We start from the raw sequence: 230,686 nt of genomic DNA on the forward strand, positions 1-230,686 counted from the left end.
TTTAATACTGCAACATCTATGGGACGACTAACCCTTAATATGCTTTTATACTTTGCCCAGTTTGAGCGAGAAGTCACAGCAGAGCGTATTCGCGATAAAATAGCAGCATCTAAAGCCAAAGGCCTATGGATGGGCGGAACAACGCCTATGGGATATCAACCGCATCCTGATCCAACAATTAGAGGATTGATTATGGATGATGTTCAAGCAGAAAAGGTCAGAAGGCTATTTTGTCTTTATGATAAATTCCAGTGTTTGACAAAAGTCGAAGAGATGGCACAAAAAGAGGGGATAACGCGTAAGAATAAAAATGCAGGGCTAAATGATAAAGCAACTGCTCAAAGTGAGGGGGCTGATACTGATAGTTCTCAACCTTATCTCTCTCAATCTTACTTATCTCGAGGTGCCATTCATAAAATCCTTATCAATCCTATTTATATTGGCAAGGTCAAACATAAAGAATTGCTCTATGATGGTCGCCATGAGGCCATTATTAATTGTGATTTATGGCAACGTGTTCAAGATAAGCTTCAAATGAAAAGCGCTAAGAAAAGAGGAAGTCAAAACAATACTGAAGAAATAGCTTTGTTTAAATCAAAGCTCTTTGATGAAACGGGTGAGCATTTAACGCCAACCCATACAATTAAAAATAAGAAGATCATTCGTTATTATATCTCCAGCCGTTTGTTAAATGGCAAAGATCCATCCGCTTGGCGACTTCCTGCTCAATCCTTTGAAGAAACACTTATGAAAGCCTTTAATGAGAAGGTAAGTGACTATGTTGAGCAAAGCACATTCGCCAAACAACAAACATCAATTCAAGAGATCAAAGCACAAAAGAAACAGCTTGATCTCTATTTAAAAGATTCCCCTCATAAGCGTGCACAGGTGATTAAACGCATTAATCTTAAAACCGATCAGATCACATTACATATTGATACGGCCTTATTATTCCAAAAGCTATCACTGCCACAGAGTGAACAACAAACAGATATGACTTTTATTCTTCCCATGACACTTCGTAAACGTGGAGTTGAACAAAAGCTCATCATTGGTCAAAAGTTGCCAGAGCAAGATCAGGCTCTCATTAAGAGTCTTGTCAAAGCACATCAATGGCTGAACACTATGAAACAAGGTCAGACCTTTGCTTCAATCGCCACCCAAGAAAACATCAATGAGAGTTATATCCGCTCACGCATTCCCTTAGCTTTTTTATCCCCAAAGCTTCAAAAAGCTATTCTCAATGGTAATCAACCCATTGATCTTACATTAGAAAAACTTGTCCGTTGCAAGATACCACTTGATTGGGCAAAACAAGAACAGCTCTTCATGCAATAAGACAAAAGCAAATCAGGTAATAAACACTACTATCCTTGATGCTTAAGCTCAAACATATCGTCTGAATTATCTCATCTTAAAAAAACAACGTCTCGCATCAGAAAATTAAATCTCAAAATCTGTGCCAGAAACATTAAAGCCATTGCTCAAATTTGGCGTCATTTGAACAATAGAAAAAAATAAATTCCCTGTTAATTCCCTGTATTCTTGGAAAACCACAAAAAATCTATCAATCCGCACCGACAAAAAATGCAAACAGAGACAGAGCGCAGGAAAAACTCAAATAAAAGCAGGAAATAAATCTCTTAAGAAAAAGACAAAATCTAACTCTTTGATATCTTGGTGTAATGTCTGAAATAAAAAGGAACACAGTAAGATTAACGTGTCTTAATGGCGGAGGGGGTGGGATTCGAACCCACGGTACAGTCTCCTGCACGCCGGTTTTCAAGACCGGTGCCTTAAACCGCTCGGCCACCCCTCCAAAAAAGATATGTGTTCTTTACAAGGTTCTCACCAAAGGTCAATCACCTGAACACGTTTTTTTTTAAATTCCCAAACTTATCGAATATTTTTTGTCATTGTTAAACCCAAATCGCGCACTTTTTTGCGCAATGTATTGCGATTTAAACCTAAAATCTCAGCAGCTTTGATTTGATTACCATTTGTCGCTTTAAGACAGGCACGAATGAGCGGATATTCAACCTCTTCTAAAATACTTTGATAAAGACCTGATGGCAGTATGTCCCCTTGAAAAGACTGAAAATACTCTACAATTCTATCTTCTACAGCTTGCGAAAGAGTTTTTTTTTCATCAAACGTAGCGATAGTGAAAACATTTTTATTGTCTTTAATGTTGGTAAGCTCTGCAGCAATCACATCAGGGCCTATTTCTCTTTGCGGATAAAGAGCCGCAAGACGGCGCACAAAGTTTTCCAACTCGCGAACATTTCCAGGCCAAGAGTGCGTATAAAGTAATTCCATTCCTTCAGAATTTATAAATTTTTCACCTAAACCTTCATGGACAGCATTATGAAAAAAATGATGAACCAAATCATCAATATCATGAATACGTTCTCTTAAAGCAGGAATACGAATAGGAACAACATTTAGCCGATAAAACAAATCTTCTCGAAACTGACCACTATGGATTAATTGTGAAAGGTTTTTATTGGTCGCAGCAACAATTCGGACGTCTGTTTTGATCGGTGTTCGTCCACCTACACGCATATATTCACCTTGTTGCAAAACCCGCAAAAGACGTGTTTGCGCCTCCATCGGCATATCGCCAATTTCGTCAAGAAAAAGTGTCCCCCCATTTGCCTGTTCAAAACGGCCAGATGCGCGTGCATTTGCACCCGTAAATGCACCTTTTTCATGACCAAACAATTCAGACTCAATCAAATCACGTGGAATAGCTGCCATATTGATTGCAACAAAAGGACCATGATGACGGCGCCCATATTCATGCAAAGAACGCGCCACAAGTTCTTTGCCTGTTCCTGATTCACCTGTGATCAAGATTGTGAGCTCAGTTTGCATCATCCGCGCAAGCTGACGATAAATATCTTGCATCGCTTGTGAACGCCCAACGAAAGGAAGTCCATCAGATCTATCTTGTGTGACATGGTTTTTCTTTTTTGAGCGTACTTGTGCCATTGCACGTTCGACAATTTGAATCATTTCGTCAAGATCGAAAGGCTTTGCGAGATAGTCATAAGCGCCTGCCTGAGAAGACTTTATTGCCGTCATAAATGTATTTTGTGCACTCATAATAATGACAGGCATTTCAGGACGCACTTGTTTTATGTTCGGCAAAAGATCAAAAATCGTTTTATCAGGCATAATCACATCGCTTATGACAAGATCACCTTCATTTTCAGACAGCAAATTCCATAATTTTTTAGAATCCGCCGCAAGTCGAACCTCATAATCTGCGCGCAGTAAAGCTTGTTGCAGAACCATTCGGATAGCGGCATCATCATCAGCAACAATTATTATCCCCTTGCTCACTATCATTCTCCACTTGTTGGATTTTGTCGTCTCTTTTTTTGCCACATAGGCAAGAGAACACGAAACACGGTTTTGCCTTTTTGGGTTTCACACTCAACGATCCCACCATGGTTATGAACAAGTTTAGCAACCATAGGCAAACCTAGACCTGAGCCATTCACTTTACTGGTTATAAAAGGATCAAATAAATTTGGTTGAATATCAGCCAAAATACCCGAACCGTTATCCTCAACACAAAATTCCAATGGAAGCGCTACTTTTTCGCGACGATTATGTGATGCGATCCATATTCCAGATTTATATGAAGATTTAAGTATAATTGTTGCATCAGCATGATTTTTTAAAGCTTCTGATGCATTTTTAACGAGATTCAAAAAAATCTGAATGAGCTGATCACGATGACCCGATACAGGTGGTAACGAGGGATCATATTTTTCTATAAACCGTATATTTTTAGCAAAGCCATTTTGCGCCAGCATTTTTACATGATTAAGGACCGTATGCATATTAATAGGAGAGTGTTCAATAGGACGTTCATCAGAAAAAATTTCCATCCGATCAACCAATCCAACAATTCTATCCGTCTCATTTTGAATTAATTGTGTTAATTGCCTATCCTCATCATTAAGACTATTTTCAATCAATTGTGCCGCACCACGAATTCCTGAAAGGGGATTTTTGATTTCGTGAGCAAGCATTGATGCAAGACCCGTGATTGATCGTGCAGATCCACGTTGGTTAAATTGACGATCCATTCTTTCTGACATGGATTTTTCATGAAATAAAATAATGGCAGATCCTATTTTTTCAGGAAGAGGCAGAAGAAAAACATCCACACGTTTATTATATCCAAGACGTGGTAAAAATAAATCAATGTTATATTCATTAATGGGTAAAGATTGACTTCGCATTGTTTGCAATAGTGAAAAAAGAGAACTTTGAGGAGAGAAAATCCAAGAGAGATTTTCACGTCTCAGGATCTTGGTACTTGTTTTAAAAAAATCTTCTGCACCCAAATTAGCATATATTAATTTATTATTCTCATTGATTATAATGATTGAAAATGGGATGCAATCGAGAATAAATGTCGAAAGATTTTGCGATGAGCCTTTTGCTAATTCATTCAACATTAGGCTACTTTTTTCTTTATATCTTCAAAGCGATTAAAAATTTCTTTTAAAAGCAACAAAACGTGCTCAGGGTTTTTTGACGTCAAAATATCCTGACGTTCAGATGCATTATAAAACCCTTTTGCATGTTTTTCTAAATACCATTGGATATGTTTTCTCGCATGACGCACACCAATATTTTCACCATAATAATCAATCATTTCGTGATAGTGATCACAAATATAGTGCGCCAAGTTTTCATTAAAATCATACCCTACAATCGCTCCCACAATCCATGGAGCACCGTATGCAGCACGCCCGACCATCACAGCGTCAGCACCGGATTTTTGCATACATATTTCAGCATCTTGGCGCGTTTTTATATCGCCATTTGCAATCAGTGGAATTGATATACGATCTCTAACACGTGCAATGGCATCCCAATTTGCTTGCCCGTGATAAAATTGCATTCTGGTTCGCCCATGTACTGTAATCATCGCTATGCCAGCGTTTTCTGCCAATTTTGCAATTTCAGGAGCATTGATGCTTTGTTCATCCCATCCAAGACGCATTTTTAAAGATACAGGGACTTTAGCTACTTTTAAGACGGATTCAATCAACGACATCGATAATTTTATATCACGCATGAGGGCAGCACCAGAATATCCCCCCGTAACTTTTTTTGCTGGACACCCCATATTAATATCAATCATATCAACATGCGCTTCTTGTGCAATTTCAGCAGCTAATGCCATCCATTTCGCTTCACGCCCAGCAAGTTGTATGACATGTGAGGATAAACCATCACCTTTGATGCGTTTTAGACTTTCAGACGAATGAGCACATAATTCACCACTGGCAACCATTTCTGAAATCACCATTCCAGCACCAGCTTTCCAACTTCTTAATCGAAATGGCAAATCGCTCACACCTGACATTGGTGCTAAAAAAACGCGATTACGAAATTGATGAGATCCAACGTTAAGCGGTTGAGATAATATTGACAAGCTTTGTGCCCTTTATTTCATCATTTGGTTTTCACTTATCTTTTTTTTAAGACATAATTCAAAAATAAACCTATTTCTATTATGAAGAATTTTCATAAATATTGCAATTCAATCGCCTCATACATCATGCATTCTATCTGTATTGATATTGATTTTATAAATCTTGTACCTAGAATGATGAATAGTTAATGAAAGATGAACAGTTGACTCATATCCTTAATTTATTTAACAATAAATAATAGTAATAACGAGATATTAAGGTTTATTATGAAACTCTATTACGCACCTGGCGCATGTTCTCTTGCCGCCCAAATTACTGCAAATGAAGCAAATATTCCTGTTTTTCTTGTAAAAATTGATTTATCGACAAAAACGACACAAGATGGTGCCAATTTTTTTGATATCAATCCTAAAGGTTGTGTCCCTGCATTAGAACTTTCTGACGGGCGTATTCTTACAGAAATACCTGCGATTTTACAGTATCTGGCTGATTTAAAGCCTGAAAAAAATCTTGCTGAAAAACCCGCAACATTTGAAAGAGCAAAAGTCCTAGAATGGCTCAATTTCGTCGCAACGGAACTGCAAGTCAATTTTTCTTTTGCTTTTCAAAATCCTTCTGATGAACAGAGAAAAAAAGGCATTGAAAAACTTCTAAAACGTTTTGATTTTGTTGAAAAACAATTAGAACAATCAGACTTTATAGCAAGTGAAAACTTTACCATTGCTGATGCTTATCTTTTCACAGTTTTGACTTGGTGCCCAATAGTCAAAATTGATTATAGTGACAAGCCTATGCTTGTTAAATATTTTAACAAGTTAAGTGAACGAGAAAGCGTGAAGAATATATTATCATAAAAATAAGATGTTCTTTACACTAAAACGGCAATAAAAAGCAAAATACTTAAAATAGCGCGAAATGTTTTATGTCTACCTCGATGGTGTTAGCATTTTAAACAAAGGCTTACTTTTCGCGTGGCAACATGATTAAAATAAGAGAAACTAAAAAACCAAATATGGTGCCAATAATTATACCCATGATAGTACCTATTAAAATCGCTAAAATATTTCCATAAGCAATAATGGGACCAAAGCCAGGAATTGCCGCATAGCCATTGGCTGCTAAAAACGCAATTAAAAATCCTGATAATGCGCCAATTGCTGCACAAATTATAACGGGCTGTGTCGTTTCACTTAGTTTACTGAATAAAGTATTGTGATCATATAGGTGACTATTTTTTTTCTTCATATCAAGCATTATGATCTTTCTACTGTTCAACAAAAATATCACCAGAATAATCTATCGAGACCTTATAATTATGACCGTTATGAGAAATAAGCGCACGCCAAATACCATCTGGATCCAATAAGAGATGCTTAATATGATTAAATCCATGATCACGAAGACGTTTTTCTATTTGCTCTTTTGTAAATGAATTATGCCCTATTTTCATCATTGTCGAAGATAGAAACTGGTTTTCAAGTCCTTTTTTTAAGATCCAATCATTGGCATGGACAGGAAGCAAATATAGTGTGAGAGTTAAAAATGGTAATAGAATAAAAACTTTAAATCTTATTTTATCCATTATTATTAAATTATTGAAATATTGAATCATAAGACCTCCTCTCTGCGTTTTTACAGATGCCATATTGATTTCATTATCTCTCGTTAAACGTTTATAAATAGTAAATCGTTCCCGTTATGATTGGAGGGAACAAAATTCAACCGTTCTTATTACAAGCACAAAAAACATATAAGGTAAGATGTCATAGAAAACTTAATCTTGATCTTTGAAATTTTGAAGTTAAAGAATTTTTAAGTCAGTAAAATTTCTCTTAAATACATAAATCCAATAATTAAGAGTCATATTATCATTAAAGAATGAAAAAATTTACAACGATAAGAGCGTGAAAGAAACATCATTCAATATTTTTTTATTACATCTTAAATTTTGTCTTGAACTGCAAGCTGATCTGGCTATATTGCAGCGACGTTGGAGAGGTGGCCGAGTGGTTGAAGGCGCACGCCTGGAACGCGTGTATGCGGGAAACCGTATCGAGGGTTCGAATCCCTCTCTCTCCGCCATTTGTTCTAAAATTTTAAAAATACTTCAATTAAATTTATAGATTTATCTCCTCAAATATTTTCTTAATCAAAATATATTATTTCGGAATTCGACTATAAGTATTAGATCCTCTTGATACAAAAAATAATAATGAAAATCGCTTCATTAGCGATCAACATTAATTCTTATATTTTTGTAAAGTCGATAATCTTATATCTAAAATATCTATAATGAGGCATAAATAGATAAAGAATATGTCGATCTTGATTGTGGTTTAGTACAATAAGATCGTTGATTAATGCTTAAAACAGTTTCGACATTCATTGCACAATTTAGCTAATATATTTGATAAATTCTAACGTAAATATAAAAGGAAGTAGATATGAAGTCTGACAAATACTGGAAAAATTTTGATCTAGGAATTGAACTTGATATATCTGGAGCGTTTTTATTTAATGGGCTGTAAGCCTTTCATGTGATGGAAAATTTCTCTAGCGAGGTGGACGTTTTCGAGTTCTTTTATCCACTGGCTGTTGGTTATGAGCGACTTTTAAAAGTGGCTATTATTTTGTCTGAGCATGATCCTTTTGGTGATACAAAAAAGTTTGAAAAAGGTTTGAAGACGCATTCACACGAAAAACTTGTTAAGTGTTTGGAAAATACGTGTAATATCAAATTTTTGAATCGTGAAAAAGAATTTATCTCCATTCTTACTGAATTTTATAAATCCGATCGCTATAACCGCTTTAATTTTGAACCAGTATTCAATACCAATTCTGAACCCATTAAGCTTACGAAATTTATTCAAAAACATTTTAAAGATGAATTATATCCTGACGTGGATGCGACAGCATATAATTCTATTGAGCATTGTAAATTTATCGGCGAAGTCGTCTCAAATATTGTAAATCCTATCTATGAAATCGTACAGAAACAAGCTGAAGAACTAGGTATTTTTATAACTGAAATTGACTATCTATCAAAGGCATCGAAGATATTTCTATGGAAAGAGTTCAATTTTGAGGATGAGGACATTTTACAAGCTGAGATTATGTTTTATCTTCTCAAGGATAGTTTTATGCTGCAAAAAGCACAGCAGATTTCTAAACATATACGTTGTCTTCCGTTTGAATATGCCGAAGAGGATGATTTACTTATGGCACTTCGATCCGATAAGAAAAAAATAATATTCAAAGAAAATCAAAAAACTTTTTATGAAGAGTCTGAAGAGATTATTAACCTTGAAGAACGTCTTGAATATATGTATGAGCTGATGTTAAAAGAATTTGATTGCGAAGATGACGAGGATATATGCAAAACTTAATGAAGAGTTGTATCGCATAAATTTGAAAATAAATAGACCAATAAATAAGCTATTTTTCTACCAATCGGGGGTCAATTTTCGCTATTGCAATGAATAAGCATTTTTTCATGTAACAAAGCGCAAGGTGTGAGTGCCAATATTGTTTGTTGAAGAGATAAGTGGTTCTATATCCGTTTAGATTTTCATGAAAGTTTCTTCTGTTCATGAATGACAGAGAAAGTTTTCATATAATAACAGTTCGCCGTGATCACGCTAAAAGCAACCAATGTTACGTTTATTAAATTGAATCTAAAAACCGATTTTTTAATCAACAATTATTTTAAAAGTTTTTTTAAAAATTTAATCATTTGGCTTTATATTGCTTAAAAGCTGATTCTAATCATTTAGAAGAAAAAGATGCAAAATAACCAGATATCATTATTTAAAATCATTCCATTATCGCTTACTGCATTTATTGCAATTATGACAGAAACAATGCCAGTTGGCATGTTGCCTGAAATAAGTTCTACATTTAATATTCCATCGGAAATTACAGGACAAATTGTAACATTTTACGCCGTCGGTGCTTGTATTTCTGTAATTCCTATTATTGCCTCAACACGTCACCTTAATCGTAAAGTACTTTTATTGGCAGCTTTACTAGGATTTTTTATAACAAATATTGCTGTTGCATTTACATCCAATTTCAATTTGGTTTTGATTGAACGATTTCTTTCAGGAGTCTCAGCTGGTACTGCATGGGGTATTTTGAATGGTTATGCGATCAGAATAACACCACCAGAAAAACATGGACGTGTTATTGCGATTGTGGCCATTGGCCAACCGATTGCACTTGCGATCGGTGTTCCGCTTGCTTCATATTTTGTTCGCTTTTGGCCATGGCAACATTTGTTTTTCTTAATTTCTATCGTTGCTTTTATTGTTATTTTATGGGCAATAATTGCATTGCCGAATATACCAGGACAAACTAAAACAGAACAAATACCAATTTTAAAAGTCATTTTAAAATTTAAAATACTTATTGTATTGTTTGCCACTTGGCTCATCGTTGTATCACACAATATTCTTTATATTTATATATCGGATTATTTAAATATTTCAGGGATCATAAACAGAATTGATTTTGTTTTGGCGCTTTTTGGCATTTTCTCAATTATCGGTATTGTTATATTAAGTGCTTATATTGACAAGCATTTGAAAGCTTTAAGCTATATTTTTGTGAGCTTGTTTTTCATCTCAAATGTCGTTTTTTATCTATTTTCAAGTTATGAATATGTCGTTTATTTTGCAACAATCATTTGGGGAATTTCCTTTGGTGGAATACCAACAATTTTAAACAAATATCTTGCAGATAGAGCCAAACGCGATATTGACATTGCTCAGTCAGGATTTGTAACATTTTTTAATCTTGCAATTGCCGTTGCAGGTGGTTTTGGTGGACTTGTCCTTGCCTATAGTTCTGCCAATACCTTGCCTTTATTTCAAATCATATTTGGCGTGTTTTTAATATTTATTTTTTATAAATATTTAATAAAAGAACCATCACCTGATTAACATGTGTTGCACTGAAGTTAGACTGAAGGCGTGTCGTATATTTAGTTTTATTTCTTTCGTGCAGCCATCAGGCTTTAGATTATTTTTAAAGCTCTTATTTGTTCATAGACACTTGCATATATATGTTCGTCACACTTTAAATGCTATGATATAATCGATGTTTGTAGGAAAAGTGTTCGAAAAGAATGAAAACATTATGATTGAATATAAAGTTGTCAAGATGATTGACAACATAATGTTTTACATATTCGGGTAAACTGGTCCTTCACCGCCTTGTGGACATGTCCACTCAATATTTTGATTTGGATCTTTAATGTCGCATGTTTTGCAATGGACGCAATTTTGAGCGTTGATGATATAGCTTTCTGTGTCGCCATTTTTTACCCATTCATAAACGCCAGCAGGGCAATAGCGCGTTGATGGACCCGCATAAGTGGTGAGTTCTGATTGTTTTTGCATGTCAAAAGAACCAATTTTTAAATGGCATGGTTCATTTTCGTTATGATGTGTATTGGAAAGATAAACAGAGCTCAGAATATCAAAGGTAATGTGATTGTCAGGTTTTGGATACTCCATTGGCTTAAATTTTGCAGCCGGTTGCAAACATTCATAATCTGCATAACGATGTTTGACTGTTCCAAAAAAAGAAAATCTTAACAGTGACTGACACCAAAGATCAAAACCAGCCAGCGGCAAACCAAGCCGGGTGCCATATTTTGACCATAGCGGTTTTGCATTGCGCACTTTATAAAGGTCTTTGCCAATTAAACTTTTACGCCATTGAGTTTCTATTTCGCGGACTTCATCATTTTGTCGTCCTTCACTCAATGCTTGAGCCAAATGGTTTGCTGCATAATATCCTGATAAAATTGCGTTATGGGCCCCTTTAATGCGTGGCACATTGACAAATCCTGCCGAACAACCAATCAATGCCCCACCTGGAAAACTAAGCTTAGGAACGGATTGATATCCTCCTTCAGTAATTGCGCGTGCTCCATAAGAAATACGTCGTCCGCCTTCAAAGGTTTTACAAATGGCAGGATGCGTTTTAAAACGTTGAAATTCTTCAAAGGCTGAGAGGTAAGGGTTTTTATAATCAAGATGCATAACAAAGCCAGTGGCGACTTGATTGTCTTCTAAATGATAAAGAAAGGATCCTCCCCCTGTTTCATTGTCAAGCGGCCAACCTGATGTATGTTGAATAAAACCCGGGCGATGGTTTTTTGCATCAATTTGCCAAAGTTCTTTAATGCCAATGCCATATTTTTGTGGTTCACAGTCGGCATTAAGATGATATTTTTGTATAATTTTTTTAGCAAGAGAGCCACGAGCACCTTCACCGATAAGAAGATATTTTCCGCGTAATTCTATTCCGCGCATATAGTTAGGGCCATGGCTGCCGTCTTTTTGGATTCCCATATCACCTGTTGCAACACCGACCAATGTGTCATTTTTGTCAAACAAAGGTTCAACCGCAGCAAATCCAGGGTAAATTTCAACACCTAGATTTTCTGCATGATGAGCTAGAAAACGACAAACATTGCCAAGAGAAACAATATAACATCCATGGTTTGAAAGCATTTTGGGCATTAACACATGAGACAAACGCCTGGCTTTTTTTTCGCTAAGCTTCAAAAACCATTCTTCACGCACTGCAGTTTTAAACGGATGGTCTTGATGATTTCGCCAGTCGGGCATCAGTGTATCCATGCCAATAGGATCGATAACCGCACCAGATAAAATATGCGCACCAATTTCGGCGCCTTTTTCAAGCACGACAACAGATAAATCAGGATTAAGTTGTTTTAATCTAATTGATGCTGAAAGACCAGCAGGCCCACCTCCAACAATGAGCACATCAAAATCCATGCTTTCACGTGGTTGAGGCATTTGATTGCTCATTGCGACAGTGCCTTCTGTAAAAGCGGAATAAGTTCAAAAATATCGCCTTCTAATGCATAGTCGGCTATTTGCATGATGGGCGCCTCACGATCTTTATTAATGGCAATAATTATTTTTGAATCACTCATACCCGCAAGATGTTGTATGGCACCAGAAATCCCAAGTGCAAAATAGAGTTCGGGGGCAACAATTTTACCTGTTTGTCCGACTTGCCAATCATTAGGTGCATAGCCTGCATCTACGGCCGCACGGCTTGCACCGATTGCAGCATTAAGCTGTTTTGCGAGAGGAACCAAGAGCGACATAAATTGTTCTTGTGAAGCAAAAGCACGCCCTCCAGAAACAATGATACGTGCTGAAGTTAATTCAGGGCGTTCATTGATTTCGCGTGTTTCATTTAAAAACGTCGTTAATTGTGGATCAGAAGCAGGTTCTATTGTTTCAATTTTTGCGCTACCACCTTCGCCCATGGCAAGAAAAGCAGAACTGCGTACAGTAATAACTTTTTTTGTATCCTTTGATCGAACGGTCTCAATAGCATTGCCAGCATAAATTGGTCGCATAAATGTATCTTTTGACTGTATACCAATAATATCTGAAATTTGCATTACATCAAGTTGAGCAGCAACTCTTGGCAATATGTTTTTGCCGTTGGCCGTTGCGGCAGCCATAAACGTATCATAGGCCTTACCGAAAGTCAGAATTGTTGCACTGACGGCTTCGGCCAACTGATGCTCAAGATAGTCAGCTTCGGCCAAAAATACGGTACGTACGCCACGCAAACGCGCCGCACTAGTAGCAACCCCTTGTGCTTTATATCCGCAAACAAGAATATCTATATCATCATCAATTTCATGAGCAGCACTCAGTGCTTTTGCCGTTTGTTCCGATAATGAATGATTGTCATGTTCGGCCAATAACAAGATCGCCATAGTATATATTTCCCTGCTTTACCTATTCAGAAGTGTTAAAGAAGATGCGCTGCTTTAAGATGGTCTACAAGCTCATCAACTGTTTGAACCTTTTGTCCTGCTTTACGGGGACTTGGTTTTTCAACTTTAAGAACTTCGAGACGGCGTGACGTATCAATACCCAATTGGGCAAGCTCCATCTCTTCAATTGGTTTTCGTTTTGCTTTCATAATGTTTGGCAGTGAAGCATATCGTGGTTCATTCAATCGAAGATCAACGCTCATGACAGCAGGAAGTTTCACAGATAATGTTTGCAGGCCGCCATCTATTTCACGAGTAATTTCGGCACTTTGTGACTCCAACTTTAGATGAGAGGCAAATGTTCCCTGACTCCAATTCAGTAATGCTGCTAACATTTGGGCGGTTTGATTGCAGTCATCATCAATGGCTTGCTTGCCTAAGAAAACCATATTGACGTGTTCTTTCTCAACAATTTTTTTAAGGGCTTTGGCGATGCATAAAGGTTCATTCACCTCATCGCTTTTTATAAGAATTGCTCTGTCAGCCCCCATTGCTAAGGCTGTCCTTAATGTTTCTTGTGCGGCTTGAGGACCAATGGAAACAGCAATGATTTCTTCTATCTTGCCTGCTTCTTTTTGTCGTACAGCTTCTTCAAGAGCGATTTCGTCAAAGGGGTTCATGGACATTTTTACATTGTCCAATTCAACGCCGCTTTGGTCTTGTTTGACGCGTATTTTGATATTGTAATCTACAACACGCTTGATGCCTACCAATACTTTCATCGGATGCCTTTTACAATCATTTCATTTTCATCAATAACAGATTAAGAGGAGATGCATATAAGGTCAATTGGTAATCCTTGCAAATTCTTGCGTCATTTAAAGATTGATTGCGCGATTATTTATGCCCTTGTTTTATCAACAGTGACAACGTTGTTAAATTAATATTTACTAAAATCAGCTTAAATAAAAATATTGGTTAAAGTTATCCGTATAAAGACGATTTGGTCTTGGGTTGTTTTTCCATCCGTTAAAATGCCTCATAGTGGCGGCTGATGGCATATTTAAAATATTATTGTGCGCTTTTGTATAAAAGGTTGGTAGAGTGAGTATGCATCGTCTTTTAAAAGAATCTAAGGCACGGGACGATAAAAAGCGTATGGACAATTCCTCCCTCCATGGGCATCGTCATGGACAAGCGCAAGAAGTGACTTTGTCGGAAATAGCTGCGCGGTTGCGTCATGTTCACGATCATATGAAAAAACAGTCTTTACCTACTGAAAAAACGCAGGCTTTTTTTTCGTATCAGGACGAAAAAAGACAAATGACTGAACATTTGAACGCGATCAGCTATGCATTAATTGCACAATATCGTGCCAGAAAACAACAGCAAAAAGACTTCGAACAGCGTCTGGTTAAGATTGAAGATATTTTAAAACAGATTGCTAAAAAAGATGTTCCCACGCACGTCAATATTGAAGCTCAAATGAGAGAAGTGGGGCGCAATTTGTATGAAAAATTTAGTAAAAATTTGGAAGAACATGAACACAAACAAACTTTAAAATTACAAAAATCCAATGAAGAAGTTTTACGACAATTACGTGAAGTGACAGCCGTCTCACGTTATTCACCGCAATTGGCAGCATTAGAAAGCCAAATTCATCTGATACAGGAAAAACTTGATGATGAGCATGTGTTAAATAACAATGAAGACAAAGCTGCAAGGAATGATGCTTTTCGAATGGAAAAACTTGCCGCTCAATCGAAAAAAATTGGGCAATGTTCACAAGCACGACCAAGTGTTTTAAAAACGCTTTTGCAAGACAATGCTTTTCCTTCTTCTAAGGTAGAGCCTCCATTTGGCAATATGTCCGATAATGTACAACAAGCAGATTGTTTTAAAAAGCTGGATACCACTTTTATAAATAAATTTAAAAAAGACGATTTTTCTCAAACGTTAGACAAGTCTTCTCAAGAGTTAAAAGAGGCAGTCAAACGCTCTAAACCTATTATGGCTCAGTGTTTTCACGACAATTTGAATTTTAAAAAAAATACTAAGGATCACATTACACAAAATAATGCGAGTGAAAAAACACACGATCAGCAACAAGAAGGCGCAGTTGTCGCAAAATCTATAACGCGCATGAGCGCTATCGCGTTAATCATTGCTGTGTGTTACGGTCTTTATATTCAATTTCATTAAGATGAAAGGTATATCTCTTTTATCATTAAATATTTGATAAGTTTATCTGTCAGTAAAGCTTAAATTTTTCGAGTTATTGAGATTTATTCTAAGCTATTTTTAGAAATAAGATTTCATATGAAAAATCTTTTAAAAATAAAACACTATCTTTTGAAAAAAACTGTTGCTTTAAAATAACGTTTAATAAAAATAATAAAAGAATTTCAGTTTTTATGCATTTTGTCGTCTCATTATGCATTGATGGGATTGCTAAAATGAGGTGATCGCTGATAGTTCAATTTTATTGTTATTAAACTCTTCCATTTGATTTGACGGGTGAATGAGGGTGAGTATCTATTTACCAATCGCTGAAATGTCGCTCAATATGCTGGTTATTATCAGCATGGGGGCAGGTGTCGGGTTTTTGTCCGGTCTTTTTGGTGTCGGGGGTGGTTTTTTAATTACACCCTTGCTGATATTTTATAATATACCGCCCGCTATTGCTGTTGGAACTGGCGCCAATCAAGTTATCGCCTCATCGGTGACGGGTGCGCTCAGTCATTTTAAGCGTCGTAGTTTGGATATAAAACTTGGCATATTATTAGTCATTGGTGGCTTGATTGGGTCATTTTTTGGCATACAGTTATTTGCTTTATTACGCCAATTGGGGCAGCTTGATCTCATTATTTCACTTCTTTATGTTATCCTTCTTGGCGGTGTTGGCGGTCTTATGGCTGTTGAAAGCTGGCGTGCTATTATGCGCACACGTAGCGGACGGCAAGTGAATATTCGTCGTCCTGGTCAACATAATTGGATTCACCGTTTGCCACTAAAATTACGTTTTCGTGCATCCATGATTTACGTAAGTATAATTCCTGTCTTAGCCATTGGTTTTATTATAGGGCTTCTTTCTTCCATTATGGGGGTTGGTGGTGGTTTCATCATGGTCCCTGCTTTGATTTATCTTTTGCGTGTGCCAACAAATGTGGTTGTTGGTACATCGCTCTTTCAAATTACGTTTGTCACGGCTTTTACGACTGTTTTACAAAGTATGACCAATCAATCAGTTGATGTTGTTTTAGCGTTTTTATTAATGGTTGGCGGTGTTATTGGTGCGCAATATGGAACACGCGCTGGGCGTAAATTAAGAGCAGAGCAATTGCGCATGCTGCTTGCTTTGTTAGTACTGGCTGTTTGTGCGCGCCTTGCTTATCAGCTTTTTGTGCGTCCAAGTGATTTGTTTTCCATAACGTTGATTGGTGGATGATGATGAAAATCAGCCTCTATCTTTTTTCGTTCGTTTTAGGATTTTTGAGCATGATCATTCATGTTTATGCACAAGAGGCTGAAACGATATTGCCTCGTGAAAATATCCAAATTATCGTCACCACCAGCACGATCGATATTGATACAAATTTTGCAGGTCGTGATCTTTATATTGCTGGTGTATTAGAAAATGCTGATCCGCAATTACGTCTTCAGGGACGCTATGATGTGATTGTTGTTATGGAAGGACCAATCCGCTCTATGGTCATACGACAAAAAAAACGCAAAGCTGGCCTTTGGGTGAACGCGGATTCCATGACATTTGTTAATGTTCCTCTTTTTTATTCGATGGCAACAACGCGGGAAAAGCGTGATATGGCAAGTCCTGAGACATATCGCCGTTTAGGTTTAGGGCTTTCTTATCTACCTTTGCGAGCTTATGATGCGGATGATGAAAAATTTCGTGTTTTTCGTGATGAATTGATAATGCTCAAAAATTCACAAAATTTATATAATGAAAATATTGGAGCTGTTACTTTTGGTTCATCATCACTGTTTACAGCACATTTTCGTCTTCCTGCAAATGTTCCTGTTGGACAACACAAAGTACACGCATATTTGTTTCGCGATGGTCAATTTATTCAAATGGTAACTACAGAATTAGAAATCGAAAAAGCCCATATTGCCTTTACAATATTTCGTGCCGCGCATGTTCATAGTTTCTGGTATGGAACATTTGCCGTTCTCATAGCAATTTTAACAGGCTTCATAGGTCGTCTGGTTTTCCGCAAAGATTAGAGCTTATAAAAATACCTCATTTTTTTATATCAACTTTATGTCCCTGCCATTGGTAGCCTTTTGGAGAAAAGGCCAAAAGCCATAATAGTGGTAAAAGCATATCTCGCGTTAGTTGTGCTAAAGCTTGGCGTAAAGAAAACGGCCATCCCACTAAAAATGTTACAAGAAATTCACACATATACCAGCCGATAAAAAACCATAAAAGCAGCATGAAAGATGTTGAGGACAATAAACAGGCAAAAAACAGGCATATCGCTGGGAAGACAAAGCCTGATAAAATTTCAAGATAAAAAAAAGCAGGAAAAGAATCACGCCGAAGTTTTGCCCAACGCAATTGACGATTCCATACGGATCTTAACTGTCGTTTACCAAGCGGTTGCCCAAATGGCATGGCTGTCAAGCGCACTTTAAGACCCTGATCACGAACGATTTTTGTGGCAGCGGCATCTTCAGCAAGTTCACAACTCAAGGCGTTAATACCACCAGCACGATCAAGAACATCACGGCACCAAAAAAGCGTTTTTCCTTGAGCAAAACCATGACCAATGGAATCGGACGTAAGTTGCCAACGTGCTTGGTAGGAATTTAAAAACGCAGCTTCAAGATCAGCGGCAAAATTTTGTGGTTCAGTACCTAATGGGGGAGAGACAACGAGGCCTGTTTTATCGATCCAACGCGCAAATATTTGATTGAAATAGTTTTTGGGCATAAGCACATTGCTATCACTCATTACAATCCAGCGATAATGTGCTGCTTTCCAACCTTTTACAAGATTATTCAACTTTGGATTTTTACTTATAACATCCTCACCAATTAATAATGACGATTTGATATTGGGATAGCGTGTCATAAGTGTTTTAACTAAGGGGATAACAGGATCTGTATCTTTGGAAACACAAAAAATAATTTCATATTGAGGATGATTAAGTAAAAAAGCTGATTCCAGTGTCCGTTCCAAATTGTTTTCCAAACCAGAAACTGGCCGTAAAATTGTGATTGATTGATTTTGACTATCATATGACGTTTTCTTTCTGTTGAAAAAACGTCGGCTAAAAACGATTATAAGGCTAAATATATGGATTAAAAGGCAGAGAAGAGTAAGAATGAACAAAAGGAAAGTGACGATAATCAATGGACGTGCCCCTTAATATAAATTACCTATTTTCAGAATGCGCATTGGTTTCTTACATCGCATTATAGGTCAAGATAGGCAAGATCAAATCAACGGATTTTGAACAGGGTAGATAAATCCTTGGCTTAAAAGATAAGTACGCAATGATAAAGGGTCAAAAAGATTTTCAAAGGCTTTATGCCTTAAATCCAAACCACCAGTATAGGCACCAAAGGCGGGCATGATCATTCTTTTTTTGTCTGTAACAAAACAAAACCGCCGAATGGTAACACCACAACGTTTAATCGAAAAAGCTGGATGCAAATGGCCCGCGATTTCACCATTTATAGGATTTTTTGATGGTTGATGGCGAAAAGTGAGGCCAGCAATTGTTTTATGCTCACACCATTCTCCCTTTATGTCGATTTGTTGATCATCATGATTTCCTTTTATCCATATGAGAGAATGGCGTGTACTGATTTCATCAATAATTTTTTTATTGTCGAGCGATAAGCGTCTGACTGCATGATTATCATGAAAACTGTCTCCTAATGATAGAATGGTTCGCGGTTGATAGTCGCAAATGGCGCTTTGAAGTGCCTTTAATGTTAAAGTAGTATCATAAGGGGGAAGGAATTGACCACGTTTGGCACAAGATGAAGATTTTTCCAAATGCAAATCTGAAACAACCAATAAACGCTGATCGTGCCAATAAAGCGCACCACTATGATCGAAAATTAATTCAGCACCATTAAAAAAAATAGAAAGACGTTTCATAAGTTTCATATTTTATGTCGTTCATACATGCCATTTGGACATATTTCGGCAATTATTTTTTCTGTTTCTTTCATAAGAAGATGTTCACGCGCGCTGCCAGAAACCATTTCCTTACCAATTTCTAACATGATAGGAAGTGCAAGAGGAGACATTTTTTTAACGCTTTGGTGAACAATATGATGTTTAATACGTGCCAACATTTCTACTAAACGCTTTATATCTAAGAGCCCATAAGCTGCATCCTGACGTGTCGCTTTTAGAAGAATATGATCGTTTTCATAACGACGTAAAACGTCAAAAATAAGATCGGTTGATATGGTTATTTGGCGCGCTGTTTTTTGTTTTCCCAGTATTTTCTTTTCACTCAACCCTGCGATCATTGCACAATTACGAAATGAGCGTTTTAAAAGAGCACTTTCTTCAAGCCATTCTTCAAGATCATCACCTAATATATCTTCATTGAAAAGTTGCGAAAGAGCAAGATTGCCGTTTTTAATGTTTTCATCAATATCACCTAATGTCCATAAACCAATTGAATAATCGGTTGCAATAAAACCGATAGGCATGAAGCCACTGCGTTCCAATCTGCGAGTGAGGAGCATGCCAAGTGTTTGATGTGCCAGTCGTCCTTCAAAGGGATAGGCTATAAGAAAGGAACGATTATTTTCTTTCCATGTTTCAATAAGCAATTGATCTGGCTTTGGAAGGAGAGAAACTTTTTGTTGCGCATTAAGCCAGTCTTGTACTTGTTGGGGTAGGGATATCCATTGTTTTGGATCTGCCAAAATTTCGCGTATATGCGTTGCAAGATAAGTGGAAAGTGGTAATTTCCCACCTAAATAAGCAGGAACACGGGCTTCTAATGTATGCGATAGTCTGACATAGCATTCATTTTCATGAATTGTTTCAAAACTAAGAACACGGCCACCAAAAATAAAGGTGTCCCCCTGGGTTAAAGTTTCAACAAAACTTTCTTCAATGCGTCCTAGAATTTGCCCTCTACGATTGTTTTTTTGTTTTTTTGAAGTTATGAGGCGAATGTTTAATTCTTGGGCATCGATGATTGTACCAATATTTAAACGGTAGCGTTGAGCAATCTTTGCACTGCTTACGCGCCATAATCCTTTTTCATTTTGGCGTATTTTTGCATAGTGATCATAAACTTTTAATGCATATCCTCCCGTTGCAACAAAATTTAAAATTTCATCAAAAAGAGTGCGTTCGAGATCGTAATAAGGTTCTGCTTGTTTTATTTCCTCAAACAGTGCATCGGCTGAAAAAGGCTCTGCACAAGCCATTCCTAAAATATGTTGAGCAAGAACATCAATGGCGCCGTTATTCATTTGAGGGCTATCTTGCGCTCCAATATAGTTTGCATTGAGGGCTGCTTGACACTCAAGAACTTCAAAACAATTGGCGGGAACTAAAATAGCATTGCTTGGTTCATCCATGCGGTGGTTCGCACGTCCAATGCGTTGCGCCAACCTACTAGCACCTTTAGGGGCTCCAATATGAATAACAAGATCAACATTGCCCCAATCAATTCCTAGATCAAGCGTGGAAGTTGCAATGACTGCGCGTAATAAGTTTTGTGCCATAGCCTCTTCTACTTTACGTCTTTGCCCAACATCCAATGACCCATGATGAAGGGCAATAGGTAAATTTTTTTCATTAAAGCGCCAAAGCTCTTGAAAAAGCATTTCTGCTTGTGATCGTGTGTTTACAAATAACAGTGCGGTTTGCGCGTTTTCAATGGCCATTAAAATCTCATTTGAGGCATAACGTGCTGAATGCCCAGCCCAAGGAATTGTTTTATGAGTTTGCAAAAGCGTTATATTTGGCTTTATGTGTTCATCTGCAATGATAAGCCCCGCCATGGGGCGTGTCTTATTTTGTGCCACAAGAAAACGACGCAATGAATCTGGATTTGAAACAGTTGCCGACAGTCCTATAATTTTTAATCTCGGTTGTATTTTATGTAAGCGCGCAAGCGCTAAACTTAAAAGATGTCCTCGTTTTGAAGGGACAAGAGCATGCACCTCATCAAGAATAATTGTATCGAGATTTTTAAAAAAAAGTTTTGCAGTTGATGATGATAAAAGAAGTGAAACTTGTTCTGGTGTTGTCAATAAAATATCGGGGGGCATCATTTTTTGTCTGCGTCTTTTATGGGCAGGAGTATCGCCTGTGCGCGTTTCAATGTTTATTGACAGACCTATTTCTTCTATTGGAATTTTAAGATTACGTTCTATATCTTTCGCCAAAGCTTTTAATGGGGAAATATAAAGCGTATGCAGCCCTTTTTTCTCGTAATTTTTGGCAAGATCGACTAAAGAAGGTAAAAATCCAGCAAGCGTTTTTCCAGAACCTGTCGGAGCAATTAAAAGTGTGGATTTTTTTTCTTGAGAACGTTTGAGGAGTGCCAATTGATGAGGACGTGGTTGCCAGCACTTTTTAAAAAACCAACGCTTAAATTGGTCTGGCAGCATATCCTTATGATTTTGATTATTCAGGCATTGATTGCGTGTCATAAAACCTATCTAATATCATCAGCCTCATTCGCCAAGTGAAACAAAGAAAAGATTATGAAATTATATGTTATCAATCTTAAACGTTCGCCTAAAAGATTGGCACGTTTGCAAACAGTTTTTTCAAAAATGGGGCTTGATTTTACGCGTGTTGATGCCGTTGATGGACAAGAATTAAGTGCATCATATTGTGATGCCATGACAAAAGAAAAAAAATGGGAGAAGCCTTTAACACGCGGAGAAGTTGCTTGTTTTTTAAGCCATAAGAAAGCTTTACAAAAAATTGCAGATGGGGATGAAGAGTATGCCGCTATTTTTGAAGATGATATTGTTTTTTCTTCTGATGCAAAAGAGTTCCTTCTTGATCGAAAATGGATTCCAAAATCAGCAGACATAATAAAAATCGAAACTGATGGCAAAAAAGTATGGCTTGGGCCACGAAAAAAAATAAATAATGAACATAATATTGCGCGTTTGAAAAGCCGTCATATTATGGCTGCAGCCTATATTATTTCTCAGCAAGCTGCAAAAAAACTTGTCAAAAAAATGGACAATGTAACAGCACCTTTTGATCATTTTTTGTTTAATCCTGACTATGGAGTTTTTGAAAATTTCGAAATGTGGCAACTGGATCAAGCAATTGCAAAACAAGCTGGTCTTAAAAGCACTCTTGAAGGGGCGCGCCATCAGTGGGAAAAAAAGAAAAAACAAAATAGAAAACTAAGTTATACGTTTAAACGCGAGACATTGCGTTTGTTTAAAAGGGCAAGAACAGGAATATGGGGATATTCCATCACTCTTTTTACATCGGATTGTTGGAAGCGCGTTAAATTTAAGAAATAAATAAACTGCCTTCATAAATTATTATGAAGGCACATAATTATTTTAATTTTTAAAAAGGCTTTCATCTATTCTTTTCTTGACGCAGATATTAAAGATTTTTCTTAAAAAGAGCGCTGAAAGCGGATCATGCCTTGAACAGCATCTTTTCCTTTCATGCTTGATTGATAAATGGCTGTTCCTGCATCATTTTCGACGCGGTAATTATCATTCCATTTTATGTAAGAAATTTCAGGTGTCAGTGATACACCAGGAACAATTGTAAAAATTATATTGGCAGAGGCGGAAAAGTTTTTTAAATCATCATATACGATCTGGGAATTAAGAGAGGCTTTTTTATGTACATTATAGGTTGATCCGCTCCATAATGCCCAATCGCCACCCCAATCTCCATAGGAGCTATTGATAAGCCGATAAACGCCAGTACGCTTTATTCCATTATATGTCATGGTATGGTGATAGCTGCCATCGTCGAGTTGATATGCAGAATTATCATGTGCATAATAATCATCAGCTGTCTTGTAACCGCCCATGACCCATAAAAGCAGTTTATCCGTGACATTGAGATCAAGGCGGACTTTGCCTGCCCATTCAGAATAATAAGTGTCATAGGCACCGACTGCTGAAATGATGCCCCACCCTTGTACATATTTTAATCCAAACAAAATATTTAATTTATAATCTTCCGAGCCCGATAAAAGACGTTTTGATATATAAGTGGCTTCCCCCAAGTCATCAAAGGAATAGGTATAGCCCGTCAATCCATGATCACCTGCGCCGCTGCCTTGTTCAGCGCCAATTATAGCTGAAAAACCTGAAGATGTATTATAGGTATAGGAAATCATATTTGTGCGTTGTCCATCCATAGGATCAAGAACGCCGCCATTAATAACGTTGCCGAAATATCCCGTCCAATGACTAAAGATTGTTTCATCCATACCAATGCGTAACCCGCCAAGTTCAATAAAAGCTGCACGCAATTGTCCGCCAGCTGAGTCATAGCCATCATCCCATTGGGAACGTAAATCAAAATAGGTTCGTAATGTTCCTAATTCTGTTTGTGTTGCGGTATGAAAACGCAATGTTGCACGGGCGCGCCATTTATAACCGTTGCGATCAATACTTTCTATGCGGCGTGAATCAATATTATCGCCTGCTTTTACATCTGTTCTTACATAACCTGAGAGACGAAAACATGTTTCAGTCCCAGGAATATAAATATAACCAGAACCATAAGCATCACAAATTTTTAAATATTGTATATTTTCAGGTTCTAAGTATATCTTATCTGAAGATTGAGCTTGATCTAGTGTTAAAATAAATGATAAAAATAGAATAAAGTATTTCTTTTTAAACATTTTTGAATTCCATAATTTAAAATAAAATTAACAACTATTTATTTTTCTTGTAACAGTTACAAAATTTATATTTCAATTTTATGACTCAAATTAAAAGAAATAAAAATATCAGAAATTTCGTTTATTTAAAAAATAAAATTATATAGGAATATTTTTCCGAGTGTATTTAACGTCCAAACACAATGACCCAATAGATATATTTTGGATTGTTTGGTTTTGAGGCGCATGCTAATGCAAAATGACCAAATGACGGGTCGAGCATATTGCGTCGATGTTGGGGGGAATTCATCCATGCTTTATAAGCATTTGAAACATCTTTTTGGCCTGCACTAAGATTTTCTCCAGCTGCTCCACGAATACCAAATTGGCGTAATCGCGAAACAAAACCTTGTCCCCATTTTACAGAATGACTCACTTTGTTTGTTTCTGCCATAAGATTGGCTTGATATTGTGCCATTTGTTCCAAGCGTTGATCGTGTTTCAGTGGGTTAAGGTGATGATCTCGCCGTATTGTATTGAGCAGCTTTTCGGCATGATCATGAGATAATGTTTTAGCTTTTGCTAAAGAAAGAGAAGATACAAATAAATGCGTTAAAGTTAAGCCAGATAAGCAAATAAAATATCGTCTCGTAAACATTATATCCTCACGTATTAAATAGAAATTTTTGATCTATGTTTTTTTAATATTTAAAAAATAAGGCAAGTGTGCAATCGATATTGAATTTTTCAATCAATGCAGACACAATTTAACGTTTCCAGCTCAAAAGTCTTATAATGATAAAAGCAGGAACAACAATCGCCGCTCCAACAATAATGACATCAAACAATTTGGAAAATGAAGAAAAGCCCATAGACCAAAGCGATTTAAAAAAATGAACAATTTTCCAAACAACATCCATAGGTGTCCAACCTAAAAGTGTCATGACAATACCAACGAATAAGGAAATGATGATAAGTTTGACAGCGACGCGTCCTGGTGTATCGCCGAGCAATGCGTTGATTGTTTTTGACATTTTACCTAAGACTCCATGTTTTCTTTAGTAAAATAAGGTTTTTTTTACAAAAAAACAATGGCGCGGTTTTTGAAGATCAAAGAGTTATGTCAGTCAAAATACTTTACTTATTTAAAAAAAGCTGTGATTAATAAAAACATTCAAATTTGTTACAAAACGCTTATTGATAAAGCAAAGAATATAATGGCTCGGTGAGCCTGTATATGACATAGAATCAATACATGCTTACCCAGTATTTTTCAATGGATTGGCTTTCATAAAATGAGAAGGCCAATATTAGAAATTTATAGTAAGTATATTTTATAATAAAGTATATTGCTTTTTGTTTTTAAAAAAAGAATATCCAAGCCAAAATTGCAAGACCAAAAGGGACACCCATTGCCCAAAGAAGACCAGCTCTAAGCATTTTTTTCATCCTTTTCTGTTTTTACTTTTTTTTCTAATTTGCCACCTTTTAAAGGCGGCGTAACTTCTTTTACTGTTTCTGTCGCTCGTTCATGTTCGGTTGGCATTTTGTTCATCATTGTTCCAATTCTTTTTTGACTATGTTTTTAAATAATGTGTTGTTATTTTGAATTATGTTAAAGCAAATCTGACGAATTTGCACCCTTTGTTGTCATTGTGAATATTGGCACCAGGCGTTATTTTGACATTGCTTGTTAATAAAAAAATGACTTAAAATGTTTTTTGTCATTCATCGCAAAAAAGACGCGTGAAAGGTGTTTTTATGATGCATATCTATAAAAAATAAGAAATTAGGCTCATTTCAAATTGTTATCATTACATGATGTCTGTCATTCACATTTATAATATACAATGGCAGTTTTGATAAAATGTTCCTAAAATAAAATAAATTTTTGTTCGATAACTGTTATGAAACATTGCTGAGATCTGTAATAGACACAGTCAGACAAAATATGCACAATAGAGATGAAAAATAAGCGAACAAATTTAGAAATTAAAAAAATGTCTGATTTTTTTACCGATGTTACGTCTTCAATACAACAAAAACCAACGACAAATGCGACTGAATTTAGCGTTTCGGAAATTTCGAATGCGTTAAAACGCACTGTCGAAGATGCCTTTGGTCATGTTCGTGTGCGAGGTGAAATTACTGGGTTTCGCGGAACGCATAGCTCGGGTCACGCTTATTTTGCTCTTAAAGATGACAAAGCACGAATGGAAGCGGTGATTTGGCGCGGGGTTATGGCTAAACTTCAATATAAACCAGAAGAGGGCATGGAAGTTATCGCCGTTGGCAAATTGACAACTTATCCCGGTTCTTCAAAATATCAGATTGTTATTGAAAATCTTGAGCCTGCAGGCGCGGGTGCTTTGATGGTTCTTTTAGAACAACGAAAAAAGAAGCTTGAAAGTGAAGGGTTGTTTAATTCTGCAAATAAACAACTTCTGCCTTTTATGCCTCGTATTATCGGCGTTGTCACATCTCCAACTGGATCGGTTATAAGAGATATTATTCATCGTATTTCTGATCGTTTTCCTCTTCATATCCTTGTTTGGCCTGTTCGTGTACAAGGAGAAAAATCGTCTCAAGAAGTGGCACATGCTGTTGATGGGTTCAATGCATTGGATGGAACAAATGGTTTGCCTAAGCCAGATGTGGTGATTGTTGCACGTGGGGGAGGGAGCTTAGAAGATTTATGGGGCTTTAATGATGAAGATGTGGTGCGTTCTGTGGCACGATCTCTTATACCCGTTATTTCTGCCGTCGGTCATGAAACCGACTGGACATTGATTGATTATGCTGCCGATGTGCGTGCTCCAACACCGACAGGAGCGGCAGAAATGGCTGTTGCTGTTAAAGCAGATCTTGAAGCTACTCTTGTTTCACTTCATGCGCGTTTAAAAGCTGGACTTAGGCGCCATTTCGATTTTTGGCGTCAAAAACTTCAAAGCAATGCTCGAGCCTTACCTACGCCAGACCATTTGTTTGCTTTGCCGCGTCGGCGTTTTGACGAAGCATCAAGCCGTTTAATGCGTGCATTAGAGGTTAATAGCGATAAGAAACGACAAAATCTTACTTCAGCAAAGCGTGCTTTTTCACCACGTTTAATTGTTAATTTGACATTTCGTGAAGCGCAAGGATTAAAACACATGGATGTACGCTTTCTTCAAGCATTGCAGATAAATAATGAAAAAAAACGGCAAGGTTTAGTCGCTTTGGGAAGAAATTTAACACCGCGTTTGATCGTTTCAGCTTTCAGCCAAGAAAAAAAGAAAATGGTTTATTTTCATACAAGGCTATCGAATAATATTCGACAAATTATTGAAAAAAAGGTGTCTTCTATGGCAACGGTGTCGCGTGTTCTAGACACTCTTTCTTATGAAAATATATTGCAGCGTGGGTTTGCGCTGATTTTAGATGAAAAAAATGAGTTAATTAAATCAATAACACAGTTTCCTGATAAACAATGCGCAAAAGTGAAGTTTAAAGATGGTGAAGTCAAGGTTGTGAAAGCCCAGCCAGCACGTGAACAAGATAAAAATTCAAAGGATGTATCGAATAAAATACCTAAACAAGGGAGTTTATTCTAATGCAAAAAAAAGGCCTTATTACCGGTGTTGACGGCAAGGAACGATGCTTTTGGGTTGGTAATAATTCTTTGTATTGTACGTATCATGATAAGGAATGGGGAAAAGTTGTGAAAGATCCTTATCGTTTATTTGAAAAAATTTGTCTTGAAGGCTTTCAGGCGGGCTTATCATGGCTGACTATATTAACAAAACGGGAAAATTTTCGTTCTGCTTTTGAGGGCTTTGATTACAACAAAATAGCCCTTTATGATGAAAATAAAGTGGCATCTTTACTTCAAGATAAAGGTATTGTTCGTCATCAAGGCAAAATATGTTCCGTGATTAATAATGCCAAGCGTGTTTTAGAATTGGAACAAACTGAAACACAACTGTCTGATTATTTTTGGTCGTTTAAACCTTCTGAGGAGGAACGCTTTGATCGCGTGGATTATGAAACACTCATAGCACATCCGACAACTCCTGCTTCTCACCGTCTTTCAAAAGATCTTAAAAAACGTCGTTGGACATTTGTTGGTCCAACAACTTGTTACTCTTTTATGCAGGCTGTAGGTATCGTTAATGATCATATTGAAGGTTGTTTTTGTCGTGAACAATGAGACAGGGTTAGTCTTCAAATAAAAAAAATGTGTGAACGTTTTTTTATCTCTAAAAAATTTGAAATGGCATTTGCCTGATTTGTGAAATGTTTTTAGGTTTTTGTATGCGAAGTTGAATATGAAATATTGGATCCGTTTGAATCTCTCAATTTTAAACGATACGCTTCATCTTTTATCATGTGGAAGTGATTTTAAATTTTTAAATAGGATAATATTTTTATTTTTTCCTGTTTTTTTAAAAACAAGATTCAGTATCCCTTCATTTTAATGAAAAACTATAATAAACAAAAATAGTAAAAGAAAAGGAAGAAAGTTAAAGGCGGATAATATATTCTATTCTTGGTTTTTGTGAGAAAGAAAATTAAAGTGGTTTTTGTCCTTTTGATATAAGAAATTTTGTGGGTAATTTTGTTAAGCCTTCTTGTAAATATTCATATTTTCTGTGAGTCTGTTTTTCGTATTTTAAAAATCTTGTTCGATATTTAACAAAATGAAGTGGTTCTGCATCTAAAACTTACAACCGCGCAAGGGAAAGTCTTGCTCAGATTCAGTCAATCGGTTAAAAACAACAAAACGCAACCTTAATATTCCAAAAGAGATAACGAGACGATATGGCTAATAGACAAGAAAAAACCAAGGCACGTTTACCTCGTGGATTTGTTGATCGTACAAGTGATGAATTGAATGCAGCCGATGAAATGATTTCGGTTATTCGTCAAGTGTATGAACTTTATGGTTTTGAAGCGTTAGAAACGCCTATTTTTGAATATACAGACGTATTAGGTAAATTTTTGCCTGATGAAGATCGTCCCAATGCAGGTGTTTTTTCATTACAAGATGATGATGAACAGTGGCTATCTTTGCGTTATGATTTAACGGCACCTTTAGCGCGCTACTTTGCTGAAAATTATGAAACGCTTGCCAAGCCTTATCGAAGTTATCGTGCGGGTTGGGTTTTTAGAAATGAAAAGCCAGGACCGGGTCGGTTTCGTCAATTTATGCAGTTTGATGCCGATATTGTTGGCACACCGACGGCGGCGGCGGACGCTGAAATTTGCATGATGGCTGCAGATACGATGGAAAAACTTGGGATTGAGCGGGGCGATTATGTCATTCGCGTCAATAATAGAAAAATTTTAGATGGCGTTTTGGAGCTCATCGGCCTAAGTGGGAATGATCATACTATAAAGCGTTTAACTGTACTGCGCGCTATTGATAAGTTGGATAAATTTGGTGAAGACGGTGTGCGTTTGCTTTTAGGTGATGGACGTTTGGATGAAAGTGGTGACTTTACAAAAGGGGCAGGGCTTTGCGATGAAGCAATCGACCGTGTCATAGCTTTCATAAATGCTGGAACAAATACAAACACAAATCATGGTGAAACAACGCTTAAATTATTAAAAGAAATTGTCAAAGGGAGTGATATCGGTCTTGAAGGTGTAAATGAATTGGAAGAAATGCACGCCTTGTTTGTTGCGGCAGCTTATGAAGGACGTGTAAAAATTGACCCTTCTGTCGTGCGGGGATTAGAATATTATACTGGGCCTGTTTTTGAAGCAGAACTGCTTTTTGATGTTGTCAATGATGAAGGGCAAAAGGTTGTATTTGGTTCTGTTGGTGGTGGAGGACGTTATGATGGCCTTGTCTCACGTTTTCGTGGTGAGGTCGTTCCAGCAACAGGCTTTTCTATTGGCGTTTCCCGTTTAATGACGGCTTTAAAAAATCTTGGGAAATTAAAGATCTCAAATCGTCTTGGACCCGTTGTGATTTTGGTTATGGATAAAGACCGAAAGGCTTTGGCGCGTTATCAAAACATGGTGGCTCAATTGCGTAATCAAGGTATTCGTGCTGAAATTTACGTTGGTGGCTCTGGTATAAAGGCCCAAATGAAATATGCCGATCGTCGCCATGCTCCTTGTGTTATTATTCAAGGTTCGCAAGAAAGAGAGCAAGGACAAGTGCAAATTAAAGATCTGGTTGAAGGTGCACGATTATCATCTGAAATTGCTGATAATCAAACATGGCGGGAAAGTCGTCCTGCACAAGTGACCGTTGCTGAAAACGCTTTGGTTGAAACAGTAAAAGATATTTTAAACGCGCATCTATCGCAAAGAACGCAAGATTAAGAGTAGGATGCAAATGGCTCAAAACGATAGACTCTTTGGGCTGGTTGAGCAATATTATAAACACCTTGGTTTGGTCACAACACCTATCGCAGTTTTACAACCTGCAGAACCCTTTTTAGATAGCGTTGGCGAAGATCTTCGTAGACGCATATTTATCACGCAGAACGAAAATGGCGAAAATTTATGTTTACGCCCTGAATTCACAATACCAGTATGTTTGCAACATATTAAAAATAATGCTGTAACACCGCGCCAATATGCTTATTTGGGTGAAGTTTTTCGCCAACAGCGCTTGAATGATACGGGCTTTTATCAAGCTGGCATTGAAGATCTTGGCGATCCTCATGAAAAACACGCAGATGCACGCAGTTTACAAATGGCGCTTAATTTTATGAAACGCGTTGCACTAGAAAATTCGTATCATATTATTATAGGCGACCAAACAGTTTTTGCAGCATTATTACATGCTTTAAAAATAGACAATGTCTGGCAAAAAAAGCTTTTAAGAGCCTTTGGCAATGCGTCTAAACTGCACAAGATGTTAAGCGATTTTATGAGTTTAAAAGAAGAACCGCCTTTAGCACCTCATTTAGAAACTTTTGTTAAAAAAAATGATAAGAATGCTTTGATTGCATCTTTAGAAGAAGAGATGCGCGATGCGGGACTATCTCCTTTGGTAAGCCGCAATCCAGCGGAGATTGCTCAGCGTTTGTTGGATCGTGACGTGCTACAATCCAAACCGCTTTCACCAAAAAATTTAGCGATTATCCAAGAGTTTTTGCAACTTCGTATGTGCCTTCATAATGCACATGAAATATTGTTAAATTTTGCACAGAAGCATCATTTAAATCTGATGGATTCTCTTCATTCTTTTGTGGCGCGCAATGACGCTTTTCAACAAGCCAAAATTGATTTGAAGTCAATTGAATTTGATTCAGCTTTTGGTCGCCCTCTTGATTATTATACAGGTTTTGTTTTTGAAATACGTTCAAATGCTAATGTCATTGTTGGTGGTGGTCGTTATGATAATTTAATGGCGATGCTCGGCGCTAAAAAACCGATACCGGCCATTGGGTTTTCCATAAGTTTGGATCATATAAACTTACAAAGTCGCTCAGAGGCAGAAGGCAGAAAATTATGACAATAACACTTGCTTTGCCCTCAAAAGGACGCTTAAAAGAACAAACATTGGCAGTATTAAAGCGAGCAGGTTACGAGGTTGTTTTGCCTGACGATGAACGTCAATATAGAGCACAAATTGCGAATGCTCCTCATGTTGACATTCTTTTTCTTTCTGCTTCAGAAATTGCGCGTGAACTTGGCCATGGTCGTATTGATATTGGTGTAACAGGACAAGATTTGATCCATGAAACCCTTCATGCTCCGCATGAAAAAATCGTCGTGGAAGTAAAATTAGGCTTTGGCCATGCAGATGTTGTCGTTGCTGTTCCCTGTGTTTGGCATGATGTATCGACAATGGCCGATCTTGACGATGTAGCCGCTGAATTTCGGCCCCGTCATGGCAGAAGGCTGCGCATTGCAACAAAATTTTGGCGCTTGACACAACAATTTTTTTCTCAAAAACATGGTATTCAAGTTTATCGCATTGTTGAAAGTCTTGGTGCAACGGAAGGGGCGCCTGCCTCAGGCGCGGCGGATATGATTGTTGATATCACTTCAACTGGAACGACGTTAACCGCCAATGGTTTGAAAATACTTCATGACGGTGTGATTTTAAAATCGCAAGCGTGTCTTATCTCATCTTTAAAAACTAAAAATGAACCGATTGTTGCTGAATTTATTCATCGGATTCATTCAAGCATAGATTACGTTTAAGTCTATTCAAAAACATCAATATTTTATAAAATGTTATACCGACCTTTTTTAAGAATAATAAAAGTGTTTTTAGACAATGGTCGACAATGCATCAATGCCAGTGACATCAAGAACAGCTAATGTTACCCAAATAAGCACTGCTATTAAAAAAATGGCAAGCGCTAAGAGAATAAAAAAATGTTTACGAAGACGATGTTTGATCACGTTATGCGGATCTTTCAACTCGTTCATATTAGCCATCATTGGTCGCGTTTAGTTTATCAGGTTTGATGCCAGTATCCGCACCTGTATCCACAAGGTTTTCGCCATTTTGAGGCAAATATTTTTTTTTCAAAAGAGCGTCTTTCAGTAAGAATAACGCCGCTTCCTTTTCATTATGAAACATTGGATTATCACCTTGAAATTGCTTCAAGGCCAAAAAAATTTCATTGTCAAGTTTTAACGTTTTGCTCATAAAATGCCTTGGATTTTAAAAACTCCCTTTGGTAAGGGAGCTTTTTTGTAAGTTTAAGAATTTTGCAGACTTTTTAAAATATTTTGTGGTGCAGATTCACCGTAAGGATCGCTTTCACAATTGTCTGAAAAACCTTCTTCTTCAAACCATTGTTCAACAACACCATCATTAATAATGGCTGCATAACGCCATGATCTCATACCAAAGCCAAGATTATCTTTGGACACAAGCATCCCCATTTTACGGCTGAATTCCCCCGACCCATCAGGGATCAGTTTAACATTATTTACACCTTGTTGCTTGCCCCATGCATTCATGACAAAGGCATCATTGACGGAAAGACAATAAATTTCGTCAATGCCTGCTGCTTTGAAATCTGAATAGAGCTTTTCAAAGTCAGGCAATTGAAATGTTGAACAAGTCGGTGTGAAAGCACCCGGTAGAGAAAAGAGAATAACCCGTTTTCCTTTAAAATACTCGTCACTTGTCACATCTTGCCAGCGAAATGGATTTGGTCCACCGACCGCTTCATCACGCACGCGTGTACGAAATGTCACATTTGGAACTTTTTTCCCGATCATTATTATGCTCCTTGGTTGATAAATAAAATAATTAAAATGTAGCAAAACTCATTTGAGTTGGTAAAAGAAAGGTAAGAGATCAAACGCAGAGTTGCAAGCATTATCACTGCAATAAATATAATATGTTTAATGAATAGACGATATTGATAATTTACAATGCTCAATTATTTGACAATCAAATGATATGGATAAAAAAATGGCTATGAAAATAATTTCGACAACAGCTTTTACAGATCAAAATCCAGGTACTTCTGGTTTAAGAAAAAAAGTAAAGATTTTTCAGCAATCTCATTATGTTGAAAATTTTTTGCAATCCATATTCGATTGTGCTGGTGATATTGCAGGAAAAACATTTATCTTAGGTGGCGATGGACGTTATTTTAACAAAGAGGTTATTCAAATTGCCTTAAATATGGCTGCTGCAAATGGTGTGGGTTTGGTTAAAGTTGGAAAAAGTGGTATTTTATCAACACCTGCTGCCTCTCACCTTATTCGTAAATATAAAGCTCATGGTGGCATTATCTTATCGGCAAGCCATAATCCCGGCGGTGTTGATGGTGACTTTGGTATCAAATATAATATCGAAAATGGTGGTCCTGCACCTGAAAAACTGACACAAGCTATTTTTGATACTTCAAAGAATTTAACCCATTTTAAAATTGAAGATGTTGAAAATATTGATCTTGAGCATTTGGGACGAAAAAAGGTTGGTACAATGACAGTAGAAGTCATTGATAGCGTATCTGATTATGCTGATTTGATGGAAGAGCTTTTTGACTTTGATCTTATTCGTAAGTCAGTTCAAAACGGTTTCCAATTCAAATTTGATGCGATGCATGCGGTAACAGGTCCTTACGCCATGGAAATTTTTGTAAATAGGCTAAAAATGTCACCAGATAGCGTTATGAATGGCATTCCACTGCCTGATTTTGGCGGACGACATCCTGACCCTAATCCAACACATGCACACGACCTTTATGATTTAATGATGTCTGATAATGGTCCAGATTTAGGCGCGGCCTCAGATGGTGATGGCGATCGTAATCTGATTATTGGTTGGAAGCAATTTGTTACACCTTCTGATTCTCTTGCTATTCTTGCAGCAAATGCAAAATATATTAAAGGGTATAAAACTGGTATCAAGGGTATTGCGCGTTCTATGCCAACCAGTGCTGCCGCAGATCATGTGGCGCAAAAAATGGGTTTAAACATTTTTGAAACGCCGACAGGTTGGAAGTTTTTCGGCAATCTTATGGATGCAAATAAGGTAACATTTTGTGGCGAGGAAAGCTTTGGCACAAGTTCCAATCATGTGCGTGAAAAAGATGGTTTATGGGCAGTTTTATGTTGGTTGAACTTAATGGCGGCAACTCAAAAAAGTGTCAGTGAAATTGTTCAAGACCATTGGGCTGAATTTGGGCGTTCTTATTATACGCGTCATGATTATGAAGAGGTTGATGGACAGGCAGCCAAACAAGTGATGGATACTCTACGCGATCGTTTACAAACCCTTCAAGGGACGGACGTTGCAGGGCTTACGATCGAAAAAGCAGATGAGTTTTCTTATCACGATCCAATTGATGGTTCTATAAGTGAGCATCAAGGCATACGTATCTTTTTTGTTGGTGGAGGCCGGCTTGTTTATCGACTCTCTGGTACGGGAACATCTGGGGCGACTTTACGTCTATATATGGAACATTATGTCCGTGATTCACTCAAAATAGATGATGACACGCAAGAGGCTTTGGCAGCATTAATTGTCGCTGGAGATGAATTAGTTAATCTTAAGAAAAAGTTAGGGCGCAAAAAACCTAATGTTATCATTTAAACTATTAAATTTTTATCTCACTCATATTTTTAATATCAAAATTTTGAGGTTTTTCTAATTGAAGATGTTTCTTTATCTTTCAGTTATGATTATTGATGAAATAAAAATTTTTAGAATAATAGGTCTATTCAAATGATTGTGATCCAATGTGACAATGCTTGCCACACTATGATCGTCCACCTATAGTTTTGAAAAAATTGAAATTTTTAAGGATGAACTTCATGAGCAAGCAAAATGTTTCATCTGTCAGAGCAGAAACCATACAAAAAAATATGATGTCACGGCGTCAGATTTTATATGGTGGAGTGCTTGCGACGATGACTATTAGTTTTTTACCAAATATGATTAGGCCATCTTTCGCTGTATCCTCAACTGAAAATTTTCCTAAAAATTTTGCAACAATAAGTCGTATGTTGGTTGGCAGACATGCGTTGAATGATAGCGTTATAATGCGTGGATGGACGGGGTTGGTAGATAAATTTTCTGATTTTTCTGGGCGTTACCATGCACTTGAGAAAGCGATTTTTACGTCAAAACTTACATCAATTGAAGTGATAAAAACTTCTACGCTTTTTAAAGATCCAATACACAAACAAACGATTATGGAGATAATATCAGCTTATTATCTTGGCCGTATTGGAGAAATTCATGCAAATAGTGAAACCAATAAGGCCTATCCTGTGACATTTTCACAAGCTTTGATGTGGGAGCCTACAATAGATGTGACTGTATTGCCAACTTATGCACGCGGTGGTCCAGGATATTGGCATGAGACTCCGCAAACGCTCACGACCGATTAAATCATTTTTTATAATTTACATAATTTGGTTACGGATAAATAAAAACAATTGGGAATAAACTTATGAAAAATTATGATGCAGATGTCATCGTCATCGGCTCGGGTATCATTGGCAGTAATTCAGCACATATATTGGCTAAAGCGGGAAAAGCGGTGATTATTTTGGAAGCTGGACCTCGTGTTCCAAGGTGGAAAATTTTACAAAATTATCGAACAAGTGGTAATGTTTACGCCAATGGGGGCAATAGAAATGCTCCTTATCCTTCATCTGCTCAAGCTCCCACTTCGTATGAAGAAGGTTACATTGTCAATACGGGACCACAAACATATCTGCCTGGACAATTGCGTCTAGTTGGAGGGACGACATGGCACTGGGGTGGAGCATGTTGGCGCAATTTGCCCAATGATTTTAAAATGAAATCTATTTATGGTGTAGGGCGAGATTGGCCAATAAGCTATGATGATCTGGAACCTTACTATCATCAAGCAGAGGTTGAATTGGGTGTTTCTGGTGATAATGAGGAAGATTATAGCGGGCACGGGCGAGGGACGTATCCACCGCGAAAAGAACCATTTCCTATTCCACCGCAAGTTTATAGTTATTCAAGTCAAACAATAAAAAACAAACTGGCTGAAAATGGTTATCCCTTTACTTACCAACCTAATGGTCGTGCTACAGTGCCTTACGATAATCGTCCTGCATGTGTGGGCAATAATAATTGTTCCCCAATTTGTCCGATAGGTTCTCAATATAGTGGTGATCGTCATGCATTAAAAGCAGAACAGGCTGGCGCAAAAATTATAGAAAATGCCAGAGCTTATAAACTTGAAAAAGGTGAAAAAGGTAAAATTGTTGCTGTGCATTATTTTTCACCTGATGGAACAAGCACACGGCTAACCGCACGTTACTTCGTTGTAGCAGCCCATACTTTGGAGTCTGCGCGCTTACTATTATTATCAGATGTCGCCAATTCGTCAGATATGGTTGGACGAAATTTAATGGATAATAATGGTCATGGACTGATCTTTTTTGCCAAAGATCCTCTGTGGCCCGGACGTGGCCCAGTTCAGCAGGGTGATATTATGAAATGGCGAGATGGTGCATTTAGAAAAACACGTAGTGCCATAAGGCATGAAATTGGAAATTATGTTTCCAATCCGCCAGTTACGGAATGGCTTTTAAAGCAGGGCATAGTCGGTGATGAATTGGATGAAAAAATTCGTTACTATTCTTCTAGAACCATTGAGATCTCATCAAATTTTGAATTGCTTCCTCACGTTGAAAATCGCGTATCTCTTAATTCAGAAAGTAAAGATATATTTGGGCTTCCTCAAATGTCAATTCATTTCGGCGTTGATGATTATGTGCGTGCCGGAGCTAAAGTTGCTATTGAGGATTATCATAAATTTATTGATATTTTTGAAGGTGAAGTCTTCAGTATGACAACCGACGTATGGGAAAACCGGGATCATCCGGCAGGGTGTATGATTATGGGAGAAAATGCAAAAGATTCTGTTGTCAATCATGAAGGTCGTACATTCGATCATGATAATCTTTTCATTTCTTCGACGGGTGTTATGCCTACAGTAGGTGTTAATAATCCGACGATGACAGGTGTTGCACTAGCTCTTCGCAGTGCTGACCTTATTTTAAAGGAGATTTAAGATGAAATCTCTTATTTTTTCATTACTTGCTTTTATGTTTGCAACCGTTGGTTCAATTGCACAAGATAGTTTAGACAAAATTTCAAAGGGTGAATATATTGCGCGCGCAAGTGACTGTGTCGCTTGTCATACCGCTAATGAAAATAAGCCATATGCGGGAGGATATGCTGTTGGTACACCATTTGGTACAGTTTATTCTTCTAATATTACTTCTTCTAAGAAATTTGGGATTGGTGATTGGAGTGAAAAAGAGTTTGCTGATGCCGTTCGTCAAGGCATCAGTAAATCGAAAGGTCGCTTATACCCTGCAATGCCTTATGATGCCTATCATGCTATGAGTGATGATGACGTAAGTGCGCTTTATGCCTATTTGCAAACAACAAAACCAGTGGATGAGGCACCAAAAACAACGAAGCTTACTTTTCCCTTTAATATGCGTTTTTTGATGATAGGCTGGAATATTTTTAATGTGTCCTCGGGTTCAAACCATGTTGAAGAGCTTGATAATTTAAGTCGTGGACGTTATTTAGTTGATGTGCTTGGTCACTGTGGAACATGTCATACGCCTCGAAATTTTATGATGGGTCTTGATACGTCAAAGCATCTTGCTGGTTCCAGTGCTGGTGGTTGGCATGCTCCAAATATAACATCAGATAAAATTGCAGGAATTGGAAGTTGGAGTGATGAAGAAATCGCTACCTATCTACGAACAGGGCACATAAATGGCAAAGGTTCAGCCGCAGGTGATATGGCTGAAGTTATTCAAAATAGTACGCAGTATTACAACGATAGGGATTTAAAAGCTGTTGTAGCATATTTACGTACTATACCTGCAATTTCTGATCCTCATCAAAAGCGTGCTCGATCTGATTTTGGTCAACCTGTATCGAATAAATATGATATTTTTAATGAGCAAGAACAACGTTATTTTGCTTCCGTTGAAGATAAAGAAAATGAAAATAAGAATATAACAGATGAACGTGCAAATATATCAGCTTTAGACGGTCAGATTCTTTTCAATAATAGTTGTGCTTCGTGTCATCAACCAAGCGGTTCAGGCGTTAAAGGTGGATATTATCCCTCTCTTTATCATAATTCAACAGTTGGTGCGGTTGATTCTTCAAACCTTATATTGACTATTTTAAATGGTGTTTCACGAAAAACGGCTGAAGAATATGCCTTTATGCCTGCTTATAAAGACACCTTTAGTGATGCTCAAATCGCTTCTGTTGCTAACTATGTCTTACAAAAATGGGGCAATCCAGACGCCCACGTTAGTGAACAAAAAGTCAATGATTTGCGTTTAATGAAACCTAATTATTCATCCACGCCGCTTCTCGTCCTTTTTTGGGGTGGTGTCGCTTTCGCACTAGTGGTTCTGTTATTCATTATTCATCTTATCATTCGTCGAAAAAGAACCAAATACTAAATTTGAAAACATTGACAGTAATGTTTTGTGAATAAGATTTCTTATTCACAAAACATTTTTGAAAATGCTTTTAATTTTTTTATTAATATTAGATTATTAAATTTTTATTTTGTCTTATTTTGGATGGATCATATCTTCTGGTTTGACCAATGTGTTATAGTCACTTTCTGAAACACCTGCTTTAAGCGCTTCCTCACGCAAGGTCGTACCATTTTTATGAGCAGTTTTTGCAATTTTTGCTGCCTTATCATATCCAATAGCTGGAGCAAGAGCCGTTACTAGCATGAGCGATTGTTCCATCAAATCATGAATGCGGTTTTCATTCGCTTTAATACCTTTGATACAATGGTCAGCAAATGACACCATGCAATCTGATAAAATAGCGATGGATTGTAAAACATTATAAGCGATAACAGGCTTATACACATTCAGTTCAAAATGACCTTGGCTTGATGCAACAGTGACGGTTGTTTCGTTACCGAAAACTTGTGCAGCAACCATCGTTAAGGCTTCGCATTGTGTTGGATTGACTTTCCCAGGCATGATGGATGATCCTGGTTCGTTTTCCGGTAGGCTTAATTCTCCTAGTCCAGAACGTGGGCCAGAACCTAAAAAACGAATATCATTAGCAATTTTAAAAAGATCTGTTGCCAATGCATTGAGGCTGCCATGAAAATGTGTAAGTGCGCCATGGCTAGCAAGAGCTTCAAATTTATTGTCGGATGTTTTGAATGGCACACCCGTAATGTCGCTGACTGCATGAGCAAAGCTTACATCAAAACCAATGGGCGCATTGAGTCCCGTTCCAACCGCGGTGCCGCCTTGCGCAAGTTTCATCACATCCTGCAACGCACTTTCAATGCGCTTATGATTATATTCCAAAGCAGCACGATAGCCTGAAAATTCTTGTCCAAGTGTGACTGGTGTTGCATCTTGAGTGTGCGTACGACCAATTTTTATGATTTTGTCAAACTCTTTTTCTTTGTCTTTTAGTGCAAGTGTTAAATGGTCAAGTGCTGGAAAAAGTCGTTTTACAGTTTGTAGTGTGGTTGCAATATGAATAGCAGTTGGAAATGAATCATTTGAGGATTGGCTCATATTGACATGATCATTAGGATGAACAGGTTTTTTTGATCCCATTTCACCACCAAGCATTTCAATCGCTCGATTGGAGATCACCTCATTTACATTCATATTTGTTTGTGTGCCAGAGCCTGTTTGCCAAACCACGAGTGGAAAATTATCATCAAGCTTTGAAGAAATAACTTCATCTGCTGCTGCAATAATCGTCTTGCCAATTTGTGTATCTAATTTTCCTGCTTCCATATTGGCTATAGCGGCTGCTTTTTTGACAATTCCAAGTGCATGTATGAGGGCAAGAGGTTGCTTTTCCTCACCAATTTTAAAATTGTGCCTTGAACGTTCTGTTTGCGCACCCCAATAATGGTCGCCAGGAACATCAATTTCGCCAAATGTATCCGTTTCGGTACGTTGAGTTGCCATATTAAAACTCCTTTTTTATGGCTTTGACGATAGCTCAAGAAAACAAAGCTGAAAAGAGCTTATACATGATTATATGCTCTTTGTTGTCTTTCTTCAAACATCGTTTATGAGATTGAGACTTTAAAAATATTTTAACCACGTTATATCACGTCGTTTTGCTTTGAAGCGGGCAAAAGAACGCACGGGAAAATAAAGTGCAATGATGAGTATAATGCTACATAGCCAAACAGAACTTATTGTATCAAAGCCAAAATATTGTCCTTGGTTTAATCCCCAAATTGAAACTGCCCCCACATAGAGAAATTTTAAAATATAGAGATGAAAAACGTAAAAAAACATAGGCACGCTTCCAAAAACTGCGAGCCAGCCAATAAGCTTTGTATTTTGAAATTTTTCAAATAAAGCAATTAATATACAGCCTATCCCTAAAGTTAATAAAAGAAATAAAAGTGAAGGGGGATATTTTGTAATGTTAAAAAAACTCATAGATGTTTGGAGCAATGTATCGCCCTCATGCCAAGGCTTTTCTCCATAGGCATTCAGAAATCGTAAACTTAAAAATATGAAGATTGTAACGATACCTGTTGTTAATAAAATTGTTTGACGCTTTAATGAAGGCATTGATTTTATAAACAATCCACCAATGGAATAACCAAGAGCAATGACGCCGATCCATGGCAGTACAGGATAAGAAGTGCGTATTCTTAAATTATCACCAAATTCAATCCATGAACGGTCATGTAAGATTGCCCAAGGAATGTAAAAAAAAGAGTCGGCTGGAAAATGAAAACCATCAAGAAGATTATGACCAACAATAATAACAAGTCCAAGTATGCCGATCCATGTCCGGTGCAGCCAAATGATTGCAGAAAGAGCTATCATACTTAGGCCAATGGCCCATATGACTTGTAAATAAATAACTTTGGGTGGGAATTGGAATGTCCATGCAAAATTGATAATGGTCACTTCTAATAAAATAAGCAATAGTCCGCGTTTTAACAGAAATCCCGATACATCTTTTTTTGATTGTACTTTTTGTGCGTAAAGTGAAGCGGAAATTCCCGTTAAAAGGACAAAAATAGGCGCACAAATATGGGCAAGTGAACGACTAAAAAATAACCAAAAATCTGTTGTCTGAACGTTAATAGGATCACCAACTTGTTGATGAAGAAAAAAAGTTTCTCGGACGTGATCAAGCATCATAAGAATAATGACAAAGCCACGCATGGCATCAATGTAAATGAGGCGGTGAGAAAATTTTTCGCGCATAATAATTTCCGTAATGATATAATATTACATTTGATAACGTATTTTTTAACAGATACCAACAAAAAATTTTACGTAATTTTTTTACGAAACTGAAATAAAAAAACGGGCCCGAAGGCCCGTCTTAATACTATAATATAAGGATTTATTAAAAATCCATTCCGCCCATTCCGCCGCCTGGCATTGGAGGCATTGGTGCATCTTTTTTCGGTAATTCTGCAATCATTGCTTCTGTTGTGATTAAAAGACCAGCAATTGAAGCTGCATTTTGTAATGCAGAACGCACCACTTTAACTGGATCAACAATACCTAAAGCAATTAAATCTCCAAATTCACCATTGGCCGTATTATAACCATAAGTGTCTTTGCTATTTTCAAGCACTTTACCAACAATGATTGAAGCTTCTTCACCAGCATTTGTTGCAATTTGACGAGCTGGAGCTTGAAGCGCACGGCGAACAATATTGACGCCAGCTTCTTGATCAGGATTGTTACCTTTCGATTTAATTTCGGTTGCAGCACGTAAAAGAGCCGTACCACCACCTGCAACAATACCTTCTTCAACCGCGGCACGTGTTGCATTTAGTGCATCGTCAACGCGATCTTTTTTCTCTTTCACTTCAACTTCTGTGGCACCACCAACACGAATAACAGCAACACCGCCAGCCAATTTTGCCAAACGTTCTTGAAGTTTTTCACGATCATAGTCAGATGTTGTTTCTTCGATTTGTGCTTTAATTTGATTAACGCGTGCTGAAATTTCTTCTTTTTTACCAGCACCATCAACGATTGTGGTGTTTTCTTTTGTAATATTTACTTTTTTCGCACGACCAAGCATGTCAAGTGTGACATTTTCAAGCTTAATGCCAATATCTTCAGAAATCACTTGACCTGAAGTTAAAATTGCAATGTCTTCCAACATAGCTTTGCGACGATCGCCGAAACCAGGTGCTTTTACAGCTGCAATTTTCAAGCCACCACGCAATTTGTTAACAACGAGTGTTGCCAAGGCTTCACCTTCAACATCTTCCGCTATGATAACAAGTGGTTTTCCTGATTGAACAACAGCTTCAAGAACAGGCAATAATGCTTGTAAATTGGAAAGCTTCTTTTCATGAATGAGAATATAAGGATCATCCATATCAGCAATCATTTTTTCAGCATTGGTGACAAAGTAAGGAGAAAGATAGCCACGATCAAATTGCATACCTTCAACAACTTCTAATTCTGTTTCAGCAGTTTTAGCTTCTTCAACCGTAATAACGCCTTCATTGCCAACTTTTTGCATGGCCTCAGCAATCATTTTGCCGATTTCAGCTTCACCATTTGCAGAAATTGTTCCTACTTGTGCAACTTCTTCTGAAGTGTTAATTTTTGTTGCTTTTTTCAACAAATTAGCAACAACTTCATCGACAGCTGCATCAATGCCGCGTTTTAAATCCATAGGATTCATGCCAGCAGCAACAGCTTTTGCGCCTTCTTGTACAATCGCTTGACCAAGAACGGTTGCAGTCGTTGTACCATCACCTGCGACATCATTGGTTTTAGACGCCACTTCGCGCAACATTTGTGCGCCCATATTTTCAAACTTATCTTCAAGTTCGATTTCTTTGGCAACCGATACACCATCTTTTGTGATGCGAGGTGCGCCGAAAGACTTATCAATAACAACGTTACGACCTTTGGGGCCGAGCGTCACTTTAACAGCATTAGCAAGAATATCCACGCCACGTAGCATTTGCTCACGTGCATCGCGGCCAAATTTTACTTCTTTAGCAGCCATTTTATTTCTCCTTGGGAAGTGTCCCGGATTGATGATTAGAATTTATGAAAAAACGGTAATTAGCCGAGGATTCCCATAATGTCGGATTCTTTCATGATAAGGACATCTTCGTTACCAAGCTTAACTTCAGTGCCTGACCATTTGCCAAAAAGCACACGATCACCTGTTTTAACGTCCAACTCAACAAGTTTGCCGCTTTCATCACGAGCACCAGGACCTACAGCAATAACTTCACCTTCTTGCGGCTTTTCTTTTGCTGTATCTGGAATAATGATACCACCAGCTGTTTTTTCTTCTGATTCAACCCGACGAACGACTACGCGATCGTGAAGTGGGCGAAATTTAGTGTTAGCCATGTTTTGAACCTTTAAATTGTTTCAACTCTATTTAAGCTCACTTAATAAAGACTTTGTCTGATAGGACAGAGCCTTGAATTAGCACTCACATCTTGCGAGTGCTAACTTCACTATAAGAGATAAAAATCACAAATTAAAATGTCAAGGACATCCAATAAATTTTTTTTATCTTTCTGTATGCGATCTCATTTTACTAGGATTATGAATGTTGTGTGATTAGGCTAATGAATGTTTCGGGCGTTTTGTTCGCGTCATGATAGAAGCATCACGCTCAAATCCGATACTTATGACTTCGGTAAGTTTAAAAAAGTACACTGTAAAATAGTATCTTAATATAAATATTCTTTTTATTTTATAATGGTCGGAATTTTTAATACTGCGAGATTTATGGTCTTGGTTGATTTATCGTAAAGTTCATCGCATAAAGGAAAAAAATACATAGAGTTAACGGATGAATATAAGATGAGTGATTTTCCTGCCTGTCCACAATGCCATTCAATATATACTTATGAAGATGAAACGCATTTTATTTGCCCAGAATGTGGACATGAATGGAACGATAAGAGTGCCAGTACACAAGAATATGTAGTGCGTGATTCTAATGGAACGATTCTGGCTGATGGTGATACAGTAAGTGTGATCAAAGACTTAAAAGTTAAAGGGTCCTCTTTGGTTGTGAAAGTGGGAACCAAGGTCAAAAACATTCGTCTTGTTGAAGGCGATCACGATATTGATTGTAAAATACCAGGTGTAGGACAAATGGGCTTGAAATCAGAGTTTGTGAAAAAGGTACAAGATTAATTTTTAAATTATTTTTAAACTATTTTTTTACAATACATCTTACAGATGATGTGATTAAAGTTTCAAAATTATGCTTAATAAATAATTGGGCAACATGGCTTATTGTTAAGTGTATCAGACTATGTAACTGACAAAGAATGCACGTTTTTATGCTCAGATTGTAAGAAATGATCCGCTTTTGTATCAAATTTTTAAAATATAATGATATAAAATATTACGCTAGCATTTGTTATTCATTATGATAGCACAGCAAATTGAGATGAGTTTTTCATAGCGTTGTTCTTCCATGACATGGTCGTCTGCTAAGAAAGGCTTGACGACCATGTATATTGGTAATTTATTGGGGCATAGCCTCAACACCCATCACTTCAGGCACAAAATGGCGCAACAGATTTTCAATGCCATGTTTGAGGGTTGCAGTTGACGACGGGCATCCTGCACATGAACCGCGCATGTTTAAATAGACAATACCATGATCAAACCCACGAAATGTAATATCGCCGCCATCATTGGCAACGGCGGGGCGAACGCGTGTTTCAATCAATTCTTTAATGGCTTCAACAATAGTTCCATCTTTTTCATCAAAAAATTCTTCACCATTTTCGTCATTTGTCATAACCGTATGCCCAGCCATAACAGGAAGATCAGACATGAAATGTTCCATAATGGTCCCCAAAATAGCAGGTTTTAAATGTGGCCATTCACCATTATCTTTAGTGACAGTGATAAAATCATAGCCAAAAAAAACACCACAGACGCCAGGAATGGCGAATAATTTAGCTGCTAAAGGTGATTTTTTAGATGCTGCTTCTTGTTGACGAAAATCAGCGACACCTTGTTCTAAAACAATGCGTCCTGGAAGAAACTTTAAAGTAGCAGGATTTGGTGTTGTTTCCGTTTGAATAAACATTTTAAATTCCTTTTCATGGTCAAGGCATGATAGGTCAGAGTTACAATATATTTTATATGAGTTATTTATTATGTTAATTTCAAGATCAAAATAGGATATTATTTTTTAAGTCAGTGCATCCATATCTTCATCGCTTAATTCATCAGGTAAAATTGTTACGGGAATAGAAAAACTACTCCCTTTTGCCGCGATGGATTGAATAAGTGGTCCGGGTCCGTCTGCGTTGGATGATGCTGCGAGAACCAAGAGTGCAATATCTTGATCTTCATTGATTAATTTGGCAATCTCGTCGGCTTTTTGTCCCTCTCTAACGCTAATTTCAGCCTCAATACCCTGCATATCACGCACTTCAGCCGATACATGCGCCAATGTCATATGCGCTCTTTCTTCTGCTTCTGCACGCATGATATCGCTTACGCCTAAAAAATGTTGAAATTCGGAACTGTCGATCACATAAAGAAGAATGAGGGTGCCATTTGTGTTTTTTGCGCTGCGAGAGGCGTAAGCAACCGCTAGCCTGCATTCTGGCGTCTCATCAATAATGGCAAGAAATTTTCGTTTATGTCCTTCTTCACGGCTCAGTCTTTTTGAAATCATGTTTATTGCCTCTTTTTATAATGCAGCTGCTAATTGAATAACACAACTAACCCCTTGCTCATTGTAGTTCACGTCAACCTTATTTCTTTTATCAAAGCTTAATCCACGTTGAATTAAAGCAGATCCAAATCCTTTTTTTTCGGGAGGTGCAGAATTTACGGTCCCTATTTCACTCCAATGTATATGGATCATGTCATCATCGTCTTTAAACCAAGTGATTGATATTTTACCTGTTGATTTTAAAAGCGCACCATATTTGATCGCATTGGTCATCAATTCATGAAATATCAAAGCCAATGGCAAGCCTGCTTTTTCAGAAATGTTGGTTTTGGGACCAGAAATTGTAATATTCCCAAAGGTATCAACCGCGACAGCTAATGCATTTTTAATCAGACTTTCAAGATCACTTTGTAAAGAAGTGCCTCCGTCGAGCAATGTTGTTTGGGCAGCAGATATTGCTTGTAATCTTGCACTTACGGCTGCAATAGCGCTCTCTTTATCTTTTTGACTGCGTAAGGTGAGTGTCACAATCGCATTAACCATTGCAAGAATATTTTTAACGCGATGTGCTGATTCATGGGCAAGAATATGAAGCTTATTTTCAAAACTTTTACGTTCTGTAATGTCAATGCCTTGCACATATATGCCCATAACCTCATCACGATTATTTTTAATCGGCTGATGGATAAAATCGACATAACGAAGATCAGGTTCTTGCGCGTCAGGTCTTTCAATCAATACGGGTAGGCTTTCACCATGAAATGCTTCTTTCGTTTCCCAAACATGATCCAACAATGCTGTGAATCCTTGTCGTGGAATTTCTGGCATGGCATCAGCCACTGTGCGGCCGATAAGATCACGGTCGCCTACAAGTTTCATAAACGCATTGTTGACCATATAAAAGCGATGATCGCGGTCCAACAAGACAATGACAAAACCTGGCGCTTGTTGAACAAGATCGCGTAAAAAATCTATTTCAGCAAAAATTTGTTTTTTTGCTTTTGAATCTGTGTCTTGTTTAACGATAACGACCTTACCTGTTTCGTAATTGTTATATTGAAAGTGTTCGACAAAACATAAAAAGAATTTAAACGAAATTTATCCTTGTGCAAATATTTTTATGAAAAAATTTTTATTTTACTTATGTTAAGCAACGGCTGTGAAATGTATTTAGTCTTAACATATTATTTATTTTGTAAAAAACCAACAATATCACGGACGTTTTTCATAGTGCCTTCAGCAAGTATAGCGGCTCTTTCAGCACCATCTTGTAAGACATGATCAATATAGCCAGGATCATTGTTTAAGCGGCGTAATTCTTCAGTGATTGGAGATAGAACGCTTACGGCAAGATCAGCCAGTGCAGGTTTGAATTCAGAAAATTGTTTTCCCGCAAAATCATTAATGACATCTTGTTTGCTCACTCCTTTTAAAGCCGCATAAATTCCTACGAGATTGTCGGCCTCAGGACGTGTCGCTAAAGCGGTGAGGGTGTCAGGTAAAGGTTCAGAGTCTGTTTTTGCCTTACGAATTTTTTTAGCAATATCATCAGCTGCATCAATCAAATTAATTCTTGAGAGATCCGAAGGGTCAGATTTTGACATTTTTTTTGTGCCATCGCGTAATGACATGATGCGCATAGCGGTGTCGCCAATGAGAGCTTCCGTCATTGGGAAATAACCGTTAACTTTATCATCGCCCACTTGCATTTCCATGCCTATTCCTAACGCTTTAATGCGTGAGGAATAATCATTGTTAAATTTTTGCGCAATATCACGCGTAAGTTCAATATGTTGTTTTTGATCATCCCCTACAGGAACATGTGTGGCACGATAAACTAGGATGTCAGCAGCCATGAGACTTGGATAGGCAAATAATCCTAAAGAGGCATTTTCACGGTCTTTGCCTGCTTTATCTTTAAATTGTGTCATGCGATTCATCCAACCAATGCGTGCAATACAGTTAAAGATCCACGCCAATTCGGCATGTTGAAAAACACGAGATTGATTAAACACAATATGTTTTTTCGGATCAATGCCAGATGCTAGAAAAGCGGCTGTTACTTCTCTTGTTGATCGCATAAGATCGATGGGATCAGGATTAACAGTCAATGCATGCATATCGACAACGCAATAAAGACATTCATAGCTCTTTTGCAATTCTACCCAACGTTTGATCGCGCCAAGATAATTGCCTAAATGAAGATTGCCTGTTGCTTGTACTCCAGAAAAAACACGCGATTGAATTGGGGTCATGACGTAATGTCCTAAATTGATTATTATTTGTGATTTTGGCAAAGCTCATCTTTGAATGCAAGTAAAGATCTAAGGTTTTCGTTTCAATCCCCTTTTTATCATTGATATATTGGTGCCACCTAAAACAAAAGCCAAACTGAAATAAACAATCATAGCGACAAAAACAACGCTTAATACCGCTAATATCTGATAAAGAAAAGGGGAAGATGAGGATAAAGGAAGTGCTAAGAATTCGAGGGCGTAATGTATAAATACAGCCATAACTGCGGCAGCAAGAATAAGACGGGGTATGCGTTTTAAAAGTGCATGATCATGATGCCAATGACCGCGTCTTAAAAGAGTTATAAATAATAACAATGCATTCACCCACCCTGCTGTAATTTCAGCAATGACAATGCCAGGTGCTGAAATTATTGGAAAAAGCGTCAGTGCTAAGCTAATATTAACAACAACTGATATACCAGCAAAAACCATGGGTGTTTTTGTGTCTTCACGCGCGAAAAAGCCAGGAATAAATGCTTTGATAAGCACAAAAGCGGGTAATCCCAAACCATATAGGCTTAAAAGTATTGCAACAACTGATGTTGATTGTGCGCTAAATTGTCCGCGTTCAAATAAAAGGCGCACAATAGGTTCTGACATAATAAGGAATGCAGCAGAAGCTGGAAGTGTAAGAAAAAGTGTAAATTCGATAGATCTGTTTTGTAAGTTTGCAGCTTCTTCCATTTTTTTAGACCGAAGAGCTCTTGAAAGTTCTGGCAAAAGCACTGTAGCAACAGCAATGCCGACAACGCCTAAGGGAAGCTGATACAGTCGATCAGCATAAACCAGTGACGAAACAGCCCCCGCTTGTCCTGATGCAATAGCCGTGTTGATCAAAAGATTGATTTGGGTAATTCCCCCTGTGATTGCTGCTGGTAGTGCAAGCCATAAAAGTCTTTTAACATTTTTTGTGAAACGGGGTAAACGAAACCCAATTTTCATTCCAGCATTTTGTGTGGCAAACCAAACAATGGCTAATTGAACAATTCCTGATGCCATAACCCCCCATGATAAACCAAGCCCAATATGCCAAACATCTTGATGGGTGAGCCATGCCCATAAAAGAACAGCAATTAATATGATGTTGAGAAAAACAGGCGCAATTGCTGCGGCAAAATATCGGTGCAAAGAGTTAAGCATGCCAGCCATCATTGCTGCAAGTGACATACATCCCAGATAGGGAAACATAATAATGGCAAAACGTATTGTCGCATTAAATTTTGCTGGGTCATCACTAAATCCCGGTGCAATTATATAACGCACCAATGTTGGCATACTGAATTCTAAAATGAGTGTTAAAATGAACAAAATTGAAAAAAGAACGCCAAAGACTTCTTCTGAAAATCGTTTTGCGCTTTCCCTGTCTTCTTCAATTTGTTTAGCAAATAAAGGCACAAAAGCAGAATTAAAAGCTCCTTCTGCAAACAAACGGCGAAATGTATTTGGAAAGCGAAAGGCTGCATTAAAGGCATCAGCAACAGGTCCGGTTCCAACAGCTGCAGCCATAAGCATTTCCCTGATAAAACCAAAAAGACGGCTCATTAACGTGCCTGATGCGACTGTAGTAAATTTTTTAATAAGGCTCATGATTTTTTGACAATATCTGCTGTTTGAGTTTGGACGATTGAAAGCAACTTATGACATATGCGTGTTTGACGTTGCGGATTGGTTAGTTTATGTCCAATAAGATCACGAACATAAAAACTATCAATAGCTTTTTCTCCAAAAGTTGTAATATGGGCTGAGGCAATATCAAGTGAAAGATCTGATAATGTTTTTGTCAAATCAGATAACAGACCGGGTCTATCCATACTTTTTACTTCAATAACGCTGAATGTTTCAGACAAATCATTGTTTATCTCGACTGTTGGCGTGACATCAAAGATTTTTCTTGTCCGTTTTGGGGGCGCATGTCGTGCAATTTCATCAGGCAAACGAATCGTTCCTTTTAAAGCTTGTTCAATGATTTCTTTGACACGTCGTGCCCTTTTCGTTTCATCTTCATCAAAGTCAAAGGCGCGTTTGATCAGTATAATGTCGAGAGCACGTCCATCAGATGTCGTAAAAATTTGAGCATCAACAATATTGGCGCCAGCGGCAGCGCAAGCCCCTGTTATAATAGATAATAAACGTGGGTGGTCGGGAGCAAGAAGTGTGATCTCGGTCACATCTTCTGATGCACGCGGTGTCATCATAATACTTAAAGAGGTCTTTTCCAAAGCTGTTCTTTTGAAAAAATGTGCGTGACGTATTTGATCTTCAAGTGGGACTGTCAACCAATAATTGTTGTAATGAAGAGCCAGATAGTTTTGATAGTCTTTTTCATCCCATTGTGACAATCTATCTCTTAATTGCTTTTGTGTAAGATGAATGCGATCAAAGCTTGAAATTTGTGAAAATCCACCAGTTAAAACAAGAGCCGTTTCATCATAAAGTGTACGCAGTAATAAACCCTTCCAACCATTCCAAACACCTTTACCAACGCCTTTAATGTCGCATATTGTAAGGATAAATAGTAATTTAAGCTGATCCATTGTTTGAACAATTTTTGCAAAATCTTCAATTGTTTTTCGGTCATTAAGATCTCGCGATTGTGCGATTCTGTTCATGATGAGATGATTTTCAATCAACCATGCTACTGTTTCGGTATCTCGACGCGATAACCCAAAACGTGGACATAATTTACGTGCAATGCGTGCCCCCACTATAGAATGGCTTTCTGGCCGACCCTTTGCAATATCATGAAGAAAAAGTGCACAATAAAGAACTGTTCGTTCTTTTTTAAAAGTAGGAAGAATGGAAGAGGCAATTGGATGGTCATCATAAACCTCGCCACGGTCAATTTCGCTTAAAAATGAAATGCAACGCAAAAGATGTTCATCTACGGTATAATGATGATACATGTTGAATTGCATCATAGCGACAATTTTTCCAAACTCAGGAATGAATTTCCCTAAGACCCCCGATTCATTCATGCGACGTAAGATTAAACTTGGATCACGTGGTGAGGTAAGAATGTCAAGAAACAAACGATTGGCTTTTTTATCTTCGCGTATTGTCGGTGTGATGAGGTTCAGCGCACGAGATGCTTCTTGCACAGCATGGGGGTGGCAATCTAAACCAAGAGTATCGGAAAGATAAAAAAGTCGAATAAGATTGACAGGATCACGTTGATAAACTTCATCATCAAGAATATTAATGCGCTGGTTTTCAATAACAAAATCTGGACTGTCTTCAATATGTTTTTTTTCATGAGAAAATGTTAAAAAAACCTGGTTTAAACCCGGAACGGGTTTTGCATAATCTTCTTCTAGAGCTGCTGAAACAATACGTGTTAAATCCCCCACCTGTTTTGCAACCCAAAAGTAATGTTTCATAAAACGTTCAACATCCTCTAGTCCAGGATGTGCTGTATAACCCAGTCTATGAGCAATATCACGTTGTATATCAAAAGTAAGACGTTCTTGGGCTTTTTTATTGAAAAAATGCATGTGGCAACGCACTGCCCATAAAAAATCATCAGCTTTTTTAAATATCCTTAATTCTGATTTTGATAAAATTCCTCTTGTGACGAGTTTATCGGTTTGGATGACGCGGTAGTGATATTGAATAATCCATAAAAGCGTTTGTAAATCACGTTGTCCGCCTTTTCCCTCTTTAACGTTTGGTTCAACAAGATAGCGTGTTTTATCAGCTTTTTCATGGCGAATATCGCGTTCAAAAAGTTTAGCACGAATAAAGGCAGGGGATGTTCCTTTGACAATGTCATCTTCAAAGCGTTGCATTAATGTTTCAAAATTTTTTTGATTACCACTTAAAAATCGTGCTTCTAAAAGAGCAGTTCGAGCACTTATATCCTTTTGGGCAATGTCAATTTCTTCTGCAATTGTGCGCGCAGCATGACCGACTTTCAATCCAATATCCCAAAAACTATACAAAAAATATTCAATAAATTGATGATCCCATTGTGTTAATTCGTCTTTGAAAAGAAAATGCAGATCAATGTCAGAATAGGGTGCAAGTGTTCCGCGACCATAACCTCCTACCGCGATAAGTGTGATGGAAGGTGAGAAGTTCTTTTCCTTAAGTGGGTAAATATGATGGGCAATGATGCGATAGAGAGATTTAATTACTGCATCAATGCATTGGCTGTAATATTGTGCGCATTGACGCCCTTTTCCATTTTTTTTTAACAGGATTTCTGCATTGCGTCGACCATCAGCAAGTATTTTTTTGAGTGTTGTGACAAGATAAGCGCGTATGTCGTCTTCTGAATAGGTCGGTTGAAGACGGTATATTTTATTTTTTAAAAATTGATAAAGAGCGCTTTCATCTTGTAAGTTGAGCGTCTTTAGTGAAACATCCATATTGGGCTCATCCGTTATCGCGCAAGCTGTAAATGCTCATTTTAATGGAAAATAAATTTTTAAAATATAGCATTTTTATTCTTTTATCCTATTTTTAAATAAGAAGAAATAGATTGGTTATAACCAATTGAATTAAGGGGATGACATCTTTTTCATCTTAAGGTAGGTGTCACTTATGCAACACAAAATTGAGGTGCCAGATGGATAAGGCGATAAATTTAGAAGCTCTGGATAAACCCTATGATGCCATTTTTTGTGATGTCTGGGGGGTTGTTCATAATGGTGTTCAGGCTTTTAAACCAGCTGTTGATGCTCTAAAAAGAGCTAAAAACTCTGGAAAAACTGTTGTGTTATTGACAAATTCACCACGTCCTCATCAAGATGTTGAAGAGCAGCTTTTAAAATTATCGGTTGATGAAAAGGCTTATGATTTTGTTGTGACGTCTGGTGATGCAACAAGAACACTTATTGCAGAGGTACCACGCAAGCTTTTCCATATTGGTCCTGATCGAGATTTAGGGCTTTTTGATGGTCTTAATGTTGACCTTGTAGAAGAATGTGAAGCAGCAGCAATTGTGTGTACGGGATTATTCGATGATGTGAAAGAAACTCCAGATGATTATGTTGAGTTATTGCATCGTTTGAGATCTCGCAATCTGCCTTTTATATGTGCAAATCCTGATATTATCGTTCATCGTGGGCAAACAGAAATATGGTGTGCAGGCGCTCTGGCTCGTGATTACGGCTTATTAGGAGGGCGCACTTTGATTGCTGGAAAGCCCCATCGCCCAATCTATGATCTTGCTTATGAAAAGGTTACTGCTCAAAGAGGAATGATTAACAAGAGTAAAATTTTAGCTATTGGTGATGGTCTGTTGACTGATGTTAAGGGTGGAGAACATTTTGGAATAGACGTTCTTTTCATTTTAGGAGGCATTCATTATCTTGAATATAGTGAAAATGGCCATATTTATGAAGACAAGCTTTTTGCCCTTGTGAACAAATTTTCTTCTCATCCAATAGCCACTATGTGGTCTTTGCAATGACATCCCATTTTTTGCGTTTAAATGATTTGGCTTTATTGCCAAAAGACTATCACTGTGGTGTCATTGCTATTGGTAATTTTGATGGTGTGCATCGCGGTCACCAAGCCGTTTTAAAAAGAGCTGTCAGCTTTGCTCGTGAAAAAAACTGTCCCACTTTGGTTTATACATTTGAGCCTCATCCACGCAGTTTTTTTCAACCACAAAAACCCGTTGATCGTTTGACTAATGCACAAGAAAAGGCTGAAATTTTTAAATTATTGGGTTTTGATGGTGTGGTTGAACAAACTTTTAATGCAGAATTTGCCAATTTAACCGCAGATGATTTTATCAATACCGTCATAAAGAATGGTTTTTCAGCGCAAACAGTTGTAACGGGAAGTGATTTTCATTTTGGGCGGAAGCGAAGTGGTAACCCAGATTATTTAAAAAATTCAGGTCAAGAAAATCATTTTGATGTTATCAGCATCGCGCCTTTTTGTGACGATAATGGTGGTGTGATTTCGTCCAGTCGTATTCGTCATGATTTATCAAGAGGCGCGGTGGATGAAGCCAATTCTCTTTTAGGGTATCGTTATACTGTGACGAGTGAAATTATCCATGGAAGAAAATTAGGACGCAGTTTAGGCTTTCCAACAGCCAATATGGCGCTTCCTCATGAAACAAGTCTCGCCTTTGGTGTTTATGCTGTTCGGTTTCGGCGTTCAGATGGTTCACTTTATAACGGGGTGGCAAGCTTTGGCAAAAGGCCAACAGTTGAAAGTGATGGGCAACCGCTTCTTGAAACTTTCATTTTTGATTTTGATGACACAATATATGGTGAAGTTGCTTCTGTGTCATTCTATGCTTTCTTGCGACAAGAATTAAAGTTTGGTGGTTTAGAACCGTTGCTTAATCAGATGAATAAGGATAAATCAGACGCTAAAAAAATATTGAAAAATGTTCAGCCATTATCAGTTTTGGACAAAAACTTTACTTTTTCAATTTTGAAAAAGTAAAACGCAATCTTTGCTGTTTTTTTTAATTTGATCATTTTTTCCCTTTTATATTGGCTGAGAAGACAAATAATTCTAAGATATTATCTCCATATTATGCGATGAAATGTTAAAATTTTTTTTACCATGTCACCAGACAAATATTGTGTTCACAATTTTTTTATGTGAAAGACAATCGAATGCATCGGGAGTTTTTTGTGTCTAATTGGTTCTCAAAAGTTTTATTTAGCAATGTTTTTGTTCTGGGATTGGCATTAGGTTCTTCCGTTCATGCTCAAAACCTTTATGATTATCAAACAGGCCAAACAGTTCCTACTCATTATGATCAGTCTGGATATGATGATCAAAATTATGCAATTGATAAAACCCAACAAAATCATTTTTATAGTGGTGAGTGGACTTTAACGCTTGGCGCTTCTGTTTATCATTCTCCAAAATATCAGGGTGCAGACCGCTATGATATGAGCATAAGTCCAATTTTTTCGATTGACAAAGCAGGGCCAGGGCCTCGTTTTTCCTCATTAAATGATAATATGTCCTTCGCACTTTTGGAGCGTAATATTTTTCGTATGGGTTTGGTTGGAAAAATATTAGAAAGTCGCGATAGCGGTACTTCTGATGATCTTAAAGGACTGAAAAAAGTCAAATGGGGCGGTGAAATTGGCGGCTTTGCAGAGCTTTATCCTTTAGACTGGTTGCGTTTGCGTGGTGAATTGCGCCAAGGTATTCGCAGTCATAAAGGCGTTACACTTGATTTGTCCGCTGATGCATTTCAAGATTTGACGCCGAAATTGCGTCTTTCTGGCGGACCGAGAGCGTTTTATGCTACAAAAGATTATTTTAAAACATATTATGGTGTGAGTGCTCATGAATCTTTCCGCTCAGGATTGCGCGAATTTCATCCCGATAGTGGTTTTGAATCAATAGGTTTTGGTGGTGCTTTAACATGGCAAACAACATCAAAAATCACGACCAGTGTTTTTGGTGAATATAGCCGCTTAACTGGAGATGCGGGTGATTCTTCACTCGTTCAACAACGTGGTGATAAAAATCAGTTCAGCATTGGGATATCAGCAACATACGATTTTAACTTGTCTTTTAATTGATCTTTGCCTTAGTATTTATCTTTTTTTCTTATAATACACCGATTAGCGCTAAGAAATCTCAAAACAAATTTTTATTAAAATTTTAATTATTTTAAACGGCACTGAATATAGACTTATTTAGAGTGATGGATAGATAAATGGTTCTATTTATGGTGATGACTGATCATAAATTGACAGTGACGATACAGACTCTTCTGTCTGTATAAGATTTTTAAATTGTTCGACTAAGACGAAAGATGTCGCCGTTATAGCAATCAAACAGATGACGATTATGAGGGCATATTCTAACAAACTATTGATAAAGTGGCTCTTTCTCGTATGTGTTGATAATTCCAATGCATCAGAAATTCGTTTGACCATTGTATGATCCTTATCTCATTTACACAAACCAAGGCTTGCTTACTCTCACATGATAGAGATAAGAAATTTCAGAGCGATTAAGGACTATGGTTAAGAATTTTTAAATTATTCATCGTCAACATAACTTAAACAGTTTGTTTGATTATAATTATTTTAAATATAAATCATTTTGTTTTATTATAAGAAAAACTTTGTAAATTTATAGGAAGGTAAAAAATGACAAAGCAATATAAAGTTGCCGTTGTAATCGGCAGTATTCGTAAAGAATCCTATAGTCGTAAATTAGGAAAGGCTTTGATTGGTTTAAAACCTGCTGATTTTACATTGGATTTTGTAGAGATTGATGATCTTCCTCTTTATAATGAGGATTTAGAAACGGCTAATCCTCCAAAAGAATGGACGCGCTTTCGTGATGAAATGAAAACTGTTGATGCCATCATATTCATTACGCCTGAATATAATCGCTCCATTCCCGGTGTTATGAAAAATGCTATTGATGTGGGATCGCGTCCTTATGGACAAGGCATTTGGAATGGCAAGCCAGCAATTATTATTTCGATTTCACAAGGTGCATTGGGTGGCTTTGGAGCCAATCATCAATTGCGTCAAGCTTTGGTGTTTAATGATGTATTAACCATGCAGCAACCCGAAGCCTATATCGGTCATATCCAAAATATCGTAACAGACGATGGACAGGCTGTTAATGACGATTCAAAAACTTTTTTAACGAATATTCTTCAAGCTTTTGATGGATGGGTTCGCCGTCTTGTCAAATAGTATATGGTTTAAAACCTTTATGCTTTAAGGTTGAAGGTAAAATAATTTTAATGTACTAAGCTTACAATGGCTGGAAGAAAATATCTCAGCCGTTTTTAAAGCCTTATACTATTTTACATATATGTTTGATTCTTATGGACAGTGTGGTTTATCAATTGTGGTTTGGTTTTTAATCAATTGATATAATTGTGATGATCGACTACCAGAGCGACAATAAGCAAGGATTGGTTTTTTCGCAGATTGCAAGGTAGTTTGCATATGGTCTATCGTTGCTTGTTCTAATTGTGGTGGTGATACGGGAATATAATATACGTCCATGCCACATTTTTCAGCTTTTTCCTTAATGCGCGCAAAATCTATTTGTGTTGTTTCTTCTTTATCGGGACGATTACAGATTATCGTTTTAAAACCAGCTTGGGCCAATTCGTCAACAAATTCTTCTGTGATCTGACCGCTTACAAAAACGTCTTCATCAATTTCACGTATGGTCATCTTTCCTCCACTTTGAAAAACATTTTCTTTAGTTAAGCACTTTAGTTACCTTTGACAAGGCATCGTAAGCACATCACATAAAGTGTTTTTGTATTTACTTTTTGAGTATTCAGATATTCAGGAAAATAATAACAGTTGAAAAATAATAACAGTTGATATGAGCGTTTTGCACGCATAAATACGAGATTTATGACAAAACAAGAATGGCAATAACTATGATTGATCGAGAAAAAAAAGAGGTTTTTTTTGAGCCTAACACTAAAGTTTCAGATTTAGAAGAAATTCAAGACACATATCAAACTTTTACGACGATCAAGATCAATCGAGTTCATAATGGACAGTTTGAAAAAACAACCAAATATGTCGTTGAAGAAGTTCCTATTGCCTTATCATATCATGGCACGACGCATGCTGTCATGATGGCAACACCTGATGATTTGGTAGATTTTGCTTATGGTTTTTCACTTACAGAAGGAATTGTTGCTCATCCAAGTGAGATCGAATCTATAAAAATTTTGTCTCTTCCTCATGGCATTGACGTGCAAATTTTTTTAAAAATTGCACGTCGCGATGCTTTCCAAACGCGGCGTCGTCATATGGCAGGTCCTGTTGGTTGTGGTTTATGTGGTATAGAGTCCATCGATGCTGCTATGCGTGATGTGCCGTATGTTACATCATCTGTTATATTGAGCCAAAACCATATTTTTAATGCGATTGAAAGATTGTATGATTACCAAACTTTAAATGCACAAACGCGTGCAGCACATGCAGCGGCTTTTTATTCTTTCAGCGATGGTATCATTGCCTTGAAAGAGGATGTTGGGCGGCATAATGCGTTGGATAAATTATGTGGTTTTATAATTCGTCATCAAACACCGCGTGATCAAGGCTTTATTATTGTTACCAGCCGCTTGTCGACAGAAATGGTACAAAAAGCCGCAATGGCAAACGTTGCCAGCATTGTAGCTGTTTCAGCACCAACAGCCGAAGCCATTCGTATCGGTGAACGTGCAGGAATGACATTAATTGGTCGCGCACGAAAAGATGGATTTGAAATTTACGCGGGTTCTCAGAATATAGAAATGTAAACTAAAAATACTACATATATTTGAATTAAACGACTGCTTCTTACCTATTGATGAGAGTGATCAAAAATCCCATTCAACTGTTTATGTCCTATTAAATTTTCACATAATTTTTTAATGCAATTTATTAAACATATACTAATATTACAAATATAATGGAGGCATAATCCTCAATTTTTAAAGTTTATACTGATGAAAATAATAAACCTGAAAAATATTCGGAACATAAATCATTATATTTGAAACGTATTTAGTTTAAGCTCAAAACAGCAAGTGCAATAGCTGCATTTAATCCGATAATCAGCATAGAATAAAATGCAGCGGTTTTCATCATATCAGCCATGGCAACACCTCGTAGAATTGGTCGATCACCTTAAGTTACAACACGTAATATAACACTGTGTTACAATTGCGGCAAGATGGTAAATAAGTTTTTTTGAAATAATAATACTGTGTATGAAATACTGAAACAGATATGAATTTCCAGATTGTTTTCTTTCTTTTTTGCAAAGAAGGTATTTTTTGAATATTTTTCAATTTGGATGATGCCCTCAATGCTTAAGATTACTATAAGTGCATTGGAAGTGTGAAACACATGCCTTCACATAATCGAGAACTCATTTGTTGTAATCATCAAATTTTATTCTCAGTTATTAACAATACCAAGCTTATAAAAAAGTGACAGAGTCCTTTTAGCACGCCATTCACTACACAATGATACTGTCTTGAAATATAGCAAATAGAAAATTTTTTTAATGTTTTATTTTATAGGAATATTCCTATAAATTCATTTGACAGAAGCCATGCATCGGCATCAAATCTTAAAAACCCTACAGATCATTTATGTTTTATTAGGTCATACAATTAAAAATACGGATTGTTAAAAAATATAATGACTCATTGTCTAAAAATGTATTTTTTTCTTTTAAGTTGTTGTTTTATCGTTTCTTTAAATTTGCGTGCTTACGCAGCCGATCATTGTTATTCTATTTCAAATAGTGATCAACGCGCTTATTGTTTGGCGAAGCAAAAACGCGGATCATGTTATTCTATTTCACAATCGGACTTACGAAATCGTTGTTTGGCCGAAACAAAAAAAGGCAGTTGTTACACTATTTCAAATAGTGATGAACGTGCATATTGTTTAGCAAAGCAAAAACGCGGCACATGTTATTCTATTTCACAATCAAATTTGCGCAACCGTTGTTTAGCTGAAACAGGAAAAGGAAGTTGTTATACAATTTCAAATAGTGATGAACGTGCGTTTTGTTTAGCAAAAAAAGGAAAAGGAAGTTGTTATACCATATCAAACTTTGATCTTCGTTATAGCTGTCTTTCAAATACGCGATAAAGGCATATGTTAAAATGCATAAGAAAGAAAAGTTTGATTGGTATTTTTTAACGTATTGAATAATTGTTCAAATTTAGAAACCTAAGACAATGAAAAAGATTGGATTTTTATCATTTGGCCATTGGCGGTCGTCAGTGCATTCAGCCACGTGTTCTGTCTCAGATGTTTTGCTTCAATCCATCGATATAGCAGTAGCGGCTGAAGAAATGGGCGCTGATGGCGCTTATTTTCGGGAACACCATTTTGCGCGCCAGCTTGCCTCCCCCCCTTTCCCTTGCTTGCAGCAATTGGTGCAAAAACAAACGCAATTGAAATTGGCACAGTAGTTATCGATATGCATTATGAAAATCCTTATTATATGGTTGAAGTTGCTGGTGCAGCAGATTTGATTAGTCATGGGCGGTTGCAGCTTGGCATTAGTCGCGGTTCTCCTGAGCAGGCAATCGATGGATGAGCTTATTTCGGATATCGGCTTAAAGAAGGACAAGATTTTGCGGATCTTGGTCGAAACCATGGAGAAGTTTTTACAATCTTTTAAAAGGCAAGGGCTTTACACGTCCTAATCCGCCCCCAATGTTTCCAAATCCTGAAGGCAATTTGCGTTTAGAACCTTATGCATCGGGTTTGCGAAAGCGCATTTGGTGAGGATCAGTGTCTTATGCTACAGCACAGTGGACCGTAAAACTTGGTATCAATCTTCAAAGCTCTGCTTTGAAAGATGATGAAACGGGTGATCCTTTTCATGTAAAACAGGCAGAGCAAATACGCCTAGATCATAAAGCTTGGAAGGAAGCAGGTCATCAACGTTCGCCGCGCGTGCCGGTCAGCCGTAGTATCTTTGCTTTGGTTAATAATCCTGATCGTGCTTTTTGGGACAATCAGGAAAGTAACAGGATCAATTAGGGTTTATTGATGAAAAGACGCGGGCTATTTTTGGTCGCTCTTATGATGCAGAACCTGATATTTTGATTGAGCAATTAGTCAGGGATGAAGCGATAGCGGAGGCCGATACATTTTTACTCACTATTCCCAATCAATTGGGCGTTGATTATAATATTCATGTGATTAAAGCTATTTTATCGCACATCGCCGCTGCATTTAAATGCCGCTAATATTTATCTTTAAAATTAAGCGATTAAATTAAAAAAATCGATGTCTATGCTATTGTATGGATGAAAAATGTGTGTGATCTTCCAATCTACAAACTAAGATAGCCGCCATATTTGAAATGCTATTCTTTTTCATCTCTGGTTGGCTGACTTGCATAAATATTTTCAGCAACAGTGTTTTGATCCTCATTATTCAAAGGATTATCCAGATCCTCTATTTTTATATCTCTTATACGTTCTGCACTATCTGAACCATTCACAATATCATCAAAAACATCAACTGTATCAATAGGGCCAAAAGCTGCGTCATCGGCATCATCAATGGCTTCAACATCAATAACTTTTATATTTTTTTCTTGATTACGATTAGTCATAAAATCATGCCTTTCCATATCTTCATTAAAAATCTGTCATAAGTTAGATGTGTGTAATAAAATGTCAAAAGCAAGTCTTTTTCTTTACTTATTTTTTTGTAAATGATTGCGATTGCACAAGGTATAAAATTACAGCACATACAAACATTCATGCTAGATCATAATGTTTCGCTTATCAATAAAGACCATTAGCAATAAGGTAGAGTAATTTCTGAATGCCTACAATCGCTTCAGTAAAATTTTAAATTTTGCTTTGAGATACAACACCCTATTTAGTATTTAAAATGTTTGTTAAAAGCGCTCTCAACTCTCATTTAAAAATATAATGATACTCATAAGCCTTTGACTATAACTTTGTTAATTATTATTTTTTGATAAAATGATTATGTTTCAATCCTATTCTCATTTGGTTCATCATTTTGTGAAACTGTTTCCAAACTGAGCAATTATCGCACCTAAAACATTACTAAGGCACAAAAAACCCGCCCAATATAAGCTGGACGTATAGGCATTGCCACCAAACCAAAATGATCGATAACAATGGATATGAGAAGCTGACCTGCTATCACAGCCACCATGAAATTGAGAACGCCAATCCGTGGTGCGATAATCAATGCGGCAGAAATGTATATGACACCTGCGACTCCACCGAAGTATGTCTATGCCGATATTTTAAAAATAGTGAAAATGTAAGGCAAAGTAATATGCAAAAACACTCTTAACTATAGCCACTAATATGAAACTTACGATGAATAATGCCGCTGTCGCTAGCATAGCATGTCCGAGATATCTACCAAGTGCTGCATTTCTAGCCGCCTGAAAAGGCACTGAGGCACCCGAAACAAAAGCTATAAATGTAAAAGAAACTAAGAGTAAAGATGCGTTTGAATGGGACATTATTTATTCTTCTGTATATTTTTTGACATTAGCAAATGAACGGTAGGCAGAACAAAAATTGTAAAAATGGTTCTTAAAATTTAAATGATCTGTTGTCGTGTTTGTGGTTTTCCATGAGTGAGTTACTAATAATATGCCTGTCATCAAAGCAATGACAGGCAGGACAGATACAATTGCCATTTCTAAGAAGTCTTCTCATTGTAGTCTCAAAATCAAAGCCCCAAATTTTTCAGGGTGATGTTTGTCATGTTAAAGAACATGCTTTATTCGTAAAATAAATGGAAATTCTAAATATATCTAATTTGGTATTCATAAAATTTTGGTATTTATAAAATGAATAAATTGAAAAAAATTGATAAAAATCTTTTGCTAACGCTACAAGGGTAATTAACGGAAAAAGATGTATCAAGAGCGGCTATGCGTCTTAACTAAAATCAGCGTGCACTAAGCCATGCCCTTTCTAATTTAAGGCAGATACTTAAATAACCACTTCTGATCCGACATTTGGGTAAAATGGAATAATCTGTAAAGGCTCTCAATCTACTCAATCCATTGTCCGCCTTACTCAAGCAACTGGAATGCTTGCTTAATGACTCCGAATTCAATCCCGGTGAAACACGAAGAACGTTTCGGTTGGCTATGTTAGATTATTGCGGATATATATTCTATCAAGATTAATAGAAACCTAGCCCTAAATCGCTCCTAAGATCAATATCATAGTAACGCAAGAAAGCCGAGAAGCTATGCTAGCGGATGTCATTGACGGTGAAATCGATATGGCTTTTGGTATATTTCCTAACTTACCCTAGGAATTATAAAATCTAACTTATTATTCGTTGAAAAATTCTCTTGTTTAACGTCAAGCAATAATATTCTAGCAGACCGCTCTCTATCTTTACATGAATGGCTTAATTACTCATATACTTCTGTAAATATGAGATCTGGTTTGGATAATAGAGTCGATAACGCTCTAAAAAAATTTTACGAAAGGTAAATCGTATTATCATTACCACACTGGCGAATAGCCAATAGATCTATTAAGAATACCGATCTTATACGCACTTTAGCTAAAAGAAGGTTAGAGGATATAGGCTGTCATAACAATTGAAATGTTTTCGATCCCCATTTGAAATCCCAACATTTAAATTTCTTCAAATCTGGCATCATCGAAAAGATGCTGACCTAATCCATGCATGGCTAAGAAATGTAATTTCCAATATAGCACAAAAAAATTGGCTGAGATATGATTTGGTATCCATTCTTCTCTTTTAGAGAAGAATACTATATTTAAAATTATCCAGCATTTCATCGTCTTCGCTTATTTTATCAATCATGTTTCTTATAGAAATTATTTAATTTAACATTATTTCTACATTCAAGTTTTAAAGCATATCGAAGGGAATAATTTACGTTAAACCAAGCATAAATACTTGAAGAAAAAGATGGAACTTCACTTTATTTATTATTTAGAAAAGAATGTTTATAAAGTTTAGATGTAATATGAATAGCTGGTGCCCAGAAGAGGCGTTGAACTTGAAGCCAAGTTACTGATATGTTTAACTATTTAACTTTATTTTTATACTTTTGTACGCAAATAAGGTGCATTATTTGTACGCAAAAACCATAAGCTACCGTTAAGATATCCCGTCCTGTTATTCTAACAGTGTTGGAAGCAGTCTTATCTATTATACTCTTGTATCCTCTTCTTCATCCGTATGCTGATGGTTATGATTTGTGTCCGATAGTGTTTATCTCTTTATGTGCATATCAACTAATCCATTTTTGTGATTGGACCGTTTTTTTTCCGAAGTTTTTTGATATTCAGCACTTATACGGGATATGTCATCAGCACCGACTTTGGTTGATTCCCAAAAATCCGAATAACTGGCTTCTGAAGATATTGCCGAAGATATTTGCCCATAAAGCTTTTTGAATTCATCAATGCTCTTTTGTAGATAAAATGGTTGGTGCGCAGGACCGGTCTTTAAATCATCCTTTATCAGATTTGACCACTGATTTATCGCTTCTATCAAAGGCTCTATCACGCCATATTTTTGATAACAAGCATGAGCGTTCAGTGCGTCATACATTACATTGCTATACGCCTCTTGCGTTTGTTTTTGATTCCGTTCTTGTGGATTTCCACGCTCCGGCCTGCCATGATATTTATCTGGCATTTCGTCCGCATGCTCGAGTTGATCAAGGTTTCCATAGCTGGATATGAAATTGTCAGCAGCATTGCTTAAAGCTTGATCGTTCTCCTTGATTGCCTTTTTCCGGATATCGCTTACTGCCGAAACCGAATCCAATATCGCCTGACTCTGGTTTCGCCTGGTCGGTGCTGTTTTCTTCCTTTGCCGTTTGGCCTCTATCTTCTCCTTTATCCGCTTGCCAGCCTTTCCTTTTTTGGCCAATTCATGTTCATTCTTGCTATAGGGATCCGGTGATAACGTTTCACCGCGCTTCGTTGCCACCATGTCGATGCCGTATTGTCGGGCAAAAAACGCCATGTTCTCACGCCAGCGCTGGAAATCCTCAATATTTGGATTGAGCTTTTGCTCATGGACTGACCGCATCACAATCATGGCATGGATATGGTTATGCGCTGTCGCCTTATGCTCGCCCGTTCTTTTGTCAGTTGCGGTATCATCGGGGCCATGAAGGGCGAAGGCATATTTATGATCACCAAATTCATGAGCTAAAAAGCTGCGAGCTGATTTCAAAATTGCCGATTGGTCAGTTCCGGCGCGTGCGCTGATGATAAGATGCATAATATCGCGATTGCCGCTGGAACGAAGCGAACGCCGCCATGATCGTGCCGTTTTATCGCTGTTCTCAATGGTAACGTTATCATCTTTAGGGCCACTAAGTGTATGTGTCTCCTGTAACGCGGCTTTGAACTGCTGTGTCAATCCGTGAACGCCATGGCCGACATTTCCGTACAATAGATCTATATCCTCTGCACTCAAGTCGTGCTTTTTCAAAAGATTGTCTTTCACCTGCTGCAAGGCATGATCGGTGGTTTTGATACGTCCTTTTTTGGTCGAAGCGATCGTTATCACTGCAATGATTTTATCAGGTTCTGATTCAGACTGAACCACACCGCTGACCAATCTCTGTTCCTTATAGACCGCCTCCAAGGCACGTTGTACCCTGGGGGGATCAATGTCCGGGTTTTTGATGTTGACTGTCAATGTGACAACATCACGGGAGGCTTTGCGCTTATCTAAATAATGTTGCCAGTCCTGCAACATCTCATTTTGTTCGTTAAGTGTCGTAATCTTCTGGCCGTTTTCTCGTTCCAAAGGCATATCTGCATGTCTCGATATATAGCGCATAAGATTGCTCGCTGATTGTAGGCCCCCACCCGTACCTGCCATCTTAACGACAGCCGGCTGAGCACCTTTAAGATAGGCTTTCATTCGACTATGAACTGTGGTTGGTGCGAGATTAATGGCATTGCCATAAACTTTTCGTCTTTTGGGTAGCGCCTTTGGGCCGCGGGAATCGTTTGCTTCTGTCTTTTCTTCCTCGTCAAATGGACTGATAAAACTCGTGACAACAACCGATGTTGTCGAAAGCGGGGGTGATGTATTTTTCATCACGGCTTTCATGGCGTTCTGGCGCGGCTGACTGATCGCTATAGCATGTGCGTTTCTGTTTATAATAGGTGTGCCGGTATCCTCCATGCTGTTCAAGACGCCTGTTGCTTCTTTTCTAGCCGAGCTGTTGATCACCCCTATAGAATGCCTGGATGCTTTGATCATGAATTTTTGCTGTAAACGGCTAAGGGTTGATTGTGTTTCTGGCTCTGCTTTTTCGATATATTCAGGCCTTAAATGAAACGGATTATAGATCTGCTTAGCCATGATCCAATCCTTTTCCGATGCGCTTTTTCGCGGTCAGGATCATTTCGGCATAGATATCGGCCAATGCATTGGTTGTTGTGCATAGATTTTCCAGAACTTCGGAGAGTTCGGAATTTTCTAATCGCGCGCCACTGTTCATGACACGGGCCAATTGATTGAGATTAGTGCCAACGGCGCGCAATTGGAAGCAAAGCGCGTTGATGGATTGAGAGATATGCGGGTCTACCAATGGCCCTTCACCTGCCGCCGTCAAAATCAGACGGCGGATAATGTGGGACAGATCTGCGTTGTGGGACGAGGCAAGTTCTAGAAGTATATCTTTTTCATATTGGGAAAGGCGAATACGGACATTGGCATCTTTTGGTGATGCCATTGTTCTTTCTCCTTTTGAAGGAGAACAATATACCGGCAATTTAGTTGATATCCATCATCACACCTTTTTTCGTGCGATAAAGCAATCTGAATATTGGAAGGTTATAAGCTCTTAAAAAAGCACTCGTGGAATACGACACTATTTTTGGAATGATAGGCTCTATCAGTTGTTGTATATTTAGATGATACACGCATTTCATGCAACCCTAGTTTTGCAGAAAAGGCTTATTGGCGATTTGTGTTAATTGGCTTCACTATGCTGGATGTTTTAGGTTTTGACGGGAAGCATATCCAGCGTTCATTCAGTAATTGGCGTAATGGCTAGGGGTAATCCCCCCAATAAATAAAGGGATTTAGAAGTAGAATTTTCTCTTCATACTGATTGAGGAGATTTTGATGAAGACGAGCAGATTTAGCGAAGCGCAGATCCTTTCCATTATTCGCCAGGCGGAAGGCGGTGTTCCTATATCCGAGCTTTGCCGGGAACATGGCATGAGCACAGCTTCTTTTTACAAGTGGTGGGCGAAGTATGGTGGGATGGATGCGTCGATGATCAGCCAGATGAAGGCATTTGAAGATGAGAACCGGCGGTTGAAGAAGATATATGCCGAGATGAGCACGCAGAACGAGTTGCTCAAGGAGGCGCTTGGAAAAAAGTGACGCGGCCATCTCAACGCCGGGAGATGGTCGGGAAAGTTGGGACATCACGTGGGGTGAGCATTGCATTGGCTTGCCGCACCTTTGTTGTCAGCGAGACGTGTTATCGTTACAGCCCGAAGCTGAACGAGGAGAATGAGCAGATCGCCAACTTGCTGATCAAGTTGACGCGGGCACGCAAGAGCTGGGGCTTCGGGCTATGCTTTCTCTACTTGCGCCTGGGGCATCGCTGGAACCATAAACGGGTATACCGCATCTACCGCGAGTTGAAGCTGAACTTCAGGATCAAGCCACGCAAGCGCTTGAGGCGGAACAAACCGAATGCCTTGACTGTACCGGATGGGCCGAACATGGTTTGGTCCATGGATTTCATGGCGGATCGCCTGGAATATGGCAGGCCATTCCGGCTGTTGAATGTTCTGGACGATTTCAACCGCGAGGGGCTGGGCATGGAGGTGGACTTTTCCCTTCCTGCTGAGCGCGTCATCCGCAGCCTGAACCAGATCATCGACTGGCGCGGCAGGCCATCCGTGATCAGGGTGGACAACGGTCCCGAATATATCAGTGGTAAACTGAAGAAATGGGCCGAAACGCAAGGAATTGCCTTGAACCACATCCAGCCTGGGAAGCCGCAGCAAAATGCCTATGTCGAGCGTTTCAATCGTACCGTCCGACATGAATGGCTCGACCAATACATCATTGAGAGCATCGAGGAGGCACAGGAATTCGCCACACAGTGGCTATGGACTTACAACAATGAACGGCCCAATATGGTCATTGGCGGCATAACACCCGCACAGAAACTGAAAATGACCGCGTGAATTCTAATGAAAAACTCCCAAAAAATGGGAGGATTACCGATGTTTCACCCGTCTGGGCGTGAGCACGTATTCTCTTTACAGCTGGATGAAGCGTTTTGGCAGTTCGGCAAAAGCAATGGCTCAGGATGATCAATCGTCAGAGATCAGGCGATTGAAGCAGGAATTGGCCCGTGTTACCGAGGAGCGTGACATCTTAAAAAAAAAGCCACCGCGTACTTCACCAAGGATGCAAAATGAAGTACGCGTTTATCAAAGCGCATCGTATGCAATTTTCTGTGCGTGCTATGCTATGTGCCTTATGCTTTGTGTCAATCCCAGTGGATTTTACGCATGGCTGAAGCAGCCACCACCTATATCAAGACATATAAAGGATTTTCCTATCTGGCCGTTGTAATTGACCTATTCTCCCGGCGTGTTGTCGGCTGGTCGACGCAAGCGCGTCAAACAACAGAGCTTGTTTTACAAGCGTTACTTATGGCCGTATGGCGGCGCAAACCAACGCAACTGGTCATGATACATTCAGAATAAGGTTCCCAGTTTACCAGCATGGAATGGACGTCATTCCTTAAGTGGCAAAATCTTGAACAGAGCATGAGCAGCTGGGGCAACTGGACATCTCTAAAAACCTATTTTTTGTAACAATGTGAGTAAGATTTCTATCTTTTTAAACTCTATTTGTTCCGGATTATGCCTATTCTGGTTGTTGTTTGTTAAATTTCGTTTTCTGGCTGTCTAGGTTTATAGAGGCGTTCAACTGCCACGATAATGCGGTTGCGGAGAGTTTTTTCAGTCTGCTCAAACGTGAACGCATTCGTCGCAAAACATATAAAACACGATAACAGGCAAGACAGGACATATTCGACTATATCGAGATGTTTACAATCCGCAGCGCAAACACTCTAAAAATGGTATGCTGTCACCAGCAAACTTTGGACAAAAATACATATTGAACACGATGGGTTTCCAACCAACTCGGGGCTATTCTGATTATCAGCACCAATGCCGACAAAGCGATCAAACTGTGTCATAGTCCCTTGCCTCTTTCTTATGATCCTGGGCCATAAACACCATGCAACTTGTACGTGATCAAGAAAAGAGAAAATGCTACAAAGCTAAAAATCGTGCTTGAGGCACAAGAGGTGTACGGTATGCATCTTCCGTCATCTCATGTTAAAATAGCAGATGACGGGATCATTATACAACAACTCCAATACATAAGATGTGTCCATCTGGCGCACACGGCGCAGCAGGTATCTGTCAAGGTCTTGAGGGACACATTGGGGGATGATTTAAAGGGTACTTTAAAGCCACATTTAGTTCGGGTTCAGAAGTATTGATTCGCATGTAATCAATAAGGCCTTCTTTATATAAGAGGCGGTTTAATGCTGCACGCGATAATCATAGAATGCCCTATTGGCATTTTAGGACAATTTTATGGCGTATTTTCGGCTATTATGAAGTTTCAATCAATAGTAATTTTGTTTGGCCATTAATAATAGTGGTTTCTTTTAGAAGGTGTGAACAAAATGTCAAAACTCAAATCAGAAATTAACACAAACAACCATAACAATGCCGCTGATGATCTTGTTGAACTCTCTGAAGCCACAATCAAGAAACTGGATGCAGCCGGCGGCAGAGGCCAAGGTTATGTTCGCTTCATTTTCAGACGCAGTTTCTAATACTTAATTCAACGAGGCAACCATCCGATGGCTGGTTGCCTCGTTGTGATTTATGATTAGACATGATACAGGGGTGACTAAATAATGAGCAATGTAGCAAGCAAGTTGAATGTTTTGGAAATCATCCTTAAGTTGACAGAACGATGCAATTTGAATTGCACATATTGCTATGTTTTCAACAAAGGAGATTATGACGAAACAAGCAGTCAGGCATTGATAAGTGATAATTCTGTTAATGATGTCATAGATTTCGTGTTAAATGCAATCGAAAGTTATGAATTAAAATTGGTCAGAATTATATTCCATGGAGGGGAGCCTTTACTCTATCCTAAGAAAAAATTTGATAATTTATGCAATTCTTTGAAGGCATTAGAATCAGTTGACACGTCAATTACGCTTAGCCTACAAACAAACGGGGTGTTGATTGATGAAACGTGGGTAGAGATATTCTCCCGCCATGATGTAACAGTTGGCATTTCTCTAGATGGCAACAAAGAAATGAATGACCAATACCGATTAGATAAGAAAGGTCGTAGTAGTTATGAGCGGTCTATAAAAGGATTAAGATTGCTACAAGAGTCGTATAATCAAAATAAATTTTCTCATTCTCCATCAATTCTGATGGTAGCAAATTGCGAGAATGACATTGATACCCTTTATGATCATGTATTTAATAATTTAGGAGTATCAAGTTTTGATATATTATTACCAGACGATAATTATTTAGATGAAAGCCGTCCAAGCGACGACCTTATGGGTAAATACTTTACTAGGTTATTAGATTTATATCTTAATGATGAACGTGATGTATTCATCCGTTTATTCGATGCTCCAATTTACATACTCAACTCTAATAGCATGGACTTTCTAGGGTTTAGTGCGCGAGTACACAAAATGATGGTATCTCTTACTATCAATACTGATGGTTTATTGTATGTTAATGATGTCTTGAAGCCAACTGGCGCCTATTTAGCGAGCGCAATCGGCAATATCAAAGACTTCAAATTAGAAGATTTTATGGCTAGCCAACAATACAAAATGTATATTTCTGCCACTGAATATGTGCCAAGCGAGTGTCAAGATTGCATCTGGAGAAATCCTTGTTCGGGCGGTGCCTTGCAAAATCGCTATTCAAAAGAGAATGGATTCAGTAATAAAACGATTTATTGCGGAACCAATCGCAGCATATTATCAAGGGTATCGGAATATTTGATTATCAAAGGTGTTGATGAGTCGAAAATAATGAGTAATATCGGTTTATGAGATATAAAATTTCCTTGATTTTAATAGTTATTTCGGATAAACTTAAATCATGTATAGAATATACGCTTTATTATTTTCTTCCTATCTAGTAGTTTTTGCCAATAGTGCAGCCGCGGATATGATACGATTTCCTCTATCGTATGATGAATATGGAGCTCCAGTTGTTGAGCTAGAGGTGTCCGGAGAGAGGAAAAGATTCATACTAGACACTGGATTCGAATATACTATGGCCCTTGCCCCGGCGGATATAGAGAAAATGAATAGCTCTTTATTGGCACTAAAATCAGAGAGAGCAGTAAATGTAGCTGGACAAGTGACATCGGACAAACGATTTCTTTTTAAAAATTTTGAATCTAATCGCTTAAAAGTGTCGAACGCAATCATCATCGAGAACGCTAATTGGGCCACAACGGTTGATGATAATGGTACAGTCAAAAGTTCCGATTCTTCCTCAATCAATATGGAATATTCCATAGCAGGTAGAGGGTTATTCAATGACTATCTAGTAATTTTTGATTTCAAACAAAACGAAATATTACTATATTCCGGTTCTGACCGTGAAAAATACATAGCTTCAAACGTCTTGAAAGAAATCGACGGTAGTATCAACAAAAAAGGAATTGAGATCAATGCTATAGTGGATGATAAATATGTCGTTTTAGTTCTTGACACAGGCTCAACAATGTCAGTGGTAAAACTCACCGGCTCTCATAAATATGGTGTAACCGACGAATGTCATTGGCAATATCCTAATATCGTGGATAAATTCTGTTACGTTGGTTCATTTCAGTATGATTCAAAGAGTGCTGCATATCCAATATTAGTCTGGAATCGTATTTTAGAAAACTTTGATACTGATGGGTTGCTTGGGATGGACAACATTAAAAGCACTATATTCATAATTGACTTTATTGATAAAAAGGTATATCATAAAGGTTAAATTATCTAACGTATGTTCAAAAGCACACAAGCATCAGCGATTAGTCACTGAGTTATTATGTGGTAGTTTCCATCGTTAAGTGCAATACTTGGTTGTTTGAAGCATAATATGATATCTGTTCCAAATTCGTTTAGGGGCTGGCATAGAGTGGTGTTTGGAATTTCAGGCATTTTCGCGGCTGCAAGAGCAGAAACTTTGAATGTGACTTGGTGTCGTGATGAAAATACAGGTTATGTGGTTGAATTTGATTCGACGGTTAAACTTATTGATCTTAAAAAATGGTTTGAATCCCGTGGTTTTAAGCCAAAAATTTTCTTTCCTGATGTTGAAGTCCATGAATTTAAAGATCCTCACCATCCGCGTTATGCTCCAAAACTGGCTGCTGTTGTAGGTGCATGGGAAGCTATTAAAGAAGCAGATCTAAACAAGACTGTTAAACAAACACTTGTAAAGTGGCTAAATTTAAATGCGGCTAAATATGAGCTTTTGGGTGAAGACGGCTTACCGAGAGCGAATATAATTCAAGAATTAGCAGGGATTGCCAATTGGGAACCTAGCGGAGGTGCTCCAAAGACCCGTTCCAAAGAAATTGCAGAAGATAAAAATACAGAAATTATGAGTGAAATGGATATTAAAAATGTCTTTGACGATGATTCAGAAATACCATTTTAACTAGGTTTATAATAATTTACCCCATGTTTTAACGCATTGATTTAACGTAAATATTTTCATTTTAGGGGATTTTTGTTTTAAAAAGCTTTAGAAATCTAGGTGAAAAGGCGGGGTAATTGACTGTTAAGTTTTCTTAACCTGCCCTGCTATTTTTCTGGAGCAATTCAAATCATCTTTCATTTGTATTCAACAGATTGAAAGATGAAAAAATGAATATCATTGATGCCCTTTTAAGCGCACGTGAATGCGCGAAAATTCTTCAGATCAGCATCCCAACATTTTGGCGGCGTGTTGCAGATGGTACGGTGCCGCCTGCCATTAAAATCGGAGGTCTGTCTAAATGGCAACAGTCTGACATCGTTGGAGTGATTGAGAAAGCCAAGGCGCAACGCAATGTCGATGCCCATTAAAGAAAAACCCCGCCATAGAGGGACGGGGCAAAGCTTTCTCAATTCAGACCTGAAGAATAGCAGAACCCGTCACATGGCGCAATGTCATGGAGACAAGAAACAATGTCATTCGCTAAAAACAAAGCACAAGAAATCACCGGCGCGCTTCATGGGCAATGGTTTGGAACCTATGGCGTGGCGTGTTGCCCAGTCCATAAGGACAGCCGCCCTAGTTTATCCCTATCAAATGGCAAGGATGACCGTTTATTGGCACGCTGTCATGCCGGATGCAGCTTTGATGATATTATTCATAAGTTGCGTTCTATAGGGCTTATAAAGAGCGCTAGTCGTTACTATGGCCAGAACCTGACAAAACCTGACATTAGTAAAGAATATAAAACCAACGTCCAGCTTCAGAATACTTCAGGTTTGGAATATAAAACCAGCGCACGAAAAGCAGATACCGCGCAAAAGCTTTGGAATGAAGCCAAGCCGATAGATGGCACACTTGGAGCCCGTTATCTTCATAGACGTGGCATTGATTGCGCCTTGCCTGATAGTCTGCGCTTTCATGGCAATTGTCGTCATCCGTCCGGTTCTTACTTTCCTGCCATGATTGCCCGTGTTGATGGCTGTGATGCCTTTGCCGTGCATAGAACCTATCTTTCACCAGATGGCACAAAAGCCAGCATAGAGCCAGCCAAAGCCATGCTTGGTAGTGTTTTGGGTGGTGCTGTTCATTTAACGGCGTGCGCTGGTGATAGGCTGGTTATTTGTGAAGGTATTGAAACAGGCCTTTCACTTGCCTGCGGTTTATAGCTGGAGCCTGCAAACATATGGGCGGCATTGTCCACTAGCGGCATGAAAGCCATAAGGTTACCAGAACAGGCAGGGCGGTTAACAATCGCTATTGATGGCGATAGTGCTGGCAGGAAAGCAGGGGAGGCGCTGGCAAGGGATGCCACGGCAATAGGCTGGAGCGTGAAAATGTCCGAGCCGCCGGATGGGTATGACTTCAATGACCTATTGAATGAATATCGGCAAGGCGGTGCAGCATGAGCGAAGCCGTGAGTTTACCGAAGATTGAAGAACTGCCCTTTAATGATAATGCAGGGCGCGGATGGGGAAAGGTGAAGCCGATTGTTTCGAGCTTGCCAGCTGTCGAGCCTTTTAAGGATATTATGTTGCCTGATGCTCTGAGTGCCTATGTCTATGACGTGGCAGACCGGCAGCAATCGCCTGCGGATTTTGTTGCCGTATCATGTTTGTGTGGCTTGGCTGCGGTGGTTGGCAATGGTGTAAGGGTGTCACCTAAACAGCATGATGATTGGCAGATCGTTCCGAATTTATGGGGTGCGATTATTGGCCGCCCGTCTGCTATGAAATCGCCTGCCATGCAATCGGCACTTGCCCCTATTTACGCCATTCAGGATGATATGCGTAAGGACTGGCAGGAAAGCCAAAAGCAGGCTTCCATTGATGACGTTTTAAGCGCATTGGATGAAAAGGATAGAAAGAAGAAAGCCGCACAGGCGTTCAAGGGAGGTGATAGGGAAGCCGCCCGCGCGCTATTGGCTGATAGTGTTGTAGATGATGAGGATAAAACCCCATGCCCGCGCCTTGTGGTCAATGATGCGACAGTGGAAAAATTGGGGGAACTATTAAACCAGAACCCGCGCGGCCTTTTGCTGATACGTGATGAATTGGCAGGTTTTCTGGCCAAGATGGAAGGGGATGACTATCAGTCTGATAGGGCGTTCTATTTGGAGGCCTTCAATGGTGATGGGCAATTCACCTATGATCGAATAGGGCGCGGTACTGTCCATATCCAGAATGCCACCCTATCCATGATCGGAGGCATACAGCCATCACGAATAGCCCCGATTGTGAGCAATGCCATGACCGGCAAAGGTGATGATGGTTTGGTGCAGCGGTTGCAAATGGCAGTCTGGCCGGATGATGTGCATGATTGGCAATGGACTGACAGGCTACCAGACAGAGATGCTAGGCAGGCCTATGAAGCTGTGTTTAGAACCCTTCATGATAATCCGCTGGGCAGTCCTGAAAATCCACTAGTGATGCGTTTCTCATCATCCGCGCAATTGATGTTTCGTGAATGGATGGAAGACATACAGGCAGAAGCCAGAAGCGGCAATGTTTCCGGTGTTATGGAATCCCATATGCTGAAAATGCCTAAAACGATTGCATCACTGGCCTTGATTTTTGAACTTGTGGAGGGTGGACGCTTTGAGATTGGCGACTTGGCAACGGCCACTGCTTTGGTATGGGCTGAATATCTCATAAGCCATGCACGACGATTATATGCGGCAGGGCAAACAATGGCCGAGGATGGCGCAAGGCTCATTATAGAGCGGCGGCACGAATTGCCTGACCTGTTCACGGTTCGGGATATTCATCAAAAGCGATGGGCAAGGCTGGCAGATCGTGAAGCGGTGGTATCCGCAATCGAAATCCTGACAGATGGAAACTATTGCAGGGCGCTGGCCAGAGATACGACAGAGAGCGGAGGGCGGCCAACTGTATGCTATGAATGGAACCCCGAATTGAATGGGGAGGCATGACCGTGGGCAAATGGTTATCAGCTTTAAAAAAAATAAAAAACGGGGAAAATCCAAACCCTCCAAACCCTCAAAACTATCAAAAAGGGGGTTTCGATGGTTTTGAGGGTTCCGAATATGAGCAAAAACAGAAAAAAAATAATGGTGGTTACCTTTATGATGATGGTGGTGATCGCCTTCATGATGATGAACAGCGCGACCAGATAGAGGAGCAGGCGGCCATTCTGGAATATGACGGCGGCTATTCACGGGATGAAGCTGAACGCATTGCAGGGATGAAAACCAGCGCACCCATGTTGAAGAATGTTGAGACATCCAAGAGGCCAAAACACTCTTTAGCAAATGAGAATGATGATAGTTTCCCGACGCGGAAAAAAGGGGAGCCTATACCCGTAATCATTTATGACATGAAGGCAAAACCGGATGATGATGAAACCTATTTAAAAGCTCTTCAGCTTCATGGTGCGATGTCTTATGGCATGGCCATGCGTGTGCTGGGCTGGGGCGGTACGCGTGCAGCCAATGCAGAAGACCGATTGCGAGAAACGGGACGCATTGCATACAACAAACAAGGGCGTGCTGTGGTCGTGGATAAAGACACCAGTGGCAAGGCCGTGGCATGACTGGCATGGGGGGTACTTAAAAGATTAAAGGCTTATGGGGAGCCAGTACCAGCATGGGGCTCATGCGCATCTTTTTTATCGGTGTTTGATTCTTTTGATTTTCATAGCCTGCAAATGGCAGGGTAAAAGGTTGACATGCACAGCCTTTTTATAGGCAGTAAAGTTATAACGACTAGCGCGCTGGCTTTGCTGCGCTTTTCACGGATTAACCTGACAAACAGCATGTTAGCAAATGTTAAGGTTTTTTGAAAAAAACAAGATGGGCAGGAACCTGAGAAAACCTGAAGCAAAAACCTATTAAGGCAAGCAGTCGGCAAGCCGTCACCATGTTGACAAATGTTGACCTGAAACCGCTTTGGTTTTGATGATTGTTTTTCAAAAGCCGATAATAAATAGAGGTGGTTGGAGGGGGAGGACTGAAGTCTAAATCCGCATGGCATACAAAACCGGCATGGAGCTTTCCTTTGCATAAAGCGTAATAATTTTTATTTGCTGATAGTCCCATGACTTTCCGGACACTAAAAAACACTATTTTAGTGGAAATGGCTTTTCATTTTTGACGTTTAAGGTATGACTTTGATACATGAATCAGTCAAAGGCTGCATAGATTAAGCGGAGGCAATAGCATGAGCGAGAAACTGGAACAGACACCCCTTGAAAAGGTCTTGACCCGTTTTCGCAATGCTGCGGTGTCTGAGCGTGAAAAAGGCACCTATTTTGAAGAGCTGATGATCGCCTATCTCAAGCATGAACCCTTTTATGCTGATCTTTATTCAGATGTGTGGACGTTTAAAGACTGGGCTTTGTCTCATGGCAAAGATGGCAAGGATAAGGGGATTGATCTTGTCGCTCAGACAAAAAAAGGTGAACTACACGCCATACAATGCAAATTTTACGCACCTGATCATAAAATCAGTAAAACAGACATCGACAGCTTTATGTCGGCATCCGGTCAAAGACCATTCGTCAATCGCTTTATTGTTTGCACGACCAATCACTGGGGTGATAATGCCGAGGCGATGCTGGATAACCAGCATGTTCCTGTTAGCAAGATTGATCTTGCCGCTCTTGAACAAAGTGTGATCGACTGGGAGCAATATGCACCCGATAAAGCCCTTGTCATTCATGAAAAGAAAAAACTGCGCCCGCATCAGGAAATAGCGTCTAAAAACGTATTGAAAGGTTTGGAGTTAGCCGATCGTGGCAAGCTCATTATGGCTTGTGGTACGGGTAAAACTTTTACCAGCCTCAAGATTGCCGAGGCACAGGCAGGCAAAGGTAAACGTGTCTTGTTTTTGGTGCCAAGCCTTGCCTTGTTAAGCCAGACATTGACTGAATGGACGCAACAGAGCGAAACCAAATTACATAGCTTTGCTGTCTGTTCGGATGCTGAAGTTGGTAAAAAACGCGATAAAAAAGATGATGACAGCGTGCAGACCTTTGTGCATGAGCTGCAATATCCCGCCACGACCGATGCCGAAAAACTGGCAGAAGAGATGACTGCTTGGCATGAAGATGATGCCATGAGCGTGATCTTCTCGACCTATCATTCTATTGATGTCATTGCAAAAGCACAAAAAGAATATGGGTTACCAGAATTTGATCTTGTTATTTGTGACGAGGCGCACCGCACCACTGGCCAGACCTATGACGGTGATGAGGAAAGCGCTTTTGTCCGTATTCATAACAATGATTTCATCAATGCTGCCAAGCGCCTTTATATGACCGCCACACCGCGCATCTATCGCGATGATGCCAAGCTGAAAGCCGAGGGTGGTGATGTTGTCCTTTATTCAATGGATGACGAGACCATCTATGGCAAAGACCTTCATGTCTTGACCTTCTCGGAAGCGGTGCAGCGCGGCCTTTTGGTTGATTATAAGGTGATCGTGCTGACCGTTGAAGAAAGCCAGATCAATCGCCGTCTACAAAATCTTTTGAAAGACGAGAATAACGAGGTACGGGTCGATGATGCAGCCAAGATTGTTGGCTGCTGGAAGGCGCTTTCAAAGCAGAACCTGACCGAAAGTCTTGAAGGTGATGTCAGTCCTATGCAACGCGCTGTTGCCTTTTGTCAGGTGATTGATCGCAAAAAGAGCAACAAGGTTGGCTCACTGCAAATTGCCAATATGTTTCAAGATGTGGTGAAAGAATACCAGCGCACCGCAACCGATGAGGAAGAAACGTCGGTGAAACTGCATTGCGAGGCGCGCCATGTTGATGGTGGGATGAATGCCAGCGAGAAGGAAGAGAAAATCCACTGGCTTAAATCTAAAACGCCGGAAGATACATGCCGTATTCTATCAAATGTGCGCTGCCTGTCTGAAGGTGTTGATGTGCCAGCCCTTGATGCTGTGTTGTTTTTAACGGCACGCAACAGTCAGGTTGATGTGGTGCAATCGGTCGGGCGTGTCATGCGTAAGGCAGAAGGTAAAACCCGTGGCTATATTGTCTTGCCGGTGGTGATCCCTTCAGGGGTGGAACCGCATGAAGCCTTGAATGATAATAAGACTTATAAGGTTGTCTGGCAGGTTTTACAGGCCTTGCGTTCGCATGACGATAAATTCGATGCGATGATTAACAAAATGGACTTGGTTGGTTCTGATCCGCAAAAAATGGAAGTCATTGCTGTTACCGATATGGGCAAACGCCGCAAAAAGGTGATGAAAGAAGCAACAGGCCTTGCCAAGGGCAAAAGCAATCTAGGAAAGGCGGCCCCCGCTTCTGCTGGTGGTGTAGTAGCTGAGCAAATCGAGTTTGTTTATGAGGTTACCGAGCTTGAACGCGCCATCACCGCCAAATTGGTTGAAAAGGTTGGCAACCGCCATCATTGGGAAGAATGGGCAAATGACATTGCCAAGATTGCCCGCACCCATATTGACCGCATCAAGGCTATTTTAAAAAACCCTGAAAACACAAAGGCAATTAGCACATTTAAGGAATTTTCTGCCGAGTTGAAAGACGATCTGAATGATGCGCTCAGTGATGACGAGATCATCGAGATGCTGGCACAGCACCTTATCACCAAGCCGGTATTTGATGCGTTGTTTTCTGGTTATAGCTTTGCAGACCATAACCCGATGTCGCAGGCGATCCAGAAAGTGCTGGATGCACTCAATGAGTTTAACATTGAAAAAGAATCGACAAGCCTTGATAAATTCTATCGCAGTGTTGCCATGCGTGCTGATGGCATCAATACAGCGGAAGGCCGCCAGAAGCTGGTTGTCGAGCTTTATGACAAGTTTTTCCGCAATGCTTTTCCAAAAATGACCGAGCGGCTGGGCATTGTCTATACACCGGTTGAGGTGGTGGACTTTATCCTGCACAGCGTCAATGAAGTGTTAAAAGCTGAATTTAACCAAAGCTTGGGCAGTGAAGGCGTGCATATTCTTGACCCATTCACCGGCACCGGCACCTTTATCACAAGACTGATGCAAAGCGGCCTGATAGCGTCTGAAGACTTGCCGCGTGTCTATAAAAGCCAACTTCATGCCAATGAGCTGGTGCTGCTGGCCTATTATATTGCTGCCATCAATATTGAATCGACCTATCATGCCCTTGTCGGTGGCGATTATGCACCTTTCCCTGGTATTTTGCTCACCGATACATTCCAGATGAGCGAAAAAGGTGACATGATTGACGCCATTCTGGTCGACAACAGCCAGCGCCGCAAAGACCAGATGGCCTTGGATATCAAGGTCATCGTCGGCAATCCGCCTTATTCTGTTGGTCAAGGTAGTGCCAATGATAATAATCAAAACCTTGCTTACACGAAGCTTGACCAGCGCATTGAAGATACTTATGCAAAACTTTCAAATGCGGCGCTTTCAAAAGGGCTCTATGACAGCTATATCCGCGCCATTCGCTGGGCATCAGACCGAATTGGTGAGGCAGGTGTCATCGGTTTTGTGACTAATGCCGGTTATGTCGAATCCTCATCGGCTGATGGGTTGCGTAAATGCTTGGCGCAAGAATTTTCCAATATCTATATTTTCCATTTACGAGGTAATGCCCGCACATCAGGTGAGCAACGCCAAAAAGAAAAGGGCAATGTCTTTGGTTCCGGTTCTCGCGCGCCGATTGCCATTACCATTCTGGTGAAAAATCCTGCTGCCAAACAGCATGGCAAAATCCACTTTCATGATATTGGCGATTATCTCACCACTGAGCAGAAGCTGGAAAAAATTGCTGAGCTTACAAGCATTGTAGGCTTAAAAGACCAATGGCAGACCATCACCCCAGATGCTCACAATGATTGGCTTAACCAGCGCGACGATACCTTCAATGATTTTATCGTTATGGGTGATAAAAAAGATAAAACTATTGTCAAAATTTTTGAAAACTTTTCTCTTGGCATTGCAACGAATAGAGATGCATGGGCTTATAATTCTTCTAAACAAAAAATGTCTAATAATATCTCAAATATGATTGATTTTTATAATTTTGAACTTTGCAAATTTGAAAAAGAAACAATAAATTTGACTAAGAAACAAAAAGAGGAGAAAGTTAATTTTCTTATTGATAACAATCCCGCTAAAATAAGCTGGACGGTGAATTTAAAACAATCATTGATTGGGCGAAATCGGCTAACTTTTGAAAATAGGAAAATCATAAAAAGTTTATATCGCCCATTTTGTAATCAATATTTATATTATGACCGGAATTTGAACGAACGTGTTCTTCAAATGCCGCGCATCTTTCCTGATGCACAAGCTGAAAACTGTGTGATCGCTGTATCTGGAAGCGGGGCAAAAAATGGATTTTCAGCATTTATCTCAGCAGATATACCTGACATTCAGCTCATGTTTAACGGCCAATGCTTTCCGCTTTATCTTTATGAGCAAGAGCAGGCAGGTGAAGGTTTATTTGCAAGCGAAGCAACACTGCAGTTAAAACGTCGTGATGCGATAACGGATGCGGGGTTGAAACATTTTCATGATGCCTATCAGGATACCACCATCACCAAGGAAGATTTGTTTTATTATATCTATGGCCTTTTGCATTCTGAAAATTATCGCGCCCGCTTTGCTGATAATCTCATGAAAGAATTGCCGCGCATTCCTGCCGTCAAAAAACTGGATGACTTTAAGGCTTTTTCAAAAGCTGGCCGCGCTTTGGCAAAATTGCACCTGAATTATGAAACGGTTGAGAAATACCCTGCCAACATCATCACCAAAAATAAAAATATGGAAGATGGCGACTTTTATGTCGAGAAGATGAAATATGGCCGCAATGGCAAGGATAAAGATCTAACGACCATCATCTATAACGACAAGATCACAATCACGGATATACCGCTTGAAGCCTATGACTATATCGTCAATGGCAAACCGGCGATTGATTGGGTGGTGGAGCGGCAGGGCGTGCGTACCGATAAAGCCAGCGGCATTGTCAATGATGCCAATGACTGGGCAATTGATACCATGCACAACCCAGCCTATCCGCTGGAACTGCTTTTAAGAATCATCACTGTTTCACTGGAAACGATGACAATTGTCCGCAATTTGCCGAAACTGGATATCTAACATCACTGCAAGCACCCGCCGAAAGATGGGCTGCGGGGTGGACTGAAAGAGATTTAAGTTTTCTAACTTATTGTTTTTATTGTACTTTTAGGAGTAAAATGGTGCCCAGAAGAGGACTCGAACCTCCACACCTTGCAGTACAGATACCTGAAACCTGCGCGTCTACCAATTCCGCCATCTGGGCATTTCTTTCTCTTTAAGTATTGTTCAAAAAACTGTCTATTCTCATTAAAAAACCACTATAATATGATTGATAGCCTTAAGCATATAGCTTAACAACACTGCTTAATTGTGTGAGTTGCAGTGTTGTTTTTCAGTCTTTAACCTTTTTACAGAATTTTTTTTGATGAAATAGTTGAATCAGCGTTGAGTTCATAAATAATGGGTTGGCCGGTAGCAAGTTCTTGTTTTATGATTTCTTCACCACTTAAGCCTTCAAGCGCCATAATGAGTGCACGAAGAGAATTACCATGAGCCGCAACTAAAACCGTTTCATTACGTAAAACATGCGGTTGGATAATATGCATATAATATGGCCAAACACGTGCCCCTGTATCACGTAAACTTTCCCCACCAGGTGGTGGAACGTCGTAAGAACGACGCCAGATGTGAACCTGTTCTTCACCCCATTCTTTGCGGGCATCATCCTTATTTAAACCTGAGAGATCACCATAATCGCGTTCATTAAGAGCTTGATTTTTAAACGTGTCCAGTTTGCATTGCCCCATTTCTTGTAATATCAACTCACATGTCGTTTGCGCTCTTTTTAAAGCTGATGTGTAGGCAATATCAAATTTTAATCCAGCTGCTTTTAATTTTTGTCCGGCAGTAACTGCTTCTTCATGTCCTTTTTCTGTTAAGCCGGGATCTTTCCATCCTGTAAAAAGGTTTTTTAAGTTCCATTCACTTTGTCCGTGACGAACCAAAACTAAAATACGTGTCATGTGATCCTCCTGATCATGTTTATGATGCCATTATATTAATCGTTAAGACCTAATACGTCGAGCATAGAAAAAAGTCCTTTTTCTTGCTTATATGCCCAAAGTGCCGCTTTTACTGCACCATCGGCAAAAATTGAGCGTTCTTGCGCAAAATGTGATAAAACAAGACGCTCATTTGTCCCAGCAAAAATAACAGAATGATCGCCAATTACTGTACCACCTCGTAAAGCAGCAAATCCTATCTCACCGTCTTGGCGTGGAGACATAATACCATCGCGCCCATAAACACCGACTTTTTTTAAATCGACACCTCTGCCATTAGCGGCAGCCTTACCAAGCAACAAAGCCGTTCCCGAGGGCGCATCAATTTTACGGCGATGATGCATTTCTGAAATTTCAATATCATAATCGTTTGGACTAAGAGCTTGTGCCGCTTTATGGACAAGCCCTGCTAAAAGATTAACGCCAAGGCTCATATTGCCAGATTTTACTATTTTTGCATGAGCCGCGGCTGATTGAATTTTGTTTTCTTGATCAGGATTAAAACCTGTTGTTCCAATAATATGGACAATGCGTGCTTGAGCTGCAAAACCAGCATACATAACGCTTGCTTCAGGCTGTGTAAAATCTAAAATTCCATCTGATTGTGCAAGGGCAGGTAAGGGATCATCAGTTATTATTATTCCAGTTTTTTCGCCATCAACCAAAATATTAACATCTTGTCCCACATAGCTTGACCCTTGACGCACAATTGCTGCACTAAGTGTAACGCCGTCAATACGTTTGACAGCACGAATGAGTTCGCCCCCCATCTTTCCATTGGCACCAACGACGGCTAAACGCATTATATTCTCCTAAAAAATTGATCACTCAATGGTATTATATGTAAATTTAAATGACACTAAAGAGATTTTTTTTTAGTATATGATTGAATCGTTTTGAGTGAATTAAAAAAAACCTTTATATATGGGAGGGAAACATGCAATCACGAACTCATTCAACAAAACGTACTATTGTCTTTATTTGCTTTCTTGCGGCATTGGCTGGCTTGCTATTTGGTTTGGATACGGGCGTTATTTCTGGGGCTTTGCCCTTTTTATCACAAGAATTTGGACTTTCAGAAGTCGTTGAGGGGCGAGTTGTAAGCTCACTCATGTTGGGAGCGGCTTTTGGAGCTATTTTTGCCGGTTGGCTTTCTTTTTATATAGGGCGAAAATATAGCCTGATCATTGCTGCAACTTTATTTGTTTTGGGCTCGCTTGTATGTGCTTTAAGCCCTAGTGTTGAAGTGTTAATCATCGCACGTGTGGCGCTTGGCGTTGCTATTGGTATCGCTTCATATGCTGCTCCACTTTATCTTTCAGAGATTGCTCCTGAAAAAATTCGTGGAAGTATGATTTCTTTTTACCAGTTGTTGATCACTGTTGGTATTTTAGCCGCTTATCTTTCAAATACCGCTTTTAGTTATTGGGAAGCATGGCGTTGGATGTTAGGTGTCATCGCTATTCCAGCAGCATTAATGTTTTTGGGTGCTTTGGTCTTGCCGAGAAGTCCGCGTTGGTTGGCATCTAAAGGGCGCTTAAAAGAGGCAGAGCGTGTTCTTGATGGCATTCGCGAAACACAAGAAGAAGCGAAGAATGAACTTACAGAAATTGTCGATAGCTTAAAAATCAAGCAAAGTGGTTGGTTGTTATTTAAACATAATGCCAATTTTCGTCGTTCAGTAGGTCTTGGTGTTGTTTTGCAAATTATGCAACAATTTACAGGCATTAATATTATTTTATATTTTGCACCAAGAATTATAGAAATCGCTGGTTTTACAAGTACAACACAACAAATGTGGGGAACGGTTATTGTTGGTCTTGTCAATGTGTTTGCCACGTTTATCGCAATGGGTGTTGTTGACAGTTGGGGAAGACGAAAAACACTGGTCCTTGGCTTTAGTGTTATGGCCATTGGTATGGGCGTTTTAAGCTTGATGCTTGGAATGGGCTCAACCACGGTATGGGCACAATATTTTGCGATTTTTGTTTTATTGATATTTATTGTTGGCTTTGCAATGAGTGCTGGTCCATTGGTCTGGGTGTTATGTTCTGAAATACAACCATTAAAGGGACGTGATTTTGGTATTACTGTTTCAACAGCGACCAACTGGTTTGCTAATATGGCAATTGCCACTCCCTTCCTTTATATGATCTCCAATTGGGGCGGTTCAATAACGTTTCTTTTATTTGCTATAATGAATGCAATTTTTATAGGAATTACATTATGGCTTGTGCCAGAGACGAAAAATATTTCCTTAGAAAATATTGAAGCCAATTTAATGTCAGGCAAAAAATTACGCCAAATTGGTCAGCCTGTACAATAAATAAAAAAATAAGACCGCAATAGTGATATTGCGGTCTTAATGCTATATTTTACGAAAAGAAAATCTTCTTATTTAACCAAGAAATACTTTATAGCTTATCAGTATCAGCATACCATAAACGGTCTTTTTTATCGATGAGATAACGACGCGGATGGCGCACATAAGCATCCATACCAACAAGAGCAGCACGTGGATGTGTGAGGGTGAAAACAGGAATTTTTTCTAATAAATGACGATGGGGTGCTTTATCCTCAAAACTGTTGCGGAATTCTTGCTGATTGATAAGTTTGAAAATTTTGGGTGTAATTCCGCCGCCAATGAAAACGCCGCCTTTTGCTTTAAAGGTGAGTGCAAAATCACCAGCAAGACGCGCCAAATAATGAATAAAAAAGTTAATAGCTTCACGAGCTTGTATCTCATTAGTATTATGTGCTGCGACAGTGATGGCATTTGGGCTTGTTAAAATAGGTTCCACACCATCTGCTTTGCATATAGCGTGATAGATGCTTAAAATACCACTGCCACTTAAAAGAGCTTCAGCACGAATGCGACCATCTGTTTTATCTAAAAAAGGTAATAATTCTATATCGCGCTGGCTTCTTGGTGCATAATCAACATGACCGCCTTCACCCGCAATTGGGATATAACGATTTTCCAAATGCGCCAAACCTGCAACACCAAGTCCTGTGCCAGGCCCCATAATAACGCGTGAACCGGGATTTAAATTATCCAATGGACCAATTGGTATGAGATACTCTTTTGAAAGCGCACTTGTTGCAAGTGCTTGTGCTTCGAAATCATTGATAACAAAAACCTGCTTAAAACCGAGTTTTTTAATTAAATCATGTGGTCGGATAATCCAATGTGAATTGGTTAAAGGAATTTCTTCTCCTTCAACTGGACCTGCAATTGCTAAAAGTATTGATTTTGGTCGCATATCAGCAAGAGGAAGCACACCTTGTATGATCGCATCGTCTATATTTGTGAAATCTGAAACTGTTTTTGTTGCAAAAATTTGCTCTTGTCTTGCTTCTTTTTGTATAAGCGCAAATCGTGCATTGGTACCACCAATATCACCAATCAAAACGGGGAATTCAAGAACATTATCAGGCATGTTATTTTCCATTTTGTAAATTTTTCATTTTAGACGTTTCTACCAATTGTTGGCAAGCTTGTGGTAAGTCTTTTACAGTCATTATATAAGGTTTAGAAGGTGTTGTCCGTTTGTTGTTTGTTTGTGGTTTCCAAGGCGCTTCACTAAACCACCATTCTAAACTTTTATCGCATCCATCGTCTTTGGTGATAGGGGGCTGCGATTGACATTGTGGTGATCCGTTTTGACACTTCATACGGACGTGAAAATGCCAATAATGTCCATAATAAGGGCGAATTTTACTTAACCACTTTCGATCACCTTTTACGCTTTCACATAAATGCTTTTTTATACCTGGATGAACAAATATTCGATCAACTTCGGGATCATTTGCTGCTAAATGAAGAAGTGCTGTGCGTTCAAATGACCATTTTTTAGGATCAATATATAATGATTTTGGTTTGAGCATCGAAATGCCTTGCAGTGTTTCTCGTTCGTGAAGATTTAAGCGTTGTTGAGGCATAGGGGTAAACCAAATATCGGCGTCAAGACCGACTTGATGAGACGCATGACCATTGAGCATTGGTCCACCAAGAGGTTGGGATATATCACCAATAAGCAAACCTCTCCAACCATTTTTTGCAGCATTTTTTGATAAGTTTTCAAGAAATTTAATCATTGCTGGATGCGCCCAATTGCGATGGCGCGAAGGGCGCATAACTTGCCAATTTGGCCCTTCTAAAGGTAAAGCAACACCACCTGCCAAACACCCTTTGGAGTAAAATCCAATAGATTGCGTTGCACCAAGAGAAGGCACAATTTGGCTTCCAAATACGTCTTTTGCGGGTTCATCTGCTTTGCTTAAGACTGGCGTAAAAACACATATTATCAGCCCTAATAATAAAATAGAACTGGATTTATAGCCTGTTTTTTTCATCGCGGGTGCTTCTTTATTTCCAATTGCCTGAAGCCCACATGGCATCAAGTGCAAGTTGGTAATTTTGATATTTAAACAGATAGCCAATGGATCGCAATTTACGATTTGATATGCGTTTGTTATCATTATAAAAAGAGCGGGCCATTGATGACATTGTCGCTTCTTCAAAAGATTGCTCAATTGGTGGTATCATACCCATGAGAGTGGATGCATAAGTAATAACATCTTGCGGTGGTGCAGGTTCACAGTCAACAAGATTATAAATGCCACGCACTTTATTTTGACTAAAAAGATTCAAAATTCCGGCAATATCATCACTGTGAATACGGTTAAAAACTTGATCTTTTTTGATAATTCGTCGCGCTTTATTTTCAGTGAGCTTGATGAAAGCGTTGCGGCCAGGACCGTAAATGCCGCCCAATCGTAAAATTGCTAGTGGAATATTTTTTAATTTGGCAAATTCTGTCCATTCATTTTCAGCTTGAAGACGCGCTTTATTGCGTTCTAATTTTGGATAACATGGGGCGGTTTCATCAATCCATTTGCCTTGATGGTCACCGTAAACGCCAATGGTTGAAAGATAGCCAATCCATTCAAGTTTTTTTGTATGATCTAATAGTGAAGACTGACGTAAAAGACTATCGCCTGTTTCATCTGGTGGAATGGAAATAATAAGATGTGTGATTTGGTTTAAAGTGTTTTCTAAGTTTGTTTGTGAGTTATAATTGGGAAAAATGAGTGGTTTTATATTAGCTTTTTCTAAATCAGAAAATCGATTTTCACTGCGTGTTGTTCCGTAAAAGTCGGCGTTAGACTGGCGCGCAAAAGCACATGCACTATAACCAGCACCAAAAATGAAAAAGCGCATTGTTAAGACTCCCATTCCATTAACACACTCGGATCATGTTGCCGCTTTGTGTATTCTTGTCGCATTATAACGAAATATTCATGACTAACCAATTGTTTCATAGCCCAAACGGCCATTCCTGCAACAAGAGGACTTTCATCTTCAAGCAGTTTTTCAACAGGCATGATGAGAGTGCTATCACCACTATTACCTGCTGCAATTAAACAATTGCGGATAAAACGATGACGACCGATGCGCTTAACAGGTGAAGCGGAAAAAAAACGACGAAATTTGGGGTCATCCAATTCAAGCAACATGGCAAGAGGTGGATTGATAAGATCGTCTCTTGCTTGTAATTTGATTTCGTGTGTTTTGCGTGCAAATTTATTCCATGGACAAACGGACAAACAATCATCGCAGCCATAAATACGATTGCCGATGGCTTTGCGAAAATTTAATGGAATTTGTTCTTTTAATTCGATTGTAAGATAAGAAATGCACCGACGTGCATCCAATTGATAGGGTGCAGGAAATGCATCTGTCGGACATATAGTCAAACACGCACTGCATGAGCCACAATGATCTTTTTCAAACTTATCAAGAGGTAGGGGAATATCGGTAAAAATCGATCCTAAAAACAACCATGATCCGTAATCTTTATTCACAAGATTTGTGTGTTTTCCTTGCCAGCCAAGACCTGCTGCTTGTGCTAATGGTTTTTCCATAACAGGTGCAGTATCCACAAAAATTTTAACATGAGCTCCAGAACGTGCGGCAAAACGTGAAGCAATTTGTTTAAGACGCCCTTTCATAATATCATGATAATCGCGATGTCGCGCATAAACGGAAATATTGCCACAATTTTTATTTTCATTTTTTTTAAGCGGGTTATAGTCTGGCCCATAATTCATGGCGAGCATTATGATGGATTGTGCTTCAGGCCATAAATTTTGAGGTGATATACGTCTTTGTTGCGTTTCACGCATCCATTCCATCGTGCCGTGATAACCTTCATCAAGTGCATGATTAAGGCGTATTCCTGCCTGATCGCTGATTTGATTGGTGATACCAAGCAAATTAAAGCCTTGATTTTCAGCTTCTTTTTGTAAAAATTTTTTTAATTTTATTTGGCGTTCAAAAGTCGAGGTCGGCATAATGAGCACTGGGCGCTAGCCCCCTTATCCGATCATTTAATAAAGGACGAAACGCAGGGCGAGATTTCACCCGCATATACCAATCGCGGCTTGCAGGTGTTTGCGTCCAATCAATTTCACCCATAAAATCAAGAACTGAAAGTGAAGCAGCAGCTGCAAGATCAGCATAAGAAATACGGGTGCCAGCTAACCAGTCACGTGAAGCTGAAAGCCATTCGAGATACTGCATATGAGGGCGAATGTTGGCGCGTGCATTGCGCAATGTTTGAGAATCAGGCGCACCTCCGCCCATTGCCAATGGCATTTCTCTTTTATAAATACGTTCGCGCACGATATGACGCGTGACTTCACTTTCAAATTTCCCTAGAAACCAATCGGTAAGACGACGCACTTCTGCCCGTTCTAGTGAATTTTCAGGAAAAAGTTTTAAATCGCGTTTTAAACTGCCGCGTGTTTCATCTAAATATTCATAGATAACATAAGCACCACACAGCGGTGTTTCGCTTTCTGCTAACAAAACAGGTAAGCTGCCTGCAGGGTTAAGTACTAAAAATTCCCGCCGTCTTGCCCATTCGAATTCTTCGATTAAGTTTGTGGCTATGCCATATTCATGTAAAACAAGCCGTGTAAAACGGGAGGCAGAAGACATCGGATGATGAAAAAGCGTCAGCATGGCTTACCTAGTTTAAAATTGTGCATTTAACGTCTTATAAAGCTCAAATGCGTTAAGAACAAGAAAGGTGTTTTAGGATGCCAAACTAGCCACAACCATGCTTAATGATCGCTTAATAATAAAAGGACAAGTTTTATGGACATTGCTCAATGGGTTCAATCTTTCATTTTAGGGTTGATAGAAGGTGTCACCGAATTTATTCCTGTATCGTCAACAGGACATTTGGTATTAGCAGGACATTTTATGGGGTTTCATTCTACCAATAATACATTTGAAATTCTCATACAGCTTGGTGCAATTTTAGCAATTTTAACGGTCTATTGCGCTAAATTGATGCGTATTATTAAAGCACTTCCTTTTGATCCTTCTGCAAGACGTTTTGTCATTGGGGTTCTACTGGCTTTTTTACCTGCTGTCATTATTGGTATTTTGGCACACGGTTTTATTAAATCTGTTTTATTGGATTCCCCTAAACTTATTTGTATTTCTTTAATTATCGGTGGAATTATTCTTATTATCGTTGATTGTTTGCCTATAAAACCACGTTATACTGATGCAACACACTATCCACTTTCGGTGTATTTTAAAATTGGCCTTTGCCAATGTGTTGCTATGATTCCGGGTGTATCACGATCAGGCTCAACCATTGTTGGTGCATTGCTTATGGGGGCTGATAAACGGTCTGCTGCAGAGTTTTCATTTTTTCTTGCAATGCCTACTATGGTCGGTGCTTTTGCTTATGATCTTATGAAAAATTATAAAGTTTTAACTTGGAATGATGGTGTGTCAATATTCATAGGTTTTTTCGTTGCTTTCATTGCAGGTGTTTTTGTTGTTCGTCGTTTGCTTGATTATGTTTCAAATCATGGTTACCGCTTGTTTGGCTATTGGCGCCTTATTGTCGGAATTCTGGGTCTTTTGGCACTTACATTTTGGGGATAAAAATTCTCAAAGAGGGGTGCATGTCCACTTTCACCTTGATGATAACGTAACTTTTAATAATATAAACGTTTAGAATGTTTACTCAATTATTGTGATGACAAAACGTATTACGTTTTGAAGTTTTGCTGTGCTTATATTTTAATCAATAAAATTGATTTTAAATCTTTTTCAAAATTTTACTGTGTGATTGCTTGTATAATTGCTGCGCGCAATTGGTCTAAACCCATTTTTTTTTCTGATGATGTTGCCAAAAGCTCAGGATAGGATGCTGGTCTTTTTAAAACGCCAGAGCGTGTTGTTTCCAAAAGTTTTGATAATTGTAGCGGTTTAATTTTATCGCCTTTGGTTAAAACGATCTGATAAGAAACCGCCGCTTTATCTAAAAGATTCAAAACGTCGGAATCATTTTTTTTAATGCCATGGCGAGAATCAATTAAGACATAAACACGCTTTAATGTGGTACGGCCTCTTAAATAATCGAAAACCAAACGAGTCCATGCATCAACTTGTGCTTTAGGCGCTTCAGCAAATCCATATCCCGGCATATCCACAAGTGCCATAGGCGGTAAATCACCTTCTACACCGCTATAACCATCAGGAACAAAATAATTCAATTCCTGAGTGCGCCCGGGCGTGTTTGAGGTGCGTGCCAAACCTTTATGACCAAGAATGGCATTGATTAAAGATGATTTTCCTACATTAGAGCGGCCAGCAAAAGCAATCTCAGGTGGCCCTTCAGGCGGCAAAAATTTCATCGAAGGGACGCCGCGAATGAAAATCCAATTGCGGGCAAAAAGTCCCACATTTGTAGGACTATTGCTCACTTATTCAGCCTCTTTTTTAGATTTTTTTGTAAAAATTCCTTTAAGATTATCCCAAAGCTCAATTTTTGCTCCTTGTCTTTTCATAATTATACCTTGTTGAACAATAGAGAGCGTGTTGTTCCATGCCCAGTAAATTACCAGTCCTGCAGGGAATGATGCGAGCATAAATGTAAAGATAACAGGCATCCATGTAAAAATCATAGCTTGAGTTGGATCTGGTGGTGTCGGGTTCATCCGCATTTGCAAAAACATGGTGATGCCCATAATGATTGGCCACGCGCCAATGACCAAAAATGCTGGAACCGCGTAGGGTAACAGTCCAAAAAGATTGAAAAGAGAAGTGGGATCGGGAGCTGCCAAATCCTGAATCCAGCCAAAAAATGGTGCATGGCGCATTTCAATAGTAATATAAAGAACTTTATACAATGCAAAGAATATAGGAAATTGTACCAGTAACGGCCAACAACCAGCTAGTGGATTAATTTTTTCAGTCCGATAAAGCTCCATAATTGCTTTTTGTTGTTTTGCTTTGTCGCTACCGTATTTTTCCTTGATTTCCATCATGGCAGGTTGCACCATTTTCATGCGTGCCATCGATTTATAAGATTTATTGGCAAGAGGAAATAAAATGGCTTTTAAAATCACCGTCACAAGGAGAATGGCTATACCAAAATTGCCCGTTAATTTGTAAAGAAGGTCAATTAGGGCAAACATCGGCTTGGTAATCATTGAGAACCAGCCCCAATCAATCAACAATTCAAATTTTAAAATATTCAGTTTGCTTTGATATTGATTAATAGCTTCAACCCGCTTTGCACCTGCAAAAAGATGATTGGTTATCGATTGTGTTTGTCCTGGTGCAATCGTAAGTGCTTTGCCCGTAAAATCCGATTGATAATGTGTGTTTAAACGATCAAAATAGATGAAACGGCTACTATATTCTTCGTCTTGTGGAGGAATGACTGCGACGGCCCAATACTTATCTGTAATACCAACCCAACCTCCTTTGACATTCGTAAAGGCGATTTTCTTTTGATTTTGTTGATCGGGCTTTAAATCTTTAAGCGCAGAATATTTTTCTGTTTGCAAACCATCATCACCCAAGACACCAATCATACCTTCATGAAGAAGATAATTTGCACTTGCTTCAGTGGGTGGTGCTGCGCGCGCAACGCGCGCATAAGGAAGAATATCAATGGGCGTTTCACTATTATTGGTCACACTATCAGATATGGTAAACATATAATGATCATCAATTGATATTGTGCGACGAAAAACTTGTCCTTGGCCATTATCATAGAACAATGTCACAGGTGTTGATGGTGTAAGAGTTGAATGATCACCTTCGACTTGCCATTCTGAATCAAATTGCGGCAAGGCACCAGCAGGAAGAGCACTATTGGTAAAACCAAATTCGGCAAGATAGGTTGTCGAAAAACCATCAGGGTTGAGAAGGGCGATTTCTGGTGAGTTTTTATCAACCGTCAAATGATAGTTTTTAAGCAAAAGATCATCAAATTGTGCACCAACAAGATTGATTGAACCTTTAAGTTCTGGCGTATCAATAATAACGCGTTGTGACTTTTCAAGCGCCGTGTTTCGAGCTTCTGGCGTCATGTCAATACTGGTACTATTTCCTGGTTGTCCAGCTTGAGGCGGTGTTGCACTTCCTGCTTGTTGTGAGGGAACAGCTTGATGTGTTGATGTTTGATCTTGTTCAATTTGGCGCGCAATTTCTTGCGCTTTTTGCTGTTCAGCGTTTTTGGGACCAACATAAAAAAATTGCCATGCAAGAATAATAATAAAAGACAATCCAATGGCGATGAAAAAATTACGGTTATATTCCATTAAGATCTGTCCTGTTATTTACGTCAGTTTTTCGGTTCATATTTAATCCGACGGTTTATTTCGTGGATCAATTGTTTAAAAGGTGCTTTTAAAGCATCAGGGCGTGCAACAATGACATAATCTGTTCCTGCTTCCATGTCACGTGTTAATCCAACCCGTAAGGCTTCTCTCAATCGTCGTTTAATGCGATTACGCTTTACTGCATTACCGTTTTTACGCGTAACAGTAAATCCCACTCGTGGAGAAGTTTGTTTTAAAATGTTTTCTGGAAGATCACGTTTTTTTACTTCTAGAAGAAAAAAACGACCGCGTCGCTTTTCGCCAGATCTTAAAGACAAAAACTCCGCTCTCTTGCGAAGGCGGAGTGGGGATTTTTCATACATTTAAAACTCTACTTAAAAAAACCATGTCAGGGAATGATTATCTTTAAGAAAAAGATCAAAAACATTCTTATAATTATCATATAAAATTTATGATGATGAGCGTATGTTTAAGCTTTTCCTAAATGAAGGGGCACGTAAATTAAAACGTAGCCCTTATTTTTTGACCATTGTATTGATAGAAATCAATAATTTTCTTTAAGCAGAAAGATTTTTGCGTCCACGTGCGCGACGTGCAGCAATGACTTTGCGGCCACCAGGTGTTGACATGCGAGCACGGAAACCGTGACGACGTTTGCGTACAAGTTTAGAGGGTTGGTAAGTGCGTTTCATTTATTTAACATACCGCGGTGTGCGGCCCTTCTTGGTTCTTTTTGGTGTTGATCACCTGATTGAACATTTTATTAAAAACGTCGTCTCGGCTTTCATTTAAGAGCTAAAAACGATATTTACGGCTCTTATAAAATGCGTTCAGGTTAAAGTCAATCAGTAGACGCCTTTCAATGCGGATTTACGGACAATGGTAAGTCACGAATGGCTCGAGAATATTGATCTCTTGGAAGTGTATTTTTCGGTGTGATGTAAGCATTGTTGACAATTTCTTTAAGAGGCTCGTTTGTTTCGATTAATTGATGATTATAAAGATAAGAGGGAAGTTGTCCTGAAAAAAGAATACGCCAATCAAGTGGAATGCCTGGATCAAGAATGCGCGCCATGTCAAAAACAACCGTTGTGCAATTGGTTGTCAGTGTATTGTAAAATTCTGCTTGTTGAGACAATTCATTGCCCATTTTGAGATAATTTATAAAAAGCTCTTGCATTTTTTTAGGTGGAACAAGCAAAGAATAGCGATAGACATTCTCGCCACGAATATCAGTGCGTAATTTTATAATGTCTTCTTCAGTGGCGGCTATCATAGCCAATTCAAATTGTTTAAAAAATCCTCCAACTGCTGAAAAACGTTCTTTTTTTTCACGACGAATTTCTGCTGAAAAAACAAGATTTTGTCCATCTAAAAACGTAAAACCTACCAATGTATGAGCAATATAAGGACCCATCCAGTAAGAGAGGTAAATATCCATACCAATAATGTCATTAATATTATAGCTTTTGTTGATCCAATTTTCTTTGGCTTTATCTCGACTGATCCAATCAAAATCACGAATATTTTTTATTATGGCACGTTGTGGATCTTCATAATTAATCTCTGCTTGAACCGTGTGTTGAAGTTCGGGCGCCCAGTCGCGATGAAGTGATGGGGTGATGGTTGACCACCAAAGACCAAAGCATACAAACATGCTGATAAGAACAAAGCGGGCAAGCCATGTTTTTTTCCATTCATAAATAAGACCAAAAAGACCAAGTAAAGACCATAATAAAGCAATGATAATAAAGAAAACTGTGTTGCTTGTTAACTGGAACCAGAAGCCAAAAAGACAACAAACAAGTGCAAATAAAGCGATGATGACCCAAAGGACACGTAAAAAACTTTTAAATTTTTTCATCAATAATTTCTTTCTCGCTTTAGGACTTTCATTTGTGTCATTGAGCTCAAACAAGTTAAGTTTTTGTTTTGATCTCAATTTGTCGCAATTAAATTTGCTGTGCTGTATGTTGATGACTGGATCATGTTTTATGAAAACACATTTTTTAAAAAAAAGATTAAATTTTCTATAAAAGTCTCGTCTATAAAACCAGGATAGAACAAGGTTGATTAAAATTTATTGACGCTTTCGTCAAATAGTATCGATCCTTTGTTGAAAATAATGAAGTTAGAAAATACATCTATTTTACTAGTTTATCGGAATTTTAAAAAACATTGAACATTAAGATAGAAAATAACGTTTTGTATTTTCATTAAATTTACACATTTAAATGCGATTTGAGTTCATAAGGAAAACAATACAAACACCACAAGTTTAAGCAGATGAAACAATATTTCTTTTCTTATTTTTTCTTTTTTTTGGCTTCTTCATTGATGTGTTCGATGACGTATGCGTCTCATTATCAAAAACTACTTTCCCAGAAGGAACAAAAAAACAGCAATAGCCTATCTTATTTCACAGTCCAAAATTACGGACCTAATGTAGGATCTGTAGACAATTTAAAGAGTCAAAAGTCTGACACATTGAAAAATCAGAGGTCAATGAATAACAACGTCACAAAAGCTCATAGTGATAAAATTCGTCATCATAAAAATTTTCGATACCGTGTTGATACACCAAAACATCCATCAGGCGAATTGATTGTTTTGTTACATGGATCAGGTGGTGATGACACGACCTTATTTTCATTTGCACGACCTTTATGGCCAAATGCGACCTTGCTAGGCATTCGTGGTCGTTTTGTTCAAGATGGTGAAAATCGATGGTATCGCAAAATAACGGCAACAAAATTTGATCAAAATCAAGTTGTTGATGAAGCTGATGCTTTTGTGGATTTTTTAATGCATTTTGTTGAGAAAGGCCATTATGATTTATCACAGACAACATTTGTTGGATATTCTAATGGCGCCAATTTGCTGGCTGTTATTATGTTAGAAAATCCTGATCTTATTCATCGTGCAATTTTGATGCGTTCAATGCCTGTCCTTGATGATATGCCAAGTGAAAATTTGCAAAAAACCGATGTTTTAACCATTTCGGGCAAAAATGATAAAATATATGCTCGATATGCACCCGTTCTTTCTTCACTTTTACGCGATTGTGGCGCGCGGGTTGATAGCGAAATGGTTGATGCCGATCACATGATCGGTAAGGAAGATGCTGCTATTATTCGGAAATGGATAGAACAAAAAAATCACAATCAATAATGATGACAATTCAATCTGTTTTATTGGCGTGTTGACCATTGTGTATAACTGGCAGTAAAATGAGAGTTTGTTTGATAGAAAAAATGGTTTTCACCATTATTTTCACCATTAAAAGAGCCATTTGTAAAAAGGAAAAATAGTGGGCACGATCACGCGCGAAGATGTTTTAGAGCAGTTAAAAAAAGTTAAAGGTCCCAATTTTGATGGTGATATTGTTTCGCTTGGTCTTTTATCAGAAATTTTTATTGCTGATGGAAAAGTTTTTTTTTCGATCACTGTGCCTGATGAAAAGGCCCATGAACTGGAACCTTTGCGGCAAGCTGCTGAAAAAGTTGTTTTATCATTAAATGGTGTGAAGGCGGCCATTGTAACATTGACTGCCGAAAAAAAGGCATCATCAACGTCATCTTCTGCGACAGAAAATACACAGCCTAAGAAAATCGTTGCTCAATCTGGCTCAAGTCATGGACGTAGCGCACCCTCGCAAAAAGCACCAATTGAGGGTGTTAAACATATTATTGCAGTAGCTTCCGGTAAAGGAGGGGTTGGAAAATCCACAACTGCCATTAATCTTGCTCTTGCCCTTTCTGCTCTTGGTTTAAGAACAGGGCTTTTAGATGCCGATATTTATGGGCCGTCGCTCCCAAGATTGACGGGTCTTATTGATAAAAAACCACATGCAGTAGACGGTATAAAATTAGAACCTTTGGAAAAATACGGTCTCAAACTTATGTCGATGGGTTTTTTAGTTGAAGAGAATAAGCCAATGGTTTGGCGTGGTCCTATGGTTATGTCTGCCGTGACACAAATGTTACGCGATGTGCTTTGGGCACCGCTTGATGTTTTGGTTGTCGATATGCCGCCCGGTACAGGAGATGCGCAATTAACTCTTGCTCAACAAGTGCAACTTACAGGCGCGGTAATTGTCTCAACGCCACAAGATTTAGCGCTCATTGATGCGCGTAAGGGCATTGAAATGTTTTTAAAAGTAGGCATTCCAGTATTGGGTGTTGTTGAAAATATGAGTTATTTTATCGCGCCTGATACGGGTAAGAGATATGATATTTTTGGTCATGGCGGTGCGCGTGATGAGGCTTTGCGGCGGCAAGTTGATTTTTTAGGCGAAGTTCCCTTGGATAGTGATGTGCGCGCTCTATCTGATGCAGGAACGCCTGTTTTTATTGCAAAACCAGAAAGCCCACATGCTCTTTTATATAAAGATATTGCTCTTAAAATTAAAAAACATTTTCGATAAATGAGGCTTTGTAGCGCTTTAGTCTTTGTGATACTTTGGTACGACTTTAAAAGAAGGAATGATCTTATGGCATTTGAGGCTTTGAAAGCAGAAATTGCAAAACTTTTTGAAGATATGGTCAATCAGCCAGAAGATGCGCATGAAATTGAAATGCTTTTGCGTGAAAAGCTTAATCATTTTAAAGTACAAGGACAACCTTTGCCTGATGATCTTGTGGAATTAGAAAAAAAACTCGAAAAAGATTTTGATTCTTAAAATCTGCAAAAATATCAATGACCATAAAAGCTAACTGTCTTTTAAATATTTGTTGCATAATGATGAAAGATCATTTTGTTTATTGAGCTATTGATCATGTTATTTTGTGTATTCTGATTTTTAAGTAATCAAACTCTCTGTTCATTTGAAATTTTTACGTTTGTTATGTCATATTATGTTTTCAACGTTTTTTGGAATCATCAAGGGTATAAATTTTAAATGAAATTGTGCTTATTAAGCTTTAATTTTATTTTCATTGGTCACGTTAAGAGGAAAGACTTTCATTGTGATTGGCTTTGTGTAAAACCGTTTTTGTAATACGGAGAATTGGAATGATAAGTAAGATGCGTGACCGATTAATTGTCGGTTTGGATGTAGCTGATATCGCTGAAGCAGAAAAAATGGTGTATCAGTTGGGTGATACCGTAAGCTTTTATAAAATTGGATATCAACTTCTTTTTGCAGGTGGATTAGATTTTGCCAGCGATCTTGTGCGTTCAGGTAAAAAAATTTTTTTGGATATGAAATTACTTGATATTGATCATACAATTGCCAGTGCTGTTGAAAATATTGTCAAACTTGGTGTGGATATGCTGACACTTCATGCCTATCCAAAAGCGATGCGCGCAGCAGTAGACGCAGCTAAAGGCAGTAATCTTTGTCTTTTAGGGGTAACAATCTTAACTTCTATGGATGAAGATGATATGAAAGAAGCAGGCTATAGTGATAGTCCTGAAGCCATGGTGGTTAAACGGGCAAAGCAAGCCCATGATGCTGGTATGGGAGGGATTGTTGCTTCTGCAGCAGAAGCTACTTTGTTACGACAGCTTATTGGTGAAGATATGGCGCTTGTGACCCCTGGGATTCGTCTAAATGGTGGAGATAAAGGCGATCAAAAACGTGTCATGACTCCAAAAGATGCGATTTTAGCAGGCGCTAGTCATCTGGTTCTCGCTCGCCCTATTATTCAAGCACATAACCCTTTACAGGCTGCACAACAGATCTTGTTAGAAATGGAACAAGCGCTCGATTAGTGATTTTTGCAAAAGATCAGTTTATATAAGCATAGCGCGGTCCATTCTTTTGGAGAGTGATCATGTATGAAGATCGAATTCGCAATCATAACTTAAAGAATAAGATCGTATCTGCCGACCAAGCAGCAGGCCTTATAAAGGATGGCATGATAATTGGTATGAGCGGATTTACACGCGCAGGTGATGTGAAAGAAGTGCCTCTTGCAATGGCAAAAAGGGCAAAGCGCGATCCATTCCAAATCACATTAATAACAGGTGCTTCTCTTGGTCACGATGTTCATAAATATTATGTGATGCGCATATTACAAAGCGTCGCATGCCCTTTCAAGTGGATACAACCTTGCGTAAGGCTATTAATTGCGGCGAGGTCATGTTTATTGATCAACATTTATCAGAAACTGTTGAGAAATTACGCGCAAATCAGATCGGCAGCATTGATTACGCCATTGTTGAAGCCTTGGCAATTACCGAAGATGGAGGCATAGTTCCTACTACATCTATTGGTAATTCAGCAAGCTTTGCAATTTTAGCTAGCAAAATAATTTTGGAAATCAATACTTCAACCAATCCAGCGCTTGAGGGGTTGCACGATATTTATATCCCCACAAAGAGACCATCACGAGACCCAATACCAGTGATATCTTGTCATAGTCGGATAGGTTTGCCTTATATTGAAGTGCCGAAAGAAGAAATAGTCGCCATCGTGATAACACATCAAGAAGACAGTCCGTCTTCCATTTTACCTGCAGATGATGAAACCAATGCGATTGCCCATCTTCTTGTCGATTTTTTTGCACATGAAGTTAAAAAAGGACGTTTGGACATGACACTTAATCCTTTGCAAGCAGGCATTGGTACAATTGCCAATGCTGTGCTTACCGGTTTGGTGGAGAGTCATTTTGATCATTTGCGTATGTATATTGAAGTTTTACAAGATTTTACTTTTAAACTTTTTGATTCAGGAAAATTGGATTTTGCCTCTGCGTCTTCTATCACATTAAGTCAATCTTGTGCGCAGGCGGTGTTTCCAAATATCGATAAATATAAAAACCGCCTTATTTTGCGCCCACAAGAAATATCCAACCATCCTGAAGTGATTCGTAGATTGGGAATTATTGCTATCAATACCGCGCTTGAATGTGACATTTATGGCAATATCAATTCAACGCATATCGGTGGCACGCACATGATGAATGGAATCGGCGGTTCGGTTGATTTTGCACGTAATGCTTATCTTTCAATATTCATTACCAAATCCATTGCTAAGGAAGGAAAAATTTCTTCTATTGTACCCATGGTGAAGCATGTTGATCATACTGAACACGATGTTGATATTATTGTAACGGAAACAGGTTTAGCTGATTTGCGTGGGCTTGCGCCGCGAGAGCGCGCATCGATAATTATAGAAAATTGTGCTCATCGCCTTTATCGCGATCATTTAAGAGAATATTATAAAAAAGCGTGTACATTACGCGGTGGACAAACCCCTCATATCATTGAAAATGCTTTTTTATTGCATCAAAGTTTAGCAAAAACTGGATCAATGCTTTAAAAAAAGATAATGAATTCTGTAAACATTGTTGCTAGATCACAAATCATGAAGAATGCGTTTATAACATAAAATTTGGTTGAACAATATAAGGTAGAGTGTGAGAGAAAAAAAATATTTTATTGGCAATCAAACATATCTTGCGCCGCCTATTGAGCCCGCACTTTATTTAGTATCAACGCCAATTGGTCATCTTTGTGATATCAGTTTGCGAGCGCTTTCAATATTGGCTGCTTGTGACGTGCTTGTATGTGAGGATAAGCGTGTCACCAAAATATTGCTGGATCGTTATGTAATTCGTCAGCATATGCGTGCCTATCATGAACATAATGCTAAGGAAGTCGGGCCTCAACTTATTGAAGAATTGTTGAATGGAAAATCACTGGCATTGGTGAGTGATGCAGGAACGCCGCTCATCTCTGATCCCGGTTATAAATTGGTCGATGAAGCACGCAAAAAGGGTATAAATATAATTCCCATACCTGGCGCATCTGCACTTTTAGCGGCTTTGGTTGCGACAGGTCTTCCAACCGACAGTTTTTTCTTTGCAGGATTTTTAACGACAAAAAAACAGCAAAGAAAACAGCGTTTAGAACAATTATGCTCTATTCCAGGATCTTTAATATTTTACGAATCTCCCCATCGGGTTAAAGAAACATTGGTTGATATGGCTGCCATATTAGGTTTTGATCGTCGTGCGGCCCTTTGTCGAGAATTGACAAAAAAATTCGAAACAGTGGATGTTTCAACTTTGGGTGATTTGGCTAAACGCTACGGTGAGGAGGAACGTATACGCGGTGAAATCGTCCTTGTTGTGGAAGAAGCAAAAAAAGAAAAATTGGAATTGACAAAAGAAGCAGTTGATGCACTGCTTTTAGAATTATCACGAGATCTTTCGACTGCAAAGGCGGCAGCAGAGGCCATGCGAATAACGGGATTAAAAAAGCAGGATCTCTTTCAACGTCTTGTCCAGATAAAGAAGTAAAATCATGAAAAACACTCAAGACTTCGTGAAAAACGCAAAAAGAAAAGCTTTTAAACGCGGTCTTAATGGTGAACGTAAGGCCGCTTTATGGTTGCAACTTAAAGGGTTTCATATTGCTGCAAGGCGTTTTAAAACACGTCATGGCGAGATTGATCTTATAGCACGCAGAGGACGTCTCGTTGCAATTGTTGAAGTTAAAGCTCGTCGCAGTCTTGCCGAAGCAATGGAGGCAGTCAACACTATGAGCGCACACCGCATAGAACAGGCTTGTGATATTTGGCTTGCACGTCAAGCCGATCATGACCAATTATATGTGCGCTTTGATTTGATTGCAATTATGCCTTATCGTCTACCCAAGCATATTCCGAATATTTTTCAAACCAAAATTAAAAATTAATCTCATAATATAATGTCTTTTTCATTTTATTGTATTTATGGATTGTATCTGTAAATATCAGCGACTTTTATGATGAAAATTATCTTATTTTCCTGACCTCATAAAACACTCCTTTTTATATTTATAATTCTCGCACTTTCTTCATAAAGCAAATCTTATTTTAAAAAATTATTGTCTCTAAGTAATTTTTGAATGCATAAAGGGCTCCAAACACAGTGTTTATAAAAAATTTTATGATCCCTTTTCGAAGTATCTTAAAAAGATATAAAAATGTCATTTTTTGGAAACCTTTGGCACCAAAATAAAGTTATTAATGAATATTATTGAATAGTTTTAAAAGAAAAAACATTTCGTTTTTTATTACGATGCGTTAAAAGAGAAATGAAATACTAATAAAAATAGCGATGATGAGGATTCCCCATGGACGATTATGAAAAATTCGCTGTCGGTCTTTTAATTATGTTTGGCATGCTTATCATCGGTGGCCTGATGGCGGTTCATATTGTGACGTTAAACAAGCCTGGTTTTATATTTGCACTTTCAGCCGGCGTTGTCGGTTGGTTTTCAGCCTTTGCAATTTTGTTTGATCGTCCACGCATGTATCTTGGCTTTATCGTGCTTGCAATAATATGCGTTGCTATTTCTATTGGATTATATGTGCGATAAATTTTTTTGATTCGATAAACGCCCGATTTTTCGGCATTTTTTTATATTACATTTGAGAATGCATCACTTTTCAAAAAGCGACTTTTATTGACATAAAGATTTCTTTATGTCAATAAAAGTCGCTTGATAAGGAAAGTTTTATGTCACATCCCGCTAGCCGTTTATTTGGAAATATTGAGCCTGCAACTGATCGTATCGCACTTTTGCAAGCCGCTGCTCAGGAGCGTATTTTGATCCTTGATGGCGCTATGGGAACGCAAATTCAAGACTTGCATTATGATGAAAAAGATTTTCGCGGTCATCGCTTTGTTTCATGTGATTGTGCTTTGCAGGGAAATAATGACCTTTTAACGCTCACTCAACCAAAAGCGATTGAAGATATTCATTTTCGTTATGCAATAGCAGGCGCGGATATTCTCGAAACCAACACATTTTCTTCAACCTCGATTGCGCAAGCAGATTATGGTATGGAAGATATGGTTTATGAATTAAATCGTGATGGTGCTCGTTTGGCACGACGTGCCGCAGAACGTGCAGAAGCGCAAGATGGCAAGCCGCGTTTTGTGGCAGGAGCCATAGGTCCTACTAATCGTACAGCGTCTATTTCACCTGATGTCAATAATCCTGGTTATCGTGCTGTCAGTTTTGATGATTTGCGCGTGGCATATGGGGAGCAGATGCGTGGCCTTATTGATGGCGGTGCGGATCTTTTATTAATTGAAACTATTTTTGATACGTTGAATGCTAAAGCGGCTATTTTTGCTGCAGAAGAAATTTTTGCTGAAAAAGAGGTGCGTTTGCCCATTATGATTTCTGGCACAATCACCGATATGTCAGGGCGGACACTTTCTGGGCAAACGCCTACAGCTTTTCTTTATTCTGTAGCGCATGCTGATCCGTTTTCAATTGGATTGAATTGTGCCTTAGGCGCAAATGCTATGTTACCTCTTATTAAAGAAATGTCTGAAAAAACTGAAAGTTTTATTTGCGTTTATCCCAATGCTGGTTTGCCAAATGCTTTTGGTGAATATGATGAAAGTGCCGATTATATGGCGGCGCAGATTGAACACTATGCTCGTGATGGTCTTATTAATATTGTTGGTGGATGTTGTGGCACAACACCTGATCATATCCGTGCTATTGCTGCAAAAGTTAAAGATTACAAACCACGTGAAATTTCACAAATTGAAAAAAAATTGCGTCTTTCTGGATTAGAGCCGTTTACGTTGAGTGATGATATTCCTTTTGTAAATGTTGGAGAACGGACGAATGTCACAGGTTCAGCGCGTTTTCGAAAACTGATAACAAATAATGATTATACTGCAGCGCTTGATGTGGCACGGGATCAGGTTGAAAATGGTGCACAGATTATTGATATTAATATGGATGAGGGCCTGATTGATTCACAAGCCGTTATGCATGATTATCTTAATCTTTTGGCAGCAGAGCCTGATATTGCACGCGTGCCAATTATGCTTGATTCTTCAAAATGGGAGGTCATTGAAGCTGGTCTAAAATGTGTTCAAGGTAAATCGGTTGTCAATTCAATTTCGTTGAAAGAGGGTGAAGAAAATTTCATTCATCAAGCGCGTCTTGCACGGGCTTATGGTGCGGCTATTGTGGTGATGGCATTTGATGAAAAAGGACAGGCGGATACAAAAGAACGCAAAATAGAAATATGTACGCGCGCTTATGCTATATTAACAGAGCAGGTTGGATTTCCACCACAAGATATAATTTTTGATCCTAATATTTTTGCCGTTGCAACGGGAATTGACGAGCATAATAATTATGGCGTTGATTTTATTGAGGCGACAAAAGAAATTAGAGAAACTTTGCCTTTTGCTCACATATCAGGTGGTGTTTCTAATCTTTCCTTTTCATTTCGTGGAAATGAACCTGTTCGTGAAGCCATGCATTCGGTTTTTCTTTATCGTGCAATTGCCGCTGGGATGGATATGGGCATTGTAAATGCAGGCCAATTGGCAGTATATGAATCAATAGATCCAAAACTGCGTAAAGCGTGTGAAGATGTGGTTTTAAACCATGATGAAGGCGCGACAGAACGCCTTCTTGCTTTGGCAGAAGATTATGCAGGACAAACTTCAGGTCGCCCAAAGGAGAAAGATTTAACCTGGCGAACATGGACTGTTGAAAAACGTCTGGAGCATGCACTTGTCAATGGTATTACAGAATATATTGATGAAGACACTGAAGAAGCACGTCTTCAAGCCAATCGTCCTTTAGAAGTGATTGAAGGACCCCTTATGGCAGGAATGAATGTGGTGGGTGATCTTTTTGGCGCAGGTAAAATGTTTTTGCCGCAAGTGGTGAAATCTGCACGTGTGATGAAACAAGCTGTGGCTATTTTGTTACCTTATATGGAAGAAGAAAAACGACTAAATGGTGGGCAAGGACGTCAAAGTGCAGGTAAAATTATTATGGCGACTGTCAAAGGTGACGTTCATGATATTGGTAAGAATATTGTTGGTGTTGTTCTTGCATGTAATAATTATGAAATAGTTGACCTTGGTGTGATGGTGCCTGCACAAAAAATATTAGATGTTGCTCGTGAAGAAAAAGCCGATGCGATAGGTCTATCAGGTCTCATTACTCCTTCTTTAGATGAAATGTCCAATGTTGCAGCAGAGATGCAAAAGCAGGGTTTTGATATCCCCTTATTAATAGGTGGTGCGACGACAAGCCGTGTGCATACAGCGGTCAAAATTCATCCACGTTATCAACGTGGACAAAGTGTTTATGTGCTTGATGCCAGCCGTGCGGTGGGGGTTGTTTCTTCCTTATTATCACCGCAGATGAAAGAAAAAACAGTTGAAACTTTACGTGCAGAATATGCTCAAGTCGCCAAAACACATGAAAAAAATGAAGCGGCAAAAAAACGTCTTGCGCTTCAAGATGCGCGTGCAAATGCTTTAAAATTGGACTTTAGCACATACCAACCGACAAAACCTTCATTTTTAGGGACACAAACTTTTGATCATTGGGATCTAAGTGAATTAGCAAGCTATATTGATTGGACACCATTTTTTCAAAGCTGGGAATTACGGGGGCGTTATCCCGCAATTTTAGAAGATGAAAAGCAAGGTGAAACAGCACGTCAATTATTTCACGATGCGCAAACCATGCTTAAAAAAATTATTGCTGAAAAATGGTTTGACCCAAAAGCAGTGATTGGCTTTTGGCCAGCAAATCGTGTTGGTGATGATATTGAACTTTATACAGATGATAATCGTCAACATGTTCTTGATACGTTTTATACATTGCGTCAACAATTAACGAAGCGTGATGGAAAACCAAATCTTGCACTCGCTGATTTTATAGCACCCAAAGGTGTTGCCGATTATTTGGGTGGATTTGTGGTCACAGCTGGAATGGGTGAACAAGCGATTGCTGAAGAATTTGAACGCAACAATGACGATTACTCGGCAATTCTTGTTAAAGCCTTGTCAGATCGTTTTGCAGAAGCATTTGCGGAATGTTTGCATGAATATGTGCGCAAAATTTATTGGGGATACGCACCTGATGAGGCGGTATCAAAAGACGATCTTATTGCTGAAAAATATGCGGGCATTCGTCCGGCTCCGGGATATCCAGCGCAACCAGATCATACGGAAAAACGTACTTTATTTCATCTACTTAACGCCCATCAAACCACAGGTGTTGCGTTAACTGAAAGTTTTGCTATGTGGCCGGGGTCCTCTGTTGCGGGGCTCTATTTTTCTCATCCTGAAAGTTATTATTTTGGTGTGGCAAAAGTAGAGCGTGATCAGGTTGAAGATTATGCTGCGCGAAAATCAATGGATATTGAAGAGGTTGAGCGCTGGCTTGGTCCAGTACTGAATTATATCAAAGAAACATGACAAAGGCACGATTATGAAAATTGGTTTTATTGGAACAGGAACAATAGCTTCCGCAATGATTGAAGGTTTGATGTCGACGAAATTAAACATTTCGTCTATAACAATCTCGCCCCGTAATGAAAAGATTGCGGCTGATCTTGCAGCGCGATATTCTCTTGTTCATATTGGTGTCAGCAATCAACATGTCATTGATCAAAGCGAGATTGTCTTTTTATGTTTACGCAGTCAAATCGCAAAAGACGTTTTAGAAGCGCTTAAGTTTAATTCATCTCATCTTGTTGTTTCGGTTCTTGCAATGGCTATGGCGCAAGAAGTTTCGCAGTGGATAGGTCAATCTGTTTACCGTGCCGTACCACTTCCCTTTGTTGGTGAAAGAAAAGGTTTAACTCCTATTTATCCTGATCAGCCTGTTTTACGTACTCTCTTTGATGCGCTAGGGGGAACTTTGAGTCTCAAAGATGAAAATCAATTTAATCTTATGATGACAGCAGGTTCGCTTATGGGTGTTTATTTTAATATCATAGAAACATCCAATCAATGGTTACAAAAAAACGGTTTGGATTCTTTTCAAGCCTCCTCGTTTTTGTCCGTTATGTTTGGTAATCTTGCTGATGAAACACGCAAAAATAGTCACCCCAATTATCAAAACTTAGAATCAGAATTTTCAACGAAAAATGGAACCAATGAACTTGTTTCAAACTGCTTTCGTGAAAATGGTGGTAATAATGCTCTTATTCAAAGTCTAGACACGGCTTTTGAGCGGATAAAAGGTCAATAATTTTTCATCATGAAAATCATTGTTGCGTGTGGAAGGGCGTTTTATTGTCACAATATATAAGAAGCACTCTTTTGTAGGCTTATTTTTAAACACGAAAAAAAATTTTTCAAACTTTGGTATTACCACCTGAAAAGCGTTTTTCTCATATGCATAAATTTATTTTCAACTTTTTAGCATTAAGATCCCAAAATAATTTCGCGAAGATGATGCGTGATATAGGGTGCCTATACTAAAATTTTGATTTCTTTTACTGAGATGTTTTTTTTATAAATTCTCGATATTGTGTTAAAGCGGTAATCATATGATAAAAAATAGATGCTGGAACATCTTTTGCTATGGAACGACCGTTTTCCGAGATTTTATCAATCCATAATCCTTTTGGTGCAGCCTCAATATGCCAACGAAAAAGACGCCCAACGCGGGCTTCTATTTCAGGCTTGAGATCAGGGCCTTGATTACCATCAAGCGCAATTGCCGCTTTAATGGCTTCGGTTTGTGGCCAACTGCGTGAATGTGTGTCTACAGGCATGCCATGGCGAGAAATTGTATTATAAGCTAAACCTGTCGCGCGGTTTAAACCATTGGCAATGGTCGAAGCATAAAGCTTTTTGGCTAATTTTACGCTATGGGGATCATGCTTTTTATTTGAATAATCAATAAGTAATGATGACCACTCAAAATGATGTCCTGGTTCACATAAATCGCCATCTGCATTATCAAGCCGTTGCCAATCATTGTCAAAATATTCGCCCAGAGTCCATGTGTCCTCATCAAAAAAATGGCTCTTAAAAAGATTAACAATATGTGTTGCACGTTGCAAATAGTCAGTGTTTCCTGTGACATCATACCATGCAAGAAAACACTCAAGTAAGTGCATATGCGGATTTGAGCGGCGATAAATTTTTGTCTTCTCAGTTTTCGTGTTTTCTAAAAAACCCTGAGTACCTTTGACAGTTAAAAAATGATCAAGAAAAGAAAAAATTTCCATAGCAAGTGGTAAAGCTTTTGCATGACCAATATGATGGGCATGTGCAAGGGCTAAAAGCACACAAGATTGGTCATAACTTTCTTGTGTTGCATTTATTACCTCACCATTGCGTGATAAATGTGAGGCAAAGCCACCATTTTCAAGCTGTCCATGACGTGAGATAAAATGAATACCATGATCAATCAGATCTTGATAAGGTCCGTCCCACCCCATTTGACCTGCCATGGCAAAAGCATAGATTTGGCGCGCCATCGTGCGCATGCGTTTTTCACGTAAAATAGGTAGACCGTCAAAACTTAAAGCTTCATGAAACCCTCCCATTTCATCAACACCACGTGTTGACCATAGAGGAAGCGTTTCTTCAAATAACCAGTGTTCAACACGTGGAATATAGGCACCACTTTGGGGCATTTTATCAATGGCTGGGGTAAATTTTGTTTCCAATCGCCCCGCTTTTTCAAGAGCAGATACAATATCACGGACATTTTGACTTTGGTTGACAGGTGCGACAAAGGTTGCATCATGGGTTGCAACAACAGCCATATGATCAAGACCAACTGTTGATAAAAGTCCGGATTGGGAACGCAAATAACTGCCTTTACAATTAATCGCAACAACATCACCAATAATAACATTGCCATTTTCATCAAGTGGCGTGGGGCTTGAGTGATGATCAAGAAGAGATTGCCATGAGCCTAAATCATTCCATTGAAAACGAGCAGGAACTAATGCGATATCGTGGACATTTTCCATAATGGCATAATCAATGGAATCGCTTGGGACGTGACTATACGCATCGAAATTTAACCATGTCCCTGAAATATCTGTATGAGAAGTCTTTAATGCGTTTTCTGTTTGATCCCAAATATCATTTTGATAAGTTTGAAACGCTTTTTTCATAGTCGCGGCTGAAAAGAGAAAAATCCCTGAATTCCAGAAAAAATGAGGTGATTTTAGATAATCTATTGCGGTTTTTTCATTAGGCTTTTCAACAAAACGTAAGACTTCAAAAAAATTGTTATTTTGCGCACCAATTTCGATATAACCATAGCCCGTTTCTGGTTTATTAGGGCGAATGCCAAACAAAACGATATGACCATTTTGTGCTGCTTTAATGCCTTCTTCAATACTTTCCCAAAAAGCGTCATGAGTGGTAATTTCATGGTCAGAAGGCACGATCAGCATTAAACTTTCATCACCATAATTTTTAAGTGTGATGTGGGTGGCAAGAGCGACAGCAGCAGCAGTATTACGACCAATGGGTTCAAAAATGGGTGATCCACCATGAAGGTCTAATCCTGCAATATCTTCACGCAAGCGATATTCATGATTTTCTGATGCAATGAGATAAATAGGATCATTTCGTGATTTTCGCGCGTTTAAACGCTTGATTGTACGCGAAACCATTGAACCTTTACCTGACAAGTCATGAAATTGTTTTGGAAAATCTTCTCTAGATAAAGGCCAAAGACGTGATCCAATACCGCCACTCATAATAAAACTAATAATTTTTTTAGCCATTTGATAGTCCTAAATCCTTTATAAAAAGGGATAGTTTTGTTATGTGATCTTTTCAAGGATTATGTTTTTGTTTTAAGGTTTTATATTAAACAGTGCACATATAGTGTCTGTTTAAAATGTTGTGCATAAAACTTTATTAAAAATAGTGCATCATTAAAAAAAAACGCAATGAGTATCATTTTATTATGCTTTGCATTTAAAACAATAAAGAACTTAAAATCTTCTGACACGGAGTAAGAGATTCAAATCCACTCATAGACTCAAAATGTGTGTATCATTTTCGACCTGAAAGTCTGCTTTCATCTGTTTTAAAAAAAGACGTTTCTAAATCGTGTTTGTTTAAAAATTTTAGAATAACGCCTTTGTTAGGTTTTTTTAAACTGCCTCATGACAGTGGTATCTCATATTTTAATAATAAATTTAAATAATCTTTTTTCACACTATTGGTAATTCATAAGAAGACTGTTACATTAAGTCTAACAACACATTAAGCATTGGATCTTTGAGATAAGGTTCTCGGTTCTGCTTGAAGGGATAAGTAAAATGAACCCGTTTGAGGAAGGCCATATAATGAGGCCAAAACGGGGAGAGATCGGTGAAAATCATGCTCAATATTTGCATGATACTGTCGAAAAGCAAAGGCATGGTGATGGGGTATCATCAAATGGAAAGTCTGAAGCTGTTCTCCCTGTGAGAAAAAAAGGCGTGTTTCGACGCCGTAAGAAAAAGCGTGTTTTTTCGAGCGAAAAAACTCAGGCAAATTTGAATGAGAATAAACATGAAGCACCTCATAATAAACGCTCATTCGACACCCATAAAGATAAAAGAACCGCTGTTAAAAAGACGGGCGATCAATCACAATATACTCATGATACCTTAAAGGTTGCTCACAATAAGCAAAAAAAATCAAAGATTTCCGAGACAGATTGTCCACAAGCCAAATCTTTTCATAATAGTAAAAACAATAATAAGGCGCGTTCAGATCGTGCTTTAAGCGCTTATGCTCATTCTACAAAGGATCCACTTTATGCGGCTTTGGATTTGGGTACCAATAATTGTCGCCTTTTGATCGCCACACCAACCAAACCCGGTTATTTCCGTGTCGTTGATGCATTTTCAAAAATTGTAAGGTTGGGTGAGGGACTTTCTCATAGCGGATCCTTAAACGATAAAGCTATGGATCGCGCCGTTGAAGCTTTAAAAATCTGTCGTTCAAAATTGGAACAATGTCATATAAAACGCCATCGTTTGGTAGCAACAGAAGCTTGTAGAGTTGCCAAAAATGGCGACAAATTCATTCAACGGGTGTTGAATGAAACAGGGCTTAACTTGGAAATTGTCAATCGTGAAACAGAAGCCCGTCTCGCAGTTTCGGGATGTGGTACTTTGGTTGATCAAGGAACAGATGCAATTGTTCTTTTTGATATTGGTGGTGGATCATCAGAAATTGCACTTATTGATATGTCACACAAGCGTTCTCCCCGTTTAGCAGATCATATAACAGCGTGGACATCGCTTCCTGTAGGTGTTGTCACTCTTGCTGAACAATTTGGTGGATGCCATGTTTCACTGAATGATTATGAACGAATGAAAGCGTATGTGCGTGATCTTTTGCAAGATTTTCAAGAACGTCATAAGCTTGGTGCATTAGTGAAAAGCCCACATTTTCATCTTTTGGGAACTTCAGGAACAATTACAACTTTGGCAGGTATGTATCTTGATCTTGAAAAATATGACCGTCGTCGGATTGATGGTATTTGGATGCAGAGTGATGCTGTGACACAAATGACAGAACAATTGCTTTCTTGGAATTTAGAGGAGCGCATTGCAAATCCTTGTATTGGTCAAGATCGTGCAGATTTGGTCCTTGCTGGATGTGCTATTTTGGATGCTATTCGGGAAATTTGGCCAAGTGAGCGTTTAAGAGTTGCTGACCGTGGTCTTAGAGAAGGAATTTTAACGGAATTAATGTCTCGTGATGGCGCTTGGCGCAAGCGTCATCGTACCAATGGACGTTACGCTAAAAAATATTATGAAATGCGTTATCAAAATAGACGTAAAAACGAAAGTAACCATGAATGAAAAAAACAAGCAAAACTCACATGGGTGGACGAGGGGGGATAGGTTCACGCGAATTGCATACGCGTGTGAAAAAAAAAGCAGGCACCATTAAAGCGTCATCGCGCCGATGGCTTGAACGGCATTTAAACGACCCATATGTACATCAGTCAAAAATTGACGGGTATCGTTCTCGTGCTGCTTATAAATTGCTTGAAATAAATGAACGTTACAAACTTTTAAAAAAAGGACAAAATATTATTGATTTAGGGGCTGCACCTGGGGGGTGGTGTCAAGTCGCGGCGCATATTGTAGGCTCAAGCGATGAAAATCCAAAGGTTGTTGGTATAGATTATCTTCACATGGATCCACTGCCGGGTGTGATATTACTCGAAATGGATTTTCTGGATGATGAAGCCCCATATCAATTGACAAAAGCCTTAAAAGGGGAACCAGATTTGGTCCTTTCAGATATGGCGGCCCCAACCACAGGGCATCGGCAAACAGATCATATTCGTACTATTTATTTATGTGAAGTGGCGGCTGATTTTGCTATTTCTGTTTTGAAACCGGGCGGTCATTTTTTAGCAAAGACATTTCAAGGCGGTGCTGAAAATGCCCTTTTAACAACGTTAAAACAAAACTTTAAAACTGTTCAACATGTTAAACCACCTGCAAGCAGAGCAGAGTCGGTTGAACTTTATTTATTGGCCCGTGATTTTAAAGGCAGAAAATTGAAGTCAAAATGATCAATATAAAGCTCACTGTTATTGAATAGTAAGATTTTAATTTTTCCCTTTTCAAAGTTTTTAATTATCACCGTGGAGCAATATTATATAATATTTACGCTCATATTATATGAAGTGTTTTTATATTTATTTTACAAAACGTTAAAAAAGAAAAAACACTTAAATGTCGTAAGAAAAAAGTGTCATTAAATAATTTTACTTTATGCGATAGACAAGACTTATTATCGTTTTTTAAGAGCTTTTGAATAACTTTATAAGCTATGGTATTGATCAATGTTTTGTTTTAAGAACAGTCTTAGGTTTGTTTAAAAATAACTCAACCCAGAATAAAAATAAAAGAAGAGTGATAATTATGAAGTTTCTTGATCAGGCAAAAGTTTATATCCGTTCGGGAAATGGTGGTGCTGGCTCTGTATCTTTTAGGCATGAAAAGTTTCTAGAATTCGGTGGTCCTGATGGTGGCGATGGTGGACGCGGTGGTGATGTATGGGCAGAAGTTGTCGATGGTCTGAATACACTGATTGATTATCGTTATCAGCAACATTTTAAAGCAAAAACCGGCATGCATGGCATGGGGCGCAACATGACAGGCGGGAAAGGCGATGACGTTATTTTACGCGTTCCCGTTGGTACGCAAATATTTGAAGAAGATAATGAAACGCTCATTTGTGATTTGACCGAGGTTGGGCAACGGTTTCGTTTGGGAAAAGGCGGTAATGGTGGTTTCGGAAATTTACATTTTACCACTTCAACCAATCGTGCACCACGTCGTGCAAATCCAGGGTTGGAAGGTGAAGAACGAACGCTTTGGTTGCGTTTGAAATTAATCGCTGATGGTGGATTGGTTGGTTTGCCGAATGCAGGAAAATCAACTTTTCTTGCATCTGTTACGCGTGCAAAACCCAAAATTGCGGATTATCCCTTTACAACATTACATCCTAATTTAGGTGTCGCAAGTATTGATGCAAGAGAATTTGTGCTTGCTGATATTCCCGGTCTTATAGAAGGCGCTCACGAAGGGGTCGGTATCGGTGATCGTTTTTTAGGACATGTTGAACGGTGTCGCGTGCTCTTGCATCTTGTTTCAGCACAAGAAGAAAATGTAAGTAAAGCATATCAAGTTATTAGAGAAGAATTACGTGCTTATGGACATCAATTGGATGAAAAGGCAGAAATTGTTGCCTTAAGCCAAATTGATACATTGGATCATGTTGCGCGAGAAGAAAAAAAACGAGAACTTGAACAGGTTGTAGGTAAAGAGATTATGCTGGTTTCCGCAGTAAGTCATGAGGGATTAGAGGCGGTTTTGCGTTCTATTGCTCATGTTATCGAAGTGGATCGCGATGGACATGCTGACTGAAGAGACAAGGTGTTATATGTCAAGCGGATTAAAAAGGCTTCATTTCTATAAACGTATTGTTGTAAAAATTGGCTCCGCATTGCTTGTTGATCGCGATTATGGGTTGAAAAGCCAATGGTTGGCAAGTCTAATCGCCGATATCGCGCAGTTACGAAAAAAAAATGTTGATGTTTTACTTGTTTCTTCTGGTGCGATTGCGCTTGGACGTACATTACAGCAATTGCCTTGTGGACCATTAAAGCTTGAACAAGCACAAGCGTGCGCTGCTATTGGTCAGATTGAGCTTGCAAAAGCTTATGGAGAAGCTTTGGACCGTCATGATCTTAAAACAGGACAAATTCTGCTAACCCTTAATGATACAGAAGAACGTCGCCATTATTTAAATGCGCGTGCAACAATGAATACATTGCTTGAATTTGGTGTTGTTCCACTTATCAATGAAAACGATACAGTTGCCACAAGTGAAATACGCTATGGTGACAATGATCGATTGGCCGCGCGAGTAGCAACCATGATGGGAGCTGATCTTTTAGTCTTATTATCGGATATAGATGGTCTTTATACCGCGCCACCTCATCTTGATCCAAAGGCGCAATTTGTGCCTTATATATCTACTATTGATGATAATATTGAAGCCATGGCAGGTGTTGCTGCTTCTGAATTTTCAAAAGGTGGGATGAAGACAAAACTTGATGCAGGTGTGATTGCTACCTTGTCTGGCACAGCAATGGTGATCACGTCTGGAAAACGCATGTCACCTTTAAGTGCAATTGATAAAGGTGAAAAAGCAAGTTTTTTCGCTCCCAGCCTAAAACCAGTAAGTGCTTGGAAGACGTGGATATCAGGTCATTTAGAAGCGTCCGGGCATATTGTTATCGATCAAGGTGCGCTTATTGCCTTAAAATCTGGCAAATCATTGCTTTCAGCAGGTGTTTTGCGTGTTGAAGGAGACTTCCAACGGGGAGATACAGTTTCAATCCGTGATGAAACTGGCAATGAAATTGCTCGTGGACTTATCAGTTATGATGCATGTGAAGCCATCAAAATTACAGGATTGAAAAGTTCCGAGATTGCTGACGTTTTAGGATATGAACCGCGTTCTGCAATGATCCATCGTAATGACATGGTTTTGCGTGATTAGGGTTTTGTGGCTTGACATTCTTTTGTGAGTGTTTGTTAACTAAAGCAAAGGTTGAAAGCCAAAAATGATTAATATCCTATGTTAAGATGATGAATCCAGATGAATCGATACTGATCATGAATAAGAATGATTTAAATAAAATGGGTCAAAATGCCCGTCAATCAGCAGAAGCTCTTGCTTCAGCTTCAGCGCAACAAAAAACTGCGGCGCTTCATAATATGGCTGAAAAAATCCGACATGCTTTGCCACTCATTTTAAAATCCAACCAGTTGGATATTGAAGCAGCTGAAAATAAAGATTTAAGTACGGCAATGATAGAGCGTTTATGGCTGGATGAAAAACGTATTCAGGCTATCGCTGAGAGTGTCGATATGATTGCAGAATTGGTTGATCCTATCGGGCAAGTTATCAGCGAATGGGAGCGCCCAAATGGTTTAAACATTCAACGTGTAAGAACGCCCTTGGGCGTTATTGGTGTTATTTATGAAAGCCGACCCAACGTCACAGCTGATGCGGGTGCTTTATGTTTTAAATCAGGCAACGCCGTGATATTACGAGGTGGGTCAGATAGTTTTTATTCTTCACAAGCATTGCATAAAGCTATGGTTGAAGGTTTAGAAGAATGCGGATTTTTAAAAGAGACAATACAACTTGTTACGAGCAAAGATCATGAAAGTGTCGGGCAACTTTTAAAAGGCCTGAATGGTACCATTGATGTCATCGTGCCGCGGGGCGGTAAAAGTCTTGTGGCGCGGGTGCAAGAAGAAGCAAGAGTACCTGTTTTTGCGCATTTGGAGGGATTATGTCATATCTATATAGATGCATCTGCCAATTTAGATATGGCGCGAGAAATCATCGTCAATGCTAAAATGCGTCGTACAGGAATTTGTGGCGCTGTTGAAACCATTTTGATTGATAAAAACGCCTTGAAAAAAATAAGTCCTATCCTCGAAACACTTCATGAAATGGGATGTGAAGTTCGAGCAAGTGAAGATATTCAAAATTTGGTATCGGGTGCGACGAATGCTTTGGAGAGTGATTGGTCAACTGAATATCTCGATGCGATTGTCTCAGTAAAATCAGTTGAAGGTATTGAAGGTGCAATTGAGCATATTCAACACTATTCATCACATCATACAGAAGCTATCATCGCTGAAGATCCTCATGTTGTGGCTTTATTTTTTCAAAAATTGGACTCAGCTATTCTCATGCATAATGCCTCGACACAATTCGCCGATGGTGGAGAATTTGGGTTTGGCGCAGAAATTGGTATTGCGACGGGAAAAATGCATGCAAGAGGTCCCATTGGTGTTGAACAATTAACAACGTTTCAATATTTAGTGCGCGGAAACGGACAGACACGCCTTTGAAAATAAAAACAAACAACCAAAATTCTTTATCTTGCGAAAAACAAATGCCCTATGTGGAAAGTGGCAATGTCGTTGGTTTATTTGGTGGTTCGTTTAATCCTCCCCATGATGGACATGTTTTGGTGGCAAAAACGGCAATTCAGCGTTTAGGTTTGCAGCAATTATGGTGGATGGTAACACCTGGAAATCCTTTAAAAGATAATCGCGCACTTCCCTCACTTCAGAGCCGGATATGTTTAAGCACAAAAATGATTGACGATCCAAGAATAAAAATAACTGGATTTGAAGAAAAAATAGGCGCTTACACATCTATCATGACAATTCGGCATATTTTAAAACGTCATAAAGGCGTTTACTTTGTTTGGATTATGGGAGGAGATAGCTTGTCTACTTTTCATCATTGGCACTGCTGGCGTGATATTGTTCATACATTACCTATTGCAATTATTGACCGCCCTATGGCAAAAAAAGCTGTTTTATCGGCACCTATGGCCCAAACGTATCAAAAATTTCGCATAAAAGAAGAACAAAGTACTTCTTTGCCATACATGAAGGCTCCCGCATGGGTTTATATTCATGCACAACGATCCAACACCTCATCGACTGCTTTGCGTCAACAAAATGATGGAAAATAATCATTTTTATTCCAATATGAAGAAAGGTTCATAAAATTGTTTTAAATCAAGCTTATGCTTGAAAAAAGAACATGATCATGCAACCTTATACTGCTTATGAACTTTTTAAACATATTAAAGATCTTATATCTTAGAAAGGATAAAAATCTGAACACTTTATCATCTTATAAAAGCACCACATCGGATGGTGTATCTCAAATGACCAAACTGTCTGAAAGCCGTCAATGTCTTGATATTGTGCTTAATAGTATTGAAGGGTCGAAAGCTGAATCGATAATTTCTATAGACATTCGCCGCCGTTCTGCACTGGCGGATTACATGGTTATTGCTTCGGGGCGTTCTCAAAGGCATGTGGCAGCGATTGCTGATTATTTGATGCGTGCACTAAAAGAAGCAGGTTATCGTGTGGCACACATAGAAGGATTAGAAAGTGGTGAATGGGTTTTGATTGATGCAGGAGATATTATTATCCATCTTTTTCGTCCAGAAACTCGTGACTATTATAATCTTGAAAAAATGTGGCAAACGCCAGTCAGTGACGATGAGGTAGAGCAAATGAGGATATCATAGCGTGCAAATCCGTGTATTTGCGGTCGGACGTATGAAAAAAGGAGCCGAACAAGAACTCGCTCAGCGTTATTTTGATCGATTTTCTAAAATTGCACCCCTTTCTGGTTTAACACTTTCAAAAATTGTGGAAATTGGTGAAAGTCGTGCGCAGACACATTTGCAAAGAATGGAAGAAGAGGGGATAAAACTTCTAGAAACTCTTCCTGTTAATGGACAATTGATTGTGCTTGACGAGCGTGGAATCCATTACAGTTCATCAAATTTTTCAAAAAAAATAGAAAATTATCGTGATAGTGGACATCGTCATCTTACTATTGCTCTTGGCGGACCCGATGGTCATAGTGATGATATACGTAAACGCGCTGATTTGATCTTAAGCTTTGGAGCCATGACATGGCCGCATCAAATTGCTCGTATTTTATTGGCAGAGCAGCTTTATCGTGCGGCAACCATATTAAATGGTCATCCTTACCATCGTGTATAAAAAGAATATGCTGTATTATATGACGAATAATTAACGTGGCTTTAAAATTATTTGCCTTATAAAGGGGGCATATCTCTTCATCTTATTAAAGTGTAATCCGTGCGCAATGATAAAGTATAAACGACAAAAAGTGTATAAAAGGTACATTTTTCCACACTATGTGTGGAGTATAGTTTATGTGTTTTTTTTGGTAAATTTATTGCCTGTTTTTGCGTTTTCTCAAGATCGTCAAAGTCATGATGCGGCCAGCAAAGCGCTTTTTGATATTCGTCAGACTATGTCCCTTTCACGCGAAAAAGTTTCAGAACTGGCAAAACAGGTCGATAGTTTGAAAAAGGATCAAAGAACTTTAACTTCTGAGCTTGTAAAGGCGGCAAAATTAGAACGCGATGCGACAGAAAATATCGCACAAAGTGAAGAAAAATTGGAACAACTTCTCATACAGAAAAAAACAGTTGAAAAAGATTTGTTTGATCGTAAGGCTGAGTTTGCTGAGGTTTTGGCTGCTTTAGAACGTATGGGGCTTAATCCACCACCAGCAATTTTAGTGCGCCCAGATGATGCTTTGGCATCAGTGCGAAGTTCAGTACTTTTAGGTGCATTGGTTCCTGACATGCGTGAGAAAACGCGAGCACTTTCTGCAAGTTTGAAGGATCTGACACGTGTCAGTGTTTCCATTCAACAAGAGCGTGATACCATGAAAAAAGAGGTCAATACACAGGCAGAACAACAAAAACGTTTGGCGTTACTTCTTGAACAAAAAGCAAAATTGGAAAAAACCTCAGAAGCTGAATTGATTGTACAAAGAAAAAAAAGTCGTGAATTGGCTGAAAAAGCACGCTCTTTAGAGGATCTACTGGCAGAACTGGAACGACAATCACGCAGTCCATCTTCTCCTTCGACATTATCAGAAAGTGATTTACGTCTTCATAGGGCTCAAGAATTTTCTCAACAAAAAGGACAATTGCTTTTACCCGTTTCTGGAAAACGAATACAAAAATTTGGTGCCAATAAGGGTGCGATTGTTGGTGATACAATAGAAACCGCGCCATCAGCTATTGTGGTCGCTCCAACAGAGAGTATTGTAGCTTATGCTGGTCCTTTTCGATCTTATGGACAAATTGTTATTCTTGATGTTGGCCAAGACTATCATATATTATTAGCTGGAATGGCACGTGTGGATGTCAATCAAGGACAATTTTTATTGTCAGGAGAACCATTGGGTGCCATGGGAACACAACTTATTGCGAGTGCTGGTGCTTTGGATATAGGCAAAAGTGCTCCAATGCTTTACATTGAATTGAGAAAACAAGGAAAACCTGTAGATCCTGCCCCTTGGTGGGGAGCCGGTAAGTCGGGAAGGAACCAGAATGATTCGTAAAATAACTCTTTTGGCAGCTGGTATTTTGCTCGGTGCCACTTCTATGGTCATGGTGCAGTCTGTTGCAGCTGAAAATGACAATGATGTGTATAAACAGCTTTCAATTTTTGGTGATGTTTTTGAACGGGTACGGGCACAATATGTGACAGTTCCTGACGACAAAAAATTGGTTAAAGATGCAATAAACGGTATGTTGACATCGCTTGATCCCCATTCATCTTATATGGATGCGAAAGAAGCAAAAGACATGCGTGTTTCCACCAAAGGAGAATTTGGAGGTCTTGGCATTGAAGTCACTATGGAAAATGATCTTATTAAAGTTGTTTCTCCAATGGATGATACACCTGCCTCACGTGCTGGAGTTCTTGCAGGTGACCTTATTACTAAGATTGATGATGAACAGGTTCGGGGTCAGTCGCTCAATGACGCTGTAACAAAAATGCGTGGTGAGGTTGGTCAACCCATTACACTAACAATTATTAGAGATGGGGTTAATAAACCTCTTGAAATTACTGTTGTGCGTGACATTATTAAAGTTAAAGCGGTAAAATATCGTGTTGAAAATGACATTGGTTATTTGCGGCTCATTCAATTTACTGAACAAACTTTTAGTGACTTGCAAGCCGCTATTAAGGATATTCAAGATAAAATACCCAATGATCGCTTAAAAGGTTATGTTTTGGATCTACGACTTAATCCTGGTGGTTTGCTAGATCAGGCAGTCAACGTATCAGATGCGTTTTTGGATAAAGGTGAGATTGTATCGACACGTGGGCGAGAAAAAAATGAAATCATGCGTTTTGATGCAAAACCCGGCGATCTTATCAATGGTAAACCGCTAATTGTGTTGATTAATGGTGGTTCAGCAAGTGCTTCTGAAATTGTTGCTGGTGCACTTCAAGATCATCGCCGCGCTACCATCTTAGGGACTCAGTCTTTTGGTAAGGGATCCGTTCAAACCATTATTCCAATGGGAGAAAACGGTGCACTTCGTTTGACAACAGCACTTTACTACACGCCTTCTGGTACGTCTATTCAGGGCAAGGGCATCACCCCAGATATTAAAGTCGATCAACCATTGCCTGATGAATATAAAGGTTTGAACGTAAATGTTGGTGAATCTGAGCTCAAAGGTCATATTAAGGGTAATGAAGAGGATGATAAGGGCTCAGGTTCAGCAGCTTATGTTCCAAAAGATCCTAAAGATGATATCCAATTAAATGAAGCATATAAGCTATTGCGTGGTGAAATGGCGAATGCGGCGTTTCCACCTGATCCTGAAAAAGGTCTTCCCAATTAATAAGAAAGGCGCAAAACCGCGCCTTTTTTTAGTGTCGTAGGACTATATTCATGTGATGTTCGATGTTTATTTTTGTCAGTTTATACATATTTTATTCAAGAATATAAAGCATTGATTGGAAAACGTTATGACAAATAAAAAAACACCTTTGTCATTACCTTATCGCGATTGTGTGGGTATTGTTGTTTTTAATGAAGAGAGTAAAGTATGGGCTGGCCGACGAATTTTCAATGAGCAAAATGATTTGCATGGGGCGACCAAACTTTGGCAAATGCCACAAGGTGGTATAGACGAGGGGGAAACACCAATTGAGGCTGCACGACGTGAACTTTATGAAGAAACGGGAATATACTCAATTGAAGTTTTGGGTGAAACAGATGGATGGCTTAATTATACTTTGCCTGAGTATTTGATTGGAATTGCTTTAAAAGGCAAGTATTGTGGTCAAAGACAAAAGTGGTTTGCTTTCCGTTTTATAGGTAAAATGACAGAAATAAAAATTAATCCTCCTCCTGATAATAATAATGCTGAATTTGATGCATGGGATTGGGTTGATCTGGAAGATTTGCCCTTGATGGTTGTACCGTTTAAACAAAGTGTTTATGAAAAAGTTGTAGCGCAATTTCGTCATTTTATTGTATGAAGATAAAAAAAGCTTCATAAAGGATAGATTATGCTGTAGCGAACGAATATATATTGGCGAGTTTATCTTGATAACTGAAATCTTGATCAAAGAAAGATTATTGAAATGAAAAAACTTTTTAGTTGTATAGCTATATTAGCTTTACTTGCGATGTCTTCAACGTCCATGGCACAAGATGCAAAGGGTGGACGTCCCACAGCAGCCTCATTGCCAAATGGTGCAACATCTTTGACTGAAACATATGGTTTGTGGACTGTGAATTGCGCTGTGGTAAATGGTGAAAAAGGTTGTGCGATGATTCGTCAGGAAGTGAATGCGCAAAATCAACCTGTTCTTAGCATTAATATAACAAGTGAAGAAAACGGCAATGTTACAGGTATTATGCTTGTTCCTTTTGGTATTCTTGTAACACGACCAATCCATCTTCAAGTTGATGATACAAATGTTACTTTAGATACAAATGTACGCACGTGTGTTCCTACAGGTTGCGTTGTTCCTGTAACGTTTAATACGAATGTTGTTGCTGGTCTTCGTGCGGGTAAACAACTCAAATTAGCGGCAACATCATCAGGTCCTGGTGAGCCAGCTGTTAATAACTTATTTATACAGCTTAGTGGATTTAGCGGTGCGCTTGATCGCTTAAAAGCTTTAAAAGGCTAAACATTTTACATATTTATTGAGATGGTTAAAAAGGTGGCTTTCAGCCGCCTTTTTGTTAGAGTTCAACATTTATTTCTTAAAGCTGAGAAGTCTTAAAGCATTAAGTGTGACTAAAACAGTCGCACCTGTATCAGCCATAATAGCAATCCATAAGCCTGTCATACCGAAAATAGTGGTCAGTAAAAAAATGAATTTTAAACCAAGTGCAAGTGTCACATTTTGACGAATATTACGCATAGTTGCTCGTGAAAGCTTAATGAGCAGAGCAATATCAACAACACGGTTGCGCAATATTGCTGCATCAGCCGTTTCTAAAGCAACATCTGTTCCAGAACCCATGGCGATGCCAACATTTGCTGCGGCTAACGCTGGTGCGTCATTAATACCATCTCCTACCATGGCCACGATATTGTCTTTACTTAAATCTTTGACAGTAACTGCCTTCATTTCAGGCATAAGTTCAGCTTTTACTTTCATATTAAGTTTTTCAGCAATGATAGAACCAGTTCGTTGATTGTCACCTGTAAGCATAATGCTCTCAATGCCAATTTTTTTTAAAGTATTTATGGCTTCGATAGCGTCGTCTCGCGGTTCATCACGCAAAGCAATAATTCCAATTGCGTTACCTTTATATAAAATGACAATAACTGTTTTACCTTCTAATTCTTTTTGCTCAATAATGTATTCAAGTTTCTCATCAATCTTTCCATATTCAAGACAAAATCTTGGTGCACCGATAAAAATAGATTGATCCTTCCATGTGGCTTGAATTCCTTTTCCTGCTATGGCACGCACATTTGAAACAGTGAGAGGATCGATCTTGCGGTTTTTAGCCTCATTTGTAATTGCTATGGCAAGAGGATGACTGGATTCGCGTTCAAGAGCGACCGACAATCTGAGTAAGGTATTTTCGTCCATTGTCTTTGCCACAATATCCGTAACAATTGGCTGTCCTTTTGTCAGCGTTCCTGTTTTATCAAAGGTTATGCAATTGATTTTTGCTAAAGTTTCAATCACATTGCCTCCTTTGACTAAAAGGCCATTGCGTGTGCCAGCAGATAGACTAGAGGCAATGGCGGCAGGAACAGAAATGACCAAAGCGCAAGGACAACCGATAAGAAGAAGTGTTAACGCACGATATGTCCATTGCATCCACATGCCATCAACAAGTGGCGGGATAACACCAATAAGAATGGCCATGCCTACAATAATTGGCATATAGATTTTCGAAAATGAATCGATAAATCTTTGGGTAGGCGCTTTTGCGTCTTGAGCCTCTTCTACGAGAGCGATGATGCGTGCGATTGTATTATCGCTTGCTTTTGTTTCCACTCGGATACGTAAGGTCGCATCACTATTGATAGAACCCGCAAAAACTGTGTCATTAATGGTTTTTATAATGGGTATTGATTCACCTGTGACAGGCGATTCATCAACGCTTGATGTGCCATCAATAATTATACCATCACCTGCAATACGATCACCGGGACGAACCAAAATAATATCACCAATTTTAAGATCATTGGCAGAAATTTCACTAAGCTGACCATTATTTTCGCGCCATGCTTTCTTGGGTGCCAATGCTCCTAATGCTTGAATACCCATGCGCGCCCTATTTGTAGCGACACCTTCAAGAAGTTCTCCTATACAAAAGAGAAAAACAACGACTGCTGCTTCTTGTGCAGCATTGATAAATAAAGCACCAATTGCAGCAATCGTCATCAACGTTTCAATCGTAAAGGGGCTTTTATTCCAAAGAGCTGTTAAAGCGTGATACGTTATTGGTATAAGAGAAATGATCGCTGCAAGAGTGAAAAACCAAAACGAATATGTTGGAAAGAAAAACGATGATATGTAAGCAACAATAAGGAAAAGTCCAGAAAGTATAGCATTTTTTCCTTTTCCTGTTTGATACCATTTTTTATCAGCGACAAATCCTTCATTCTTTTGGGGATCCATTTTATGAAGTTTATAGCCTAATGAGGCAACCATTTTTTCTATCTGATGCGAATCAAATAAAGTTTCATCTACATTCAATGTAAGTCGTGTACGCGCTAATGAAACATGAACATCTTTTACACCTTTAAGACGACGAACAGTTGATGTGATTTTCGCAGCACATGCCGCACAATCCATGCCTTCAATGTGCCAAACGCGTGTGTTCTTATCCGTGTTAATTATTTCATCATCTTGCACAATATTGTCGTGATGATGATGGCAATGATAACCATTATCATGTTTATGACCACTATTGTGATGATCGTCTATATGCTCTTTATCAAAGGTGTTATTTTGGATTTTTTTAGCAACGTGTATCATGGACCTTATCTCCATGTCTTCAAGACATGACGATGTCTTAACGACATTATTTATACTGGTATTTTCTGTCGTTTTTGAATATAATCCCTGTAGTGACTACAGGTTCAAGAGCAAAATGAAAAAAAATTATTTTTCTATTGGCGATCTTTCTAAAATGACTCAGTGTCATATTGAAACGATACGCTATTACGGTAAAATCGGGTTACTTGATGAAAGTGAACGCACAAATGGTAATCAGCGTCGTTACGTTGAAAAGGATTATAAACGTTTATTGTTTATTCTTCATGCACGTGATCTTGGTTTTTCAATAGATGCTATAAGGCAATTATTGGATTTATCCAATGATCCAAATCGAGCATGTGGAGAAGCAGATTCAATCGCTGATCGGCAATTATTTGAAACGCGAGAGCGCATCAAACGCTTGAAATTACTTGAAAAAGAACTGTTAAAAATGACAAGCCAATGCAAAACTGGGCATAAAATACATGAATGTAAGGTGATTGAAAGCCTTGCAGATTGTGGGTTTTGTCAAATAAAACATCAAGGTTTTCAATAAATTATATTATAAAGAAATATGAATTTTATTCATATCAAAAATAATGTGTGTCAAATTGATTGAAAATATGGAGTCATCATATGACATTTATTTGTCTTTTGCCTCTATAATTTATTCAACTGAATTTATAAAGCCCATTTTATCGGTAATTTAATGTGAATTTTTTGATTATATCAATGGAAGCATCATTATTAGGTTTTAAAAAGAAATTTAAAATAAATTTTTATTATCATATCTCTAAAATGTGTAAATTTAATCGCTGTTCAATCATTGAATTTGAGACGGTATGAAGAGTAATTTTATTTTTTTTATTAAAATGAGGCTTTTGTTTCTTTTTGTAATGTTTATCAATCATTATTGCTTTACTCATCCTTTCATAATGTCCTAAGTAGATCGCATTATAATAGATCTTAATGGTAAAAATATTCGTTTTGTCATAGGGAGAAGTCTGAAGGATGACTGTAGAACGACGTTTGAATAAAAGTGATATGCGCACACTCGCTTTGTCCTCTTTAGGAGGCGCACTTGAATTTTATGATTTTATAATTTTTGTGTTTTTTACCGCAGAAATTTCACGGACAGTTCTACCCGCAGAAATGTCTCCATGGCTTGCCACAACATGGACTTACGGTATTTTTGCGACAGGTTATCTCATGCGCCCTATTGGTGGGCTTTTTATGGCACACATGGGTGATCGTTTTGGTCGTAAACGTATGTTTACTTTATCTGTTTTATTGATGTCTGTAGCCACACTTGGCATGGCTTTTGTTCCCACTTATGCGGCTTTGGGCAATGTTGCTCCGTTGATCTTACTTTTATGTAGAATGATGCAAGGTTTGGCCGTTGGAGGAGAGGTTCCAGGTGCTTGGACATTTGTTGCAGAACATGTACCACAAAAATATGCAGGATTTGCTACAGGGGTTCTTACATCAGGCTTGTCACTTGGTATTTTGATCGGTTCGATCATTGCTTTTACCATCAATCATAGTATTCATCATAATCTCTTACCTTTGCCAGAACATGTTACGACATTTTGGGGATGGCGTTTTGCCTTTATACTCGGCGGTATATTTGGTCTTATTGCTGTTTGGCTTCGTCGTTTTCTTGATGAGACTCCTATTTTTAAAGAAATGAAACAAAAAAGCACACTGTCGCATGAAGTGCCTTTGAAATTGGTTGTAACAAAACATTTTAATAGTGTTTTGATTTGTATTTTACTGACATGGACATTATCCGCAGTCATAATGATCGCGACACTTTTAACGCCAAATTATATGCAAATGGCGCCTTATGACTATTCAGCAGATACGGCTTTGGCCGCGAATGCAATCACAAGTTTATTTTTGATATTTGGAACACCTATTGCTGGATATTTATGCGATCGTCTTGGAAGTGGGAGATTTTTTAGCATTGGCGGTATATTTTTTGCTTGCATCTCTTATATTTTTTACAGTTTTGCAGGACATTCAGTTGCTACCTTATTCATTCTTTCCGCACTTCTTGGATTGAGTGCAGGTTTTGTTGGTGCGGTTGCATATGTTATGGTACGATCTTTTCCAGCTGCAATTCGCTTTTCTGGTGTGTCATTTTGCTATAATGTTGCTTATGCAATTTTTGGCGGCTTGACGCCTTGGACAATCAATCTATTACAGCCGATTATACCATCAATACAAATGTGGTATCTTATTTTCATTGCTCTTCTTTCAAGTGGTATTGGAGTTTATTTATTATTGGCTAAAGAGAAAAATCAAATGACAATTGGCATTGAAGAGACAAGCCATAAGAATGTTTAAAACGTAGAAGAATATTGATGAAAAACAAGACTGTTCTTGTACTCAGTCATTTGTCAGTTTAAACACGTATTTGCACAAATCAATGTAGTTAAATCGTTTGATTGTGAAGTTTGCTTTAAAAAACAAGAAGGATACAAAATGGTTTATTCATTACTTCAAGTCATTGATATGATTTTTAATCTTTATATCATTATATTGATAGCCAGTGCTATCTTTTCTTGGCTTTATGCATTTAATATCATTAATACACGCAGTCCTGTTGTCGCCGCAATTGGGCAATTTCTTTACCGTGTAACGGAACCAGTCTTAGCGCCTATTCGTCGTTTTTTGCCTAATTTAGGAACCGTTGATATTTCTCCAATTATTGTTTTTTTTATTATCTATTTCATTCGTATTTTTATGTGGCGCGCTTATTACGGAATGTTTTTTTGATCAATGTTTTACGGGTGCATGAGTATTTCAGTTAAGATTGGTTCATGAGGTTTATAATTAAATCTGAAAACGCAGAAACCTGCAACTTTAATTCAGAATATTTATTCTATTGCTATTAATCGTAACTTTTAAAGTAGTTTTTCTTAATTGCGCAAAATATTGCACATAATGTCATAACATTACCAATTATCAGATAAAAAGCAGGGGAAAGCGGATTTTCAGTCACTTTTAACAGCCATGATATAATTATTTGTGCTGTACCACCAAATATCGTAATGCCAAATGTATAAGAAAGCGAAAATCCTGTTGAGCGGATTGTTTTAGGAAAGCTTTCACATAAAAGAACAACAATTCCTGCTCCACTAATGTTTTGTAAAGCAGTAAAAATACCAATAACAGTAAAAAAAACCAAAATATTTTCGCTTGTATTGATTAAATACAATCCAGGCCAAAGGAGAATAAGCAGAAATAATCTTGGTATAATGATGGTCTTGGCACGGCCATAATAATCAGCACAAAGGCCACCTATTAAAGCAAATGTAATCATCACAAAACCTACAAAAACAGTAGTTACCATTGCGAGACTTTCACCAAAATGCAATTCAGTAAGGGCATAAGTTGTTAAATAATTGAGAAAATATTGCGTTATCGTGCTGCCTGATAAAATAAAAATTCCTGCAATAATAAGCATTGGATAGTTTTTAAAAACATAATTTAAAATAGTTTTTGCTGAAAATGACTGTGTTTTATCACTTTGACGATGTGTCTCGTGTAAATGACGACGCATATAAAAGGCAATAGGTAAAATCGTAAGACCAGCGGCTATTGCTATTCTCCATCCCCAATTTTGAAACTGCTCGGGCTGTAGAATGAGTGACAGTATCGTTCCAATAAGCCCTGCGGCAATTGCGGCACCTCCTTGAGCAACCATTTGCCAACTGGTGTAAAAAGCGCGTCTATTTTTAGGAGCTGATTCAAGAATAAAAGTAGTTGCAGGTCCTGCCTCACCACCCCATGCCAAGCCTTGAGCAAAACGCATGACTAACAGCATTATGGGGGCAAATATGCCAATAGTTTCATAGCCAGGCAATATAACAAGTCCTCCCGTTCCTGCTGCCATGAGAAACATGGTGAGCAACATAGCAGGTTTGCGGCCTGATTTATCTGCATAGGCACCGATAAATATGGCGCCTAAAGGGCGCGCTACGAAACCAACACCAAAAGCTGTAACAGAAAATAATAAGCTAGATAAAGGGTTTTCAGAGGGAAAGAATGTTTGACCGATCATAACTGCAAATGTCGTATAAACGATAAAATCATAAAATTCGACAGCGTTTCCTATCGCAACAGCTATAACATCTCGTTGGGAAACATTTTCTGATGGCTTAATTGGCTTATTATACTTATTTTGCAAATTATGTACCACTTCATTTGATTATATATTTTGAATAATGCTTATAGTTATATATATTGTCTTATATAATGTTCATACTATAAAGATTTGTTCTATAAAATATTAATGGTCATATTACAACATAAATTACTTACATAAATAAGTAAAAAAAAATCTGTGTTATGGTTACTACTCTAACTTAAAAAATTATGATCATAGATGTCATTTCATATATGGTTTGAATATATTTTATAAAAAACTAGAAACAGTCCGATGTTCATTTAATTATTATTGAAAATGATAATAACGCTATTAAAAAAACACTCTATGTTTTTCAAAGAGCGTTTTTTAATAGTATTATGAAATTAAGTAATGATCGTTCAGCTTATCAATTATTGAGCGGAGCTGGCTCTTTCAATTGCTTGCTTGACCAATTCACGGGCAAAATCTTCATCACGCCAGCCTCCGATTTTAACCCATTTACCAGGTTCTAAATCCTTGTAATGCTCAAAGAAATGCTCGATCTGTTTTAAAGTGATTTCAGGCATATCTGCATAATCATGAATATCAACATAACGTTGTGTTAATTTTGGTGTTGGAACAGCAATAATTTTTTCATCTTTACCGCCATCATCTTCCATGATTAAAGCGCCGATTGGGCGTACATTGATAACACAACCAGGAACTAGCTGGCGGGTATTACAAACCAAAACGTCAATTGGGTCACCGTCTTCTGACAATGTATGGGGAACAAAACCGTAATTACCAGGATAAAACATAGGTGTGTAAAGAAAACGGTCAACAAAGAGTGCGCCTGATTCCTTATCCATTTCATATTTTATCGGTTGTCCACCGACAGGCACTTCGATAATAACATTGACATCTTCTGGAGGATGTTTGCCAATCGGAATTGCATTAATATTCATAAAGATATCCTTTCCAATATAGAGATCATACATCATAAATGAGAATTTTGTGATGTTATAAAATTAGGATTGATTTGAAAGACGTGATTTTTCAAAACGTTTGCGCTCATTAGGATCAAGGTATAGCTTACGAAGGCGAATATTTTTAGGTGTTACTTCAACAAGTTCATCATTTTGAATCCAGGATAATGCGCGTTCTAAAGTCATCCTAATAGGTGGAGTTAATTTTACAGCTTCATCTTTGCCTGCAGCGCGAACATTAGTAAGTTTTTTACCTTTTAAAACATTCACTTCCAAATCATTATCACGTGAATGGATGCCAATAATCATACCTTGATAAACCTTAACTCCAGCATCAATGATCATAGGTCCACGGTCTTCCAAATTAAAAAGAGCGTAAGCTACGGCTTCACCATTATCATTAGATGTTAAAACGCCGTTGATACGACCGCCGATTTCACCTTTATATGGCTCATAAGCGTGAAATAAACGATTCATAATAGCCGTCCCACGTGTATCAGTCAAAAGCTCTGATTGATAGCCAATAAGACCACGTGTAGGGGCATGAAACACCATACGGACACGATTACCACCAGAGGGACGTAGTTCGATCATTTCCGCTTTGCGTTCAGACATTTTTTGCACAACTGTGCCTGAATATTCTTCATCAACGTCTATGACAACTTCTTCTATGGGTTCAAGTGTATTGCCATCTTCATCTTTTTGCATCACAACGCGCGGACGCGATACGCTTAACTCAAATCCTTCACGACGCATATTTTCAATCAAAACAGCCAATTGTAATTCACCGCGTCCTGAAACATAGAATGAATCTTTATCTGATGCCTCTTCAATTTTCAGCGCAACATTACCTTCAGCTTCTTTTAAAAGGCGATCACGAATGACACGACTTGTTACCTTATCCCCTTCTGTTCCAGCAAGCGGGCTGTCATTAACAAGAAAGCTCATGGTAACGGTTGGCGGATCAATTGGCTGAGCAACAAGGGGCTCTGTGACAGAAGGATCGCAAAATGTATCGGCAACTGTGCCTTTTTGCAGTCCTGCAATAGCGACAATATCACCAGCTACCCCTTCTTCAATGGGTTGACGTTCTAGACCACGAAAAGCAAGAATTTTTGAAATACGGCCGCTTTCAAGCATACTTCCATCTTGTGCGAGAACTTTAACAGCTTGGTTTGGTTTGATTGTACCTGAGTGAATGCGCCCTGTAATAATACGTCCTAAGAATGGATCGGCTTCCAAGATCGTTCCGATCATGCGAAAAGGACCTTCAGCAACTGTTGGTGAAGGGACATGACGAACGATCATATCAAACATAGGGGCCAGTCCTTGATCTTTAGGTCCCTCAGGATTTTCTGCCATCCAACCATCGCGACCTGATCCATAAAGAATTGGGAAATCAAGTTGTTCATCGGTTGCATCCAATGCTGCAAAGAGATCAAACACTTCATTAATAACTTCGTCTACGCGCGCATCTGCGCGGTCAATTTTATTAATAGCAACAATAGGACGCAGCCCAACTTTAAGCGCTTTTCCAACAACAAATTTTGTTTGTGGCATGGGGCCTTCAGCAGCATCAACAAGCACGACTGCACCATCAACCATATTCAAAATGCGTTCAACTTCACCACCAAAATCAGCGTGTCCAGGCGTATCAACAATATTGATACGCGTATCTTTCCAAACAACAGATGTTGCTTTGGCTAAAATAGTGATACCGCGTTCTTTCTCGATATCGTTCGAGTCCATCATACGCTCACTGGTGCGTTGATTGTCGCGAAAATTTCCTGATTGTTTTAAAAGCCCATCAACCAGGGTGGTTTTGCCATGGTCAACGTGGGCAATGATGGCAATATTGCGCAATTGCATATATATCTTCTTTTCGTTTACTGAGATTGCGAAACACGGCAAAATGGTTAGGATTACCGCACATGGTTGGCTTCTCATACATGTTTTTTGCAGTTTTTGGAAGAGGGGCATCATATTTTCTCAAAGCCTTTTTAAAATATAATAAAAGAAAAAAGCTTTTTATTTTTTCAAGACTTTCATGTTTGAAAGAAAATCATCATATAAAGGGCAATGACAATTAAATATTTAATATCTTTATGATTTGATGAAGCTATAAACTGCGGTTTTGTATTTTAAAGTTTAAGATATTTAAAATTTTTATTGTATAATAGTGATAAGCTTTAAGATTGCGCAAATTTAAAAACCACACAGATAAGACTGCGCGGTTTATGATATGTTATCATATCTTTAAAAAGACAGACGTTTTGACAATGATTAAAGTAATGTACCACTCAATATGACGGCTGCAACAGAAAAATAGATGACAATACCTGTTACATCCACCAAGGTTGCTACAAAAGGAGCGGAAGCGCTTGCTGGATCAAATCCCAAACGTTTAAGAATAAATGGTAACATCGAACCTGTCAGTGATCCAAAGGTAACAATGCCGACAAGTGCTGCGCCAACGGTTGCTGCAACCAACATCCAATGCTCGCCATAATCATAAATGCCTGCTTCTTGCCAGATAACAATACGGATAATTCCGATAAGACCCAACATAGAGCCCAATGACAATCCAGCTGGGATTTCACGTATGGCGACTTTCCACCAGTCTTTTAGACTCATCTCACGTAGTGCGAGCGCGCGAATAATTAGCGAGGTTGCTTGCGATCCAGAGTTTCCCCCTGAGCTCATAATTAAGGGAATAAACAAAGTTAACACAATGGCTTTTTCAAGTTCATCTTCAAAATGCTGCATGGCGCTTGCGGTTAACATTTCGCCCAAAAATAACACAGCAAGCCATCCCCCTCTTTTTCTCATCATTTCAAAAAAATTAATTTTCAAATAAGGTTTATCCAGTGCTTCCATCCCACCAAATTTATATGCATCTTCGTTCATTTCTTCTGTCATGGCATCAAGAACATCATCAACGGTCACAATACCAATGACATGGTTTCCTTCATCGATGACTGGAACGGATAATAAATCATGACGACGAAACAACCGCGTCACATCTTCGCGGTTTGTAAAAGGTGAAATGGTGATTGGCGCGCTTCCTTTTGCAGCTTCTAAAATAGTTTTATTAGGATCTGCAAGAATAAGATTTCGCAAGGATATTGCCTTTAACAACACGCTTGTTTTAGGATCAATAACATAGCTTGCATAAACTGTTTCACGCGTACGCTCAACCTCCTTAATATGATTAAGTGTTTGTGCAACGCTCCATGTTGAAGGAATGGCAATAAATTCTGTTGTCATCAATGCGCCTGCACTATCGTCTGGATAGCTCGACAATTTAGTGATTTCTGCACGTGTTACCGGCTTTAATAGCGGATAGAGTTTGCTTCTAACATCCTCATCCATGTCTTGAAACATATCGGCTGCTTCATCGGCTGACATGCCATCAAAAATAGTCGTGGCTCTTTCTGTTGGTAAATGTTCTAGGATTTTTTCGGGATGTTCTAATTCTGGCTTATCGAAAAGTTCAATCGCATAATCAACAGGTAAATATTTAAAAACATTAACACATTCACTTATATCCATATGGTTGATAATATCGATCGCATCTGCATAATGAAGTTTACTCAGGCGCTCGGCAATATTTTCAGCCGAAAGTTTTTTTAAATCGTGAAGAGTGAGAGTGTTTTCTACCATGATGAGAGGCTCCTGACGAATTGCGCGTATTGCCGTTACACTTACTATATTACAAAAGTAATAACCACTTTAATGGTTGTTACCCATATGCAAAATAGCTGTTTCAATTGTAATATCATAACTAAATGTCAAGCATTTATTTTAAAGCCTACATTGAAAATGTGTTTGTTTTTTTATGATTTTAAAACTTTTTGTCTGAAATTATTAAGGTTTTTCTTATAAATTTGGAAAGAAAAATAGTGATCGAAAATAAAGCTTATTGGATAAAACTGGTAATTTTTTTTTAAATTGTTACATTTTACAGTGGTCTTAAAATAAATCGGCACTTTAAAGATGGAGCTTTTAACATGACGCAATCAGCGCTTTTACACTGGAACGGGTTTGATGGCTTGCCAGATTTTAATCACATCAGTGATGATGATTTTAAACCTGCCTTTGAAAAAGCATTAAGTGAGGCAGAAGCTGAGGTTGATGTTATTGCTTCATTGGAAGAGACCCCGACAATTGATAATTTTTTAAAACCATTCGAATTGGCTGGCCAAAGCTTGGAACGGGTATGTTCTGTTTTCTTTTTGCGGTCAGGCGCTGATAGCAATGATAAAATTCAAAAGCTTGAGCAAGACATTGTTCCAAAATTGTCGCGCTATTCTTCAAAATTAATGATGGATCCACGTCTTTTTAAAAAAATTGATAGTCTTTATCAATATGCACAAACAGGCGCTTTCGATCCGCAAACCACTCGTGTCATCATGTTGGCTTGGAAAGGTTTTGTACGCAATGGTGCCCGTCTTAATACAACAAATAAACTAAGACTCGCTGAAATAAATGAAAGGCTCGCTTTTTTAGGTGCAACATTTGGCCAGCATGTTCTTAAAGAAGAGGCGCAATGGGTTTTATTTTTAAATGAGCAAGATTTGAACGGTTTGCCTGTTGACCTTATCGCAACGATGAAGGAGAGTGCAGCTGAAAAAGGCCATCCAAATTCTTATGCTTTAACGCTTGCTCGTTCAATTGTGGAACCTTTTATCACATTTTCTGATCGGCGTGATCTGCGTGAAAAGGCATTGAATGCTTGGTCTAAACGCGGTGAAAATGATAATGAATTTGATAATAGAAAAATTATTGGTGAAATTTTAAAATTGCGTGATGAAAAAGCAAAATTATTAGGTTATGTTTCGTTTGCTGCCTTTAAACTTGATAATACAATGGCAAAAACCCCAGAAAATGTCAGTAATCTTTTAATGCCTGTTTGGGAAAAAGCACGTCAAAAAGCTTTGAAAGAGCAAGACGATTTGCAACAATTTATGGCAAAAACAGGTAATAATCATCCCTTAAGTCCTTGGGATTGGCGCTATTATGCTGAAAAATTGCGGGCAGAACGCTTTTCTTTTGATGAAACAGAAGTCAAGCCTTACTTTCAGCTTAATCGCATGATTGAGGCAGCATTTGCAACAGCAACGAAACTTTTTGGGTTAACATTTCATGAAATAAAAGATGTGCCGCTTTGGCATGAGGATGCGCGTCTTTTTGAGGTTAAAAACCCTGATGGCAGTTTGCGTGGACTTTTTATTGGGGATTATTTTGCACGCGCGTCTAAACGATCCGGTGCATGGATGAGTGCGCTACAATCCCAGCATGGTTTAGATAAGGGGCAAAAACCTATCATTTATAACATTTGTAACTTTGCAAAGCCGCCCAAAAACAAGGAGGCACTTTTATCCTTAGATGATGCACGCACACTTTTTCATGAGTTTGGCCATGCCTTGCATGGATTGTTATCTGATGTTAAATGGCCTTCAATTTCAGGAACATCTGTTTCACGTGATTTTGTTGAATTGCCTTCGCAATTGTTTGAGCATTGGTTGACAGTGCCTAAAACATTGGAAACATACGCGTTACATGTTGATACAAATCAGCCAATACCACAATCATTGCTTGATAAGATAGTGGCAGCCAAAACTTTTAATGCTGGTTTTGATGCCGTTGAATTTACTTCATCGGCTTTGGTTGATATGGCGTTTCATGAAGGTCATGAAATTTATAATATCACACAATTTGAAGAAGCAGAACGCAAGCGTCTTCAAGTGCCCGATGCGATTATGTTGCGTCATCGTCCAACACATTTCAATCATATTTTTTCAGGTGATGGGTACTCTGCTGGCTACTATTCCTATATGTGGTCGGAGGTTCTTGATGCTGATGCATTTGAAGCTTTTGAAGAAACAAATGATGTATTTGATAAAAACACAGCACAGAAGCTCAAAACATATATTTATTCATCTGGTGGAAGCTGTGATCCTGAAGAGCTTTATATCAATTTTCGTGGCAAATTACCTAGCCCGGAAGCAATGATTAGAAAACGGGGACTTTAATACAATTTTTTTACCATGTGAAAAAAGCATTTAAATATATAGTTATAAAAATAGCAAAGGATCAAACCTTTGCTATTATAGCATTTTATGATGATACTAGGACTCAAAAACCACGACATTTTGTTGAAATGGTATAAGGATTTTTTGAGAATAAGGACATGCTCTGCTGGAAATAGAGATATTTACAAGGTAGCTTAACAAAGTGGGCGATAAAATTTTCTCTATCGTAAGGTCACAAAACCACTTCAATCATCTTTGTCTAAAAAGTCAAAAGGAGGATATGACGTCCTTTATTCACTTTTTGTTTTGTTTTTTCTGTTTAATGTGCCGTTTTATTTACATAAAAGGGGTCCTGTGCTTAGATGTATTTAAAAATTGATACCAAAATGATGAAAGTATTTATCTTCTCATCATTTTGGCCTTATTGATATTTTTATGAGATAAATTGAAAAAAATTCTAAGTGTTTTATCGAATAGGCCGTGCAGGATTTCCAACAACAATTGCCTGCGCATCGACATTTTTTGTCACGACACTTCCAGCACCAATCACAGCACCATCGCCAATGGTTATGCCTGGTAATATGAGTGCACCGGCGCCAATCCAAACCGTTTTGCCAATGGTAATAGCTTTACCATATTCCAAGCGTTTTTCGCGCATTTTGGCATCTGTTGAATGTGAGGCTGTTAAAATTTGAACATTAGGGGCAATTTCTGTCCCTTTTCCAATTTCAACTTTGCAAACGTCAAGAATAGTGCAGTTGAAATTGATAAAGACATCATCATCAATAAAAATATTAAAGCCATAATCACAATAAAATGGCGATCTGATTTCAACATTTGATCCTACATGGCCAAGACCTTTTTTTAAAAGCGTGGAACGGCTTTGTGTGTCTTGTGCAAAAGCATCATTGACGTCTTTCATCCATGAAAAAGCATTTTGCCGTTCTCGAGTCAATTCAGGATCTGAAGCATCGTAATACGCGCCAGCAATCATTTTTTCTTTTTCTGTTTGCATATTCACTCCTTTATGTCTTCAATTCACTACTATAATGATCTTTTATCATAGTAGGAAGACATCTCATTTTTGACATGCATATCGATTAAGCGTAAAAGGCAAAATGTTTTTTATATGTGGATTGAAAAATGGAAAAGTTTAAAAAGGTAACTGGAGTTGCCGCACCTATGCCAGTTGTAAATATTGACACGGATATGATCATTCCAAAAAATTATTTAAAAACGATTAAACGTACGGGTTTGGGAAAAGGACTTTTCGCAGATATGCGCTATTTGGATGATGGGAGAGAAAACCCAGATTTTGTCTTAAATAAACCCGCCTATAGACATTCAAAAATCATTGTTGCAGGGGATAATTTCGGTTGTGGATCTTCGCGAGAACATGCCCCCTGGGCGCTTGCTGATTTTGGTATTCGTTGTGTCATTTCCACTTCTTTTGCAGATATTTTTTACAATAATTGTTTTAAAAATGGAATTTTGCCCATTAAAGTTTCACCACAAGATTTAGTAAAATTGATGGATGATGCAGAACGTGGGGCAAATGCAATCATAACGGTCGATCTTGAAAATATGGAAATTTCGGGTCCAGATGGGGGTGTTTTAAAGTTTGATTTGGATGAGTTTCGTCGTCATTGTCTTTTGAATGGACTTGATGATATTGGTTTGACAATGGAAAAAACCTCATCAATAGAAATGTTTGAAAAAAATATTGATGAAGAGCGTCCTTGGGTATAGCTATATTTTTTAATTTCAAAATTATTACGTTAATATTCTTTGTAAATGTCAAAAACAAATCTTAAAAGAAAATAAGCACATAATGAAACGGGTTAATTAATGGCAAGACCTGATCAAAGTCGGGACTGGGCTTCTAGACTTTCACCGACACTTGAAGAAATTGATTCTCTTGCGAGAGCATCTTTTGCGCATTTGCCGCAAACATTTCGTGCTTATTGTAGCGATTTAATCATAGTGATTGAAGAATTTCCTGATCAGCAAATTATGGATGATTTAGGACTTGAATCACCTTTTGAGCTTTTAGGTTTTTTTGAAGGACATGGCATTGGAGAACGCTTTTCAATGGAAACAAATGATCCCATCAATCGAATAACACTTTTTCGCCGCCCTATACTCGATTATTGGATGGAAAATGACGAATTTCTAGGAGAAATTATTCATCATGTTATGGTTCATGAAATTGGCAATCATTTTGGTTTGTCTGATGATGAATTGGATGAAGTAACGATAGCTTATGGTTAAAATTTTCAATCTCTTAATATCATGATGGTGTAAAGAGAATAATTTTTTTTAAGTTACATTTAAATGTCATAGCGGCAAGAAAGAGTTTTTATTATATTTAAAGTTTAAGGCTTAATATAAAAATTATCTGCACGCCCATAAGGCTTATCATGATTTTTCTTGTGCTCGAATTCAATTTTTTCAGAATGATTCAGGTGTAATTGTCCGAGAAGTTCTTTTTCATCCTGTGCCATATCTATAATGCTGATTGGGGCGATATGTGTAATATTATGGGGTAAGTTGATGAAAACCTGTCCTTGTGGCTTAGAGACATTTTTTTTTGTCTCTTCAAAAGATGCGTTTAAAATGGGTTCCAATTTTTTATCGAGATAAAATGCGAGTTTTTGTTTGCCCACAGATGTGAAGTTAATGCCATCATTAGCACGCAATCGTGCCGTTTTTCCACTAGCATCATAGCCTGAAAGTGCAAATTTTCCTTCATTATCAATGAACCCATCCCAAATATCTACAAAACGACCGCCTGTTGCTTCAACTGTCGTTTTATATATATAGTTTAATGCAATAATATTTTGATTAAGTTGGTTGTTTTTGAAAGAAGGTTGTCCCATCCACAACCAAGGTTTTTTGGTATTTTTTAGTTTTTCTGTCAAGTGATCAAGGCGTTTTTGGTAAATAATTGTCCATTCTTTATCACTTTGAATGATAGGATTTTTTGCTGGTTGTATCGCTTGATTATCATTGGCACCAAGTGTCATAATGATAATATCTGGTTTCTCATTTGTTATGATTTTATCAATCATAACTGCCCAATTATAATAGTCATCACGAACAATACCTGATGATCCATTAATAGCGCGTAAGACGACAATATCTTTATTATCAGCATAAAGCCTATCTAAACCATCAAAAGCTGCACTGGCTACAAAATCACCTAAAATGAGAATACGTTTGGCATCAGCCGATTTGGAGGGGCTTTGTACAAAGGGTTGAGTGGGTTTTTGCTTTCTTATAATTTTGCGTTTTGTAGGAGGCGCTGGAGCAGTAACATGCTGTTCTTTGCGTCCAAATATCTTATCAAAGATATTTTGTGCATGACTATAATCGGGTTGTAGAAAAGCCATCATGAAAACAACGATCATGAATAAAGAACAGTGTTTTTTATAGAATTTCATTACAGTTCTTCTCCGCTTATCCTCTTCGCAAGTGTGTTAAAACGTCTTTGCTTGGATGACCATCGACCGTTAAACCGTTGCGTCTTTGAAAAGCTTCAATCGCTTTTTTTGAGCCACTTCCGATTTTGCCATCAATTTCACCGTTGTAATAACCAAGTTCTTTCAAACGCTGTTGCATTTCATGGCGCTCTTTTATGGAAATTGGTGTGAAAGGTCGGTTCCAATCATGCACGAGACCAGGATAGCCAGCAATTTGATCCGCTAAAAGACCGACAGCAAATGCATAGCGATCGGCATTATTGTAACGCTTTATTACAGAAAAATTTTTAATCACTAGAAAGATTGGACCTTCTCTGCCATCAGGCAGTTTGAGTGTTGCTTGGTCGTGGGAAGAAGGAAAAGGTTTACCATTAGCGCGTTTGATGCCAAGTTTTACCCATTGAGCAATGGAGAGTGAGCCTGCGGGAAATTTTCGGTTGGCTGGTATTGTGACTTCATACCCCCAAGTTCTTCCTGTTTGCCAACCATTTTTCTTTAAAAGATTGGCAGCTGTTGCTAAAGCATCAGGTACAGAAGTCCATATATCTCGTTTGCCATCGCCATCCATATCTACGGCATAAGCCAAATAGCTTGTGGGTATAAATTGTGTATGTCCAAGAGCTCCTGCCCAAGAGCCGGTGAGGTGTGAACGGTTAATGTCGCCTGCTTGAAGAATTTTCATGGCGGCAATGAGCTGTGTTCGGGCAAATTTTGCCCGTCTTTTATCGCCATATGCTAATGTTGCAAGAGAGCGTATTGCATCACGCATGACATCTTTACGCTCTAAAATTTCACCATAATTGGATTCAAGGGACCATATTGCCAATAAAATATTACGATCAACACCAAAGCGTTTTTCAATAGCATTCAACCATTTTGCCCATTTTTTACCATGTGCGCGTCCTGTTGCAATAGCAGCTTCATGAACACGATTATCAAAATAGTTCCATGTAGGATCCGTAAATTCTGGTTGAAAAGCAGCTTTTTTTAACACTTCTGGATCAGGTGAAGTAACACCCTGAAAAGCAATGTCAAATGTTGCAGATTTAATACCTGACTTGAGGGCTATTTTTTTAAAATTTGTCACCCAATTTTGAAAATTGTTATTGGCAAAGACTTGAGAACTGGTAAAAAACGGCGTAACACTTATCAAACTGACAGTACCAATAAGTGCAAAACGTCTATTGATTTTGGACGTTTGGTTTAAAATTTTTACCATAAATGCCTCCGCAACGCTTTTCTTTTATAAGATTTAAAACAATTGAGTATAAGTTTTGATAAAACAATTATGCCTATATAAGGTTAGCAAATCATTTCAAAAATTGATATATTATAAGGATTATGAAAAAACACCAAAGCGTCTTTATTGCTTTGAGTGAATTTGACATTTTATCACAAATCATTGCGCTTTGCGATGAAAGATGATGATAAAAAAGCTTAATTTGTCTGATTTTCGGCTATTGAAATGATAGAATTCACGCCATCTATAATAGTAAGTGTAAAAACGAGGAGAATAAACGTGCGCAAAATACGCAAAGCAGTCTTTCCTGTTGCAGGCCTTGGAACACGATTTTTGCCTGCAACAAAGACAGTTCCGAAGGAAATGCTCACCGTAGTTGATAAACCCGTAATTCAATATGTAGTTGATGAGGCTAGAGAAGCTGGAATTGAGCATCTTATTTTTGTCACAGGTCGCAACAAAGCAGTTATTGAAGATTATTTTGATGCACAAGTTGAGCTTTATACGACACTTGCCAATCGTAATAAAACAGATGAGTTGGATTATCTTCATGATTTACAACCCCAGCCAGGCTCGACATCTTTCACCCGTCAACAACATCCATTAGGTCTTGGACATGCGGTTTGGTGTGCACGTGAATTGGTGGGCGATGAACCTTTTGCACTTCTTTTGCCGGATATGGTTATGCAAGCTAATCAAGGTTGCCTTTCAGAAATGGTTCGACTTTATGACGAAACAGGCGGAGGAAATATCATTGCGGTGCAAGAATGTGACCCTGAAGAAGCTCATAATTATGGGATTGTTGGGCAAGGTGAAATTATTGCTCATGGCTTTGAAATTACACAAATGGTTGAAAAACCCAAAAAAGGAACCGCGCCATCAAATCTTTATATAAATGGCCGTTATATTCTTCAACCTGAAATTTTTGATCTTCTTGCTCGCCAAGAAAAAGGTGCTGGTAATGAAATTCAATTAACGGATAGTATGTTAAATTTAGCACAACAGCAGAAATTTTATGGTTTTCATTTCCAAGGAAAAACATTTGATTGTGGTTCAAAAACAGGTTTTATCGAAGCCAATGTTGCTTTTGCCCTATCACGAGATGATATGCGCGATAAAGTCATGGCACCGTTAAATGCGCTTTTGCAAAAAGCCAAAGCTTAAAAATTTTATAGACGCATGATCAGATTTGATTTATCAAATCTGATCATGACTTTAAAAGATAAAACACAGATACTATTTGATAAAGCGATAGCGTCAGCACACCATACACTTTCTGTTGAAAGGGATGGTCTTCAAGCACTTTTAGTTGCTTTTGATCAAGGGCTAAAAAACGCTTTTTTTCGTGCAGTCGACACAATACTTTCATCAAAAGGGCGAGTTATTGTGACAGGCCTTGGCAAGAGTGGTCATGTTGGTACAAAAATTGCTGCAACTTTGGCTTCAACGGGAACACCATCCTTTTTTGTTCATGCGGCTGAGGCTAATCATGGTGATTTAGGTATGATTGGGGTCGATGATGTGATCCTTGCTCTATCTTGGTCTGGTGAAACTGTTGAATTAAGCGGTATATTAAATCATGCAGCACGATTTCGTATACCGCTAATTGCTCTTACTTCGGGGGAAAAGTCTGCACTCGGTCGAGCTTCAGATATTGTTTTACTTTTACCAAAAGCAGAAGAAGCATGTCCTCATGGACTTGCTCCAACAACATCGACCACTCTTCAAATGGCTTTCGGCGATGCTTTGGCTGTTGCGCTCTTAGAAATGCGTGGATTTTCGGCAAGAGATTTCAAAATTTATCATCCGGGAGGATCTTTAGGCGCGAGACTAAAATATATTGAAGATATTATGCATCAAGGCGAGGCGATGCCTCTTGTTTTAAGCCAGACTGATATGAAAAGCGCGATGCATGTGTTGGTCAGTAAACATTTTGGTTGTGTTGGTATTGTCAATGATCAAAACCAACTTATTGGTATAGTAACAGATGGTGATCTGGCGCGTAATATTCATCGTGATCTTTCAGGATTGGTCATAGATGAGATTATGACGAAAAATCCTAAAACAATATCAGCAGACATGGTCGCAGGTGCAGCAGCAGCTATCATCAATGACTATAAAATTGGCGCACTTTTTGTTGTTGACAATCAAAAACCGATAGGTCTTGTACACTTTCATGATCTTTTGCATATTGGCGCACTTTAAAAATAATTTTATAAATTGCCCTTTTGCAATCATGGATAAATGTTGAGCTTAAAACCTTTTCATTTGAATGAAATGGCATGCATTATCAAAAGCAAAAAAAGAAGAGTTAGATAGTAAAAAACGGATCATATATCCTTTTCTTGGCTTTATTGACAAAGGAGATTGAAGCTTTTTATGTTCTTTGGATTTAGACTATTCGTTGGTAACTTTGTTGAGAAATGCCTAAAATAGACGTAGTTCTTGCGGCTTTATTTTTGTTCTAAAAATATCACGTGTTATTTTAACAAAATGAAATGGTTTTGAGCCTTGTCTATAATGAATGCGTAAAAGTACAACTTCTGAAATATAAGCGGCGGTTGTTTTTATAAATTTTGGTGAATATTTCATCAAATCATAACGTCAAAAAAAACATGAAAGATAAAATATTGTAAAAAGCGGCAGACATAACCATTTTATGTGAAATCATCAAAAACTTTAAAAAATTTAAAGTCTAGCGGTCTGGTTACCAAAAAATGACGGATAAGCCCTTTTATCTTTTCATTAATAATAGATGCAAAAAAACATTTCATAAAAAGTGATCAATAAAATAAGTAAAAAGACTTAAAAACCTACTCTGAAACAGAGTAGGTTTTTATAATTAAGCACACTTATGAAGGAATCTTACGCTTTTTTTCGAGCAAGAGCTTCAAGCACACCTTTTGCATAATCGGGATGGACTTTCTCAAAATGTCCTATTTGGCGTTGGATAATAAACTCTGGAACGCCTTCCATTGCATCGGCAATATTTGAAAAAAGACGGTCTTTTTGATCTTGTTCAAAAAGATTAAATAAGGCTGTCACCTGCCCATAATCATCATTATTTAAGCGATGATCATAACGATCAGCATCACCAGAAATTTTTAAAGGAGGCTCTTTGACGCGTTTGTCTTCAACAGGTCCATTAAAAGAGTTTGGTTCATAATAAGCATCAGGATGCCCCGTTGCAATGCCACCATATGTATTCATTTGACCATCACGATGATAATGATGAACAGGACATTGTGGTTTATTGATAGGGATTTGTTCATAATGCGTGCCTAAACGATGGCGATGGGCATCGGCATAAGAAAAAAGCCGTGCTTGCAACATTTTATCAGGGGAATAACTAATACCTGGAACAATATTGGAAGGAGAAAACGCCGCTTGTTCAATTTCGGCAAAATAATTATCGGCATTTCTATTTAGTTCCATAATTCCGATATCAATTGCAGGATAATCATTATGTGGCCAAACCTTGGTTAAATCAAATGGATTATATGACGTTTTCAGTGCATCTTCTTCTGGCATAATTTGAACTTGCACTTTCCATTTTGGAAAACTTTTATTTTCAATCGTTTTAAAGAGAGCTTCTTGATATGTTTCGCGAGAATTACCAACAATTTTTGATGCTTCTTCATTGGTGAAATGTTGATGACCTTGCATCGTTTTAAAATGAAACTTAACCCAGAAACGCTCACCTGCATCATTCCAAAGTGAATATGTATGCGATCCATAGCCATTCATATGCATAGGATCGATTGGTAAACCACGATCGGACATTAAAATTGTGACTTGGTGAAGGCTTTCAGGAGACAGAGACCAAAAATCCCACATGGCTGTATTAGAGCGCAAATGTGTTCGTGGATGTCGCTTTTGCGTATGGATAAAATCTGGAAATTTATAGGGATCACGGACAAAGAATACTGGTGTGTTATTACCAACCAAATCCCAATTGCCCTCAGTCGTGTAAAATTTAAGTGCAAATCCCCGAACATCGCGTTCAGCATCGGCTGCACCTAATTCACCTGCGACCGTTGAAAACCGAGCAAGCATAGGGGTCTCCGACCCAGGTTGTAAAACCAAAGCTTTGGTGTATTGACGAATATCTCCTGTAATTTTAAGCAAGCCATGTGCTCCCCAGCCTTTAGCATGAACTGCACGTTCAGGAATACGTTCACGATTTTGATGGGCGAGTTTTTCTAACAATTGATAATCTTGCAATAATACTGGACCATGCGCTCCAGCTGTTAAACTGTTCTGGTTGTCAGGCACTGGTGCGCCTGCAGTTGTGGTGAGTGTTTCCCGTTTTGTCATGGGATTTTCCTTAGGTTAGAATATTCATATTTATTTATTGGACCTTAAATTTTAGAATAACAGGTATTTAGATAAATTCTAATGTTTATTTTTATAATTTTCCATAAGAAAAAATTATATCATTCTTTGTGATTTGTTCAGGAACTTATATAATTTCACTTGAATTTATTTTTATTTTGCGTTTATTTAACCATTCCATCGGACCTGTGTTACAGGTGGCTCCACCGGGCGCCTATCCCTCGGCAACTAAAAAGATAAATGCAACATCAGTTGAATGTTTATTTATATCCCGATAGAAAGACTATATTTTGAAAAATTTTAGATTTGCAACATTCCGTCAGGAGTGGTTTGGCAATATACGAAACGATGTTTTGTCCGGCATTGTTGTCGCACTTGCGCTTATTCCTGAAGCTATCGGCTTTTCAATTATTGCTGGTGTTGATCCAAAAGTTGGACTTTATGCATCGGTTATTATCGCTATTGTTATTTCTTTTTTTGGTGGGCGCACAGGTATGATCTCGGCAGCCACTGCGGCTACCGCTGTTTTAATGGGCTCATTGGTACGAGAATATGGCTTGAATTATTTATTGGCTGCTACTGTTTTGGCAGGTCTTTTACAAATTTGTTTAGGAGTGATCCGTGTTGGTGCTTTGATGCGCTTTGTATCACGTTCCGTCATGACAGGTTTTGTCAATGCTTTAGCAATTTTAATTTTTATGGCGCAATTGCCTGAGCTTATAGGACCCAATGTAGCTTATCCAACCTATATTATGGTAATTGCAGGACTTGCGATAATTTATATTTTTCCTCGTTTGACCCGAGCCATTCCATCACCGCTTATTTGTATCCTCGTTTTAACGCCGATTGCAATTTTTGGTAATATGGATTTAAGAACTGTTGGAGATATGGGCGAATTGCCAAAACAATTGCCCGAATTTTTAATTCCAAATGTTTCATTGAATTTCGAAACATTAAAAATAATTTTTCCTTATTCGATTGCTGTGGCCGCTGTCGGTCTTTTGGAATCCCTTATGACCGCCAATCTTATTGACGGCTTGACTGATACCGATAGTAATAAAAATCGTGAATGTATCGGGCAGGGTGTTGCCAATAGTGTAACAGGTTTTTTTGGTGGTATGGCTGGTTGCGCAATGATCGGGCAATCGATGATTAACATCAAATCAGGTGGACGGGGGCGTTTGTCAACATTTATAGCGGGCTTTGTTTTGCTTGTTTTGATGCTTGCATTTAATGATTGGGTTAGTAAAATTCCTATGGCGGCGCTGGTTGCTATTATGATTATGGTTTCTATTGGAACATTTTCTTGGTCGTCTCTTCGGGATTTGAAAAAGAATCCAAAATCTTCTTCCCTTGTTACGATCGTTGTTGTGGCTTTTGTTTTAGCAACTCATAATTTGGCGATTGGCGTGCTAGCAGGTGTCTTACTATCGACGTTTTTCTTTGCGTGGAAAATAGCAAAACAATTTCGTATTCAATCAACACTTTCAAGTGATGGAAAGACGCGAAGCTATAAAGTTGAAGGGCAACTTTTTTTCGCTTCGGTTGATAATTTTCGAAAAAGTTTTGATTTTGGTGAAAATATCGACAATATTATTATAGATGTTTCAAAGGCGCATATTTGGGATATTTCAAGTGTTGCTGCTATTGATATGATTGTTTTAAAATTTCGCCGTGAAGGGGCACATGTTGACCTCATTGGTATGAATGATTTAAGCGACGAGCTTCTTGAGCGTCATGCAAAACATAATAAATCCAATATTATTGATCAAACATTGATGCATTAGTAAAATCATTATGAATATATTTGAATTGTCATTGATGCATCAAGTGCATGATAAGGAAACTATGCATGTGAGAAAGAGATCAATTTAAAGCAAATTGTTTTCTTCTCTTTACGCATAATAATCCACATTTCTCTTGCACGATTTTTACTAAGAGCTAAGTAAACGCTGATTGAACGCTTTCAGTACTGCTATAATTGTATTCTAGAGGATCATTTTTAATTATAATGAATCACCATTATAAGTTTTACTCGTGCCTTTGAGTTGGATGAACAGTATGCGTTTTTTTAGGTTTTTATAAAATAACAGTGACTCGCATAATTTTCTCAACATGTTTGATTGTACATTTGAATTGATCACATTAAATGAACAAGAGTGTCGCACAAATTTTATTATGGTAGTGAATGTTGCTATTTAAAATTTGAATGCTTAAATTTTATTTTTTAATGGGAATGTAAAAGGAATAATGTTCACCGTAAGGCAATTGCGCTATTTTCAAGTTCTTGCCAAAAAGGGTCATTTTGGTGAGGCATCAGAAAAATTAGGAATTTCTCAACCTGCTCTTTCAGTCCAAATAGCAGAAATGGAAAAAACTGCTGGAGCACCACTTTTTGAACGAAGCTCAAAACGTATTCTTCTCACACCATTAGGGAAAAATTTTCAACCCCTTATCGATGATATTTTGTTGCGTCTGGCAGCATTGGTTGATGTGGCCAGCAATTATGACGGACCATTATCTCATCCATTAAAATTGGGTATTATTCCGACGATTGCACCCTACTTGTTACCACTTTTATTGCCACAAACACATCGCTTATATCCTAAGCTCAATCTTGTGATACAAGAAGCAAAAACTGATAATTTGTTAGAGATGCTACGTGTTGGGCATGTGGATGCGATTATTGCTGCTCTGCCAATTGAGTGTGATGAATTGATTTCTGAGCCACTTTTTAAAGATCAATTTTATCTTGCTGTTGCAAAAGATGAATTTGTCCATTTTAATAAGACAATAGATCAAGCCGATTTAGATAACCACAAGCTTCTTCTTTTAGAGGAAGGTCACTGTTTGCGTGAACAGACCTTACAGGCTTGTCAAACCAAAGAATATCGCCATGATATCACTGCCTCTTCACTTACCACATTATTACAATTGGTCGAAAATGGAATTGGAATTACAATTATACCACAAATAGCCGTGAGTACTGAAATGCGCCAGGAAAACTTAAAACTTATTCCCTTTTGCATGCCAGTTCCTTATCGTGAGGTTCACCTTGTGTGGCGGCGGCGCAGTCAACGATTAGAGGATTTTAAACTTTTTGCACAAATGGTCAAAAGCTTGGCAGACTCCATTTTACGAGAAGCGAAAAATTTTATCACTTGATTTTTAAATATGGATAAGGAACCACTATTAACCATAATCGTTTTTCCTAAACTGGTTCATACCAGTCAAACAAAAAGGAGAAATATCATGGTTACACATAGTAATGGGAAAAATGCAGCATCTAAAACGAACGATCAGTCAGGATCTTCAGCAAGCAGACAAAAGTCAAACAAAGGAAACTTTGCAAATGACCGTCAACGCGCTTCTGAAGCAGGTCGTAAGGGCGGTAAGAATTCATAATTATGATTCTTAGCCTAAATAGCTAGAAATTGAAGCTGAACAAGTTTCAATTTCTAGCTTATGTCTTTCTCTAACTTTTATTTACAACTGTCGTTTGTTGTCTAAGTTAATAAAAGAATAAATTTATATAAGGACGATTGCGATAAATATTTTGACTAAGCTCAGGACTTATTCATTGTCTTATAAAATCTATATTGAAAAAAATCTGACACCTTTTGATGGTTTTTGAAAGTTTCTCAATCTTTCATACTGTTTAAAAATAGACATTTATCATTTTAAAACTAAAATTGAAGTTGTGTCGTGGATTGCAGAGAAATCAATTAACAGCTTTATACTTTTTACCCATCCATAGTTTAAATTGATCCAGGATAATTAGGACTTTCTCGTGTAATGGCAACATTATGTGTATGACTTTCATGAAGTCCTGCGTTTGTAATGCGAACAAATTTGGCTTTTTCATAAAATTCTTGCAATGTTTGTGCACCCACATAACCCATTGATGCGCGTAGGCCACCAGCCAATTGATGAAGAACCGAACCAACAGGTCCTTTATACGCTACTTGTCCTTCAATGCCTTCTGGAACAAGCTTTAATTCATCTCTGACTTCCGCTTGAAAATAGCGATCCGCAGAACCACGAGCCATAGCGCCAACAGATCCCATTCCGCGATAAGCTTTAAATGATCGTCCTTGATAAAGATAAACGTCGCCAGGACTTTCTTCCGTGCCAGCTAGGAGCGATCCAACCATTGCAGCACTTGCACCAGCTGCAAGGGCTTTTGCCAGATCCCCTGAATATTTGATGCCGCCATCAGCAATGATCGGAATATTGGCTTTTCTAGCGATCTCAACGGCACCCATAATAGCTGACAATTGAGGCACGCCAACACCTGCAACAATTCTCGTTGTGCAGATTGAACCCGGTCCAATACCAACTTTCACGGCATCTGCTCCAACATCAATAAGTGCTTGCGTGGCCTCAGGTGTGGCAACGTTTCCTGCAATAATTGCAGTCGATCCTGTCATTTTTTTAATCATTTTAACGGCATCTAAAACACGTTGAGAATGACCATGGGCTGTATCAATAACAAGAATATCAACACCAGCATCTATTAATCGCTCAGCACGTTCTTTTCCATCATCACCTACCGTGATTGCAGCTGCTACGCGCAAGCGTCCTTGGTTGTCTTTTGAGGCATTAGGGTTTAATTGTGACTTTTCAATATCTTTGACAGTGATAAGACCAACACAACGATTTTCATTGTCCACTACCAGTAATTTTTCGATACGATGGTGATGAAGAAGTCTTTTTGCTTCTTCATGCTGGACATTTTCATCAACTGTGATGAGATTTTCATGTGTCATTAATTCACGAATTTTTTGTTTTGGGTTTGAAGCAAAACGCGTATCACGATTGGTTAAAATTCCAACAAGACGGCCTGGACCCTTCTGATCATTTTCAACGACAGGAATACCAGAAATCTTATGAGACACCATTAAAGCTTTTGCTTCCTCAAGACTGGCATTTGAACCAATTGTTACAGGATTAACAACCATACCTGATTCAAACTTTTTAACCTGACGCACTTCTTCAGCTTGTTCTACTGGTGTCATATTGCGATGAATGACACCAATACCGCCAGCTTGTGCCATGGCAATGGCCAAACGCGATTCTGTGACTGTATCCATGGCGGCAGAAAGCAAGGGTAAGTTGAGCTCTATATCACCAGCAATACGTGTTTTTAGAAAAACCTGACCTGGCATAACTTCTGAATGTCCAGGTTGCAAAAGAACATCATCAAAAGTAAGTGCGAGGGAGCCAGTTGCTGTTTCGATGATTTTTGCCATGGTCAAATTCCTTTAATAAACAACAAGTCTGCTCAAATTTTCTTGGCAGGACTGTTTTGATACACTTAATGGATTGACGCTGGTTCGTACCATGTTGCATTCAAAATGGAAAGAGCACGAGAGATAAATAATGCATATATTGTTTAAAGAAACTGTTTTTTTGGGGTTAAATACACGAAAACGTGTTGCATAATAGTAAGTTAAATAGTCTGAACGGAAGATATCGACTACATAGCATAAATTTCATTTTCATATCAAAGAAGTCAGTATGACTGCGTGTTGAAATGATAAGAAAAATATGACGAATATCAATTATGGGTGAAGCAAATGTTTTTAATATTAATGTATTGAAGCCCTTTATGAGGTATCATTAATGTTTCATAGTTGTGATTCAATTGGAAGCCAACTGATCAATTTCGCAAAAACGCGTCGCCATAAACGACTATCAGGTTCTTGATAAGTTGTTTGATGTTTGCCGTTTTCAATGAAATCCCAACATAAATTATTCTTATGCCTAAGATGAACATGATAACTCATTTCACCTGTTATTTCTTCCTGAAAAAGAAAATTTAACTGGCTTGTAATTTGAGAACATTCAAAAAGAACACCCATTTCTGTATTTAAGGATGCAGATCTAGGATCAAAATTAAAAGATCCAACAAAGGCGATTTTTTGATCGATCAAAAAAGCTTTTGTATGCAAACTAGCGCGCCCTGATCCAAAAAGATGCAATCGATTGACACCGTCTTCAGCTTTAAGTTCAAAAAGTTTGACGCCTCCTTTTAATAAAGGTTTGCGATAGGGTGCATAACCACCGTGAACTGCAGCAACATCCGTTGCCGATAATGAGTTTGTAAGAATTTGTACCTCAGTGCCATTTGCAACAAGTTTGCATAATTGGTGTGTTCCACCTTTACCTGGAACAAAATAGGGCGAAGTGATTTGAACTTTTTGCTTTGCCCCATAAATCAGAGGGCCAAAATAGCTCATAAGCCAATTTTGTACTTTTCGTCCTTGTGCTTTTTCTGGTGGGTCAGAAACGATTTTAAGCTTTGATGTTGGAAACAGATTTTTTTTATGTTTCATAAAATGATCAAAACTTAAATGTTGGTGAATATAATCCAAATAAGGTTTGGCTTGTTTTGAATTACGATATTCATGCAAAATATCTTTCCATTGTGAAAGATCTTTTTTCTTTTTTTGAACCGTTAAAGCATGAATAGGAAGTGCCACTTCACTGTTCCAAAATTGATCAAAGATCGCTTCAACATGTTTTACAGAAGGACCAATCAGCATAACATCTAGATCGCGAAAGTTGGATTTTTGGGCCGCGTCAAAATACGCATCAGCAATATTACGTCCACCAACAAAAGCAACACGGCCATCAATAATATAGGCTTTATTGTGCATACGACGTGTAACGGTTAGTGCGCGTAATGCCATTTCCAATCCGCGCCTTAAGCCACCTTTGCGCGCTCGACCTGGATTAAACATGCGAATTTCAATATTTGGATGTTGATCAAGAACCACATAGGCTGGATCGCGGCCTTGTGCGTTAATATCATCAAGTAATAAGCGCACGCGTACGCCACGATCTGCGGCTTCTACCACTTCATTAAGAAGAACTCGCCCTGTTATATCATCATCCCAAATATAATACATGAGATCGAGACTTCTGCCTGCAAGTTTTGTACCTACCGCACGTGCTGCAAAGGCATCAAGGTTGCTTATGATAAGGGAAAGTCCATCGTGATCGACACCAAGACCATGATGACTTTGTGCAAAGGTCTCTATTTTTTTATCGAGTGAGGTTTGCCCCTTTTGGATTTCTAAAGCATAAGAAGCTTCACCACGCGCGCTTTTTGCAAATCGTCCATAGGCATAAATTGCCAAGAGTGATGCGGCAAAAAATCCAACGATGATAATGATAATAAGAACGATAAGATTCAAAGGAGTTATCTTTCAAAAATGCGCTTCTAATTGGGTTTTATTATAATTTATGTATTGATATAAAGTTTCATATCAAATAATGATGATCACGAATTTCAATTTTGAAATAATGGTTCGACAATTTATGAGTGAAAAATTATTTCTATTCTTTGTTTTCATAAAAAACGAATAAAATTATAAATTCGAATGTATCTTAATACAACTTAAAAGCGTCAAAAGCCGCTTTAAAATATGTTCAATGACATCAAAGTTATATATAATGACTTGATATTTGCGATGCTTAAATGTTTGTTTCTGATCTAATTCGTTGAGCCAAAAATCCTGATTTGTCTATGGTTGCACGTTTGCTTTTGCCGATAATCGTAAAGAACCATACCCCACCAAAACCTAAAATCGTTGAAAAAAGCGCTGTTGAAATATAAGGGAATAATACAGTTTCTGATGAAAAACCAAATGTATCAACCCAGACAGCTGGAGAAAGAAGGGTTAAATTTACAGATGATAATAAACCAAGAAAACATCCAATAACCTCTTCACGTTTTGAGCATTTGCTCCAAAATATTGACAAAATCAATATAGGAAAATTTGCGGATGCGGCAATTGCAAATTCCAATGCAAGCATAAACTCCAAATTTTGTTATTCAAAGTGTTTAGCCAACAAGTATTTAAAAACATGTTATTTGCGGACCAATTAATCGGTTGTTTATCCAAGTTTTGGGCATGGTATCAGCGTGAGCAGACTTTAGAATTATGAAATTTAATGTTAAAAAAGATATTAGATAGAGTGAAAAACGTAAGATACAATTCATCGTTCGACCTCTTGTTTTATCTTATCAATATAGCTATCATATATTTTATAAGATACAAAGACATAAATCGCTGTCAGTACCACCGTAATAATGATGACGCCAATTCCCATAGGTATGGCAAGGGTTGTTACACGATCTCAGATACGCTTTGATAAAAACTCTTTATTAAATGCAATAAGACAAATCCAGCCGTAATAAACAATAAGTGCGGTGAGTATTAAGATTCCACCTAATTGATTACGTTTTTTCTTAAAAACACGATAATTTTATTTGCTTCTATTTGAGCGATAATTTCTTGATCCATGCTTGTCTCCTCTTCCGCTTGGATATCTTTTTGAAAGAAATCATGCAAACATAAAAAAAAAATTTCAAAACGCGTCAAACCAATTTTATCAATACAGAAAAAACCGTTTTAACTTTTATCGGTTTTTAATTAAAAAAATTATAAGCTTTTCTTTATAAAACAAAATGTACTCCTAAACTTTAGCTTTTTTCAAAATCTAAAGTCCGTAATATTATCGTGTCTCTATAATTGTTTAAAGTCAAGAATATTCAATTCTTTATCCTAGATGATAGGTCTTAAATGAGACAATAAATCGTAGCAATAGGATAATAATGAATGTTATATTTTCAGACATAACAGTTAGAAATAAAGTGTTTTTAATGGATGGTTTTCAATATTTATCGCATTCAAACGAAATGAAAAGAGGCGTTTTGAAGTTTCCTATTACTTTCTAAGGGCGAAAAAACCGTAAAATGCCTTGATGATTGATCCATAAGATCTCTTGGCTCACAATCTCTTCTTTTTAATGAAATGGCATAATAAAAAGCAAATAATAGAAAGAAAATAGCTGATGATCTATCCTGTTTTAGCTTTTTTAACAAAGGTTATTAAAGCTATTTTTATATCCTTGTGATATGGAAAATTTTGTCAGCAATTGAGTTGAGAAGCCTTGAAAATGTGGATATTTTCAAGGCTTATCTCCCCGTTCTCAAAAATATTCTCATACTACTCCAACAAAAACAAGTGGTTTTGGACTTAACGAAAAACAGTGATAAATCATCGAATGAAATTGTTTTTCTTATATTTATTGGATAAAAATTTAAACAAATAATGCGCGTGTTATCTCAATATTTTTTTCGATTGTATTTTCTTTTCTAAATAATGCGCTAGTCCCTAAAACGTACATTTCAGCACCATTCTTATGGCATTCTGGTATTGTGCTTGCACCGATATTTCCATCAACTTCTATAACGATATTTGGATTGTGTTGATGTATCCATTTTTTGGCATCTGCAATTTTTTGATACATCGTTGGAATAAATTTTTGCCCTGCAAATCCCGGGTTAACGGTCATTAATAGGAGTAAATCCATTTTATCGGCAACATAGTCGAGATGTTCAATTTTTGTTGCAGGATTTAAGGCAACGCCTGCTTTCATACCACAATCTTTGATTTTTTGCAAAGATGCTTGCAGATGTGGCGTTACTTCACTATGAATAGAAACACTATCGCTTCCAGCATCTGCTAATAATTTGATATAACGATCGGGATTTTTAACCATAAGGTGGACATCAATTAATTTTTGAGTCGTTGGTCGAATTGCTTTGATAAAATCAATGCTTAAGGCAAAATTATCGACAAACTGACCATCCATAATATCGATATGATAAAAATCAATATTTCCCTTTTCTAATGATTGAATTTGACTTCCTAAATTGAGGAAGTCAGCGCACATTAAAGATGCACCTAATTGTGACATTGTAAAACCTTTTAATTTGTAAATTGTGTTGTGTTAATTTTTTTCATTTTTCTAAAATACCAAATAAACATTGCTAAGTAAGCAAATGTTGCAATTATTGCACCAATAACCAGAACTGCGGTTGGATGTGTAATGGCTTTAGATATGAGAATAGAAAGCATTTTTTCTAATGGATCCGAATCTACGGATGAAAAGAGTTGATCTTGATGAAGGGATGGTGGAAATGTCCCCATTTTTAATGATGTTTTGGAAACAAATTCAGCAATTAAGGTCGCAGCCCATAAAAATAAGGGAATTAAAACGGTACCGATAATTGTCATTCTGATGACTTTACCTTGTGTAATCACAAGCAAGGCAGGCGCAAGAACGGTGAGGATGATACCGCCAAGCGGTAATACACTATTACCGGGTAAGATAATGGCAAATATCAACAAAATAGGCGCCAAAATATTTGCAACTGCCCATAATTCGGCTCTTGCAGCTAAAATGGGCCAATCAATCGCAACAAAGACTTCCCTGCCATTGAATTTTTTTTCCATAATATGAGCAATTCCATCAGATAAAGGCTTGATTGCAGGTCCAAACCATCCACCCACAACGGCAAATAATTCTAAAGAAACACCGGCGGTAAATGCTAAAGCAAAAAGCTCTTTTAAAGACAGTCCACCTAAAATGCCAACAAAGAGTCCTAAATAAATCCCAATGGCAAATTTACTTCCCCAAAAACCAATTTTTTCATTAAGTTTTTCGGCATCAAAATCATATTTATCAATAAATGGGATGAATTTTGAAATAAGTAAATTAATGATCAGGACTGGAGGACAGATTAATAAAGAAGGATGTGCTGTTGTTGTAATATTTTTTTTATCGAGATTAAGCAAATGCTTAATTTGAGGTTGCATGGCATCAGAGTTAAAGAGCATAAGTGTGTAGATGACAATGATAAAAACGGTTGTTAAGACCAAATTATCATTTGAAAAATACATGGTGAGAAGCCCTAAAACCGATAAATTCCAAATATTAAATAAGTCAACGTTTAAGGTCTTTACTTTTTTAATGGATAATAAAAATATATTCACAACAGTACAAATAAAGGCAAAGTAAAGAGTGTAAATAGATCCCCAAGTAATAACAGCTAAAGGCGCCCAACCCAAATCTGTTATCGAAAGCTTAACTCCAGTAGATTCTACGAATTTCGTGAGCGCTGGTGCAAAATTACTGGTTAATAGGTTGATAACAGCCCCCATACCCGTAAGGGCCGTCGCCATCAAAATACCACCTTCTAATGCGCGTAAAAATTTAACTCTAAAAAGCAAAGATAATATTGTAATGATGAAAAACATCATTGCTGCAGCGCCAAGATTGATAAATCCGTTAAAATACTGATTTAATGAATCAAACATACGACAGCTCCGTATATTTTGTAAGAACGCTGTTGATTTCAGCCAGTGTAGGAATTGCATCATGTCCACCAAAGCGCGACACTTTAAAACCTGCAGCAATGTGAGCAAATTTAATCGCAGCATCCAAGTCATCATGTTCAATGAAGTGACTTGCTAAAGCACCTGCAAAACAATCTCCCGCGCCCACCGTGTCCACCGCTTTAACTTTCATTGAAGGATAAAACTGACTATGTCCTTTTTGATATAATAAGCATCCGTTTTGTCCCATTTTTACAATAACATTTTTAACACCTTTATCTGCAATGATTTTTGCAGCTTCCAGCGCACTTGCTTCGTCTGTAGGTTCAATGTTTGTAATAAATTTTGTTTCGTTACTATTGGGGACAATTAAATCAGCATAGTGAAAATATTGTTCATCAATACCATTAACAGGGGCAGGATCTATAATGGTGAAAATTCCTTTTTTTTTAGCTGCTTTTAATCCTGCTAAAATGGATTCTTTGGACGTTTCCATTTGTACAAGCAGAGCTTTAACGTCAATTTTATTAAATACGTTGGTAACATGAGCTTCACTAAGCGCGAGATTGGCTGTCATATTTACAAGTAATGTATTATCTCCATTTTTATCAATAATTGCACAACAAGAGCTGGTTATTATATCATCCAAGATAAGGAGATTACTGGTATCGATATTACGATTTTCTAAATTTTCTTTTAGTTGTTTTCCTGCAGAATCATTACCGATACAGCCAATCATGGTGACTTTTTTACCAAATTTAGCTGCACTCACTGCTTGATTATTACCTTTTCCACCAGGTGCTGGGAAAATTCCTTCACAAAAGCTGTTTTCGCCATTTTTTGGAAAATCTTTGACCTGTACGAAAATATCCATATTCATACTTCCAAGCACTGCAATATCATATTGAGACATTTCTTTCCCCTATTTTATTAAAAAACATAGATTTCGGTAAGTGCAATCATAATGACGGATTACGCTTATACCTAAAGGAATGACTAAAGTTATTACGCCATTTCTCATACGCTTAAACAAAAAAATTTTATAAAATGCAATAAGTCTGATAAAATCATCACAAACGATCAGTGCGATCGGTGTTAAAATTTTACCCATTGGGTGACGTTTTTTGTTTTGCGCATGATAAATTTTTTTCGCTTTTATATTTGCGATAAATTTTTGATCCATGCTGGTTTCCTCCTCCGCTTGGATATCTTTTGAAAAAAAGTGAACTTAGAAATAATTTTTTTAAAAACGTACCAACATTATGGTAATCAATAAAAGAAAAATCCTTTTTAATGTTTATCAGTTTTCGTTTCAAAAAAAGAGTATGAATTTTTTTTTGTAAAACAAAATTTTCTTCCTAAACTTTAGATTTCCTCAAAATTTAAAGCTTATCAGTTAATTTTGTCTATTTATTTTTTTAAATCAAGAATAATCACTTTTTCTATTTAAATATGGTTTAGGCGTAAAGCATTAAGAAGTACAAAAATGCTTGAGAGTGCCATTGCAGCGGCTGAAAAAATAGGCGACAATTGAATTCCCCAAGCGATATAAAAGGCACCTGCGGCAATAGGAATTAAAGCAATGTTGTAACAAAAAGCCCAAAACAAATTTTGTTTAATGTTACGCAATGTTTTTTTAGAAATATGTATAGCATGAATCAATGCATTAAGATCATCTGAAATAAGAATAATATCAGCGCTTTCTATCGCTAAATCGGTTCCTGTTCCGATAGCAATACTGACATCAGCATTGGCTAAGGCTGGTGCATCATTAATACCGTCACCAACAAATGTAACGGGATAATTTTCTTGGCGCAATTTTTCCAGTGCTTTGACTTTACCAGAGGGTAAAACATTGGAAAAGATAAAATCAACACCGATTTTTTGACCGATTATCGTCGCTGTTGTTTCATTGTCACCGGTAATAAGGGCAGTTCGAATGTTCATGGCTTTAAGTGCCTGCAGTGTTTCGATACTGTCAGATTTAATACGATCTTTAACACAAAATATGGCGGCGATTTGGTTATTTATTGCGGCATAAAAAACAGTTTTTGCCTTTTTTTCAAAAAGTGCTGCGACTTGGCTAAAGGGGCTTGTATCTATACTATACAATTGCATAAAGCGTTGTGAGCCGATGATAATTTGGTCAGCATCAATTTTACCGATCAAACCATAACCAGGTTTATTATCAAAAGACTGAACTTCAGGCAGTGTTATTTTGTTTTTTTGGGTGTAGTTTTCAAAGGCTTTGCCTATGGGATGTTCTGAGCATACTTCAATGGCACTGACCAAAGTGAGGACATCATCTTTTTGAAAATTTTGCGTGGTCATAAAGTCGGAAAGTGTGGGTTTTCCTTGTGTTAATGTTCCCGTTTTATCAAAAGCGATAAGACGAGTTTTGTTAAGCGTTTGTAAAGCGTCTATATGACGAAATAATATGCCCATACGAGCAGCTTTTCCAGTGCCCACCATAATAGACGTTGGTGTCGCAAGCCCTATAGCACAAGGACAAGCAACAATGAGTACAGAAACACCAGCAATAAGTGCATGCGGCAATGAAGAAGCAGGACCTAAAGTAAGCCAAAGAAAAAAGGTTAATATGGCAATGACGAATATAGTAGGAACAAACCAGACAGTTATTTTATCAACCAAGCTTTGAATAGGTAATTTTGCCCCTTGAGCATTTTCAACCATGGTTTGTATTTGAGAGATAAAAGTATCTTTTCCGATTTTTTCCGCACAAAATGTCACTGCGCTGTTCCCATTAATTGTTCCAGAAAATACGGGGTCATTTTTTGTTTTGGCAACAGGTAGGGGCTCACCAGTGATCATTGATTCATCAATGTACGATGTGCCTATGATAATGCGTCCATCGACAGGAAATCTTTCGCCTGGACGTACAATAATTTTATCACCAATCGCAATGTCTTTAACATCAATTTTTTTTTCACCTGTTTGATCTACAATGGTGGCATGCGTTGGTTTTAATTTTGCTAAAGAGGAAATTGCACCACTCGTACGCTTTCTTGCATGTGCTTCAAGACAACGCCCAAGAAGTATGAGGGTGACGATGACACCTGCGGCTTCAAAATAAACATGATTGGTGCCTTGCGGCATAGAGTGTCCTAAAAACGTTGCTATGACCGAATAAATCCAAGCAGAAAATGCACCAACAGCCACAAGCGAATTCATGTCTGGTCTTGCACGTAAAAGATGAGGAATACCAATTTTAAAAAAACGCCATCCTGGTCCAAATAAAACAATAGTTATCAGCAGGCATTCGATTATACGTATGGAAAAAGTTGGAACAACGTTTGATAACCAAGTATGAAAAAATGTATTGAAATGTGTGCCCATCTCAATAATAAAAACAAGTAGTGTAAGAATAAAAGAGACTATAAAAGCCTGTTGTAAACGATTGGTTTTTTTCTCTTTTTGATCAACGCTTTCTTGTGATTGTACCGATTGAATATGATAACCAGCCTTTACAACAGCCTCTTCAAGCGCTTGTTGAATACCTGCCTGTTCAATAACTTTGACAGTGGCTTGATTTGTCGCCAAATTAACATTTGCACACATAGTGCCTGATACTGCGTTTAAAGCAGTTTCAATTCGTGATATACATGAACCACAATGCATGTCGGAAATAGCAAACGTTATTGTTTTTACATCAACCGCATAGCCAGAAACTTCTACTGCTTTGACGATGTTTGATGCTTTTACAGGCGCAGACATTATTATCTGAGCTTTTTGGGTAGCCAGATTCACATTGACACTGTCCACTCCATCAATGCTTTTTATTGCTTTTTCAACATGATTGACACACGAAGCACAATGCATGCCCATAATATCCAATATTATGGGTTTAAGAGATGCAGACTTTGTGTTTAAATTTTTTGACTGATTATAAAAGCGTGCCAAGAATTTTACCCTTTTCATTTTATTTGAGGGTTACCCTTATGGGAAGGTCAAGAGCTTTTATATGGACTATTATTATAATCTGTTGATAAATATTCAATAGATTAAAGAGATTGGCGCAACAGATGTGTTAATTAATAAGTGCGTGCAACAGCGTGAAAATTAATTGCTTTTCCAGTAAGTTGAGCAATTTTTGATGTTTCTTCACTCTTTTCAAGCCCTGAAACAAAAACAATATTAGGAACTTGTCTTAATTCATCTTCGGGTGCCATGGAAAAATCGCTGATTTGTTTATCTTCAGCAATGATATTTGCCACGTCATCTTGTTCAGGGCGATCAGCTTTTGGGGCTATTTTTGTATGTGCAATTGAAGCCACCATATTTTGATCTGTGCCTTGATCTTCATTGTCAGCGTAGTCTTCATCTTCTTCATAGTAATCATCATCAGGCACAGCTATAATATCATTAATGTCAAGTGAGGCAGTGTTTTCATTTTCATAACTGTTCATAGATGAATAAGTTTTTATTGTCGTTGTATTTAAGGCGACTTTTGGTTCCTTTATGCTTAGCTCTTGGCTATTATCCGCTATTAAAGAACCAATCTCATCTTTAGGCTCATTGACCACTATATTTGTTTGTCGGTTGTTGTCGTTATTATTGTTTTCAAGATGAGGCCGTTTTTCTGGCATAGGAATGGATGCAATAACTGTCTCATTATTTGTCAAATCATCACCAGTGTCAGGTTTTAATGAAGGTACGGGAATGGCTGTAGCTGTATAAGCGACAAGCGGTGTATTTGTTTCTTCTGGTTCATTAATAAGAGCGGGTATATCGTCGCCCTTATTTTGCGCGTTGCGTAACGGTGATAATTCAGGCAAGGGTGCATCATTTTGAGGAAGAGAAACATTCGCAGGCACAGCTTGAGCAATGATTGGTTGTGCAGTTGCCACTCTTACAGGTGCAGGAGTTGGTTGTTCTTGCTTATCACTTTTACCAAAAAGTGAGGCAAAAAGACCCTTTTTCTGACTTCCTCCTGTGTTTTTTGCCACAACGATCGGTGCATTTTTGCGTGTTTCCCATTCAGCTTTTGCCTGCGCATAGCCAGAAAATGCTTTCCCATCGGTTGGGACATGCATTGTTTTGCCATCAGGGAATAAGGCCATAAGTTCTTTGCGGGTCATCCGAGGCCAATGGCGTACATTGCCAATGTCCATGTGAATAAAAGGAGAACCAGATTTTGGATAATATCCAACACCGCCACCTTGTTGTTTCATACCTACGGCGCGTAATTTTGCGAGATTAACATCGGGTAGAAAAAAATCCATTGCGCGACCAAGAGTGTGCTGGCTTTTTTGAGCAACGCCGCTATTTTTTGATCGTGAACGTAACATATTATTAGTTGCAGGTGAACGATAAGCAGAAACAACATTAATATAATCGCGCGAGCCGCTTGCTTTATAAACGGCCCAAATTAAATCAAATAATCTTGGATCCATATTGGTTGGTTCATTGCGACGCCAATCACGCAAAAATACGTTTAAGCGTTTTAAGCCATCTTGATCGTATTTTCCATCGCGTTTAAAAACAATTTCAGCCTTTTCACGTGTGTGAATAAAATATAGTTTTAGTGAACGTGTTTCAGCGTGAGCATGTGCAGCAAACAATATAGGAAAAACCATACTTAAGCTTAAGATTGCAAAGACGAAACTGCGCAATTTACAAGATGATATTTTCAAACTGCCATCCACCACTTTAAACATTCTTTATTAAACATTGGCAACGATCATTCAATGTAACATAAAAGAATTGAATATTTAAATCCCATGACTTTTTGTCTAAAATTCTATCAGAAAGAAACATTATTGACCATTTAATAACTGCTTTATGTTATCTTTCAGTGTATTATGGAATGGTTAACAGTCTATGTATGGAAATACTTTATAAAATGACTATGGCAAGACGATGGCAGTTGAAATGAAAGACCAAGTCATTTTAGCATCTTGCATATAATGTGTTATGAGTAAATTAAAGGTATTGAGCATAATTTAAGACCTTGTCAAAAAGACAAAGCCTTAAATTATACGAGGTTTTGGTCTATTTATTTTAGATCGCACTTAAACTATACGATTGCCATAATGCTTTCATAACGAATATCAATTTTTTTATCCGCATTTTTTTAATTGTGATACAAGTTCAGATTGTTTATCTTGGTATTCATCAAGTTTGCGATAAAGCGTTGAACGGCCTATACCCAAACGGCGTGCGACTTCACTCATTTTTCCTTTATAATGATCAACAGCACGTTGAATGATTTCACTTTCAAGATCGGTTAAAGGGCGTATTTGATTTTTTTCATCAAAAAGCCGTAGCATATCCTTATTTTGAGTTTCCAAATAATCGGTTGTAAGTGCATCTTGAAGGTCGATAAACTGGCTTCCTGTTAGCTGTGGAAAATCTCTTATTGTTAGTAATGGACCATTGCTTAATAATATGGCTCTAAAAAGCATATTTTCCATTTCACCAATATTGCCAGGCCAATCATATTGTAAAAGAAGTGCAAGTGCTGATCCCGCAAGACCATGAACATGCGGTTGCCCACGCTCAACCACAATGTGATCAATTACACTTTGGGCAATATCTGCAAAGTCTTCACGCCGTTCACGCAAAGCCGGCATAGTAATCTGATGGCCGTTAATATGAGCAAAAAGCTGTTTGCAATAAAGTTTATCATCGACAAGATCAGAAAGTGATGACATTGATAAGGAAATTAATCTAAAGTCCTTTTTATTATGGGAATTTCTATTCTTATATTTTTCAAGGTATTCGAGCATCTTTTTTTGTTGCACAAGCTCTAGTTTATCGATTTCACATAAACAAAGTGTGCCACCATCTATAGAATTCAAAAGTGGTAAGAATTTCTCATTCCAAATTTTTTCATCTTGAATAGGATCGGATATAAAAGAACATTGTATGCGGACAAAATCACCACTTGAAAACGTGCTTTCATGGTGAATAATTCTCGCCAATGTTTCGCGACCAGTGCCTTGCTCGCCTATAATCAAAATATTTTCTGACGATTTTGCTGCTTTTTTTGCATCCTCGACACATCGTATCATCGAATCACTTTTAGCGTGAAGGTCACCAAAGCGTAAATGGTTTTCGTTTTGGCGCCGCAAATGGTGGACTTCTCGTGTTAAGGTTGTGTTTAGGGATAAATTTCCCAGAGTGACGGCAAGTCTAAGCGAACTAATAGGATAAATCAGATAGTCCATTGCCCCTTCACGCAAAGATATTTGTAATAATTCTTCATTTTCAACGTTTGATGTAATAATTAACGGCGTTGCTAGCCCTGCAACCCTTATGTTTGCTATAAGCTCTTTGCCTCCAAGATCACTCATGGTGGGATCAATCATTGCTAAGGCAATATTTCTTCTTCTACGTAACAAATTAATGGTACGCAGTCCGTTTTCTGCTTCTATAACACGATAACCAAGCGCTCGAAGCATAGAAGAGAGTTCCGCTCTCTTGCCATTGTCTTCACCCGCTACAAGTATGGGGCCTATCATATTTTATGTTTCTCCTTTGAAACGTTGAACGCATCAAAAGGACTTTGGTTGCAAACCATCGGCAAGTATTTAACCTCGTTTGCCCCGCGCTGTTAGCTCTACCAATTTGGTGATAACATGCAACAAAAAAGCGTTTTTTTTTTGAAAAAAACGCTTTTTCATTGATTTGTGTAAAAAGCACCATATTGATAGTATATAGAAATGATGAAAATCATCATTTAAACTATGATGAACAGAGTTTGGAGTCCGCTATATGAAACGTTATGTGCTCATTACTTATTGTACTTTTGTATCTTTTTTACTAGCAGCCTGTAGTTTGTCGCAAAATTATGGTCAAAATCCTGTTGTTCAAAATGTTCCACAAGGAATTGCGGGGCAGTGGGTGGATAGCAACGGTATTGTTTCGTCTTTCCATAACAATGTTTTTGAAACGCGTGCAGCCGATACAAATGAAAAACTTTCTGAAGGTAATTATATTTTCCGTAACCCTCAATTGGTTGAAATTGAAATGCGCTCTATTATTCGCGGTACTGTTTCGCGTGTAAATTGTGCATTATCAAATAATGCAATGCAGCTATTATGTACAACAAGCAATGGTGCGCAATTTGCTCTGAATAGAAAAGTATAATTTTCATATTATGAGGAATGCAGAAAAAAAAATTGGTGTTGTTTTGATTAATTTAGGAACACCTGAAGGCACAGATCCCAAAAGTGTTCGTAAATATTTGCGACAATTTTTGTCTGATCGTCGTGTGATAGAGTGGCCGCGTCTTTTATGGTATCCTGTCCTTTATGGAATCGTGTTAAATGTAAGACCGAAAAAATCGGGTGCTCTTTACAAGCGTATTTGGAATAATGAACGTAATGAATCGCCTTTGCGCACTTTTACAAGGGCTCAGGCTGAAAAACTTGCCCCTCAATTATCTGGCGATAGTGTAGTTGTTGATTATGCCATGCGTTATGGTAAGCCTTCAATTGAAGATGTAGTCAATCGTATGATTGATTCAGGATGTGAAAAACTTTTGTTTTTTCCTCTTTATCCTCAATATTCGGCAGCCACTACAGCTACAGTGTTTGATGCGTTTTTTGACGGTTTGAAAAAAAGACGCTATGTTCCCGCTATCCGCTCTGTTCCTCCTTATAGTGTTGATCCTGTTTATATTGATGCTTTGGCGCGGTCTATTGAAAAGCATCTTAAAACGCTTTCCTTTATACCTGAGAAAATTATTGCCTCTTATCATGGTATACCGCGTTCTTATGCAAATAGGGGTGATCCTTATCCTCATGAATGTGAACAGACAACCTTGGCTTTGCGTCAGCGTTTGGGAATGGATGAAAACACGTTGATGATGACTTTTCAGTCGAGGTTTGGACCTGAAGAATGGCTAAAACCCTATACAGATATAACACTTGAAAATTTACCAAAACAAGGGGTCAAGTCTGTTGCCGTTTTTAATCCAGGCTTTGTGGTGGATTGTCTTGAAACGGTTGATGAAATTGGCAATGAAGCGGCAGAAACTTTTTATGAAAATGGGGGAGAGAATTTTTTTCATATTCCTTGTTTGAATGATAGTGAAGAAGGAATGAAAGTTATTGAACATCTTGTTCGTCAAGAATTGGCTGGATGGGTATAAGTGAAAGGTCACTTTTAATAAAAACCACGGTCTTTTGTGAAATAAGTGTGAAAAACCCTTGCCTTTTTGTCCAAATGCAGCTTTTTGCTTTCTTCTTTTTTTATAAACTGCCACATTGTTTTTAGAAGAAATTGTTAATGAGTTTGGAGAGATCATGGGCGGTTTAAGTATATCATTAATTGTTTTAGCAGTTCTTGTCATTGTGACATTATTTGCTGGCATTAAACAAGTGCCGCAAGGATATGCTGTGACTGTAGAGCGGTTTGGACGTTATACCAAAACGCTTGTTCCAGGACTTAATCTTATCATCCCGTATTTTGATCGCATTGGTGCGCGCATTAATATGATGGAACGTGTTTTAGATATCCCAACTCAAGAAGTTATCACTCGTGATAATGCAACAGTTTCAGTTGATGCTGTGGCATTTTATCAGGTTTTAAATGCCGCAAAAGCTGCCTATCAAGTTGATAATCTCACAACGGCTATTTTAAATCTTACAATGACAAATATCCGTACTGTTGTTGGTTCAATGGATTTGGATGAGCTTCTATCCAATCGGAATGCGATTAATGATCGCTTGCTTGGTGTTGTTGATGGTGCTGTTCAGCCTTGGGGTCTAAAGATGACGCGGATTGAAATTAAAGATATTCAACCCCCGCGTGATCTTGTTGATGCGATGGGACGCCAAATGAAAGCAGAACGTGATAAACGCGCCCAAGTTTTAGAAGCTGAAGGTGATCGTAATGCGAATATTCTTCGTGCAGAAGGTCTAAAACAAGCACAAATCTTAGAAGCTGAAGGTAAGCGTGAAGCGGCTTACCGTGAAGCTGAAGCGCGTGAAAGATTAGCAGAGGCTGAAGCAAAAGCGACGATATCGGTTTCAGAGGCGATTGCAAAAGGCGATGTGCAGGCAATCAATTACTTTGTCGCACAAAAATACACAGAAGCACTAGCAACAATTGGTTCTGCCAATAATCAAAAAATTGTTCTTATGCCGATGGAAGCATCTTCTTTGATTGGTTCTTTAGGTGGTATTGGTGCGATTGCGAAAGAAGTTTTTGGTTCAGACAGTGATACATCAAGCAAACGGCGAAGTTAAAAAAGACATTGATATTTTTTAAAACAATTATGATCATTCTTGTTTGAAAAAAAACTATAATATCTTCTTATATATTCGTTAAATAAGGAAAAGTATGGAAACGCTTATAACTTCTCTAGGTCCATGGAACTGGATTATTTTTGGCTTTCTTCTTCTTCTTTTAGAAGTATTATTGCCAGGTGTATTTTTGATGTGGTTTGGTATAGGTGCATTACTTACCGCCTTATTGATAATGATTTTAGGTGATGTTGCTGATTTTTCAACTTGGCAAAGTCAAATAGTTATATTTTTAATTTTTTCCGTTTTGATGGTTATGGTTGGAAGACAATTTTTTCAACGTAAAGCAGATTCTGATCAACCTTTATTAAATAAAAAGACAGATGAACTGTTTGGTAAAACAGTTGTTTTGAGTGACCCTATTATAAATGGCGAAGGACGAATTCGCATTGATGATACGATATGGCGGATCAATGGACCGGATCTTGAATCTGGTACACGCATTAAAATTTTATCCTTTGATAATGGTGTTTTCATTGTTGAAAAAGTTGAAAAAAATTCAAATGAAAACACAATAAGCAACTTTTAGATATTAAATTTATTAATAATAAATTTTCTGTTTTTACATCCTATGGAATAGTATTTTTTTCATTCTTAGAGACAGTTTATTTTTATCTTTCTGTGTTTTCTTTTGGGTTTAAATTGATTATGTCGGTTTTAAAAAGATACACTGAAGCAAAAAGATAAAATAGGAATTTTAAAATGCGATTGGGTGGACGCCTACAGGCCGCGATTGAAGTTTTACAGGATATTGAAAATAGGCGTCGTCCAGTTGCAGAAGCGTTGAAAGATTGGGGACTATCCCATCGTTTTGCAGGGGCAGGGGATCGTGCAGCAATTGGTAATATTGTTTATGACGCTTTAAGACGCAAACTTTCACTTTATTGGCTCATGGATAGTGATGACATATCTGCTTTGGCTTATGGCGCATTAATGTCTGATGGTGCATTGTCTTGGCAAGCACTTGAACATGCTTTGGAAGGGGATAAATTTCGTCCAAAAAAACTTAATGCTGATCAGCGCCACTCTTGGGAGAATCGTAACATTCACGATGCAGCAGATTATATTCAAGCTGATGTACCCTATTGGTGTATTTCTCATTTGCAAAATATGTTTGGTAATAATTGGTGTAATGAAGCCCGTAGTTTGAGTGAACGTCCACCTTTGGATTTGCGTGTTAATACACTAAAATCAAGCTCTGATAAAATGTTGCGTGCGCTTGAATCTGTTCATATAAAACCAATCCCTTGGATGAAAGATGCTTTGAGAATAGCCCCTATTGAAAAATTGGGCAGACACCCAAATGTTCAAGCAGAACCTGCGTTTCAAAAAGGTTTTTTTGAAGTTCAAGATCTTGGTTCGCAAATCGTTGCGCATTTGGTTGGCGCAAAATCTGGTATGCAAGTGCTTGATTATTGTGCTGGTGCTGGTGGAAAAAGTTTGGCTCTTGCTGCTCATATGCAAAATCGTGGACAAATTTATGCCTATGATGCAGAAAAAGCGCGTCTTGCGCCTATTTTTGAACGTTTAAGACGTGCTGATGTGCGCAATGTACAGCCTCATGCCAAAAAGGGTGATCTTGCCCCATTAAAACAACAGATGGATATTGTTTTGGTTGATGCGCCCTGCACAGGAACAGGAACATGGAGACGCCGGCCTGATGCAAAATGGCGCTTAAGCGAAGCTCAAGTGGAACGGCGTGTAAAAGAACAGGAAGAGGTTTTAAATGCTGCAATGAGTTATGTGAAATTAGGGGGACACTTAGTCTATATTACATGTTCATTGTTTTCATCTGAAAATGATCAACAAGTTTCGTCTTTTTTAAAAACGCATCATGATTTTCATAAACTTGATATGAAAACAGTGTGGGACAATGCTTTTGAAGGCAATACACCAACACCTCTTTTTTCTCAATATGGTCTTGCTTTATCACCTTTAACAACACAAACGGATGGTTTTTTTATTTCGATTTTGGAGAAAAATATCACGTGATGATGACATGGGGTAATAAGTCTATTTTATTTTTAATGGCGACAGATCTAGAATATGGAGACTGTTTAAAAAAACTAATTCATCCGTTATTTATCGGTGTTGGTCCCATTGAGGCGGCAATTCATACAACAAAAATTTTATCGCATCTTAAACAAAAAAATACCATGCCTGATCTTGTTATATCATTAGGTTCGGCAGGTTCAAAAACTTTGGAACAGACAAAAGTGTATCAAGTTGCATCCGTATCTTGGCGTGATATGGATGCAAGCGTTTTGGGAGTTGAAAAAGGCGTTACGCCTTTTGTCGATAAACCTGCAAAACAATCAATGCCTCTTCTTCTTCCAGATTATCCAAAGGCCGATTTATCAACGGGTGCTAATGTGGTTTCTGGTAATGCCTATGATACAATTTCGGCCGATATGGTTGATATGGAAACTTATGCTGTTTTGCGCACTTGTCAAATTTTTGATGTAACGCTTTATGGTTTGAGAGGGATCTCAGACGGAAAGACAGAGTTAAAACAAGCTTTAGACTGGCGTCAATATCTTCATATTGTTGATAAGGAACTAGGCAAAGCTTTAGAGACATTAAAAACCTTTTTAATATAAACGTGATTGGCATTCTTTAAGCGAGATTAAAATCAATAAATGATAATTTAAAACGATCAACGCGAACATTTAAAAATGATAATGATGATTTTTCATATTATTCGTAAATTTTTTAATTTTTGACATGACTTTTTGATGAAGAAAGCCTAATTCATACATCTTAAACTGCTTATAACCTTTTAACAGTCTTTAAGGGCTATCCATGACATCACAACATCCTGATACTGTTCTTATTATTGATTTTGGTTCACAAGTCACTCAGCTCATCGCAAGGCGTGTGCGTGAAGCGGGTGTTTATTCCGAAATTGTTCCTTTTCAGTTAGCAGCTGATGCTTTTGCACGGATTAAACCGAAAGCAGTTATTCTTTCAGGCAGTCCACATTCAACTGTTGATATTGGATCTCCACGTGCGCCACAGGAAATTTTTGAAGCAGGAATTCCCGTTTTAGGTATATGTTATGGTGAGCAAACCATGTGTGCTCAACTTGGAGGAAAAGTTGAAGCAGGCCATGAGCGTGAATTCGGACGGGCTTTTTTGGATATTCAAGAAAATAGTGCGCTTTTTGAAGGTGTATGGGAAAAAGGCAGTCGTCACCAAGTATGGATGAGTCATGGTGATCGTGTAATGGCATTGCCGCAGGGATTTCACGTTATTGCAACATCAAAAGGTGCCCCTTATGCAGCTATTGCTGATGAAAAGCGTCATTTTTATGCTGTGCAGTTTCATCCCGAGGTTGTTCATACACCTGATGGGTCAAAATTATTGCAAAATTTTGTTCATAACATTGCACATATTAAAGGCGATTGGTCAATGAAATTTTATCGTGAACAAGCGATTGCGACCATTCAAAAACAAGTGGGGAAAGGGCGTGTTATTTGTGGCCTTTCAGGAGGTGTTGATAGCTCTGTTGCGGCAGTGCTTATTCATGAAGCCATTGGGGATCAACTGACATGTATATTTGTTGATCATGGCTTGTTGCGAAAAAATGAAGCGCAAGAAGTTGTGACCATGTTTGAAGAAAACTATAAAATTCCTCTTGTTCATGTTGATGCCTCTGATCTATTTATTGAAGCGTTAAATGGTGAAGATGATCCTGAAAAAAAGCGTAAAACAATCGGCCGTTTGTTTATTGAAGTTTTTGAAAAGGAAGCAAAAAAATTAGGTGGTGCGGAATTTTTAGCACAAGGAACACTTTATCCTGATGTAATTGAAAGTGTTTCATTCACAGGAGGTCCATCAGTTACGATCAAAAGTCATCATAATGTTGGTGGTTTGCCTGAACGAATGAATATGCAACTTGTTGAACCATTGCGAGAATTATTTAAAGATGAAGTCCGTATTTTGGGTCATGAACTTGGTCTTCCTGAAAAATTTATTGGACGCCATCCTTTTCCAGGGCCTGGTCTCGCTATTCGTTGCCCAGGTGCTGTGACGCGGGATAAACTTGAAATTTTGCGCGAGGCTGATGCCATTTATCTTGATGAAATACGAAAAGCTGGTCTTTATGATGTAATTTGGCAGGCATTTGCGGTTCTATTGCCTGTTCAAACGGTAGGCGTTATGGGAGATGGGCGCACATATGAATATGTGTGTGCATTACGCGCCGTCACATCTGTTGATGGTATGACTGCCGACTTTTATCATTATGACATGGAATTTCTTGCACAGGCTGCTAATCGTATTATTAATGAAGTGCGTGGTATTAATCGGGTTGTTTATGATATTACCTCAAAACCACCCGGTACGATCGAATGGGAATAAGTGTATTTCAATAATTATAATAATTTTTTATTTTAAAATATTTTTTTAAGCATGCAATAATTCTTAAGACTTTTTGTAAAGAATAATCGTAATAACGTCTTTGAAAAAGTGATACTATTATGGACAATTTTGTGCAGTGGTATGACGATACTACAAAACAACCACTGCATTTTTCTCATCATAATAATATATGATTTCGGAAACGGTCAAATTTCGTTATTCTTCTGTTTGGTTATTCTTCTGGCAATCCCGGGGGATTGGTTTCAGATTTTTCTAAGGCTTCATCTGATAAATGCCAACGATCCAAAATTTTTTGATAAGAGCCATCTTGTATCATAGCGTTAATAGCTATTGTCAGTGGTTGTGCAAGTCCACTATCTTTACGTGAAACAACAGAAACATCTGAACGGTCAGGCCATCCAGCACTTAAAGTACCAACACCGCGAAGATTATCATCTCGTAAAGAAATATAGATAAGCTGCGCATTGGGTTGTACAACAACATCAGCACGTCCTGATTGCATTGCCATGAGGCTTGTGGCACTGTCATCGAAATATTGTAATACAATCGGTGCAAGCCCTGCTTTTTTTATCTCTTCATCCCAGTGTAAGAGAATACGCTCCTGATTGGTGCCTGCACCAACAATAACACGCAAGCCTGCGAGATCTTTTGGCTCTTTAATGGATTGAATGGGACTGTCTTTTTTTACATAAAAACCGTGCAATCCTTGACGATAGGTTGAAAAATCATATTTCTTTTTTCGTGCTTCAGTCACACCGACATTGGCAAGAACAGCATCATATTTTCTTGATGTTAGTCCCAAAGACCAGTCGATCCATGTGATCGGAATGAGATCAAGCTCTAAGCCAAGACTTTCGGCAAATGCTGAAGCAAAATCAACTTCTGACCCAACGGGTGTACGCGCATCTTGCGCATAAAAAGTAAGTGGTGGTTCTGTTGGGGCAACAGCAATGGTTAGCTTTCCTTTCGTGACAAAAGGAAAGTCTGAAGGTATCGCGTTAGCGGCAGCTTCATTTTTGTCAACATGAAGACGTTCGTGCTGTTCTACACTCGTATCAAAAATTGGCTGTGCCGCTGCATATGTTATGATCATTATGAAAATACTGAACACAACACTTAAAAAGATGATCGTTTTTTTAATTTGAAAAATAGACATAACTTATCCCTTAAGATCAAGGTGTTTTGGGAAGGCCACGGGGATTGATAAGTGATTGGGGAACAGTTTCTTCTTTTAAATTCCATCTCGTAAGAATTTTGTCATAGGTTCCATCTTTAATCAAATCGTTTAATATAGCCGCCATAGGTTCGACAAATCCATTATCTTTTGGTATGGCAACGGCGATTTCCGCCGTTAAGGGCCAGCCACCATTAACCGTACCAACGAGTCTTGTTTTTCCGGTTGTTGCAGAAATGTAGGATTGCATGGCATTTACACTAAAAATGGCGTCAGCACGGTTGCTATCAAGTGACAATGTTTGCAGCGCTTTATCATCATAATACTGCACTTGTATAGGTTTAAGGCCGTTCGCTATATTTTGCTTGTCCCATTCAAGTAATATTTTTTCCTGATTGGTTCCTGCATCAGTTATAACGCGTAATCCCGCAATATCTTTTGCTTCTTTGATTTCTTGAATAGGACTTTTATTTTTCACATAAATGCCAATAACATCACGACGATAAGTAGCAAAATCAAACTTTTCTTTTCGTTCTTCTGTCACAGTAATATTGGCAATGACCGCATCATATTTTCCACTGGATAGACCTAAAGGCCAGTCAGCCCAGATAATTTCAACGATTTCGAGTTTTTTTCCCATTTTTTGTGCAATTGCTGATGCTAAATCTATATCCAATCCGATAATTGTTTTGGCATCTGACGCATAATCATGAAGAGGCAGGCTACTTGCCGTATTTGTGGCGACAGTAAATGTACCTTTTTTAATAAAGGATAGATTTTCAACGTCTTTTACCCTTTGTGGATTGACAGTTGTCGTTGGGCGCCCTGTTTGTTCAGGTGATAAATCAAGTTTTACGGCTTCTCCATATGCAAAAGATATTGTAAAGATACTTGTGAGTAAAAAACCAAGTATAAATTTTATCTTTGTTCGCGGGCCTATCAATTTTTATCTCCTCTAAAATGATATCATATTATGATTTTGCATCGTTTAATTTTACAGATATCTTTTATGAAAGAACTTTATCAAGAAAGCTTCGTGTTCGAGAGTTTTGTGTTTGATTAAACACGAATTCAGGACTTCCTTGTTCTAAAATTTGTCCAGATTCCATAAAAACGACAGTATCTGCTATTTCACGTGCAAAAGCGATTTCATGAGTTACAACAACTAAAGTTGATCCCGTTTCCGCCAATTCTTTAATAACATCGAGAACTTCTCCGACCAATTCAGGATCAAGAGCAGACGTTGGTTCATCAAAAAGTAAAACACGAGGTCGTAATGCCAGAGCACGCGCTATGGCTACACGTTGTTGTTGTCCTCCTGATAATTGGCGGGGATAGGCATTGGCTTTGTCAAGAAGGCCAACACGTGCCAAAAGATCATAAGCTTCGTTTTGTGCATTTTCACGTGATTGATGTCTGACTTGTGTAGGTGCTTCAATAATATTTTCTAAAACTGTCATATGTGGAAAAAGATTGAAATTTTGAAACACCATAGCAATATCGATACGTTGTTTTAAAATGTCTTTTTCTTTTAACTCATAAAGTATTTGACCTTGTTTTTTATAACCGATAAGCTGACCATCAACATCAATAAAGCCCTCATCAACACGTTCTAAATGATTAATTGTACGCAATAAGGTTGATTTTCCTGAACCAGAGGGACCAAGAATAACAGTCACACTTCCAGGTTTTATTTCAAGATGGATACCATCTAAAACTTTATTTGTTCCAAAGTATTTTGAAACATTATGGATTGTAACACGTGCCCCATTGCCTGAATGAAGATCACGAAAACCTTTAATAGTGTTTTTTGTCGGTGTATGAGAAGGATTTATATCAAAAGGCTTCTGTAATTTACTTTGATCAGCATTGAGTATGTTATTTATTGCAGGTGTTTTTTTTAAAAATTTAAAAAATTTACCAAAGGGAAGATCAACGGGATTGCGAAGCGCACCTTTTGAGTAATGACGTTCAATATAATATTGCGCAATGGACAAAACAGTCATAATGACAAGATACCAAACTGTTGCAACCATAAGCAGGGGAATAACTTCAAGATTTCTTCTGTAGATAACTTGAACTGTATAAAATAATTCTGGCAAGGCCAAAACATAAACCATGGATGTGCCTTTAGCCAATCCAATAATTTCGTTAAATCCTGTTGGTAGGATTGAGCGCATTGCTTGCGGTAACACAATACGTAATGTTTGGCGTTTTTGGGATAATCCCAAAGACGCGGCCGCTTCATGTTGCCCCTGATCAACGGATAAAATACCCCCACGGACAATTTCTGAAAAAAAAGCCGATTGATTAAGCGTTAAGCCAATAAAAGCTGCTGCAAAAGGTGTGAGAAGCGAGACCATAGGATAATCAAACACGATAGTTCCATTGAAAGGATTTGCAATGCGTACACTTTCATAAAGATAACCAAGGTTATTCAATATAAGTAACAACACAATCAATGGAATTGACCGCATTAACCAAATATATGACCAAGATAAACCACTGAGTAAGGGTGATTTAGAAAGCCGTGCGAGCGCCAGAAGTGTTCCAAGTATGGACCCTGAAATTGTTGCTAAAATTGTCAACCAAATTGTGCGTAAAAGCCCCATAAGTACAGGTTCAGAAAAAAACCATTGGCTAAAAATAGACCATCCCCATCGTTCATTTGTGAAAATCGAAAAGGCGATCATACCAATAATAAAAATAGAAAAAATCGTTCCGATAATACGCAATGGATAACGTGCTGGGACAACTTTAAAGTCGGCATAATTTTGGCTTTTATTGCGCTCACTCTGGGTTAAGGCAGATAGTGCCTGATCGGTGGTCGATGACATTGGCTTATCTCCTCAAATATTAATAAAATGATGATTTTGAATTATCTGTTTCGGGGATGAAAAACCAGAAACTCTGTTTTGATTTTTTTTTAGCATTAAATGTGAAATATCTTTTTCAAAGGGAAGATGTTGATAGGCTTCCCAATCCCCTTGAAGATCAAAAAGATTTGTATAGTTGTTTTTAAGATAAAGCCCGACAGCTTCTGGTTGACGAAAACCTGTCGTCAAATATAATTGGCGATAGCCCTGTAATGCTGCTTGTTGTTCTAGTTCTAATAATATTTTTACAGCCAAGCCCTGCCGACGAAAATTTTCATCCACCCAAATGCGTTTAAGTTCTGCTGTTTCCTTATTGTAAAACTTAAATGCGCCACCACCAATGGCCTCATCATCTAACATCAGCAACAAAAAATTGCCTGTTGGAGGTGAAAATGCCGAAGGTGGATAACGATCCATCTCTGCCGCTGCACCGTCTTTATCGTAAAAGGTTCCATAACGATGATTATATTCATATAAAAGAGCATCACGCAGCCGTTTGGCCTTCGGATTATCTATTGATGTATAGTAAAAATACTGATCCATATTTTTTAAACTTTATGCTGTTATTTTGATTGAAGGCACAGTACGGTTTTGTGATTCTAGTGTGAAATCCACCGTATTATTTGTGTTTTTATGAAGAAACGGCGCTAATTGACTAACAGCTTTATCAATGCGCATGGTAAGATCTGCAGAAATAATGGCATGTTCGTCACCAAAGTCACGAGTTGCAGCATAGATGGCTGTAGGAAGACTATGCGCCATGAAAAATCCAAAAAGCGGACGCAACTGATGTTCAACCATTAGAGCATGGCGATCGCCACCACCTGATGCTGCAAGTATGATGGGTTTGGCATAAAGCAGTTCAGGCTCCATTAAATCAATAAAATGTTTAAACAATCCTGGATAACTGCCCTTATAAACAGGACTTCCAATGATCAGTGCATCGGCTTGTCCAATTTTATTTATAATTTTTCGCGTTTCTTGTGATAAATCTTCAGCACGATGAGCAAGTCCTAAACTTTGCCCGAGATCCGCCATCGTATACGTTATGGTTTCAATGTCATAAACCTGTGCTGCTTTTTGGACAATGTTTTCCACTAAAGCCGTCGTTTTGGAGGGATTGCTTGTGCTTCCTGAAAAGGCAACAATAGTATTCATGACATTTATCCTTATAAATTGCGTTTTGCTCATTAAGCAACTTGACTGGCATTTTTTTGCGTGTGACGATTAAAAAGGATGGATAACCCTAAATTTTCGCGCAACGTGGTTCCTTTTAGGGTGGGATCAAAATAACCACGCTGTTGTAATCTTGGTAATATTTCACCTGTGAAATCCTGAAACCCTTGTTCAGTTATCATCATGGTAAGGATGAAACCGTCAGCGGCACCACTATCTGCCCATTCAATGATGCGGTCGGTGACATTGTCATAAGTTCCAATAAGATCAGTTTTTGGCGTGGCTTCGTTTAAAGCAACATCACGAAGTGTTAATTTTTTTTCAGCCGCTTCACGTTTGATACGATCAGTTGTTGAACGGAAACTGTTTTGCCCAATGTTGCCTAATTCAGGAAATGGTTTGTCAATATCATATTGACTAAAATCATGATGATCAAAATAACGGCCAAGGTAACTTAAAGCATCATGAATATTGATGAGATTTCGGATAGCCAAATATTTTTCTTGTGCCTCTTGTTGCGTGCGCCCAACAATTGGATTGATGCCGGGAAAAATTTTAACATCTTGCGCCGAACGACCATGAGCTATCGCATTGTCTTTAATGTGTTTTGCATAAGCTTTGGCTTCTTCGATTTCATGGATATTACTAAAAACTGCTTCAGCATATTTAGAAGCAAAATTTATTCCTGATTGCGACGCACCTGCTTGAAATATCACGGGTTCGCCCTGCTTGGATCGTTGAATATTTAATGGTCCTTCAACCGAAAAAAAATTTCCCTTATGATTGGTACGATGCATTTTTTGAGGATTAAAAAATTCTCCTGACTCACGATTTCTCGTAAAAGCATCTTCTTCCCAAGACGACCATAAAGATTGTACAACATCAATATATTCACTAGCAATTTCATAGCGTTTTCCATGGTCTGGATGAGGGCGTCCGTAATTTTTAGCTGTTCCTTCAAGAGGTGTTGTCACAATGTTCCAAGCAGCGCGTCCACCGCTTAAAAGATCAAGCGATGCAAATTGACGTGCAATGGTAAAGGGATCACTGTAAGAGGTAGAGACTGTTCCACCAAGTCCAATTTTAGATGTATGAGTTGCAATCGCTGATAAAAGGGTTAATGGTTCAAAACGATTTAAAAAATGCGGCATGGATTTTTCATTGATATAAAGGCCATCAGCAACAAAAACAAAAGCAAGTCCTGCGTCTTCCGCTCGTTTGGCAAGATCAATCGTATAATCGATATTAACGCTGGCATCTTTTTGTGAAGAGGCATGTCGCCAAGAATTCATGTGGCCGCCTGCGCCATGAAGCATAAGACCAAAATTAAGTGTTTTTTTTGTCATCAGTTGTGTCCTTTTGCAGATTTTAAGCCGCTAATTTTTCTTGCGCATAAGCAAGTTGTGCAATTGTATCGATCCGTTCTTCCACACTCGTGGCAGGAAGTTCCAACATGAATTCTCTAATTCCGTATTGATTATGAAGATCATGTAATGTTTTATTGACAGTTTCTGCTGTACCCGCAATGATTTGTGTATGATGTTTTTCAATAGTAAAATCATGACGTCCAGAAAGTGCGCCAAATTCCTGAGCTGCCTCTTCGGTTAAAAGTGAATAAGTTTTGCCGTCAGAAAAATGTATTTTATAAATAAAGATCTGATCAGCGCGTTCTTTGGCTTCTTTATCACTACGCCCAATAATTGCTGCTAAAGCAAGTAAAGGTACGCCACCACCTGTTGCTTTTCGATAGGCGGATACAGTGTTTTTGAGCTTTTTATCACTGCCGTTAAGATGCCCAGCATAGCTTAGTTGCCACCCGAGATGGGCTGCTAGTTTTGCGCTTTCCACACTTGCCCCTAGCAAGAACCCGCGCGCTTTGGTTTCACTGCGAGGTGTTGCAGCCAATCCTTCGAAGCGACCAGCTTTTACCTCTTCACCGCCTAAAAATTGATTGAGAAGCTCAACTTTTTCTTCAAAATTCATGCGTGTTTCATCATGCATTTCACTTTGTAACGCTTTTGTCGTATGGGGAAGTCCACCTGGTGTTTTTCCAACGCCAAGATCGACTCTATCGGGTGCTAAAGAGGAAAGAACATTGAAAATTTCAGCCACTTTATAAGGGCTATAATGTTGTAACATAACGCCACCCGAACCAATACGAATATGTCGTGTTGATGCTAATAAATAAGCCACAAGAACTTCAGGAGCGCTGGAGGCAAAGTCATTGGAATGGTGATGCTCAGCAACCCAATAGCGGCGAAAACCAGCTTTTTCAGCAGCTTGCGCCGTTGCTACTGCATTTGCAAGGGCGTGCGCACCACTTTTATTTGCCTCTGTAGGGCATTTATCTAAAAGGCTTAAATCATAAACCATGCTTTTTCTCCTGCCAAATTTATGAACATCAAAGCATGGCCAAGATGTTTTATTTATAATCGGAGAAAATTGAGCACTTTGATAGCGGGTAAATTCTATTAAAAATAAGAGAATTAAAAAAGATTTTTATAATTGAGCTGATATTTAAATCCTATGACTTTAAATTTTCATTGCAATGCTCTTATAAGAATTTGGTGTTATTATTTTCAGGGTTTTATTATGACTGACATTTTATTTCTTTCACCAGCTAACTTTAAAGATCCAAATTTGAATGACCATCATTTTCTGTCCGCATTACTTACGCGTTGAAGGCGCTATGGAAATTAATAAAGATATATTGCACGATTTAGATGTTCATTAAATTGATTTTTTGCGTCCACACCAAGATTTCATTGCACTTGCTGGTGAAAACAATCAAACTTTACATTACTTATTTTAAAAAACGGAAGAACATCGTCTCATCATACAATTGAGCATAATGGTTTTAAATCGGTCGCAAAAACCAAACAAATTTTAGCAACCTTTGCTGAAATTTATGACATATCTATTTGACGTTAAATAAAAGATACGAAAATTAAAAAATGGTTTTTTTTGATCTTATATGAGTAATATTTCTATATTTATTTGTATGAGGTGACACTATATTGGTGAAAATATAAAAAATGCCTTATTTTTAAATGGTAATAATAAAATGATAGAGATCTATATTTTAGATATATTTAAAATATATTTATTATAAAAAATATAAATTTACAGTATTTACTAAATTAAGTTTATTTTTTTTATAATTTATTTTACGTTTTAATTAGTTAGTGTGTGCTTAATGGAATCAGGGAAAGAGGCTTTATTATTTTGTGTCTATTTTAATTCTGAGGCAAAGTGTGTATATCTTTCGCAAAACATGAAAGTGTTAAATTACTTCCAATTTTTGGATATTCTATATTATAGTGATTAATGCAATCGTAAATTAACTCAAGGTCATCATTGAGAATATGAATTCGTAAAAATTGTCCCATAATTTGAACTTCAATGACCTCACCATCTACTATAAAATCCGCATCTTTGTTTTGATTTAAGTGAAAACTTGTTGGATGAATAATATAAGTTTTATTGATTTTTTTATGTAATAAGCGGGAGACATGATGAGGTGGAATTATATTTGCATCTCCTAAAAAATGAGCAACAAATAAGTTTTTAGGTCTATAAAATATTTCTTGTGCTGTGTCGCTTTGAATAATTTTTCCCTTGTCTAATATTGAAATTTGATCCCCTAGCATGAGCGCTTCTTCTTGGTCATGTGTAACGAGTATCGTTGTTAAGTTGAATTGACGTTGCATTTGCTTAAGATTATACTGTAGTTTTTTTCGTATTTGTGCATCTAAAGCGGACAAGGGTTCGTCTAGTAATAACAAGGATGGCTCTAAGATTAATGCTCGTGCTAAAGCGACGCGTTGACGTTGTCCGCCTGAAAGATTGCTTGGAAAATAATCAGCATAGTCTCCCATTTGCATCATGGATAACATATTTTCAATCTGGTCTTTAATATCACTTTTTGAGAGTTTACGTTGCTTCATACCAAAAGCAAGATTTTCGCTTACAGTCATATTCGGAAACAATGCATAGTTTTGAAACACCATAGCTAAATTGCGATCTTTTGGGCTTAATACATCTAATCGTTGACCTGACATATGAATGGTCCCACCAAAGTTTTTTTGAAGCCCGGCAATGTTGCGTAGCAAGGTTGTTTTTCCGCAGCCTGATGGGCCAACCAAAACATGAAATTGGCCTTCTCTGATATTAAGATTTATATCATCTAAAATTTTCTTTTCGCCATAATAAAAACTAAGATTTTTTATTATTAAACCTGACATATCAATATTTCCTCAAAAGACGGTTTTGTATGATCAAAGTTATTATTGTCATGATGAATAAAAATAAAAAATATATGAGGATCATCGCGCTTGAAAGAGATCCACTTTGTGTGCGGTGCGCATAAATGTAAATTTGTAAAGTTTCATACTGTCCACCTACAAGAAGATTGGCATAGACAAATTCGCTCATGAGTAAGCTGAAATTAAGAACAGTTGATAAAAAAAAGGCAGGTATGAGAAGCGGTATGATAACTTTGATAAAGATTTTTTCATCAGTCGCTCCCACTAATCGCCCAGCATCTAAATAATCTTGTACAGGTATGGCGTTTAACGAATTTTTAAGACAAATATAAAACATCGGAAAACATAACGGTACATAGACAAAAATAAGGATCCAAAGTGTACCGTTAATCTGTAATGGTGGGACTGAAAAAACTTTTATATATCCGACGACGAGAACAATGCCAGGTATTGCGTAGGGTAAAATAACAAAACGTGATAACCAGCGGTCAAGTGCTGGCCAATAAGTATGCGCAATTAAGATAGCAGGTGTAGTCAGAACTATTGCTAAAATAAGCGATAAAATAGAAACTGTTAAACTTCTTAATATTGCATAGTGAAACCGATTTTGTGTGAGAATAGTATATAGCCAATCAAGTGTGAACCCTGACGGTATGATAGTCTTGGACCACTGTGTAGATACAGCATTAATGGATAATGCAACTAAAGGTAATAACATTATTCCAGTTATGATAAATATTAGCAATTTGGCATAAAGAGATTGTTTCATAACGTTGTCTCTTTGCCTTTAATAAGCTGACTAATTCCTACGCATAAAAGCAATATAATAAGTAGGCAAACAGCAAGCGCATTTGCAAGACCAGGATTGGCAAATACATCTCCTGCTACAAGCTCACTAATACGTACTGTAACGATACGCGCTGAAGTGCCAATAAGTGTAAAAGCTGTCGCATAAGCACCCATTGCATTGGCAAAAAGTAAAATAAAAACTGCTATAATTTGTCTAGAGACAATGGGAAGCCCAATTTTTGTCCAAAACCGATATTTTGTAGTGCCCATTAAAACTGCGGCTTCCTCAATATCCTTTGGTATTGACTGAATGATAGGTATGATAAGAATAATACCAAGTGATATCTGAAAAAAGGAATATGTTAATATCAGACCAGTGAAACTATAAATATTGATTTCTTGAAGCAAACCAACTTTGATCAAACCTTTTGTTAACACTCCATTCACCCCAAGCAATATAATGAAAGAAGTTACTGCAGGAACACCTGCAAAATTAGCACCTAAGTTTGATAAAGCCGTTGCAATATGTCTTGATAATCGACTACTCGCGCGTAAACTGATAGAAATTGGTAAAGCAAAAGTTATTCCAATCAAGGTTGAAATTAATGATAACTGTATTGTAGAAATAAATGCGTTAAGATAAAATTTTGAATTTATAATGCGTGTATAAAAAGCAAAACGGTCACTATGATGACCTAAAGAACCTATAAGAACACTCCAAAGCGGCAAAGCTATAATCACGGCTAAAAACATGATAAAGGGTAAAGCGTAGAGGCATGATCGTGTTTTTATACTCATAATGTAATTGTACCGACAAAGGGGGTAAAAATTTCGTTTGGAATATTTAAAATTTTACAGCATAAATCGGCAATTTGAATTTGTGCTAAATTAACTGGCTCATTAATTTGAAATCCTAAATTATAAAAGGGAACCTTTGTTTCAGACAGTTCTGGACCTCCGTGATTACCCTCATCGCTCATACCATGGTCAGAAGTGATAATGATTTTATATTCTTTATCAAGCCATAAGGGCAAATAATTGGCAAGCAAGTCACTAGCTTTTCGTGCTGCATTTCTATAATTTATAGAATTACCACCATATTTATGTCCTGCATCGTCTATATTCATTGGATGAAGCATTAAAAAGTCTGGATTAAAGCATTTTATTAGCATTTCAGCATCTGCAAAAAGATGGCTATCTGGATAATCATCTTGCCAATAAAACATACCGTATTGAATTGGTTCATGACTATTGATGAGAAGGCGATCCTCAATAGGATTAAAAGGCGTTTTAACGTAGAGTTCACTAACCCAATGATAGGCGGCGGCAGCAGTTTTTAAGTTTGCTTTTCGCGCGAGTGAAAAAATGCTATTCTCATTTGATTTTCGTGTAATTGCATTACTTACAATGCCATGATCCAATGGAGTGCGACCAGTTAAAATCGTTTCATAAAGAGGACGAGAGATCGCTGGTAATTCGCAATTTATCGCTGTACACTGTGCCTGTTGAGCACTTACTTTTGCTTCTAAATAACCAAGGCATTGACGCGCAGTATCATAGCGTAAGCCGTCTAAGACGATAAGGATAAGTTTTGACATAATTTTCTAAGATTTTTGTTAGCATTTGGGATGTGAATTCGTCTAACCATATTCACATTTCTGACATGACTTTTTCTTGCCAAAGTTCACCGATTTTTGGAGCGTTTTTTTGCCAGAGTAAAGAATTTATAGGTTTAGCGTTTTTGTATTGTTCAGATGGTAACATTTTTTTTTCAATTTCTGCTGGTAATTGTATATGGTCGATACGAATAGGTCGCGCATATCCTCGTGCGAGATTGATTTGTCCCTCATCTGATAAAATATATTCGCGTGCTAATTTTGCAGCATTTGGATTTTTAGCGTATTTGTTAATAATGGTCGCATAACCGGAGGTGACAGAACCGTCAGATGGAATTACAACATGATATTGTCCATTACCTACAAGATCCCTATAGTTGAGGGCATTAAAATCCCAAAGGGCTGCAACCTCTACTTCTCCACGTTCTAAGCTGGCAGGATTGACTGAATTTGATAAAATCCGTCCTTGTTTTGCTAGATCAACAAACACATCAATTCCAGGTTCTAAGTTCTCTTCACTGCCACCCATAGCTATTGAGGCAGCCAAAATGCTTGCATTTTCTTGCGCTGCATTTCCGACTTTATTAATTGAAAATTTATAATTTCCATTTTTCAAATCTGCCCAACGCTTTGGAGGGTTTTTGATTTCATTAGATACGATAAAGGCGATAGTACCTGTATATCCTAAGACCCATAATCCATCATCGTCTTTTGCCCAGTTAGGGATTTGATCCCATGTTGTTGGCTTATATGCCATAACTAAATCTTTTGATGCTGCTATGGGACCAAATTCTAAACCGACATCCCCAATATCAGCAGAAGCATTTTGTTTTTCGTTCTCAAATTTGGATAATTCTTCTGCCGAGCTCATATCCGTATCAAAGTGTTCAATAGAATATTTTTCTTTTATATCGCTCCATATACCTTTCCAATTTGCCCAATTATCAGGCATACCTACAGAATTTACTTGCCCTTCGGCCTTAGCCTTCTGGATAAGTTCAGACATATCAGCATGAGAAATATCTATAAGTGTTAAAAAGGCAGACAATGATATTATTGAGATTTGCATGAAAGGCAAAAGTGTTAAGCGTAGCATAATGAAACCTTTGAAATTATTTTGCCCTAAAGATTTACATTTTAAAATGACAAATTATTTAAGTTTTTATGACAGATTTGTGAATTTACTTGATAGTTTTTTTAAAAAAATAATTTCTCTCTCTCTTAAATATTAGCTTTAAGCACCATCAAATTTGGATATTTAATGATGCTTAAATTGGAGATATTTTTTTCTTTTTTAACCGAAATTGTGCCATAAGATCTTCTAAAGATAAGAATTTAATTTATCGGGTTTGCTAATTTTTTTTAAAATTGACCATTTATACGAGGATTTTTTTGGCTCATGACTTATTCTTAATAGCATGTGTTTTCTCGAAAATGTATCAAAAAAACTTGAAAGTAACTATATTCTTTGACTATTTTGTTTGTTCTCACAAAAGTGTCTTCATACCAGAGCGTCTAAATTAATTGGTCATGATCTTAGTCTGACTAAGATCATGCCCATAGGCAATGAACAATGTTTGTAAACAATATCGAATAAAGTTTATAAATTTATCTAATCACAAAGATAAGCCCACTGTAACAGAGCTTGTCTTTGGCGTGGACGACAAAAATAATCACCAGGTTCACAGTTTTTACGAATTTGTGCCAAATGACGACGCATTAAGCGCCATCTTTTTATTTGACGTTGATCTTCCAGTCCTAGTCGTCTTCCTCTAAAGTAGCGGCAATACCATTGAAACCAACCTCGCGGATCGTCAGGATAAATCCATCCTTTTTTTTTCCAGTAAGAAAGTGGTTTACCTGCTAAAACTCCAAAAAAATTTAATTCAGCTTTTTTTCCTAAAGGTGAAAGTTTTGCTTTCTTAAACCATTCTTTTGGAAATTCATCTTGGCAATCTGTCATATATTTACCTCCCATGATGCCCATTTCCAGCATTTTTTGTGGTGTTAAATCTGGTGTAAATTGTGAATCAAATCCGCTTCCTTCTTCGCAAGTCAATTCATAAATATAATTCTTTTGCATTTTATCGTTTACGGTTATCCATTGTCCCATTAGCTTATCTCTTAATTTAAATTGCGTTTTATATTAAAGAATTATTATTATTCCTATTGGTTTCATAAATTAATATTTGAAAAAATTTAATTAAGAAAATACTTTATAAGTTGTAGAAAGGATGTAAATAATCAATCTAGCATTTACGTCCTAGATTAGTTTCAGGATCTATAAATTTGATAGAGTCCATTTTTGGTGGTTTGTGTTTCATTGGTTCGAGGGAGGATTGACCAATGAATGATTTAGTTTTGTTGAGCGAAAATCAGATGGCACGGATATCACCCTTTTCCTACTTTCTCACGGAGTTTTTCGTGTTGATAACCAGTGTGGTGACAGCAGTATTGTCTATGTCATTAAGCATGGTCTGCAATGCAAAGATGCACCTGTTGGCTATGGTCGGCATAAAACACTCTATAAACGTTTTATCCGCTGGAGCCGAATGGGTGTGTTTGACCGCATCTTTACAGCCCTTGCTGGGCAAGACCCAAAGCCTCAACGTATCACGATTGATGCCACACATCTCAAGGCACACCGCACGGCAGCACGCCTCTTAAAAAGGGGATGTTCCCCGCCACATCGGGCGCACGAAAGGTAGCTGGAGCTCTAAACGGCATACAGTCTGCAATCAAGATAGAAAGCCCATATACCGGCTTTGATCAGAAGGACAGATGAGTGACTATAAGGGTGCCGCTCTTCTGTTGCCGGTTCTGCCAGATACACACGAACTCGTAACCGACCGGGGTTATGATGCAGACTGATTCCGTCAGGCATTGTTTGACAGAAACATCAACGCCTGTATTCCTCCAAGAAAGGGAAGGAACACGCATATCCACTTTGACAGACACCTCTATAGGTGCCGCCATAAGATTGAGAAGCTATTGGCAAAATTTAGGACTGGCGTTGCATTGCAACACAATATGACCGATGCGCACATACATTATTCTCGGCTATTTGCATCGCCGCTACCCTCATCTTCTATCTTAATGAATGAATTCTAGGCCTAAAATTATGTTCGCAATATTATTAAATTATTCTATAAGCTCTGATTTAATCGTTTTGCTAGATTACATAGCATATTCGTGTTAGCTTTTTTGATGTTAAGAAAAATATTTTACGGATAAAAAATATCATTCTATAATACCCGAATTTAATTCAAATCCTTATTGAATATTTTCATACGAGAATTGCTGCTAAGATAGTAATCTTGTTGTTTTGTTTAAAAACAATATTTGCCTTTACGCTTATTATTCGATACTGGATAAAACTTCATTCCTAGTAATTTAAATAAATTTTAGAAAAAATATTGTACTTGAAAAATAACTATATAGGCGAAAAGATAATGAATGATCCAATGTTAAAAAAAGGGCTAAGTAAGCGCCACATTTTTTTCATAGCATTAGGATCTGCTATCGGCACAGGGTTATTTTATGGCTCCGCAGGAGCCATTAAGCTTGCTGGACCGATTGTTTTATTAGCATATTTTATTTCAGGTATTATGGCATTTATGGTCATGCGGGCCTTAGGTGAAATGGTGCTTCATAATCCACTTCCCGGTTCTTTTGGTCGATATGCATCTAATTATATTTCCCCTATTGCTGGTTTTATGACAGGTTGGACTTATATTTTTGAAATGGCCCTTGTTTGCTTGGCTGATATTACGGCTTTTGCAACCTATATGGGCTTTTGGTATCCTGATGTATCACCATGGATATGGACATTAGGTATTACATTGATAATTGCAGCGATAAATTTAACTGCTGTAAAAATTTTTGGTGAGCTTGAGTTTTGGCTATCCATTATAAAAATTATCGCAATTATAGCTATGATTGCAGCAGGTGCTGGCATTATCTTATTTGGTTTTGGCAGCTATACCCATCACGCAACAGGAATTAGCAATCTTTGGACAAATGGGGGCTGGATGCCCAATGGTTGGTTTGGCTTTATCGCCTCTTTTAGTGTTGTTGTTTTTGCTTTTGGTGGCATCGAAATCATTGGTTTAACGGCTGTTGAAGCAGAAAATGCTGATTCAAATATTCCCAAAGCAATTAATGCGATACCAATACGGATTTTATTATTTTATGTCATGACACTTGCTGTATTAATGTCCATTTCTCCGTGGGATAAAATTGGCTTAGATGGTAGTCCTTTCGTCGCAATTTTTGAAAGTTTAGGCATTACTTATGCTGCTAATATATTAAATGTCGTCGTGATTACTGCCGCAATTTCGGCGATTAATAGTGACCTTTTTGGCTCTGGCCGCATGCTGCATGGTTTGGCAGAAGAAGGGCATGCTTTAAAACACTTAAAATATGTTTCCAAACAAGGTATCCCAGTTTTATCCGTATTATTTATGTTTTCAGTTTTAATTATTGGGGTTGTTCTCAATTATTTTTATCATGAACATTTATTCTTTTTGATTGCAGCTATGGCAACTTTTGCAACTGTTTTTGTCTGGTTGTTGATTTTATTGTCGCAATTTTGTATGCGGATGAAACTGTCTGTAGAAGAAAAAAAGATTTTAAAATTCCCCGTTCCATTTTGGCCAATTGGTCCTGTGATCGCCATATTATTTATGGTTTTTATTGTTATTCTTTTGGGCGTTTTTGAAGCAACACGCGCTGCATTATATGTCGGTATTATTTGGATTGTTTGGCTTACGCTTTGTTATTTTTTCATCAAATATGGCGATAAAGACGGTCGATGGTTTAAGAAGAATAAATCAATTGATACTTTTAAGAATTAGAAAAAGGACGTTTTTAAAATAAGGAAAAAGTTGTTTTACTGTGGTTCAGATCAAAGTTTTATAAAATGATGTCATGGAAAAAAGTGCTAGTTCTACACGAGAAATAATTGTTCAAAATTATAAAAATGGATCCATGATGTGGCGCCTTAGCATAGCAACAATGAACGAGTCAGATCCATTACCATCCTTTGTTAGAATTGATCGCTCTATTGCCTTTTGGGAAGAGTCTTCTTTAAGGTTGAATCTTAAATAACAAGAACCTGTTATTTTAATGCGCACCGCCCCGCTTATTCTTTTGCAGGTGAAGCTGTTGTCATGGCGCATATTGGAGCCGAACCAACGGTTGATTTAATTGTTATTATGCGAAGAGGTATGTTTTTTCATACGGTTTCGCGTCTTTTTTATGACATGGCTTTCGAGTGAAAGTTGATGCGGAATATTTTTTTCTTGTTTTTAATTCAGCGTTTCAAAGTCAACAAGGTTATGAAATATTTCATGCTTATCGATTTGATTCACTTTAGTTGCATAAAGGATATTATATAACAATAAATCCTTCAAACGACATTGGAGACATTTTTATTATTAAGTTAAATGAGATGTATATGGCTGATATGCATTGAAACTAAAAATTATAATGCAACAACGTCAATATTCATTTGATCAATGAAAGATAAATATCAGTAAGATATTTCTATGATGGCTCGTTTCATAAAAAGTTTTCATTATTATTATGAATCTTTGTTTTGAACTTTAATGGCAATACTTTCTATGAATTAAAAAAATGATTTAAATGGAGACATTATTTTCTTTTGCGTAATGGATCAGCCATTGACGCAGTGTATCATCGTGTTGCTTATCAAGCTCTTTTAAAAGCTGTGTTTTAAGATCATCAACATCAAGACCCAATAACATGGCCTTAATTGGACCAATTGCTGCAGGTGTCATTGAGATACGTGTGAATCCAAGTCCAAGAAGTGCCATAGCCATAAGAGGTTTTCCAGCCATTTCACCACATAAAGTAACGGGTGTTTGTGTGCGTTCGCCTGCATCAATAATACGATGTAGCGCACGTAAAAATGGTGCAGAAAGCTCATCAAAACGGCGAGACAATTCAGAATTGCCACGATCAATTGCCATCATAAATTGAAACAGATCATTTGAGCCGACAGATACAAAATCAATTGCTTGCATCAATTCATCTAATTGAAAAAGTAAGGCTGGAACTTCAATCATTGCTCCTAATTTTAATCGGCTTGGTAAAAGGTGTCCAAAACGTGAAAGATAAGCGATTTCGCGTTCAATAAGTTGACGCGTAAGGTGAATTTCAGCCACTTCTGTCACCATTGGAAGCATGATACGCAGTTCGCGTCCTCCAGAAGCTTTTAACAATGCTCTTAATTGCGTGCGCATAAGAGCAGGCTTATCAAGCGTTAATCGAATTGCTCTCCAGCCAAGAGCCGGATTTTCTTCTGTTCCTTTTTTTCTAAAATAGGGGAGAATTTTATCGCCACCAATATCTAAGGTCCGAAAAGTGACTGGTTTATCACCGATTTCTTTATAAACATTCCGATAAAGTTTTTCTTGTTCTTGTGAACGCGGAAAAGTAGAAGCGATCATAAATTGTAATTCTGTACGAAAAAGACCAATTCCTTCCGCACCGGATTCTTGAAGATGAGGTAAGTCAACCAGTAAACCAGCATTGATAAGTAAGGTTATCGGCTTATTGTCTTTTGTAAGAGCGGGCACATCGCGCAAATCTTGATAGAGTTTTTGGCGTCTGGCACGAAATCTTGCTTTTTCCGCATAAGCCTTTTCAATATCAACAATGGGACGCAGATAAATTTTTCCATCTTCCCCATCTAAAATGACGGGATCACCATTTTCGCATAGAGAAACCACGCCTTTTGCTTGACCAACAACGGGTACAGACATTGCCTTAGCAACAATTGTAATGTGACTTGTTGGAGCGCCATCTTCTAATATTAAACCGCGAATATGTCCACGTGGATAATCAAGAAGTTCAGCAGCCCCCATAGACCTTGCTACAATGATTGCATCTTTTGGAAGTTCTGCAGCTACAGTTTCACGTGTACGTCCCATAAGTTGATAAAGCAATCGATTTGCCAAATCATCAAAATCAGACAAACGATCACGCAAATAGGGATCTTTAAGATGAAGCATGCGCGACCGCGTATCGCTTTGAACCTTTTCCACCGCAGCTTCGGCTGTTAAACCATTATTGATGGCTTCCTCAAGACGACGCACCCAGCCGCGATCATTAGCAAACATACGATAGGCCTCTAATACATCACGATGTTCACCTTCTCTTGCCACATCACTGCGAGATAACATATTATCAATAGAAAGGCGAAGAGAACCAATTGCTTTTGAAAGTTTATCCAATTCCACTTGACTATTTTCATTGAATAAATTGCTTACAATAATGCGCGGTTCATGCAAAACAACATGACCAAGTCCAAGACCCTCATTTAAAGGACGCGCCGTTAATGATAAAGGATGGCGCAAATTGATTTCATGATTAGCACGAGCAAAGCGTGGTAGATTACCTGCTGCAATCATTTCAGCCAAAACCATAGCAACCGTTTCAAGAACTTCAACCTCGTCATCGCTATAATTGTGTTGATTTCTATTTTGAACTACAAGGACACCGAGTGTGCGTCCAGCACGCAAAATAGGAACACCAAGAAAAGATGCATATGCCTCTTCTCCTGTTTCTGGCAAATAAGTGAACGCAGGATGTTTTTGAGCATCACTGAGATTGAGAGGTCGAGATGTTACGGCAATTGTTCCCACAAGACCTTGACCAAGCCGCAGTTGTGAAAGGTGAACAGCTTTTGGATTAAGCCCCTGCGTTGCGTAAAGCTCAAGCATGCTATCTGAGCGCAATAAGTAAAAGGAACATACTTCTGCAACCATATTGCGTGCAATTTCACGAACGATAAGATCCAGACGTTTTTGTGAGTCCATGGCTTGTGCCATGAATTCGCGCAAACGTTTTAAAATAACTCTGGGTCCGACATCGTTCTCTTGCATTGTGAACAGAGCCTCCTATGTCTCGTTCTATATGTATTTTAAATCAAGTGTATCTCTCACAATGTTTCATTTATGTAACCACTTATTTGTTTAAAAAACTGTTTTACTCTTTATCTAAGTCATAAACACTGTGAAGAGTGCGTACTGCAAGTTCTGTATAGGCATTATCAATAAGAATAGATATTTTAATTTCTGATGTGGTGATTGCCTGAATATTGATACCTTTTTCTGCAAGCGCTTTAAATGCGGTTGCTGCAACGCCTGCATGGCTGCGCATACCAATGCCGATTACTGAAATTTTTGCCAAATTACTTTCAGACTGGATCACATCAAAACCGATTTCAGTACGATTTTTTTCTAATATGTCGACAGCTTTTTGTATGTCACCAGCAGGAACGGTAAAGGTCATATCTGTTTTTGAGCCGTCCTCAGAAATGTTTTGAACGATCATATCAACATTAATATGACCTTCCGCCAAAGGGCCAAAGATAGAAGCGGAAATTCCTGGGCGATCTGCAAGACGGCGCAATGAAATTTGCGCCTCATTTTTAGCGAAAGCAATGCCTGTTACAATTTGTTGTTCCACAATTTCATCCTCATTGCAAATAAGTGTTCCGGGGGGATTTATAGGATCACCCATGCCTGCAGCATCAGGTTCCTCAAAACTTGAACGTACAAAAGTGCGCACTTGATGCACCATTGCCAATTCCACTGATCGCACTTGTAAAACTTTGGCACCAAGAGAAGCCATTTCCAACATTTCTTCAAATGCAACCTTAGGCAAGCGTCGTGCTTTTGGTTCAATGCGTGGATCTGTTGTATAGACGCCATCAACATCAGTATATATATCACAGCGATCAGCATTTACGCTTGCAGCAATAGCAACAGCACTTGTGTCCGAACCACCACGTCCAAGTGTTGCAATGCGATCGTCTGGGCCAAGACCTTGAAACCCAGCAATAACGGCTACTTGTCCTTTTTTAAAACCATCAATTAAGGCACTTCCATTGATTTCCTTAATGCGTGCAGCGTCAAAGGTGTTATCTGTTAAGATTGGTATTTGCCAGCCAAGCCATGACCGCGCATTGATATTCATGGATTGAAGTGTCATGGCTAATAAGCCAGCAGTTACCTGCTCACCAGAGGCTACGACCGCAGAATATTCACGTGCATCATATTTTGGGGAAGCTTGGTGTGTCCATTCGACCAATTCATTGGTTTTACCAGACATGGCAGAAACAATCACTGCAACGTCATGACCAGCATCTACTTCACGCTTAACATGGCGTGCAACATTTTTTATGCGGTCGATATTGGCGACTGATGTTCCGCCGAATTTCATAACAATGCGCGCCATAATAAATTCTCTAACCTTTGATTTTTCAATATTTAAAAATAATAAATGATTGCTCCATTTTACTGCATTGATGACATAGACAATTACACAAATTTAAGCAAGACCGTCATTGTTTTACTTAATCTATTGTTGCATTGTTTTATTCAAATTTTTGTTTTTACGTTTGATCTTTAAAAAATGGAAACAGGACTTGACTTTAAAAGGGTTTCGACAGACTTGATAGTTATATAAGTTTTAGGAGAGTATTTATGTCGAAAGCTGAGCGCACCACAATAGATCAGGCAGAAATCGATCATTTTTCGCGTATTGCGGCAGAATGGTGGAATCCAAAAGGAAAATTTCGTCCTCTCCATAAGTTTAATCCAACGCGTCTTGCCTATATTAAAGAAAAAATCTGTTGGGCTTTTGAACGTGATCTTCATTGTGCAGAACCACTAAAGGGTTTGCGAATTTTAGATATTGGGTGCGGTGGTGGTTTGTTATGTGAACCTATGGCGCGTCTTGGTGCAGATGTTGTTGGTGCCGATGCTTCTACAACCAATATTGAAGTGGCGCGGCTTCACGCTGTTCAATCGGATGTTGTAATCGATTATCGTGCAACCACTGCAGAAGAGCTTGCTGATGCTGGTGAAAAATTTGATGTCGTTCTCAATATGGAAGTGGTTGAACATGTGTCAGATGTTCATTTATTTATGTCGGCAAGCGGACAAATGGTGAAACCCGAAGGATTGATGTTTGTTGCAACCCTCAATCGCACATTAAAAGCATGGGCACTAGCGATTATAGGCGCAGAATATGTTTTACATTGGCTTCCTAAAGGGACTCATGATTATAATAAGTTTTTACGTCCAGATGAGTTAAAAAAAGAACTTCATCATTCTGGTTTAACTGTTATTGACCAACTTGGTGTCACCTATAATCCGCTAAAAGACAGTTGGAACCGTTCAAAAGATATGGATGTTAATTATATGCTTTTAGCGCGCCGATAAGAAAAAAATTTTATACCCTTATATTATTGCGATTTTCACAAAGTGGTGCCGTTTGTTTTGTATTTTATAAGCTTGATTTAAAGAATGGTTAGTTGTTATCTTTGATAAAGACGCTAAAACGCCATTTTGTTTTAAATATTAATGACATGGTTAATCATCCAATATTGATAATAGGCAAATCTTTATAATTTATTTTTTCAGCCAAGATTTATAAATAAATACGTTTAGTTTTTATCTTCAGGCAGATGCGGTAGAGGAAGAATATCAACGCCATCATCAAGAAGTGAAGAGACATCATCAGCAGTTGCTTGACCATAAATTGAACGGGCAGATGTTTCACCAAAATGAATGCGTCGTGCTTCTTCAGCAAAACGATCACCAACATTATCTGCCTTTTGACGCACTTGACGAGACCATGCATGAATTTTTGTAATCAATTCTTTCTCTTTTTGTGTTATAGAAGCATAGATTGGTTCATTTTGTTTTGTATTTTTTACGGCTGGAGCCATCAAGACTTTATCAACGCGATGAGATCCACATTGCGGACAAGCTATCTGATTTGCATTTTTTTGCTTGACAAAGTCTTCATTATTTCTAAACCAGCCATCAAATTCATGGGCTTGATGACAGTGAAGTGCAAAACGGATCATTTTTTTAAATCTGCCAAGAGCGGATCAAGTTTACCAGCTTTATCTAAAGCGTACAAATCATCACATCCCCCAACATGATATTCACCTATAAAAATTTGCGGGAATGTATTGCGTCCATGTGCGCGTTTAACCATTTCAGGTCGTCTGTCACCAAGTGCGTTAATGTCTTCGTAAGCGACGCCTTTTGCATCTAAAAGGGCTTTTGCATTTACGCAATAAGGGCAACCAGGGCGCGTATAAATTGTAATTTGTGCCATAAGAGCTTCCTCTTTATATAATTTTAGACAAACTATATAAGATATTTACAATGGGACTCAAGAAGGTTGAAAAAAATTTTATCAGTTAAGAACACGTGAAAATGTTAAAATATCAACTTGAGCAGCTCCAGCATGGCGTAGAGCGCGTGTAGCTGCTATGACTGTTGCACCAGTTGTATAAACATCATCAATCAATAAGATGTGTCGATTTTTAATGTCTTTTTCGTGTTTTAAAGGGACAATGAAAGCTCTATAAACATTTCGTTTGCGTTCTTTCGCAATTAAACCGACTTGTTGGCTGGTATGACGGTTGCGACTTAAAAGCTCTGGACGCATTGGTTTATTATTTTGCATGGCGAGATGACGCGCCAATTCAGCAGCTTGATTATAAGAGCGTCTAAAAAAACGACGCCAATGAAGAGGCACGGGTATTATCATATCACATTCATCCAATAATTCTGATCCTGTATGTGCCATCCATCGCGCCATGGACGGTGCTAATTCTGTACGGTCGCCATATTTTAGTCGTGTAACAAGTGATCGAGCTAATCCATTATGAATAAGTGCAGAGCGTGCGCGTTTAAAAGGAGGGGGTGATTTTAAAGCATAGGCACTTAATATATCTTGACCATGATCATAAGCAAAGGGCGTTCCCATGACAGGGCAATAAGGCTTGGTGATAAATTGTAATTCTTGCCAACATGAGGCACAAACGCTACCAGTTTGCGCAACAATTATACCACAACCTGGACAGGTTGGTGGAAAAAGAAGTCTTAGACCATGATCAACAATTTGTTTCAAATGTCACCTTTTAAAACGAATTACTCAAAAAATGCTAATATTGACTTAAAAACTGGATCATTGTCAAAAGATTTGAAAAGTGCCTGCTATTATTTTAGTTGACGACAGATGAGGAATAAAGCAAATAAAAAGAATGTCTCAACACGTTATTTTTGATCAGATTCTTATTGAAAAATTTCGTCAACGTGCTTTTGAAAAATATGGCACTCAAGGAGATTTTCTCCTTGCTCATGTGTTAGAAGATTTGCAAGAGCGGATCGCAAATGTTGATCGAAATTTTGCGCTTACAGCTTATCTTCATAGCCATACTTCTAGTGGTATTGATGCATTAAAACATTCTAATAAAATACATGATTTTGAAGTTATCGAAACTGATGAGCGCTATGGTAGTCAATTCCATACATTTCATCGCCGTGATCGCGAGTTTTTAGATCTACCCATTCAGCATTTTGATCTCATTGTTTCACTTTTATCTCTACACATCGTCAACGATGTTCCTGGTGTTTTAACACAAATAAAAAGAAGCTTAAAACCAGATGGTTTATTTCTGGGTGTTTTACCGGGCGCTGGTACCTTAGGAGAATTACGCGAAACGTTTTTACAGGCTGAAACTGAAATATATGGTGGTGCAAGTCCTCGTATTTATCCCTTTATGGATATTCGTGATGCAGGAGCACTTTTGCAACGGGTTGGTTTTGCCATGCCTGTCACGGATGTCGAAAATATTACAGTGCGATATGATAGCACATACCATATAATGCGTGATTTACGCGCGATGGGAATGCAAAATGCGCTTTTTAAACGATCACGAAAAATGATGACCAAACGTTTTTTTGAGCGCGTGAACGAAATTTATAGTGAGCGATTTAGTGATTGTGATGGGCGCATTCGCGCCAGTTTTTCCTTTATTTGGCTTTCGGGCTGGGCACCCGATGACAGCCAACAAAAGCCAATGAAACCCGGTACAGCGAAAGTATCTTTGATTGATGCATTGGCAAAAAATAATACATAATTGAATTGCTAAACACAAAAGCCAGCTCCTTTTGATCTGGCTTTTGTATCACGCATAAAGCTCATGGATTTTAAATATCTATCAGCTATTTTTCAGCGTTTCTTCGTCATGAGAATTTAGCACGTCTTTGTCTGTCTCTCTTAATATTTGACTAGTAAGTGTTCCAGCCGTCATGGATCCATTGACATTGAGTGCAGTTCGTCCCATGTCGATGAGCGGTTCAATTGAGATGAGAAGCGCAACAATTGTGACGGGAAGTCCCATGGTTGGTAAAACGATAAGAGCTGCGAATGTTGCACCACCGCCGACGCCTGCGACACCAATTGAACTCAATGTTACAACCGCAACCAATGTTGCAACCCAAAGAGGATCAAATGGATTGATTCCAACTGTTGGAGCAACCATTGCTGCTAGCATTGCAGGATAAAGTCCCGCACAGCCATTTTGACCAATTGTTGTCCCAAAAGACGCCGAAAAGCTTGCAATGGATTGAGGAACACCAACGCGTTTCGTTTGTGCTTCAATATTCAAAGGAATACTTGCCGCACTTGAACGACTGGTAAATGCAAAGGTTAAAACGGGCATGACTTTTGCAAAAAAGCGAAAAGGATTAACTCCTGAAAGACCAAGCAAGATGCCATGAACACCAAACATAATCGCCATGCCAATATAAGAGGCAATGATAAAGGCTAAGAGCTTCAAAATATCTTGTGCATTTGATGTTGCGGCAACTTTGGTCATCAAAGCAAGAACACCGTAAGGTGTAAGTGCAATAACAAGACGTACAAGTTTCATGACCCAAGATTGCAAACTATCAATTGCGGCAATAACGCCTATTCCTTTTTCAGGATTATCACGAACAAGACGGATAGCTGCTGCGCCTAAAAATGCTGCAAAAATAACAACGCCAATAATTGATGTTGGGCGTGCACCTGTCAGATCAGCAAATGGATTTTTGGGTAAAAATGACAAAATAAGTTGAGGTGCGCTCATATCTGCCACTTTGGTTACATAGTTTGTTTGAAGCGCAGTGAGACGGGCACTTTCTACAGCACCGTGAACCAAACCTTCTGCTGTTAAGCCAAATATATTGACCATAACAACACCCACAAATGCTGAAATTAATGTTGTAAATAGCAATATACCAATTGTCAGTGAGCTGATTTTCCCTAATGAGGTAGCCGAATGCAATTTTGCGACTGCCGATAATATTGACGCAAAAACCAAAGGCATAACGATCATTTGCAACAGGCTTACATAACCATTGCCAACAATATTAAACCATTCAATTGACATGGTAAGCGTTTCATTTTGAACGCCGTAAATCGCTTGTAATATCACCCCGAAAATTAGCCCCACAGCTAAACCAATCATGACACGCCATGCCAGACTTAATGTCGTTTTGGTTGTTTGCATCAAAACAAACAATAAAAGAACGAAAACTGCTAAATTAGCAATGAAAGCAAGTGTCATAATGCAAACCTATCTTTTACAAACTAATTAAGCGCATATCTTCCAGGATATGCGCTGTACATTTATTATTCATAATTCATCAAAGATATAGGTCAGACGTCGCTCGATAACAAAGAACAAAATTCTTTAAAGAAACATTTTATAGCAAAAATATTCTCTTTTTAGCGATTATTTTTAGTTTTTTATTTTTTATAAGATTCTGTATAGGTCGATTTGTAAATCGATCCTGTTTTTGTATTATAGTCGATCTTGTTCTGGAATGTCGATTGGGCAAAAATGGTATCTTTGTGCTCAGCAATCGATGGAATTAAAACAAGACCTAAGGCAACTGCTACGGAACCAAAAAGCAGGACAACACGTAAAAGACCTGTACCAGCAGATGATGTTTTTTTTGCTATAATAGTGTTTGAAAACTCTTGATAACGCATAACTAAACTCCAGAGTTAATTTATGCCTATCGTAAACTTTGGTTTGTTAATAAATGGTTAAATTTTCGCCAATGCGAAAGCATTACCAATTATAGTAAAATATCTTTTAACTTTGGAATAAGTGGTATGTCTGCTTCTGGCATTGGATAGATATCAAGATCTTGTGGTCGCACCCATTGTATACATTGATTTTCACAAGGGGTTAAAGTGCCTTCAAATGTGCGACATATATATAAAGGCATAAGAAGATGAAAATCTTTATAGTTATGGCTTGCAAAAGTGAAGGGTATTAGATTTTCTAAATAAACATGAATTGCTAATTCTTCATGCAATTCACGAATGAGAGCTTCTTCAGGTGTTTCTCCGATTTCAATTTTGCCACCAGGAAATTCCCATAATCCAGCAAGCGCTTTTCCTTCAGGACGTTGTGCCAATAAAACGCGATTATCCTTATCAATTAAGGCGCAAGCGACAACAAGCAAAGGTGGTCTTTTAAGCGTCATGGTATAAGATTCCAATAATCATAAAGATAAATGTTTTAAAATCCAGCTTTATGGTATTTTGTGGCATAATGAGTATTGCTATCAACTTGAAGATGATATGATTGGATAGCGCTTTTATTATGATTTGCCAATCTTATTCTAAGATTACCAACTTTCTTTGTCGTCCGTCATAGATGAAAAGTGGTTATGATTTTGAGTAAAATGATTTACTCTCAACCTTGGTGGCTTACGATTGGACGATAACAAAATAAATAGATACTGATCCATCCTGTCCAAAAGTTTTAACAATAAGCATATGGCCTGGATTTATGGTATTTTTTAAATGTAAAAAATGCACTTGCAGTTGTATGCGATGAATTGAATTTTAAAATAATTTTATTGTCGTGTTTTAACGTGATGAATTTTTACGGTCATTTTGCAATAGATATCAGCATTAATAGTTGTTCTAACAGCATCCATTTCGTATTGCAGTATGATGGAAGGATAAAGAATTTATGCCCTTTTGCTGCGTGTCAATAGTGCAGTCACGATGTATTTAGGCACTCATGACATCTAAACAGCTTGTATTTTGTTATTTTTTTGATGTCATAAATAAAATCTTTTATGCAGGGACGATTGGATGATGCAAACCCGTTTTCAATACTGTAATTTTTGTGATTATAACGATTGAGCCGTTCACGCAGCATATCATTGTTATTTAGATTAAGCAGCGAGAGATAACTGATACATAAAAAGGCATTATCTAAAATTGAACAACAGTCTTAAAAGCCATTAATAAGACCAGAAACCATCATTATCCATAAATCGTCATAAGTATTTACGTTGGCAGAATAAGCGCGCGTACTCAATATTTCATCTAGTTTATGACAGCTCGTAATTTATGACAATTCATCATGAAATGATCAGCTTCTGTAATCACCATTGATTTCAACATAGTCTTTTGTCAAATCACATGTCCAGACTGTGGCACTTTCTTGTCCTAAATCAATATCGACTTTGATTACAATATGATCTTTTTTCATATAATCTGATACAACAACTTCATTATAATCATTATCACGCTCTCCATTCACAGCTACCCGATAATCACCAAACCAAATAGAAAGACGATCACGATCAGCTTCAACACCTGCTTTGCCAACGGCCATTACAACACGTCCCCAATTGGCGTCTTCACCAGCAATAGCTGTTTTAACAAGTGGTGAATTTGCAATGGAAAATGCAATACATCTCGCATCATTTTTGCTTTTGGCATTTTTTACTTGCACTTCAATAAGATGGCGCGCTCCTTCACCATCACCAACAACTTGTAAGCTTAGATTATGCAATATATTTTCTATTGCTTCAGCAAACGGAACATAGCGAGGATCTTTAATATCATTTAATGGTTTTAAGGTTTTTTCCGTTTGTCCTGTTGCACATAAAAGCAGTGTGTCAGATGTAGACGTATCACTATCAACTGTTATGGAATTAAAGGTTGTAGAGACTTTCTCTGAAAGTATTTTTTGCAATATTTGAGAGGAAATCGGCGCGTCGGTAACGATAAAAGATAGCATCGTTGCCATATTTGGTGCAATCATTCCAGCACCTTTAGCAATACCATTGATGGTAATTTTATCACCACCAAAATCAACGGATTGTGTAATAATTTTGGGGAAGGTATCAGTCGTCATAATGGCCTGTGCAGCTTCAAGCCATGTGTTTTCTACAGTATCATTTATCATGTTTGGAAGCGCGTCAATGATGCGTGTTGCATTTAGTGGCTCGCCAATAACACCCGTTGAGGCCAAGTAAATTTCATTTTCAGCAATATTCAGTTGATCAGCTGCAGCTTTTAATGTTTGTTCAACAGCAAGCTTTCCCTTTTTTCCTGTAAAGGCATTTGCATTACCAGAATTTACAATAAGCGCACGCGCTCGACCGTGAGAAAGAATATTGCGGCAATGTTCCACAGGTGCAGAAGGGCATTTTGATTGTGTAAATATCCCAGCAATTTCAGCCGCTTTATCAAAGCTTATTATAAGAAGATCGGTACGGTCACAATATTTAATTCCCGCTTGAGCTGTTTTTATGTGAACGCCTTTTAAAGTTGGTAGGTGAGGAAAAGTTTTTGGCTCAAGAGGAGAAGTCATTGCCTTAGCATTTCTTTCAAGAAGAACAATAATTGAATTTGAATAACCTTAAGAAATTTTGGTTCTTAAACATTCCCATATTTGTTTTGATTAAGAATAAGCACATCAACAAATTTGGGAATGTCTTTAAAATTTAGTCTTCTTCCGAACCGTCATCCATCAATTCTGAATCGTCTTGTTCAGACTTTTTCATCATTTTTGCGACATTTTCATCTGGATAACTTACAGACATTTTAGAGCGTAAGCCCTTGATGGCTTCAAGATAACGATCGCGGGCAATCATGTTGCGCATAGTATCTTTTACCTCTTCAAATGAAGGGGGTTGTTTTTCACGCATATCTTCAACCTTGATAATATGCCAACCAAAAGGACTTTCAACCGGTGTTTTTGTAAATTCGCCTGCTTTTAAGCCAAAGGCTGCATCTTCAAAAGGTTTGACCATTTGTCCACGGCTAAAATAACCAAGATCGCCACCCATGGCCGCAGATCCATCGGTAGAATCTTTTTTGGCAATTTCTTCAAAATCTTCACCTTTTTCGAGGCGCTGGATGATTTTTTCTGCTTCTTCTTTGGTTTTAACTAAAATATGACGGGCGTGTACTTCTTCAACTTTTGGAAGTGCAGCAATTTCTTGGTTATAACGTGACTGTATATCGGCATCTGAAATTTTGTCGACAATTTCATTTTTAAAATAAAGCTGCTGAAGGACATTGTCACGCATGACAGTCATGCGCTTTTCAAAGTCTTCTGTTTTATCTAATCCCTCTGATAACGCTGCATCAGACAATGCTTTCATGTCAAGATAAACACGTAAAACTGTAAGACGACGTTGTTGATCTGGTAAACGCGCGAGATTGGGGTCAATATCTGCTGCAATTTCATCAAGTTCGCCTGCGGTGATGTTTTTTCCATCAACAACTGCCATGACATGTGATGGCTCAACAGGTTTGATCTCTTGAGCGGTGTTTAAAAGCGCTGGCATTTTAGGCTCTGTGCTCTCTTGTGCAAGAGTGCCCATGCTTGTGCCAACAAGCAAAGCAGATGTTAGAAAAAAAATGGTCGATTTAAATTTCATAAAGTTACTCCTTGAGAACGTTTTTAGCGTTCTGGACTGCAATTTGGGCGGAACTGTGCTTTATTTAAGCATATAGCATAAAAATTCCATAAAAGTCTTATGAATTCCAACCATAAAGATATATATTTTGTAAAATAAGCCTAAATGGTTAAAAATTCACATTTCAGTGATCGATCATACAGATTTAAATGAATAAAATACGATAGCATAAAATGGTCATAAGATGCGTATAACATGGTGAAACGCTCGTTTAGAACGTTGACAGTAAGTGTTTGAGATCTTATCTCTTCTCGTCTGACTAACGTTTTAGAAAAATTGCTTTTTTGATAAAACCATTGGTTTGTCAATGATGTTATTGCAATACTAAAGCGTAAACATTAATTAAAGGGCGGTTATGAACGCTATAAAACATATCAGAAAGGACCAGAAATGGTCAGTTTAGGCGGATTTGCTCGCAAAATATTTGGTTCGGCTCATGAACGTCGTGTAAAAAGTCTTAAGCCTAAAGTGGCTGCAATTAATGCATTGGAAGAAGACTTTCAAAAACTAACAAATGAGCAATTGCAGCAAAAAACCGAAGAATTTCGGAAAAGACTGGCAAAAGGTGAGAAGGTTGATGCTTTGTTGCCTGAAGCTTTTGCAACGGTACGTGAGGCTGCAAAACGTGTTTATGGTATGCGTCCTTTTGATGTGCAGCTTATCGGTGGTATGGTTTTAAATGATCATGGTATTGCTGAAATGCGTACGGGTGAAGGTAAAACTTTGATGGCAACATTGCCAGTTTATCTTAATGCCCTTGAAGGAAAAGGTGTTCATGTTGTTACGGTCAATGATTATTTGGCTGCCCGTGATGCTGAAACAATGGATAAAATTTATAGTTTTTTAGGTTTGACAACTGGTGTTATTGTTCATGATATGGATAATGATGCACGCCGAGCAGCCTATGCATGCGATATCACATATGGAACCAATAACGAATTGGGCTTTGATTATTTGCGTGATAATATGACGTTTGATCGTAGTCAAATGGTTCAACGTGGGCATCATTATGCCATTGTTGATGAAGTTGATTCTATTTTAATTGATGAAGCGCGTACGCCTTTAATTATTTCAGGTCCATTGGAAGACAAAACCGATTTTTATAATCTGATTGATACTTTTATCCCCCCTTTAACGCCTGAAGACTATGAGCTTGATGAAAAGCAAAAAACCACAACCTTCACTGAAGTTGGAACTGAAAAGGTGGAAAAACTTTTAGCGGAAGCAGGTTATTTAAAAGGTGAAGGCCTTTATGATATTGAGAATGTCGCCATTGTTCATCATATCAATAATGCTTTGAAAGCCCATAAGCTTTTTACAAGAGATAAAGACTATATTGTCCGTAATGATGAGATTGTGATAATCGATGAATTTACAGGACGTATGATGCCAGGACGTCGTTATTCAGAAGGATTGCATCAAGCTTTGGAAGCAAAAGAGCATGTTTCTATTCAACCAGAAAATCAAACTCTTGCTTCAATAACTTTCCAAAATTATTTTCGTATGTATGATAAACTTGCTGGCATGACGGGTACAGCCTCAACTGAAGCCGAAGAATTTGGAAATATTTACGGGCTTGATGTTATTGAAATTCCAACCAACTTGCCGGTTAAACGTATTGATGAAGATGATGAAGTTTATCGGACGGTTGAAGAAAAATATCGTGCTATTGTCCGTGATATTCGTGAAGCGCATGAAAAAAATCAGCCTATACTTGTTGGGACAACATCGATTGAGAAGTCTGAACAGCTTGCAGATGCTTTGCGTCGTGATGGTGTCAAGAATTTTAAAGTTTTGAATGCGCGTTATCATGAACAAGAAGCTTTTATCGTTGCTCAAGCTGGTGTGCCCGGTGCTATAACCATTGCGACCAATATGGCAGGGCGCGGTACAGATATTCAACTTGGTGGTAATGTTGAAATGCGCATCCAAGAAGAATTAAAAGATGTGCCTGAAGGTTTGCAACGTGAAGAAAAAATACAAAAAATTAAACAGGACGTAGCACAGCTTAAAGAACAAGCATTAGCAGCAGGTGGTCTTTATGTTTTGGCAACTGAACGCCATGAAAGTCGACGTATAGATAACCAGTTGCGGGGGCGTTCTGGCCGCCAAGGTGATCCGGGGCGTTCAAAATTTTATTTGTCTTTACAAGATGATTTGATGCGTATTTTTGGTTCAAATCGCATGGATGGCATGTTGCAAAAACTAGGCCTGAAAGAAGATGAGGCGATTATCCACCCATGGATTAATAAAGCCTTAGAAAAAGCACAAACAAAGGTTGAAGCACGCAATTTTGAAATTCGCAAAAATCTCCTTAAATATGATGATGTGATGAATGATCAGCGTAAGGTCATTTTCGAACAACGCATGGAAGTTATGAATGCGGAAGACTTAACTGAAACCATTAAAGAAATGCGTGAAGAGGTGATTGAAGATCTCATTGATGCCCATATTCCAAAAGGCTCTTATATGGAACAATGGGATATATCTGGATTGACAGAACAATTGCGTGAAATGTTTAATCTTGATCTGCCTGTGACCGACTGGGCGCATGAAGATGGCATTGGTGAAGAACAAATTTTAGAACGTATTACCCAAGCAATTGATACGCGTGTTCGTGAGCGTGCAGAAAAATATGGCCCTGAAATCATGGCGTATTTTCAAAAAGCAATTCTTCTTGAAACAATTGATACATTATGGCGTGAACATTTGGTGAATTTGGATCATATGCGTTCTGTCGTAAGTTTTAGAGGTTATGCTCAACGGGATCCTTTGAATGAGTATAAAACTGAATCTTTTGAGTTGTTTCAAGCATTATTGACCAATTTGCGTCGCGATGTTGTATCAAAATTATTACGCTTTGAAATTGTTCAGCAACAAGCTGAGCCTGAGGCTTTACCTGAAATGCATGCTGAACATCCTCATCCTGAAGGAATGGACACAGGTGGAGACAATGTGACTTTAGCGCAAACTATGGAAAATCCTGTTGTACCTCAAGCCGAACGTGATCCCAAAAATCCGAAAACATGGGGTAAAATTGGGCGCAATGAAGCCTGCCCATGTGGATCGGGCAAAAAATATAAGCATTGTCATGGTACATTTGTTTAAAATGATCACATAAATGATATGCTCAAATTCTATTCTGATAGACTAAATTCAGAATAGAATTTTCAATATTTTATATTTGTGACGTATTAATGCGAATAGGCTTTTAAAATTTAAAGGTAAAAATGCTAAAATTATTGCTCGCCTACTTGAAAGAAAATAGCTTTTCAGTTCTATTAAACTTATGACCGACCTTATTAATGACAAACCAAATTATGAACATGCGTTGCGTCAAGCAGGACTACGCATTACGCGACAACGGCGCATTATTTTAGATCTACTTGCTCATACGTTAGATCATCCTAATGCTTTTGAAATATTTCAACGTGCTAATCAACAAGATGCTTCTATTTCTTTATCCACTGTCTATCGTACGATGAAAGCATTGGAAGAACGCGGTGCAATCCATCGTCATGCATTTGATGGCGGGCCTTCGCGTTTTGAGCAAGTCAGTGGTCAACATCATGATCATCTTATTGATATTGATAGCGGCGATGTGATTGAATTTCGTTCTGATATTATTGAAAAATTACAAGAAGAAATCGCAAAATCGTTGGGATATGATATTGTCCATCACCGCTTAGAACTTTACGGTAAAAAAAGACAGTAAAATTTTCTGAAAGCAATGCTAAAAGATTTGTTGCTTAAACTTAAATATTTTATTTTATACATAAATTCTCATTGGCAAGTCATGTTTGCTCAATTATCAAAATAGCAATGCTGTTATTATAAGTTTCATTTATGATCTACTGTCAAAATCTATAAAGAATAGGCAAGAAAAATTATGGTTGCACTACCACAAGAACGTATGATTCAAGTTGAAAAACGTTTTGAGATGATTGAAAGTCAAATGACAAATAGTCCTGATGCGGATCTTTATGTCAAACTTGCATCAGAATATGCTGAATTACAGCCAATTGTGGGACCAATACGCGCACTTAATGCTGCTTATCAAGAAGTACTCGATCTCGAGGCTATGTTAGAAGATAAGTCCACGGATAAAGAAATGCGCGCTCTTGCCGAGGAAGAATTACCAACAATCCGCCAAAATATTTCACGATTAGAACAAGAGGTTCAAATTCTGTTGCTTCCTAAAGATGCCGCAGATGACAAAAGTGCTATTTTGGAAATTCGAGCGGGAACGGGAGGATCAGAAGCGGCTTTATTTGCGGGTGATCTTTTTCGTATGTATGAGCGTTATGCTTCTGCCAATGGCTGGAAAGTGGAAATGGTTTCAGCAAGTGAAGGTGATGTTGGTGGCTATAAGGAAATTATTGCCACAGTTTCTGGAAAAGGGGTATTTTCAAAATTAAAATTTGAATCTGGTGTCCACCGTGTTCAGCGTGTTCCAGAAACAGAGGCTGGCGGACGCATTCATACATCTGCAGCAACAGTTGCTGTTTTACCGGAAGCAGAAGATATTGATATTGATATTCGTCAAGAAGATATTCGTATTGATACCATGCGTGCATCAGGTGCTGGAGGCCAGCACGTCAATACTACTGATTCAGCCGTGCGCATTACCCATATTCCAACAGGCATTATGGTTGTACAAGCAGAAAAGTCACAACATCAAAATAGAGCGCGTGCCATGCAAATCTTGCGCGCACGCTTATTTGACATGGAAAGGCAAAGGGCCGAAAGTGAGCGTTCCCAGTCGCGTAAAAGTCAAGTGGGTTCAGGTGATCGTTCCGAGCGTATTCGCACTTATAATTATCCGCAAGGGCGTGTCAGTGATCATAGGATTAATCTTACATTATACAAGCTGGATAAAGTGATGATGGGGGAGTTGGATGAATTTGTAGATGCTTTGATTTCGGATCATCAAACAGCACTTTTATCAGAGATGAGTGATGATCATTCATGATGGTTGAAACTGGATCATTTTTAAATGAACTTTTACAAAAAACTAAAAAAAGCCTTACGAAAATTTCAAGGAATGAGGCTGATAGGGAAGCGCGTTTATTGGTTGAGTGGGCAACACAAATACGTCCGATTGATCACGTTTTAAATCCCAACCTTCCAATTTCTTCTCATCAGATGAATGTGTTAGAAAAGGCTGTTGAACAGCGATTAAAGGGTATGCCAGTTTATCGTATTATTGGCATGCGTGAATTTTATGGCATTCCTTTTTTATTATCTTCTCAAACATTAGAACCGCGTTCAGATACAGAGACGCTCGTTGATATGGTGCTTACATATTTAAAAAATCAAAATGAGTTCAATCAGATCGTTAATATTTTGGATATGGGGACAGGAACGGGGGCAATTGCCATTGCTATTTTGTCAAATTTTGAAAAAAGCCGTGTATGGGGTGTCGATGTTCGTGAAGATATTTTAGAAACTGCATTCAATAATGCAACAAATGCTCAAGTGAGTGATCGTTTTAAGACAGTTTTGAGCAATTGGTTTGAAAATATTGATACAAAATACGATCTTATCGTTTCAAACCCTCCTTATATTCCTCATGATGATATTGATAAACTGTCACCAGAAGTTAAATATCATGATCCGCTTCGTGCATTGGATGGTGGTGTCGATGGTTTAGACTTTTATCGTTTATTGGCCAGAGATAGTCATAAATTTTTAAAAAAAAATGGTAAAATTGCAATTGAAATTGGTTTTGGGCAAGAAGACGCTGTGATTTCACTTTTTCATACTCACGGATATCACTGTGAAAAACAGTGTAAGGATTTAAATGCAATTCCTCGCAGTTTGCTCTTTCGTCAATAGTCTATAGGGCTTACTATTTTTTTTAACACATCATATTTTATGTTAGCTGGTCATGCCAATCAAATGCATGATGACACGAAAAATAAGTGCGACAACGGCAAGCGCACCAATGCTTCCTCCCCAAATCAGTACAAGCCAGCCAATCCGCTTAAACCAATTTATTTTTGGTATATGCTGTGTTGTCATCAGTGATATCCTTCACCCAATTTAACTTTACCGCGAAAAACCCAATAAGACCAAGACGTATAAACTAAAATAAAAGGAATGATGATCAAGGCTCCAATAAGAGCAAAGCCTTGGCTTTGAGGCGGGGAGGACGCTTGCCATATCGAAATATCAGGAGGAATAATATTTGGAAAAATACTAATAGCTAAGCCTGAATAGCCAAGAAAAAGTAAAAATAGCGAAAGTATAAAAGGTGATGCTTGTGATTCTTTTGAAAGTAATAGAACCAAAAGCCATGCCGTCAAAATGACAAAGATAGGAACAGGAGCAAAAAGAATAAGATTTGGCATTGAAAACCAACGCTGAGCAATATCGGGATGGATAAGAGGTGTCCATAAGCTCACCAAAGCAATAACAATTAATAAAATAATAACGATTGGCTTACCAATTGAGCGCATACGACTTTGCAAATCACCTTCTGTTTTCATAATCAACCATGTGGTTCCAAGCAGCGCATAAGCAATCAGTAATCCAAAACCAGTAAATAGACTAAATGGCGTGAGCCAATCGCCAATTTTGCCACTATAATGGCCATCTGTTACAGAAAATCCATTGATAAATGCGCCTAATGTCACCCCTTGTGCAAATGTAGCAACATAGGAACCCCAAATAAATGCTTTATCCCAGAAGGATTTATGGGCATCATCAGCTTTAAAGCGAAATTCAAAAGCGACGCCACGCCATATAAGTCCCGCTAACATAATCATAATAGGGATATAAAGTGCGCTTAAAATGACAGCATAAGCCATAGGAAATGCTCCCATAAGCGCAGCTCCACCGAGAACAAGCCATGTTTCATTTCCGTCCCAAATTGGAGCGACAGTGTTGACCATTAGATCACGTTCTTCGCGGTTTTTAACAAAAGGCAAGACAAGACCAATGCCTAAGTCAAAACCATCCATAATAACATACATCATGAGGCCAAAGCCTATAATGACGGTCCATATGATAGGAAGATCAATACCCATTTTCTTTCCTCTTGCTCACTTAGTCATTGATTTTATCAGGGGCAACAGACATTGGTCTGGCAGGACGCTGCACTTGTTCTGGATTTATCGTTGATAGGTCCCCCTCATGGGATTGCGGGCCTTTAGCAATCAGTTTTAGCATATAGCGGACACCAATTCCAAAAACAGCAAAATAGACAACAATAAAACCAATTAATGAGAATGATAAAGTGATTGCTGAATGATCGGAAACAGCTTCACTTGTCCGCATGACTTCATAAACGACCCATGGTTGGCGTCCAATCTCTGTTGTGTACCATCCTGCGAGAATGGCAATCAACCCTGAAGACCCCATCAGGCTTGTGAAGCGTAAAAACCATCCTTTTTGGTAAAGATGACCGCGCCATCTGCGCCATAGTCCCCAAAAACCTGTTAAAATCATTAACATACCAAGACCAACCATAATGCGAAATGACCAGAAAACAACCGTTGAATTAGGGCGATCTTCTGTAGGGAATTCGCTTAAACCTTTGTATTGACCATCAAGACTGTGGGTTAAGATAAGCCCCCCAAGGCGAGGAATTTCAATTTTATACTTTGTTTCTTCTTTTTTCATGTCTGGCAAACCAAAAAGAATGAGCGGTACACCTTTATCTGCTTCATTACGCCAATGTCCTTCCATTGCAGCAATTTTGGCAGGTTGATGTTCAAGCGTATTAAGACCATGCTGATCGCCAATAAAAAGTTGTAATGGTGCTGTGATTAAAACCATCCATAAAGCCATTGACAACATTTTTCGAACAAGCGGCGTGTCATTGTTTTTTAAAAGGTGCCATGCACCAGATGCCGCGACAAAAAGTGATGTTGCCAAAAAAGCGGCAACTGTCATATGCGCAAGTCGATAAGGAAATGAAGGATTGAATATAACCTTTAACCAATCTGTTGGAACAACAACATTATTGATAATTTCATATCCTTGCGGTGTTTGCATCCAACTATTTGATGCGAGTATCCAAGTCGCTGAAATTAATGTCCCAAGCGCCACCATAATAGTAGAAAAAAAATGCAGTCCAGGCCCGACTTTATTCCAGCCAAGCAACATTACGCCTAGAAAACCAGCCTCAAGAAAAAAAGCAGTGAGAACTTCATAGGCAAGAAGCGTACCTGTTATTGATCCTGCAAAAGATGAATAATAACTCCAATTGGTTCCAAATTGATAGGCCATAACAATGCCCGATACGACACCCATTGCAAAATTGACAGCAAAAATGTTGACCCAAAAATGATATAAATCACGATATATGGTTTGTTTTTTCCAAAGCCACATGCCTTCAAGAACAACCAGATAGCTGGCCAATCCAATTGTTATGGCAGGAAAAATAATATGAAACGATATTGTAAAGCCAAATTGAATACGTGCCAGTTCCAAAGCTGTTAAACCAAACATAGTGAAACCTCATTTTTTATTATTTTTTGTGATTGTATGTGTAGGCTCAATATATACAAAAGAGACAAAATGTTCAGAACTTTTCCATTATGTTTAAAGAGTCTATTTTGTTTTTTCTTTAAATTTTTCATCTTCTTTCTTATGCATATCACGGTCTTTATGTTTGAATTCTGATTTCATAATAGCTGGCTGAAAAGTAATTTTTGTTTTAAATAAAAAAACACCTTTGTCTCATTCCTATGTCATATTTAGCGCAAAAAAAAGAAAAGACTACCTTATGCGTCAATTTGCCTAATCGGTCTGTATGTCAATTTGAAAAGGCGCAAACTATCTTTGCAAAAGGGTTTTTTGTGAGAAGTATAATATACATTTTTTTTATATTCTAAGAACTTGAAAAAAAATCATTTTTTTTAAATTTTATAAAATTCTTATTTTTTAAAAATCTACCTATTGATTATTAGGAAGAATATATGCTCAATAGATACTACATATAGTATTTAGGGTTTTTTGATTCGTAAGGATTGAAAACGAAGAGGGAATTTGGAATAGTATACATTTTTAAAAGATATTTATCTTATTAAGGTGGATATTATCACTGATAAAAATGTCTATTAAAGCCAAAGCTGCCCCCGCAACTGTAAATGGTTTGTGGTGATCAAATACCACTGAAGTTTTATCTTTGGGAAGGTGATCATCATAATAAACTATGAGCCAGGAGACCTGCCTTAAATCAATTTTGTTAGGCGTAATTGTCAATGGACGGGGTGTTCCAGTGTGGCTCATTGTTTGGGTGTTATCCAGACATATTTGCTATGGCACCTTGTCAGAGATGAAGAAGGTGCAAAAAATTTAAAATTAAACCTATATTTGTCATTTAAAGCAGGAATTTGAAACGAATGCAGGAATTAGACAACTCATAATTGCGTAATGTTGCGTTTCGTTCAGTTACTCGCGTTTACTTACATCTTATCTTAAAGCGTCATGACATCCGACAGAATGTGGCATGTTTTGTCACATCATCAAAAGAGTCATGTTTGCAAAATTTTTTTTATTTATAGGAGAATAATTATGGCTATCACTGTTTATAGTAAACCAGATTGTGTTCAATGTAATGCAACATATCAGGCATTGGATAATAAGGGGATTTCCTATCAAATTATTGATATTTCAGTAGATATGGCTGCCTTTTGTTATGTTCAAAGTCTTGGCTATCGTCAAGTTCCTGTCGTTGTTGCAGAAAAAAAGCATTGGGCAGGTTTTCGGCCAGATATGATTAATGGTCTTAATGAATGCCATTAATTTATTATTATTCAAGCGCAACAGGCAATACCCATCATTTTGTTGAACAATTAGGGTGTCGTACCATACGTTTGAATAAAGGTCTTCCGAACGATCAGGTCTTTGAACCTTTTGTGCTTATTGTGCCAACTTATGCTGGCGCAGAAGGACAAGGTGCTGTGCCAAAAAGGATTATTCAATTTTTAAATGAACAGCAAAGTCGCTCGCATTTGTTAGGTGTGATTGCAGGTGGAAACCGCAGTTTTGGCTGGACATATGGTTTGGCAGGAAAAATCATTGCACAAAAATGCTCTGTTCCTTGCCTTTATCGTTTTGAATTGCGCGGCACGAATGAGGATGTTCGGCGTGTTAAAAATGGATTGAGATATTTATGGAACCGAAAATGACACAGGAATTGGAAAGAACGGATGACACCTCATTCACCAAAACGAATGAATACAATTATTATTCATTGAATGCAATGCTTAATCTTTATGATTGTGATGGCAAAATTCAATTTGACGAAGATAAACGTGCAGCACGACAATTTTTTTTGCAACATGTCAATCAAAATACGGTTTTTTTTCATAGTTTAAAAGAAAAATTGGATTATTTGGTCGATGAAAATTATTACGATAAATCCATTCTTGATCTTTATGATTTTGCCTTTTTAAAAAGTCTTTTTAAGCGTGCTTATGCTTATAAATTTCGCTTTCCTACTTTTCTTGGTGCGTTTAAATATTACACGAGCTATACTCTGAAAACCTTTGATGGAAAGCGTTATTTAGAACGCTATGAAGATCGTGTGTGTTTGGTTGCATTGACCCTTGCGCAGGGCGAAAAAGATTTTGCGCGTAAAATGGTCGATGAGATGATGACAGGGCGTTTTCAACCTGCAACACCAACTTTTTTAAATGCTGGTAAAAAGCAGCGCGGAGAATTTGTTTCGTGTTTTTTATTGCGCGTTGAAGACTCCATGGAATCTATCGGTCGCGTTGTGAATTCTGCGCTTCAATTATCTAAACGCGGTGGAGGGGTCGCACTTAGTCTTTCGAATTTGCGTGAAGTGGGGGCTCCGATTAAGCATATTGAAAATCAGTCATCTGGTGTGGTACCTGTAATGAAAATGCTTGAAGATGCATTTTCCTATGCTAATCAGCTTGGAGCGCGCCAAGGGGCAGGGGCGGTGTATTTGCATGCACATCATCCTGATATTATGCGTTTTTTGGATACAAAACGCGAAAATGCTGACGAAAAAATCCGTATTAAAACCTTGTCACTGGGTGTTGTTATTCCTGATATTACTTTTGAGTTGGCCAAAAATAATGAGGATATGTATTTATTTTCTCCTTATGATGTAGAACGCATTATGGGAAAACCTTTTGGTGATATTGCAATAAGTGAGCATTATCGGGAATTTGTGAATGATGCGCGTATTCGTAAAAGTAAAATAAAAGCACGGGATTTTTTTCAAATCCTTGCCGAAATTCAATTTGAATCTGGTTATCCCTATATTATGTTTGAAGATACGGTTAATCGTGAAAATCCGATTTTTGGACGTATTACAATGAGCAATTTATGTTCTGAAATTCTTCAGGTGAACGAAGCAAGCATGATGAATGAAGATCTCAGTTATGCACATATGGGGTCGGATATTTCTTGTAACTTGGGATCTCTGAATATTGCAAAAACAATGGATTCAGATGATTTTGGACAAACGATTGAGACTGCCATTCGTGCCTTAACGGCAGTTTCTGATATGAGCAATATTGCCAGCGTTCCAACTGTAGCAAAAGGGAATAAAGAAAGCCATGCTATTGGATTAGGACAAATGAATTTGCATGGTTTTCTTGCGCGGGAACATATTTTTTACGGCTCTCTCGAAGCCATTGATTTTACCAATATGTATTTTTATACAGTTCTTTTTCACGCATTACGCAGTTCAAATACGCTAGCGAAAGAACGTGGTGAAACGTTTGCTGGTTTTGAAAAATCCACTTATGCGGATGGTCGTTTTTTTGAAAAATATCTTACGCAAAAATGGAGACCACAAACCGTTGTCGTTGAAAAGCTTTTTGCAGATAAAGGCATTATACTTCCCACTTTGGCTGATTGGGAAGAACTTAAACAATCGGTTCAAAAATTTGGGCTATATAACCGCAATTTACAGGCAGTACCGCCGACTGGTTCTATATCCTACATTAATCATGCAACATCCTCAATTCATCCTATTGCCGCAAAAATTGAAATTCGTAAAGAAGGCAAAATTGGACGGCTCTATTATCCTGCGCCTTATATGAGCAATGATAATCTTGCCTATTATCAAGATGCTTATGAAATAGGGGCAGAAAAAATTATTGATACTTATGCAGCGGCCAGTCAACATGTTGATCAAGGCCTTTCTTTGACGCTTTTTTTTCCTGATACAGCCACAACGCGCGATATTAATCGCGCTCAGATTTACGCTTGGAAAAAAGGGATTAAAACGATCTATTATATCCGATTACGCCAAATGGCATTAAGCGGAACAGAAATTGAAACTTGCGTTTCGTGCAGTTTATAAGGTGTGAAATTATGCCAAATCGTGAAACAAAAAATGCTGTACTTGCAATTAATTGGAACCGTATTGACGATGAAAAAGATTTGGAGGTTTGGAACCGGCTGACAGGTAATTTTTGGTTACCTGAAAAAATTCCTCTCTCCAATGATATACCTTCCTGGCAAACTTTAACAGAAAAAGAACAACAGTTAACAATAAGGGTTTTTACAGGACTGACATTGCTTGATACGGTGCAAAATAGTGTCGGAGCGATCTCTTTGCTGAGTGATGTTTTGACACAACATGAAGAAGCTGTTTTAACCAATATTGCTTTTATGGAAGCAGTTCATGCACGCTCTTATTCTTCAATATTTTCTACATTATGCTTAACGCGCGATGTTGATGCGGCGTATCGATGGTCGATCGATAATGAACTTTTGCAAAAAAAAGCCACCACGGTTATGCGCTATTATCATGGAGATGATCCTTTTAAAAAGAAAGTCGCTTCGGTCTTTTTGGAAGGATTTTTATTTTATTCTGGCTTTTATCTTCCTATGTATTGGTCTAGTCGCGCAAAATTAACCAATACAGCAGATCTCATTCGTCTCATTATCCGTGATGAAGCCGTTCATGGTTATTATATCGGCTATAAATTTCAATTATCTTATAATGCGCTTTCGGAAGATAAAAAAAGAGAGATTAAGGATTTCGCCTATTCAATGTTGTTAGATCTTTATGAAATTGAATGCAAATATACTGAACAGCTTTATGATGAGATTGGTTTGAGCGAAGATGTCAAAATGTTTTTAAATTATAACGGCAATAAAGCCTTAGCAAATTTGGGTTTTGAACCCTTATTTGCACCAGAAATATGTCAGGTTGATCCTGCAATTTTATCCGCGCTTTCCCCTAATTCTGATGAAAATCATGACTTTTTTTCTGGTTCTGGATCTTCTTATGTCATCGGTAAAGCCGTGGCGACAGAAGATGATGATTGGGATTTTTAGTCTTGAAAAAAGTCTAATGACAAAACATTGTAGGTTAGTAAAAGCCTTTTTTGGTTATGGATATTTTTTTAAGATAAAATAATCAAGTGCTTTGTTTGATGAGGGGCACAGCAAAAAATAAGCCAATAATAAAATAAGCACCGCATTCAGCAATAATTATTGTTGTTTGCGGTGTTATACTTTTCAAACGCTTTCATCTTGCTTGTTTTCATTTATGGGATTGCGATTTAATCGATTTAAGCGTTTCAGTGATGTGTTTTGAAAGAACATGATCATCATCTTGATAAAAATCTATTAAAAATTTGTGTCTTATATAAAAACAATCAAATTTTTGTCTTTTATAGGATATCAACAAAACGCAATTTAAAGATAACTCTGTCTGATAATTTGTCATCAGACAGAGCATTATTTTGTAAGTTTTTCAAAGACGATAGATGACAGTATTAAAAGACATCGTAATTTATTTGTTTAAGCGACGCAAATAAAGACGCCCGTAAATAAGCGCAACAATTGCCGACAATCCAGAACCACTTAAAACACCAATTTTTGCAGCATTAAGTTGGTGAATATCGCTAAAAGCAAGCATGGAAACAAAGATAGCCATTGTAAAACCAATACCGGCGAGAAAACCTGCAAGTAAAAGTCCTGACCAATTTACATGTGGAGGTAGACGGCATAATCCACTTTTAATTGCCATAAAACTTGCCAATAATATACCTATCGGCTTTCCAACAAATAAACCAAGTGCGACACCAAAAACAATCCATGATGCACCATGAGCATTAAAATCAAAACCAGAAAAACTGACACCTGCATTCGCAAAGGCAAATAACGGCATAATTAAAAAAGAAACCCAAGGATGTAAAGATTTTTGCACACGATTTATAGGTGCGCATGCATCCCTTTGTGCGGTTTTTAGACTATTTAAAGCCTCATCAACATGATGAGCGTCTTGTCTTTTCTTTTTATCTTGCAAAATAGTCACCGCCTCGCTCATACGCGTAAGGGGAGACTGCGTATTGTGAGCTGATATTACAGGTGTCAACATGCCAAGAATAACCCCTGCAAGAGAAGGGTGTATACCTAAAACCATTAATCCCCACCAAATAATTATCGCAGGAACACAATAAAACCAAGCAGAAGCGAGCCCAATCCATTGGAAAAGAAAAACAAAGACAATGCCAAAAATTGCGATTGCAAAACCATAGGGATCAAGTCCAGAAGAATAAAAAATGGCAATAATAAGAACGGCGATAATATCGTCAATGATTGCTAACGACAGCAAGATCACACGTAAATTTGTCGGAACAGATTTTCCAAGCAGTGCCAAGATACCAACAGCAAAGGCGATATCTGTTGCCGTAGGAACAGCCCATCCATGTGAACGCTCAATATCATAATTAAAAAATATATAAATGAGTGCTGGCACACAAACACCACCAATTGCTGCAATGATCGGTAAAGTTGCCTGTTTTATATTTGATAAAGCACCTTGATGTATTTCATGGCGGATTTCCATACCTGCAACAAGGAAAAAAAGTGTCATAAGACCATCATTTACCCAAAAATGGACATCTTTTGAAAAGGAAAATGATCCTATTTCAATACCAAATGGTAAATTCAAAAATTTTGTGTAAAATTCAGCATAAGATGAATTTGCCATAATCAATGCAGCGATGGCTGCAAGAATTAAAACAGCGCCCCCCATGGCTTCAATATGCATTAATTGTTTCAAAAAATTTACAAGTTTCTGCGTAAAACGTACGCCAAAATGCGGTGTTCGATTATGTAAAAAATCAGGCATAATAAGCTCCATAAGTTGGCGGCCCGACCAACTGATAAGCCTGTTTGACATGGATTTGCCAAACACCCAAAGCAGCTTATAACAAAAAAAAGATTAAAAAATCAACTAAAACAGAAATTTCCACCAGTTTTATTAAGAAGGCTTTACTTTGAAAGATAAAAGGGTTTCTTTTAAACAAAGATGGATGACATCAGATTTCAAAGTGATCTCTTCAATTATAAAATGATTTGAAATTTTAACTTTTTCATGTGTTTATTGCGCTTCCACATTTAAATCAATTTTATTCATCGCATCAGAAAGCGTGCCATCAAGAATTTGTTCTAAATCTTCAGAAGTTAAGCCCTTATTATCTTTGGCACGCATGGATATTTTTAAAGTTCCCGGATTTTGAGCAAATTTTCCAAACTCTTTTGAGATTTTTTCTGCCTCATCATGATCTTTTAAAATCATAAGTGGTGTTCTTGTCATGGCAATATAGAAATCTTCATAAAGTTCTTTTTTAAGGTTATGTTCATCATCGTCTAAACTTTGAGACAAATAGGTAAGAAATTTATCGATAAAACCAAAGTCCGAATAACGCATATCAATGGCCGTCACACCAATATTTGCAGCAGCCATAAGCGCGTCCTCTTTATTTCCGGAGAAAACATTGGGTTCCACATCAACAACTGTTGCTGTCATATCTCCTGAGCCAATTCCGGGTGCATCAAAAGATAAGCTATTGAGTGATAATCTTTTATTGTTTGAATGATAAGAAAAGTCCAACTTACCAGACAGATTAATGGTTTCTAAGCCTAAGTTCTGAAACAATTCAGCATCTTTTGGCGGCAATTGGTTTGTATCAAGTGAAAAGCCATCGATAGAAAGCAATAAGCTTTCAGGAATAGGCTGGTTCCAATTGTTTGGTTTAAGTTGAAAAGCCTTTAATGCGGCTTTTAGTTTTGTTGTTTCAATTTGGCTGTTTTCAATGCGCGCATCAATGGATGTAATTGAATTGATCAAAGCATGGATAAGAATGTTTTTTTGTGCTTTTTTCGCCTCTTCATTTCCTGATTTTTTAGCGTCCAGATAAGTTTTAAAAACGTTCTCGGCAACAATATTCATAGGACGCATTTTTAAACCATCGGTATTAAATTGACCCATAATAAGATGAAGATTATTTTGCGTTCCATCAAAAATATCTATGTCTAGATTCGTTAAAGCAACAGGACCAATTAAAGTTTTACCTTCTTCAGCTGTTGATGTGCTTTGGGTCAAAATAGAATATGCATAAGCTATATCAATATTTTGTGCACGCATTGCGTCACTTTTACCGACAAAACGCATAGGATTATTGATGTCAGAGGTTAGTGATGCAAGCCCAATATTGGTATTCATAGAGGTCAAACCAATTGAACCAATAGTGCCATTTTTAAAACCAGAAATCCAGAAACCTTTAATATCAAGATTTTCTAGAGTGCCATTTGGTGTGGTAACAGATAAAAGCATAGTCGGTGCATTAACAGATGAAATGCTCACGCGATGAAGGGTTTGCAATATTTTTGCATTGATTGAGCTATCTTTATCATGCAAAGAAACACCGCTTATACTAATTTGAGGAATTTGCAGGCGAATATTGTCGCGTTGTAGCTCAATGTCATAAAGCGTAAATGATCCCGGTAAAAAGGCAATCGGTGGGCGTCCTGATAATGCGCCAATTTTTAGATCAATATCATCTGGAACAGGTAAGCGAACATTAGTAAGAGAAACGTTTCCAAAAAGTGAAATTTTTGAGCTATCCGCTTTTACGCCTCTCTTGGTCATTTCACTGGCGACAAAACTTTCTAAATGAGGCTTAGCTATATAGAATCCACCGACCAATAGAATGGATAAAATTATAATAATTCCAACGATATAAAGTAGCATACGTTTTATCGTCGTTTTCAGCCAAGCTGAGAAATTTGCCATAATCATTCCTGTCTTATTATTCTAAATTTAAGTCTAAATCCATTTTTTTCCAAATGTCAAAGGACTATAATTTAATATACTTAAATTGGTGATAGCCATACCCTTATCTGAATGTTCTTTCAAATGAAACGTATGTTTAACGCCATTTTCTTGATAGTTTTTAAATATGTCTTTTCTATTTTTTATCATTTTGAAAACAGTCTGGTTTTCATTTAGCCCTTGTTGATATGCTAAATCCATCATGTTTTGTGGATAGGTTTGATATACTTTAACAAAATCCTTAAAAAATGTTTCATATCTTTCGTGTGAAAGCTCTTAACGAGAATCATTCAATCGACTTCTTATGTTATCAAAATCATTAAAAAGATTTAAATCGTTAAAATGTGTTGCTAAAACGGCAACACTAACAGCTACAGGATTATCAAGGTTAAAAATATTTTGATATTTGATAGGCGTATATGTGCTTTGAATTGATTGACATCATTGATGATAAAATCAAAATAAAGCAAATTAATCTCTTCTTTGGATTAATTTAATTTTGTATCAAAAAATATGTCAAATTTTGAGAATATAGATCATTATGATTATATTTATATATACTCCATGCATAAATGCAGGTATTTTAAAACCTTTCATATCCATAAGAAGCTTACTTAAATTTGATGTTTTCTTAGTCGCTCACAACAAAATCTTTATTATAAGATCTGTTTTTCAGAGCATTCACATTTTTGATCAAATTATCAATTGATAGCTTAACTAAGCCATTATTATAGAAAATTTTAAAATGCTTTATATGAGAATCTAATGTGGGAGCATCATTCTTATTGCTTACTTTAATATACGTATTGATTTAAGTTTTAACTTTAGAGGTTTCATAGCTAAATTTTCCTATTGCTAATAAAATATCTAAAAATTTATCTGCTTATTCTTTAATTTAGTCTTCAGAATCCTCAGTTGTTTTCTGATTTGTTTTATGACCATCTGAAATTGTTGAAAAAATCATATAAATAAAAAACATAGGACGCATAGTAAACTCTGAATACGATAAATGTGTAATACTTGTTTCCTGTTTTGCTATATTTGGATAATGAACTTTGTAATGCATGTTGTCCATGAACATTGAAGTAAAAATAGTTTTATAAAATGTATCTTGATCAATGTTTGCAAATGAAGTGAAAAAAGTATCATAAATGTTTAAGACGGATAAATCATCCATTCCGTTTTGCTCAATAGTTGTCGAGACAACAATGATGAAAGACCAGCTGGACTACCAATTTGGTAAAGACTGCCTCCTAGAAGGGCAATACTAAATCTACCATTTATTGATGTATAAAGTCCTTGGACGGGTGATGCGCCTGATGCAATTGCAATCGCAATGGATAAAGGAAGAGCAACAATTGCAACGGTGAGCCCATCAAGCTTTTAAATCTGATAAATGATAACCTTCACGCAAAAACGTGATGATTTGAGGAGTTAATGTGGATTGAGACGATGTCTTTTTTGTTCTTCATGTGGTTGTGTCATGGAAAACCTATAGATTAAAATAAATGGATCTCTTTTCAGTCCTTATCATGATCAAATAACAGGTTCTAGAAGCAGCCATTATATATCTTATGATCTTTATTCGTCGTAATATTAAATTTATGAGTGATTTTGATAGCGAGGCGACAAAACCATGGTCGCATAGAGTTTAAAGGACTATTTTAGTTAAAAAATTATGATGTTCATTTTTTCAATACTTTATTGAGAGTGCTGATTTTACCCAAATTTTACGGATAGGCAAAAAGGCAAGAAAATAGCGCTAAACTGAGCGTATTTTCTAGAAAATATACATCTAAACTAAGTGGACGGATGGTGTTCATTAAAAAAAGGTGAAAACGATTGTCACAATATAAATGTAGCATATGGTTGCTTTTTATGCTTACTTTTATTCATAATTTTTTTAAAAAATATGATTGTTGTCTAAGCTCTTGTCGTAAAACTTGAAGCGCGTTAAATAGATGACGAAATAATTGCGTATTGTGTAACATTTTGTGATGGCACTAACATCATAGGTATCGTTTATATATGACAACAGATCAAATTTTAGCCTTTTCTATCATTGGCCTTATGATGGCGGTCTTTATTTGGGATCGCTTTCGATATGATGTTGTTGCTGTTTGCACCTTACTTCTTGCGTGTAGTGTCGGTATTGTCAGTCCCAAAGAAGCTTTTTCAGGTTTTAGCGATGATATCGTCATTATTGTTGCGAGTGCTTTGTTGGTCAGTGCAGGTGTTGCCCGATCAGGAATTATGGAGCATATTATTCAACGCGTTTGGCCTGATGTGAAGTCTGTGCGTATACAATTGGCTTTTCTTGTTTTAACAGTTACTATTCTTTCTGCATTTGTTAAAAATATCGGTGCGCTTGCAATCATGTTGCCCATAGCTTTTCAATTTGCACGCCGATCCAATGTTTCGCCATCCGTTTTTTTAATGCCCATGGCATTTGGTGCCCTTCTTGGTGGTTTAATGACCCAGATTGGGACCTCTCCTAACGTTGTGGTATCTGCCATGCGTGAAAGATTGGTTGGAACATCCTTTACGATGTTTGACTTTACACCTGTGGGTGCAACCATTGCTGCTGTTGGTGTTTTCTATCTGGTGTTTTTTTCATGGCTATTGCCAGTAAGAGTGCGTAAAGATGGTGCTTCCGTTGAAGAAATTTCAATTCGTGACTACGTGTCTGAAGCTCGGTTGCCATCCAATTCACCTCTTGTAGGCAAATCTATTTCAGATTTGATTAAACCATCTGCTGGTGGTGTTATGGTGCGCCAGATTATTCGTAATAAATTTTTAATCGCTCCTTTTCCTGATTTTATCTTGGCAGAAGATGATATTGTGATATTAGAAGGAACGCATTCTGCTTTAGATGCAGTGGTGAATTCTGGTCGATTGCAGTTAACAACAGGTCGAGATGTCCCAAGTGGTGATAAAGACAGTCAGATAGAAACTGTTGAAGCTGTCATTACAGATAATTCACCGCTTATTGGTATTAGTGCAAAAAGACTGTCTTTGTTTGATCGTTATGATGTAAATCTGTTAGCCCTTAGCCGCCAACATGAAAGAGTGCGGGCACGCCTTGGTGATATTGTTTTTCGTCTTGGTGATGTTATTGTTTTACAAGGGCGGGATGATGTGATCCCAAATTTATTGCGTGAATTAAAATGCCTGCCTTTGGCCAAGCGAAATATTATGTTTGGTAATTTGCGTCGTGGTTTGGTGCCGCTTGTTATTTTGTTCATTGCTATTATTACAACGGCTTTGCAAATCATTCCCGTTGCTTTGGCCTTTTTTGCAGCAGCTGTTGCTATGGTTGTCTTTCGTGTTATTCCAGGACGCGATGTTTATAAAGCCCTTGATGGGAAGATATTGGTGATGTTAGCCGCACTTATACCTGTCAGTGAAGCTTTAGAAAAAACAGGATGCACAGATCTTATTGGTCATTGGTTAAGCATGTTTGCAAGCGCACTTCCACCATCGGGTGCATTAGCGGTTATTCTTGTTGCGGCTATGCTTGTGACACCTTTTTTGAATAATGCTGCTACAGTGATGGTGATGGCTCCCATAGCTTCCAGTTTTGCTGCCTCGCTTCATTATAAGCCAGAAGCCTTTCTTATGGCTGTGGCAATTGGTGCTGGATGTGATTTTCTTACCCCCATAGGGCATCAATGCAATATGTTGGTTATGGGGCCAGGAGGATATCGTTTTAGTGATTATCCTCGATTAGGTGCGCCTCTGGCTGTTTTAATAGCACTTGTATCTGTGCCAATGCTGATGTGGGTTTGGCCATTGCAATGACGCGTTTTAAATTGATTAAAATCAAATTTATACAGGCCCAAAACCAAGTAAAAGCAAGCTGGAAAGATGCGCTAGGTGCTGGTATGGCATCTGGTTTGGCTTGGTTTGTCTCAGCGCAAATTTTAGGTCATCCTAATCCAATTTATGCAGCTATGACTGCTATGATTTGTTTGGCACCGGGTTTGCCTAGTCATGGTCGTCAAGCCATTTATGTTTTGGTTGGTGTGTTGACAGGCGTGGTTGTTGGTGAACTGACACTTCTTTTGCCACCCATGCCAACAGAAATACGGATTGCTCTAGTCGGTTTTGCGGGGCTTACAATCGCTTCTGCCTATGCCGTTATACCTGCCATTATTATTCAGGCGGGTCTTTCTGCGGTTATGGTTTTTGCTCTTGGTGCAGAAGTTGCAGGTTGGACACGTGTGATTGATGTCGCTGTTGGGACTTCGATTGGATTAATTTTTAGTCAAATTCTTTTTACGCCGGATCAACTTAAAACACTTGGGCAGTCGGTTGAACGTTTTTTTAAAGAACTCACTTTAAATTACACCCTTACGAATAATGCTCTTGATAAAAATGATATATTGATTGCACGACAAGCACTTAAAAGTTGTGGACGAACACATATCGCATTGGTTGCGCTGATTGCGACCATTGATGAGGCACGTACCAATACACGTTGGACAGTCCGTGGAAGGCTTTTTTCGCGAGAGGTCGGCACGTTGGCTGCCCGTTATGACCAATCAGCTATTCGACTTTATGCCTCTTCGCTTCTTTTATGTGAAGCAATTCACAATGCTTTGCGTAAACATCGTGATGCACCACCTGAATGGTTTGGGGATGCAATAAAATTGGTGGCATCGAATTGTCGTTATTTGTCAGGAGATGCTAAAGAGGGGGAGGAATTTATTATGCCCGATCGTTCAGTACGTGAGGAGGTGTCTCTTAGTTGGCGTGAATGTGTTATTGATCTTGAAATGGCAGAAAATATCTTAGCGCGTTTTTATAAAACTAAAACACGCAAAAAAAGACTTATTGCTTTTCGAAAAAAGAAAATATTAGATGCTGTTCGTGCGCAATTAAATGATCAGAAAGATCGTGTGGACCGTTAAGAATAAAGTTTAAGATAAATAAAATACGCACTTTCATTAAAATCCTAATGAAATTATTTTCGTCCTTTTTATAATTAGGACTACCATCTTTGATAAAAAATGCGTAAATGCACAAAACAAAATTAGGAAAGATTGATGTCAGACGATAGTTTTTTTCGAGAAGTAAATGAAGAAATCCGTCAAGATCGCCTAAAGGCACTTTGGTCGCGTTTTGGCCCATTTTTAATTGGAGCGGCATTTCTTCTTGTCGTGGGAACTGCTATTCATCAGGTCTATAATTATTGGCAAGCTGGTAAGGCAAACACGATTGGTGATACTTTTCTGGCAAGTTTTAATAATATTGAACAAAATAATTTTGATGATGCTTTAAAGCAGTTAAATACTGTTGAGCAGTCTGATTTTGGTGGCTATCCTTATCTTGCGCAATTGCGTAAAGCTACAATTTTTATGGAAAATGGTAAAAATGCACAAGCCGTTGACGCATTTGATAGCGTAAGCAACGATAAAAAAGCACCTGAATTGCTTCAAAAAGTCGCCAAAATTCGAGCAGCTTTCATTCTTGTAGATTATGGTCAATTTGAAGATGTGGAAAAACGTGTCAAAGATTTGGCAACGGACATTGATCCAATGCGTATGTCTGCTCGTGAGGCGTTGGGATTGGCAGCCTATAAGGCTGAAAAATATGACGTGGCTGTTTATTATTTCAAAAAGATTGTTGATGAAAAACTGGCTGGCATAAAAACAACCGAACGCGCTCAAATGATGTTAGATATGATTTATAGTGCGGGCAAAGCTGTTAAAGGTTAAGAAATGAGTTTAACCGTTGCAATTATCGGGCGTCCAAATGTCGGTAAGTCAACATTGTTTAACCGTTTGGTTGGACAACGTTTGGCTTTGGTTGATGATACGCCGGGTGTTACGCGCGATCGACGCATGCATTCTGCCCGTTTGCAGGATTTGCGATTTGATGTCATTGATACAGCTGGGCTTGAAGATGCAGATGATCATAGCCTTGAAGGGCGTATGCGCACTCAAACAAAAATGGCAATAGAAGAGGCAGATCTTATTTTATTTGTCTTAGATGCCAAAAGCGGTATGACGCCGAATGATTTAAATTTTGCTTCTCTTGTACGCAAATCTGGAAAACCGATTATTCTTGTTGCCAATAAAGCAGAAGCAAAAGAGGCAACAGCAGGATTTTATGACGCGTGGTCTTTAGGTCTTGGTGAGCCATGCCCGATATCAGCTGAGCATGGTTTAGGTATGTCTGATTTGCGTGATGCGATTGTTGAGGCTGTAGGGGAAGACAAAGCTTTTGAAAAAGAATTGGAAGAAGAGCGCATTCGTATTCAGCCACCATCGATTGGTGATGATATTGATGATCCTGAAGCTGAAGAGCCAGCTTATGATAATACCAAGCCAATTCGCATAGCCATTGCAGGGCGCCCTAATGTGGGTAAATCCACTCTTATCAATACTATGGTTGGACAAGATCGCCTTTTGACTGGGCCAGAAGCAGGTGTTACCCGCGATTCGATTTCGGTTGACTGGGAATGGCGAGGCCGCAAAGTCAAACTTTTTGATACTGCTGGCTTGCGACGTAAAGCCAAAGTGCAAGGTAAACTTGAAAAGCTTTCCGTTGCCGATACATTGCGAGCCATTCGGTTTGCCGAAGTAGTGATTATCGTGTTTGATGCGACTATACCTTTTGAAAAGCAAGATTTGCAAATTGCGGATTTGGTTATTCGAGAAGGACGTGCACCAATCATTGCCTTTAATAAATGGGATTTGATTGAAGATCGTCAGCAGACACTTATAGATTTACATGAAAAATGCGCGCGGCTTTTACCGCAAGTGCGCGGTTTAAGAGCTCTTCCTTTGTCTGGAGAACACGGACAAGGCATTGATCGCTTAATGGAAAATATCGAAAATGTGCATAAGGTTTGGAACCGTCGTATTTCAACAGGAAAATTAAACCGCTGGTTAGAAGGCGCGGTTGGTCGTCATCCACCACCTGCTGTATCAGGGAGGCGTTTAAAAATAAAATATATGACACAGGTGAAAACCAGACCCCCTGGATTTGTTATTTCTGGATCACGTCCTGATGCGATGCCACAGTCTTATTTAAGATATTTGACAAATGCCTTACGAGATCGTTTTGATATGCCAGGCGTACCTATTCGTTTATCGATGCGTACATCAGATAATCCTTTTGCCGGGCGTGCAAAAAAACGCTAAATTTTATTCTGTTATACCGCTCAATAGTTAATACTGTTGAGCGTATTTGTTTCTTTTTCCTAGAAAACCACAGTTTTTCGATTAACTATTACTACATTTTAATAAAAAATTAATCAATAATATCAACGAATAAGGCTCTTTTTGTTAACCATAAATAAAGGTTAATCCGCCATTTTGATTCTCACATAAAAATTGTTTGAAATTGTGCGTAAGCGTAAAGTGCGTTGGAGTCGTGTGGTGCCTAGAATATCGTTGAAATCTCCTTTGCGTCGTCACGATGGCAAAGAAACAAGAAGCGAGAAGTTTTGCATTGCGTCTTCTTATTATCTTCCTGAAGGACGGTTTTATAGTGCTCCTGCTATTTTAAAACAAAAACGTCGCAAATTTTATTTATTACCAACAATACTTGGCTTTGGAATGGCAATATGTGCAGCAACAACTTTACAAAATGCCGATATTTTAGAACCGATAAATGTTGGCGTTTCAGTGCTTAGCCGCAGTCAGACCCCCAATGTCGATAAAGTGCCAAAAGGTGTTGATCCTATTGTTACAGGTTCAATAATCCTCACACATCGTTATAAAGCTCTTCCTGTAACAGGCGAGATAACAGAACAAAAACTTGGTATAGCTGATCCAAATCCAGATGTTGATCGTGTACGTCGCGCAGAAAAGTCAGATGGTCTTAATAAGCGTGAAGACAATGCCTTACCAGATCTTTCAAAGATCGAAACGCCTAGAGTTTCTATTCAGATGAGTCCATTGTCAAATTTTCATAAGACATTTGCACAACTGAGAAAATCGACAAATGACACAAAACCAATCGATATTGCAAGAGCACCTCTTCGTCTCAGTAAAAAATCAAATCCCACATTACCCATTCCAAAAGTTCTTGCTTCACTTGTTACCAATGATCAAGCCGATATTTTGGCTTTAGGATATGCACCACAAAATGCAAAAATTGATTCGACACCTTTTGATAGTGTTTTAAAAGATAAAAATGACGGTCGTTTTATTCCCCCTATTGGTAAAAAAGACCATGAATGGGCTGCAACTTTGTTGCCAGCAGCAGCCTTTTCGCCAAAAGAACAAAAATGTTTGGCAGAAGCAGTCTATTTTGAAGCACGCGGAGAATCAGTCAAAGGACAAGTTGCTGTTGCACAAGTGGTTCTTAATCGTGTACGCAATCCAGCATATCCTGGTTCAATTTGTGGTGTTGTCTATCAAAACATTAATTGGAGAAATAAATGCCAGTTTTCTTTTGCGTGTGATGGTAAAAAACACAGAATCACCGAAAAGCAGAATTGGGTGATTGCACAACAAGTATCAAAAGCAGTGACGGCAGGCCAAATTTGGCTTGCTGATGTGGGTTCTTCGACGCACTATCATGCAACTTATGTGCGTCCTCGGTGGGCAAAGTCAATGGATAAAGTTGAAAAAATAGGACTTCATATTTTTTACCGTACCAAAAATGGTGGTTGGAGTTAATCGTTAGAACCCCAAGGCGCAATAAGATTCCCAGATTTGAACATTCTTATCGTTAAATAGTCTATTTAACGTAGCTAAAAATGAGTAATTTTATCAGATAGAATTTATTTTTCCTCTTTTGAAGATGATTCTTCTCATTCTGACTGTTTTGCTCTCTTGACGAATGGTTCAGGTAACAATATGTTGCGCGCGACTTTAAAGGTTAGACCTTGACTTTTTTGTTTGATGATGAGGCCGATAATGGCAAAAGGTGATACGCCTGATAAGCTGGAAGCGTTGTCAGAAAAACAGGAAGGAAATCTTCAATCTTTGGATCTGGATCGCCGACGCCGTAATTTAGAAGTCGAATTAGAGCGTAAGGGTGTACTTAATCAACCAGAACCAATGAAAAATGAGGATTTGCCGTCAAAGGGAACGGCACAAGCAATCAAACTGTCAAGTGAGTTTTTGGCAGGCGTCATTGTTGGTGTGGTTCTTGGTTTAGGCTTTGACCAACTGGTTGGGACATCACCTTGGGGATTAATTATTTTTTTATTCCTTGGTTTTGCCGCTGGTGTGTTAAATATTTTGCGGTCTGTGGGGTATGTTCCCCCCAGCCAAATCGGACAACGTGGCGCCTCGCGCCAAGATAAAATGGGTGATAACCCTGATAAAACGGGTGATAACCCTCATTAAATGAGGTTAATGTGGCTACAGGCGCTCCAGATCCTATTCATCAGTTTGAAGTTTCTCGACTGATTAATATTCCTTTGGGAAATACGGATTTGTCATTTACCAATGTTTCTTTGTTTTTGGTTCTGACTGTCGTTTTATCTGCAATATTCTTGTTTGCATCATCTTCAAGCCGTGGGCTTGTGCCGACACGTATGCAATCTATTTCAGAAATTGCTTATGAATTTGTTGCAAATACATTGCGTGATTCTGCCGGTTCACAAGGTATGCGGTTTTTCCCTCTTGTGTTTTCATTGTTCATTTTCATTTTAGTGGCTAATTTTATTGGTCTGTTTCCATATTTTTATACGGTGACTTCACAGATTGCGATAACGTTTGCTTTAGCAATGCTGGTCATATTAACTGTTGTTATCTATGGTTTTTTTAAGCATGGTTTTGGGTTTTTAAAATTATTTGTTCCCTCAGGTGTGCCTATTATTATTGTGCCTTTGGTTACTTTGATTGAAGTTATCTCATTTTTATCACGTCCTATAAGCCTTTCTGTTCGTCTCTTTGCCAATATGTTGGCTGGTCACATAACACTAAAAGTGTTTGCGGGTTTTGTGGTTTCAATGATAGGAATGGGTGCTGTTGGGATAGGGGGCTCTGTATTGCCACTCATTATGACTGTCGCTATAACAGCACTTGAATTTTTAGTGGCGTTTCTTCAGGCATATGTCTTTACTGTTTTGACCTGTATGTATCTTAATGATGCGGTGCATCCAGGACATTAATTACACGGATGAATTGGTCATCCATAAATAAATGCGAATTCGCTTTAAAGGAGAATGAAATGGAATTAGCACTCGCAGCAAAATACATCGGCGCTGGTCTTGCTTGCTTTGGTATGGCTGGTACAGCACTTGGTCTTGGCAATATTTTTGCCGCCTTTTTATCAGGCGCATTGCGCAATCCATCGGCCGCAGATAGCCAATTTGGTCGCTTGGTTTTTGGTTTTGCCGTGACAGAAGCTTTGGGTATTTTCTCATTGCTTATTGCTCTTTTACTTCTTTTTGCTGTTTAAAATTTCAAAAACTGCCAGTCACATTTTATGTGACTGGCACTTAAACAGTAAGATGAAAAGCTTATGCTAAAATTGCTTTAAAGAGTTTCATTGCCTACATGATTAATGTTTTGCGGCTTTATAGTTTTATTGAGCCAATAATAAGGATAAAACAGGATGTTTATATCCAATGCTTATGCTCAAAATGAGATGTCAACGATTGATCGCATTGAGGATGCTGTGCATCATGCAGAGCGTGTATTTCCTCCATTTGATTTTTCTCATTTTAGTTCGCATTTATTTTGGCTGGCAATCAGCTTTGGTTTATTTTACTTTTTCATTGCACGGATTATTGTGCCGCGTATAGGCGGTGTTATCGAAATACGTCGTGATCGCATCGCCTCTGATCTTGATCAAGCCGCAAGAATGAATCAGGAGCGCGCAAGCGCAGTTGAAGCGTATGAGCGTGAATTGGCTGATGCACGATCAAGAGCGCATATGATTGCGCAAACAGCTCATGATAATGCTCAAAAGCAAGCAGCTGATGAGCGTCATGCTGCTGAAATGGCTTTAGACAAAAAATTAAAAGATGCCGAAAAACGTATTTTTAAAATTAAAGATCATGCCATGCAGGATGTCGGAAAAATTGCAGAAGAAACATCACGTGCCATTGTGCATGAATTTCTAGGAAAAAATATTAGCGAATCTGTTGCGACAGCAACAGTAAAATTACTGCGAAATTAGGAACATGTATGATGAGTGATACTTTTTGGGCTCTTATCGGTTTATTGTTGTTTCTCGCATTGCTTGTTGCAATCAAGGTTCCATCTAAAACAAACCGTTATCTTGATGATCGTGCTGAGCGTATTGATAAAGAATTAAACGAAGCACGTAAATTACGTGAAGAAGCACAAGAGCTTTTAGCGGAATATCAAAGGCGACGCGCAGAGGCAGAAAAAGAAGCAGAAGAAATTATTGCTGTAGCAAAGCGAGAAGCACAAGCTCTTGCTATAGATGCGCGTGAAAAAACAGAAGCTTATGTTGAACGGCGCAATAAAATGGCAGAAGAAAAAATTGCACAAGCAGAAACAGATGCTATTTCTGCTGTTAGATCATCTGCTATTGATTTGGCCGTTGCAGCTGCAGGAAAAATCATAACTGAAGAACTTGATTCAAAATATGCGGATCAATTGATAAAAGCATCATTGCAGGATATTAAAACTTTAGTGAATTGATACAATATCGATAATCGTAATCATTTCACATGATGTTATATGTAAAAAAACCGTGCTTTAAGCATGGTTTTTTTTATTAACAATACTATTTACAAAAAAATAACTTTTTAACAAATAATTATAATTCTTACAATAATATGAGGCTTGATCATCCATTTATTTTATCAAAATGGTAGGGAAAATTTAGGTAAGAACGAAGAGCAAGCTGTGAAAAAATATGACTATTTTAAGAATTGTCGAAACGGTTAATTGCGAAATCCTTCTATATATAGGGTAAAAAAAATTACTCTTTTTTTTAGAAAGCATAAGCTTCATCGTTCATTTTTATCGCTTTCTACTATGCATGTTTTGCTGTTTGTATGATCGTTTTATCAAATTAATAAGGCTATAACCTACTCCAATCATCATGAAGTTAAAAAATAACGATTAATCACTCATAATAATTTAACGATCATTGCAAAACATAATTTATAGGTTCAATGGCTTCTGGCATTTTTTTACCAGTTTGAGCATATATATCTCTGGCGACAAGTGTTGCCATCGCGCAAATTGGTAAAGCATTTTTGACTGGAGCAAAAGGCTGTTCCATTTCTTCACTGATGGCATCTAATCCAAATAATGTATAGGCGACAAATAAGCTTGCAACGGGTGTCCACCAACCAAGAATATCGTTAAAACCAAAGGGAATAAGAAAACAAAAAATATAGGCTGTTCTATGCAAAAGTAATGTGTATGGAAAGGGAACGGGAGTTGTTTTAAGCCGTTCACAAGCAACTTGAGATTCATTGAGACGCTCAAGAGTCTTG

Annotated in this window: 189 protein-coding genes, 3 tRNA genes, 10 pseudogenes, 1 riboswitch and 1 other annotated feature (2 of these 204 cut by a window edge); of the genes and pseudogenes, 102 read left to right on the forward strand and 100 right to left on the reverse strand. The window is 38.0% G+C overall.

Annotated features, from left to right (window positions below; all coding sequences use genetic code 11):
• Positions 1–1,338 carry the 3' portion of a recombinase family protein gene (locus tag ME5_RS03525; protein ID WP_008038472.1) on the forward strand. 369 nt of this gene lie to the left of the window's left edge, so 1,338 of the gene's 1,707 nt are visible here — the last part of the coding sequence; its start codon lies off the left edge, out of view; the stop codon is at positions 1,336–1,338.
• Between the two features lie 391 nt (positions 1,339–1,729).
• On the opposite strand, the gene ME5_RS03530 is transcribed toward ME5_RS03525, so the two are convergent.
• The 4 genes from ME5_RS03530 to dusB all read right to left on the reverse strand — a co-directional run bounded on the left by ME5_RS03530 (position 1,730) and on the right by dusB (position 5,464).
• Positions 1,730–1,819, reverse strand: a tRNA-Ser gene (locus tag ME5_RS03530).
• Positions 1,820–1,896: 77 nt separating this feature from the next.
• On the reverse strand, positions 1,897–3,354 hold the full coding sequence (gene ntrC / locus ME5_RS03535) for a nitrogen regulation protein NR(I) (protein ID WP_035000325.1): 1,458 nt from the start codon (positions 3,352–3,354) through the stop codon (positions 1,897–1,899).
• The gene (locus tag ME5_RS03540; RefSeq protein WP_008038475.1) at positions 3,351–4,478 is read right to left on the reverse strand and encodes a two-component system sensor histidine kinase NtrB; all 1,128 of its coding nucleotides are present in this window, start codon (positions 4,476–4,478) and stop codon (positions 3,351–3,353) included. The genes ntrC and ME5_RS03540 overlap by 4 nt, the downstream gene beginning before the upstream one ends.
• Positions 4,478–5,464 (reverse strand): tRNA dihydrouridine synthase DusB, encoded by a 987-nt coding sequence (gene dusB, locus ME5_RS03545; RefSeq protein WP_008038477.1) that lies wholly within the window; start codon positions 5,462–5,464, stop codon positions 4,478–4,480. The genes ME5_RS03540 and dusB overlap by 1 nt, the downstream gene beginning before the upstream one ends.
• Positions 5,465–5,731: 267 nt before the next feature.
• Between dusB and gstA the strand changes: the two genes are divergently transcribed.
• The gene (gene gstA / locus ME5_RS03550) at positions 5,732–6,319 is read left to right on the forward strand and encodes a glutathione transferase GstA (protein ID WP_008038479.1); all 588 of its coding nucleotides are present in this window, start codon (positions 5,732–5,734) and stop codon (positions 6,317–6,319) included.
• A gap of 106 nt (positions 6,320–6,425) precedes the next feature.
• On the opposite strand, the gene ME5_RS03555 is transcribed toward gstA, so the two are convergent.
• Both ME5_RS03555 and ME5_RS03560 read right to left on the reverse strand, forming a co-directional pair.
• Complete coding sequence (locus ME5_RS03555) at positions 6,426–6,719, reverse strand: hypothetical protein (protein ID WP_008038486.1); 294 nt, start codon at positions 6,717–6,719, stop codon at positions 6,426–6,428.
• A 10-nt stretch (positions 6,720–6,729) separates the two neighbouring features.
• Positions 6,730–7,077, reverse strand: a complete 348-nt coding sequence (locus ME5_RS03560; RefSeq protein ID WP_008038489.1) for a hypothetical protein — start codon at positions 7,075–7,077, stop codon at positions 6,730–6,732.
• A 380-nt stretch (positions 7,078–7,457) separates the two neighbouring features.
• Here ME5_RS03560 and ME5_RS03565 point away from each other — a divergent pair.
• From ME5_RS03565 to ME5_RS03575, 3 genes are all read left to right on the forward strand, one after another.
• Positions 7,458–7,547, forward strand: a tRNA-Ser gene (locus ME5_RS03565).
• Between the two features lie 458 nt (positions 7,548–8,005).
• Complete coding sequence (locus ME5_RS03570; protein ID WP_008038490.1) at positions 8,006–8,851, forward strand: hypothetical protein; 846 nt, start codon at positions 8,006–8,008, stop codon at positions 8,849–8,851.
• A gap of 396 nt (positions 8,852–9,247) precedes the next feature.
• Positions 9,248–10,405: an MFS transporter gene (locus ME5_RS03575; RefSeq protein ID WP_008038491.1), complete on the forward strand. Its 1,158-nt coding sequence runs from the start codon at positions 9,248–9,250 to the stop codon at positions 10,403–10,405.
• 240 nt (positions 10,406–10,645) lie between these two features.
• Here ME5_RS03575 and ME5_RS03580 read toward each other — a convergent pair whose 3' ends face one another.
• Genes ME5_RS03580 through ME5_RS03590 form a run of 3 tightly spaced genes read right to left on the reverse strand, consistent with a single transcriptional unit; the run spans position 10,646 to position 14,021 of the window.
• Positions 10,646–12,307 (reverse strand): electron transfer flavoprotein-ubiquinone oxidoreductase, encoded by a 1,662-nt coding sequence (locus ME5_RS03580; RefSeq protein ID WP_008038492.1) that lies wholly within the window; start codon positions 12,305–12,307, stop codon positions 10,646–10,648.
• On the reverse strand, positions 12,304–13,239 hold the full coding sequence (locus tag ME5_RS03585) for an electron transfer flavoprotein subunit alpha/FixB family protein (RefSeq protein ID WP_008038494.1): 936 nt from the start codon (positions 13,237–13,239) through the stop codon (positions 12,304–12,306). Before ME5_RS03585 ends, ME5_RS03580 begins: the two co-directional genes overlap by 4 nt.
• A gap of 35 nt (positions 13,240–13,274) precedes the next feature.
• A complete protein-coding gene (locus ME5_RS03590; protein WP_008038495.1) occupies positions 13,275–14,021 on the reverse strand; it encodes an electron transfer flavoprotein subunit beta/FixA family protein in 747 nt (248 codons plus the stop codon).
• A gap of 328 nt (positions 14,022–14,349) precedes the next feature.
• On the opposite strand from ME5_RS03590, the gene ME5_RS03595 reads away from it, so the two are divergent.
• The 3 genes from ME5_RS03595 (at position 14,350) to ME5_RS03605 (ending at position 17,484) form a co-directional block, all read left to right on the forward strand.
• Positions 14,350–15,441, forward strand: a complete 1,092-nt coding sequence (locus tag ME5_RS03595; RefSeq protein WP_008038496.1) for a hypothetical protein — start codon at positions 14,350–14,352, stop codon at positions 15,439–15,441.
• 325 nt (positions 15,442–15,766) lie between these two features.
• Entirely contained in the window at positions 15,767–16,687 is a 921-nt protein-coding gene (locus ME5_RS03600) for a sulfite exporter TauE/SafE family protein (RefSeq protein WP_035000321.1), read from the forward strand.
• Between the two features lie 50 nt (positions 16,688–16,737).
• Positions 16,738–17,484 carry a TIGR02186 family protein gene (locus tag ME5_RS03605; RefSeq protein WP_008038498.1) on the forward strand — a complete coding sequence of 249 codons (747 nt, stop codon included), beginning with the start codon at positions 16,738–16,740 and terminating at the stop codon, positions 17,482–17,484.
• A gap of 16 nt (positions 17,485–17,500) precedes the next feature.
• On the opposite strand, the gene ME5_RS03610 is transcribed toward ME5_RS03605, so the two are convergent.
• From ME5_RS03610 to ME5_RS03620, 3 genes are all read right to left on the reverse strand, one after another.
• Positions 17,501–18,442, reverse strand: coding sequence for a glycosyltransferase (locus tag ME5_RS03610; RefSeq protein WP_245256482.1), 942 nt, complete (start codon positions 18,440–18,442; stop codon positions 17,501–17,503).
• 258 nt (positions 18,443–18,700) lie between these two features.
• The gene (gene pdeM, locus ME5_RS03615; RefSeq protein ID WP_008038501.1) at positions 18,701–19,381 is read right to left on the reverse strand and encodes a ligase-associated DNA damage response endonuclease PdeM; all 681 of its coding nucleotides are present in this window, start codon (positions 19,379–19,381) and stop codon (positions 18,701–18,703) included.
• On the reverse strand, positions 19,378–21,903 hold the full coding sequence (locus ME5_RS03620; RefSeq protein WP_008038503.1) for a ligase-associated DNA damage response DEXH box helicase: 2,526 nt from the start codon (positions 21,901–21,903) through the stop codon (positions 19,378–19,380). The genes pdeM and ME5_RS03620 overlap by 4 nt, the downstream gene beginning before the upstream one ends.
• A 54-nt stretch (positions 21,904–21,957) precedes the next feature.
• On the opposite strand from ME5_RS03620, the gene ME5_RS03625 reads away from it, so the two are divergent.
• Positions 21,958–22,743 carry a glycosyltransferase family 25 protein gene (locus tag ME5_RS03625; protein WP_008038507.1) on the forward strand — a complete coding sequence of 262 codons (786 nt, stop codon included), beginning with the start codon at positions 21,958–21,960 and terminating at the stop codon, positions 22,741–22,743.
• Positions 22,744–22,844: 101 nt separating this feature from the next.
• Here the strand turns inward: ME5_RS03625 and ME5_RS03630 are convergent, their stop codons facing one another.
• The 3 genes from ME5_RS03630 to ME5_RS03640 all read right to left on the reverse strand — a co-directional run bounded on the left by ME5_RS03630 (position 22,845) and on the right by ME5_RS03640 (position 25,111).
• Positions 22,845–24,098 carry a porin gene (locus ME5_RS03630; protein WP_008038509.1) on the reverse strand — a complete coding sequence of 418 codons (1,254 nt, stop codon included), beginning with the start codon at positions 24,096–24,098 and terminating at the stop codon, positions 22,845–22,847.
• Positions 24,099–24,264: 166 nt separating this feature from the next.
• Positions 24,265–24,735, reverse strand: a complete 471-nt coding sequence (locus ME5_RS03635) for a CAP domain-containing protein (protein WP_008038511.1) — start codon at positions 24,733–24,735, stop codon at positions 24,265–24,267.
• A 109-nt stretch (positions 24,736–24,844) separates the two neighbouring features.
• Entirely contained in the window at positions 24,845–25,111 is a 267-nt protein-coding gene (locus ME5_RS03640; RefSeq protein WP_008038512.1) for a DUF6460 domain-containing protein, read from the reverse strand.
• A 966-nt stretch (positions 25,112–26,077) separates the two neighbouring features.
• Between ME5_RS03640 and xseA the strand changes: the two genes are divergently transcribed.
• The 5 genes from xseA to hisG all read left to right on the forward strand — a co-directional run bounded on the left by xseA (position 26,078) and on the right by hisG (position 32,225).
• A complete protein-coding gene (xseA, locus tag ME5_RS03645; RefSeq protein WP_196793523.1) occupies positions 26,078–27,667 on the forward strand; it encodes an exodeoxyribonuclease VII large subunit in 1,590 nt (529 codons plus the stop codon).
• Positions 27,667–28,263 (forward strand): DNA-3-methyladenine glycosylase I, encoded by a 597-nt coding sequence (locus tag ME5_RS03650; RefSeq protein ID WP_008038517.1) that lies wholly within the window; start codon positions 27,667–27,669, stop codon positions 28,261–28,263. Before xseA ends, ME5_RS03650 begins: the two co-directional genes overlap by 1 nt.
• A gap of 611 nt (positions 28,264–28,874) precedes the next feature.
• Entirely contained in the window at positions 28,875–30,389 is a 1,515-nt protein-coding gene (hisS, locus tag ME5_RS03655) for a histidine--tRNA ligase (RefSeq protein ID WP_008038519.1), read from the forward strand.
• A gap of 13 nt (positions 30,390–30,402) precedes the next feature.
• Entirely contained in the window at positions 30,403–31,530 is a 1,128-nt protein-coding gene (locus ME5_RS03660; protein ID WP_008038521.1) for an ATP phosphoribosyltransferase regulatory subunit, read from the forward strand.
• Entirely contained in the window at positions 31,527–32,225 is a 699-nt protein-coding gene (gene hisG / locus ME5_RS03665; RefSeq protein WP_008038522.1) for an ATP phosphoribosyltransferase, read from the forward strand. The genes ME5_RS03660 and hisG overlap by 4 nt, the downstream gene beginning before the upstream one ends.
• Before the next feature lie 69 nt (positions 32,226–32,294).
• On the opposite strand, the gene ME5_RS10620 is transcribed toward hisG, so the two are convergent.
• Genes ME5_RS10620 through ME5_RS03675 form a run of 3 tightly spaced genes read right to left on the reverse strand, consistent with a single transcriptional unit; the run spans position 32,295 to position 33,260 of the window.
• Positions 32,295–32,456, reverse strand: coding sequence for a hypothetical protein (locus ME5_RS10620; protein ID WP_196793578.1), 162 nt, complete (start codon positions 32,454–32,456; stop codon positions 32,295–32,297).
• A gap of 1 nt (position 32,457) precedes the next feature.
• Positions 32,458–32,679, reverse strand: a complete 222-nt coding sequence (locus tag ME5_RS03670; RefSeq protein WP_008038524.1) for a hypothetical protein — start codon at positions 32,677–32,679, stop codon at positions 32,458–32,460.
• A gap of 53 nt (positions 32,680–32,732) precedes the next feature.
• A complete protein-coding gene (locus ME5_RS03675) occupies positions 32,733–33,260 on the reverse strand; it encodes a peroxiredoxin (RefSeq protein ID WP_008038525.1) in 528 nt (175 codons plus the stop codon).
• A gap of 196 nt (positions 33,261–33,456) precedes the next feature.
• Here ME5_RS03675 and ME5_RS03680 point away from each other — a divergent pair, with 196 nt between their 5' ends.
• The 4 genes from ME5_RS03680 to ME5_RS03695 all read left to right on the forward strand — a co-directional run bounded on the left by ME5_RS03680 (position 33,457) and on the right by ME5_RS03695 (position 38,981).
• Positions 33,457–35,088 (forward strand): alpha-D-glucose phosphate-specific phosphoglucomutase, encoded by a 1,632-nt coding sequence (locus ME5_RS03680; protein ID WP_008038527.1) that lies wholly within the window; start codon positions 33,457–33,459, stop codon positions 35,086–35,088.
• A 221-nt stretch (positions 35,089–35,309) separates the two neighbouring features.
• Positions 35,310–35,888, forward strand: coding sequence for a sugar dehydrogenase complex small subunit (locus ME5_RS03685; protein WP_008038528.1), 579 nt, complete (start codon positions 35,310–35,312; stop codon positions 35,886–35,888).
• A gap of 62 nt (positions 35,889–35,950) precedes the next feature.
• On the forward strand, positions 35,951–37,552 hold the full coding sequence (locus tag ME5_RS03690) for a GMC family oxidoreductase (protein ID WP_008038530.1): 1,602 nt from the start codon (positions 35,951–35,953) through the stop codon (positions 37,550–37,552).
• Between the two features lies 1 nt (position 37,553).
• Positions 37,554–38,981: a cytochrome c gene (locus tag ME5_RS03695; protein ID WP_008038532.1), complete on the forward strand. Its 1,428-nt coding sequence runs from the start codon at positions 37,554–37,556 to the stop codon at positions 38,979–38,981.
• Positions 38,982–39,095: 114 nt separating this feature from the next.
• On the opposite strand, the gene fumC is transcribed toward ME5_RS03695, so the two are convergent.
• The 4 genes from fumC to groES all read right to left on the reverse strand — a co-directional run bounded on the left by fumC (position 39,096) and on the right by groES (position 43,889).
• Positions 39,096–40,484, reverse strand: a complete 1,389-nt coding sequence (fumC, locus tag ME5_RS03700; RefSeq protein ID WP_008038534.1) for a class II fumarate hydratase — start codon at positions 40,482–40,484, stop codon at positions 39,096–39,098.
• 120 nt (positions 40,485–40,604) lie between these two features.
• On the reverse strand, positions 40,605–41,753 hold the full coding sequence (locus ME5_RS03705) for an acetyltransferase domain-containing protein (RefSeq protein WP_008038535.1): 1,149 nt from the start codon (positions 41,751–41,753) through the stop codon (positions 40,605–40,607).
• Between the two features lie 145 nt (positions 41,754–41,898).
• Positions 41,899–43,533, reverse strand: a complete 1,635-nt coding sequence (gene groL / locus ME5_RS03710) for a chaperonin GroEL (RefSeq protein ID WP_008038537.1) — start codon at positions 43,531–43,533, stop codon at positions 41,899–41,901.
• 59 nt (positions 43,534–43,592) lie between these two features.
• Positions 43,593–43,889 carry a co-chaperone GroES gene (gene groES, locus ME5_RS03715; protein WP_008038538.1) on the reverse strand — a complete coding sequence of 99 codons (297 nt, stop codon included), beginning with the start codon at positions 43,887–43,889 and terminating at the stop codon, positions 43,593–43,595.
• A 462-nt stretch (positions 43,890–44,351) separates the two neighbouring features.
• Here groES and ME5_RS03720 point away from each other — a divergent pair, with 462 nt between their 5' ends.
• Positions 44,352–44,690: a zinc ribbon domain-containing protein YjdM gene (locus tag ME5_RS03720; protein WP_008038542.1), complete on the forward strand. Its 339-nt coding sequence runs from the start codon at positions 44,352–44,354 to the stop codon at positions 44,688–44,690.
• 337 nt (positions 44,691–45,027) lie between these two features.
• Here the strand turns inward: ME5_RS03720 and ME5_RS03725 are convergent, their stop codons facing one another.
• The 6 genes from ME5_RS03725 to ME5_RS03750 form a co-directional block, all read right to left on the reverse strand.
• Positions 45,028–45,600 carry a NifU family protein gene (locus tag ME5_RS03725; RefSeq protein WP_008038544.1) on the reverse strand — a complete coding sequence of 191 codons (573 nt, stop codon included), beginning with the start codon at positions 45,598–45,600 and terminating at the stop codon, positions 45,028–45,030.
• A gap of 105 nt (positions 45,601–45,705) precedes the next feature.
• Positions 45,706–46,197, reverse strand: a complete 492-nt coding sequence (locus tag ME5_RS03730) for a universal stress protein (RefSeq protein WP_008038546.1) — start codon at positions 46,195–46,197, stop codon at positions 45,706–45,708.
• Positions 46,198–46,212: 15 nt separating this feature from the next.
• Positions 46,213–47,295, reverse strand: a complete 1,083-nt coding sequence (locus ME5_RS03735) for a sensor histidine kinase (protein ID WP_342413255.1) — start codon at positions 47,293–47,295, stop codon at positions 46,213–46,215.
• Positions 47,296–47,381: 86 nt separating this feature from the next.
• Positions 47,382–48,452 (reverse strand): tryptophan--tRNA ligase, encoded by a 1,071-nt coding sequence (gene trpS / locus ME5_RS03740; protein WP_008038551.1) that lies wholly within the window; start codon positions 48,450–48,452, stop codon positions 47,382–47,384.
• Between the two features lie 69 nt (positions 48,453–48,521).
• The gene (gene murJ, locus ME5_RS03745) at positions 48,522–50,081 is read right to left on the reverse strand and encodes a murein biosynthesis integral membrane protein MurJ (RefSeq protein ID WP_008038553.1); all 1,560 of its coding nucleotides are present in this window, start codon (positions 50,079–50,081) and stop codon (positions 48,522–48,524) included.
• Positions 50,078–52,861, reverse strand: a complete 2,784-nt coding sequence (locus ME5_RS03750; RefSeq protein ID WP_008038554.1) for a [protein-PII] uridylyltransferase — start codon at positions 52,859–52,861, stop codon at positions 50,078–50,080. Before ME5_RS03750 ends, murJ begins: the two co-directional genes overlap by 4 nt.
• Before the next feature lie 200 nt (positions 52,862–53,061).
• Between ME5_RS03750 and ME5_RS03755 the strand changes: the two genes are divergently transcribed.
• From ME5_RS03755 to ME5_RS03765, 3 genes are all read left to right on the forward strand, one after another.
• On the forward strand, positions 53,062–53,907 hold the full coding sequence (locus ME5_RS03755) for a TIGR01459 family HAD-type hydrolase (RefSeq protein WP_008038556.1): 846 nt from the start codon (positions 53,062–53,064) through the stop codon (positions 53,905–53,907).
• Positions 53,904–54,902 carry a bifunctional riboflavin kinase/FAD synthetase gene (locus ME5_RS03760; RefSeq protein ID WP_008038558.1) on the forward strand — a complete coding sequence of 333 codons (999 nt, stop codon included), beginning with the start codon at positions 53,904–53,906 and terminating at the stop codon, positions 54,900–54,902. Before ME5_RS03755 ends, ME5_RS03760 begins: the two co-directional genes overlap by 4 nt.
• 194 nt (positions 54,903–55,096) lie before the next feature.
• On the forward strand, positions 55,097–56,005 hold the full coding sequence (locus tag ME5_RS03765) for a MipA/OmpV family protein (RefSeq protein WP_008038560.1): 909 nt from the start codon (positions 55,097–55,099) through the stop codon (positions 56,003–56,005).
• Between the two features lie 147 nt (positions 56,006–56,152).
• Here the strand turns inward: ME5_RS03765 and ME5_RS10340 are convergent, their stop codons facing one another.
• Positions 56,153–56,365, reverse strand: coding sequence for a hypothetical protein (locus ME5_RS10340; RefSeq protein WP_008038563.1), 213 nt, complete (start codon positions 56,363–56,365; stop codon positions 56,153–56,155).
• 216 nt (positions 56,366–56,581) lie between these two features.
• Between ME5_RS10340 and ME5_RS03770 the strand changes: the two genes are divergently transcribed.
• Positions 56,582–57,142, forward strand: coding sequence for an NADPH-dependent FMN reductase (locus tag ME5_RS03770; RefSeq protein ID WP_008038564.1), 561 nt, complete (start codon positions 56,582–56,584; stop codon positions 57,140–57,142).
• Positions 57,143–57,274: 132 nt separating this feature from the next.
• Here ME5_RS03770 and ME5_RS03775 read toward each other — a convergent pair whose 3' ends face one another.
• Entirely contained in the window at positions 57,275–57,634 is a 360-nt protein-coding gene (locus ME5_RS03775) for a protein tyrosine phosphatase family protein (RefSeq protein WP_008038565.1), read from the reverse strand.
• 215 nt (positions 57,635–57,849) lie between these two features.
• Here ME5_RS03775 and fdhD point away from each other — a divergent pair, with 215 nt between their 5' ends.
• The 3 genes and pseudogenes from fdhD (at position 57,850) to ME5_RS10735 (ending at position 61,182) form a co-directional block, all read left to right on the forward strand.
• The gene (gene fdhD, locus ME5_RS03780; protein ID WP_008038566.1) at positions 57,850–58,722 is read left to right on the forward strand and encodes a formate dehydrogenase accessory sulfurtransferase FdhD; all 873 of its coding nucleotides are present in this window, start codon (positions 57,850–57,852) and stop codon (positions 58,720–58,722) included.
• 907 nt (positions 58,723–59,629) lie between these two features.
• Entirely contained in the window at positions 59,630–60,070 is a 441-nt protein-coding gene (locus ME5_RS03785; RefSeq protein WP_245256483.1) for a hypothetical protein, read from the forward strand.
• 89 nt (positions 60,071–60,159) lie between these two features.
• Positions 60,160–61,182, forward strand: a pseudogene (locus tag ME5_RS10735) (LLM class flavin-dependent oxidoreductase).
• Between the two features lie 119 nt (positions 61,183–61,301).
• On the opposite strand, the gene ME5_RS03800 reads toward ME5_RS10735, so the two are convergent.
• The 5 genes and pseudogenes from ME5_RS03800 to mobC form a co-directional block, all read right to left on the reverse strand.
• Entirely contained in the window at positions 61,302–61,553 is a 252-nt protein-coding gene (locus ME5_RS03800) for a hypothetical protein (RefSeq protein WP_008038571.1), read from the reverse strand.
• Between the two features lie 455 nt (positions 61,554–62,008).
• Positions 62,009–62,197 (reverse strand): annotated as a pseudogene (locus ME5_RS10865) (DMT family transporter); the annotation flags it as partial.
• A 28-nt stretch (positions 62,198–62,225) separates the two neighbouring features.
• Positions 62,226–62,450 (reverse strand): DMT family transporter, encoded by a 225-nt coding sequence (locus ME5_RS10870; RefSeq protein WP_008038573.1) that lies wholly within the window; start codon positions 62,448–62,450, stop codon positions 62,226–62,228.
• A 1,748-nt stretch (positions 62,451–64,198) separates the two neighbouring features.
• A complete protein-coding gene (locus ME5_RS03815) occupies positions 64,199–66,319 on the reverse strand; it encodes a hypothetical protein (RefSeq protein ID WP_008038575.1) in 2,121 nt (706 codons plus the stop codon).
• Positions 66,312–66,692, reverse strand: coding sequence for a plasmid mobilization relaxosome protein MobC (gene mobC / locus ME5_RS03820; protein ID WP_008038578.1), 381 nt, complete (start codon positions 66,690–66,692; stop codon positions 66,312–66,314). Before mobC ends, ME5_RS03815 begins: the two co-directional genes overlap by 8 nt.
• Positions 66,693–67,087: 395 nt before the next feature.
• On the opposite strand from mobC, the gene ME5_RS10355 reads away from it, so the two are divergent.
• The 11 genes and pseudogenes from ME5_RS10355 (at position 67,088) to ME5_RS03885 (ending at position 81,839) form a co-directional block, all read left to right on the forward strand.
• A protein-coding gene (locus tag ME5_RS10355) for an IS3 family transposase (protein ID WP_155799370.1) occupies positions 67,088–68,169 on the forward strand; the annotation gives its coding sequence in 2 pieces (ribosomal slippage) (positions 67,088–67,349 and positions 67,349–68,169; 1,083 coding nt in all).
• Between the two features lie 49 nt (positions 68,170–68,218).
• A pseudogene (locus ME5_RS10970) lies at positions 68,219–69,133 on the forward strand (DDE-type integrase/transposase/recombinase); the annotation flags it as partial.
• A gap of 562 nt (positions 69,134–69,695) precedes the next feature.
• Positions 69,696–69,848 carry a hypothetical protein gene (locus ME5_RS10625; RefSeq protein ID WP_008038584.1) on the forward strand — a complete coding sequence of 51 codons (153 nt, stop codon included), beginning with the start codon at positions 69,696–69,698 and terminating at the stop codon, positions 69,846–69,848.
• Between the two features lie 84 nt (positions 69,849–69,932).
• The gene (locus ME5_RS03845; protein WP_008038586.1) at positions 69,933–71,111 is read left to right on the forward strand and encodes a radical SAM protein; all 1,179 of its coding nucleotides are present in this window, start codon (positions 69,933–69,935) and stop codon (positions 71,109–71,111) included.
• A 226-nt stretch (positions 71,112–71,337) separates the two neighbouring features.
• Positions 71,338–72,051, forward strand: a complete 714-nt coding sequence (locus ME5_RS03850; RefSeq protein ID WP_245256484.1) for a hypothetical protein — start codon at positions 71,338–71,340, stop codon at positions 72,049–72,051.
• Between the two features lie 147 nt (positions 72,052–72,198).
• On the forward strand, positions 72,199–72,723 hold the full coding sequence (locus tag ME5_RS03855) for a hypothetical protein (RefSeq protein WP_008038594.1): 525 nt from the start codon (positions 72,199–72,201) through the stop codon (positions 72,721–72,723).
• A gap of 209 nt (positions 72,724–72,932) precedes the next feature.
• Entirely contained in the window at positions 72,933–73,133 is a 201-nt protein-coding gene (locus ME5_RS03860) for a helix-turn-helix transcriptional regulator (RefSeq protein ID WP_008038596.1), read from the forward strand.
• Between the two features lie 102 nt (positions 73,134–73,235).
• Positions 73,236–74,171, forward strand: a pseudogene (locus tag ME5_RS03865) (DUF7146 domain-containing protein).
• Positions 74,168–75,694, forward strand: coding sequence for a YfjI family protein (locus tag ME5_RS03875; RefSeq protein ID WP_008038598.1), 1,527 nt, complete (start codon positions 74,168–74,170; stop codon positions 75,692–75,694). Before ME5_RS03865 ends, ME5_RS03875 begins: the two are co-directional and overlap by 4 nt.
• On the forward strand, positions 75,691–76,314 hold the full coding sequence (locus ME5_RS03880) for a hypothetical protein (protein ID WP_245256485.1): 624 nt from the start codon (positions 75,691–75,693) through the stop codon (positions 76,312–76,314). The genes ME5_RS03875 and ME5_RS03880 overlap by 4 nt, the downstream gene beginning before the upstream one ends.
• A gap of 626 nt (positions 76,315–76,940) precedes the next feature.
• Positions 76,941–81,839 (forward strand): DEAD/DEAH box helicase, encoded by a 4,899-nt coding sequence (locus tag ME5_RS03885; protein WP_008038600.1) that lies wholly within the window; start codon positions 76,941–76,943, stop codon positions 81,837–81,839.
• Positions 81,840–81,938: 99 nt separating this feature from the next.
• On the opposite strand, the gene ME5_RS03890 is transcribed toward ME5_RS03885, so the two are convergent.
• The 3 genes from ME5_RS03890 to dapB all read right to left on the reverse strand — a co-directional run bounded on the left by ME5_RS03890 (position 81,939) and on the right by dapB (position 83,625).
• Positions 81,939–82,023: transfer RNA gene (locus ME5_RS03890), tRNA-Leu, on the reverse strand.
• A 145-nt stretch (positions 82,024–82,168) separates the two neighbouring features.
• Entirely contained in the window at positions 82,169–82,783 is a 615-nt protein-coding gene (locus ME5_RS03895; protein WP_008038601.1) for a 2,3-bisphosphoglycerate-dependent phosphoglycerate mutase, read from the reverse strand.
• A 35-nt stretch (positions 82,784–82,818) separates the two neighbouring features.
• The gene (gene dapB, locus ME5_RS03900; protein WP_008038603.1) at positions 82,819–83,625 is read right to left on the reverse strand and encodes a 4-hydroxy-tetrahydrodipicolinate reductase; all 807 of its coding nucleotides are present in this window, start codon (positions 83,623–83,625) and stop codon (positions 82,819–82,821) included.
• 134 nt (positions 83,626–83,759) lie between these two features.
• Between dapB and ME5_RS03905 the strand changes: the two genes are divergently transcribed.
• On the forward strand, positions 83,760–85,148 hold the full coding sequence (locus ME5_RS03905; RefSeq protein ID WP_008038604.1) for a sugar porter family MFS transporter: 1,389 nt from the start codon (positions 83,760–83,762) through the stop codon (positions 85,146–85,148).
• 88 nt (positions 85,149–85,236) lie between these two features.
• Here the strand turns inward: ME5_RS03905 and glk are convergent, their stop codons facing one another.
• Genes glk through ME5_RS03930 form a run of 5 tightly spaced genes read right to left on the reverse strand, consistent with a single transcriptional unit; the run spans position 85,237 to position 89,852 of the window.
• Positions 85,237–86,262 carry a glucokinase gene (gene glk / locus ME5_RS03910; RefSeq protein WP_008038606.1) on the reverse strand — a complete coding sequence of 342 codons (1,026 nt, stop codon included), beginning with the start codon at positions 86,260–86,262 and terminating at the stop codon, positions 85,237–85,239.
• A gap of 1 nt (position 86,263) precedes the next feature.
• Complete coding sequence (gene mepA / locus ME5_RS03915) at positions 86,264–87,178, reverse strand: penicillin-insensitive murein endopeptidase (protein WP_425338821.1); 915 nt, start codon at positions 87,176–87,178, stop codon at positions 86,264–86,266.
• Positions 87,179–87,191: 13 nt separating this feature from the next.
• A complete protein-coding gene (locus ME5_RS03920; RefSeq protein WP_008038613.1) occupies positions 87,192–88,046 on the reverse strand; it encodes an SDR family oxidoreductase in 855 nt (284 codons plus the stop codon).
• A 2-nt stretch (positions 88,047–88,048) separates the two neighbouring features.
• On the reverse strand, positions 88,049–89,179 hold the full coding sequence (gene queG / locus ME5_RS03925; protein ID WP_245256486.1) for a tRNA epoxyqueuosine(34) reductase QueG: 1,131 nt from the start codon (positions 89,177–89,179) through the stop codon (positions 88,049–88,051).
• Positions 89,160–89,852 carry a glutathione S-transferase family protein gene (locus ME5_RS03930; protein WP_008038615.1) on the reverse strand — a complete coding sequence of 231 codons (693 nt, stop codon included), beginning with the start codon at positions 89,850–89,852 and terminating at the stop codon, positions 89,160–89,162. Before ME5_RS03930 ends, queG begins: the two co-directional genes overlap by 20 nt.
• Positions 89,853–89,987: 135 nt before the next feature.
• Between ME5_RS03930 and ME5_RS03935 the strand changes: the two genes are divergently transcribed.
• Complete coding sequence (locus ME5_RS03935; RefSeq protein ID WP_008038616.1) at positions 89,988–90,794, forward strand: undecaprenyl-diphosphate phosphatase; 807 nt, start codon at positions 89,988–89,990, stop codon at positions 90,792–90,794.
• Positions 90,795–90,970: 176 nt separating this feature from the next.
• On the opposite strand, the gene yihA is transcribed toward ME5_RS03935, so the two are convergent.
• The 5 genes from yihA to ME5_RS03960 all read right to left on the reverse strand — a co-directional run bounded on the left by yihA (position 90,971) and on the right by ME5_RS03960 (position 95,351).
• Positions 90,971–91,618 carry a ribosome biogenesis GTP-binding protein YihA/YsxC gene (yihA, locus tag ME5_RS03940; protein WP_008038617.1) on the reverse strand — a complete coding sequence of 216 codons (648 nt, stop codon included), beginning with the start codon at positions 91,616–91,618 and terminating at the stop codon, positions 90,971–90,973.
• Positions 91,619–93,466, reverse strand: coding sequence for a membrane protein insertase YidC (gene yidC, locus ME5_RS03945; protein WP_008038618.1), 1,848 nt, complete (start codon positions 93,464–93,466; stop codon positions 91,619–91,621).
• Between the two features lie 23 nt (positions 93,467–93,489).
• Complete coding sequence (rnpA, locus tag ME5_RS03950) at positions 93,490–93,849, reverse strand: ribonuclease P protein component (RefSeq protein ID WP_008038619.1); 360 nt, start codon at positions 93,847–93,849, stop codon at positions 93,490–93,492.
• A gap of 195 nt (positions 93,850–94,044) precedes the next feature.
• Positions 94,045–94,179, reverse strand: coding sequence for a 50S ribosomal protein L34 (rpmH, locus tag ME5_RS03955; RefSeq protein WP_035000293.1), 135 nt, complete (start codon positions 94,177–94,179; stop codon positions 94,045–94,047).
• A 167-nt stretch (positions 94,180–94,346) separates the two neighbouring features.
• Complete coding sequence (locus tag ME5_RS03960; protein WP_008038620.1) at positions 94,347–95,351, reverse strand: Lnb N-terminal periplasmic domain-containing protein; 1,005 nt, start codon at positions 95,349–95,351, stop codon at positions 94,347–94,349.
• A 641-nt stretch (positions 95,352–95,992) separates the two neighbouring features.
• Here ME5_RS03960 and ME5_RS03965 point away from each other — a divergent pair.
• The 10 genes and pseudogenes from ME5_RS03965 to ME5_RS04010 all read left to right on the forward strand — a co-directional run bounded on the left by ME5_RS03965 (position 95,993) and on the right by ME5_RS04010 (position 107,458).
• The gene (locus ME5_RS03965) at positions 95,993–96,658 is read left to right on the forward strand and encodes an alpha/beta hydrolase (RefSeq protein ID WP_425338820.1); all 666 of its coding nucleotides are present in this window, start codon (positions 95,993–95,995) and stop codon (positions 96,656–96,658) included.
• A gap of 139 nt (positions 96,659–96,797) precedes the next feature.
• Entirely contained in the window at positions 96,798–97,913 is a 1,116-nt protein-coding gene (locus ME5_RS03970; RefSeq protein ID WP_008038622.1) for an Mrp/NBP35 family ATP-binding protein, read from the forward strand.
• Between the two features lie 66 nt (positions 97,914–97,979).
• On the forward strand, positions 97,980–98,168 hold the full coding sequence (locus ME5_RS03975) for a hypothetical protein (protein WP_008038623.1): 189 nt from the start codon (positions 97,980–97,982) through the stop codon (positions 98,166–98,168).
• Positions 98,169–98,500: 332 nt separating this feature from the next.
• Positions 98,501–99,202 carry an orotidine-5'-phosphate decarboxylase gene (gene pyrF, locus ME5_RS03980; protein WP_008038624.1) on the forward strand — a complete coding sequence of 234 codons (702 nt, stop codon included), beginning with the start codon at positions 98,501–98,503 and terminating at the stop codon, positions 99,200–99,202.
• Between the two features lie 62 nt (positions 99,203–99,264).
• Positions 99,265–100,754: pseudogene (gene scpC / locus ME5_RS03985) on the forward strand (succinyl-CoA:acetate CoA-transferase ScpC).
• A gap of 97 nt (positions 100,755–100,851) precedes the next feature.
• Positions 100,852–101,736, forward strand: coding sequence for a 16S rRNA (cytidine(1402)-2'-O)-methyltransferase (gene rsmI, locus ME5_RS03990; protein ID WP_008038626.1), 885 nt, complete (start codon positions 100,852–100,854; stop codon positions 101,734–101,736).
• A gap of 4 nt (positions 101,737–101,740) precedes the next feature.
• Positions 101,741–102,133: a YraN family protein gene (locus ME5_RS03995; RefSeq protein WP_008038627.1), complete on the forward strand. Its 393-nt coding sequence runs from the start codon at positions 101,741–101,743 to the stop codon at positions 102,131–102,133.
• A gap of 420 nt (positions 102,134–102,553) precedes the next feature.
• Complete coding sequence (locus ME5_RS04000) at positions 102,554–102,799, forward strand: hypothetical protein (RefSeq protein ID WP_008038628.1); 246 nt, start codon at positions 102,554–102,556, stop codon at positions 102,797–102,799.
• A gap of 140 nt (positions 102,800–102,939) precedes the next feature.
• Positions 102,940–106,680, forward strand: coding sequence for a methionine synthase (gene metH, locus ME5_RS04005; protein WP_008038629.1), 3,741 nt, complete (start codon positions 102,940–102,942; stop codon positions 106,678–106,680).
• A 13-nt stretch (positions 106,681–106,693) separates the two neighbouring features.
• Positions 106,694–107,458, forward strand: coding sequence for a pyrroline-5-carboxylate reductase (locus ME5_RS04010; protein WP_008038630.1), 765 nt, complete (start codon positions 106,694–106,696; stop codon positions 107,456–107,458).
• A gap of 247 nt (positions 107,459–107,705) precedes the next feature.
• Here ME5_RS04010 and ME5_RS04015 read toward each other — a convergent pair whose 3' ends face one another.
• Positions 107,706–109,967: an AGE family epimerase/isomerase gene (locus tag ME5_RS04015; RefSeq protein WP_008038631.1), complete on the reverse strand. Its 2,262-nt coding sequence runs from the start codon at positions 109,965–109,967 to the stop codon at positions 107,706–107,708.
• A 570-nt stretch (positions 109,968–110,537) separates the two neighbouring features.
• Here ME5_RS04015 and ME5_RS04020 point away from each other — a divergent pair.
• From ME5_RS04020 to ME5_RS04075, 12 genes are all read left to right on the forward strand, one after another.
• Entirely contained in the window at positions 110,538–112,049 is a 1,512-nt protein-coding gene (locus tag ME5_RS04020; protein ID WP_008038632.1) for a Ppx/GppA phosphatase family protein, read from the forward strand.
• Positions 112,046–112,774 (forward strand): RlmE family RNA methyltransferase, encoded by a 729-nt coding sequence (locus tag ME5_RS04025; RefSeq protein WP_008038634.1) that lies wholly within the window; start codon positions 112,046–112,048, stop codon positions 112,772–112,774. Before ME5_RS04020 ends, ME5_RS04025 begins: the two co-directional genes overlap by 4 nt.
• A 352-nt stretch (positions 112,775–113,126) precedes the next feature.
• Complete coding sequence (gene obgE, locus ME5_RS04030; RefSeq protein ID WP_008038636.1) at positions 113,127–114,134, forward strand: GTPase ObgE; 1,008 nt, start codon at positions 113,127–113,129, stop codon at positions 114,132–114,134.
• A gap of 16 nt (positions 114,135–114,150) precedes the next feature.
• Entirely contained in the window at positions 114,151–115,275 is a 1,125-nt protein-coding gene (proB, locus tag ME5_RS04035) for a glutamate 5-kinase (protein ID WP_008038638.1), read from the forward strand.
• A gap of 89 nt (positions 115,276–115,364) precedes the next feature.
• Positions 115,365–116,645 carry a glutamate-5-semialdehyde dehydrogenase gene (locus ME5_RS04040; RefSeq protein ID WP_008038640.1) on the forward strand — a complete coding sequence of 427 codons (1,281 nt, stop codon included), beginning with the start codon at positions 115,365–115,367 and terminating at the stop codon, positions 116,643–116,645.
• Between the two features lie 44 nt (positions 116,646–116,689).
• Positions 116,690–117,280, forward strand: coding sequence for a nicotinate-nucleotide adenylyltransferase (locus ME5_RS04045; protein ID WP_008038641.1), 591 nt, complete (start codon positions 116,690–116,692; stop codon positions 117,278–117,280).
• Between the two features lie 198 nt (positions 117,281–117,478).
• Positions 117,479–117,850, forward strand: a complete 372-nt coding sequence (gene rsfS / locus ME5_RS04050; protein ID WP_008038643.1) for a ribosome silencing factor — start codon at positions 117,479–117,481, stop codon at positions 117,848–117,850.
• Between the two features lies 1 nt (position 117,851).
• Positions 117,852–118,334 (forward strand): 23S rRNA (pseudouridine(1915)-N(3))-methyltransferase RlmH, encoded by a 483-nt coding sequence (rlmH, locus tag ME5_RS04055; RefSeq protein ID WP_008038645.1) that lies wholly within the window; start codon positions 117,852–117,854, stop codon positions 118,332–118,334.
• 178 nt (positions 118,335–118,512) lie between these two features.
• Positions 118,513–119,715, forward strand: coding sequence for a murein hydrolase activator EnvC family protein (locus tag ME5_RS04060; protein WP_008038648.1), 1,203 nt, complete (start codon positions 118,513–118,515; stop codon positions 119,713–119,715).
• On the forward strand, positions 119,705–121,015 hold the full coding sequence (locus tag ME5_RS04065) for a S41 family peptidase (RefSeq protein WP_008038650.1): 1,311 nt from the start codon (positions 119,705–119,707) through the stop codon (positions 121,013–121,015). The genes ME5_RS04060 and ME5_RS04065 overlap by 11 nt, the downstream gene beginning before the upstream one ends.
• A 127-nt stretch (positions 121,016–121,142) precedes the next feature.
• Positions 121,143–121,658: an RNA pyrophosphohydrolase gene (locus ME5_RS04070; protein WP_008038652.1), complete on the forward strand. Its 516-nt coding sequence runs from the start codon at positions 121,143–121,145 to the stop codon at positions 121,656–121,658.
• Positions 121,659–121,763: 105 nt separating this feature from the next.
• Positions 121,764–122,318 (forward strand): invasion associated locus B family protein, encoded by a 555-nt coding sequence (locus tag ME5_RS04075; RefSeq protein WP_008038653.1) that lies wholly within the window; start codon positions 121,764–121,766, stop codon positions 122,316–122,318.
• A gap of 69 nt (positions 122,319–122,387) precedes the next feature.
• Here ME5_RS04075 and ME5_RS04080 read toward each other — a convergent pair whose 3' ends face one another.
• Positions 122,388–124,637, reverse strand: a complete 2,250-nt coding sequence (locus ME5_RS04080) for a heavy metal translocating P-type ATPase (protein WP_008038655.1) — start codon at positions 124,635–124,637, stop codon at positions 122,388–122,390.
• A gap of 115 nt (positions 124,638–124,752) precedes the next feature.
• Between ME5_RS04080 and ME5_RS04085 the strand changes: the two genes are divergently transcribed.
• The 3 genes from ME5_RS04085 (at position 124,753) to ME5_RS04095 (ending at position 127,418) form a co-directional block, all read left to right on the forward strand.
• On the forward strand, positions 124,753–125,193 hold the full coding sequence (locus ME5_RS04085) for a MerR family transcriptional regulator (protein WP_245256487.1): 441 nt from the start codon (positions 124,753–124,755) through the stop codon (positions 125,191–125,193).
• Positions 125,194–125,648: 455 nt separating this feature from the next.
• Complete coding sequence (locus ME5_RS04090) at positions 125,649–126,986, forward strand: MFS transporter (RefSeq protein WP_008038660.1); 1,338 nt, start codon at positions 125,649–125,651, stop codon at positions 126,984–126,986.
• A gap of 138 nt (positions 126,987–127,124) precedes the next feature.
• Complete coding sequence (locus tag ME5_RS04095; RefSeq protein ID WP_008038663.1) at positions 127,125–127,418, forward strand: YggT family protein; 294 nt, start codon at positions 127,125–127,127, stop codon at positions 127,416–127,418.
• Positions 127,419–127,533: 115 nt separating this feature from the next.
• On the opposite strand, the gene ME5_RS04100 is transcribed toward ME5_RS04095, so the two are convergent.
• The 4 genes from ME5_RS04100 to mgtE form a co-directional block, all read right to left on the reverse strand.
• Positions 127,534–128,832 carry an MFS transporter gene (locus ME5_RS04100; RefSeq protein ID WP_245256488.1) on the reverse strand — a complete coding sequence of 433 codons (1,299 nt, stop codon included), beginning with the start codon at positions 128,830–128,832 and terminating at the stop codon, positions 127,534–127,536.
• Between the two features lie 371 nt (positions 128,833–129,203).
• Entirely contained in the window at positions 129,204–129,737 is a 534-nt protein-coding gene (gene ppa, locus ME5_RS04105) for an inorganic diphosphatase (RefSeq protein WP_008038665.1), read from the reverse strand.
• A 63-nt stretch (positions 129,738–129,800) separates the two neighbouring features.
• Positions 129,801–131,627 (reverse strand): translational GTPase TypA, encoded by a 1,827-nt coding sequence (typA, locus tag ME5_RS04110; protein ID WP_008038667.1) that lies wholly within the window; start codon positions 131,625–131,627, stop codon positions 129,801–129,803.
• Between the two features lie 414 nt (positions 131,628–132,041).
• Positions 132,042–133,421, reverse strand: coding sequence for a magnesium transporter (gene mgtE, locus ME5_RS04115; protein ID WP_008038668.1), 1,380 nt, complete (start codon positions 133,419–133,421; stop codon positions 132,042–132,044).
• 347 nt (positions 133,422–133,768) lie between these two features.
• On the opposite strand from mgtE, the gene ME5_RS04120 reads away from it, so the two are divergent.
• Positions 133,769–135,793 carry a M3 family metallopeptidase gene (locus ME5_RS04120; RefSeq protein WP_008038670.1) on the forward strand — a complete coding sequence of 675 codons (2,025 nt, stop codon included), beginning with the start codon at positions 133,769–133,771 and terminating at the stop codon, positions 135,791–135,793.
• A 466-nt stretch (positions 135,794–136,259) separates the two neighbouring features.
• On the opposite strand, the gene ME5_RS04125 is transcribed toward ME5_RS04120, so the two are convergent.
• A complete protein-coding gene (locus ME5_RS04125; RefSeq protein ID WP_008038672.1) occupies positions 136,260–136,808 on the reverse strand; it encodes a sugar O-acetyltransferase in 549 nt (182 codons plus the stop codon).
• Positions 136,809–136,936: 128 nt separating this feature from the next.
• On the opposite strand from ME5_RS04125, the gene leuD reads away from it, so the two are divergent.
• Together leuD and ME5_RS04135 are read left to right on the forward strand one after the other, a co-directional pair.
• Positions 136,937–137,542, forward strand: coding sequence for a 3-isopropylmalate dehydratase small subunit (leuD, locus tag ME5_RS04130; RefSeq protein WP_008038674.1), 606 nt, complete (start codon positions 136,937–136,939; stop codon positions 137,540–137,542).
• A 99-nt stretch (positions 137,543–137,641) separates the two neighbouring features.
• The gene (locus tag ME5_RS04135) at positions 137,642–138,064 is read left to right on the forward strand and encodes a metallopeptidase family protein (protein ID WP_008038676.1); all 423 of its coding nucleotides are present in this window, start codon (positions 137,642–137,644) and stop codon (positions 138,062–138,064) included.
• 104 nt (positions 138,065–138,168) lie between these two features.
• Here the strand turns inward: ME5_RS04135 and ME5_RS04140 are convergent, their stop codons facing one another.
• Both ME5_RS04140 and ME5_RS04145 read right to left on the reverse strand, forming a co-directional pair.
• Positions 138,169–139,188: an SGNH/GDSL hydrolase family protein gene (locus ME5_RS04140; RefSeq protein WP_245256489.1), complete on the reverse strand. Its 1,020-nt coding sequence runs from the start codon at positions 139,186–139,188 to the stop codon at positions 138,169–138,171.
• 64 nt (positions 139,189–139,252) lie between these two features.
• Positions 139,253–140,494 (reverse strand): lytic murein transglycosylase, encoded by a 1,242-nt coding sequence (locus tag ME5_RS04145; RefSeq protein WP_008038680.1) that lies wholly within the window; start codon positions 140,492–140,494, stop codon positions 139,253–139,255.
• Positions 140,495–140,740: 246 nt separating this feature from the next.
• Between ME5_RS04145 and galU the strand changes: the two genes are divergently transcribed.
• Positions 140,741–141,679 (forward strand): UTP--glucose-1-phosphate uridylyltransferase GalU, encoded by a 939-nt coding sequence (galU, locus tag ME5_RS04150; RefSeq protein WP_196793522.1) that lies wholly within the window; start codon positions 140,741–140,743, stop codon positions 141,677–141,679.
• 45 nt (positions 141,680–141,724) lie between these two features.
• Positions 141,725–142,720, forward strand: a complete 996-nt coding sequence (locus ME5_RS04155) for a KpsF/GutQ family sugar-phosphate isomerase (RefSeq protein ID WP_008038683.1) — start codon at positions 141,725–141,727, stop codon at positions 142,718–142,720.
• A 660-nt stretch (positions 142,721–143,380) separates the two neighbouring features.
• Here the strand turns inward: ME5_RS04155 and ME5_RS04160 are convergent.
• Positions 143,381–144,832: a catalase gene (locus tag ME5_RS04160; RefSeq protein ID WP_008038691.1), complete on the reverse strand. Its 1,452-nt coding sequence runs from the start codon at positions 144,830–144,832 to the stop codon at positions 143,381–143,383.
• 197 nt (positions 144,833–145,029) lie between these two features.
• Positions 145,030–145,081: a sequence feature (sul1 is cis-regulatory element that is thought to sense ions involved in sulfur or methionine metabolism; They are found in Alphaproteobacteria), on the forward strand.
• Positions 145,082–145,140: 59 nt separating this feature from the next.
• Between ME5_RS04160 and ME5_RS04165 the strand changes: the two genes are divergently transcribed.
• The 3 genes from ME5_RS04165 to ME5_RS10365 all read left to right on the forward strand — a co-directional run bounded on the left by ME5_RS04165 (position 145,141) and on the right by ME5_RS10365 (position 148,255).
• Positions 145,141–146,637 carry a SulP family inorganic anion transporter gene (locus ME5_RS04165; protein ID WP_008038706.1) on the forward strand — a complete coding sequence of 499 codons (1,497 nt, stop codon included), beginning with the start codon at positions 145,141–145,143 and terminating at the stop codon, positions 146,635–146,637.
• Positions 146,638–147,100: 463 nt separating this feature from the next.
• The gene (locus tag ME5_RS04170) at positions 147,101–148,015 is read left to right on the forward strand and encodes a hydrogen peroxide-inducible genes activator (RefSeq protein WP_008038708.1); all 915 of its coding nucleotides are present in this window, start codon (positions 147,101–147,103) and stop codon (positions 148,013–148,015) included.
• A gap of 87 nt (positions 148,016–148,102) precedes the next feature.
• Entirely contained in the window at positions 148,103–148,255 is a 153-nt protein-coding gene (locus ME5_RS10365; protein WP_008038727.1) for a KGG domain-containing protein, read from the forward strand.
• 353 nt (positions 148,256–148,608) lie between these two features.
• On the opposite strand, the gene guaB is transcribed toward ME5_RS10365, so the two are convergent.
• The 11 genes and pseudogenes from guaB to ME5_RS04220 all read right to left on the reverse strand — a co-directional run bounded on the left by guaB (position 148,609) and on the right by ME5_RS04220 (position 163,529).
• Positions 148,609–150,102 (reverse strand): IMP dehydrogenase, encoded by a 1,494-nt coding sequence (guaB, locus tag ME5_RS04175; protein WP_008038737.1) that lies wholly within the window; start codon positions 150,100–150,102, stop codon positions 148,609–148,611.
• Positions 150,103–150,480: 378 nt separating this feature from the next.
• Positions 150,481–152,052 (reverse strand): phospholipase D family protein, encoded by a 1,572-nt coding sequence (locus ME5_RS04180; RefSeq protein WP_008038738.1) that lies wholly within the window; start codon positions 152,050–152,052, stop codon positions 150,481–150,483.
• Between the two features lie 280 nt (positions 152,053–152,332).
• Complete coding sequence (locus tag ME5_RS04185; RefSeq protein ID WP_008038743.1) at positions 152,333–152,674, reverse strand: SLC5/6 family protein; 342 nt, start codon at positions 152,672–152,674, stop codon at positions 152,333–152,335.
• A 183-nt stretch (positions 152,675–152,857) separates the two neighbouring features.
• Positions 152,858–153,112 (reverse strand): annotated as a pseudogene (locus tag ME5_RS10975) (DUF485 domain-containing protein); the annotation flags it as partial.
• A gap of 852 nt (positions 153,113–153,964) precedes the next feature.
• On the reverse strand, positions 153,965–154,624 hold the full coding sequence (gene rpe / locus ME5_RS04190; protein ID WP_008038746.1) for a ribulose-phosphate 3-epimerase: 660 nt from the start codon (positions 154,622–154,624) through the stop codon (positions 153,965–153,967).
• A gap of 11 nt (positions 154,625–154,635) precedes the next feature.
• Positions 154,636–156,027, reverse strand: coding sequence for a PTS transporter subunit IIC (locus ME5_RS04195; RefSeq protein ID WP_008038749.1), 1,392 nt, complete (start codon positions 156,025–156,027; stop codon positions 154,636–154,638).
• Entirely contained in the window at positions 156,020–156,958 is a 939-nt protein-coding gene (locus ME5_RS04200) for a PfkB family carbohydrate kinase (RefSeq protein ID WP_008038751.1), read from the reverse strand. Before ME5_RS04200 ends, ME5_RS04195 begins: the two co-directional genes overlap by 8 nt.
• Positions 156,959–156,967: 9 nt before the next feature.
• Positions 156,968–157,228 carry a hypothetical protein gene (locus ME5_RS04205; RefSeq protein ID WP_008038752.1) on the reverse strand — a complete coding sequence of 87 codons (261 nt, stop codon included), beginning with the start codon at positions 157,226–157,228 and terminating at the stop codon, positions 156,968–156,970.
• Between the two features lie 263 nt (positions 157,229–157,491).
• Entirely contained in the window at positions 157,492–159,966 is a 2,475-nt protein-coding gene (locus ME5_RS04210) for a heavy metal translocating P-type ATPase (RefSeq protein WP_008038754.1), read from the reverse strand.
• A gap of 131 nt (positions 159,967–160,097) precedes the next feature.
• Complete coding sequence (locus tag ME5_RS04215; RefSeq protein WP_008038773.1) at positions 160,098–161,723, reverse strand: peptidoglycan L,D-endopeptidase MepK; 1,626 nt, start codon at positions 161,721–161,723, stop codon at positions 160,098–160,100.
• A 402-nt stretch (positions 161,724–162,125) separates the two neighbouring features.
• Positions 162,126–163,529, reverse strand: coding sequence for a sigma-54-dependent transcriptional regulator (locus tag ME5_RS04220; RefSeq protein ID WP_008038775.1), 1,404 nt, complete (start codon positions 163,527–163,529; stop codon positions 162,126–162,128).
• A gap of 253 nt (positions 163,530–163,782) precedes the next feature.
• Here ME5_RS04220 and omp10 point away from each other — a divergent pair, with 253 nt between their 5' ends.
• From omp10 to guaA, 7 genes are all read left to right on the forward strand, one after another.
• Positions 163,783–164,157, forward strand: a complete 375-nt coding sequence (gene omp10, locus ME5_RS04225) for an outer membrane lipoprotein Omp10 (protein WP_008038776.1) — start codon at positions 163,783–163,785, stop codon at positions 164,155–164,157.
• 10 nt (positions 164,158–164,167) lie between these two features.
• Complete coding sequence (gene hemH / locus ME5_RS04230; protein WP_008038777.1) at positions 164,168–165,163, forward strand: ferrochelatase; 996 nt, start codon at positions 164,168–164,170, stop codon at positions 165,161–165,163.
• Positions 165,164–165,317: 154 nt separating this feature from the next.
• A complete protein-coding gene (locus tag ME5_RS04235; protein WP_008038778.1) occupies positions 165,318–166,262 on the forward strand; it encodes an SPFH domain-containing protein in 945 nt (314 codons plus the stop codon).
• 94 nt (positions 166,263–166,356) lie between these two features.
• Positions 166,357–166,848 (forward strand): NfeD family protein, encoded by a 492-nt coding sequence (locus ME5_RS04240; RefSeq protein WP_008038779.1) that lies wholly within the window; start codon positions 166,357–166,359, stop codon positions 166,846–166,848.
• 173 nt (positions 166,849–167,021) lie between these two features.
• On the forward strand, positions 167,022–168,311 hold the full coding sequence (locus tag ME5_RS04245) for an RsmB/NOP family class I SAM-dependent RNA methyltransferase (protein WP_008038780.1): 1,290 nt from the start codon (positions 167,022–167,024) through the stop codon (positions 168,309–168,311).
• A complete protein-coding gene (locus ME5_RS04250; protein ID WP_008038781.1) occupies positions 168,311–168,919 on the forward strand; it encodes a 5'-methylthioadenosine/S-adenosylhomocysteine nucleosidase in 609 nt (202 codons plus the stop codon). The genes ME5_RS04245 and ME5_RS04250 overlap by 1 nt, the downstream gene beginning before the upstream one ends.
• Positions 168,920–169,121: 202 nt before the next feature.
• Complete coding sequence (guaA, locus tag ME5_RS04255; RefSeq protein ID WP_008038782.1) at positions 169,122–170,681, forward strand: glutamine-hydrolyzing GMP synthase; 1,560 nt, start codon at positions 169,122–169,124, stop codon at positions 170,679–170,681.
• A gap of 232 nt (positions 170,682–170,913) precedes the next feature.
• Here guaA and ME5_RS04260 read toward each other — a convergent pair whose 3' ends face one another.
• The 13 genes from ME5_RS04260 to ME5_RS04325 form a co-directional block, all read right to left on the reverse strand.
• Positions 170,914–171,795, reverse strand: a complete 882-nt coding sequence (locus ME5_RS04260) for an ABC transporter substrate-binding protein (RefSeq protein WP_245256546.1) — start codon at positions 171,793–171,795, stop codon at positions 170,914–170,916.
• Positions 171,796–171,874: 79 nt separating this feature from the next.
• Positions 171,875–172,789, reverse strand: a complete 915-nt coding sequence (locus ME5_RS04265) for an ABC transporter substrate-binding protein (protein WP_425338830.1) — start codon at positions 172,787–172,789, stop codon at positions 171,875–171,877.
• A gap of 94 nt (positions 172,790–172,883) precedes the next feature.
• Positions 172,884–174,713 (reverse strand): amino acid ABC transporter permease/ATP-binding protein, encoded by a 1,830-nt coding sequence (locus ME5_RS10875; protein ID WP_008038785.1) that lies wholly within the window; start codon positions 174,711–174,713, stop codon positions 172,884–172,886.
• Positions 174,714–174,725: 12 nt separating this feature from the next.
• On the reverse strand, positions 174,726–175,295 hold the full coding sequence (locus ME5_RS04280) for a GNAT family N-acetyltransferase (protein ID WP_008038786.1): 570 nt from the start codon (positions 175,293–175,295) through the stop codon (positions 174,726–174,728).
• Between the two features lie 12 nt (positions 175,296–175,307).
• Positions 175,308–175,910, reverse strand: coding sequence for an FMN reductase (msuE, locus tag ME5_RS04285; RefSeq protein ID WP_008038787.1), 603 nt, complete (start codon positions 175,908–175,910; stop codon positions 175,308–175,310).
• 32 nt (positions 175,911–175,942) lie between these two features.
• The gene (locus ME5_RS04290) at positions 175,943–177,274 is read right to left on the reverse strand and encodes an LLM class flavin-dependent oxidoreductase (protein WP_008038788.1); all 1,332 of its coding nucleotides are present in this window, start codon (positions 177,272–177,274) and stop codon (positions 175,943–175,945) included.
• Between the two features lie 22 nt (positions 177,275–177,296).
• On the reverse strand, positions 177,297–178,301 hold the full coding sequence (locus ME5_RS04295; protein ID WP_008038789.1) for an MsnO8 family LLM class oxidoreductase: 1,005 nt from the start codon (positions 178,299–178,301) through the stop codon (positions 177,297–177,299).
• A gap of 863 nt (positions 178,302–179,164) precedes the next feature.
• On the reverse strand, positions 179,165–180,172 hold the full coding sequence (locus ME5_RS04300; RefSeq protein ID WP_008038790.1) for an ABC transporter ATP-binding protein: 1,008 nt from the start codon (positions 180,170–180,172) through the stop codon (positions 179,165–179,167).
• A gap of 1 nt (position 180,173) precedes the next feature.
• Complete coding sequence (locus ME5_RS04305) at positions 180,174–180,911, reverse strand: ABC transporter permease (protein ID WP_245256490.1); 738 nt, start codon at positions 180,909–180,911, stop codon at positions 180,174–180,176.
• Between the two features lie 47 nt (positions 180,912–180,958).
• Complete coding sequence (locus tag ME5_RS04310; protein WP_008038794.1) at positions 180,959–181,780, reverse strand: ABC transporter permease; 822 nt, start codon at positions 181,778–181,780, stop codon at positions 180,959–180,961.
• Entirely contained in the window at positions 181,777–182,580 is an 804-nt protein-coding gene (locus tag ME5_RS04315) for an alkaline phosphatase family protein (RefSeq protein WP_008038796.1), read from the reverse strand. Before ME5_RS04315 ends, ME5_RS04310 begins: the two co-directional genes overlap by 4 nt.
• Before the next feature lie 52 nt (positions 182,581–182,632).
• Complete coding sequence (locus ME5_RS04320; RefSeq protein WP_008038797.1) at positions 182,633–183,694, reverse strand: extracellular solute-binding protein; 1,062 nt, start codon at positions 183,692–183,694, stop codon at positions 182,633–182,635.
• A 516-nt stretch (positions 183,695–184,210) separates the two neighbouring features.
• Positions 184,211–184,711, reverse strand: a complete 501-nt coding sequence (locus ME5_RS04325; protein WP_008038799.1) for a hypothetical protein — start codon at positions 184,709–184,711, stop codon at positions 184,211–184,213.
• Between the two features lie 233 nt (positions 184,712–184,944).
• Here ME5_RS04325 and ME5_RS10545 point away from each other — a divergent pair.
• A pseudogene (locus tag ME5_RS10545) lies at positions 184,945–185,702 on the forward strand (IS5 family transposase).
• Positions 185,703–186,050: 348 nt separating this feature from the next.
• Positions 186,051–187,454 (forward strand): amino acid permease, encoded by a 1,404-nt coding sequence (locus ME5_RS04330; protein WP_008038801.1) that lies wholly within the window; start codon positions 186,051–186,053, stop codon positions 187,452–187,454.
• A gap of 786 nt (positions 187,455–188,240) precedes the next feature.
• Here ME5_RS04330 and ptsP read toward each other — a convergent pair.
• Positions 188,241–190,508 (reverse strand): phosphoenolpyruvate--protein phosphotransferase, encoded by a 2,268-nt coding sequence (gene ptsP, locus ME5_RS04335; RefSeq protein WP_008038803.1) that lies wholly within the window; start codon positions 190,506–190,508, stop codon positions 188,241–188,243.
• Positions 190,509–190,611: 103 nt separating this feature from the next.
• The gene (locus ME5_RS04340) at positions 190,612–191,865 is read right to left on the reverse strand and encodes an aspartate kinase (RefSeq protein ID WP_008038805.1); all 1,254 of its coding nucleotides are present in this window, start codon (positions 191,863–191,865) and stop codon (positions 190,612–190,614) included.
• A 248-nt stretch (positions 191,866–192,113) separates the two neighbouring features.
• On the opposite strand from ME5_RS04340, the gene ubiG reads away from it, so the two are divergent.
• Positions 192,114–192,854: a bifunctional 2-polyprenyl-6-hydroxyphenol methylase/3-demethylubiquinol 3-O-methyltransferase UbiG gene (gene ubiG, locus ME5_RS04345; protein WP_008038807.1), complete on the forward strand. Its 741-nt coding sequence runs from the start codon at positions 192,114–192,116 to the stop codon at positions 192,852–192,854.
• 224 nt (positions 192,855–193,078) lie between these two features.
• On the opposite strand, the gene ME5_RS04350 is transcribed toward ubiG, so the two are convergent.
• The 3 genes from ME5_RS04350 to ME5_RS04360 all read right to left on the reverse strand — a co-directional run bounded on the left by ME5_RS04350 (position 193,079) and on the right by ME5_RS04360 (position 194,562).
• A complete protein-coding gene (locus ME5_RS04350) occupies positions 193,079–193,504 on the reverse strand; it encodes a DUF1178 family protein (RefSeq protein WP_008038809.1) in 426 nt (141 codons plus the stop codon).
• Positions 193,501–193,761, reverse strand: coding sequence for a glutaredoxin 3 (gene grxC / locus ME5_RS04355; RefSeq protein WP_008038811.1), 261 nt, complete (start codon positions 193,759–193,761; stop codon positions 193,501–193,503). The genes ME5_RS04350 and grxC overlap by 4 nt, the downstream gene beginning before the upstream one ends.
• 81 nt (positions 193,762–193,842) lie before the next feature.
• Positions 193,843–194,562 (reverse strand): ComF family protein, encoded by a 720-nt coding sequence (locus tag ME5_RS04360; protein WP_008038813.1) that lies wholly within the window; start codon positions 194,560–194,562, stop codon positions 193,843–193,845.
• Between the two features lie 133 nt (positions 194,563–194,695).
• Here ME5_RS04360 and ME5_RS04365 point away from each other — a divergent pair, with 133 nt between their 5' ends.
• Entirely contained in the window at positions 194,696–195,574 is an 879-nt protein-coding gene (locus tag ME5_RS04365) for a methyltransferase domain-containing protein (RefSeq protein ID WP_008038815.1), read from the forward strand.
• An 81-nt stretch (positions 195,575–195,655) separates the two neighbouring features.
• On the opposite strand, the gene ME5_RS04370 is transcribed toward ME5_RS04365, so the two are convergent.
• The 5 genes from ME5_RS04370 to ME5_RS04390 all read right to left on the reverse strand — a co-directional run bounded on the left by ME5_RS04370 (position 195,656) and on the right by ME5_RS04390 (position 201,185).
• Positions 195,656–197,047 carry an L-cystine transporter gene (locus ME5_RS04370; protein WP_008038817.1) on the reverse strand — a complete coding sequence of 464 codons (1,392 nt, stop codon included), beginning with the start codon at positions 197,045–197,047 and terminating at the stop codon, positions 195,656–195,658.
• A 182-nt stretch (positions 197,048–197,229) separates the two neighbouring features.
• Positions 197,230–197,475, reverse strand: a complete 246-nt coding sequence (locus ME5_RS04375) for a hypothetical protein (RefSeq protein ID WP_008038819.1) — start codon at positions 197,473–197,475, stop codon at positions 197,230–197,232.
• An 89-nt stretch (positions 197,476–197,564) separates the two neighbouring features.
• Entirely contained in the window at positions 197,565–197,978 is a 414-nt protein-coding gene (locus tag ME5_RS04380) for a (deoxy)nucleoside triphosphate pyrophosphohydrolase (RefSeq protein WP_008038820.1), read from the reverse strand.
• Between the two features lie 902 nt (positions 197,979–198,880).
• The gene (gene argJ, locus ME5_RS04385; protein WP_008038821.1) at positions 198,881–200,110 is read right to left on the reverse strand and encodes a bifunctional glutamate N-acetyltransferase/amino-acid acetyltransferase ArgJ; all 1,230 of its coding nucleotides are present in this window, start codon (positions 200,108–200,110) and stop codon (positions 198,881–198,883) included.
• A 133-nt stretch (positions 200,111–200,243) separates the two neighbouring features.
• A complete protein-coding gene (locus ME5_RS04390; RefSeq protein ID WP_008038822.1) occupies positions 200,244–201,185 on the reverse strand; it encodes a peptidylprolyl isomerase in 942 nt (313 codons plus the stop codon).
• Positions 201,186–201,614: 429 nt separating this feature from the next.
• Between ME5_RS04390 and secA the strand changes: the two are divergent.
• The 5 genes and pseudogenes from secA to prmC form a co-directional block, all read left to right on the forward strand.
• Positions 201,615–204,147 (forward strand): annotated as a pseudogene (secA, locus tag ME5_RS04395) (preprotein translocase subunit SecA); the annotation flags it as partial.
• Positions 204,148–204,224: 77 nt separating this feature from the next.
• Positions 204,225–204,332 (forward strand): annotated as a pseudogene (locus ME5_RS10980) (SEC-C metal-binding domain-containing protein); the annotation flags it as partial.
• Positions 204,333–204,513: 181 nt separating this feature from the next.
• Positions 204,514–204,939, forward strand: coding sequence for a Fur family transcriptional regulator (locus tag ME5_RS04400; RefSeq protein ID WP_008038824.1), 426 nt, complete (start codon positions 204,514–204,516; stop codon positions 204,937–204,939).
• 174 nt (positions 204,940–205,113) lie between these two features.
• Positions 205,114–206,196, forward strand: a complete 1,083-nt coding sequence (gene prfA, locus ME5_RS04405) for a peptide chain release factor 1 (RefSeq protein WP_008038825.1) — start codon at positions 205,114–205,116, stop codon at positions 206,194–206,196.
• Complete coding sequence (prmC, locus tag ME5_RS04410; protein WP_008038826.1) at positions 206,193–207,062, forward strand: peptide chain release factor N(5)-glutamine methyltransferase; 870 nt, start codon at positions 206,193–206,195, stop codon at positions 207,060–207,062. The genes prfA and prmC overlap by 4 nt, the downstream gene beginning before the upstream one ends.
• 42 nt (positions 207,063–207,104) lie before the next feature.
• Here the strand turns inward: prmC and ME5_RS10385 are convergent, their stop codons facing one another.
• The 3 genes from ME5_RS10385 to ME5_RS04420 are packed head-to-tail and all read right to left on the reverse strand — an operon-like array spanning position 207,105 to position 209,681.
• Positions 207,105–207,248, reverse strand: coding sequence for a DUF2474 domain-containing protein (locus tag ME5_RS10385; RefSeq protein ID WP_008038828.1), 144 nt, complete (start codon positions 207,246–207,248; stop codon positions 207,105–207,107).
• Positions 207,248–208,255 (reverse strand): cytochrome d ubiquinol oxidase subunit II, encoded by a 1,008-nt coding sequence (gene cydB, locus ME5_RS04415; RefSeq protein WP_008038830.1) that lies wholly within the window; start codon positions 208,253–208,255, stop codon positions 207,248–207,250. The genes ME5_RS10385 and cydB overlap by 1 nt, the downstream gene beginning before the upstream one ends.
• A 19-nt stretch (positions 208,256–208,274) precedes the next feature.
• Entirely contained in the window at positions 208,275–209,681 is a 1,407-nt protein-coding gene (locus ME5_RS04420; RefSeq protein ID WP_008038832.1) for a cytochrome ubiquinol oxidase subunit I, read from the reverse strand.
• 483 nt (positions 209,682–210,164) lie between these two features.
• Positions 210,165–210,423, forward strand: a riboswitch (cobalamin riboswitch).
• A 326-nt stretch (positions 210,424–210,749) separates the two neighbouring features.
• Here ME5_RS04420 and nrdH point away from each other — a divergent pair.
• The 4 genes from nrdH to nrdF are packed head-to-tail and all read left to right on the forward strand — an operon-like array spanning position 210,750 to position 214,505.
• Positions 210,750–210,980, forward strand: coding sequence for a glutaredoxin-like protein NrdH (gene nrdH, locus ME5_RS04430; RefSeq protein WP_008038839.1), 231 nt, complete (start codon positions 210,750–210,752; stop codon positions 210,978–210,980).
• A complete protein-coding gene (gene nrdI, locus ME5_RS04435; protein WP_008038844.1) occupies positions 210,971–211,366 on the forward strand; it encodes a class Ib ribonucleoside-diphosphate reductase assembly flavoprotein NrdI in 396 nt (131 codons plus the stop codon). Before nrdH ends, nrdI begins: the two co-directional genes overlap by 10 nt.
• Complete coding sequence (gene nrdE, locus ME5_RS04440; RefSeq protein ID WP_051016510.1) at positions 211,363–213,522, forward strand: class 1b ribonucleoside-diphosphate reductase subunit alpha; 2,160 nt, start codon at positions 211,363–211,365, stop codon at positions 213,520–213,522. Before nrdI ends, nrdE begins: the two co-directional genes overlap by 4 nt.
• 11 nt (positions 213,523–213,533) lie before the next feature.
• Entirely contained in the window at positions 213,534–214,505 is a 972-nt protein-coding gene (gene nrdF / locus ME5_RS04445) for a class 1b ribonucleoside-diphosphate reductase subunit beta (RefSeq protein WP_008038848.1), read from the forward strand.
• 460 nt (positions 214,506–214,965) lie between these two features.
• On the opposite strand, the gene nhaA is transcribed toward nrdF, so the two are convergent.
• From nhaA to ME5_RS10770, 4 genes and pseudogenes are all read right to left on the reverse strand, one after another.
• Positions 214,966–216,309 carry a Na+/H+ antiporter NhaA gene (gene nhaA, locus ME5_RS04455; RefSeq protein ID WP_008038850.1) on the reverse strand — a complete coding sequence of 448 codons (1,344 nt, stop codon included), beginning with the start codon at positions 216,307–216,309 and terminating at the stop codon, positions 214,966–214,968.
• 252 nt (positions 216,310–216,561) lie between these two features.
• Positions 216,562–218,256 carry a hypothetical protein gene (locus tag ME5_RS04460; RefSeq protein WP_008038851.1) on the reverse strand — a complete coding sequence of 565 codons (1,695 nt, stop codon included), beginning with the start codon at positions 218,254–218,256 and terminating at the stop codon, positions 216,562–216,564.
• Positions 218,257–219,190: 934 nt separating this feature from the next.
• Entirely contained in the window at positions 219,191–219,472 is a 282-nt protein-coding gene (locus tag ME5_RS10765; RefSeq protein WP_008038853.1) for a hypothetical protein, read from the reverse strand.
• Positions 219,461–219,730, reverse strand: a pseudogene (locus ME5_RS10770) (SulP family inorganic anion transporter); the annotation flags it as partial. The pseudogene ME5_RS10770 and the gene ME5_RS10765, both read right to left, overlap by 12 nt.
• Positions 219,731–220,323: 593 nt before the next feature.
• Between ME5_RS10770 and ME5_RS04475 the strand changes: the two are divergent.
• The 10 genes from ME5_RS04475 to ME5_RS04520 all read left to right on the forward strand — a co-directional run bounded on the left by ME5_RS04475 (position 220,324) and on the right by ME5_RS04520 (position 229,880).
• The gene (locus tag ME5_RS04475) at positions 220,324–222,096 is read left to right on the forward strand and encodes an SLC13 family permease (protein WP_008038854.1); all 1,773 of its coding nucleotides are present in this window, start codon (positions 220,324–220,326) and stop codon (positions 222,094–222,096) included.
• Positions 222,093–223,208, forward strand: a complete 1,116-nt coding sequence (locus tag ME5_RS04480) for an FUSC family protein (RefSeq protein WP_008038856.1) — start codon at positions 222,093–222,095, stop codon at positions 223,206–223,208. The genes ME5_RS04475 and ME5_RS04480 overlap by 4 nt, the downstream gene beginning before the upstream one ends.
• Before the next feature lie 135 nt (positions 223,209–223,343).
• Positions 223,344–224,015: a tetratricopeptide repeat protein gene (locus ME5_RS04485; RefSeq protein ID WP_008038858.1), complete on the forward strand. Its 672-nt coding sequence runs from the start codon at positions 223,344–223,346 to the stop codon at positions 224,013–224,015.
• A 3-nt stretch (positions 224,016–224,018) separates the two neighbouring features.
• A complete protein-coding gene (gene der / locus ME5_RS04490; protein WP_008038859.1) occupies positions 224,019–225,446 on the forward strand; it encodes a ribosome biogenesis GTPase Der in 1,428 nt (475 codons plus the stop codon).
• Between the two features lie 237 nt (positions 225,447–225,683).
• The gene (locus ME5_RS04495; protein ID WP_008038860.1) at positions 225,684–226,931 is read left to right on the forward strand and encodes a cell wall hydrolase; all 1,248 of its coding nucleotides are present in this window, start codon (positions 225,684–225,686) and stop codon (positions 226,929–226,931) included.
• A gap of 240 nt (positions 226,932–227,171) precedes the next feature.
• Positions 227,172–227,606, forward strand: a complete 435-nt coding sequence (locus tag ME5_RS04500) for an AtpZ/AtpI family protein (protein WP_008038862.1) — start codon at positions 227,172–227,174, stop codon at positions 227,604–227,606.
• Between the two features lie 11 nt (positions 227,607–227,617).
• Entirely contained in the window at positions 227,618–228,376 is a 759-nt protein-coding gene (locus tag ME5_RS04505; RefSeq protein WP_008038863.1) for a F0F1 ATP synthase subunit A, read from the forward strand.
• A gap of 59 nt (positions 228,377–228,435) precedes the next feature.
• Complete coding sequence (locus ME5_RS04510; RefSeq protein ID WP_008038864.1) at positions 228,436–228,666, forward strand: F0F1 ATP synthase subunit C; 231 nt, start codon at positions 228,436–228,438, stop codon at positions 228,664–228,666.
• A gap of 156 nt (positions 228,667–228,822) precedes the next feature.
• Positions 228,823–229,389, forward strand: a complete 567-nt coding sequence (locus tag ME5_RS04515; RefSeq protein WP_008038865.1) for a F0F1 ATP synthase subunit B — start codon at positions 228,823–228,825, stop codon at positions 229,387–229,389.
• An 11-nt stretch (positions 229,390–229,400) separates the two neighbouring features.
• Entirely contained in the window at positions 229,401–229,880 is a 480-nt protein-coding gene (locus tag ME5_RS04520; protein ID WP_008038866.1) for a F0F1 ATP synthase subunit B, read from the forward strand.
• Between the two features lie 451 nt (positions 229,881–230,331).
• On the opposite strand, the gene ME5_RS04525 is transcribed toward ME5_RS04520, so the two are convergent.
• Positions 230,332–230,686 carry the 3' end of a bestrophin family protein gene (locus ME5_RS04525; protein WP_245256491.1) on the reverse strand. 560 nt of this gene lie beyond the right edge of the window, so only the last 355 of its 915 coding nucleotides appear in the window; the start codon falls outside the window, past its right edge — the gene reads right to left on this strand; the stop codon is at positions 230,332–230,334.

Origin of the sequence: Bartonella tamiae Th239 (genome assembly GCF_000278275.1) — a bacterium.
Lineage (GTDB): Bacteria > Pseudomonadota > Alphaproteobacteria > Rhizobiales > Rhizobiaceae > Bartonella > Bartonella tamiae.

What these genes read in the sequence shown, in the direction of transcription:
- ME5_RS04045 (WP_008038641.1), top strand. Translation starts at nt 116,690, where the DNA reads ATGCCCTATGTGGAAAGTGGCAATGTCGTTGGTTTATTTGGTGGTTCG.
- ME5_RS04510 (WP_008038864.1), top strand. Translation starts at nt 228,436, where the DNA reads ATGGAATTAGCACTCGCAGCAAAATACATCGGCGCTGGTCTTGCTTGC.
- leuD (WP_008038674.1), top strand. Translation starts at nt 136,937, where the DNA reads ATGGAAAAGTTTAAAAAGGTAACTGGAGTTGCCGCACCTATGCCAGTT.
- ME5_RS03845 (WP_008038586.1), top strand. Translation starts at nt 69,933, where the DNA reads ATGAGCAATGTAGCAAGCAAGTTGAATGTTTTGGAAATCATCCTTAAG.
- ME5_RS04365 (WP_008038815.1), top strand. Translation starts at nt 194,696, where the DNA reads ATGTCTCAACACGTTATTTTTGATCAGATTCTTATTGAAAAATTTCGT.
- yidC (WP_008038618.1), bottom strand. Translation starts at nt 93,466, where the DNA reads ATGGAATATAACCGTAATTTTTTCATCGCCATTGGATTGTCTTTTATT.
- fdhD (WP_008038566.1), top strand. Translation starts at nt 57,850, where the DNA reads ATGATTGATCGAGAAAAAAAAGAGGTTTTTTTTGAGCCTAACACTAAA.
- ME5_RS04120 (WP_008038670.1), top strand. Translation starts at nt 133,769, where the DNA reads ATGACGCAATCAGCGCTTTTACACTGGAACGGGTTTGATGGCTTGCCA.
- ME5_RS04040 (WP_008038640.1), top strand. Translation starts at nt 115,365, where the DNA reads ATGAATCCAGATGAATCGATACTGATCATGAATAAGAATGATTTAAAT.
- ME5_RS10765 (WP_008038853.1), bottom strand. Translation starts at nt 219,472, where the DNA reads ATGGATGATTTATCCGTCTTAAACATTTATGATACTTTTTTCACTTCA.
- ME5_RS04390 (WP_008038822.1), bottom strand. Translation starts at nt 201,185, where the DNA reads ATGAAATTTAAATCGACCATTTTTTTTCTAACATCTGCTTTGCTTGTT.
- ME5_RS04480 (WP_008038856.1), top strand. Translation starts at nt 222,093, where the DNA reads ATGACGCGTTTTAAATTGATTAAAATCAAATTTATACAGGCCCAAAAC.
- guaA (WP_008038782.1), top strand. Translation starts at nt 169,122, where the DNA reads ATGACATCACAACATCCTGATACTGTTCTTATTATTGATTTTGGTTCA.
- glk (WP_008038606.1), bottom strand. Translation starts at nt 86,262, where the DNA reads ATGCCTGATAATGTTCTTGAATTCCCCGTTTTGATTGGTGATATTGGT.
- mepA (WP_425338821.1), bottom strand. Translation starts at nt 87,178, where the DNA reads ATGAAAAAAACAGGCTATAAATCCAGTTCTATTTTATTATTAGGGCTG.
- grxC (WP_008038811.1), bottom strand. Translation starts at nt 193,761, where the DNA reads ATGGCACAAATTACAATTTATACGCGCCCTGGTTGCCCTTATTGCGTA.
- ME5_RS04010 (WP_008038630.1), top strand. Translation starts at nt 106,694, where the DNA reads ATGAAAATTGGTTTTATTGGAACAGGAACAATAGCTTCCGCAATGATT.
- fumC (WP_008038534.1), bottom strand. Translation starts at nt 40,484, where the DNA reads ATGGCAACTCAACGTACCGAAACGGATACATTTGGCGAAATTGATGTT.
- ME5_RS04185 (WP_008038743.1), bottom strand. Translation starts at nt 152,674, where the DNA reads ATGCTTGCATTGGAATTTGCAATTGCCGCATCCGCAAATTTTCCTATA.
- ME5_RS03785 (WP_245256483.1), top strand. Translation starts at nt 59,630, where the DNA reads ATGTATTTTTTTCTTTTAAGTTGTTGTTTTATCGTTTCTTTAAATTTG.
- ME5_RS03675 (WP_008038525.1), bottom strand. Translation starts at nt 33,260, where the DNA reads ATGATCGGGAAAAAAGTTCCAAATGTGACATTTCGTACACGCGTGCGT.
- ME5_RS03815 (WP_008038575.1), bottom strand. Translation starts at nt 66,319, where the DNA reads ATGGCTAAGCAGATCTATAATCCGTTTCATTTAAGGCCTGAATATATC.
- gstA (WP_008038479.1), top strand. Translation starts at nt 5,732, where the DNA reads ATGAAACTCTATTACGCACCTGGCGCATGTTCTCTTGCCGCCCAAATT.
- ME5_RS03570 (WP_008038490.1), top strand. Translation starts at nt 8,006, where the DNA reads ATGGAAAATTTCTCTAGCGAGGTGGACGTTTTCGAGTTCTTTTATCCA.
- ME5_RS03880 (WP_245256485.1), top strand. Translation starts at nt 75,691, where the DNA reads ATGACCGTGGGCAAATGGTTATCAGCTTTAAAAAAAATAAAAAACGGG.
- ME5_RS03635 (WP_008038511.1), bottom strand. Translation starts at nt 24,735, where the DNA reads ATGTTTACGAGACGATATTTTATTTGCTTATCTGGCTTAACTTTAACG.
- ME5_RS03860 (WP_008038596.1), top strand. Translation starts at nt 72,933, where the DNA reads ATGAATATCATTGATGCCCTTTTAAGCGCACGTGAATGCGCGAAAATT.
- ME5_RS04280 (WP_008038786.1), bottom strand. Translation starts at nt 175,295, where the DNA reads ATGGATCAGTATTTTTACTATACATCAATAGATAATCCGAAGGCCAAA.
- ME5_RS03640 (WP_008038512.1), bottom strand. Translation starts at nt 25,111, where the DNA reads ATGTCAAAAACAATCAACGCATTGCTCGGCGATACACCAGGACGCGTC.
- groL (WP_008038537.1), bottom strand. Translation starts at nt 43,533, where the DNA reads ATGGCTGCTAAAGAAGTAAAATTTGGCCGCGATGCACGTGAGCAAATG.
- ME5_RS04310 (WP_008038794.1), bottom strand. Translation starts at nt 181,780, where the DNA reads ATGAGTATAAAAACACGATCATGCCTCTACGCTTTACCCTTTATCATG.
- ntrC (WP_035000325.1), bottom strand. Translation starts at nt 3,354, where the DNA reads ATGATAGTGAGCAAGGGGATAATAATTGTTGCTGATGATGATGCCGCT.
- ME5_RS10625 (WP_008038584.1), top strand. Translation starts at nt 69,696, where the DNA reads ATGTCAAAACTCAAATCAGAAATTAACACAAACAACCATAACAATGCC.
- ME5_RS03875 (WP_008038598.1), top strand. Translation starts at nt 74,168, where the DNA reads ATGAGCGAAGCCGTGAGTTTACCGAAGATTGAAGAACTGCCCTTTAAT.
- ME5_RS04085 (WP_245256487.1), top strand. Translation starts at nt 124,753, where the DNA reads ATGAAAAAAAATTATTTTTCTATTGGCGATCTTTCTAAAATGACTCAG.
- pdeM (WP_008038501.1), bottom strand. Translation starts at nt 19,381, where the DNA reads ATGAAACTTATGAAACGTCTTTCTATTTTTTTTAATGGTGCTGAATTA.
- ME5_RS03560 (WP_008038489.1), bottom strand. Translation starts at nt 7,077, where the DNA reads ATGATTCAATATTTCAATAATTTAATAATAATGGATAAAATAAGATTT.
- ME5_RS04195 (WP_008038749.1), bottom strand. Translation starts at nt 156,027, where the DNA reads ATGTTTGATTCATTAAATCAGTATTTTAACGGATTTATCAATCTTGGC.
- der (WP_008038859.1), top strand. Translation starts at nt 224,019, where the DNA reads ATGAGTTTAACCGTTGCAATTATCGGGCGTCCAAATGTCGGTAAGTCA.
- ME5_RS03935 (WP_008038616.1), top strand. Translation starts at nt 89,988, where the DNA reads ATGGACATTGCTCAATGGGTTCAATCTTTCATTTTAGGGTTGATAGAA.
- ME5_RS03730 (WP_008038546.1), bottom strand. Translation starts at nt 46,197, where the DNA reads ATGATTTCAAAAAGACTGAGCCGTGAAGAAGGACATAAACGAAAATTT.
- ME5_RS04330 (WP_008038801.1), top strand. Translation starts at nt 186,051, where the DNA reads ATGAATGATCCAATGTTAAAAAAAGGGCTAAGTAAGCGCCACATTTTT.
- ME5_RS04260 (WP_245256546.1), bottom strand. Translation starts at nt 171,795, where the DNA reads ATGATCATAACATATGCAGCGGCACAGCCAATTTTTGATACGAGTGTA.
- ME5_RS04375 (WP_008038819.1), bottom strand. Translation starts at nt 197,475, where the DNA reads ATGCGTTATCAAGAGTTTTCAAACACTATTATAGCAAAAAAAACATCA.
- ptsP (WP_008038803.1), bottom strand. Translation starts at nt 190,508, where the DNA reads ATGCAAGAGAACGATGTCGGACCCAGAGTTATTTTAAAACGTTTGCGC.
- ME5_RS04215 (WP_008038773.1), bottom strand. Translation starts at nt 161,723, where the DNA reads ATGTTTAAAGTGGTGGATGGCAGTTTGAAAATATCATCTTGTAAATTG.
- nrdH (WP_008038839.1), top strand. Translation starts at nt 210,750, where the DNA reads ATGGCTATCACTGTTTATAGTAAACCAGATTGTGTTCAATGTAATGCA.
- ME5_RS04080 (WP_008038655.1), bottom strand. Translation starts at nt 124,637, where the DNA reads ATGATACACGTTGCTAAAAAAATCCAAAATAACACCTTTGATAAAGAG.
- ME5_RS04145 (WP_008038680.1), bottom strand. Translation starts at nt 140,494, where the DNA reads ATGGTAAAAATTTTAAACCAAACGTCCAAAATCAATAGACGTTTTGCA.
- ME5_RS04305 (WP_245256490.1), bottom strand. Translation starts at nt 180,911, where the DNA reads ATGTTATTACCTTTAGTTGCATTATCCATTAATGCTGTATCTACACAG.
- hisS (WP_008038519.1), top strand. Translation starts at nt 28,875, where the DNA reads ATGGCTAATAGACAAGAAAAAACCAAGGCACGTTTACCTCGTGGATTT.
- ME5_RS04245 (WP_008038780.1), top strand. Translation starts at nt 167,022, where the DNA reads ATGCGATTGGGTGGACGCCTACAGGCCGCGATTGAAGTTTTACAGGAT.
- ME5_RS04500 (WP_008038862.1), top strand. Translation starts at nt 227,172, where the DNA reads ATGGCAAAAGGTGATACGCCTGATAAGCTGGAAGCGTTGTCAGAAAAA.
- ME5_RS04020 (WP_008038632.1), top strand. Translation starts at nt 110,538, where the DNA reads ATGAGGCCAAAACGGGGAGAGATCGGTGAAAATCATGCTCAATATTTG.
- ME5_RS04400 (WP_008038824.1), top strand. Translation starts at nt 204,514, where the DNA reads ATGACCGACCTTATTAATGACAAACCAAATTATGAACATGCGTTGCGT.
- ME5_RS10870 (WP_008038573.1), bottom strand. Translation starts at nt 62,450, where the DNA reads ATGTCCCATTCAAACGCATCTTTACTCTTAGTTTCTTTTACATTTATA.
- ME5_RS04325 (WP_008038799.1), bottom strand. Translation starts at nt 184,711, where the DNA reads ATGGGACAATGGATAACCGTAAACGATAAAATGCAAAAGAATTATATT.
- ME5_RS04315 (WP_008038796.1), bottom strand. Translation starts at nt 182,580, where the DNA reads ATGTCAAAACTTATCCTTATCGTCTTAGACGGCTTACGCTATGATACT.
- ME5_RS10620 (WP_196793578.1), bottom strand. Translation starts at nt 32,456, where the DNA reads ATGAACGAGTTGAAAGATCCGCATAACGTGATCAAACATCGTCTTCGT.
- ME5_RS03685 (WP_008038528.1), top strand. Translation starts at nt 35,310, where the DNA reads ATGAGCAAGCAAAATGTTTCATCTGTCAGAGCAGAAACCATACAAAAA.
- ME5_RS04460 (WP_008038851.1), bottom strand. Translation starts at nt 218,256, where the DNA reads ATGGCAAATTTCTCAGCTTGGCTGAAAACGACGATAAAACGTATGCTA.
- ME5_RS03755 (WP_008038556.1), top strand. Translation starts at nt 53,062, where the DNA reads ATGGATAAGGCGATAAATTTAGAAGCTCTGGATAAACCCTATGATGCC.
- proB (WP_008038638.1), top strand. Translation starts at nt 114,151, where the DNA reads ATGTCAAGCGGATTAAAAAGGCTTCATTTCTATAAACGTATTGTTGTA.
- ME5_RS10340 (WP_008038563.1), bottom strand. Translation starts at nt 56,365, where the DNA reads ATGGTCAAACGAATTTCTGATGCATTGGAATTATCAACACATACGAGA.
- nhaA (WP_008038850.1), bottom strand. Translation starts at nt 216,309, where the DNA reads ATGCCTGATTTTTTACATAATCGAACACCGCATTTTGGCGTACGTTTT.
- mgtE (WP_008038668.1), bottom strand. Translation starts at nt 133,421, where the DNA reads ATGGTAGAAAACACTCTCACTCTTCACGATTTAAAAAAACTTTCGGCT.
- ME5_RS03895 (WP_008038601.1), bottom strand. Translation starts at nt 82,783, where the DNA reads ATGACACGTATTTTAGTTTTGGTTCGTCACGGACAAAGTGAATGGAAC.
- ME5_RS03965 (WP_425338820.1), top strand. Translation starts at nt 95,993, where the DNA reads ATGAATAACAACGTCACAAAAGCTCATAGTGATAAAATTCGTCATCAT.
- ME5_RS03775 (WP_008038565.1), bottom strand. Translation starts at nt 57,634, where the DNA reads ATGACCATACGTGAAATTGATGAAGACGTTTTTGTAAGCGGTCAGATC.
- ME5_RS03720 (WP_008038542.1), top strand. Translation starts at nt 44,352, where the DNA reads ATGAGTGATTTTCCTGCCTGTCCACAATGCCATTCAATATATACTTAT.
- ME5_RS04015 (WP_008038631.1), bottom strand. Translation starts at nt 109,967, where the DNA reads ATGGCTAAAAAAATTATTAGTTTTATTATGAGTGGCGGTATTGGATCA.
- ME5_RS04340 (WP_008038805.1), bottom strand. Translation starts at nt 191,865, where the DNA reads ATGGCGCGCATTGTTATGAAATTCGGCGGAACATCAGTCGCCAATATC.
- ME5_RS10385 (WP_008038828.1), bottom strand. Translation starts at nt 207,248, where the DNA reads ATGACAACACAGCATATACCAAAAATAAATTGGTTTAAGCGGATTGGC.
- ME5_RS03705 (WP_008038535.1), bottom strand. Translation starts at nt 41,753, where the DNA reads ATGCGCGAAAAATTTTCTCACCGCCTCATTTACATTGATGCCATGCGT.
- ME5_RS04475 (WP_008038854.1), top strand. Translation starts at nt 220,324, where the DNA reads ATGACAACAGATCAAATTTTAGCCTTTTCTATCATTGGCCTTATGATG.
- ME5_RS04370 (WP_008038817.1), bottom strand. Translation starts at nt 197,047, where the DNA reads ATGACACTTGCTTTCATTGCTAATTTAGCAGTTTTCGTTCTTTTATTG.
- argJ (WP_008038821.1), bottom strand. Translation starts at nt 200,110, where the DNA reads ATGACTTCTCCTCTTGAGCCAAAAACTTTTCCTCACCTACCAACTTTA.
- ppa (WP_008038665.1), bottom strand. Translation starts at nt 129,737, where the DNA reads ATGAATATTAATGCAATTCCGATTGGCAAACATCCTCCAGAAGATGTC.
- ME5_RS04155 (WP_008038683.1), top strand. Translation starts at nt 141,725, where the DNA reads ATGACTTTAAAAGATAAAACACAGATACTATTTGATAAAGCGATAGCG.
- ME5_RS04235 (WP_008038778.1), top strand. Translation starts at nt 165,318, where the DNA reads ATGGGCGGTTTAAGTATATCATTAATTGTTTTAGCAGTTCTTGTCATT.
- ME5_RS04515 (WP_008038865.1), top strand. Translation starts at nt 228,823, where the DNA reads ATGTTTATATCCAATGCTTATGCTCAAAATGAGATGTCAACGATTGAT.
- queG (WP_245256486.1), bottom strand. Translation starts at nt 89,179, where the DNA reads ATGCCGACCTCGACTTTTGAACGCCAAATAAAATTAAAAAAATTTTTA.
- xseA (WP_196793523.1), top strand. Translation starts at nt 26,078, where the DNA reads ATGTCTGATTTTTTTACCGATGTTACGTCTTCAATACAACAAAAACCA.
- mobC (WP_008038578.1), bottom strand. Translation starts at nt 66,692, where the DNA reads ATGGCATCACCAAAAGATGCCAATGTCCGTATTCGCCTTTCCCAATAT.
- ME5_RS03905 (WP_008038604.1), top strand. Translation starts at nt 83,760, where the DNA reads ATGCAATCACGAACTCATTCAACAAAACGTACTATTGTCTTTATTTGC.
- ME5_RS03650 (WP_008038517.1), top strand. Translation starts at nt 27,667, where the DNA reads ATGCAAAAAAAAGGCCTTATTACCGGTGTTGACGGCAAGGAACGATGC.
- ME5_RS03930 (WP_008038615.1), bottom strand. Translation starts at nt 89,852, where the DNA reads ATGCTGACGCTTTTTCATCATCCGATGTCTTCTGCCTCCCGTTTTACA.
- ME5_RS04300 (WP_008038790.1), bottom strand. Translation starts at nt 180,172, where the DNA reads ATGTCAGGTTTAATAATAAAAAATCTTAGTTTTTATTATGGCGAAAAG.
- ME5_RS03920 (WP_008038613.1), bottom strand. Translation starts at nt 88,046, where the DNA reads ATGCGCTTTTTCATTTTTGGTGCTGGTTATAGTGCATGTGCTTTTGCG.
- ME5_RS03770 (WP_008038564.1), top strand. Translation starts at nt 56,582, where the DNA reads ATGACAAAGCAATATAAAGTTGCCGTTGTAATCGGCAGTATTCGTAAA.
- ubiG (WP_008038807.1), top strand. Translation starts at nt 192,114, where the DNA reads ATGTCGAAAGCTGAGCGCACCACAATAGATCAGGCAGAAATCGATCAT.
- ME5_RS04220 (WP_008038775.1), bottom strand. Translation starts at nt 163,529, where the DNA reads ATGATAGGCCCCATACTTGTAGCGGGTGAAGACAATGGCAAGAGAGCG.
- nrdI (WP_008038844.1), top strand. Translation starts at nt 210,971, where the DNA reads ATGCCATTAATTTATTATTATTCAAGCGCAACAGGCAATACCCATCAT.
- msuE (WP_008038787.1), bottom strand. Translation starts at nt 175,910, where the DNA reads ATGAATACTATTGTTGCCTTTTCAGGAAGCACAAGCAATCCCTCCAAA.
- ME5_RS04135 (WP_008038676.1), top strand. Translation starts at nt 137,642, where the DNA reads ATGGCAAGACCTGATCAAAGTCGGGACTGGGCTTCTAGACTTTCACCG.
- ME5_RS03885 (WP_008038600.1), top strand. Translation starts at nt 76,941, where the DNA reads ATGAGCGAGAAACTGGAACAGACACCCCTTGAAAAGGTCTTGACCCGT.
- ME5_RS03590 (WP_008038495.1), bottom strand. Translation starts at nt 14,021, where the DNA reads ATGAAAGTATTGGTAGGCATCAAGCGTGTTGTAGATTACAATATCAAA.
- trpS (WP_008038551.1), bottom strand. Translation starts at nt 48,452, where the DNA reads ATGACCCCAATTCAATCGCGTGTTTTTTCTGGAGTACAAGCAACAGGC.
- hisG (WP_008038522.1), top strand. Translation starts at nt 31,527, where the DNA reads ATGACAATAACACTTGCTTTGCCCTCAAAAGGACGCTTAAAAGAACAA.
- ME5_RS03540 (WP_008038475.1), bottom strand. Translation starts at nt 4,478, where the DNA reads ATGTTGAATGAATTAGCAAAAGGCTCATCGCAAAATCTTTCGACATTT.
- ME5_RS03750 (WP_008038554.1), bottom strand. Translation starts at nt 52,861, where the DNA reads ATGGATGTTTCACTAAAGACGCTCAACTTACAAGATGAAAGCGCTCTT.
- ME5_RS03670 (WP_008038524.1), bottom strand. Translation starts at nt 32,679, where the DNA reads ATGAGCAAAACGTTAAAACTTGACAATGAAATTTTTTTGGCCTTGAAG.
- cydB (WP_008038830.1), bottom strand. Translation starts at nt 208,255, where the DNA reads ATGGGTATTGATCTTCCTATCATATGGACCGTCATTATAGGCTTTGGC.
- pyrF (WP_008038624.1), top strand. Translation starts at nt 98,501, where the DNA reads ATGATAAGTAAGATGCGTGACCGATTAATTGTCGGTTTGGATGTAGCT.
- murJ (WP_008038553.1), bottom strand. Translation starts at nt 50,081, where the DNA reads ATGAGCCTTATTAAAAAATTTACTACAGTCGCATCAGGCACGTTAATG.
- ME5_RS03605 (WP_008038498.1), top strand. Translation starts at nt 16,738, where the DNA reads ATGATCATTCATGTTTATGCACAAGAGGCTGAAACGATATTGCCTCGT.
- ME5_RS04250 (WP_008038781.1), top strand. Translation starts at nt 168,311, where the DNA reads ATGATGACATGGGGTAATAAGTCTATTTTATTTTTAATGGCGACAGAT.
- ME5_RS10365 (WP_008038727.1), top strand. Translation starts at nt 148,103, where the DNA reads ATGGTTACACATAGTAATGGGAAAAATGCAGCATCTAAAACGAACGAT.
- rpe (WP_008038746.1), bottom strand. Translation starts at nt 154,624, where the DNA reads ATGTCACAATTAGGTGCATCTTTAATGTGCGCTGACTTCCTCAATTTA.
- prmC (WP_008038826.1), top strand. Translation starts at nt 206,193, where the DNA reads ATGATGGTTGAAACTGGATCATTTTTAAATGAACTTTTACAAAAAACT.
- guaB (WP_008038737.1), bottom strand. Translation starts at nt 150,102, where the DNA reads ATGGCAAAAATCATCGAAACAGCAACTGGCTCCCTCGCACTTACTTTT.
- ME5_RS04160 (WP_008038691.1), bottom strand. Translation starts at nt 144,832, where the DNA reads ATGACAAAACGGGAAACACTCACCACAACTGCAGGCGCACCAGTGCCT.
- ME5_RS04200 (WP_008038751.1), bottom strand. Translation starts at nt 156,958, where the DNA reads ATGTCTCAATATGATATTGCAGTGCTTGGAAGTATGAATATGGATATT.
- ME5_RS04070 (WP_008038652.1), top strand. Translation starts at nt 121,143, where the DNA reads ATGACAAATAAAAAAACACCTTTGTCATTACCTTATCGCGATTGTGTG.
- groES (WP_008038538.1), bottom strand. Translation starts at nt 43,889, where the DNA reads ATGGCTAACACTAAATTTCGCCCACTTCACGATCGCGTAGTCGTTCGT.
- ME5_RS04380 (WP_008038820.1), bottom strand. Translation starts at nt 197,978, where the DNA reads ATGACGCTTAAAAGACCACCTTTGCTTGTTGTCGCTTGCGCCTTAATT.
- ME5_RS03620 (WP_008038503.1), bottom strand. Translation starts at nt 21,903, where the DNA reads ATGACACGCAATCAATGCCTGAATAATCAAAATCATAAGGATATGCTG.
- ME5_RS03850 (WP_245256484.1), top strand. Translation starts at nt 71,338, where the DNA reads ATGGCCCTTGCCCCGGCGGATATAGAGAAAATGAATAGCTCTTTATTG.
- ME5_RS03975 (WP_008038623.1), top strand. Translation starts at nt 97,980, where the DNA reads ATGGCATTTGAGGCTTTGAAAGCAGAAATTGCAAAACTTTTTGAAGAT.
- galU (WP_196793522.1), top strand. Translation starts at nt 140,741, where the DNA reads ATGATAGAATTCACGCCATCTATAATAGTAAGTGTAAAAACGAGGAGA.
- ME5_RS04095 (WP_008038663.1), top strand. Translation starts at nt 127,125, where the DNA reads ATGGTTTATTCATTACTTCAAGTCATTGATATGATTTTTAATCTTTAT.
- ME5_RS03580 (WP_008038492.1), bottom strand. Translation starts at nt 12,307, where the DNA reads ATGAGCAATCAAATGCCTCAACCACGTGAAAGCATGGATTTTGATGTG.
- ME5_RS03555 (WP_008038486.1), bottom strand. Translation starts at nt 6,719, where the DNA reads ATGCTTGATATGAAGAAAAAAAATAGTCACCTATATGATCACAATACT.
- ME5_RS03800 (WP_008038571.1), bottom strand. Translation starts at nt 61,553, where the DNA reads ATGACTAATCGTAATCAAGAAAAAAATATAAAAGTTATTGATGTTGAA.
- nrdE (WP_051016510.1), top strand. Translation starts at nt 211,363, where the DNA reads ATGACACAGGAATTGGAAAGAACGGATGACACCTCATTCACCAAAACG.
- ME5_RS04140 (WP_245256489.1), bottom strand. Translation starts at nt 139,188, where the DNA reads ATGATGGCTTTTCTACAACCCGATTATAGTCATGCACAAAATATCTTT.
- ME5_RS04350 (WP_008038809.1), bottom strand. Translation starts at nt 193,504, where the DNA reads ATGATCCGTTTTGCACTTCACTGTCATCAAGCCCATGAATTTGATGGC.
- nrdF (WP_008038848.1), top strand. Translation starts at nt 213,534, where the DNA reads ATGCCAAATCGTGAAACAAAAAATGCTGTACTTGCAATTAATTGGAAC.
- ME5_RS03630 (WP_008038509.1), bottom strand. Translation starts at nt 24,098, where the DNA reads ATGTTTAAAAAGAAATACTTTATTCTATTTTTATCATTTATTTTAACA.
- ME5_RS03725 (WP_008038544.1), bottom strand. Translation starts at nt 45,600, where the DNA reads ATGTTTATTCAAACGGAAACAACACCAAATCCTGCTACTTTAAAGTTT.
- dapB (WP_008038603.1), bottom strand. Translation starts at nt 83,625, where the DNA reads ATGCGTTTAGCCGTCGTTGGTGCCAATGGAAAGATGGGGGGCGAACTC.
- omp10 (WP_008038776.1), top strand. Translation starts at nt 163,783, where the DNA reads ATGAAACGTTATGTGCTCATTACTTATTGTACTTTTGTATCTTTTTTA.
- ME5_RS04290 (WP_008038788.1), bottom strand. Translation starts at nt 177,274, where the DNA reads ATGACAAAAAAAACACTTAATTTTGGTCTTATGCTTCATGGCGCAGGC.
- ME5_RS04170 (WP_008038708.1), top strand. Translation starts at nt 147,101, where the DNA reads ATGTTCACCGTAAGGCAATTGCGCTATTTTCAAGTTCTTGCCAAAAAG.
- ME5_RS04295 (WP_008038789.1), bottom strand. Translation starts at nt 178,301, where the DNA reads ATGGTTTATGATTTAAGCCTTTTAGATAAATGCCCTACAGAGGCAAAT.
- typA (WP_008038667.1), bottom strand. Translation starts at nt 131,627, where the DNA reads ATGCAATTGCGCAATATTGCCATCATTGCCCACGTTGACCATGGCAAA.
- ME5_RS03585 (WP_008038494.1), bottom strand. Translation starts at nt 13,239, where the DNA reads ATGGCGATCTTGTTATTGGCCGAACATGACAATCATTCATTATCGGAA.
- ME5_RS03595 (WP_008038496.1), top strand. Translation starts at nt 14,350, where the DNA reads ATGCATCGTCTTTTAAAAGAATCTAAGGCACGGGACGATAAAAAGCGT.
- rnpA (WP_008038619.1), bottom strand. Translation starts at nt 93,849, where the DNA reads ATGTATGAAAAATCCCCACTCCGCCTTCGCAAGAGAGCGGAGTTTTTG.
- ME5_RS03575 (WP_008038491.1), top strand. Translation starts at nt 9,248, where the DNA reads ATGCAAAATAACCAGATATCATTATTTAAAATCATTCCATTATCGCTT.
- ME5_RS03960 (WP_008038620.1), bottom strand. Translation starts at nt 95,351, where the DNA reads ATGAAAAAATTTAAAAGTTTTTTACGTGTCCTTTGGGTCATCATCGCT.
- ME5_RS03625 (WP_008038507.1), top strand. Translation starts at nt 21,958, where the DNA reads ATGAAATTATATGTTATCAATCTTAAACGTTCGCCTAAAAGATTGGCA.
- ME5_RS03660 (WP_008038521.1), top strand. Translation starts at nt 30,403, where the DNA reads ATGGCTCAAAACGATAGACTCTTTGGGCTGGTTGAGCAATATTATAAA.
- ME5_RS03680 (WP_008038527.1), top strand. Translation starts at nt 33,457, where the DNA reads ATGGCTATGAAAATAATTTCGACAACAGCTTTTACAGATCAAAATCCA.
- obgE (WP_008038636.1), top strand. Translation starts at nt 113,127, where the DNA reads ATGAAGTTTCTTGATCAGGCAAAAGTTTATATCCGTTCGGGAAATGGT.
- ME5_RS04065 (WP_008038650.1), top strand. Translation starts at nt 119,705, where the DNA reads ATGATTCGTAAAATAACTCTTTTGGCAGCTGGTATTTTGCTCGGTGCC.
- ME5_RS04205 (WP_008038752.1), bottom strand. Translation starts at nt 157,228, where the DNA reads ATGGATCAAAAATTTATCGCAAATATAAAAGCGAAAAAAATTTATCAT.
- ME5_RS04000 (WP_008038628.1), top strand. Translation starts at nt 102,554, where the DNA reads ATGGACGATTATGAAAAATTCGCTGTCGGTCTTTTAATTATGTTTGGC.
- ME5_RS03690 (WP_008038530.1), top strand. Translation starts at nt 35,951, where the DNA reads ATGAAAAATTATGATGCAGATGTCATCGTCATCGGCTCGGGTATCATT.
- rsfS (WP_008038643.1), top strand. Translation starts at nt 117,479, where the DNA reads ATGACCAAACTGTCTGAAAGCCGTCAATGTCTTGATATTGTGCTTAAT.
- ME5_RS04485 (WP_008038858.1), top strand. Translation starts at nt 223,344, where the DNA reads ATGTCAGACGATAGTTTTTTTCGAGAAGTAAATGAAGAAATCCGTCAA.
- ME5_RS04240 (WP_008038779.1), top strand. Translation starts at nt 166,357, where the DNA reads ATGGAAACGCTTATAACTTCTCTAGGTCCATGGAACTGGATTATTTTT.
- metH (WP_008038629.1), top strand. Translation starts at nt 102,940, where the DNA reads ATGTCACATCCCGCTAGCCGTTTATTTGGAAATATTGAGCCTGCAACT.
- rpmH (WP_035000293.1), bottom strand. Translation starts at nt 94,179, where the DNA reads ATGAAACGCACTTACCAACCCTCTAAACTTGTACGCAAACGTCGTCAC.
- ME5_RS04075 (WP_008038653.1), top strand. Translation starts at nt 121,764, where the DNA reads ATGAAAAAACTTTTTAGTTGTATAGCTATATTAGCTTTACTTGCGATG.
- ME5_RS04320 (WP_008038797.1), bottom strand. Translation starts at nt 183,694, where the DNA reads ATGCTACGCTTAACACTTTTGCCTTTCATGCAAATCTCAATAATATCA.
- hemH (WP_008038777.1), top strand. Translation starts at nt 164,168, where the DNA reads ATGAGGAATGCAGAAAAAAAAATTGGTGTTGTTTTGATTAATTTAGGA.
- ME5_RS03760 (WP_008038558.1), top strand. Translation starts at nt 53,904, where the DNA reads ATGACATCCCATTTTTTGCGTTTAAATGATTTGGCTTTATTGCCAAAA.
- ME5_RS04090 (WP_008038660.1), top strand. Translation starts at nt 125,649, where the DNA reads ATGACTGTAGAACGACGTTTGAATAAAAGTGATATGCGCACACTCGCT.
- ME5_RS04520 (WP_008038866.1), top strand. Translation starts at nt 229,401, where the DNA reads ATGAGTGATACTTTTTGGGCTCTTATCGGTTTATTGTTGTTTCTCGCA.
- ME5_RS10875 (WP_008038785.1), bottom strand. Translation starts at nt 174,713, where the DNA reads ATGTCATCGACCACCGATCAGGCACTATCTGCCTTAACCCAGAGTGAG.
- ME5_RS04125 (WP_008038672.1), bottom strand. Translation starts at nt 136,808, where the DNA reads ATGCAAACAGAAAAAGAAAAAATGATTGCTGGCGCGTATTACGATGCT.
- ME5_RS03995 (WP_008038627.1), top strand. Translation starts at nt 101,741, where the DNA reads ATGAAAAACACTCAAGACTTCGTGAAAAACGCAAAAAGAAAAGCTTTT.
- prfA (WP_008038825.1), top strand. Translation starts at nt 205,114, where the DNA reads ATGGTTGCACTACCACAAGAACGTATGATTCAAGTTGAAAAACGTTTT.
- ME5_RS04420 (WP_008038832.1), bottom strand. Translation starts at nt 209,681, where the DNA reads ATGTTTGGTTTAACAGCTTTGGAACTGGCACGTATTCAATTTGGCTTT.
- ME5_RS03695 (WP_008038532.1), top strand. Translation starts at nt 37,554, where the DNA reads ATGAAATCTCTTATTTTTTCATTACTTGCTTTTATGTTTGCAACCGTT.
- ME5_RS04025 (WP_008038634.1), top strand. Translation starts at nt 112,046, where the DNA reads ATGAAAAAAACAAGCAAAACTCACATGGGTGGACGAGGGGGGATAGGT.